A 230,686-nucleotide genomic window follows, 5' to 3' on the forward strand; every position below is an offset into this window, starting at 1 on the left:
GCGGGGGACATGCAGCTCTACCTTGCCAACCTCAAGCATTAAGGAACGAGTATAATAACCGTTTCGATAATCCCGGGAGCCTGTCCCGCGCTCGTAAGGCTTATTATTTAAGTATTCATCACGCTCCTTTTCCATGTACTCGTTTAGAATCAATACGATGGTTGATTTGGTAACTGCTTCGATATTGGAATTCATAATGGAATCTTTTAATTTATCCATATTTAGGGTAAACTGGATTTGGGTCATTTTAATCCCTCCTACTTTTTTTCTCGGTTGAAAACATTGTAACATGGGGGATTAATTTGACCCTTTTTTTGATTCCTTTTTACACAATTATATGGACTTTATCGGGCCGGACTCCGGCCCGGGCTTTTCCTCGTTATTCGGTATAAAGTGTGTTCATTTGTTCTATTTGCGTTCTGAGACGGCTGACCAGGTGTTCCGGTGACAGCACTTTCGCCCGGTCGCCCCATGTCAGAATCCAGTTAACGAGCCCTTCAGAGAGTTTGGCTTTTGTGGAGAGAACAAAATGCTCATCATCAACCTCCCGGATATCCGCTTCCTGTCCAAAGCGATCAAGCACAACATTGACGAGACTATTGTGGAAACGGATTTTAATCCGCATTTCTTCCCCCGCAAACATATGGAAGCTTTGATTGACATACTCCTGTAGATTAAAATCGCGCTTTTTAAACATTTCATTACTCACTTCAATGTTACGGATGCGGTCAAGCCGGTAATGCCGTATCTCATTTGTCTCCTGGAAAACGCCAATAAGATAATAGAAATCATTCTGCCAGATCAGCGCGTATGGTTCCACGTAATAAAAGTCGCCGTCCCGATGGTATTCAAATTCCTTTTTGACATTAAATTTACCGTACTGATAAATTAAGACTTTACCCTCGGAAATGCCACGATGGACGCTGTCAATATTCAGTTTCACGCGTTCATAATCAATGTTTGCAGACTGACTGAATACAACCGGCTCCGGCAGTGTTTTAGCAACATGATGGCTCGTCAGATTTTTAATCTTTTTAATCAGTTTTTCTTTTTCATTGGTGGTGATAAAACGCGCTGACAATATGGCATCGATAATTAATCGCAGCTGATAGGTTTCAAACAGCCGGGTCTGATGACTGTATTTAATTTTGCCGTACCTGCCCTGGTTCTTCACAATTTCAAAATCCATATCATCAAGTGTTTCTAAATCACGCTTGATTGTCCGTTTATCAAACGTCGTATCGCCGCTCAGTGTTCTAAGTTTGTTAATTAATTCATCAATACCCATATCATGCTGTTCATCGGTTTCATTAAATAAGATTTCCCGCAGCTGCAGCAAACGGTAATTGCTTCCGCGCTCCATACCTTCGTCCCCCCAAAGCAATAAACTCTAGTTTAAATGTAATGCTCTTTTCTGTTGAAGACAACCCCTTTAGCCTGATTCCACCGCCGTTTATAAAATTCTTTTGCATTGACTAAATGCCGCAAATCGCTTAAGCTAACTGTGATTATAATTATTGGAGGACGTTTACGAATGCTAACGGTTAATAATGTAAGTCTGCGATATGCTGATAAAAAATTGTTTGAAGATGTCGATCTGAAATTTACGCCCGGGAATTGCTATGGTGTTATCGGTGCGAACGGAGCCGGCAAGTCTACTTTTCTGAAGGTTCTTTCCGGTGAAGTTGAGCCGCAAACGGGCAATGTGTCCAAATCTCCGGATGAGCGGATAGCTGTGCTGAAACAGGAGCATTTTGCCTATGATGAATACGATGTTATGGAAACGGTTCTGATGGGACATGAACGTTTATATGAGGTAAAACACGAAAAAGATGCCATTTATATGAAAGCTGACTTTTCGGAGGAAGATGGCATACGCGCTGCTGAACTTGAGGGCGAGTTCGCTGAAATGAATGGCTGGGAAGCCGAGTCTGATGCTGCTGTACTGTTGAAGGGACTCGGTGTGAAGGAGTCCCTTCATTCAGCAAAAATGGCCGATCTGCCCGAAGACCAGAAAGTAAAAGTGTTACTGGCACAAGCACTCTTTGGGAATCCGGATATATTACTTCTGGACGAACCGACAAACGGATTGGACATTCATGCCATTCAGTGGCTGGAAGAGTTCCTGATCAACTTTGAAAACACAGTGATCGTTGTTTCCCATGACCGCCACTTTTTAAATAAGGTATGCACACACATTGCAGATGTTGACTACGGAAAAATTGAAATCTATGTCGGCAACTATGACTTTTGGTATGAATCGAGTCAGCTGGCACAAAAAATGGCCCAGGAAGAAAATAAGAAAAAAGAAGAAAAAATTAAAGATCTGAAAGCATTTATCGAACGATTCAGTGCAAACGCGTCAAAATCAAGGCAAGCGACATCCCGGAAGAAGCTGCTTGACAGTATCACTCTGGACGATATCAAGCCATCATCACGAAAATATCCATATATTAATTTCACACCAGACCGTGAAATCGGCAATGACCTCTTGTTTGTAGAAGGTTTAACCAAAACGATTAACGGTGAGAAAGTGTTGGATAATATCAGCTTCACGATGAACAAAGATGACAAAATTGCACTGCTCGGCAAGAACGATATTGCAAAAACAACATTGCTGGAAATACTAATGGGCAATATGGAACCTGACTCAGGCAGCTATAAATGGGGTGTGACCACATCGCAGTCTTATTTCCCACGGGACAATTCGGCATATTTTGATGGCAATGATTTGCCGCTCGTCGACTGGCTCCGGCAATATTCGCCGGAAGATGAGACGGAAACCTTCCTGCGCGGATTTTTGGGAAGAATGTTGTTTTCCGGTGACCAGGCTTTGAAGAAAGCAAGCGTCCTTTCCGGTGGTGAGCGTGTACGCTGTATGCTGTCGAAAATGATGCTCTCCGGCGCCAATGTGCTGGTTTTGGATGAGCCGACCAACCATTTGGACCTGGAATCCATTACATCGCTGAACAACGGGCTGAAACGCTTTAAAGGATCCGTTCTGTTCACATCCCATGACCATGAATTTATCCAGACGATTGCCAACCGGCTTATTGAAATCACCCCTCAGGGCATTGTTGATAAAGAAATGAGCTATGATGAATATGTAGCAGATAAAGAATTGCAGGAAAAAGTCGAAGCAATGTACGCCAGCTGATTTACTGATATTGGCCGACGATTTCGCAAATAGTTATACTAAAAAGAGGTTGGGACATAACTTATATATCCAATATAAAAGACGAACGATCATTAAGGTTAGCGGAGGAAATATGCGTAGACTCCTGCGGGAACAGAGGCATAGGTGAGACAACGAAGTGCCATAGCACGAGTTGGCTCAACAGCCGCCCGCGGAAAGCGAAGCATATTTCCGGAGCGGTGTATCCCGCTTCCTTTCCTTATAATCGTTCGTCTTTTTTTTACTTTTAAATCTTTTGTCCCAGCCTCTTTTTTAATTCTGCTTCATTTGAACATTTGTAAGCATCTCTTTTGTCATTGAATCAAGATCGTATTCCGCTTTAAATCCCCACTCTTCTTCAGCAGCGGATGCGTCAATATTATCAGGCCAGCTTTCTGCAATTTTCTGACGGACAGGATCAACATCAAACTTCAATTCAAATTCCGGTATGTGCTTTTGGATCGCACGCTCAAAGTCCTCCGGAGCAGCTGATATGGCAGCAATGTTATATGCATTACGGTGCTCCAATTTTTCGGGATCGGCTTCCATCAGCTTAATAATCGCATTTAATGCATCCGGCATATACATCATATCCATATACGTTCCAGCTTCAATGTATGACGTGTATTGTTTTGATTTAATTGCCTCATAATAGATTTCCACCGCATAATCAGTTGTACCGCCGCCCGGTGGTGTCATATGGGAAATCAACCCGGGGTAACGGACACCGCGCGTATCGACACCGTATCGATAAAAGTAATAATCACAAAGCAGTTCGCCCGCCACTTTATTGACACCATACATTGTTGTCGGCCGCATAATCGTTTCCTGCGGCGTATTCTTTTTTGGTGTCGTTGGTCCAAAAGCTCCTATTGAGCTTGGTGTAAAAAACTGCAAATCGAGTTCTCTGGCTGTTTCAAGAGCATTCACCAAGCCCCCCATATTCAAATGCCATGCCAGCTGCGGTACCGTTTCTGCTTTCGCTGACAATAAAGCAGCCAAATGCATAATGGTATCAACGTTATGCTTTTTGGCTGCGTTGTAAATTGCTTTCTCGTCAGTTACATCAATTATTTCAAACGGGCCTTCCTCATCCTCTTTTTGCCAAATATCAGACCCTATAACATGATGCGTTCCATAATATGATCGTAATTTCCTGAGGAGTTCTGAGCCGATTTGGCCGAGAGCGCCTGTCACCAGTATCTTTTTCATACTTTCTCCCCCAACTGTTCTTTTAAAAAAGTGATCATGTTGTCAGGCGAATCCTTTTAAATCAGTCCCAGTTCCTTGCCGATTTTTTCATAGGCATCGAGTGCGTCATCGAGCATATCTTTTGTATGGGCTGCTGTCGGCATGTTGCGGACACGACCCTTCCCTCTTGGCACTGTGGGGAAAACAATTGATTTTGCATAGACGCCTTCTTCATACAAACGCTTGCTGAATTTCTGTGTAGCTTTTTCGTCACCGATGATACACGGGGTGATCGGTGTTTCACTATTGCCGATATCAAATCCAAGCTTTTTCAATCCGTTTTTTAAATAATTGCTGTTCTTCCATAATTTATCATTAAGGTCGGTAGACTCAATTAAAAGGTCCACGGCTTTTGTACTTGCGGCAGCATCCGCAGGTGATACCGCTGTGGAAAAGAGAAATGGACGCGAGCGGACTTTCAGCCAATCGATTAATTCTGTTTTTCCGGCAACGTAGCCGCCGATAACACCTATCGCTTTGGACAATGTTCCCATCTGAAAATCAACTTTGTTCTGCAGCCCGAAATGTTTCACGGTGCCTGCGCCTTTGCCCAGCACGCCTGATCCGTGTGCATCGTCGACGTAAGTAATCACGTCAAATTCTTCTGCAATCTCTACGATTTCCGGAAGCTTCGCAATATCGCCATCCATCGAAAAAACACCATCGGTAATAATCATGACTTTATTGTAGTCGCCTGATTCAACTGTTTCCTTTGCTTTAGCACGCAAATCATCCATATCAGAATGATTGTAACGGATGATTTTGGCCCTGGACAAACGGCAGCCGTCAATAATCGAAGCATGGTTCAATTCATCTGATAAAATCGCATCGTTTTTATCCATTACTGCAGAAATTGCAGCCATGTTACAGTTAAACCCGGATTGATATGAAATAACTGCGTCAGTGCCCTTAAATTCGGCCAGTTTTTCCTCAAGCTCAAGGTGAAGATCCATTGTTCCATTAATGGTACGCACAGCACCTGCCCCAACACCATGAGAATCCACCGCAGCTTTGGCAGTTTCTTTAAGCCGGTCATCAGTCGCAAGTCCTAAGTAATTATTCGATGAAAGATTAATTTTGGTTTTTCCATCCAGTTTAACAAGCGGTCCGTTTGCCCCTTCAATAGGGTCAATCTCGTTGTAAAGGCCCCGTTCTTTTAAATCATTAATATTGTCGGTTAAAAATGATTGCAATGCTTTGCTCGTCATTTTATTCACCCTCCTGAGTCATGCTTTTTTAACTGCATATTCCATTACCGAGTTTAACACAAGAATTAAATATTTGGCATACCCTTAACCATTAAAACGCAATTCATGGCAATGCAAATAGTGTCATAGTTTCCGTGATTTTGTCGCAGAAACCAGTAGTATATTAAGCTTAAATTTACTATAATATGTATAGATACTATAAGAGGGGCAAAAAATGATGAAACAAGTCTTAATCGCACTTTTTTTAACATTAATTCTCAGTTTCAGTGTTATTGGAGTTACGCAGTCTATGTCCGAGACGGATGACGTTGTCGAAAAGGAAGACAACAACATTGTCACAGTAAATTAATGCAAAAAGGGGAGCACCTGTCTTTAAAGTGCTCCCCTTTTTTAGGTTAATTTTATTAATCAACGATTGTTACATCGACTGTACGGACGCCCCAGCTGTATGCTTCGTCTTTTGTCGGGACGTGAACATCGATTTTGTTGCCGTTAATCGCGCCGCCTGTATCTGCTGCAATCGCTGTGCCATAACCTTCAACGTGAACCTTTGAACCCAATGGGATAACGTTCGGGTCAACTGCGATTACTTTTTTGTTTGGATTGGCGTTCAGGTCAACACCGGTTGCTGTTACACCTGAGCATCCTGCGCAATCAGCGGTGTACGCCGTTGCTGATACTGTTACAGTCTTGCCTTCCGCATCGTTCTGTGAAGAAGATGCTTCTGCAGCGGACGCTTCGTTATTATTATTATTGCTGGCAGTTTGTGCCGGCTCGCTTGAAGCTTCAGGTTCAGCTGATTCTTCAGTCTGACTGGATTCATCAGATGTACTTTCAGATGGTGCTGAAGCTTCTTCATTTGCACTTTGCTCAACGTTAGCGCCGTTCAGATCTAATTCTTGTCCAACGACGATAATATCTGAATTCAGATTGTTCCACTTTTTCAGGTCATTAACCGACACGTCATATTCACTGCTGATGCCAATCAACGTATCGCCTTTTTCAACGGTATATGCTTCATCGAGGTATAATGTTTGTTTTGGCTGAATTGTCGTGTTTTTCAAGTTATTTATATCAACCAGTTCTTCAACTGTTGTATTATTGTCCTTTGCGATTTCCCAAAGGTTATCGCCTTTCTCAACTTCGTACTCAGCTGCAGATGCAGTTGTTACCGTAGCGCCAGCAAGCAAAACACTTGCAGCTATTGAAGCTACCAATTTCTTCATAGGTAGTTCCCTCCTTTGATTTGTACAAGACTCATCTTAACACGGGGGAACCACCTTTGCAGTTACAAGAGAATTAAGAGTCTATTACAAGAAATCTCGAATTCCCGCGAAATATTACAAATTTAATAGATTTATGTCAAAAAGCAATTAGTATTACATAATGACTGCTGTTTATAATGGTAAAAACGCAAAAAACCTTACTGCTATTCCGCAGTAAGGTTAAAAGTAATCGATTTGGCTATTTATTTACTTGCCAGTTCTTTTTTATATTGTTCAAATTCTTTGGTTGTACAGCGCACCCAATGGCCCGGGGTGACTTCACGGAATTCGGGTTCTTCAGTTGTGTCATGGCCTGTCGGATCATACGACACCCGCTTGCGGTACCGTTCGTAATCCGGATCGGGCAGCGGAATTGCTGAGAGAAGTGATTTTGTATATGGATGAAGAGGGTTGCGATACAATTCATCACTTTCGGCAAGTTCCACCATATTTCCAAAGTACATGACACCAATTCGGTCACTGATATATTTAACCATCGACAAATCATGCGCAATAAACAAATATGTCAGATTCTGGTCACGCTGGAGCCGTCTCAGCAGATTTACGACCTGGGCCTGAATCGACACGTCGAGGGCCGATATTGGCTCGTCAGCAATAATAAAATCAGGTTCCACAGCAAGCGCACGGGCAATCCCGATACGCTGCCGCTGACCGCCACTGAATTCATGCGGAAAACGGGTGGCGTGTTCTTTGTTCAGGCCTACCGTTTCCAGCAGTTCCTGGACGCGCTGTTTGCGGTCTTCTTCATTTTTAGCCAGCTTATGAATATCAATCCCTTCGGCAACAATATCCATTACCGTCATTTTGGGATTCAGTGATGAAGAAGGATCCTGGAAAATCATTTGCATTTTCCGGTTTAACTTCAGCAACTCTTTTTTGGACTTTTTCTCATGCACGTTTTCGTTGTTGAATATGACGTCGCCGCCCGTAGCATCATGCAAACGGATAATCGTACGGCCGGTTGTTGATTTGCCGCAGCCCGACTCACCGACCAAACCGAACGTTTCACCTTTGTATATATCAAACGAAATATCATTAACAGCTTTAACAACACTTTTGCGACCTAATTTAAAATGTTTTTGCAGATTTTTAACTTCTAAGACTTTCTCATTTTCCATTATTCCTCACCATCCTTGCGATCGTCCATTGAAGCAAAACCTTGCATTCTGCGCTGGACGGATTCCGGCGGCTCGATCTTTGGTGCGTGTTCATGAAGCAGCCAGGTGGCAGCATAATGGGAGTCGGACACTTTAAACATCGGCGGCTCCATTTGTGTATCGATTTCCAAAGCAAACCTGTTCCTCGGGGCAAACGCATCCCCTTTCGGCGGATTCAGCATATCCGGCGGGCTGCCTGGTATCGCAAACAATTCCTCTTCATCATCATCCAATGTCGGCATCGAGCCCAGAAGCCCCCATGTATATGGATGTTTTGGATTATAAAAGATATCGTCAGCTGTGCCAATCTCGACAATCTTTCCGGCATACATAACCGCTACACGGTCAGCTACGTTTGCTACTACACCCAAGTCATGCGTGATGAAAATAATGGCACTGTCCATCTCCCGCTGAATGTCTTTCATCAGTTCAAGAATTTGTGCCTGGATTGTCACGTCAAGAGCCGTCGTTGGCTCATCAGCAATCAGAATTTTTGGATTACACGCAAGTGCAATCGCCACTACCGCGCGTTGACGCATCCCGCCGGAAAATTGGTGCGGATATTGGTTCAAGCGTGTTTCCGGCTGAGGAATTCCGACCAGTTCCAAAAGCTCAATCGTTTTATCCTTTGCCTGGGATTTACTCATTTTCCTGTGCTTAATCAGCCCTTCTGCAATCTGTTTGCCGACTTTCATTGTCGGGTTCAGCGATGTCATCGGGTCCTGAAACACAGTGGAAATATCTTTACCGCGCAGTTTTTGCATTTGTTTGGTCGTATATTTGGTGATGTCTTCACCTTCGAATAGGATCTCACCGGTTTTAATATAGCCTTGAGGCTTTGGCAAAAGTTGCGTAATAGCTTTTGTCGTAACCGATTTTCCGGAACCTGACTCACCCACAATGGCCAAAGTCTCACCTTTTTTTAAATCAAAATCGATACCGCGTACAGCTTGCACTTCCCCACTGTACGTTTTAAACGCAACACTTAAATCTTTTACTTCCAGCAATTTACTCATAGTCAGACACACCTCCCTTGTTATTTGTGCATTTTCGGATCAAACGCGTCTCGAAGACCATCACCGATAAGGTTGAAGGTAATCATGATGACAGAAATCAGAATTGCAGGCCAAAGCACCATATACGGATAAAGCCTGAAGACCTTAAAGCCGGCGTCGATCAATGCACCGAGTGATGCTTCCGGAGGTGCGATACCAAGCCCGATGAAGCTTAGGAATGCTTCAAAGAAAATGGCACTCGGGATGGTAAACATCGTATTGATAATGATGATGCCAGCTACGTTCGGCATCAAATGTTTCCGAATGATCTTGCCGTTGGATTGTCCCAATGTTCTTGCTGCCAATACATATTCTTCGTTTTTCTGTTTCAGCACTTCGCCCCTTACAATACGTGCCATACCTGTCCAACCGGTAATTGTAAGGGCTAGTACAATCGACATGATGCCGGGCTCCAGCACGACAAGCAGTAGAAATATTACCACAAGGTTAGGTATACCAATCAATATTTCAAGTATGCGCTGCATAATGTTATCAACACGGCCGCCATAATAGCCCGAAATACCGCCATATGCGACACCAATCAACAAGTCAATTGCAGCGGCCACAAACGCGATGATCAGTGACACCCGTGTGCCAAGCCAAATTCGTGTCCACTGGTCCCGTCCGAGCTGGTCTGTACCTAGCCAGAAATATTGGTCCTGCATATCTTTGGCTTCATAAATGTTATATGTCGCTTCTACTTCGGCAGAATCGTCGCTGCCATCGCCTTCAGAGAGCACATTGATGTCAATATACTCTTCAGCGTTATCATAGCGCATGACCGCGTTTTCCGTAGCCTCTTCGACCGTTTCACCCCTGAAATTACTCTGAAGCGTTCCCTCCAAGCCCAAAAATGGGACGTTTTCAAGCACAGGTGCCCGCGGCGGCATTTTAGCACGTGATAAATCCTGATCATCCATTCCATAATCATTAAAATATGGACCAATAATACTCATAATAATAATGATAATCATTAAAATGACACTTAAAACGGCCGCTTTATTTTTAAAGAACGTTCGTCGTGCATCCTGGAAAAAAGACCGGCTCGGTTTAGATATTTGTTCGCTCGTATCTTCCTTCCGTTCGTGGGGGACAAAAAGTTCTTTCGGTGGTTCATTATTATGATGATTTGTTGCCATTTAACTTCCCCCTCCAGTCAGCCGAATCCTAGGATCAATCAATACATATAGAATATCGATAACTAGAATTATTGCTATAAATAAGACAGAGAATAACAGTGTTGTACCCATTATCGTTGGATAATCGAGCACTTGAATCGAGCTTACAAATTGTTCACCGATACCCGGGACAGCAAAAATCTGCTCAATAACCAGCGTTCCAGTCATAAGCGAAACCGCCATTGGACCCAGAACGGTTACGAGCGGAATAAGCGAGTTCCGTAAACCATGCTTGAAAATTATTGCAGACTCAGTAAGCCCCTTCGCACGGGCAGTAGTTATGTAATCTGATCCAAGAACTTCAAGCATTTCTGTCCGTGTAAAACGGGCAGCTGTTGCCATTGGAAAGATCGCCAAAGCGATTGTCGGCAGCACCGTATGTTCATACGTGCCCCATAAGGCGACAGGGAACAGACCCCATTCGGTCGCTAAATACCATTGCAATAAACCTGCAAAAATAAACGATGGGATTGATGTACCTAAGACAGCTATAATCGTAGAGGTATAATCCAGCCATCCGTTATGATAAATTGCAGCAATTAAACCAAATAAAATTCCGGCGATTGTTCCAAAAAGCAGTGCCTGTCCACCGAGCAGAAGTGATGGCGGCATCCGATTTATTAATATATCTGTTACGGGGGTACTGTCAAAGTGGAAGGAAATTCCAAGATCACCCTGTACAAGTCCAACCATGTAGTTGACATATTGAATGGGAATCGGCTCGTCTAATCCGTATTTTGCCAATATGATTTCCTGCTGTTGTTCTGACAGCTTATTTTCAGCTGACAATGGACTTCCGGGAAGCAATTTCATAAGGAAGAATGTAACGGTGGCAATAATAAACAGCGTGATAAGCATGTAGAAGACACGCCGCAGTATATATCGAAGCATTTCTGCACCTCCTAATTTCTGTTGATTCGTGCTGCCGATAAAAAATTCATTATTGTATGACTTTTTCTTATACAGGGTAAAAGAGAGCATATGCCATAAGGTCATATACTCTCTTTCCCTAAACTACAGCATATTTGGTTAGGTTAAATTGTTATTCACCTGATCCTACGCTTGCCCATTTCCACTCATATGTCGGGCCGAATGAGTTGAAGTAAACATCTTGAACTTTTGGTCTGACAAGCTGTGCTTTTGCACTTTGGTAAAGTGGTGCTACTGCTCCAGTTTCAGCCAGAATTTGTTCGGCATCAAGGAAGTTTTGATAACGCGCTTCCTGATCCTGAGCCAATTCACTTGTAGTTTCTTCAATCAGCTGGTCATACTCTTCGTTGGAGTAGCCCATTTTGTTGTTCTGCCCGTCTGTCAGCCACAGATTCAAGAATGTGTAAGGGTCCATGTAGTCAGGGCCCCAGCCGGATGTCTGCAACTGGTATTCCATATTGGTATCTGCATCCAAACGCTGCTCAAACGGTACGGATTTAATCGATACTTCCAAACCAGGGAGGTTTTCCTGCAACTGGTTAGCAATATATTCATCGGACGTTTTAGCTGTTTCACTGTCACCGCCAAGCAGTTCCAGTTCTACAGAATCCTGACCAATTTCCTCAAGTCCTTCTTCCCATAATTGAGTCGCTTCTTCAGGATTATGGGTAACAAGATCACCGTTCGCTTCACGGAAGTCTTCACCATCAGGTGTTTGTACGAAGTCTTTTGGAACAAATCCGGTTGAAGCAATTGAACCGTTGTTCAGAATTTCGTTAACCAATGCTTCTTTGTCAACTGCCATTGAAATCGCTCGGCGCATTTTTTCGTTGGCAAGTGCATCACTTTGTGTCTGATTCATTTTCAGATAGAATAGTGATGATTCAGGGAATACTTGGTAATCGTCATGTGACTGATACTGATCGACTAGGTCTGATGAAAGACCTGCACGGTCAACATCGCCTGATTCGTATAAGTCCACCGCTGTTTGCGGGTCTTTTACAACTTCAAACGTCATCGTTTCAAGCTGAACTGTTTCAGCATCCCAGTAATCTTCATTTTTCTGAAGTTCCCAGGAGTTTGCTGTGCTTTCCCAGTTTTCCAATGTATAAGGACCGTTGAACAACAATGTATCAGTGCTTGTTGCATAATCGTCACCTTGTTCTTCAACAAAGCTTTCGTTTAATGGGTAATATGTTGAAAATGTTGCCAATGATTCAAAGTATGGAACCGGGTTCTCAAGTTGCACTTCCAATGTATAGTCATCCGGTGCATTTACGCCCAATTCTTCTACCGGCACTTCACCTTCGTTAACTGCAGTCGCGTTTTCAACTACACCGCCCAGCATATATGGCCCATATTCTGATCCTGTATCAGGGTCAACTGCACGCTGCCATGCATAAACAAAGTCATTTGCTGTTACAGGGTCACCATTGGACCATGTTGCATCTTCTCTCAGTGTGAATGTCCACGTTGTACCATCCTCACTTACTTCATGATCTGTTGCGATACCCTCAACAACTTCACCGTCTTTCACACGATAGAGTCCTTCCATCGTAGCACCGGTGAACTGAATGCCATATTCATCGGTAGCCATGCCAGGGTCCATTGACGGAATCGTATCACCGTTAATAAAATGTAAAACCTGCTCAGCGTCGGAACTGCCTTCTCCCTCTGAACCTTCTTCTGTTGACTCGCTTGTCCCTTCGTCACTTCCGGAATCCTCTGTCGAACCAGAATCGTCACCACCGGAACATGCAGCAAGGAAAAGCGCAAAAAGTAAAGCTAACGCTAAAAGCCAAACCTTTTTGGTCTTCATGCTGTAATACCCCCTTAATTATCTGATAATTTAGCAGATTTAACCGCTGATAAGAATTATACTACTTTTTTCACAAGTTTGTAAAGGCTTTTTTTAGGGAAAATAGAAATGTTGTTAGCCTATTTCCCTCTATTTCACTCCTGACTTGTTTTACAAAACTTTAAAAAAATTAATCTTTATGTAATCAACATGAAATGTGCTATAATTTATGAAAAACGTCTGTTGAAGGCAGGATTTATGGCTTATGGTTAAAATCCACACCCGAATATTTTTCATCAATATCGTCTTGATACTATTAATTGTTTACTTGTTGGACGCTGCATTGTCAGTGGTTCAGCTTCTGAATATCACATTTTATTTTTTTCTTGTCTATATGGTTTTGGCGCTTTTTTTATATACGCTTAAGGGTGGTTTCTACGATGGGGTGGCGTTTGGCTTCCGGAGATTTTTGAGTATGGTATCCAAGGATGGCGACCCACTTGAAGCGTGGGAAGAGAAACCAACCCCCTCAACTCAGGTCAGTCGGCGTTTATTCCAGGTGGTTCTCTTTCAGTGGCTTGCATTAGCCATACTGCTTGGTCTTTTATTTGCAGTATATTATATTGCAGGCCAGTAAGCTGTGCTTAAATCACGCTTGTTGCCAGGTAAAGGATATGGCGTGTAACTGATACCATATCCCTTATTTTAGTCATTTATTCACTTACGAAGACGATTCGCCAAACAGGCTGTCAAAAAAGCTGCCGAGCATCTTGAAAAGATTGTGGAAAAACGCTTCAACCTGATTCCAGAACCCTTCATCGTTTATCAAATCCTGAACCTTCGAAGCAATATCCTCAAGCTGATTTCGCACCTCGTCAAAATCGATGTTCAAATCCCGCATACGATTAAATAAATCAATAAGCATTTGCCTGTCTTCTTCACTCAATGATATTTCAAGGTTGTTCAGCTGCTCCTCAACGATTTGTTCAATATCTTCTTTTGTAGCAGGGTTTTGTTCGGCAATCGCCTGCTTAATCTCAGTCAGCAGTTCACTGACTTTTTCTTGATTCAACCCTTCTTTTTCAGCAAGGTCTGTCGCAACACCAAGTTCATCATTTGCCAGTTCCATCCGCTCTTTATCCAGTTGTTCGCCTTCTGCATCATACGCTTTATAGATACCAGTCAGTGCCGAATGCCCCGTCACCTGTACCGGGGAGGCAACATCGACCGTTGCATTTTCCACACCGGCTGTCAGAAGTGCGTTTGCGTACATTTCGGTGGTTACTTCCGTAATATTATCCGGTGTTACGATATTAATCGATAAACCACTGCCGTCACTTTCGCCGGTAATCTTAGCGGAGGAATACATATTGGAATTTGGGTCACCGCCAATATATTTCGCAATATCCCCGCCTGTAACGGTATATTCCTCAATCGATTCAATACCGCTTACATCGAGCAGTTCGCTTACTTCCTGCTTTTGTGAATCAGATAAAGCATCACCGTACACAACAATAGGTTTATCCTCACTTATTGCATGCACCGGCATCGTAAAACTTAATGTTAAAACTGCTATCATAAAAATGGTTGCGATTAATTTCAAATATCGTTTCATTTAAGTGCCCCTTTACGTTAGTATTGCGTGTCCATTATCCATCTTACAATTGGTTAAACTATATTATACCGTTTTATATTTCATTTGGATAGACCTTTGTGATGTCCGCCCAGTTATCTGCAGGAACATCTACTATAAGCATTAAGCTTTAAACTTATTCCATCTTTTTATATGCTATATATTTAGGGTATCGAAGCATTTCGTGAAAGAAGGGACCTATTATCTCTACGGAAAATCAAAATGTAAAACGCAATTTAATTATTATGTGGTTTGCGAACTTCTTTGTTGGCGGAAGCCTGACGATGGTGCTTCCGTTTCTTTCATTATATATTGAAGAATTCGGAAATTTTTCCGATGCTTATGTGCAAAACTGGTCCGGCTGGATTTTTGGTATTACGTTTGGCACAGCGTTCTTATTTTCTCCCTTGTGGGGACGGATTGGGGATAAATACGGACGAAAGAACATATTAATCATATCCGCCCTCGGCATGGGATTATCCGTATTATTAATGGGATTTGCCGACTCGGTATGGGAACTCTTTTTCCTGCGGTTATTTATGGGTGTGTTTACAGGATTTATTCCGATGTCACAGGCTTTAATTTCAACACAAACACCAAAAGCTATTGCCGGAAGGGTGCTCGGGACGCTGCAAACCGGAAGTGTTACAGGAAACTTGATGGGGCCAATGCTTGGCGGTGTTCTTGCCGACATGTTCGGCTACTCCGCAACATTTAAATGGGTATCGATCACCATTTTCCTGTCAGGTCTGCTTGTATTGCTCGGGATCAGGGAAGTTATTCTAAAAAATACCGGTGAGAACGCTGAAAAAGAAGAAACATTTTCGAGCAAACAAGTCATCCTGCATATTCTCGGGCACCCGGTGTTACTCGCTGTTATGCTTATTTCAGCACTTGTCCAAATTGCACACTTTAGCATTCAGCCGATTTTATCGCTTTATGTGGCTGAGATTCATGGACCGGTAAGCATCGCCTTCTTTTCAGGTATGGCTTTTTCTGCAGCAGGTTTGGGAAATTTGTTGATGGCCCGGCGCTGGGGGCGTATCGGTGACCGGGTTGGGTACATTAAAATTCTGATTCTCTTACTGTTTATGGCTGGCATTGTTTACTTGCCGGGGGCTTTTGTCACAAACATCTGGCAGCTCATTATCCTCCGATTTCTGCTCGGTATTGCAATCGGCGGTATCATTCCAGTTCGAATTGCATATATCAGGCAGGCGGCACCATTGTCGATTCAAGGCGAAATGCTTGGCTACAATACAAGCTTGCGTTTCCTGGGCAACATTATCGGGCCTGCATTGGGCGGCATGCTATCGGGGTATTTTGGCATATCGGCAGTATTCTTTGTGACAAGCGGTTTATTGATTGCCAGTGGCGCGATTATGCTTATCACTTGGTATCGACATGACTATTCCGTGAACAAGACAAAACAACAGCAGGCACTGTCGCCTCCGCGAATATAATATTGCATTATTAGAATATTACCATGATCAGAGATAAAGTTGATAAACAAAGACGAATATGTTAAAAATAAGAACGAATAACTTTAATTAGAAAGAAAGTGATAGCAATGGGCGCAATAGTCGTTGAAGTTTGTGACGGAAACGCAATCACTTCTTTGGATATAGAAGGCATAATCGAAAGCGAATTTCCGGAGGTTGCCGTATTGATGAATGAATGTTTGGCATTTTGCGGACTGTGCAGGGTTCGTCCCTATGCGCTCGTCAACAACCGCCGTGTTCACGGCAGTACCCCGGAAGAATGCTTGGATAAAATTCGAGAAGCGATAAAAGAAGAACTTGCTGTTTATCAGTAAGTTAAACTCAGTGGGAACCTTCCCACTGAGTTTTTGTTTTTAACGTTAGGCTGCAACTACCACACAAAATATAACACTATCCGACAAATATTTCCCGGGCAATATTTGTCGGATAGTGCGATTAAAGACTGCTTTTTAAAATATTTACCGAATCATCGCGCGTCAATTTCTTTAAATTACCATACTCCGGACGGGCAATCACCGTTTTATCAGCCATTTCCTCAATCGATGCTTCGTCAATGCCATAATCACCCAGAGTTGCCGGGGCACCGATCGAAATCCAAAAATCGCGCAGTCGCTCAATGCCTTCTACAGCAGCATCGTAATCACTTTTGCCTGATGTATCTATATCAAAGACACGCTCAGCAAGCTGCTTGAATCGATAAGCATTGTCTTTATCCAATACGTATCGCATCCAATTTGGAAACAGAATAGCTAACCCGCCGCCATGCGGGATATCGTGAACGGCCGAGACGGCATGCTCCAGATTGTGGGTTCCCCAGTCGCCGCGATACCCCATGTTCAGCATATCGTTCAAAGCGAGTGTCCCACTCAGCATGACTGTCTCCCGATGCTCATAATTTTCCAGATCATCCAGCAGTTTCGGAGCTGTTTCAATAATGGTGCGCAATATCGATTCACAAAACCGGTCCTGCACCGGTGTATTACGCGTGTGATGAAAATAATGTTCCAGGACATGCGACATAATATCAACCATGCCGTAAACCGTTTGTTCGCGGGGAACAGAAAATGTATGTGCCGGATCTAAAATCGAAAACTTGGGATAAGTATAAGGTGATCCCCAACCATGTTTTTCATGTGTTTCCCAGTTAGTCAAAACCGAGCCGCGGTTCATTTCTGAGCCTGTAGCTGAAATAGTAAGAACGGTCCCGAACGGCAGTGCATCTTTTGCCTTCTCTTTCTTCGTTACAATATCCCAAATATCGGTCTCAGTTTTAGCACCAGCCGCGATCGCCTTCGTAGCATCAATTGTGCTGCCGCCGCCAGCTGCAATCAGGAATTCGATGTTTTCACTTTTACATATATCGATGCCTTTCCTGACTGTGGAAACACGTGGATTTGGCTCGACACCAGACAGTTCGTGCACTTCTGCCTCGATTTCATCCAGTTTGCTGATAATATTATCATACACGCCATTCCGCTTGATGCTGCCGCCGCCATAAACAAGCAGTATCTTCTTGCCGTACTTAGAGGCTTCTTCAGGCAGCTTATCCAACTGCCCTTTGCCGAATATCAGTTTTACCGGGTTATAAAATGTAAAATTTTCCATTTTCATGACGCTCCTTCTTTACTTGGTGTACACAACAGCATCCATTTCTATGAGCACGTTTTTGGGCAATTTACTGACTTCAACGGTTGCTCTGGCAGGATATGGTTTCGACAAATAACTGCCATACAATTCATTGACCGTTGCAAAATTGTCCATGGACTCAATATAAATCGTAAATTTAACCACTTGTGAGAAGTCTGTACCCGCTTCACTTAAAATTGCCTGCAAGTTGTTCATCACTTGCTTTGTCTGTGCCTCAATTCCGTCAGCTACTTCACCAGTTTCCGGGTTAATGCCAATTTGGCCTGAAACATAAATAAAGTCACCTGCTTCAATCGCCTGTGAATACGGACCGATTGCTTCAGGTGCATTATCAGTAAAGATTTCTTTTCGCATCAAAATTCCTCCTTAAGCTTTTCATCCATCATATCACTTACATCTGTACGATACTACATATCAGCCAGCGAATTCCTGTACGCCATCACATCCCTGACATAGTAAATGTCTCCGTAGCATGCATCAATTTTTTTAGCCTCTTTGCGCGGGCAGCGGTATTTGGCCTGATTATCCGCAGTCGCATACTTTTCCTGGGAAAATTTTATGGCCGCCTTTTGTGTATAATCGCCTGAATTAGCTTCGACATAATCAATAAACCCCGGTCCAAAATTATAGGATTGAATAGCTAGCTGCACATCACCATCAGCTTCATTCAGCACAGTGGCAAAGTGCTCAACGCCCTGTTCGATTGATCGTTCAGGGTTCTCAATGCAGCCGCGGGAGCCGCAATAACTTTCAGATGACTGCATCGGATCTTTCCCGCGTCCGCCTGACTCCTGCATCATAATCGCCAAAAGCTCGTCCACGTGTTCTTCAACATCGTTTTTGTCTGCATATTTTTCCACCAGTGGTTTATATTCCAAAACGTCACTGCTGATAACCGCACTCCCCGGTTTATAATCCTGTTGCTGCTCCCCTTCAGTTGCAAGTATAGAAAGCAAAAGCATTAATCCCGACATAACAACTGCAATGATAACCGTTTGCCGAATAGCCTGTTTTGTTTGACGCTTCATCTCAATCGCCTGTCTTTCCTGAAAAAATCATGATGGCGGCCGCGAACCCATATCCAGCATGGGCAAGCAGCCAATACACTAAAGCTCCTGCATCTGTCACGTCAGGCGTCCGATGCGATAACATTGTCAGCGGAAAGTATAACCCGCCAATGATCACAGCACCGAGTACAAACAGCGAAATGGGTGCCCGCGCTCGCCTCAGAACAAAATATAACGCCGAAACAATGCATACTGACACGATTATATGGAGCGCAAATTCTTGAACCTCACTCATTGGTGAATTGGAAAGCCATGGAATATAATCCACATTCAATAATAGGGTGTATACGTGTTTTTCGGTCAACAGTTCAACACTTTTAAGCAATATCCCGAGCACAACCCCGGCTAAAATGCCTGTGATAAGCAATCGCATAAATAGTTTCATAGAATTCCCTTCCTGCTATCCGTTCGAAAACAATTCCTTTCGGCGCCATTTGCCAAACCGGTAATACATGAATGCTGCAAAACTGCTCAGCACAAAACTTGCACCCATTCCGACGGCTACCCCGATTTCGCCAAGCCACGACGAAAATAGATATGCCAATGGAAAACGCAGCACCCAGAAAGAAATAACATTTAAAGCGAGCACCTGGTACATAGCACCGGCGGCCCGAACGATTCCATTTAAAATAAAATTAATCCCCAGAAACGGATAGCACAATGCCACGATTTGCAAATACCTTGTACCGAACGCTACTGCTTCCTCGTTTTCGATAAACATACGGATGCCATACTCCGCGAATATAACCACAAGAACACCAACAAGCAGCATGATCGATAAATTGTAAAGCACACCATATTTGGCAATTTTCTTTACACGCGGCCAGTCCCGGACCCCAATATTTTGGCCTGCCATGCTGTTCACAGCCGTGCCAAGCGCGTGAGCAGGGAGCATCAGGATACTGTCGAGCCGCTGGGCTGCCCCATAGCCGGCGACAACACCGCTCCCGAATACCGTGACAACACTCATAATGGCTGCTGACCCGGCAGAAATAACCGCCATTTGCAATCCAGCCGGAATCCCCAGATTCAATATCAAACCCACTTCTTTTTTGGAAGGAAGGGCCGGGGCGCTGAACGGCGCCAGTTTCTTTGACAGGACATAAATCAAGCCGTACAGAAAGGCACTCCCCTGTGCCAAAATCGTTGCAAAAGCGGCCCCGATAATACCAAGGTCAAAACCCGCGATAAAGAGCGGGTTCAGCACAACGTTCAACAGAACAGCAATCATCACAAACCGAAGCGGGGTTCGGCTGTCACCAAGTGCGCGAAGCACCGTACTGATAAAATTATAACCAAACAAGAACAGAATACCGAGAAAATTGATCTGCAAATAGTTTTTTGCTTCGTTGAGCATATTTTCCGGTGTGCCCAAGATTCTGAGCAGCTGTTCCGCCAGACTATACCCAAGTGAACTGAGCATCAGCGCCATAATTGTTAAAATCACAACAAACGCGTTCAAATAGCGTTTCAGTCCGATATCATTATCCTTGCCTTTTTGTTGGGACAAAATTGTCAATGCTGCATTATTCAGACCGAGAACAAACGACAGCACTGTAAAGATAATGGTACTCGAAATAGCAACTGAACCGAGCGCATCAGACCCGAGCAAATTGCCGACCCAGAGACTGTCCGCGAATTGATAGGATGTCTGAAGGAGGTTTGTCAGCATTAGCGGACCTGAAAAGATTAACAGATGCTTAAATATGCTTCCTTGTGTGAAATCGTGCTGCTTTTTCATCGGTTCTCTTCTTTTTACCATTACTAAAACTCCAAAGGTATATATTAATTCATCTGTCATTGTAGCATGAATGCCGGTTCGTTTCTTTTTCTTATACTTCATTAATTTTTCAAATAGTTACAATAATGTGATATTATATAATTAAGCTTGTTAAAAAAAGGAGATGTTGTTTATGATGCAAACCCCTCTCACCATCGGATCAATGATGGAGCACGCTGAAACGTTCTTCGCTAAAAAGGAAGTTATTTCCCAGACGCACGATAAGCTTCACCGGCTGACTTATTCAGAAATTGGCGAACGCACACGACGGCTGATGAGTGCTCTCGGGCAACTGGGCGTGCAAAAAGGCGATCGAGTTGGCACGTTAGCCTGGAATCACCACCGTCATCTTGAAATATATTTTGCCGCTCCGGGAATGAATGCTGTGCTTCATACCATCAATATTCGTTTGTCACCTGAACATATTATTTATATTATAAATCATGCTGAAGATAAAGTCCTGTTTATTGATGAGGATGTTTTGCCGCTCATTGAAAAAGTCCAAAGTCAATTGACCTCCGTCAAAACGTTTATTGTCATGACCGATAAGGAAGAACTCCCTGAATCCAGCCTGACACCGCTCTATTCTTATGAAAACCTGCTCCAGACCGGTGACCCTGCTCAATCATTTGCTACTGATATTGATGAAAACGACCCAGCCGGCATGTGTTACACTTCCGCAACAACTGGCAAACCTAAAGGTGTTATCTATTCGCACCGCGGTATTGTGCTGCACAGCTACGCGCTCGGTCTTGCGGATACTGCGGCCATTTCAGAGTCCGACGTATCAATGGCTGTTGTTCCGCAATTCCACGTCAATGCCTGGGGAACGCCATTTGCATGTACCTGGTTTGGCTCCACACAAGTTATGCCGGGTCCGCGTTTTACCCCAAAACGACTCGCAGAATTCATTGAACGGTTCAGAGTAACCATCACGGCCGGTGTTCCGACAATCTGGCTCGGCCTCTTGCGTGAACTTGAACAGGGTGACTATGATACATCCAGCCTGCGTTCGGTTCTTTGCGGCGGATCCGCTGCTCCAAAAGGGTTGATACAAGCATTTGAACAAAAGCTTGGTGTTCCATTTGCGCATGCCTATGGTGCCACCGAAACAACCCCATTAGCGACCTTTTCCAGGCTGAAAAGCTATCAGCAGGGCTTGAGTGAAGATGAAAAATTGAATGAGCAGGCGAAACAAGGGACACTTGTTCCGGGGCTGCAAATGAAGGTAGTCGGTAATACTGGCGAAGTTGCCTGGAATGGTGAGGAAATGGGCGAATTGCTGCTGCGCGGACCATGGATAGCCGACGCGTATTACAAAGATGACCGAACCGCCAATGCTTTTAGTGACGGATGGTACCATACCGGTGATGTTGTGACGGTGGATGAGGAAGGAAATATTCAAATCGTTGACCGTACGAAAGATCTGATAAAAAGCGGTGGTGAATGGATTTCATCGGTGGAAATTGAAAACGCTATCATGGCGCATGATGCTGTCTTTGAAGCCAGCGTTGTCTCAATGCCGGATCCGCAATGGCAGGAGCGGCCAATTGCCTGCGTCGTATTGCACGAAGGCTATGCCGACAATGTCGGTAAAAATGAGCTGCTTGACTTCATCCGACCGCAATTTGCCAAATGGTGGCTGCCTGACGATGTTCTGTTCCTCGACGAAATCCCGAAAACCTCTGTCGGTAAATTCCTGAAACGGGAATTGCGCGAACAAGTAAAAGAACATTTAAAGGTGCAGGAATAATGTAAACTTAAGAAGCTGAGACAAAAGGCTTTTAAGTAAATGAAAAGACGAACGATAATTAGGATGGGTTGCGGACTACATCGCTTCGGAAACCTACATTATCGTTCGCCTTTTATATTAATTATGTCCCATCCCCTTTTCATGGACTACATAAATGAACTCACGATCGCTGCAGCCTTTTCTTCGGTCTCGATAAAGCCAACACCCTGCCCGGCCCACAAAGATTGCATTTCCGCCATCGCAAAGTCCTTGCCGGCTGCGCGTATATCTTTCGTCATCTGATTCTGGACCGGAAATGGCAACGGCGCTATTCCGCTCGTCTCCACCTCATCGACAAACCGATTGCGGATAGCGCGCGCCGGACGCCCGGAAAACACTTTCGTAATGACCGTGTCATTGGTTTCAGCTTTCATAAGCGCCCTGCGATAGGCTGGGTTCGTGCCAGCTTCTTCTGCGAGTAAAAACCGTGTGCCCAATTGAACGGCTGATGCACCCATTGCGAATAATGCATCCGCTTGAGATTTTGTATGTATGCCGCCTGCTGCAATTACCGGCAGCTCAGTATATTCCAAAAGTTCCTGAACAAGAACGTGCAAGCCGATCTGGCAGCCATCAGGGAATTTTTCTGTATTAAACGTACTCCGGTGACCGCCTGCTTCCATCCCTTGTGCCACAATCGCGTCATAGCCTGCTTCCTCCAGCTGCCTGGCTTCCTCAAGGTTGGTTGCCATGCCAATTAACGTCACATTGTTAGCCTTCAAGCGATCAATTAATACGTATGAAAGTACGCCAAATGCCGTACTAACGACAGAAATATTTTCTTCGAGGATGACATTAATTTTTTCATGTAAATGGTCATGAACCTTAATCGTGTTCGCCCCGGCATCGATTCCTAATTCGGAGCGGTACTGGTTGAGCAATTGCTGCATAGGCGCGACATCTGCATAAAACGACTCCAAGTTTGCAGCAAACACATTTACAGCAAATGGTTGTTCAGTCAGCTGTCTCGTTTTTTGTATTTCTTCCTGTAATGTTTTATCACTCATATACCCTGCCCCAATAGTGCCAAGGCCGCCCGCATTGGAAACACTGGCAACTAAATCAGGCGTTGTAATGCCGCCCGCCATTCCAGCCTGAACAATTGGTGCATGGATGCCGATTTTATTTATAAATGAGCTCATGCTATCCCCCCCTCCCTCTATTCTTGTCTCTAAGCATATCATAGTTACATTTTAAAAAGCCTCTCACAATATGAAAAGAGCTATTTCACAATTGAACCCTGTAAAATAGCTCTCTGATTCACACATTGTCCTGGGCGGTTAACATGCCTGATTTATCGTTTTTGTTCTTTTTCCACCATTGGTAAAGAATGATGACAGCAAATAGCCCGACGCCGATGAGATCTGTCCATAATGAATGATTAAGCAGCACAACAGCGGCCGATACAGCCAGAACACGTTCAATCCAGCCAAACTTGGCCAACAGATAGCTTTGAATAAACGTCGACCAGGCTATAATTCCAATAAATGCTGTCGTAATGCTCAACAAAATCTGTACCATTGTAGCAGTATCATCCTGCAAAATCAGGATTGGATTAAGCACAAACGCAAACGGCAAGAGCAATGCGCCCATATCAAATTTGAACCCTTGTACACCGGTTGCCACCGGGTCTGCCTTGGCAATCCCCGCTGTGGCGTATGCCGGCAAGTTAATCGGCGGTGTATCATCAGCAAGGATACCATAATAAAACACGAACAAATGCGCTGCCAGCACCGGAATCCCAAGCTGAATCAAAGCCGGCGCCATGACCGCTGCAAGCACGATATAAGTTGCAGTTGTCGGCAGTCCAAGTCCCATAATAATACACGCAACCATGGTGAAGAGCAAGACAAGGAAAATCTGGTTGTTTGCCAAATCGAGTATCAAGCCTGAGAATATCGGTCCCAGACCCGTCATTGTCACAACACCCGTCAGTATACCGGCAGCCGCACATGCTGCTACAACGCTTAGTGCATTTTTGGCACCAATCTCAAGTGCCGTAAAAAACTCTTTCCAGCCAAATTTATCCTGTTTCTCGCCTTCAGCTTTTTTACCCAGCGCATACCAGATGAGCGCAAACATTAATGCACCGATGGAAACAAATGTCACGTACTGATTAAGTCCGAAGAGCAAATGTGCTGCATAGGCTGCACCGGTAAACAGAAGCGCAACCAGAAAGCCGGCTCCAAGGCGCTGCTGCATACGATAAGAAAACAACGCAATCGTAATTGTTCCGATAATCGCCATGAACGAAGCCAAGATCGGCGTCAGACGCATAATAAGCAGCACAACAATGGCTACGATCGGCAGCAGCAAATAACCTCGGCCGGCCAGAATTTTCCATGGCGATACGAGCTCCGTACGCGGAATACCGACCAAATTATTCTTGCTTGCTTCCAGATGAACCATGAATATAATAGCTGTATAACTAAGCAGTGCCGGAATAGCAGCCGATTTAACAATTTCCAAATATGATATACCGGTGAAATCAGCCATAATAAAAGCGGCCGCCCCCATCACCGGCGGCAAAAGCTGGCCACTGGACGATGCTGCTACCTCTATACCACCGGCCACCTTTGGTTTAAATCCAGTCTTCTTCATTAACGGAATTGTAAACGTCCCGGTTGTGACTGCATTGGCCACTGAACTGCCGGAGATTGATCCCATCATGCCGGATGAAATAACCGAAGCTTTGGCAGGTCCGCCTTTAAAGGAGCCGACAAGCGACATTGCGAGATCGATAAACATTTTCCCGGCTCCGGTCACTTCCAAAAACGCACCAAATAAAATAAAAATAAATACATATTGTGCTGACACAGTTAATGGCGTCCCAAAGATACCTTCGTTGGACAGATACATAAACTCAGCGATTTCGCTCCATGTAAAGCCAAAGTGATTCAGCGTGTCAGGCAAAATAGCCCGCGCTCCGAGAAAATCAGGCAAATATGTATCTCCAAGCCACGCATAAAGCATAAACACCGTTGCCAAAATGACAAGCGGTTTCCCGACAACGCGCCGTGTAGCCTCCAGGACAAGCAGTAAGGCAATAAAGGACATCGTCGTATCGAGTGCATTAGGGTTGCCGACCTTACCAACAAGAACATCAGAAATCATTATAATATAAACACCGGTCGAGGCCCCCAGAAGTGCAAGCACGATATCATACCAGGGTATTTTCGTTTGTCCGAGGTTCTTTTTATATGGAAAGACCAAAAATATGAGGGTTAATGCAAAAGCCAGATGTACGGCAGTCAGTTGGCGATTCGGCAACATGTCAATTCCGGCTGAGTACAGATGAAACAATGAAAACGCCACAGCCACAATCAGTACAATGAGTGCCATTTTGCCATAGAGTGTTCTGTCACTGCCTTCGAGCTCTTCCAGCTGTTTGTTCATTTCTTCCTGACTGACTGTTTTATCTAAATTTGAGTCCGCCATAAAGAACCCCCCTTCTGTTGTTCAGGCACCCAACAGACAGCAGACCGCCCAAGCCCACCGGCCAATTGTTCCTGAATATCCTTTGCCGACCGCGTCAACAGGATATTATCATGATAGTTTTCCTATAAAATGAATCGGACATTTACTGGCAGTGCCTTTCCGTTCTTTGAAAGGTTACTGCCAGTTACATGCGGGATAAAAAAGAAAACCAATTTTCTTGTTCAATCACTAGCGAAAATGTCCTTCCTTCAAATGGTTTTTGTGAGATATTCCATGTACGGCCATCAATTGTCAATTTTTGTTCGGCAATACTTACAGGGTGAAACAGTATCTCCTGGAATGTCTTCTCAATATCATCGATTACGTAATAGCCGTCCTCCATGCGATCAGTCGCCCCCGGAGGAGGATTTGTTTCAATGCCTGCCCCAAAGCTGCAATTCCAGCTCTCCATCAACACCATCTCATACGCTTTGTTCACTTCATATTTTTCAATAATCGGACACTTGGCCACTGAATGAAGATAGCGTGAAGAAAAAGTTGTATCGGCATTTATCCGCTCAGCGATTAATACATCGCCATTATCTGCCATTGCGTACATGACATACACATCGTTCGTAAACAAATAAATGCCGGCAAAAATAATGAAACTGATAAGTAACACGGCAAGCCTGCGTTTATACAGGCTTTGCCGTTTCCCTGAAGAAGCCGTCATTACTCGACCGAGATACCTTCTTCTTCATAATATTTGGCTGCACCAGGATGAAGATCAATGGACATGCCATCTGTCGCACCTTCCAACGTTATATCTGACCCACGATCATGTGCGGCCTCCAGCGCGTCTTTATTTTCGAACATGGATTTTGTCATATTATAAACCGTGTCTTCCGGAAGTTCGGAGTCCACGACAAGGATTGCCATAACGGCCACTGTGTTAATCTCTTCTTCCTGGCCGTAATCGGCATATGTGTCAGCAGAAATTGTCTTTTCTGTGTAGTACGAGTATTCCGAAGTCAGATTGCTTATGACCTCATCAGAGAGTGAAAGGACTTTAACATCTTTACTTGCTCCCAATTCCTGAATAGCGCTTGTTGGCGCACCACCAACGATAAACGCTGCATCAAGCGTACCATTTTGCAAGCCCTGTGATGCATCGCCAAAGCCCATATACTCAGCTGTCAGATCATCATACGTAAGCCCCGCTGCTCCCAGTACTTGATTGGCATTTGCCTCGGTACCGCTGCCCTGGTCCCCGACAGCAACAGTTTTGCCTTCCAAATCTTCAAGTGATCCAATCTCGCTGTCAGCCGTTGTGACAACTTGAATATCTTCAGGATAAAGCGAAGTCATGCCTGCCATATTATCGACCGTATTGCCTTCAAAATCTTCGAGCGTCTCACCGTTCACTGCGTAGTATGCAATATCGTTTTGTATTAAAACAGCATCATATTTACCTTCAGCCAGCTCCTGCGCATTGGTTACTGATGCTCCGGTCGAAACAGCCCTTGATTGTGAAACCCCTTCTGCATTTGAGAAAATCTGCTCGGTCATCGCGACACCCAGCGGGTAATACGTTCCGCTTGTTCCTCCCGTTCCAAGCGTCACACGAACTTCTTCAGACGATGAGGCGTCATCTCCGCCGCCATTATCACTGTTTCCGCTGTCATCACTACCACCGCCTTCATTCTGTGCACTGCCACAGCCTGCAAGAGCAAACAGCATGACGATAAGTAACAAGCCTGCGAGTTTTAGACTTCTCATGACACTTCCCCCTTTATTTTTTTGAATATAACACTTATTTAAATTTAAACCGTTTTCATGTTGGTTGTCAAGTTCTTACAGCTTGATAGTCTGTTATCTTATGAGAAATATACCAGAGTATAATAATTTACTATACTGAATGATTATGCAAATTACTTCTTGACAATATTTAGAAAATTCCGTATTATAACTTTAACGATTTTTGTCATCTGTCAAAAAGGGGCTCGACTTGGAAAGACATTTGGGTGAAGGAGGAATGAATGTGAACGTTAAAATTGCTGTGTTCGGCAGAGAAGATACAATCCACCAAATCGGTGCATTAGACGGAGAAATCCCGGAAACGGAAATATTTCTGTTTGCCTGTTCGACCGCAGAAGAAACTGCGAATCAAGTCGAAAAAGCTGTGATGTGTGATATTTATTTATTTGCGGGCGCATTGCCATATTTACATGCTAAAGATCTTTTGGAAAAAAAGCGGCTCCCTGCCGTACAGGTGCCTATTGATGAATACATGATTCTCACATCGCTTTATCATGTCAGCAAAAAGGGACAGGAGATTGACCGGCTTTCGCTTGACGTGCCGGACAGCAGGCAAGTCAGTGAAGTTCTGCATGAAATCAGCACGCAGTACAATCATATTTATACGTACAGCTATGGAGAGTTTAAAGCTGAAGGAACCGAGCATATAGCCGATCATCACCAGAAACTCTACGAAGCGGGAGACATCCGTTTGGTTTTGACGACGCTCGAGGAAGTTGCGGACATTCTCAATAACCGAAATATTCCGGTTGCATGCATGAAAATCCCTAAACGGAACCTGCTTAAAGCAATTGAAAAAGCTAAGTCAATTGCCACGATTAACCATTCAACAAGTGCACAGATTGTAACAGGCTATGCCAGCATAAAAAACATTCATCGACTTCGCTCAGTTTATGGCGAAACCTATATACACGAATTACAGCAAAAGCTGCAGCAGATTTTACGGGATTATGCGAAAAAAACGCAAGCCTCTGTCTTTTTAAACAGCGAGAACCAGTTTGTTTTATTCGGAACAAGGACAATGCTGGATCATATCACCAGCCATTATCGTGACTTTCCATTATTAAAAAGGATGAATGAAGAACTTTCGGTCCCGGCTGATATCGGCTTTGGCCTCGGACTGTCAGCCGAACAGTCAGAGCTTAATGCCCGGCTTGCGCTCGATACAAGCACCGAAAAAGACAACGGCACATGCTACATTGTCAATGAACGGCGTGACCTAATCGGACCGCTCGGCATAAGGAAAGACTTCAACCCATCTAAGCTCTATCGTTCACTTATTCATGAAGCGAAATTAAACAACGAGCTGTCCTATAATTTCATCGATTTTATCGAAGTGCGCAACAATGAGCCTTTTTCGTCCAATGATATTGCAAATCATTATGGTGTCACTAAGCGCAGTGCTGAGCGTACAATTAAAAAACTCATTGCCGGCAACGTCATTAAAGCAAGCGGCGAAGAAAAGCCTTACGTCAAAGGACGCCCGCGCAAATTGTTTAAACTGAATCAATAGCAAAAAGACCGGTGTCCAGCCTCCGGTCTTTTCCGTGTCTTGTTCAGTTGTTAAATAGATAGTTAATAATACTGTCGAAAAACGATACTGAATTGGTAACTAAGAAAATTGGCAGCAGCATGATTGCCAGGATAACGGCGATATTGGATAGTATGAATTTGACAGGTCCTTCGACGAGTTTGGTCATCTTCACCACCCTTTTGGTGTGCCGTTAATCCCATTGTAAAACTTTTTAATATTTCTGTAAACTATTAAAGGTTTAATAATTCACGCACATCTTCTTCACTGAGACTTGACAGCATAGCCTCTCCCGGCTGAATAACTTCATCGATCAGTTCCCGCTTTTTCTGCTGAAGCTCATATATTTTCTCTTCAATCGTGCCTTCAGTGATAAGCCGGATCACCTGAACAACATTTTTCTGACCAAACCGGTGAGCGCGCCCTGTAGCCTGATCCTCAACGGCAGGGTTCCACCATAAATCATACAGAATGACTGTGTCCGCCCCGGTCAGATTTAATCCGGTCCCGCCTGCTTTCAACGACACAAGAAAAACGCTTTTCTCGCCATTATTAAACCGTTCGCTCATTTTGACCCGCTCTTCTGAACCGGTCTGCCCGTGCAAATAGAAATAGTCAATCCCTAACTCATCCAGTTTGCCGATAATAATTTCATGCATGCTCGTAAACTGGGAGAAAATCAGCATCCGTTTGCCGTTTGCCGCGGCATTTTTCACAGTATCCATCAATTGATTTAATTTACCGGATTCACCTTCATAATTTTCCAGAAAGACTGAAGGGTGACAACAGATTTGCCGCAGACGTGTAAGCCCGGCCAGTATTTTCATCCGGTTCTGCTGAAAACCTCTTTCTTTCATCGATTGGGCCGCTTCCTGCTGCAGTTGACGCCAGTAGCCGATATACAGGTCTTTCTGGTCCTTTGTCAGCTCTGAAACATGTACTGTTTCGATCTTTTCCGGAAGTTCTTTCAGCACGTCCTGTTTTACCCGCCGCAAAATAAACGGTCGTGTCAGTGAGGCAATTTTTTCATTTTCCAATTGTTTGAATTTGCGCTGACTCGGCATCAAACCGGGCAGTACCACCTGGAAAATCGCCCAAAGCTCATTTATGGAATTTTCAATAGGTGTGCCGCTAAGCGCAAAGCGTCTTCCAGCTTTCAATTGGCGGATGGCGCGTGATGTTTTGGTCGCGTAGTTTTTAATGTATTGGGCTTCATCAAGAATCAGCGTTTGAAATGATTTATCCTGATAATGCTCAATATCCTGCCGCAATGTTGCGTAAGATGTAATCCAGACATCCTTATCGCTATTTTCTTCAATCATATCAGCTCGTTCGGCAGGCGTCCCCGCCATGATGGTCACCCGCAGATCCGGCGCAAATTTCGCAAACTCATTTTTCCAATTGTATAACACAGAAGATGGGGCAATAATGAGATGCGGCGTGTCACTGGGCTCGGAAAGAATGTAGGCAATACTCTGCAATGTCTTGCCAAGCCCCATATCATCCGCCAAAATACCGCCGAGATGATAATGACTCAGCGACTTAAACCATTGGTAACCTGTCAGCTGATAGTTTCGCAGGTCGGCGTTTAAGTTATCAGGCAATGGATAGACTTGCTCTTCAGGTGACTGCAGTTGGCTTAGAAGCTGTCGGAATGCCGGGTCATACTGTTTGGGCATATCGATTAATTCATCAACCTGCGTCCCGCGGTAAACCGGCATTTGCACATTCCCATTCTCAAGATCTCCCTGATTAATGTCCAAATCATCGAAAAGCTGTTGCATCGACTCAAATGCTTCACTTTCCAGTGACAAGAACGCGCCATCATTCAATCGATAATACCGCTTCTTTTCCATCACTGCGCTCAACACCTGATTAATTTCTTCATCGTTGACACCATCAATGTTAAAACCGATATCGAGGAGATTGGACGACGATTCCAGCTGAACGCTCGTGCTTGGGGATGGCTGCTGATCGATGAAAAATTGTCGTATCTCATCAGTCATATACAATTCCAGATACTTATCGAGAACCGGCATCACTTTAAATAAGAACTCATACAGTGTCTCCTCATCGATTTCAATATACAGCTCTCTGCCGTTATAATGAAAATTCGCATGCTCGATCAGATTCATGATTTGCTGTTCTTTTTTAACATCGCGAATAAGTATACCGTCACCATCCTGCTCACGGCCGTTAAACGGGTCAATCTCATAATTCCCGTAATGATAACTCAGCTTGCCGGCGATCTGGTTATCCTGCAGCTCAAGATAAAGTTTGGCTGTGAGCGGCAGCTGAATAATATCATTAGCTATACGTTCTGAAATGTCTACGTTGCCTATTTTTTCCAGTGAAGGGACTACCTGGGAGATAAAGTCATCCTTTTTTTCATTTGGAACGGGCAACTGCCTGCTGGCGGATGCGGCCATCGTAATGTGCTCGATGATCGGGAGCTGCTCATCTTCAGGAAAATAAAAACTTCCGTCAGAAAAAAGCAATCCATATTGCTTAAAATACGTAATGGATTGGGCATCAACCATCCTTAGCGCCAGCTCTCCTGCATCTGTTTCTGTCAGACTGAAGTGAAATGGCAGCTCACCTTCTGTCACCGTTATGTCCTGATAGTTTCCATCAGCTGCTTTAACAGTGAAATCACGTTCGGAAAGCTTTTCAAGCAGTTCTTTAGCGGTTAATGGCGGAATGATAACTGACCTGTCGGGAGCGTCAGTGAATCTGTAGATTGCCCGGTCAAAATAAACCTTTTCATTGTTTAATATGGCATGAAGTTTCTCCAGTATTTCCAAATCCTGCTCCTTGAAATAATGGATGTCCGGGTTATAGGTGAAGGTTTTTGTGAAATAATGTTCATTGCCGGTAAATACATCTTCCAAAAAGTCTTTTACGTTTTTCACAATAAGTGGACGGCTTTCACCGACTTTCAATTCCAGCAGCAAATTTTTCTCATATTCCCATCTGCAGGAATAATTGATTTGAAGCGGGATTTTTTGAAATGTGATTTCATCGGCAGGCTCATATTCAGCCAAAGAAGCGATTGAGTTCATCAGCCAGTCGGTCACGTTATAATCCCTGGAAAGCGTGGCAGGGTTATTGCTGCTGTTGTTCTTCAGTTCGAGCATGACTGCTGCAATATGCTTGCAGGGGCCGAACGTGTCAAATGCCGGACAGTCACACGACACCTCAATTGAACCTTCTGTTTCGTCGGCCATATTGATCTCGACAAAATAGTCTTCCGTCCCCTTTACGACAGCAGACCATATATTATAATTACGGTCGTAAATCAAGTTGTTAACAAGGCTACGATTATAATATTGTAAGCCGCGTTTATACACGGCATCCGGAAACATATGCTGTATATCAATATCCTGAATCGTTTTCAAAATGACACTACCCTACTTTCTGCGTACTCTTATCCTATTATTGTACAATGGAGACGATTATTTTTAAACTGTCGGCTATTAATAGGATGGGAGATTTATATAAATATTAAACGGCCGATACAAAAATTAAGGTAAAATGTGAAAAACTTCGGTATATGCCGAAGTTTTTGTAACGTGCTATTTCATTTTACCCGGAAGTGCATGGATCGATTCGATCAAGTCGTTTAGTTTGCCTTCAATCCGGTGGAGCAAATAAAAGGTCACCATGATGGGGAAACCAACTTCTGTCACGAATGATACCCAAGTTTCCATTGACAGGACCTCCTTCAAATGAGAGTTAGTTTAAAAAGACCAGGGCGGTGAGGCCACTGGTCTTAACGTTTAGCTTTCAGGCAGTGTTATTTTTTCAACAGTCCGGTCTACGATACGGGCGCTTTTCTTGGAAACGAGATCGCCGCCTGACGATGTGAATGCGTTTTGCGTAATGATTTCATCCATTGCAACGCCGACTGCGACTGGGTCAACCGGCTCAATCGGCTTTTCCAATGAATAGGTGACTATCCTTTCGTCTTCATTAAGAAATTTCAACTCAAGTTTTTTCAACTTGATCCCTCCTCTCGTAATAGGTCGTTAAACCTTATTCTTGTGTAATCTCATAGTCATCCTGGCGTTCAACATTGTAAAGCGGTCGTTCCTGCAACCCGGAAACAGCTGTTGCAATAGCGTATAACTGATCTGAGGTCGCCTCCGGTTTCACATTATTGAAGCTTTTCGATTTGTATACTGCTTTGCCGGTCATCAAGTCATTGCCGTCATCCAATACCAATGTCAAGCGCGAATTAACTTTTTCGGCTACGGCCATATTGAGCACCTCCTTTCACTTGTATAATCGAAGCGAAAAGAGGAGTGGGGGCATTAAGCAAAAGAATAAAATATTTTATTTGGTCAGAGGCAAGGGCGCAACTTTTTTGTGTTGACGCCGTTGTTTATTTGAGTGGAGCACACGAATTCTGGAGGGACTTGGGAGGGACTAACCGAATTTCGCGGGGGTCCACGCGAAATCCAGAGAGGACTAACCGAACTACGTGGAGACCACGCGAATTCCAAGAGAGACCAATCGAACTACACGGGGGACTACGCGAATTCCAGGGAGACCAATCGAACTACACGGGAGACCACGCGAATTCCAGGGAGATCAACCTATCTTCGCGGGGCACCCGGGCGTCTCGTTTCTTCCCTCACAGTTTAACAATCTTGTTCTTTATCCTGATTCACTCACTTATAACGCCGCACGCAATACGTTCACCGGCGTCCCCGGAAGGCTGTGACTCATAATCATCCGCTCCTGAATGAATCACAAGGGCTGTGCCGCCTTCCTTCAGCAATGAATTTTCCTCGCCTTTTTCCAACGTAACCATCTCAGCTTGGGCGTCATGAAACACATTTCCGTCTTCGTCCACTTCTATATTCGGCAAATCACCGGCATGCGGACCTTCCGGATGATCGAACCCATGCTTGGCGTCTGTCGGGTTGAAATGACCGCCGGCTGATTCGAAATCCGGCGCCTCACAAACACCGTTTTCATGAATGTGGAAACCGTGGGTGCCGCTCGGTAAACCGGAAGCCTCCAGTGTAACCTTCACGCCGGTATAAACAGGTCTGATAACCGCCGTGCCGACTTCTTCTTTATCACGATCGTAGAGTGTGACGTCCAATTTATGGGACTCTTCACGCAAACTACTGATTGTTTTGACGCCAAGGTCAGTTCTGTGCATTTCAGCTTCTTCCTGTTCGTCTTCCGTATTACCACAGCCCGCAATTAACAGCGAAAACGCCAGTCCAAAAACAAGCATCCATTTTTTCATATGTATCGTGCTCCTTTCCATTCATTGATGGATAATTCTGTCAAAATTAGTCTGTACAAACCTATAAAGTTTATACATGGACAGGGCGGTTTGTTACAATAAAAACACCAATTAATAGGAGTGATACCATGGGTATTTTCGATGGCATGATGGGCAATGCATCCGAAATCGATGTAAATGATGCGGAGAACGAGCTTGAGGAGCTATTATCATCGGGCGAGAATGTGGAGCATGCTTATAGGTTGATAAGAGACCTGATGGTATTTACCAACAAACGGCTTATTCTGGTGGATAAGCAGGGTGTTACCGGCAAAAAAATTGAATATCATTCCATTCCTTATAAGAGCATTACACATTTTTCTGTTGAAACCGCCGGCACGTTCGACCTTGAAGCTGAACTGTTAATCTGGATTTCCGGAAGTGCAACACCTATCCAGAAAACATTTAATAAACAGTTGAATATTTATAAGGTGCAGAGTGTTCTTGCCAGTTATGTTGCAGGTTAATGGCCCTCAAACGAAAAAAGCTGACCTTCCAATTGGAAGATCAGCTTTTTTATAGACTATGCAGCAGCAGCTTCACGTTCTCTGCGCTTCTGACGCGGATTGTGGTTTCTCAAAAATGGAATTACCCAGCGGTCGAGACCATAACGGCCTGCGTTGTAACCAGCTGTCAAAAGGAATACTGTAATTAGCACCATTTGTGCGTTTGTGCTGACAGTGCCGCTGAACAAGAATGCAAAGTTCATTGTGATACCCATCAGAGCTGCGAAGTTTGTAAATATGCCAAGGATAAGTGCTGCACCTACGAGAAATTCGCCCCACATGACGAGAAAACTGAACAGCTCTGCATTCGGCAGTGCAAATGTTTCAAGAAACGCGGCCCACCAGCCTTGTACAGCCGGATGTTCACCTCCAGCACTCGCTATGGCGCCCTGTATAAATCCCCCGGCCTCAAACTCACCACCGGCTATTTTTCCAAATCCCGAAGTCATCCATTGGTAACCAATATAAACTCTTAAAAAGGCCAAAACACCAGCAACAATTTTATTATTGCGAAGAAAATCCAGGAACATGTGAATCCCTCTCCTTTACTTATTTTATATTATGTTCAGTATTTCACAATTAATATTAAAGATATATCTTTATTACGATTTCATCATAACATGCAACAAGCATTAAAAGAATATAAATGTTCACTATTTCACAAATATGCCATAAATTTATGGCGGAAATGTGACTGCTCAAGTTCCGCCATACTTAGTTGCTGTCATTCTTCAATTTTGCTCCGGCTGAGGATATTCATTATAACAACAAAGATTGCTGCAAAGAATGTGAATATGACCTCACCGCCGAAGTCCCCAAGCACGATCAGTAAAGCGAACGGGGTAATGATCGCGATTGCCAGGCTGACATTTGGCTTCCTATCCAATAAATAAATCGATATTATTAATGCTGTAATTGTAAGGATTGTTATGATCCATCCCAACGTCTTCACCTTCCTATTAGGTTTGACACCAACTCAATTTATCCAATTCAGAGCCGGCATTATTTTCAGTTGAACCATTAAATTCTGCTTTCCCCATTTTACACTTTTTCTATAATATTTCCATCTTCTAATGACATTGAAAGTAATATATACTTTATTGAAACTTATTATTGCTTTCTGCGTACTATTAAACAAGGCAGTAAAAATAGGAAATGACTGAGGAGGGGGACCGGTGGGATTTGCTGTTATCCAGTTAATTATCATTCAAATTGCACTGCCAGCTGTTTTTATCTATGATTTATGGCGCGCAAAATCGGATAATCGTCTTGATTGGTTTATTCAACTATCATTCACAATTATATTTTTTCTCTGGCTGTTTCTTTCCGGGCGATGGGACTGGACGGGGTATTATGTTAAATACATATGGCTGATGCTTTTGATTGTGTCAGTTTATTTTTCCTGGCGAAAAGTACGGTCGCTGCCTTTTCGCACCCCACTCAAGGGCTCTCAAAAATTTACACGCGCCGTTTATAGTGTGCTACTCATTATTTTCGGGCTGTATAATATCACGATTTTCAGTGGCTATTCGCTTGAGGGAGAAGCAATTGATCTGTCCTTTCCTCTCCAAAATGGCACTTATTATGTCGGACATGGCGGAAGCTCTACCCAGCTCAATTACCATAACAGTTATGAACCACAACAGTACGCCATTGACATTGTTGCTTTAAACACTTATGGTTTCAGAGCGAACACACTTTTTTCCAGCATTCTTAACGATTATGAAATTTACCGCCATACGCTTTATGCCCCTTGTTCCGGTAAGGTTGTGGAAGCGAGTGACGGCCAGCCGGACATGCGACCGCCGGAAATGGACTCTGAAGAACCATTCGGAAACTACACCGGCATTGTCTGTGACGGCTCAGAAGCTGTCATCTATATGGCCCATATGCAAGAGGGGAGTGTGGAAGTCAATGAGAACACTGTTATTCAAGAAGGTGAGCCAATTGGTGTTGTCGGCAACTCCGGCAATTCATCCGAACCACACTTGCATATTCATGCAGAAAAAGACGGCACAGGCATTCCTATTACGTTTGATGGCGAATTCTTAACCCGGAATGATCTTGTCCGCTCACAATAGAAAGGGGAGAACCAATGGAAACAGTACTTTCCGTAAGTAATTTAAAAAAATCTTTCAAGGACAAACAAGCCGTCCGTGATGTTTCCTTCGACGTACGAAAAGGAGAAATCATGGCGGTCTTAGGCCCGAATGGTGCAGGTAAGTCAACGACCATCCGAAACATTATGGGCATTATGTATCCCGATGAAGGCACCATTTCCTTCAGCGGGCATGGGGAAATCCCCCGGCATAAAATCGGCTACCTGCCGGAAGAACGCGGTCTGTATAAAAACGTAAAGGTAATGGACATTCTGCTTTATTTAGCTGAACTGAAGGATTATCCGTTGAAAAAAGCCAAAGAACGGGCACGCAGCTATTTGAAAAAATTTGATCTTGAAGGACACGAAAACAGTGACGTGGAAGAGCTGTCCAAAGGGATGGGTCAGAAAGTGCAATTTATCTCCTCGATTATTCACGAACCCGAGCTCTTAATCCTTGATGAACCTTTTTCAGGACTCGACCCGGTTAGTCAGGAGTTATTTAAAAATGAAATACGCAGTCTCGCAGAAAACGGCACTGCGATTCTATTATCCTCGCACCAAATGAATTTAGTAGAGGAAATGTGTGACCGGCTTTTCATGATGCACAATGGCGAACGCGTTATTTATGGTGATATGGATGACGTGAAAGAGAAATATGCGAATTTCAAGTGTACGATCCATGGCAGAAACAATATGCATCAGCTGGAAGGATTGCCAAATGTTGAGCGGGTCCAACAGGATGACGATACGTTTGTCCTTTACTTGTCTAAAGATGTCGAAGCTGTCAAATGGTTAAAGAATTTGCCGGACAGCCTGTCAGTTCAGGAATTGTCAATTGACCGCATTTCACTGCATGAGATATTTATCGATATTGCAACGGATGGCAACATCGCCCAAAAGGAAGGTGTGTTTGATGCGTAACGCAATGAAAGTCGGCAAATGGGAAATTAAGCGCAATCTAAAAAACAAATCATTTTTAATCGGGTTGTTTTTGACACCTGTTTTGTTTTTAGGATTTATGTTTTTCGGCAGCCTTTTCGGTGATTCTGACGATGGCGGTGAAACCACACAGGTTTATGTCAATGACCAGCTGGGCATGTTTGAAGGCTTGGAGGAAACAGTCGGAGCGAGTGACTTGGACTGGAACATGGCGAAAACGGACATGAATGAAGCAAATGTGGAAGCTGAGCTTGCATCGAGTGAGAACGCTGCCTATATTTTTCTCGATGACCGCGCACTGGAGGAAGGAATCGTGCCGGTATATACGGGCGAGGAAATCGGTCCCGGTTTTATGAATCAGGTCCAGATTCTATCCAATCCGGTAAAAACATTGCAGATGCAGCAGCTCGGATTATCGGATGAAGAGTTGGCAGCTGTTTCGATGACAATTCAATTCGAGGAGACAACGTCGGAACAACTGACCGCAGAAGGGGAAGGGACACAAACAGAAAGCAGCGGATTTCTCGGGGAAGATCCATTTGAACGTGTGATACCAGGTGCTTTCGCCGGCATTATTTTGTTTTCAATTGTCGTCTCAGGGATGTATATTTTTCAAAGCGCATCGAGCGAGAAGAAAGACAAGATTGCTGAAATTATTTTATCCTCCGTTACCCCCGGGGAATTAATGCAGGGGAAGATCTTTGGTTATTTTGTTCTCGGCATGATCCAGGCCGCTGTGTTTCTCGTGTTTGCGATTCCAATCAGTCTATGGCAGCTGGATGATGTCGCTATTCTGGAGTACCTGCTCGTCCCCGAGTTAATTTTGATGGTGGCGATAGCTATACTTGGTTACTTCTTGTTCGCCGCATTGTTTGTCGGTGTTGGGGCAACCATGGCAGATATGTCATCAGCGGGCAACTTTCAGGGCATGGTGATGATGTTGCCATTCATTCCGTTTATTTTTATCGGTCCGGTCCTCAGTGATCCAAGCGGATTAGTGGCACAAATTGGCACCTACATCCCGTTCACGACGCCTGGTGTGTTGTTAATGCGGCTTGTAGTGATGGAATCGTGGCCATGGATGGAAATTCTTATCGCACTTGCCATTTTGGCGGTAAGTATCTGGGTATTCATGAAACTTGCCGGAAAGATATTCAAGACCGGCATTCTGATGTATGGCAAAAACGCCACTCCTGGCGAGATTTGGAAGTGGATCAGGGCTTAAAAAAAAGTGGAGCGGCTCTCATAGCCGTTCCACTTTTTTATCAATTGGTTATTCCCACATTCCAGTCCTGTTCAGGATAAAGCGGCATGCGTTCGGCGCGGTATGCTTGCCTGTGGCTTTCTTTTTCAAAACCTGAGACGACCAGTTCAAACACAACGTCTGCTGGCTGACTATTAGTTACTTCAACAATCCGGCTGTTCATGCCTTCATCAGCGTCAATGTAGCCTGACGTTACCAAACGATTGCCTGTCCGATTAAGATAGTCGGCATCCCCAACAATTCGTGAATAAAAATCTTCACCGCGCTGCTTGCCAAATTGCCAAATCTGCTCAACCGTCATTTCGTCAGGGTTTATCCGATACTGTACGGCTTGGCTGAAATCACCGCTGAGCGGGTCTTTGCCGCGCGTGATGACAACATTGTTATCAAACAGCAAATAATCATTGGTTGCCTGGTTATTGTCAAAATCAGGCATTGTCATTGGGGCATGCGGTCCTGCCGGAAATTTAAAATCCTCACTCTTGGGCTCTAGCAAATACTCATCATACGCATCAGGCCATTTTTCATGGTCGGCCAGTATCCAGTTGATCTCCCCTTCTGGATATGAGAGTTTCATAATTAAATCCTGATGCCGGCTGGAAACGAGAATGGAGTCATCCTTTTCCACATACCAGACAGCATTTTGATGGAACCAGTCACCATCATCGGAAAATACATTGCCGTAATCCTCGTAAAAGTCTTCAGGGAACAAGTCACGGAAACTAAAATCCCGCACCGTTTCACCTGTCTCCCGGTCGATCTCAATCATCTCATCTTCAATATAAGGCGAACTCGTGTCGTGCACGGTGGCAAGGAAATTCCCGTTCGGCAACTCAATCATGCCATGGTGTACGACATTAGTATCCGGATAATCTTCCAGCTGAATTAAATAAGATTCGTAGACTTTACCAAGCATATCCATTTCAAGCATTTCATTGTATTGGTCCTGACCTTTTTCTTTAGTCGCATAAAGGATATGACCATTATCAAGCCGTTTGAAGACGTGTGAATTCCAAAGTGTCGAATACCAGCGGACGTCGGCATTATGGTCGACACCGTACGCGTAACGGGTGCTTGGTATCACGAAAGTCAGACCTTCTTCCATATTTTCAGGATGGGATACAGGTGTTTCATTCGTTAAAAAATCATCCGGAAGCGGTTCAGTTTCAATCGTAAATGTGTGTTTGGATGTCTCACCGGATTCTGTAGTCGTTTCAATGGTGACTGTATTTTCATAGCCTGGATAGAGTCCCAGCACGGGAATGGTATGTGTTGTCTGATCGTTATCATATGTACGCTGAATATCAGCCTGCTTGTCTTTTCCTTCAACTGTAACGGTGGTCCTTGCAGGCGCGTCCGTTTCGAACATAACAAGTGCTGTCAGCGGCGCTGTGCCATAGGGATCCAGTTTCACAAACGGATTATCCAATGAATGAGAACCTTTGTTATATTCTTCCTGATAGGCAGCTTCCAGTCCTTTTTGTTCATTAATACGGCGTGTGTCGGAAGCAGAAAGCTGTTCCACTTCACCATCAGGGTGAAATGAAACAGCCGTTTTTTCTGAAGTTTCAACCTTCTGTTCAGTTCCGATTGCCGCATCGTCCGGATCAGCTCCCGTGTATTCGATAACGACAAAGAAAATCACCATGGCAATCGCCAATACCACGAAGGTAACCAGCGCTTTTTGCATTATGACACCGCCTTTTGTGTTGAAGAGTAGATTGGTTTTAGCTCACTAGTCAGTATAAATGATACGATTGACGCCTACAAGCAATGACATTATTACAGTGCCCCGTTACGGCTTAATAAAAACATCATTTGGCATTATTTTCAGATGACAGTGTGAATTTTTCTGTCATGTCATCCCATTCTACAGTGACCTCAATGACAGCATCTTCGTCCACAAGGCTGTTGCTTCTGGTGGTAAAGGTTTTTTCTTTAGGCGGTACATCATATTGTCTGCTCGTTTCAGATGCGCTGGTTGGGGTTTTATACGCATAGCGTAATTCGCTTGTGGATGCGAATTCCTCCAGCGGCCCTTTATAACCCAGCATAAATTTAGAATCTGCCTTCTCCTCATGTTTTAAAACTTCTTCTTCCTCATAAAAGACTTCCTCGCCTTCAACTTCCAGAACAGCCGACCAATGCTCACTCTCACCGGTAAATGTATAATCGTGTGTGATGATATCTCTATTCTTTGAAGCGGTCTCGCTTGTATCTACCACTAACGTAACAACAATCGTTAATAAAACGAATCCAATTAGTGCTGTGATAGCTTTTCTGCGATTAACAGCCAATCACTTCCTTTCTCTATGCCTTGTATAGCTGTTAAAAGTTAAGGCTGTTTTTATATAGGATGAGTTAGTCATAATTTGTCAGGCAAGTCGCTGGTGAATAACATCATAGCTGCGTCGCACGTCCTGCTCCTTAACTTTAATATGGTAGGTGGTAACAGTTCCATTTTTCCGGTTTGTTCCGTTATCAGTTGTCAGTGTGCTGACTTTGTAAGCAATCCCCTTTTCATAAAGCCTTGTTTTTGCTTTATAAAAATCCTCGATATTCTGTGAAGCATGCACAATATCCCATTTTGGAAACAAACGGCTTATTAATAGACGCATAAGGTTTCCTCCCCGCTCCGGCCAACCGGATATATTTTGCCAGAAACAGAAGCAGCAGCAGCTATAAATATTCTAATGTGTTGAAGCAATTCCCCCTTCCCTTTCAATATTATTCTATGCCAGCTCCTTCATGACCAATACTTGAAAAGAGCGGATATTCCTCTTATAAGCGATTTAAATAACCCAACAATTAATTCCGGGAAGAACAGAAGCAAATCCGCTATCCAGCCGCGGTCTCTGTTCCTGTCACGTCTTTGTGCATTCTCATGTTTAGTTGCCATTTTGCCTGTCACCTCGAATAATTGCTTCTTTGTTTAGCTTGCATCTATTAATCTCTGAGTTTATATGTTAAGATATTTAGCAAAATAAGCACTTCACAGCCTATAATTTTACAGCGATTACCTAATTTTTCTAGATACCTTTAAAAATTCCTTCTTTTTTCTAAAACTTTTGAATCATTTTTTATATTTGACGTTTAAAAATAATTTTGAGGGAAAGAATGCAAACTATAATGATAGTGTAAAAAGGAGAGGTTTGATGGGGACAATGCGCACGTTTATAACAGCAATTGGATTTATACTGTTTTTTACCATCTTTACTCCGACTGTAATGGCAAATGATGGCGATACATATCAGGTGGGTACTGATGGATTGAATGTCAGAACCGCACCATCTAACAGCGCAGCAGTCGTCGGTCAGCTGAACAGCGGTGATCAGGTCGTTGTATTCCAGAAAGAACACGGCTGGGCCCAAACGTACTATGACGGACAAGTTGTGTGGGTGGCTGCGCATTACCTTTATCAGTCCGGGGGCGGTGAAGCAGTAACAACCACATCACAAGCCGGGAGTGAAAGCAGTTCACAATCGCCTGAACCCGCCAGCACAGCATCAGGCACGTTGAACGGTTATAACATCATTCTTGACCCCGGGCACGGAGGGAACGACCCTGGAGCAATCGGCCTCGGCGGCACGCTTGAAAAGAACTTCACGCTAAAAACAGCTGAAACCGTGGCCCAAAAATTGCGCGACGCAGGGGCAACTGTTTTAATGACACGTTCTGATGATAAATATGTATCACTTGCGAAACGGGTCGATATCAGTCGTTCATACGCGACAGATGCGTTTATTAGCTTGCATTATAATGCGTACCCGCTTGAAGGTGTGAATGGATTCAGCACTTATTATCATACGAACGGGGACGATCGCGAGCTGGCCGCAAGCATCCAATCCGGCCTTAAAGGAAACATGGCGCTTAACAGCCGCGGCCTTATGCAAAATGGCTATCATGTACTGCGCAACAACAGCGATTTGGCGGTACTGGCAGAACTTGGGTTTATCACCAACCCCTATGACCTTTCAGTAATTCAGACATCTGAACACCGTCAGAATGTGGCTGATGGCATTGCTGAAGGCGTATTAAATTATTTTAATAACTAGCAAAAAGCTGTCCCCCGGGCAGCTTTTTTTGTAATAGAATGAGAATGTTATAGTTGATATAAAGTTGAAAGGGGGAGTCAAACATGTCCGAAGAATTACAGAATGTTTTTGATACGGTTCAAGAAAAGTTGGGCTTAACCAACCACAAACTCGAACGACATCATTTTTTTCGGGAAAAAAACCATTTTAACGAAACGATATATCTCGTAAGTATGGAATGGTTTTCCGATGATAGCGAGGAGGCTGAAAATGGCTATAATCCAGCAGGTACCGCTGTTGTGGACATTAATTTCCATACCAGCGCCATAAGACGGATTGTTTTTGTGAACGGTGCTAACAGTGCTGACCATACGCTTTATCCGAATGCAGCCACCAAGGAAGATGTTATTGACTGGATTGAAGATATCACCGGTCTGACGTTTGGCCGGCAGTTTCTGATTGCCGAGGAACAAGATTATAAAATGGCGTTCCGGGCTGCAGTCGACAATATTCCGGTGTCGCCAAGTGGCTTCATAAACGTTGAATTCAATGATGATGGTGTGCTGACACTATTTTCGATTGACGGTGAATTCCCGAATGAAGCACAGATTGAATGGGAGCCATTTGCCCTGACACCAGATAAATATGAACCCGTTGCAAAGAAGCAGTGCCACCTGCTCACGTTTCCCGATCAGGAAGCGAAAAAGTGGAAGCCAATATACGGCATGGAGGAAGTTTTTTTGACAAATGATGCAGCTCGGACGATTCCAATGACGCTTGGTGATGGCCGCAGTTCTTTTATTGCGAGGGATAAAGTGTTGGCATGGGAAGCACCACTCGAGGGCAGGTTTGAACAAAAGGAAATCGACTTTTCTCCCGAAGTTACGTTTGAAACGGTGCGTGCAAATCAACCGCATCCGGACACGCTTTCATTGACTGAAGATGAAGTGACAGCGAGTGAAGATGAGGTTTTGCGCTTTATGCGGCTCGTTTATCCGAACGAGAACGGCAAGCGGAGACTTACCGGACTTTACCTGAAGGACGGTTATATTGCGGCGGAAATTAAACCCGCTCAGGACGAGTGGAAAAATGCGCTTGATATAAAAATAAAGCTGCTCATTGAGCGGGATACACTGACCGCGGTAAATTATTTTGATCAGGACAGGCTGTTTGAAGCGTTCAGTCATTTTGGAGAAGCTGAGGAGGCCGTTGTGGCGCATGAAGATGCGTTTAATAAGCTGCTCGGCTATTTGAAGGTTGAGCCGGTGTATGTCTATGACAGCAAGCGCGGCAAGTATATTATGTGCGGTAAACTGGACTGCGATTATGGCGTGAATGCAGTAACCGGTGAGGTTGTAAAGTTGAATGAAATGTTTTAATTTAGCCGGTGCGCTCAAGTTGCGCCCCGGCTAATATTATCGGGTCTAATATGTGAACTTCGGGATTTTTGCTGTAAACTTCGGGGAACTTATACAAAACTTCGGGATATTCATTGTGAACTTCGGGGAAAACATGTCGAAGTTCGGAATCTTAGATCATAAATCATCAAATCCGTTCAGATCGCTCGTTTTTGTATATTGCCTTGATTTTTGTTCAAAAAAGTCCGTCTTGGTGCTGTCAAAATTATCCGCATATGCCCGAATCCATTTCATCGGATTTTCTGTATGAGCTGGATAAATCTCACTCAGGCCCATCATCCGCAGCATTTTATTGGCACGATATTTGACGTAACCGGCCATTTCATCAAGGTCAATTCCGTCAATTTCAGCGAGGACGTAGCGGGACCATTCGATTTCCAACTCGACCGATTCACGAAAACTGGCGTAAACCCACTCAGAAAAATCCGACGTATTCTGTTCCGGGTTTTCATGCAATACTGCCCGGAATAATTCAGCAATAAACCGTCCGTGTTCGAGTTCGTCCCGGTTAATATAACTGATCATGGTCGATGTGCCGACCATCTTATTTTGCCGTGCAAGATGATAGAAAAACGCGAACCCCGAATAGAAAAACATCCCTTCCAATAGCGCAGTATAGACACACGTCTTCAATACATTTTCGATTGTCGGCTTCTCAACAAACGCATTGTATTGCTGCATGATCGTCTCGTTTCGTTTCAGCAACACCGGATCTGTACGCCCAAGTTGAAACGATGCGTTCTGCTCATCAAGCGAGACAACGGATGACAAAACATACGAATAGCTTTCATTGTGCACCGCTTCCTGTTGCGCGATAACTGCCATAATCGATTGGACGGATGGGTCGGTCGCATATAACGACAAAAGCAGCGCCGTCCGTGTTTGTGGTGCATCCAATGTTGACAGGAGACCGATGATTTTCAAATAAGCATCCTGCTCCTCATCAGTCAGAGAAGAAAATTGCCGCAAATCGTCATTCATATTAATCTCATCGGCCTGCCAGTAATTACCGAGCAGCCGTTTATACATTTTATACCAGTGCGGATAAGCGATGTCATTCCAATTCAGGATACCGCTCGACTTTCCGCCGAAAAGGGCTGTCGATTTATTGGGATTCATCGGTTCAAGTGTTTTGGCTCGATCAAGCAAAACTTCTGACATCATAAAGCACTCCTTCCAGCCATTCTTGTATCAATTGTTCCTGAGACCCGCGCGGTGACTGTTCAATTTTCAAACACGGCCAGCGGCTTTTATAAAAGTGAGCGAGTTTTTCGGCTGCCTTGCAATAAAGCGCCTCACCGCCGAATTGCGTGTCACCGGTGCCAAAAACCGCAACATTCGATGGTTTATAACCGACTTCCAGCACAAAATCCTTTACTTCATCCGGTGTCGCACCCCGGTCCCATGTAAACGTTCCGATAAAAATTAAATCGTATCGGGACACATCAACCGGAGCGTCTATGCCGATCCGGTGCATATATACTTCAGAGCCGTCTGCAGCCAGATAATCGGCCACTGACTCAGCCGCTTCCTTTGTATTGCCACTGTACGATAAATAAGCAATCAAACATCTCAACTTTCACACCACTCACATTCTTCGACATCGTTAGCTGTTGACCGGACATAATACGTTGTTTTGAGACCCTCTTTCCAAGCCTGGAGATGCAATTCAAGAAGGACGGAAGCTTTAATCGTATTCGGCACATAAAAATTGAACGAAATGCTCTGGTCGATATGTTTTTGCCGGGCTGCATTCTGTCTGACCGACCAACGCTGATCGAGTATATATGCCGAGCGCCGGTAGACCTCATAAGTGTTATGGTCGAGCTCGGGGGCTGTCACAGCAATCTTAAAATCCTTTTTTTCTTCAAAATAAAACGGTTTAAATACCGGATCGATACTCGCGGTCGAGCCGGCGATCATCGATGTTGATGAGTTTGGCGCAACAGCCATCAAGTAACCGTTGCGGATGCCGTTTTCCGTAACCTCACGCTGCAGCGCGCTCCAGTTCGCATCGGTATAGCCTTTATCAGTGAAATACCGGCCCTTCTGCCATTTACTGCCTGAAAATGCCGGATAACTGCCTTTTTCCACACTTAGTTCCATACTCGCTTTTATCGTTAAATAAGCAATTTTTTCATACAGTTCATCTGCAAAGTCGACTGCTGCCTCAGACTCCCAGGCGATATTTTCTTTTGCCAGCAGATGGTGCCAGCCGAATGTTCCCAAACCAATGGCACGGTACTTTTGATTCGTTAATTGGGTTTGCTTCAGCGGCAATGTGTTAATATCAATCACATTATCGAGCATGCGGACTTGAATGTTGATTAAACGTTCCAAAACTTGTTCCGGCACAGCCCGCCCAAGATTGATGGAACTCAAGTTGCAGACAACATAGTCACCGGGCTTATACTTTTTAACAAGTGTGCCATCAGCTTCAGTCATCTCTTCCAAAAATTCTGTCGGTGACTGGTTCTGCGTGATTTCGGTGCACAGATTAGAACAATAAATCATGCCTTCGTGCGGGTTAGTGTTCTGCCGGTTTACTTCATCCCGGTAAAACATAAATGGTGTGCCCGCCTCCAGTTGCGATTTCATAATGCGCTTCATTAAGTCAATCGCCGGTACAGCTCGTTTGGACAACTTATCCGATTCGACGCATTCCAAGTAGCGCTCCCGCCAGGACCCGTCACCGCTTGTTTCATCGTAAAAATCCTCAAGCGAATAGCCCATTACCTCACGCACTTCATGCGGATCAAACAAATACCAGTCGCCGCGCTTTTCGACCTGTTCCATGAAATAATCAGGAACCGAGACACCTGTGAAGATATCGTGCGCCCGCAGCCGTTCATCACCATTATTCAGCTTCAAATCGAGAAACGCCTCGATATCGGCATGCCATATATCCAAATAGACAGCGATCGCACCTTTGCGCGTTCCAAGTTGATCAACACTGACTGCCGTGTTATTCAGCTGCTTAATCCACGGGACGACACCACTGGACATGCCTTTAAATCCCTTAATCGAACTGCCGCGGCTGCGTATTTTGCCCATGTAAACACCAATCCCGCCGCCATTTTTTGAAAGCCTCGCAATATCCGTATTGCTGTCATAAATCGACTGCAGGCTGTCATCAACCGTATCGATAAAACAGCTCGATAACTGGCCGTGTGTTTTACCCGCATTGGTGAGCGTTGGTGTCGCCACCGTCATATATAAATTACTGAGCGCCCAGTATGCTTCAGCAACATACTGACTGCGGTACTGCCTGTCTTCCTTTTGCATAAGATGCATTGCTATAATCATCCAACGCTCCTGGGGCAACTCAAATGTATTGTTATCATGGTCAGCGGCCAAATAACGTGTTGCCATCGTGTAAATGCCAAGATAATTAAACAATAAATCCCGCTTTGGCTCGATTAGTTCAGCAAAATAATCCACCTCCTGTTTGCTGTATGTCGTCAGCAGATGGTCTGAATAAATCCCTTTATCCGTGAGCATCGAGATTAGCTCGTAAAAGTCGCCATATTTCTCATTTTTATCAAACCCGCGATTCGCTGCAGCCTTCTTATACAAGTTTTGCAGATACAGTCGGCTGGCAACGAACGTCCAGTCCGGGTTTGCTTCATCGATATTTTCCAGCGCCCGTTTTATCATGTGATCGTTGCCGACTGTGTTGGTTTTTTTTGATACGTTTTCTATAAATGCTTCCCGGGTGATGCTCAGTCCTTCTGTTACGTGCTCCGCTAATTGGGCCAATTCGTCATTCACTGCTGTCGTCATTTTATTGCCTCCTTAAAATCATATAAAAAAACCGCTCACCCTGAGGATGAACGGTCATAAAACGACAGAAATATGTATGTTCCTATCGTTTTACCACCGCTTTCCCCGAGGGTCGAAAAACATCCGAACTAAGGCAGGTCTCCTGACTCGTGCTTCTATCTACTGGGGCCCTTCCCATATTGCTGCCGTAAAGCCTGCAATACAGTGGTCAGCCTGTTCGTCCACACTTACAGTTGCGGGGACAGTTCCGGATTTTCACCGGATTCCCTATTATGACTGGTTTGTCACCTTAGAACGCGAACACTAGATATAGTGCAATTATAAATTTTTGTTAATATATATTGTGTTTTAACCTTAACAAAGAATTATAATCATTGCAATGTATTTCGTGCAAGTTAAAATAAATCATCGATGTCTTGAATTTTAAAGATTGATATGTTATGTTAAGGATAATTATATATTTTCTTACTTCAAACCATTGAAGTGAGGTAGAGGTGCGAAAACCATTAGTATGCACGCCGAGGATGATGAGGTCCGAAGACGCTGTGGAAAGGGGAATTCGCCGAAACTTGGGAGAAACTCATATTCTCCGGGTTGGTTCTGGTATTGAATAAATACAGAACTGTCATATAGGCAACTATATGGAGGGCTATCTTGTGCTAAGAAACGAACGATTCGTTTCCCACGCAACAGCGACCCCTCGTTGTTGTTTTTTTATGGCAATAATGAGGAAATAGCCCCTTTTAAAATTTTAAAAAAGGGTGTGGTTATGATGAATTTTGGACAGGTATTAACAGCAATGGTGACGCCATTCGATCAAAATGGCGGTATCGATTTTAATCAAACGCGGACACTGATTAATTATTTAATCGCAAACGGCTCTGATGGTATCGTCGTTGCAGGAACAACTGGCGAATCGCCAGCACTCTCAGACAGTCAAAAGTTGGAATTGTTCCGATTCACTGCCAACATTGCAGATGGACGCGTCCCTATTATTGCAGGAACGGGATCGAACAACACGCGGGCTTCCATTCAACTGACACAGCAGGCAGAACAGACCGGTGTCGATGCCATCATGCTGACAACACCGTACTATAACAAACCTTCCCAGGAAGGATTATATGAGCACTATAAAGCAATTGCACATGCAACATCGCTGCCTGTGATGCTCTATAACATCCCGGGCAGAAGTGCTGTTGCGATTGCACCGGAAACGATTATTCGCCTTTCCGAAATCAACAATATCGTCTCAGTCAAAGAAGCAAGTGGCGACCTTGATGCCATGGCGGAGATTATTCAAAAAACGCCTGAGGATTTCACACTTTACAGCGGCGATGACAGTCTGGCACTGCCCGTGATGGCCATCGGCGGAAACGGCGTGATTTCAGTCGCTGCTCATGTCCTTGGAAATGAGATGCAAGAAATGGCAACGCAATTTAAGCAGGGCAATGTGCAGGAAGCCGCAGTTATTCATCAAACAATACTTCCAGTCATGAAAGCTTTGTTTAAGCAGCCGAGCCCATCTCCGGTTAAAGCTGCCTTAAATATGATGGGCATTCACGTTGGCGACGCCCAGTTGCCAATGCTGCCACTGACTGATGATGAAAAGCAGCAACTAAGGCAAATGCTGCCGGCCACTAAAATTACTGAAGCAGGCTGAGTATTATAAACCCGCTGTCACGAACATTAAAGCATGTTCGTGACAGCGGGTTTTTTATGTTATCAGAGCCTTTTGAGTCAATAGCCTACCTGAATTGAGCGGGACTTCTGACAATTTGGGCGAAGTCACCCTCAAAACGTTCCCGCGATCACTCTAAGTGCAATATTTCGATGAACATATGAAATTCATGAATAGCCTTTCAGCTTCAAGAAAAGCTATCGGTAGAAAGGGTGAAATTCATGAACAAAGATTTGATTGATTGGCCGACATTTATTGGTGCTTTATTTTTGCTCCTTGCCGTTTCCATTCCGTTAGCGGTTTTCCCTGAGACCGGAAAGGAATTCGTCAATATGGCAAATGATTTTATGACCGGCAATTTTGGCGTCCTTTACTTAATCTTTGGGCTCGCTGCTTTTGCCTTTTTGATCTTTGTTGCCTTCAGTAAGAATGGGCATATTAAGCTTGGTGATAAAGATGAGGAAAAAGAATTCGGCACCGTGTCATGGGCTGCCATGCTTTTCGCTGCAGGCATTGGGTCGAGTATTCTTTACTGGGGGATGATCGAATGGGCCTATTACTACCAGGGCCCGCCGTTCGGTATTGAAGGTGAAACAACGGAAGCAATGCAATGGGCATCTGCATACGGTATCTTTCATTGGGGTCCTATTGCCTGGGCAATATATACATTACCGGCACTTCCTATCGCATACTTCTATTATGTCAGGAAAAAACCTGTGCTGAAAATAAGCGAAGCTGTCAGACCCGTACTCGGCCGGCTGGTTGATACACCATTGGGCGTTCTCATTGATGTCCTGTTCATGTTTGGCCTGATGGGCGGCGCCGGAACAACATTGGCGCTTGGAACACCGATGATTGCAGAAGGCGTGAATGATATAACAGGATTGCCGCCAAATCTGGCAACCAAGACTGTCATTATGCTGTTATGTACCAGTATTTTTGCGGTCAGTGCATACTCAGGGCTTCGGCGGGGCATTAGAGTGCTGAGTGACTTTAATCTTTTGCTCGCAATTTTTGTACTCGCCTTTATTTTTATATTCGGGCCGACGCTATTTATCAGCGAAACGACATTTACAAGTATCGGACTGATTATTGACAACTTTTTTAAGATGGCGACATGGCTTGAACCACTCGCAAATGTCGGCGGTTTTACGGAAACAAGTTTTCCTGAAGCATGGACCGTATTCTATTGGGCATGGTGGCTTGTTTACGCACCATTTGTCGGATTGTTTGTCGCCCGTATTTCGCGGGGACGGACCATTCAGGAAATGATTTTCGGTACAATGATTTACGGTACGATCGGCTGTATCTTGTTCTTTGGGATAATGGGAAACTTCGGACTTCATCTGCAGCTCACCGGAAGCTTTGATGTCATCGGAGTTATGAACGAAAATGGAGCGCCTGCTGCCATCATCGCCATATTGAATCAATTGCCAATGGCGTGGATGATGGTGACTGTTTTTACGGTTCTGGCGATTATTTTCCTTGCGACAACATTCGACTCATCTTCCTATATTCTGTCAGCCGTTGTACAAAAGAAAATTAAAGGCGAACCATTGCGCTGGAACCGTCTGTTCTGGGCCTTCACTCTATGCCTGATGCCGCTTGTATTGATGTTCGTGGGTGACTTGCAGACATTGCAGACCGCCAGCATCGTCGCCGGGTTTCCGGTTTTATTTATTATGTTGCTTCTGGCCTGGTCGTTCATGCGAGCATCCAATGAAGATATCCGGGCAACGAATGACTACTCACCACCGACGATTCATATTAATCAGCAAACGAAGCGAAAAAAACGACGGTCCGCACTGGAAGTCCTGGAGGATAAGAACCTTGATGATTAAGTTATTTTGCGGATCAACCTCTTCATCTGAAAGGAGACCCGTGTAATGGCTTGGCTTTCCTTAATTCCATTTATAATTGTCATCGGCCTGTCGGTCTGGCTAAAAAAAATTTTGCCCGGGCTTGTGCTCGGGCTTCTCGCCGGCGGTATTTTAACTGAATTTAGTGTGCTGAGCGGCACACAGGAATCCGTCCGTTATATTGTCACGACGCTATCAGATGCTAATAACATTAAAATTGTCGCTTTTCTTTATCTATTCGGCGGTCTGATTGGCATGATGAACATATCCGGTGGCATTAAAGGGTTTTCTGAATGGATCGGAGACAAGATTGACTCCCAGCGGGGGCTGCTAAGTTTAATATGGCTGACCCTGCCGTTCACTTTTATGATGCCTATGTTCAGAATCATGATGATCGGACCTGTTGTAAAATCACTCATGAAGGATATGACTATATCCAAGCGCAAAGTAGGCTTTACCATGGATGTCTCAACAAGTTCAGTCATTGTGCTTCTGCCCGTTGCGACAGCATTTGTCGGTTTTATGGTATCACTTGTCGAAAGCGGGGTCCAAAAATATAACCTTGACGTGGACCCTTATCATATTTTTTTACTCAGCATTCTGTTTAATTTCTTTGCGATAGTCATGCTGATCATTGGACTCATTCGTACGTTCTGGTCTCGCGGCGATAAAGAACGGGTGAATAAAAAGACGGCGAACGACCAGAATGACCATGATTATCACCGGGCGGGAATTGAAAAGGAATTATCGATGGTTAAAGCGCAGCCATGGAACTTGATTGTGCCACTTTTTTTGCTGCTTGGACTGACATTATTTCTTTTATGGCAGGATGGAAAAGCAAATGGGGCAGACACCTTCTTCCAGGCATTTTCTGAGGGGGATGCGACATTTGTGATGCTTCTCGGCGTTTTTATAACATTGATACTGACATTTATCTTTTATATGGTCCGAAAGCAGTCGATGTCTGAGACGATTTATCATTTTTATGACGGCGGCAATCAGCTCATGCAGGCAATTGTGTTGTTGATTCTCGTCTGGGCTTTATCCCTCGTGACAGAAGATCTCGGTTTTTCGCAATTTATAAATGCAACACTCGGATCCTTTCTGCCTGGTTTCACTATACCGGCGATCGTCTTTCTCCTCGGTGCGGTCGTCAGTTATTTTATCGGTTCATCGTGGGGGACGTGGGGGATTATCATGCCATTAGGAATGGCTCTGGCAATCTCAACCGATGCATCGATTCCGCTTACGGTAGGGGCTGTATTTGCCAGCGGATCGTTTGGCGCGATGACCTCTCCGCTCGGCGATACAACGATTACAACGGCTTCAATACTCGAGATGCCGCTTGTCGATTATGCACGTTATAAGTTGAAGATTTGTTCGATTGGGGCTGGCATTGCCGTTGTCGTTTATGTCGCTGCAGGATTCTTTCTGGGATAAGCTTTAACACCATTAAAAACCCCGCCATTACTGTAAATGTTTTGGCGAGGGGGGGTCTTGATTTTTTTGATCAAGTTCCTTAAACATATCTTTTTTTGTCTGCATCTCAGCAATTTGATTATTAAGATCATTAAGTCTGGCTCTAAGCTGGTTAAGCTGCGAGTTGGTGTTAAGCAGGCTCAAAATTTCTTGAACATCTGACGAAAGCTGATTAAATTCCTTTCGTGTCACTGGCTGGGCATCATTTTTGAGACTGAAACCAACCTGCCCGTTCGGTTCGAGTGTAGCCCATTCCACATCATCGATTTTTTTAACATTTTTCATCCGCAAATTCATTTCAAGTTGATCGACGGTCATCCGGAGTTTTTTCATATTCTTTTCATGGAGAGACCCATTTTCAATTAATACTTTTGATTTACCGGTAATGATTTTTTCAAAAATATTTCCTTTTACTTGAACATATTCCATAACAAATAAGGTTGCAATCAAAATAGCTCCAACGCCTATTGTGACCCAGATGTTTTCACCGGCAATCGGCTGAATCAGCAATGAACCGATTCCAATCATTATGACGGTTTGCGGGAGTGTCATCTGTGAAATGGACTTCCTGCCTGCCATTCTTAAAAGAAACGTGCCCGCTATTACAATCAGGACCGCTTTCCACATCCAATCAAATTCCATACTACCGACCTCCTATGGATAGTTTGATTGGAAACCGGCATCTTATGCATCTGTTCAAGCAAAAAAACTGCCCTGAAAATCGTTCAGGACAGCTATGCTTTACTTATTCATTTTGGAAAAGAAATCTGCGAGCGGATCTTCTTCAGGCTCCTCTTCTTCTGTGTCATCCGCTCCATGCAGGTCATCAAGCTGATCAAGGTCCACAGCGTCCAGATCAGAGACATTGCCTGTGGTGCTTTCTGCCGGCGGAATAGTTTCAGCAGGCGGTTCCTCTTCCAAAGCGGATTCTTCTGCCGCCGCAACTTCCGGGATCGGCTGATTGCCATTTAATGTTGACATAATCGATGTCGCCCGCATCGGATCCTGCAGCAGCTGGTACAAAATGTTTCCAATCAGCGCTTCCGAATGCTCGTGTTTAAGCCAATTTTTCTGTTCTTTCGTCAACTGACGCGGAAGCGGGATGGTTACCGTTTCGCGTTCACGTGTGAATGTTTCATTAACACCTTTTAAGACATACTGCGCAATTTGACTGGAAAAATTACGGCGTTCTGTTTCTTTTAGCTTTTGGAGCTGTTTTAATAAATAATCAGGTGTATCAGACGGGACTCGGAACGTTATCGACTGTCCGCGTTCGATCGGCTTCTTAGACCCTTGCATTATATCACCTTACTTTTTTTCAGTTGTGGCTTTTTCCTTTGTTTCAGCCGGTGTATTTTTCTTAACGTAATCCATGATCAATTTGTAGTACGCGTTGGCCATCATCCAAATACTTTCATTTTCGTCTTCAAAGAAATCAATATTAAAGCCATCCAATTTGTTGTTCAAGGATTTAATATAATCTTTCAGCACAGCGGAGCCACCGCCGACAAAGTAGCAAATTTCCGATTGAGAATTCTTTTGCCACACGTTGCGGAGATTGCGATATTCTTTCTTTGCTAATTCAAGTAAAATCCGATCCGTAATATCATGGATATTCGTTCTGCTTCCTTTCACCATAATATGGTGGCGATCATTCTTACGGGTAATGATATCTACCACATCACGCCGGCTGTCTAACTCCACGCCATGGCGGGTCCTGATCTCATCACGAATTTCCTCGAGTGATTCGGCGACACCAAGCGGGAATCCTTGAGCTTTATCGTCATCAACCGTTCTGTTGCGAATAACAGCGATATCTGTTGAAAGACCGCCTATGTCTTGAATCAGAATTTGTTTATCGATGAGTTCCTTATTAATAACGTTCAAATCGTTGTCCATAATTAGATTGACATACGCCGCAAAACCTTCCGGGTACACTTTAACTTCATCAAATTTAATATTTACTTTAATACCCTGGTATTGCGGTGTTACCAAAAACTCCACCTGATGGACGTTGCCGAGCAACTGGGAGCGGTAGCCGACATCTTTTCCTTCTTTCACTTCTCTGAGTGGAAGGCCAGTCCCAAGCGTGTAATTCGCATCGATTGTATCGTTTTTTCCGGATTTAAATGATTTACTGCTGACAGCATCGAGCGCGATTGAGGCAAACAGCATGACCAGTGTCTGGTCTTCTTCAGACTTGCTGCTGCCCTGATCAAGTTCGGTTGAATTGTTCGTTTTCGTTGCCAAAGTCCCGACACGGTAAACCGCATTATTTTCTTCCAGGGCAGGGGAGTGCACCTTTATATGCAAATTATCAAGCGGGTCTTTTTCATCGAGGTCTTCAATACCGATGACCGGTCTGTCCTCCATGTCACGCGCTATAACATTTGGTATGTAATAGGCATTTTCCATTTTTCCAAAGTTTGCTTTTACAGCATCGTTCCCCACATCAACCGCAGCAATTCGTGAATCTTTCATTTAAGATTCTCCTTCCATAAAATAAAGTGTATTAATTGAAGCATTCTAAACTCTCATCTGTTAATCTAGTTCGGCTATATTAATAGAATAATCTTTTTCATGCTATAACGCAATAAGACTATTTTCGTATTCTTTTACGTATACATGTATACAGTTTATGCACACATTATCATAGCACTGTGTACACGTTTTTGTTTACATGAATACGCAATTGCAAACAGTATGTGTACTTTTTGTTTACATGTTTACATATTTGTAATCAATTACGTTTATTGAATTTATAGAATATTAATCCAAAAAAATACGCCCTCCGAGAGGACGTATCTGTTGATATTAACTAGCCAGCTGTTGTTTCTTTTTTAACTTGTTTACTTCGCAGTTGTCCGCATGCAGCATCGATGTCCGCACCATTTTCCCAGCGGACACCGCAATTAAGTCCATTTTCTTTAAGCGTTTCATAAAAAGCCTGTATCGTTGATGAATCACTGCGCTGATACTGATCATGCTCACTGACTGTATTGTATGGAATCAAATTCACATAGGATAAATGCCGTTTATCGGACAAAAGTTCAATAAGCTCTTCAGCATCTTCCTTATGGTCATTGACCCCTTTAAGCATAATATATTCATACGTAATTCGCCGATTCACCCGTTCCAAATAGTAATCAACAGCTTTCATCAGCTTTTCAATCGGGAAAGCGCGATTAATCTTCATAATCGATGTCCGCAGCTCATTATTCGGTGCATGCAATGAAATAGCCAGATTCACCTGTGTACCTGTATCAGCCCATTCATAGATTTTATGCGCCAAACCACTCGTTGATACAGTGATGTGACGGGCGCCGATATTCAGACCCGCGTCATGGTTAACAACATTTATAAAACCCATCAGGTTATTAAAGTTATCGAACGGTTCACCAATCCCCATCACAACGATATGACTCACGCGCTCGTCCTGATCTTTTATATCCATATCTTTCTGCACATTCATGATCTGTTCGACAATTTCACCGCTGGTCAAATCACGATTTTTCCTGAGCAGCCCGCTCGCACAAAACGAACAGCCTATATTGCAGCCAACCTGGGTTGTCACACAAACCGATAGGCCATAATTGAACCGCATCAGGACTGTCTCAACCAAGTTCCCGTCCGACAGTCTGAACAAATATTTAATTGTTCCGTCTTCTGATTCCTGCCTCAGTTCCTCTTTAGTCGTATGAAGAACAAAATTATCTTCGAGCAGCGCGATCGTTTCCTTGTTCACATTACGCATATCAGTAAATTTATTGATACGCTTTTTATAGAGCCAATTCCATACCTGATCAGCGCGAAAACGGCGCTGGCCGTGATTTGTCAGCCAATCCTGCAGTGCTTCATATGTCAATCCGTAAATGGATTTCTTGCTCATATATATCCCTCATTTCAACACATTCCAGTATTATATTGTACTATAATACGGCATGCGTGGCAATGTGGCAAATAGAAAAGATCAAATAGAAAGGCATCACTGCAGATAATGGCTTAAAACAAATTCACGGCGTTTTAGCTTTAAGCGATGAATAACTTAAAAATACTTGTTAGCCAATCGTTCTGCTGTCCTTGCTGCAAGCGCTTGCGTTGTCAACGTTGGATTTGGCCCCCCAAGCGCATTATAATCAGCACTGTTGTCAGCTACATACAGCCGTTTCACCTGATACGCTTCACAAGATGTATCAACGACATACCCCATCCGCATCGTGCTTTGCAGGTGGATATAGTAATTCGGTGGAAGGTCTTTCCGATGGACTGTCTCGGCCCCCGCCTGCCGCAATATGTCCGTGGCAATTCCAACTAATTGCTCCCGTCTCTTTTTTGACTTTTTGGTCGGCATATAATGAACGCGAGGGACCGCACCATGTTCATCTTTGATATGCGGATCCAGTTCAACCCTGTTGTGAAACGCCACCTCATCACCCGTAATAGCTGAGAGTGTGAGTGTTTTGTCATAGTCTGCCATAGCTTTTTCGAGTTCAGCCCCAACGAGTCGTCCACGCTGTTCCCACTTATCGGATTCCGGCTGACGGAGGCTGTTATAGCCATATTGACTGAAACCAAACAGTTGCTGTGCTGACATACCGGGGCTTTCCCCAATATTTTCAATCATGCCGAGGCCAGGATAATCGAGTCGTGCTCCAGAGGTGTGCCCGATATATGGGTTCGTTGATGGACTGCCTAAAATCGCCATTAATGTCGCTTCATCAAATGTACCTGTCACCATATCCATATAATGATTGGTTAAACCACGCCCAACCCACGGGTTATACGGCAAATCAGAGTTCAGCCAAAGACGAGGTGTTTCCACACAGCCAGCTGCCATCACAACGGCTTTCGCACGTAATTCTTCCATTTCCCCTGTCCACGTATCCCTTACCCGGACCCCCGTTGCCTGTTGATTTCCATTTGAATTATACTCAGTTAATACCGCCGTTACAAACGTATTCGGTCTGATCGTCACATTTCCGGTCGCCAACGCCATTGGGACATAGCTGACCGTGGTTGAACGTTTCGCCATTTTTTCAAGCGATGGTCCGTACGGGCAGCCCTGGCAGCAATGGCCGCTTAACGTACAGCCTTCCATATGACTTAATTCTTCTAATGAATAGTTTGGATCCATTAAATGCTCATTTGGCGGTAAGATAGCATTCGGCTGTGGACGATAGCCGCTGCTTGTGACATCCAATGTGCGATTCTGTGAAAAACCGGCCTGTTCCGCCCCATAATAAAAAAGCGCCTCCTTCGTTGTGGTTGGGGCAAATTCAACCGGCAATGCTGCTTCCACTTTTTCATAATACGGAATGAGTTCATCATAACTAATTGGCCATTCGGCGATTGACTCAGGAAAAGCACGTAACGAATTCGCATAATAGTGCTGGGTAGATCCCCCAACCCCTGAACTCTGCCATAACAACGCCCGATCAGGGATATTACGATACCACGGTGCGCGCCTTCTATCAGCCGCACCCCAACGAAATTTGCCGCTGACCTGATCATCCATATCATTTTCGAGCCGTGTCAATTGCCGGCGGTAGAGTGAGCCATCCAAATCGCCCGGGTCAGAGCTTTCTTTTGCCTTACCTCGGTTTTCATTTGGGGCTGGCCATTTTTTATTGCCGTACCACGGCCCGGCTTCAAGCACGAGTACCCTTATGCCCGATTCACCTAACTCTTTAGCAATAACAGGGCCGCCTGCACCAGCACCAATCACAATTACATCAGGATCTGTCTTCATGTCTTCACCTCTGCCATTGTTAGTAAAAAGCCCCGGAAATCGCGATAACCGAGCGACACTCCAGGATAGCCAACCAGCTGCCAGCTCAGAGGGAAAAATTCAAGACGGCGGTCATCCGGCGGCCTTAGACGTGTAGAACCATAAGCCGGCCATTCTGAATAAAAACCAAACAACGAAAACCGATTTAAAGCATCCGTTACGTATTTGATCATTCCGGCATTATTTTGATAAGGGGATGGTAACAAGAATAGGTCGATTTCGAGATTCTCCAGAGCCGATAATGTTCGAATTCGATCTGCCTGGGAAAGGCGCGAAAACATGCCTCCGTGAGGAAAACTATTTTGCGGAAAAGCTTGTGCTTGATGAGCATTTATAAGCTGTGCTGCGGCGGCATCCAACATCATAGCGGTGGGATAAGCGAGAGGGACGACGTGATGATACAACTGCTGCTGAATCGAAATGTTGTGGTCTAAAGCATAGATAATGTATTCATGAACCCCCATGTCGGTATTGCTGAAAGGAAGTCCATAGGCGGGTTTCACGGATGGCAATAAAGCATCTGTAAGCGCCTGAAAAGTTGCTTGCACATATTCCTGCGGCTGGGTACAAACACTGATGGCATTTCACCTCTTTCTTGTTTTTCCAATCTATTGTATTGTTTTTCTCCATTTTTTATGACCCTTTCTTAATCATGTAGTAGTGAAAGTTTTATTCATCACGATTCTAATTTGATTATGTTTATTTCCGGGGGGTTAAACAATCGAAATCTAATAAAAGGAATGGCGTCACTGCTTCCTAAACCAGCACTGACATACTGTTGTGCCTGTTTATGTTCCCATAATCCTTTAACACGATCTTCCGGCGGAAACAAAGCGTTATTGTACCAGGGTTCCGGAACGAAAATGGCGCCTAAGAAAGGAACTCGAATTTGCCCGCCGTGGTAATGTCCTGCCATAATTAAATCGTAATTTCGCCATACCCTCTTTGAACTATTTTGGATATGTTCAATTCTGGGATCCGCTACAGGATAATGGTTGAGCGCGATAATCGTATTGGCTTCTTCAGACGCATCGAGAACTTTCATTTCTTCCCAGAGTTGCTGTTGATAAGCAAGATATCTTTCATTCGATTCATAGGGCGGGGTCACTGTGCCTTCATTACTTCCAACATGTTCAGGCCTTTTTATAATGGATAGTTCAAAATTAACAAAGTAAACCGTAGCGTCATCAATTTCTACCGTATCCAAGGACTCTAATAATTTAACACCTCTGTCTTCCATTCCTTTAATAAACGCACTCTTTTCAATCTCCGGCGTAAATTGATACGGGTATGGGTCCGTGTTTCCCGGGACAAACCAGGCGTTTTGCTTATTATCGATACCTTCAAGCAACGAATAGAAAGACGCTTCATTCTTACTTTCGGTACTATCGAGCATATCCCCGGTAAAAACAATCGCGTCATACTCAGCAGCATTTATGACGTCTACCAGGCGTTTTTGGTTGCTTCCGAACATCTTTTCATGTAAATCAGACACCTGAAGAATTATAAAACCTTCCAGCTGCTCTGGCAATTCTTCGATAACAACCGCCTGCTCTGCAGTCGTAATACGGTTGTTGTCCCAGAGTGCGTAAAGCACCAAACATAATACCAGTACTAAGAAAACCGCTAATAGTTTAAACGACACTTTAATCATGGCGATACCTCAATTTCTGTAAACACCTGTAATTTAACTGCTATCAATTGAAAGCTTGTGCCTGACGATTCAACAGATCGTAAAATGTACTTTCTTTTCGCTTAGCAAGCTCATTAAAGCCACCCCGCTGAATGACCTTCCCTTCGTCCAGTACTACCACCTGATCGGCGTTCTGAATCGTGGATAAGCGGTGGGCAATCACGATAATCGTCATCTTGCCTTTCAAGCTATCCAATGCTTTCTGTATAATTGCCTCTGTTTCGGAATCGAGTGCGCTTGTCGCTTCATCAAGCACAAGAATAGACGGCTTCCTTAAAATAGCCCGTGCCAGCACAAGTCGCTGCCGCTCTCCGCCTGACAATTTAATGCCACGGTCACCAATCAGCGTATCAAGGCCGTCAGGAAGATTACGAACAAACTCAGCTGCCGAGGAAAACCTCAAAGCTTCCCACATGTCTGATTCATTCGCTTCAGGTACTACCAGCAGCAGATTCTCGCGTATACTCGTATTGAATACGAAAGGGTCCTGAGGTACGTAGCTGATGGACTTTCTTAAAGATAGTAACTGAGTATGCGTTAATGGCTCACCGTCAATGATGATTTGCCCGGTTTCGGGTTTATTCAGCCCCAATAACATATCGATTAAGGTGCTTTTTCCCGCACCCGAACGCCCCACAAAAGCAGTCATTCGATTTGCCGGGATGGCAATATTTATATCATCCAAAGCATACTTATGCTCATTTTTGTCATAACGAAAATAGATATGGTTGAGGTCAATACCATGCTGAAGCTTGATTTTTACAATATCCTCTTCATTAATCATTTCAAATTCCTTTGCGCTTCTACAGTCATTTTGTAATGCTATAACAGCTTTAAATGATGGAACCGTTGTCGCAATTTGCTCCAAGGAAGCTTGTATACCGGCAACCGTCGGCCATATTCTGGAAAAAATTGCAACGACTAAGAGAAGTTGTGCTGCTTGTGCCTGAAACATCATTAATGCGAAATAAATAAAGACAGCAATTAATACAGCTGAAGCAACTTTATAATATAATTGGGAGGTTGCTTTTAACCGTTTATAATTGACTTGCTGATCCTCCATACTTTTTGTAATCGACCGAAACCAAATCATTCTGGATGCTTCAAGGGTATTGCTCTTAATATCCTTAATTCCATTCATCTGATCGGTAACGCCACCAATATATTCCCGTCCTAGTTCATAGTCTCTTTTCCCCAAAGCAAGTGACCGTTTAAGAAACTTTCGATTAAAAAATATTAAAACTGCCCCACACAGCAATACAAAAGCAGTTATGCTAGGTGAAAGAATGAAAGCAAGACCAATTTGAATTGCGGAAAATACTGTAGAGGCAATGAACTGCAACACAGAATACGCTCCCAAACTGGAACGTCCAATTTCAGCAGTAAGAATGTTAACCAAATCTGATTTCCTTTGCTTGATAAAGAATTGCCAGTTTGCATGCAGCAATAACTGATAGGTCTTCACTTGCATATATCTTAAAAAACCCATTTGAATCCTTGTGTTCTTCACTGTTAATTGTCTTCGAACAAGGCTTTGACCAATCACCAACAATACATAAAAAATTAATATAGCAGGTAGTCCAACAGAGGGAGGGATTTCTTCAATAAAACTTAGTTTATCCAGTAGAGGAATTCCCTTCACACTCATATCGATGATGCCGCTTATACTGATTAAAGGTATCAGTAATAGAACGGCTGCACCTTCCAACAACCCAATCCCCGTCATTGCCAAGAGATTAATATACACAATCTTCCCGGAAAAAGCGTGTATTTGCTTAAGAAAATAAATAATTGTTTTCATCATCGTCCTCCTATTAAAAGGCAATTTTTCGCGTCTTCCGGTAGGTCCATAAAAATGGCCGCAATGGAAAATAAAGTATGTGCAAGGATTTTGGTAATGGTAATGTCTCGGCATCGTCAGAATATGGGTATAAAAAGCTCAATAAAAACAAGCACTTCTGACGCCATTCCATTAATGAAAATAAATGGTGTTTATGAAAGTTCGCTGTCTCTTCCGGTACCGGTTCCGTGTGAAGATTAATCATATTTTTTAAATAGAATACCGCATGCTGCGCCAAATGCATTACAGGCCTGGTGTGAATTAAAGGACGCATTGCATGACCCGGCCTCAGATTGAATAAACAAGACGCTAATAATAAACCTTGCCCTGCAGGCTTTTTGCACCGATATCTAATTAAGTTGTTACGAGCTTTCTTCCAATCAATGTCTTGTTTTAGCAATTCCTTAATATCAACCAGCCAGCGAAGCCGGGACCAGCCGTGTCGAGCACCATGTGACGTTAGAAATAATATTAAGTCCTCTTTTCCTAATAAATAAACCGGAAAATGTGTCAGGCTGCTTCGGATTTTTCTCTTCCACAGTTCATGAAAGCCAGGTTCCTTTGCTGGGCCAGGGTTTAACCGCCAATGAATTTCCAGTTTAATCTGCTGCTCCGGATGATAATACGTGACATGGTGATGGCGCCACTTCCAATCATTGAGGACTGTTTTTATGTAATCATGTTTCTGATAGCCTTGTTCGGTAAGCAATCGATCCACTTTTTCCATTTTTTCGAGAGGTACGAGGAAATCTAAATCACTGGAAGTTCTGAGCGAAATATCGCCGTACAGAAGATGACCGAGCGCAGGCCCTTTTAACAGGAGGAGCGAAATCCGATTTTCGGTAAATAGCCTGCTGATAGCCTCTGTCACTGCACTGAATTTCAGCATTTGCAATGTGTTTCTCTTATAATATAAGGAGATATAGTCGACCACTTCCGGAGGTATAACGCCGCAATCGAACTGTTTTAATTTTGCATAGAGATTCGGATACAATCGGTGGTGAAAAACTAATTTTATAAAAACCTTCCAATCAATCCCCTGATATAGGAGAGGATCGATTTCAGCAACATGATCGTTTTTTAAAAGTTCGATAATGAAGTGTAATTCTTTTGGTACGTCAGAGATATCAAGTTTGAATTGTTTCATCGTGTTCTCTCCTTATTTTGACAAGGTTTTGGCAAACATGCTGACAACGGTGAAACGTTCCATCCCTTCCACACCAGTTAGATAGAAAGGTCCGCTCCGCAGCCATGCGTGGGCGAGCAATTGACCCGATTCATCTTTCGTCATTCCCAGGTAGAGCGTACTTTCAATGTTTCGTCTTTCAAGCATTTTTAACGCAGCAATTGCCTTAACAAGACATTCACTTTCCCAAAACGTATACTTGCTCATAATTTGTATTGCTTGGGAAATTTCGCTTAACTTCCTTTTGTATGTCTTGTCTGGGTCGAGCGAGGTTTGTTGCATACTTTCTCCAAGTAAAGGAGCGATTTTAGAAAAGGGCACGCTTTTCAGCACACGCCCCCATGCTAAATAAAAATAGGCTTCGAATAAGAGCAATTTCATTTCCCTATTTAACGATAAAAGTAATTTCAGTTTTTTCATCCCGCTCGTTTCCCTTCTTAAGCAGACTCTACCTTCACTAAACCTTCTTCTAATAAATGATCTATGAATCCGATTGTCTCAATTCTGCATTTACTTTCTTCGACATCATATTGCGCTGTTAATGACTGAATCAGGTCAGCTATTGATGTAGGTTCTTTTATGCCCTCCCAAATCTCCCCGCCAATTTCACCAAGGTTGTAATATTTGCCATTTTGAATACTCAGCATGACCTTTTCACCGTCCATATCGCTGACAATATTGCCTTCCACCTGGCTCACAATATCATTTATTGAAATGGTTTGATTCATATATTTTTCTCCCCCTTGTTAATTAAGTCCAAAATACCCTCAACTATCTCATAAGCCGTAAAGCGTGAATTTGGCCGGAAAACGCGATAAAAGTCAAGGCGATTAACCATACGTGCAGATAACTCAAAATGCCACTCCATTAAACCGGAACGGCTGATCATAAAATGTCGGTAGGTATTATAATAGAGAACCGGAAACCGCTCTAATGTCTGAACAGGTGCAATCTCAAGTTTAGGCAGGTCGCTCTTATTCAATTCAAAAACCCCCGCGAGAGGCATCGGCTTATCATGAAAATGGCTGGCAACAGGGATTGCAAATTTTGTTTCTCTATCATAAATTGGCTTATATTGACTGGACGTCATGCCAAACTGATCCAGGCTTTCCTGCCATAATTTTTGCTGCGGGTACGAAGGTATGACCATTGGGTGGTGGTCTTCAGTCAACATCACAGCAATGACATCATCCGAGAGTAATTGAAAACCCCGGTTAATAAACGCTGAAGCCAGTGTTGATTTCCCTGCACCTGAGTCTCCCACAATGGCATACGCTTTTCCATCAATGGCAATACAGCTTCCATGTAAAGGCAATACTTTTCGCTGTATAAGTGCTGCACCCAAGCATGTTCCAAGAAGGTAAAGCCGAATTTGCTCATCGCTTGCCTCTTCAAAAGGCGATACCGAAATTTCACGCCCATTTTCAATTTTATAAATGGCGACGTCAGGGACCCTGACCATACACAAGTTTTCTTTGATATAGTAATACGTATCAGCTTCAGCATATTCCAGCCACAGATGAGATAAATCTTCTCTTCTGATGATTAAATCGACTTCACAATCTTTATAATTAACGCGATTTAATTCAGGTAAAGAATGGTCACTGGCAATGGTTAACCCAAACGCTGTATAAGCTGTCAGTTCAGCTGTTTCAATCATGAGCTGTTCACCTGCTTTTTGTAGTAAACTACATATAAATTTTAAGAATTACCCTTATACAAAATCGATTTTTGTATAAGGGTCAGTGGGATTAGTGACTTTCTAAACTAAGTAAGACACGGTTTTGTTTTTTTAGTCAGCTCGGCCCAACTAATTTAAGTGTAGAAAAGGCGGCTTAAGCAATACCGCCAATTCTTAATCTGATGGATTAGATCAACTGCCGGCAGGAGGTTCTTCGCCGGGACCGGGGCCTTCGTCAGCATATTCCCTTCCAATGAAGAACCCATCAAAAGAATCACCTCGCCATTTTGCCATTGTCTCTCTAACTTCCAGCAATTCCAGTTTTGGCGCTTTCCATTCTTGTTTCATATATATCACCTCCTTCAAGGTAAAATGAATGCAGAAATCGATAGACTATAATACTGCGTACAAGCATCCTCAGCTCAGGGTCAAAGGCAGAATCTCCCTTTTGTACTTCCCTTGCTGTTGAAAGGGCGTTACTGATTGCTTCTATATTCAAATATTGTGCTGCACCTTTATCTTTTACCAGCTGTTTTGCCTCTTTAATGAAATCTGTCCAGCAAGGTATCATGCGGTGAACCCAATCGGCTGACTGAAGACCGTGATTTTTTTGATTTAACCGCACATTGTCAGGCAAATACCCATTTGTTGCGTTTCTGATCAAAGCCCTATCCATTCCATTATTGATAAATTGATCCAATGGGAGTGACATACAATAATTAATTACTCGAATATCATTGGTTGGATCACGCATTAATAATCCGTATTTCAAGGATAATTTGGAAAAAGCTACGCCGCTTGAATTCCAAATAAATTCATTATTAATTAGGTGTTCCCTTATATTAAAGATTGTGAGTCCGGTAAATCCATCTGCCTTAATTCCATGGTTTTGCAGTTTATCAAACACATTCATTTTGGCAGCAAACTCAGGATTAATGAGCATCGGAAATTGATAGTTCGTTCCATTGTTCAGAAAAGGAAATACTTGTTTACCTATAACCTGAAGCAACTTTTTCCTTCCTGATCCGATGTTTCTACTATACATCTTAAGTTCACGCGCCAGTCTAATTAACTTCATGCTTTTTAGTAAATGACCATAATATTCTAATGCCGGACCCCAGGAAACCGTAAAGTTTCCTCTGGCACCGTTTAATAAAATCCCAACATCATCCTTACCTGCTTGTTCACTGATAGCCTTCATCCAGAATGAATTCTCAAAAAATTTATAAGGGGTTTCGTAAATATCCAGCCAGTCGTCGATATCTGTATATGAATTTATGCTATTCAGACTCAAATAGTGGTCGTCAATATTCCCTACATAATCAACAGTTTCACTAATATACGGACGTTCATCAGGAAAATAGTTTCTAGGTGTATAATCCTGAAAATCTTCCGCAGGTATTGAACTGTACGTATGCAATCGTTTATTTTGTTTTTGTAACGTTTTAGCTGCAAAACTGACAACCGATCCTGAATCGAGTCCGCCGCTTAAATGAGAACCCACTGATTTAAAGGTACGCAATCGTGCGTCAACTGCTTTTTGGAAAATATCACGGAAAGCCTCAATATATTCATCATTTGTTTTGAACCTGATTTTATTATCAAATGATAGTACTTGATATTTAGAAAGAATCACCTTTCCATTTATCACGGTAACCGTATGCGAAGGCGGGACTTGCTGGATATCTTTAATAACCGTTTTTGATACATCAACTACATCGATCATGGTTGAAATTGCCAAGTACTCAGCCAGCCACTCTTCATTTACATCCCTTTGTATATATGGCAGCCTTAACAGCGGTTCCATAACAGTGCAGAAGGCAAATCGCTCATTATTATGATGAAAATAAAGTGATCGTGTCCCCGAAAAATCTCTCGCCCCAAACAACTTTTGATTTTTTTCATCCCATATCATAAAAGCAAAATCACCTATCAAATGTTTGACAACGTCATCTCGCCATTTTGAATATGCTAAGAGAATCAGTTGACTGTCGGGCATTATTTTTCTTTCATCATAATGAATGCCTAATTTATCAAAGAGTTCCTTTCGATTATCAATCATTGCATCTGCCGTAATTGCAAGCCGTCTTTCATAATCATAGAAAGGCAATTGTTCACCGATGGATTCCGGTGCAATCCACTGCGCATGGCACCCAAGGAATACATTTTCCCTTTTCCAGGTTTGCGCGGCATCTGCGGGAAACTTACTTAATGCTTGCATCATTTGTTGGCCATGATAACCGGGGACCGTTTCTTTCACATGATAAATTCCAGCAATTGCACTCATCATATCTGCTCCCATACTTTTTGTTCTTTACTAAGAACCCCAAAAGTAAAAAAATGACTTAATTTGCTGCATGTTTTATTGCATCAGTAAATTAAGTATGCCACTTCATAGGTTCTGTATAAAGAACATACAACTTTTTGCGTGTAATTTCAATAGGTTTTTAAAACTTTTCTTAAAATTTTTCTCAGATGTTAATTGGAGCTTTCTCAATCGTCTCCTGCCATGCTTTAAACGCCAAACTTTCCGGCAGTTCAACGTCATCAAACGTAATAATTTCACCCTCTTTGACCTTGTTCGTTATAAGAGCATTGACCAACAGCCCAATCGGCACATGATTTTCATTCCCAGAGATCTCAACCGCTTCACCTCTGACTTGAAAACTGCCAATGCCTTTATCAATTATCTCACCGGGCTGCAGTGCTCGTTTTGGAATGGCTGCGACACTGACTGTAGGTTCTTTGCCATTATTTAATAGAACACCGCCTCCGCTTGCCACACGTTTAATTGTCTTAATCACTTCCAAGTGACACAAGTGATAATTTTGCAGAATAGTGTAATACGGACCATTGCCCATCTTATAATATTTCAAGGCTTCCTCATGCCTTTTGTCGTGTTCAGCAGTGATAAAGACCCCCGGCGGACCTTTTGGTGACACAACGAAGTCACTGATCGGGCAACCTAAGCGATCAGCCACTTTTGCCAGCTCAGCACCTGTTTTGTTTATGTCTTCCGATTCAGGTGCCAGCAGTCCATCTTTTGCAATTCCGGCTCCAAGACCGTTGGCCACCAATGCCTGTTCCACCTGCACTTTTGTCCCGTCCGTAAATGAAGTTGTCATATCCAGTCTGACACCATTTCGCTGTGACCAATACTGCATATCTTCAAGGACTGGATCCAGTTTCATGAAGCCTTTAATATTGCCATAGACAAGGGGCTTGAATCCCATATCAACGACGTTTTCATGCAGTGATGCCAAGCACCCCGGCTGGTCACCTTCTGCTTCAGTAATAAAGCCCCTTTTGGCAAAATAAGAACCGGTTGTCACCTGAAGTTCAGCATTCATTGTGACAACCGGTTTGCCTGCCTTTATCGCCTGGTCAATTACTTCGCTTCCATAAATGATATCGCCACTGCACTCAACTACCATGTCACACGTGGCAATGAATTCTCGGGTTGAGTTTGTGAGCGCCTCGCAGAACGGATAATCACCCATCTTTGAAATATCGCGCCGCGTCAATACTGCTGTAAGCTGAAGCTCTGGCTGCCGGTTTACTTCAATGGCAATCCCTTTTCCAATAAAACCCGTTCCGGCAATCCCAATTCGTGTCATATAGTTTTCCTCCTTTTATCCCTGTAGTCTTTATAATGAACAGTTGAAATGAAAGACTTATTCTCTTACCACATTCACGACAGACTGCTTTCAAGTTATGACCGACCGTTGAACTGTCTGGTGAAAGTTGATTTCGGCATCCCGCATTAACGGCTGGCCTGCATCTTTTTCCGATAACACCGGGTCTGTTGCCGGCCAGTCAATTCCAAGCTCCGGATCATTCCAAAGAACCCCTGAATCATGCGGTTTTGAATAATACACGTCAACTTTATATTGAATGTGAGTGTTCTCTGTAAGCGTGCAAAACCCATGGGCAAAGCCTTTCGGAATTAAAAGCATTCTGTGGTTCTCATCACTGAGCATCACACCAGTCCATTTGCCATATGTCGGTGAACCTTTTCGGATATCAACGGCAACATCATAAACAGCTCCGGTAATGACTCTGACCAGCTTTGTTTGTGCTTCAGGATTCAATTGATAGTGCAGCCCGCGTATGGTCCCTTTTTCAACAGTCAGCGAATGGTTATCCTGGACAAATTGATAATCAATTCCTGCTGCCTTCATATTTTCATAGTTATATGATTCCATAAAAAAGCCTCTGTGATCTTTAAACACACGCGGTGTTATAATTTTGACGCCATCAAGGGGCGTATCTTTCACTTTCATATAAACACCTCCTGTTAATTGTTAACATCTGCCGACAGGTTGTCTTGTACTGCCTCATACCATTTAGGGTTATCCAAATACCATCGAATCGTTTCTTCCAGCCCGCGTTCCAGACTGTATACCGGACGCCAGCCCAGTTCATTCATGATTTTGTCAGGCTTGATGGCATAGCGGCGATCGTGGCCTTTCCGATCCTCAACATAGCATATAAGACTCTCCGGCTTTCTTAATAGACTTAAAATCGTTTTGATCATGTCAATATTGCTTTTTTCATGATGACCGCCGATGTTGTAAATACTTCCCGGTGAAGCCTTGTGAAGCACTAAGTCAACCGCACGGCAGTGGTCTTCAACGTGCAGCCAGTCCCTGACATTCAAGCCGTCCCCATAGACAGGCAGATCCTTATCTTCCAAAGCATTGGTAATCATGAGCGGGATCAGCTTTTCCGGCAATTGGTATGGCCCATAGTTGTTTGAGCAGCGTGTGATGGCGACTGACATGTTATACGTTTTATAATAGGCCAACACCAAAAGATCTGCTGCTGCCTTGCTTGCCGAATAAGGGCTATTCGGTGCCAGTGGTGTTTCCTCTGTAAAATAACCCGTTTCACCTAAACTTCCATAGACTTCATCAGTGGAAATCTGCAAAAACTTCTTTATGTCATGCTGATACGCAGCATCAAGCAATGCCCGGGTTCCACTTACATTCGTTTCAATGAATAAACCCGGATCCACAATGCTTCGATCAACATGCGACTCTGCAGCAAAGTTTACGACCCATTCAACCTTATATTCCTCCAATATTGATTTCACCAGTTTTTCATCCGCAATATCGCCTTTCACGAAATGATAACGCGGGTCTAATGAGATTCCTCTCAGGTTTATAAGATTTCCGGCGTATGTTAGTTTGTCTAAATTAACAATGTTATAATCCGGGTAATTGCGTAATAAATATCTGATAAAATTACTTCCGATAAACCCTGCGCCACCGGTTACTAAAACAGTCATTCCCCAGTCTCCCTTGCAAAGAAATTTTACAGATGTCTTCAAACGAGCTGTCGCTCATCCGCTTTATATCGATTAATGTTAGCAATCCGCACCAAATACTTGCCATAATCACTTTTCTTAAGCGGCTCCGCCAGTTTCAATAATTCAGCCTCCGTAATATAGCCTTTGTTATAGGCAATTTCCTCAAGGCAAGCCACTTTAAGCCGTGTTCGTTTTTCAATAATTTCGATGAATTGCGAGGCCTCCAGAAGTGACTCATGTGTGCCGGTATCAAGCCAGCTGAAACCGCGCCCGATTAATTCAACTTTCATTTGATCACGCCTGACGTATTCATTAAGGATATCGGTGATTTCCAATTCACCTCTGGCAGACGGGGCAACCGATTTCGCAATATCAACCACTTGCCGATCAAAGAAATACAGGCCGGTAATCGCAAAATTTGATTTGGGCGAGACCGGTTTTTCTTCAATGGAGAGCACTTTCCGTTCTTCATCAAACTCAACAACCCCAAAACGCTCAGGATCGCTGACGTTATAGCCAAAAATGGTGGCTCCATCAAGGTGTGCACGCACGCGCTCGAGCTGAGAGATGAATTCATGACCATAAAAAATGTTGTCGCCCAGTATCAGTGACACATCATCGTCCCCGATAAAATCCTCTCCGATAATAAAGGCTTCTGCCAGTCCGTTTGGTTCATCCTGGATCGCATAGGTTAATTCAATCCCGAGTTCCTCGCCATTACCAAGCAACTGTTCAAATCTGGGTACATCCTTTGGTGTGGAGATAATTAAAATCTCCCGAATGCCGGCCAGCATTAAAACTGACAATGGATAATAAATCATCGGTTTGTCATAGACAGGCAGCAGCTGTTTCGAAACCGACCGCGTCAACGGGTACAACCGCGTCCCATTGCCGCCTGCCAGAATAATTCCTTTCATAATGAACACCTCGCAGGAAAAATTTTCAATAAAAAAGCATCTCTTCGTCAGGATGCTCTATGTGCTAGATTTTTGTTTGTCCATTTGCTTGCTGTTTGGCGCTAATATTTCTGATCGATACAAATAATACCGGGCTGATACTGAATACGACACACATTATTTTCTGTTTCCCGCTTATTTCAGTACTTTTTAATAAATGGATTAGACTTCGGTTAAATGTTCGTTTTAATTTTTTTAAAGCAGTTTCGGTTTCTTGACTACTTGATTTAGCCAAAAAGTAATACCAAAAGAATTTTTCCATGTAATGTTTAAGAGCCTTTTGATGCAGTGTACGTTCTTTCTTTTTTCTGAAAAACACCTCCCGCTGCTTTAAGGCATACACGGCATCCAATTGATTTACTTTAAAAGGTGAATGCATCAGACTGCCCTTACGTTGAATGTAATAATATAAACCTGTTTGCACAAATGTTGTTTTGCCAGATTGATAGAAAAGCTTATGGGCAACTGTTTCGTCATCATTTATATTCCCTTCTTCAAACCTTATGTTATCGAACAAATAGCGTTTGTACAGCTTATTCCATGGAACAACAAACGTAATATAATTGGCAGTATAAAGCTGATGAAGGGCCTCGATGTGATCAAAATGCCGCACCTGATAATTGTCCTCATAAGTTTTTGTGTCACAAGATGCATCCTCATCCACTTCAACATAATTGCAAATTACAATGTCAGATGAATGGGCTACAGCGATATCATATAGCACCTCAAACATATACTGATTAAGCAGATCGTCGTTATCGGCAAATCCAATATAACGACCTTTTGCGATGTTCAGACCGGCATTACGCGCAGAAGCCACCCCGCCATTTTCCTTGTGAACAACTTTGACCCTGTTGTCAGCTCTGGCATAGGCATTACACAGTTTGCCTGTTCCATCTGAAGAACCATCATTTACCAAGATTAATTCAAAATCAGTAAATGTCTGAGCCAGAATGGAGTCAACACACCTTGGAAGCAAGCGTTCCAAATTGTAAACAGGTACAATAATACTTATTTCAGCCATAACAGCCCTCCTCAGCTTGGTTCATCGTTTAGCAGCACTTGGTGTCAAGCCTCTCATTTCTTCCAACACCTTAAATCGGTTGACCCAAGTTATAACTTCTTGAAACTCTTCTGCCTGATCCACTTGGATATCTATCAATTTTAGGTGGATCAGTTCCAAATAGAATAAATAACGATAAAGCATAAATTGATCCGTGGTTTTTATCGTCTTGGTTGTTCCTTCCTGTTTAAGCTTTTCAAAAAATAAACGGCAGCCGTTATCCAGCTCCCGGTTCAATTTCTTTATAGTGTTTTTGTTTACAGTATCAAAATGTGTATTTTTGGATGCCAGCATAAACATTGCATAGTAAAAATCAAAGTAAACTGATCGAGTACCTAAAGTCGTCCAATCAATCACATAATTGCGCCCATTCCTCATCAAAATATTGCCTTCCCACAAATCACCATGAGATAGGACCAGATCCATCTCTCCCTCATGCGGTTTCTCTTCAAGCTGCGAGTGAATAGTCTTTAAAAAGTTCCTTACTGGCTCGATTCCCTGACGTATACTGCAGTTAAATTCAAGATGATAAAGCTGCGACTCCAGAGCAAAATATTTATCTTTTATAACCCTGGAAAAACTGACTCTCTTTGGCTTAGTCGAGGTCAAAATATCACTCAGCAAAGGAAAAACATCATTATAAAAAGTCGTTAACTGATCTAAATCATAAATAGGTCTACTGCCATTGATATATTTCTCCGTTATACAGCGTTTTTTTAAACTATAGCAAATGACGCCCGGTGTCAGCCTGCATTCTTCCGACTTTTTTGCGTTTCTGATTTGCTTTTCAACTTCCGATATACTTAAACGATCACCGAACACTGTGGTAACAATCTGTTTTTCCAAGTCGAACACCTTTATCTCACCATTGCGCAAATTCAACAAAAAATGTCCAAAATAGTTCGTCTCCACTGTTTGTCTTGTGTTATCAGACTTATACTTGGCGCAATAGAATTTATAAACAAATTGTATAGCACGCACAGCCCTGATTATAAATTGTGGTACTCGATTGAACATAGACCGAGCAGCCTTTCTTTCCAAAAATGAGAATGGCCGCATTTTGAAGTATAAATTTAGAAAAAGCTTCACAAGACTTTGATCCAGATTGATATAAACGTTATTTCCAACCAAGACAAACATATGACAGGTCCTCTGCTTCATTGGTATCTCCTGTTCTATTTTCACCTTTACATAACCGACCTTTTCAGATTCTGATCCGTCGAGATCAGCCGGCCATTATTTATTTTAAAAACGAGATCGCAATTTTCGATTGTACTTAGACGATGCGCGATAATAATCAGTGTTTTTTCTCCCTTCAAACCATCAATTGCTTTCATAATCTCTTTTTCAGTGTCGTTGTCCAACGCCGAAGTAGCTTCATCCATGAACAATATTTCCGGGTTATTATACAAAGCGCGGGCAATGCCAATTCGCTGACGCTGGCCCCCGGATAAACGCACGCCCCCTTCTCCCACAGAAGTATCCAATTTGTCAGGAAGCCACTCCACAAATTCCTTCAGTTGTGCCTGTTCCAGAGCCCGCCATACTTCTTGGTCATCAATTTTGTCCTGATCGATTCCAAAGGCGACATTTCCGCGGATTGTATCATCTGATAAAAATATAAATTGCGGAATGTAGCCTATTTTCTGCTGCCATAATGCCTTGTTTGAGTGAATGCTTTCACCGTCCAGAAGCACGTTTCCTTTTTCAGGTGTGAACAGTCCGAGGATAATATCGACAAGGGTTGTTTTCCCTGCTCCCGATTCCCCGACAAAGGCAGCTGACTGTCCGATTGGAATGGTGAGTGAAACACCGTCAACCGCCAATTCATGCTGGTCCGGGTAACGAAACGAGACATCGTTCAGGCTGATAGAGTCAGTAAATGCTCTGTCACCTTTATTGACAATTGCCGTGTCAGCCTTGTTAACCAAGCCAGCTTCTTTTTGTTTACTTTTGATTAAATCTTCATAAACAACTTCCAGCGCCGGCTGACTGTACCGAATTGTCGCACTCAATGACACCACGCGTGTAATAGAGGGCATCAGTCGAAAAGCTGCCATCGCGAATAATGCCATTGTTGATATAAGCTCTGTAGTTCCAGTTCCCTGAAAAACGATGATAAGCATTGTGATTAGCACAACGGATACAAGCAGTGTTTCAATAAAGTACCTTGGTGCCTGTTCCAGCATTTTCATGTATCTGCTGTTATTGGCCTTTATTTGACTTTGCCCAGTATAAGAATTAATAAAGAAGCTTTCTTTACCTGAAACTTTAACCTCTTTACTCGCACCGAGACCCTGATTGACCCACTGAATCATTGTGCCGCTGACACGCTGCTGTTCTTTTCCCAAACGACTAATTTTTTTTCTTATTACTGCAAAAAATATATAAACACTTCCGCCCAATAAAGCAGAAGCTGCCAGGGTTGCCACAGGCGCAGTAACTAGCAGGAGTGACACAATACAAAAGATAATCAAAAGCTCAGTAAACAATTGGAAGCTTGAAATGATAATGCCCTGAAATACTTTGGAGACTTCGCCATTTACATTACGCAGCAGATCAGCACTATTACGCTGTAAATGGAATGCGTATGGTTTAGTTAAATATTCCTTAAACAGATCACGGGACAATTTAACTTGCTGATTTAAAACAACGCGAAACTGTGCATAATTAAACAGCAGCAAATAAAGATTTTTCAACACAAATACCGAAAGCAGCATAATAACGGCAAATATAATGAAAGCTGTTGAGGAATTAAAGCCTAGCAATTCATACACATAAGATAAAATGGGCTGTTCTTGAATGATTTCGGGATTAGTTACTAAACCAACAAAAGGCGCAATCAATCCAATCCCGGCTGTTTCCAATATAGCCGCGACAATCATCATCATAAATAACATAATCAGCTTTTTCTTTTCCCGTCTGGTAAAAAGTTTGAATAGTTTTTGAGCCGCTTCTTTCAAGTCAATCACACCTTCTAAATTAATGATGAGATTATTTTACTGGATCATATTGACAGGGCTGCTAGCTGTTGAGGAACGGTCATCCTTCGTTGCAGACAAATTCAATGCCAGCTTATCTGCCTGATCAGGATGAGCCAGAAGATATTTAACGTGATAATACAGCGCGTCTGCATTGCATTTCGAGATCAGCCCATTATAACCGTCTATAATTTGTTCATTAGCTCCTGTGAAGTCTGTTGTCACAATCGGTCTCTGTAAGCATTTAGCTTCTGCAAGTGATAAGCAATAGCCTTCATGGCGTGACGGCTGTACATAGATATCAGCCTGAGCTATATAGGGATACGGATTAGGGCTGGGCCCTGTCAAAATAAAATGGTCCTTTAAACCATAACCCTCAATCATCTGTTCATACTCAGCTCGTTGCTTTCCACCACCCACGCAGTACCATTTGACGTCATAACCTTCTTCCCGGAGCCAGGATAAAACAGCAATTGCCATGTCCTGACCCTTTTCCCAGGAAAGCCTACCAACAGTTACTATAATCCGGCCTGTATACTCTTTATCAAAGTCAGCTGTCTCTTTTGACATGACTTTAATGGCTGTTTTAGAAACGATATTCTTGCAAACGTCAGATTTGAATTTCACAGATGGTATTTTATCCACTAAGTGGTTATGCGCCTCATTTGAAACCACCAGCACCATATCAAACCGTTGATACAATTGCTGATAAAGCTTGGTGTTAACCGAGTGTTTGGATACATCGAAGTGGACCCAGGATATTTTTTTCACAGCGTTAACATGATGTCCAACATAATAATCAATGATATCTGTGGGCCCTTGATAGGCAACCGCTATATCATAATCTTCTTCGTGAAGTGGAACGCTTTTGAAAATATGTTTATAATAGATATACCTGTCTTTCAGCACTTTTTCTGAAATAAGGTAAGAATAAACAAATGATGGAATTCTTGAGTATGTTTTGGCAGCATAAAAGTCCTTTATCGTCTTGTAAGGCGATTGCATAATAATGGGTTTTACTTCTTGGTACCAGCTGGCTTCTTCCACTCTCACCCAGTCCGGCAAATGATCCAAAAACGCGCCTTTTTCCTCAAGAAGCAGTATCTTAACGTCGTACGCTTCTTTTGGCATAACAGACAAAAGGGACAGTAATGATTTTTCCACGCCGCCAATATCCATGCTGCTCAGCATAAATAAAACTTTTTTCATCAGGATGCCCCCCAACAATTTAATACTATTATTTATCAGCCGTATGCTGATACGCGGTTGATTGCTCTTCCGGTTCGGGTTTCGCTTTAAATGACATGATGCGTCCCACAAGATACTTGCCAAAACGGAATTGATTGAATACATAGGCAGTTCCAATCGAAAGTGCCAGCGTGATTAGAAAAACAGTTAAAGAATAAGTCATTATATTCAAAAACGCCGGCGGTTCGATTGTGCCAAGAAGAACGAAATAAAACATGTTCAGCAAAAATATACTGAACGAATAATTACTTACAAACATAACGACTTTTGGCACCTGGTTAACCCGCGAGGAAATATACATAATTAAAAAAATAACTGAGCTGGCGTAAATCAGCATATCCACTCTTTTGGAATCTTGAGCAATCAAAAAATGCTGATTCATGAACAATGTCAGTACAAGTGCAAAAACAGGTATCGCCGGCAGCCATTTATAGCGTAATAATTTGCGGACAGCCTGATAATCTTTTCCACAATAAAAACCTAATACAAAATAAAAAAGCCAGCCGATAAATGGCAGCCAATACCCGGGATTCCATATATAATGTGCTATTGCATTATTAGGCGGCTCTGTAAAATTAAAGAATGCCAGGTATAGAAAGTTAATCAAAAAAGCGATTGGAATAACTGCTTTCGCTGGCAGCCGCATCAGATACTTGCTAAAAAACATATGCAGCAAATAAAATTGAAAAATAATTAAGATAAAGTAGACTGCAGATTTTCCGAGAAAAATACTTGAGACCTCACTTATCATAAAACTTTTGAAAGTCCACATGTCCATGTTTATCAAAGCATAAACGGTCCCCATAAACAGATAAGGCACAAGCAAAATCCGGACGCGTTTTTTCAAGAAGCCAGCAGGTACGTGTTTCGGGTAGTTATGCGCCAATAAAAATTCTGAGATAAACACAAAAACAGGGACAGCAAATAGTACTGCCATGCTTAGCACATACGCAGCCCTATGATACATATCAGATTCCTCATACAACAGATTGCCCGTATGAATGGCATGCCCGAGTGTAACCGCAAGACACGCTATTGAGCGAAGCCAGAATACTCCTTTTATGAGACTTTGATTTTTCACCTCAAGCCTCCTTTTATTTTTGTCCCCCATTCTGTTCTTATAAAAGTTCATGCATTTTCTTTATGTCACTTTCGTTATACACCATTTCATTTGCCAAATTGCTGCTGAACGTTTCCCTTAATGCAGGCTTATTGATAAGTTTCTTAACAGCCTGGGCAATGGATGTTTCATCACCATTTACAATCAAACCTGTTTGGTCATGTTCAATCTGCTCTTTTGCTCCTGTGAAATTCGTGCTGACTATAGGTTTATGCAGTGCTTTTGCTTCAGCAAGCGTAATACAATATCCTTCATGCCTTGATGGCTGAACATATATATCGCAATGCTTCATGTAATGATAAGGGTTAGGAGTTTCCCCCAAAAAGATGAAATGGTCCTTCACGTGAAGCTTTTCTGCCATCTGCTTGTATTTTTCTCCCATTCCGCCTTTGCCGACGCAGTACCATTTGACATCAAACCCTTCGTTTTTCAATTTTGCTAGAGCTTTTATTGCAATATCCTGACCTTTTTCAAGGGATAATCTGCCGACCGTTAAAATTCGTATACCTTTAAAATCATCATCATTGTATCCCTCGCCAGCATCAGCCTGTTGTTCGATCAGCTGCTGAGAGATAACGTTCGGAAATACAGCGGTCTTTTCACTTAACGAAGGTACCCGGTCCACCAGTTTTCCGCGACCTTCATCAGATACAACAAATATTCGGTCAAAGAAGTTGAAGATTTTAGAAGCGTAATTGGCATTAAACCCTATTTGGTTTATATCAAAGTGAACCCACTGAATTTTCTTTCCGGCATTAACTTTGTAAGCAATAAAATAGCTTATGAGTTCCATAGGACCAGCATAAGCAACAGCAATATCGTATTGATTTTTATATTCCGGAACGTCTTTTAAGAGATATTTGTAGAAAAGGCTCCGTTCTTTTGTCAGTTTCGTGATCGCGTGGATGGTAAATATGTTGAAAGCCTTAAGAACCTTCCCGGATTTGAAATGTCTTAGGATGGTTCTAACTGGCGGATCCTGCAAGTCTTGTTTAAAAGTCTCATAGTTTCCGATCAATTCTATTTCGACATCTTTCGGAATTGCATTCAAAAAGCCACCATCCCGTTCCAGCATGAGAATCGTAATGTCAAAACCTTTTTGTCGAAGCGCTGGAATCATATTCAACAATGCTTTTTCAGTTCCACCAATATTCATGTTAATAACCATGAGTACAATTTTTTTATTCATTTCAATATGCTCACTTTCATGACGAATTGATCAATTCATAAAACCCATTCATTTCCTCCACATTCCCCTTTTTTTCATGCGTCAGGTAATCAATAATAGAGTGTCTCAATTCCTCGTTCTGAACAATCCGCTTGATGCCTTCTGAGACGTCAAGAGCGTTCCTTTCCACAACAAGTCCGTTCTTGCCATCAACCATCTGGTTATAAACCGCATCAAACTTTGCCGTGACAACAGGTGTGTTCAGCATTCGGGCTTCTGCAATCGCTATGCCATATCCTTCAAATCGCGACGTTTGCACATATACTGTCGCATTTTTGATAAGAGGATACGGGTTCGCTTTAACGCCCAAAAGTATAAAATGCTCGGTTAAGCCTTTCGCTTTGATTGATTGTTCTATCTCTGCCTGCAATGGGCCTTTCCCAAGCACATACCACTTAAAATGAACGCCTTCATCTTTTAGCCTTTTACACGCGTCCAGGGCAATATCATAACCTTTTTGGCGGGCAAGTCTTCCAATCGTCAAAATTCTGATACCGTCAAAACTGTCTTCGTACCCCTCTCCTAGCTCTGCCATTTCCGAAATAAAATTCGGGTTATTAATATCATATTGAATTGCCAATTTATCTTTATAGGCAGGAAAAGTTTCGGCAAGCACTTCTTTAGCCGAGTCAGACACTGCAATAATCTTATCGTAGTGATTATAGTAATGTTTCTGGAACGTCTGCTCGTATTCGTCAAGCCGATAACTGACATTCACCCATGCAATCTTTCGTTTCGCATTCACTTTCGCGGCAACGTAAAAGGTGGGAACACCTTGGGCATAGCTGATCGCAATATCGTAAGCTTTATTGTTTTGTTCAATGACGTTTGCAGCACTTTCCCAATATATTCTTGCTTTTTGAGGATTGCTGCATTGATTTCTGCGTATACGAAATGAGTACCTTAGCCGTGATGAGAGCATGTGCAGTTGTAACTGTGCAAAAGAATGAGCAACAGCACTCGGCAAACCCAACTTGGAAAATGCAGTATATTTTAAAGGTTCCAGGATGTTAACCTCTTCCGGCACAAGCTTCTCTAGTAAATTGCCGTGCGCGAATAGCTGTAAATCGACGTCATATTTGGAGTAATCCATTAGATTTAACAGCGTTACAAGACTCTTTTCAGCACCTGCAACATCCAAAGAATCAATAACGAACAAGATGCTTTTTTTCAATGGCTGTTCCCCCCGGTTAAAGCCTTTTTAAATCGATGCGAGAAAATGAGAAGTCCCAAATTGTAGTTGATCAGTGAAACGATCGATTTATACTTAAACGATAAGCCCTGACTTCGGATCAGTTCTTTATAATTTCCGTTCATATTCTCCTGGATCGTTGTTAAGTGCTCTTTTCTTTCCAACTTATTGCTGACCTGGTTTAAAACATAGTAAGCATTATCGACACACCAGAATCCATAACAGGCATAGACATCTGCCATAAGTTCTGAATAATACTTATTCATATATGGTAATATTTCATTCCACGCTTTGAATGCATCAAGTCTGTTTTTATTATATTGGGAAGTCAAAATGCTGTTTTCCTGTCTCACGTAGATATAGCCAATATAATTGATATATACAGCTTTATTAGCATTGGCAAATAACTTGTATACCGTTGACAAATCTTCGTGAATCCTGCCTTCCGGAAACGAAACATTTTTAAAACACGTTTGTTTAAATAATTTGTTGCATAAAGAGAACCGGTAAAGAACACCCCTGAACAGCTCTCTAAGCGCTTCAAAGTGCTCCAGATGGATTATACGGCACGTCCCGGCCCTGTGATGAAGAAGCTGACCATCCACTTCACGTCCCAGCCTGCACACTGCTATATCACTTCTTGTTTGCTGACATTGCTGAAATAATACGTCATACATGTTTTCATCAATGTAATCGTCCCCGTCGACAAAACCAATATATTTTCCTGCAGCTGCTGCAATACCTGCGTTTCTGGCAGCACTGACGCCGCCATACTCGTTGTGAAGAACTATAACCCGGTCATCTTTTTTCGCGTACGCTTCACAAATAGCACCGCTGCCATCCGTCGACCCATCATCAACAATAATGACTTCAAAATCAGCAAACGTTTGGGCAAGAATACTGTCGAGGCATTTCTCTATATACCGTTCCAAATTATATACCGGAACAATAATACTGATGGCAGGCTCCATATCCATCCCCCCTCACAACTCCACCTTCTGCTTCACCAACGTCGACGAGACACCCTTCGTATATGGAAAGTAAACAATATCAACGTCCACTTTGTTAAACTTCGCTTCCATTTCGTCAAAAAGAGCACTGCCTTTCCAGTCATCTCCGACAAACATGACGTTGAAATGCAAGTGCTCCCAGGCGGCGTATTTGTTTCGGTTCATTTGCGGCACGACTTCATCCACGTATTTGATCCCTTCAACGATTTCGATTCGTTCTTCAAAGGGAATGACTGTCTCCTTCTGCTTATATTCCTTTACCAATTCATCTGTGCTCACGCCTACGATGAGGTGTTCGCATTGTTCCTTTGCGCGCTTTAATATGTTCAGATGCCCGACATGAAACAAGTCAAATACACCTGTTGTATAGCCGACTTTATACTGCTTCATTTAGGTTGTCACTCCTTTTTGCATGTTTGCCATAGCATATTTCGTAAATACGCCTCGCTGCATGTTCACTGGCATTGCCTTTTTCAAATGAACCAACGCGTGCCATGAATTGCCCCAGTTGCTGTTTATAGTGTGCGTCGTCAAAGTTGTTCATTTTAACCAGCAGGTCGTTGTGGCTTACAGCGTTAATAAAGGGCAGGTCGTTTATTTCAAAATACAATTTCCGGTCCTGGCGGGTGTATTCCTCAATATCCGGAACATACAGGAAACAGGGGCGCATGGTGATCGCATAATCAAATATGAGCGATGAGTAATCGGATATCAGGACGTCCGCAGCCAAAAGAAGCTCCTGGATGTCATCATAGGAGGTCGCATCGACTACATTATCGCCGTATAGAAGCTTGTCGGATTCAGCAATCAGATGCGGGTGCAGTTTAACCAAAACCGTCCATTCACCCCCAAACCTCGCTTGCAGCTGCCTGGTAATCGTTTGCCAGTCAAGATGATAAATTTCCAAATTGCTGTTTTTGCGAAATGTCGGAGCGTAGAGGAGCACTTTTTTTTCAGATTTAATATTGAGTTTATCAAGTACTGCCCTGCGTCTGTTGGCATTATTTTCAACGAGCACATCATTTCGCGGGGTCCCATGTTCGAAAATCTCACCGCCATACCAGAATGCGCGCTTGAAAATTTCGGTTGAGTATTTGCTGCCGGATAATAACAAATCGCATTTTGCCGAGTCTTTTTTTGCCATCTCCACATAATGTGCGGGAAGGGCCTGTGCTGCGTCTCTTTCGATTTGTTTTAAGCGCAGCGAACTGTGCCACGTCTGGATATAATACTGGTTTTTGCGTTTAACGAATGCTCCGGTCATCCGGTAGTTGGTTATGAGAACCTTCGACGTGCATAACGCGTAAAAATATCGGAGTGACATTATTTTCACTTTCCGGACATTTTTCAAATGATGTTTTGAATCCGGATCGGTGAAGGCCCATACAATATTAAACCGCTGCTTAGGGTAATGTTTTAAAATATATTCAGAGATATATTTCGGACTGTCGCCGTAATGACTGCCGTAGTAGCTGAACAGAAGCAGTTTATTTTTCTTAATGGGCAAACAACTGAACAACAGCATAATAATTCGTGCTGCGCCTATTTTTAAATTCATTCAGACAACCCCTCCTTTATCGATCCGCGTTAATCCGGCCGGTTTTGGTATAATCCTGAGCTTTCTTAAAAGTTTCCTTAAAGCGAGATAGCTTATATTTAAATAGGGATGAATCAAAAATAAATATAATTGCACTCTCAGTTCGTTGTCATTCTGCGCGGCCCTTATCATGGCGGTCCGGTTTTCTTTTATGAAACGGTGTATGGCATTTTTGTGCGCCCCCAGACAATCCGCTTTCCGATTGCGAAACAATAAATGATAATGCGCCAAACACATCTTTAGAAGACCCTTAAACGAAACATCGGTTAAACTTTCATAAAATTTTTCTATAAAACGATGTCGTTCCCGCAAGCCCTTAATCATATCCAGGTTGCGGCTTGTGTAATTAGCAACGATGCTGTCATTCCGCTGATAGTAGTAATAGAACGGGTCTGACATCAGCAGGAATTTTTCTGCCCGGTGCATCACTTGATGTGCCCAAAATACATCTTCAAATAAAACGTCTTTTTCAAATGAGATATCCCTGATTAGTTGCGTTTTGTAAAGCTTTCCCCACGCGAAGTTTTTAACTTGTTCATTCGTGATAAGTGCTCGCATCAAGTTTTTGCCGGTGAGGAGAGTTGGCGCTGCACTTAACGGCATATAACGCTCGTCAACCATCAGATGATCATCATAGGCGTAATAAAATGACGATTGGACAACGTCGGCCTTATAAGTGAGAGCGCCTGCCGTCATGCGTTCAATCATCTGTTGGTCAATCCAGTCATCACTGTCAATAAACATGGTGAATTCGCCTGCCGCATGAGTCATCCCACAATTTCTCGCGTCTGAGAGCCCGCCGTTTTCTTTATGAATAACTTTCACCCGGCTGTCTGTTCTGGCAAACTCATCAGCGATAGCACCGGACCTGTCCGGGGAGCCGTCGTCGACGATAATGACTTCGATATTGGCATAAGTTTGCGCTAAAATGCTGTCGATGCATCGGTGAATGTATTGTTCTACCTTATACACCGGCACAATGACGCTGATTTTTTCATCTTGCCGCATCTCCCGCACCCTCCCGGATAAGTTCATATAATTTCTCGAGCTCCTGACGGTTATGAAAATTTTTCCTGCTGCAGTTTTCTGCCAGTTGACGCCTCAGCCCCGCATTCTTATAAAGCCGTTCAATCCCTGAGGCAATTCCTTCTGCGGACAAGTGGCATATCACACCGTCATAGCCGTCAATCACCTGGCTTTTGGCAGTGGGATAATTTGTAATCAAAACCGGCTTGGCGAGTATTTGGGCTTCCCCGACGGTTACTGCTTTGCCTTCATAGCGCGATGGCTGCACGTAAAGGTCAGCTGACTTTATATAAGGATAAGGATTTGTTTTCTTTCCCAATAAAATAAAATTGTCTGTTAACCCACTTTCAGAAATTAACGCCCGCAGCATTGCTTCATCACCACCATAGCCGACAACATACCAGACAAAATCGTCATAGCCTTTGTCTTTAAGCATTTTTAGAGCTATAACGGCCTGATCAATTCCCTTGGCATGTGAGAGCCTGGCGACCGTAATAAGCTTGAAGCGCTTGTCAGTTGTCATAGGATTGTCGACGTCGTCTTCAGCCAATTCACGTACCGAATCGGGTGAGGTAATGTTTTCAATCACAATTGCTTTCGATTGAAGTGATGAGTATTTCGTAATGAAGGCGTCTCTACAGTCTTTGGAAACAGCAGCAATGTAATCAAATTGGTCCCACACCTCACGATCCAGTTCAGCGTCTGTGTCAACGGTTGAAAAATCGGTGTGGACCCAGGCTATTTTTGTTTCTGCTTCTACTTTTTCTGCGATGGTATAATGCGGCCATAAATAACTGATGGCAACATCGTATTTCTTTTCCAATTTGGGCAAATAAGGTAAGCCATACTTCCACATCCATTGCATCTGTCTGTAGCCGGGCTCATTTGATTTGCTCTTCATTGCTTTGTACTTGGCTCTGAGTCTTGCTGCCCCCAGACCGATTTTGCCTGACTTGAACGTTTGATCGATGGGCATGCGAAACGTCTTATACGGTTTCGACTCTTCCAGCACATTAACTTCAGCCGGAAGCAGGTCAAACAGCTCGCCGCTATGGCTGTAAAGCATCAGGTCCACATTATTCCGGCTGTAGTCAAAGTGGCGCAGCATACTGATCAGGCTCCGTTCCACACCGCCGACTTCCATATCAAAAGAGGTGATCAATATGTCGTTCATAAGCGCCTCCTGTCTCCGGATTGTAGAGCCGTATTAATGCGTTGATCGCTTTTGGGAGTGAGTAGCCATTCGTTTCAAACCCGGCTTTAATTTTAGATGTGTTTGTTTCTTTTTGGCTGCTCAGTTCAATAATTTCGTCCGCCCACGCTTTCGGACCATCCGACAACTTTTTTCGGGACACAAGACCGACCCTTAAATCTGCTTCAGGCTGAATGGCCTCCGAGACAAGTGCCGGAACCCCGCACGCCTGTGCTTCAAGCAAGACAAGACCAAGACCTTCATATAACGACGGGAAAACAAATACGTCCATACTATGGAGCATCGCTGCAACGTCTTCACGAATACCAGCAAAATAAATGTTATCAGTAAGCCCTTCGCTTCGTGCTTTCGCTTCGATTTGCGCTCTTAAATCCCCGTCACCAACTAATAGCAGCTGAATGGCCGGTTCCTTTTTGACAGCGTATTTCATGACGTCCAGCAGGAACTCATGATTTTTGGCTGCAATAAACCTGCCAATATGCCCGATAATCAGATTTTTTCCACAGCCTGCTTCCATTTTAAATCGATTAACGGAAGCCTCCGGTTTTGAAAGAAATTTTTCATACTCAATGACGTTAGGGAAATAAGTATAATCTGATTTCTGAACTTTTTTCGCTCCAAACAAATAACGCCCAGCCTGTTCGCTGCACGCAAGCGCTTGTGTCGATAACGCATTAATCAATGGGCGCATTATCGTGGTATAAACTTTGCGAGCTAATGTGCTCGTATCATCTGACGTGGTATGAGCATGCGCGATTCGAATTTTAACCCCGGCAAGAAGCGCTGCCAACAAAGCCACACCGCAATGAAATAACGTATGGGCATGGACGGCATCGTACGGTCCATAATGTTTAATGGTTTCATAAATCGCTTTAACCGAATTCGTTTTCGTTAACCGTATAATCCGGCCTCCCATTTCCATTATTTCCCGGTCGTAATGCGCTTCTTCTTGACTGTAGGAAATAAAATCAAATGTAATCCCTTCATGCTTCATGTACCTGAAAATGTTCATCAGCATCGTCTCAGTCCCTGCCCGATTCATCGCTCCCACCACATGAAGAATTTTTATCGGCCTGTTTGTGCTCATTTGCTTTTTCCTTTTTCAGACGTTCCGGACAATTTATCCTTCTGCCATTTGGCAAATTCAATCACCGTTTTATATTCCTTGAGCTGTTCTTTTTGAACGCCTGATTTTTTTAGCTCATTTACAAATTCAAGCCACTCACTTTCAGGAACCACGTTATGATTCAGTTCAAGCAGTGCACGAACTTCCACACCGAGCGCTGCTGCGATTTTTTCCATGACTTGAATCGAGGGATTGTGATTAATATTGCGTTCAATATTGCTTAAATACGATTTAGAAATGCTCGCCCTGGTGGCGCATTCGGATAAGCTAAGTCCTTTTTGCTTTCGGATTGATTGTATTTTTTTTCCTATCATGAGCTATACCTCGTGTTTTCCTAGAATCAAATAAACGCGGTTTCTGGATTCCTGTTCGAATGTCTTCCTGATACAGCTGATAACACGCGCCTGCTGTTCTTCTGTAAGACTTGACCCCGACGGCAGACAGATCCCTGATGAAAAAAGTGATTCTGCAACATGAACGCCCGGTGCATGCGCGTAATAGGCTGTTTTTCGAAAAAGCGGCTGCAAATGAAGCGGTTTCCACACCCGGCGCGCTTCAATATTTTCCTCATGAAGTGCCGCCAAAAGCTGTTCCACAGTAACGCCCGCTTCATCTTCGTCCACCGTCAATACTGTCAGCCACCGGTTCATTTTTGTCCCGGCCAATTCCGGCATGAATGTGATGCCGGGCAAATCATTCAAACCATGATAATAAATGGAAAATATTATTCTTCGTGCTGCCATATATTTTTTCAATACACTTAACTGTGTCCGTCCGACCCCTGCGAGAAGGTTGCTGAGCCGGTAATTAAAGCCGGTCACACTGTGCTGATAATAAGGCGCCGGGTCGCGTGCCTGACTTGCCAGAAACCGTGCATGGGTGATTGCGTCAGCATCATCCGATACGAGCATCCCCCCGCCGGACGTTGTGATGATTTTATTGCCATTAAATGAAAAAATGCCGAACGTTCCGAGTGTTCCGCTGAATTTGCCTTTATAGATTGTTCCGAGCGATTCGGCTGCATCTTCAATTATCGGCACCCCGTACCTGTTGCATATAGCCAGCAATTCATCCATCTTTGCGCTTTGGCCGTATAAATTGACAACAATCACTGCTTTTGGCAAGCCATCATTTAGAGCGGCATCCCGAAAAGCTCGTTCCAATGCTTGCGGGGACATGTTCCATGATTCCGGTTCCGAATCGATAAAAACTGGCTCAGCCCCCTGATAACGAATGGGATTTGCGCTTGCGACAAATGTGAGTGTGGAGCAAAATACTTTGTCATCTTTACTGACATCGAGCAATGCCAGCGCAATATGAATGGCTGCGGTGCCGGATGTAAGGGCTGCAGCAGCTTTTATGCCAATTTTTTCGGCCATTTGACTTTCAAATGCATCAACGTTCGGACCCAACGGCGCAATCCAGTTTGACTCAAAGGCTTCCCTGACGTAGCGCTGTTCGTCACCGCTCATATGCGGCGGTGATAAATGTATTTTTGATTTCAAGCAACCACCACCTTTCTTTTATCATAAAATTCTCATTAATAAAGGTTTCTCTCATTCTGATTATCAGGAAGTGCTTAAAGCCGCTCCGGCAATATACTTCGCTTTCCATGGGCACGGCCTCGGGCCAACACGATGTTGGTCACAAAGGCGTTGCCACAGGACGTGGCGTTCTTAGCCTTTGAACCTTACCGCTTTCTTGCGGGGTCTTCGGACGCGTGCGCATCCCTTGGAGTCTTCGTATATTGCCTGCGCTGGGGATGCTTACTGTTTCTGTGGTGCTATGCGATTAAGCCAACCATAGCGAAGGAAATACACGGAGACTCCTGCGGGAGGAAAGGCCTCGGTGAGACACCGAAGTGCTTCAGCACGAGGGGGCTCACCAGCCGCCCGCGGAAAGCGTAGTGTGTTTCCGGAGCGGAGTCATAGCACTCAAATGTAAATCAATCCCAGCCTTCTAAATCAGCAGGCGTTCGATGATTCGGGTTGGGGAACCGACGGCTTTGCTGTATGCCGGGATGTTTTCGATAACCGTTGATCCGGCGCCAATAATCGACCAGCTGCCAAGGTGCATGTCGGGAATCACTGTGGCGGCTGAACCGGCATGAACGCCTTCCCCGCATGTGACATTGCCTGCAAATGTTGCGTTGGGGGAGACGTGTGTAAAGCTGCCGATTTCGTTATCATGCTCAATAACTGAAGCTGAGTTGATGATACAGTGACTGCCAATTTCAGCTCTCGCGTTCACGACAACGTGCGGCATAACAACCGTCCCGTGACCTATTGCAGCACTTGAGCTTACCACCGCTGTGGGATGGATAACCGTCATAAACTGTTCGGGGAGCAAATTTAAATTCTCAGTAATCGTCTTTCTGATTTTATTGTCTCCTATTGCCACCACTACTCTTATGCCGGGTCGGAGCAATTTGACCAGAAAAGAAATCGGCGCGTGAATCATACCTTTCAGCTGAAACCCCTGATCATATTTATCATCAAGTACCGCGACAATTTCGTGCCTTCCAAGTGCCATAATCATTTCCTGAATGACTTTGCTGTGACCGCCATCTCCCAAAATAATCACTTTCATATCAAAGCACTTCTTTCGAGCCGGTGAATTTTTCCATTGTCGTGGCATCTTGCTGCGTGATACCTTCTCGCTTCAGCACTTTGCCGACAGTCAGGATCACGATTTTAACATCAATCCACATATTGTGATTGGCCGCATACCATGTATCAAGCCTGAATCGTTTATCCCATGTAGTGTCGTTTCGTCCATTTACCTGCGCCAGCCCTGTGATGCCCGGCCGGACGCTGTGACGTCTTGACTGCTCTTTCGTATAAAGCGGCAAATATGCCATTAACAGCGGTCTTGGACCGACTAAACTCATATCGCCTTTCAATACATTAATCAGCTGCGGCAATTCATCCAAACTGTATTTTCGAAGTTTTTTTCCAAGCGGTGTCAGCCTGACAGCATCCGGTCTCAGATTGCCGGAAGCATCTGTTTCATGTCGCATCGTACGAAATTTGTAAAGGTAAAACGGTTTTTCATTCAGTCCCGGGCGCTTTTGTTTGAATAAAACCGGCGAACCCATGCGTAACTTGACCAACAGGGCCGTTATCGCGATGACCGGCCAGAAGATGATCAGCAGCATTAACGCAACAATTGCATCAATGACACGTTTCATGAATTAGCCCTCCCCGCTTTTCAGACGATAATTTTGCATTAAAAAACCCGCTGCATAACGCACCGGCGTGTCCGTGGCACTATTTGATTTTTCATTTGGCACATAACCATCAGGGTTGGCTGATTGAAAACGCCATGTATCCTGACACATAGCGTCAATCCCTCTTTTTGCCTCCCACCCGAGTAATTTCCTTGCCTTAAGCGGATTGGCGTAGCATATCGCCGTATCACCAGGCCGACGTTGAGTAATCGTATAAGGAATTTTCCTTCCTGAAACTTGCTCAAAAGCTGCAATCATCTCGAACACACTCGATCCCTGCCCCGTACCAAGGTTATACGCATCAATTCCAGTGCGCTCCCGAATCGTCTCCAATGCTTTGAGATGCCCCTTGGCAAGATCAACCACATGGATGTAGTCCCTGACCCCGGTCCCATCTTTCGTCGGGTAATCATTGCCAAATACTTTGAGCCGCTCACGCTTACCTACAGCAACCTGAGCAATATAAGGCATCAAATTGTTCGGGATGCCGCTGGGATCCTCGCCGATCAGCCCGCTTTCATGTGCTCCGACCGGGTTGAAATAGCGGAGGAGCGCAATTCGCCATTGCTTATCAGCAAAAGCAATATCGCTTAGGATTTCCTCGATCATTTGCTTTGTGCGGCCATATGGATTCGTTGCGCTGGTTTCAGCATCCTCGGTGATCGGTGCCTTGGCCGTCATACCATACACGGTAGCAGAAGAGCTGAAAACAAGCTGTTTGACACCAAATTGCTGCATCACGTCACATAAAATAACGGTCCCTGTCATATTATTTTCATAATATCTGAGAGGAACCGATACAGACTCACCAACCGCCTTAAGGCCGGCGAAGTGAATTACCGCATCAATTGTGTTCGCTTCAAAAATCCTGGCGACACTTTCTTTATCACGTAAATCGGCATGATATGTTTTAAAACTTTTGCCGGTTATCTCAGCCACCCGGTTCAGCGCTTCCGGACTGCTGTTGGAAAAGTTATCCAAAACAATAATGTCATAGCCTTCGTTTAGAAGTTCGACACACGTATGGCTGCCTATATAGCCCGCGCCACCGGTCACCAGAATTGCCATTCCATCCCTCCTCGTTACATTAAATAGTCACTGTTATAGATAATGTTCAAATTGATCACATTTTCAAAGTAATAGTATGCGAAGTAACAGACGATAATACCGAGATAAATAATCTTCTGATCTCTTTCCCGGAACACTTTCACAACCCACGAAATGAGAATGATATTATACAGCTCAAAATAAAGCGAGACCCTGGCAAAAATCCAGTTCTGCGTAGCGATAATCATAAAAATGAATCCGAGCAGCGCCATATTGACGATGACATCACTTTCCGGGAAAATCTCTCTTAACTTCTCCCGTCCCAAATACGCAATCAGAATCGGTACGCCCATCACGACCACCCTGAGGAAGTTCGCACCGCCTTCTTGAAAGTCCTGATAGTGCCCGTACTGACTGTCTTCCAACGCCGAAAATAAAAGGGCTGAAAATTGTTCAAACCCTATGACTACAATCACCGACAATACGATGAGTGCAAGCGTCGGCTTTGACCATGCCTTAAATCGCATCAGAAAATAAATCGGCAGCAAAACAAGTGCACTTTGATGAAACAAGGAGGCCAGAATAATAACGAGTGCATATTTAAAAAAACTGCCCTGAATCAAAAATTTTATCGCTGTAAAAGCAATCGCAGCTGCAAACATCTGTCTGATACCATTCATCGATACTAAAAACAAGCCGCCCGTGATATACACATACAAACTGATTTCAAGCAACCTCGAATAGTTGTAAAACACGATGAGTATCAGCATATTGGTGATCAGCGCCGTTGTAAAAACCAATACTTGAGGGTCTTCGGATATATAGTTCTGCAAAAACATCTGCAATGCACCAAACCCAATGTCTTTTTGAGTGAGAATATACGCCCATGTAAATTCATTGGATTCATAGGCATGCATGTAATAGTAAGTGTCCCCGAGATTAGAGCGGAGACCTGAACTGACCACAAGAGCCGTAAGCGAGCCGAGAACAAGAATTTTATTCGGTTTAACCATGCCTGCACCTGAAAACTGCTCACCAACGCCTGCAATTGCATATGACGGCGATGCAAAATATCGCGCAAAAAGTGCATACCCAAAAACAACGACAAGATTCATCCATAGTATTGTCATGTGATATCCCTTTCAGTCTAAGATTACGGCACGTTAACGGCCCTTGTTTTCGTTAAAATATAGATATAGAGCATTAAACCAAAAGGCAATGCCGAAACGGTCAGCCATTTCTGTGGTGAATCTTTAAAAAAATTCCGGTTCCTGCTCAGTAGACTGCTTGATACATAGTGAATGGCCTGCCGGAACTTAAACATGCTGCCTGCAAAGGGCAGTTGCATCAGTTCTTTGCGGTAAAAGGTAAAGCCAAGCGGATTTTTCCGGTATTGATAAAGCATATTTTGGGTCGATCCGTCAGAGCGGTACTCCACACAGCATAAGACTTCATTCATCACAAGCATTTCATAGGTTTGATCGAGTTTATAATACTTGTAATCCAGACCTACATACCGTTCATTCTTAAAAAGCGGATATGGGTACTGTTTCGTCAGAGCCGTCCGATAGACTAACTTTTTATCACCTGTGACACCATGCCGGTTGTACAAATCAAACAGTGTAGAAGTTTTTATACCAGCCGGCATTTTTGACCCGATTATCTCGTTACTGCTGTCTGAATCAAGGCCAATAATGCCACTGACTTCTTCACTTCCATGCATCTTCCAGAATGTCAAAATCTTCTCCACCGCATCAGTCGGCATAAAATCATCCGAATCAATACAGACATTCAATTCACTTTGAATGAGCTCATAAGCTGTGTTATGCGCGCCGTGCATACCTTGATTCGACTGCCAATGATAGTGAATCCGGAGATGGCCTTCATTAATCCAATCAGTGACAAGTTCATGCGTGTTGTCCGTTGAACCGTCATCAATAATAAGCCAGATGAAATCCTTACTCGATTGATTCTTCAGACTTTCATACAACTTATCAAGACAATATGCACGATTATAAGTTGGCGTAAAAACGGTTAACTGTTTCATAACGCATTTTCTCCCAATATCAAATAATTTTTTTGCGTTGTTTTAGCTGTGCTTGTAATATCATAGCCTCTTTCTGCAAGTGCACGCTGGCTGATGCGCCTCTCCGGCAAATTCGCTATCATACGTAGAATTTGCTGGACCCATATTTCCGGGTCAGTAATCGGCAAGTGCTGCACAAGCCCTGTTTTCATATCTGCTTCAGTTGTGATTTGGTGTGAGACCAGACACGGCAGCCCAGCCCCCTGCGCTTCAACCAGTGTCACCGGGAGTCCTTCGTGAAGCGACGGAAATACAAAAACATCTGAAGCATGGAGAAGGGCATGAATATCTTTCCGCACACCAAGCATTCTTACATTCTTCTCAAGGTTTAGAGCACTTATCTTTGCTTCAATTTGAGGTCTTAACGGCCCATCACCCACCAGCAGAAGTACAATATCCGGTATCTCAATTTTTAATTGGGCTATCATATCCAGAAGCCACAGGTGATTTTTTTGCACCGCAAACCTTCCGATGTGCACCAGGACAATTTCGTCTTCTGTCAGCTGCAATTCCTTTCGAAGCGTTTTTCTTAAGCTGGTGGAGAATCGGAATTTTTCCGGTTCAATTCCGTTTTTCAAAATAAAGACATCTTCTGCTTTCCGGTTAAAAAGCCAACTGGCAGCTGCGTGTGAGCACGCATATTGATGGGTAGCATGCGACTTAATGTACTGCCCCGCGTACCATTTATATGTTTTTGACAGCAAACCACCTTCGCTTTCGGTGTTATGACTGTGTGCAATCCGGACCGGGACATTGGCTTCTTTAGCGGCCTTTAATACAAGCCCGCTCATTTTATCCATATGAGCGTGTATGATCGTGTACGCCGGATGCTGCCTGAAAAATTGTTTCAATGCCCGGTTGAACCCTTTATGGCCCGCTTCCGTCACATAAGGAATACGGTGAACGGTTCCGCCCATTTGTTTAATTTCTGCATCAAACACGCCTGGTTTACACGTCAAAAAATCAAATTGAACTTTTGACCGGTCAATATTCCGATAAAGATTCATAATCAACGTTTCAGCACCGCCGCGGTTCATATTGACGACTGCATGCAATATTCTTAATGGGCTGCCCACGCCACACCCTCCCGTTCTTCCATAATTGATTGATAAATACTTGCCTTCTCTGCTAAAACGCAGTCCGTGCTGTATGTCGAAAGAATTTTGTGCCGGCCGTTTTCACCAAGCTTCATCCTGAAATCCTCGAAATCGGCCAGTGACATTAACTTTTCCGCAAATGCGTGCGAATCCCAATCCTCCACTACATAGCCAGTTTCATAATGCTCCACCAGCTCCCGATGCCCACGGTTTGCAACTGCAACAACCGGCAGTCCGCACGCCATTGCCTCCATAACATTTACGGGAAGCCCCTCACGCAAACTTGATGCAACCGCCACATCACTCATTTGCAGAAGCCGCTCAATATCTTTTCTGAAACCTAAAAAATCCACCATATGGGCAATACCTAATTTTTCGGCAAGGTGCCGGCACTGTTGCTGGCTTTCTCCTTCGCCTGCAAGCAGGAGCCTGGCGTTTGGCACATCATCTTTTAAACGTGCAAGCGACTTAAGGAGAAATGCCTGGTTTTTATTTTTATTGAATTCAGCGGCGTTAAATAATAAAAAGTCATCCGCATGATAGCCGAATGACTTTTTAAGCTCATTTTTTTTGTTTTTGCCGATGGGTTTAAATCGTTCCGTATCCACGCCGACACCATGAACGTGTTCAATCGTTTTGGCTCGGAATCGATGTTTTCGTGCTGTCTTAAAATCCTCATCATTAATCGTAATTAAGCTGTCGGTATGCCGCGCCAAGTATTTCTCGATTGGATAGTAAATCAGCCAGTTAGGGATTGGTGCGCCTTTACAAAAGTGAAACCCGTGAGCGGTATAAATGATTTTGGTCGCCCGTTTGCGCGCTTCTCTTCCAGCCAATCGGGCAAGAACGCCGCCCAGGGGTGTGTGGCAATGTATAATTGAATAACGGTTTTGATCAATTAACTGTTTCAGTTGTTTGTAGGCTGTCATGTTGGACCGGCTGAGCGGTGATCGCTCAATTGGAATGTTGTATTTGTGATCGGTGTAAGGTAAGTTAATATCGCCGGCTGCGGCAACATCGACTTTCCAGCCCTGTTCTTTAAACCATTTCATATAAGGCAAATGAAAAGCTTTAAAATGGTAATCGACCGTTGCACAGTACAGAATGCTTCCAGCCACATGAATCACCTCCCGTTTGTGTTATCAGTGGCTGTGATGTTATAAAGGTTTTTTCGCGAGTTCATTTTCCAGAACGGCAGCGAGGTAGCTCAGAAGGTCTTTTCTTAAGTCATCGCGTTCCAGAGCTAATTCGATAGTTGTCTGGATAAACCCCATTTTTTCCCCGACGTCATACCGTTTGCCCGAAAAATTATAAGCATAGACCGGTTCGTGCCTATTCAATTCAGCAATTGCATCGGTCAGCTGGATTTCGTTGCCTGTTCCCGGCTTCTGATTGCTTAAAATGTCAAATATAGCCGGCGTTAAGATGTAGCGTCCCAATATCGCAAGTGTCGATGGGGCAGCTTCCTTGCCCGGCTTTTCGATTAATTCATTCACCTGATAAAGCTGATTGGCCAAATGGTCACCACCGACAATCCCATAGCGGGAAACCTCTTCCTCCTTGACGCGTTGTACGCCCAGGATTGAGCCGTTATAGCGATTATATTGGTCTGTCAGTTGTTTTAAAGCGGGCGTCTCAGCATGAACAATGTCGTCACCGAGCAGCACGGCGAAGGGTTCGTCACCGATAAATTTGCGGGCACACCAGATAGCATGACCGAGACCTTTTGGTTCTTTTTGCCGGATATAATGAATATCCACCATTTTTGATGCTTTTTGGACTTCGCTCAGCAAAGCAAATTTGCCTTTGTCCAGCAAGTTTTGTTCCAGTTCAAACGAATGGTCAAAATGGTCCTCAATAGCGCGTTTTCCTTTTCCAGTAACGATAATGATGTCTTCGATGCCGGATTCAATCGCTTCTTCCACAATATATTGAATCGTTGGCTTATCGACGATCGGCAGCATTTCCTTTGGCATTGCTTTCGTTGCCGGGAGAAACCGTGTTCCCAGGCCGGCTGCCGGAATAATTGCCTTTTTCACTTTCATTTGATCCACACCTCTTCTCATGATCATTTAGACGCAGCAACTTTGGTCGAACTACAGCGATTATCTTTCAATCTACAGCGATTCCAGCTAAATCTACAGCGATAGTCTTTCAATCTACAGCGATTAAGCCTCAATCTGCAGCGATTCCCGCGAACAGGGATTACACGGGGATCGCATCCTCGTTTCCGCGGAGACTGTTTTTATTGGCCACCATCAACAATTCTTCTTTCAGCTGCTTGCTCTCCATCCCATCATAGCGGGTGATGATTGTTTCGATCGCATTCATGTATAATTGCGTCGTTTTGCCGACGTAAATTTTCGGGTAAACTTGTTTGTCATGAACCTCGTCTGCCTGCAGCAACTCTTCGAAAAGTTTTTCGCCGGTTCGGATGCCGGTAAATTCAACACCAATTTCTTCAAGCGAATTCCCGGACAGTTTAATTAAGTTTTTCGCAAGGTCGACAATTTTGACAGGGTCACCCATATCCAAAACAAAAATCTCCCCGCCGTGAGCGAGTGTCCCGGCCTGTATGACAAGCCTTGAAGCTTCCGGGATCGTCATAAAATAACGGACCATATCCGGATGTGTCACCGTGACGGGGCCGCCTTTTTCAATTTGTTTTTTAAACAGCGGGATAACGCTGCCGCGGCTGCCAAGCACATTGCCGAACCTTACCGCTACAAATTTTGTATTACTCGTTTTATTTATGTGCTGAACAATCATTTCAGCCAAACGCTTCGAGGCCCCCATAACACTCGTCGGGTTCACTGCTTTATCGGTTGAAATCATGACGAAAACTCCAACGTTGCAGCGGTCTGCGGCTTGAGCTGTATTGCGTGTGCCAATAATATTGTTCTTGACCGCTTCTTCCGGGTTGCGTTCCATCATCGGCACGTGTTTGTGTGCCGCGGCATGATAAACCACATCCGGCTGATAACGGCGCATTACTGTCATCATTTTGCTTTCGTCCTGTATATCAGCAATTTCGGTTCTGAAATTAATCCGACTGCCTGAATGCTCCTTCAGTTCCATTTCGATGTCATAAATGCTGTTTTCACCATGCCCGAGCAAAATAAGCTGTTTCGGGTTAAAAGCTGTAATTTGTCTGGCTATTTCGGATCCAATTGACCCGCCCGCACCGGTAACCAAAACTACTTTGCCTGTGATACTTTCTGAAATGCTCTCAATGTCCATATCAACAGGATCTCTGCCAAGCAAGTCCTCAACCTGTACATCACGAAATTGGCTGACAGCAACTTTTCCGGTTATCAGGTCTTCTAAAAGGGGCAAAATTTTGGTCGTAGCTTTTGTTTTGGCACACTCCTGAAAAATTGTATTTAATTCTTTTCGATTAAGAGAGGGGATTGTAATGATAATGTTATCAATGTTCAGTTCCTCAGTGGAGCCAGCAATGTCCTTGACACCGCCAACAACCGGGAGACCCAAAATATCGAGTTTTTGCTTTTTTGGATCGTCATCAATAAATGCGACTGGGTGGAGATTGCCTTCGTTTTGTTTGATTAACTGACGGGCTACCATCGTGCCTGCTGATCCCGCTCCAATAATTAATGTCCGGATTTTCTGGTCCTGTTTATTCATGACCGAATCCCGGTACAGACGCCAAACGAACCGCGACCCGCCGATCAGAAACATATGGAGCAGCCAAGTGACGGCCAGCAGTCTGAATTGGATTTCCTGAAGAAATATGAGTTGAAGTAAAGATGCACACAAGATGGAAAGTGTTACGACTTTTAAAATGATTAATAATTCCTTTGTGCTGGCGTATTCCCAAAACTTTTTATAAAGTTTGTACTTAATTGAAAACAGATGATGGCTTATTAATATAGTAATAGAGGTTAGGGCGACCGGTATATTGATGACATGGATGGTCGCGTTCACAAGAAAACTGCTGATAAAGATTGCCGTCAGCACAATACACGAGTCAATTACGAAGAATAGCGATAAACGCTGCCGATAAGTCATGAATCCCCCCCCTTTCCTGATAGAGTGTTTATAATGCGTGTGAACAACCATAATATGTAATTGAAATGGGCATCCAACCCGTCCTCACTCCACACCACCGACGACTTGCGTCTAAGGTCTGTTTCAACCCACAGCATGATCGAGTGCCTGCGTTGATAATGGTTAGCAGACATCACCAAAAACCATTATTAAATTCTTAATAACGAACACAAGTGGTAAAATTTTTTGTTACTTTTCATTCATTATGATGCCTGTGAGATCGGCTTGAGAGAGCTCCAGGACCCTTCGTGCATCAGCTGCCTGTTCGATTTGCGTTTTTCCGCGACGGAGAACTAATACAACACCGCTGCATTGATTTGCAAGGACGCGTGTTTCGGTTGAATGCAGAATCGGCGGCGAATCAATCAGCACTTTGTCATAAACCTTACCGGCCTTATCCAGAAGGGCGGTCATTAATCCGTTGCCCAATACTTCAGCAGGATTCGTCGTGATTGATCCGCTCGTCAAGATATCCAGCTGACCAACACCTGAGCTGCAGACCGCTTCACTGAATTTTTTATCACCTTTAAGGATATCCGTAAGACCCGGGCTTTCTGATTTTTTAAAAATATGATGAATGGCTGGTTTTCTTAAATTTGCATCGATGAGAAGCACTTTTTCTTTCTGCTGGGACAGCGAAACCGCCAAATTCGTTATGGCAGTCGATTTGCCTTCATTTTTGCCGGGAGAGGTGAATAATAAAATCAGATTATCGCTTTCTCCGGTGGTGAATTTGATATTTGCCCGGATTGTGCGAAATTGATCCGATATAATCGACTCGGGATTTGAATGGGTAACAAGGTTTTGCTTTTTTCGTTTTACGGCTTTCATGCGTTTATTTAATATCAACAGTCTCACCTCTGACAGCCATTTCCTTTGTTTTTTTCTTCTTATTTACGAATTTGCGTTTCGTCATATTTGAAATGGTTCCAAGTACAGGGACACCTAAAATGTCTTCTGCTTCGTCTTCCTTTCTGATGGCGCCGTCCATGGCATCCAGTATAAACACGAGTCCTATCCCGGTCATAAGCCCGAAGACAATCGCCATGATTAAGGTGCGATTTTGATCGGTATTAATCGGCGCTGTGTTCAATTCCGCCTCAGACAGCAGCTGCACCCCTTTGAAATCAAGAATTTGTTTAATTTCTTGTTTAAACATTGCTGCAGTGGAATTGGCAATATTCATCGCCGTTTCCGGATCGCTGTCCGTGGCTTTAATGCTGACCACCTGCGACTCCTCTATTTGCGTTACTTCAATTTGACCTGCGATTTGGCCGGGGCTTCTCGCCAATTGAAGCTCATTTGCTACTGTTTCCATAATCATTGGGTCAGTGATCATCACCATCAGTGTGTTCATATCCATTTCTTCTTCACCTGTTCCGATAATGACACGGGTAGACGTTTCGTATAGCGGTGTGCTGTTCATATTGCTGTAAATGTAGCCGCCCGCTCCTGCAATAAGTGTCACAAGCAAAATAATCCAAAATCGTTTTTTAATGAGAGTGAAATACTCGCGCAAATTGATCTCTTTTGGGCCCTGATCTTTAAAATGATGCTCGTTTATCTTGTGCAATCAACTCACCCTATCTTTCTATGGAATATTAGCGTATTCTGGAGATTTTATATTATTCGTTATAAAGAACATTTAAATTAAAAAAATTTGGACCGATATTTCCGCATTTATTAGTTTAAAGTATAGTTCTTTATAATGAACATGTCAATGGTTTTTTTAAATAAATTTTAACAAGTTCCGTTAACCCCCTATTTAAATGATCTCAAATAAGAACACACTTATATATTAAATGCAGGCTTGGGGTCCGTCAAGTTTTATTTGCAGTTCTCTGGGCAGGCAAATTATTGGAACTGGATTTCAGAAGGTCGTATCATTTTGATCAAGGAGTGAATGATCTATGCCAAACAAAACATTCAACACTATTCCACTCTCTGTTCTGGACCTTGCCAACGTTCTTGAAGACGGGACGCCGGCACAGGCATTTGAAAATAGTGTGGATTTAGCACGAAACGTGGAAAAGTTCGGATTTAACCGTTACTGGCTTGCCGAACATCACAATATGCCGGGTATTGCCAGCTCAGCTACATCGGTACTGATTGGCCATATCGCAGGCGCGACAAATGAGATGCGCATCGGTTCAGGCGGTGTTATGCTCCCGAACCACGCTTCCCTCGTTATCGCTGAGCAATTCGGTACACTCGAAACACTCTACCCAGGGCGTATTGACCTTGGCCTAGGCCGGGCGCCAGGGACTGACCAGGCAACAGCCTATGCGTTGCGCCGCACGTTGAACCAGCGTGTCGAAGATTTTCCGATGCAAGTTGAAGAGCTGGAAAATTATTTCGCCGGTACAGCCGGTGTGCGCAGTGTGCCCGGCGAAGGATTAGACATTCCAATCTGGCTTCTTGGATCAAGTGGGTTCAGTGCCCAGCTTTCTGCCCAAAAAGGACTGCCGTTTTCATTTGCAAGCCACTTCGCACCTGATAACACCATTGCTGCACTCAACCTTTACCGTGACAACTTCCAGCCGTCCGAAGTGCTGGATGAGCCATATGCGATGATTGGCGCCAACGTAATAGCAGCTGACACGGATGAACAAGCGCGATACCTGGCGACATCACAGCAGCAGCAATTCTTGAGTATCCGCCGCGGCCAGCCGACCAAGCTGCAGCCGCCGATTGAGGATATCGATGCTGTTTGGTCCGAGATGGAAAAGCAGGCTGTCCAACAGTCGATCAATTCCTTCTCGACGATTGTCGGCAGCAAAGAAACGGTTAAGCAGGAACTTGAACGCCTGCTAAACGAGACAGAAGCTGATGAAATCATCATCTCTTCACAAATATATGATCACAAGGCCCGCGTTCGCTCGTATGAAATCCTGAGTGAATTGATGGAATAGTGACTTAAAAAACCTGGCGATTGCCAGGTTTTTTTGTTTGGCTCTTTTCGTAAATTTTGTTGCTTTTTAACCTTCACAGTTTTCATAAACTGCGAACTAGTAAGTGCCACGCCCACCGCTTCGGAAATACACTTGAATGCTTAAAGCCGCTCCGGCAATATACTTCGCTTTCCATGGGCACGGCCTCAGCCTCCTCAGAAAGCAAAGACCGCTTTCTTGCGGGGTCTTCGGACACGTGCTGTTCCCATAGGAGTCTTCGTATATTGCCTGCGCTACGAAACAATTTTTTGCATGGCAGTACATGAGCAAACAACCTTAGCGTAGGAAATACATGCCGACTCCTGCGGGAGCATAGGCATAGGTGAGACCCCGCAGGGCGCAGCCCGAGGAGGCTCACCAGCCGCCCGCGGAAAGCGGCATGTATTTCCGGAGCGGTATTTTTAGCACTCAGTGATAATTAGAAAGAGTTCACTGGTTCGCACTTTACATCCAGTACGAAGCAGATAACAACAATCTATACGAAAACAGCCTTTAGTTTATATCAGCCGGTCTTCAATTGTAAACTTTAGCGAAATCACTGCAAATTTGAGCATGCCACCACGGTGAAGATGGCACACGAGCCACATGTGCCTTTTCTGAATGACTCAGCAAAACTTGAAGATACTAAAGAAGATTATTCTAAACCATCAGCAAAGGAGACATGAACAGTGGCAGACGTAAAATTAGCCATCGTTTACTACAGTTCTACCGGAACGAATTATAAGATGGCCCAATGGGCGGAAAAAGCAGCAGAAGATGCAGGTGCTGAAACAAAACTGATGAAAGTGCCTGAACTGGCGCCGGAAGAAGCGATCGCTTCCAACCCATTATGGAAAGATCATTATGAAGCAACCAAAGAAGTGCCCGAAGCAACATCGGACGACCTCGAATGGGCTGATGCGATAATATTCAGCGCGCCGACACGCTTTGGCAACCTGCCGGCACAAATGAAGAATTTCCTTGATACACAAGGGGGCCTTTGGGCATCCGGCAAAACGGTTAACAAAGTTGTCAGTGGCATGACATCAGCCCAAAATCCACATGGCGGCCAGGAAGCAACGCTGCTTTCACTATACACCTCCATGATGCACTGGGGCACCATCATTGTGACACCGGGCTATTCAGATGACTCTATTTTTGCAGCCGGCGGCAACCCTTATGGGGCAAGCGTTTCCGTTGACCAGGACGGCAACATGGTTGAAGACGTTGAAGGCGCAGTTTCCCATCAAGCCCGGCGCATAGTCGATGTGGCATCCCGTGTTGTGCAGGGCAGCTGATTTTTAAAAAGCCGCATTCCCTCATTTTGAGGTTTGCGGCTTTTGATATATTCACTCTTAAATTGTGGACTTCAGCCAGCATATGACCGAACAACAGCCCTTTACACAGAAAAGCACACGAGCCAAAATGCTCTTATGCTTTTAAAATTATTGCATAGCCCCGAGTTTCACAGCGATGTCTGCACCGACACGGGCATTATGTTTCACGAGCGCAATGTTAGCATCAAGGCTTTTGCCGCCAGTGAGTTCTTTTACTTTTGCCAGCATAAACGGTGTCACATCCTTGCCGGTTATACCATTGGCTTCAGCTTCTTCCAAAGCCTGAGAAATGACTGCGTCTATCTCTTCTTCTGCCATTGCATGTGCTTCTGGAATCGGATTGGCAATCACAGCACCACCGGACAGCCCTAAATCCCACTTCGTTTTCAGTGCCGCGGCGACTGTAGCAGGTTCGTCCGCACGGAAATTGACCGGAAACGGTGTCGTTCGTGTGTAGAAAGCGGGCAGGACGTCTGTTTCATAACCAATCACCGGGACGCCTTTTGTTTCCAGATACTCCATTGTTAAACCAAGATCAAGTATTGATTTGGCACCTGCGCAAATAACTGCAACGTTTGTTTTTGCCAGTTCCTCCAAATCTGCCGAAATATCCATCGATGTCTCAGCCCCACGGTGAACGCCGCCAATACCGCCGGTCACAAACGTTTTGATCCCGGCAAGTTCAGCACAAACCATCGTAGCGGCCACAGTTGTCGCACCTTTTTGCCCAGTTGCCACAATATACGGCAAATCCCGGCGAGAAACTTTGGCGACACCTTCAGCCTGTCCAAAGCCCTCCAATTTTTCGTCGCTCAAGCCAATTTTTATTTTTCCATCCATAAGGGCAATTGTTGCCGGCACTGCGCCATGATCCCGGATAATTTGTTCCACTTCACGGGCTGTTTCCACATTTTGCGGGTATGGCATGCCATGCGAAATAATTGTTGATTCGAGTGCGACTACAGGTTTTCCTTGTTCTTTTGCCTTACTGACTTCTTCTGATAGCACTAAATATTGATTCATTTAAGTTCCTCCATATCATCTTGTAGTTGTGACACGGATAGTTCCGGTCTTACCGTATAGCCTGACATTAATGTCTTCGTTGCATTGACGACAGCTGTCCACGCTATTTTTGCAAGTTCTTCCTCATTCAGCCACGCATAAGCAACACCTGCAGAAAAGGCATCACCGGCGCCGGTTACGTCTGCAATCTCATCCAGTTGAACAGCTGAGACATGGTGAATGCCTTCTGTCTGGTTCCCAATTACTGCGCCTTCTTTGCCATTCGTGATGACAACATTTTGAACAGCCGATTCAAGCCATTTGGCGGTCAGTTCATGCATTGAAAATTGACCCTGGAAAAAAGCCTCTGATTCCGTTTTGTTTGTAATCAGCCACGTCACACCGCTCAATTCTGCCGGCAGCCGCTCCATCTTAGGTGCCGAAACGGTTACAATAATCAGCGGTATGTCATGACTGGCTGCAAATTGGGCCAAAAAAGCAAGCGTTTCTTTCGGGCAATTCAAATCAGCTAAAATGCATCGGGCCTGCAGCAAAACGGGTACATGCGCCTTGATCCATTCAGGTATCATCAAATCAAAAATTTCCATATCAGCAAATCCATAAACCAAATCCCCGGATTGATCGAGAACAGCTGTATAGGAACCGGTCGTTTCCTCAGTAAAATGCGTCACATCTTCAAGATTCATGTAAGGCGCAGAGGCTTCCTTTATATAATCCCAGTCTTTATCCGTTCCGCTCACCGTGAGCAGTTTCGTATTGACATCGAGCTTTCCGAGATTTTCTGCAATATTGCGTGCCACACCGCCGGCATTCTGTTCCGAACGAACCGGGTTTGAGGTTCCTTCTCCCAGCGGCACTTTTGCATAAAATTTCCGGTCAATATTGGCACCGCCAATACAAATAACTTCTTTCAATTCATTCAAAATATAAGCTTTGCCCTTGATGTACCCTTTTTTCATCAGCCCTGAAATAAGATTGGCCACAGATGGGCGGGATAAATCCAGGGCTTCTGCCAGCTCCTGCTGCGAGATATAAGGGTTTTTTTTAATCAGCTGAAAAAGTTTGCGTTCGCGTTCATTCATGTGGCAACCTTCTCTCAAACATTTGTTTACATTATAAACTTATGTTTGATTAGCGTCAAGTTTATTATTAAGATACTGTTTAACATAGCTGACAGCTTCGTCGCTGAGCCAGTCTGTATTAACCTGTGTGTCCTCTTCATTTCTTAATTTGAGAATCAGCTGCGGATCGTAATCAATGTACCGCTCAATCGATTCTGCCCGAATCTTCCGCCGGGGCAACACGAGCGATCCTCTGTCAATCGACATAATATTATCATCCACACGAATATAATCCCGCTGTTCCCGCATTATATAATCAAAACCCCGGAAAACCGAAAACAGGAAAACCGCTGCCGTACTTATAAGTATAATTGGATGAAGTTGCCCATTTAATAATGCCTCCACCACAAGCACCAAAATAAAGACAGCCGCATTGCCAAAAGATTTCAGACTTTGTTTCAACCATTTTTCATGATTTGCATACTTAAATGACATAGGATATCATCGACTCCTTTATAATCGTTACGAAAATAAGCTGAATAATGTTTCATTTGCTTAAAACTTGTTATAGTAGACTTAACGACTTATAAAAGTGAGGTTTTAGAGATGAGTAACTTAATGATGGCCCAATTTAACACAACGCACAGTGCACTTATGAACGAGATTAAAGATGTCAGTGAGGAGGAGCTGAAAACCCAGCCGGAAGGGTTTAATAACACGATTCACTGGCATATCGGTCATGTACTGACAGCCAACGAAATGTTCTTGTTCGGATTTCCGGAGAATACCGAGCACTTGCCTGAACATTACAATGATTTATTTGGCTATGGCTCCAAACCTGAAGACTGGCCTGAAGATGTGCCAAGTGCTGATGAACTCGCAGGCCAATTAACCAATCAGCTGAAGCGGATTAAACAAATCCCCGAAGAAAAATTCGATGAAAAATTGCCGAAAGCCGTTATGGGTGCTCAAACGTTTGGTGAACTGGCAGCGCTGGCAGCATTTCACGAAGCAAATCATGTCGGCCGCATCAATGCCATGAAAAAAGTACTGAATAAATAATGAAACAGAAAGGACCACGCTTCCTCTTTGCGTGGTCCTTTCTTTATATATGAACAGTCATAAGCAGTGTAATTTTCCTAAACGGTCTCCAACGCGCGCTCACGCATCGTGCCATGCTCGGCAAAATTAGCATGCCACGAGAACGCTTTTTCAAGTACGTGCGGTGTTTGCCCGCCGCGCTTGAGGGCTTCATTGTAATACGCCCATAATTGATCGCGATATAGCGGATGGGCACAATTTTCAATAATCTTCGGCACGCGCTCACGTGGTGCCAAGCCGCGAAGATCTGCGTATCCCTGTTCCGTTACAACAACATCAACATCATGTTCCGTATGGTCGATATGGGAGGCAAACGGTACGATGCTGGAAATATTACCATCTTTTGCAATTGACTTCGTAACAAACACGGCAAGCTTGGCATTACGCGCAAAGTCACCTGATCCGCCGATACCATTCATCATTTTCGTCCCGGAAACATGCGTCGAATTGACATTGCCGTAAATATCAAATTCAAGCGCGGTATTGATTGAAATCAAACCAAGCCGGCGAATAATTTCCGGATGATTGGAAATCTCCTGTGGGCGCATGACCAATTTGTCACGGTATTTTTCAAAGTTGGAAAAGACCTTTTGCATTTTGTCTTCCGAGAGTGTAACGGAACAACATGACGCAAAATCGACTTTCCCGGCATCAATTAAATCAAATACGGCATCCTGCAACACTTCAGAGTAGACTTGCAGATTCTGAAATTCAGAATCCACCATGCCGTGAAGCACCGCATTGGCAACCGAGCCGATTCCGGATTGAAGCGGTGCCAGCTGTTCATCAAGACGGCCCGATTTAATTTCATCTCTAAGAAAATCAAGCAAATGATCGGCCATTATCTTTGTCTCTTCATCAGGCTGACCAATCGTTGATGGTGAATCCTCCTGATGCGTAAACACGATACCCTTAATTTTCGCCGGATCAATTTGAATACTTGAGTCGCCTATGCGGTCATCCGGCTTTGTAAGCGGGATTGGCTGGCGTTCACCTTGTTTTGCCGGACTGTACAAATCGTGAATGCCTTCAAGAAGCTCCGGCTGGGCCGTGTTGATTTCGACAATAATATTTTTGGCATTTTCAGCAAACACCAGTGAGTTGCCAATCGAAGTGGACGGAATTATCGTACCATCTTCGGTTATCGCAATCGCTTCCAAAATAGCATAATCAATTGTTTCGATAACATCATGCCTGATCCATTCAGAGGTGTGTGACAAGTGATGATCGACAAACAGATGCTCACCTTGGTTAATTTTTTTACGCATAACCGGATCTGCCTGAAATGGCAGTCGTTTATTAATGATATTTGCTTCAGCAAACATCTTATCAATATCAGACCCAAGTGATGCACCGGTGAATACGTTGACTTTAAAGGACTCGTCTTCTGCCCGTTCAACGAGTGCTGTTGGCACCGCTTTCACATCACCTGCACGTGTGAAACCGCTCATTCCCAGCGTCATGCCATCCTTGATCCAAGATGCCGCATCTTGTGCCGATACAACACGATCATGGAGGCGCGCATCACGAATACGTTCTTTGTTAGCGTTCATGATGTAACCCCTTTCTTTTTGAGTTATAGAACAATTTTAACGTATATGGTCAGGGGAGCTGGAGATTTTTGTGGGGAATAGCTATAATCACCGTGAAAGGATAAAATATATGGCTGAAGCAGCAAATTTTTGCAACGGGCAGATATTTTGCGGATGAATACAATTGAACGCGTCGGCGGGCCAGACTCCGGCTGAAGCAGCCATTTTCTGTCCAAAATAGCCTGGCAGCACCGCCGCTGTATTAGAACCCGAGCAATTTTCTGAAATAGCTGGCATAGGATTGACTCACCGGGACCTGGATGCCATTGGTCATTGCCAACAGAAAAGTCGAATGCGTATCAGGAAAAATATCTTTGATGTGATGGACGTTTACTATAAACGACCGATGGCAGCGAATAAACGTCTCTCTTGGAAGTGAGTATTCATAATCCTGAAGCGCACGGCTCGTCGTACCCGCCAGTTCCTCAGCAAACACATGCGTTTTCCGGTCTTTCGCTTCCATGAAAACAACATCATGAAATGGAATTGGGCGCCAGCCATCGCCTGTTTTGACGGTCACGACCGATTTTCCTTCCGTCATAACTGGATAAATCGCCGTCACACAGCCCTGAAGTTTCCCGTCCTGGTGAAACGGGACCGCCATTCCATGATAAGGCACGCCAAAGACACTCCGATCAATGAACTCGGAGACCTTCTGTCCGGTGCTGATCGCTTTCTGGGCAATCGTCCCCTCAACGACAGGATCACCCGTCTGTATCTTTAAATCAATGCGTTTGCTCGGACGGTAGTAAATATACTCGGATGTGTCTGAAACGGCAATGGAAATCTCATCAGAAAACAGTTCGCCGACGACATCTAAAAGTGAACCAAATGTTAAACGATCCATTAAAATGACACCTTTCCTGCTTTTTTTGTATAATCTTACGCTATTACTGGTAAAATTTAAATAACAATTCCTGTCTTTTCCTAGTTTTCCGGCGCGACTTTTGATAATCTTATCAGTAACAGCACTTATATATATTAAGGCATATAAGGAGTTTTTGTCATGAGAAATGTAGTCATCCTTGGCGGCGGGTATGGCGGATTAAACATCCTGCAAAACCTGGTCGAGCATGATCTTCCAGAAGATTTGCATATTACGGTAATCGACCGCAACCCTTATCACTCGATTAAAACTGAATTTTATACAATCGCAGCCGGAACCTCAGCTGATAAAGACGTGCGTATGGATTTTCCGGAACATGATAAAGTCAGCTACGTCTATGCTGAAGTCACAAAGATTGATACAGCCGAGCAACAGATTCATTTAAAAGAAAGAACGGAACCTGTACCGTTTGATTATCTGGTCATTGCACTGGGGTGTGAAGACAATTACCACGGTATTGAAGGGGCAGAAGAATTTACTGAAAGTGTGCAGACATTCAACAAGGCACGGAGCGCGGGGATGGCAATCGGCAATCTGCCCGCTTACGGGAAAGCGACAATCGTCGGTGCAGGGCTCAGCGGCATCGAAGTGGCGTCTGAGATACGCGAAAGCAGACCCGATTTGAATATCCGGATTCTCGATCGCGGCAATACAGTGCTGAAGGCGTTTGACCAGAAAATCCAGAACTATGTTGAAGACTGGTTCATGAAAAACGATGTCGAGGTGCTCCATCACGCCCAGGTGGAATACGTCGAAAAAGACGGTGTCTGTAATAACGGCATCTGTTACGTGAATGACGTTACGATCTGGACAGCAGGCGTCCGTCCGAATTACCTTGTTCGGGAACTGCCGCTCGAGCAGGACAGCCATGAAAAAATAATTGTAAACGACTATTATCAAGTGCCTGAGCAGCCGCATATTTATGTGGTTGGGGATTGTGCTGCCTCTGAACATTCACCAAGTGCTCAGCTCGCACGCCAGCAGGGAGAACAGATTGCAGAAGTGCTCAATGCCGTCATCAAAGGCAAAGAACCGAAAAAACCCGGAAAGCTCAAACTGAAAGGTACCCTCGGATCACTCGGAAGTTCAGAAGGATTCGGCGAAATGATGTCACAATCAATGGTCGGCTACATCCCGCGCCTCGCCAAATCCGGTGTCCTGTGGCTTAACAAACGGCACTGATTGAAAAAAGGGGGACAGCGTGTCAGACACACTGTTCCCCTTTTTCGCTTACTGATTCCATGGTGGTCCCGGTCGTTTTTTGCCCCCTTCATACAACAAATATGCTTCTCTGGTTTCTTTAAATTCGTCCAGTCCGTCCTGCCACTGGCTGACAATCGTATCGATTGACGTGCCGTTTTCTATTTCTTCCCGAACCCAGCCGTTGCCGATCAAATTATCAAAAAATGAGATACCTTCACTGTTTTCCGCTCTGAAAGCAAAATCTTCCGGGTACATATCATGTATCGTTTTCACAATGGCCACACCCGTTTTAACCGGTTCGTACGCTTCTTTATCGGTCACATGTATCTCAATGCCGTGTGATAATTCACCGCTGTGCTTTGAGAACTGTGGCGTAAAAGACGCTGCTCTGAATTGGACACCATTATGCCCTTGTTCATTTAGATTAGCTGCAAGCTCCGTACTGTTGATATATGGCGCACCAATCAACTCAAACGGCTTGGTTGTGCCGCGGCCTTCAGATACATTTGTTCCTTCAATCAGCGCTGCCCCGGGGTAGACCAATGCTGTATCCAGTGTCGGCATGTTCGGTGACGGCCTTACGAATTCGAGCTCCGTCTCATCATACGTCATCGAACGATTCCAGCCTTCCATCTCGACAACTTCCAAATCCGCACCAATATCAAACGCGTCATTGAACAATTTGGCCAGTTCACCAACAGTCATGCCATGGCGAAGCGGGATCGGATAAACGCCGACAAACGATGAGTACTCAGGCTCCAACACCGGCCCTTCGACTTTTTCACCGCCAAGCGGGTTTGGTCGATCGAGAACTACAAATTCAATATCGTTTTCCGCTGCAGCTTCCATGGCATATGCCATCGTGTAAATATAGGTGTAGAAACGTGTTCCGACATCCTGAATATCGAACAGCAGCGTATCAACGTCTTCCAGCATTTCCGGTGTTGGCTTGCGCGTTTCACCATAAAGACTGTAGACAGGCAGACCGGTTTTTTCATCAATATAAAACTCGACATATTCACCTGCCTGTGCACTTCCACGGACACCGTGCTCCGGACCGTACAGTGACACAAGATTGACGGCATCGTGGTTGTGCAAGGTATCGACGATGCTGTTCAACTCCTTGTCAACACCAGTCGGGTTCGTGATTAAACCGACATCCTTGCCTTCAAGCATGTCGATTTCATCTTCGAGCAAGACATCAACACCAAGCTTAACATCCGTATCCTGACCCGGTGGCACACCATCCGGCGGACCGTGGCCCTTTCCCGGTGAATCCGCCGTAACGACAGACAATGTCGCTAACATCATGATGGCGGCCGCTAATATTACTAGCCATTTTTTCATTATGCATGCCTCCTATTTTGTAGCGTGTAATCGTGATCAGTAACCAAGATGGTGTCCATAGTCATACAATTCCGGAATTGTAACCGGCAGTTTGCCCTGTGGATTAACCTCACCGATCAAAACGCTTGAAAGTGCTTCAATCGATACATCACGGTTGCCGTAAGTCGCCAGATAGCCATCTACTTCAGGAAACGCCATTAAATCATACGGATTTCGAATGGCAGAAACAACAACGTCCTTGCCTGTGCTTTCAAGTGCTGACACCAACTGCTGCTGGGACGGGTTCGTATTTGCGGTATAGGTGGTTACCAGAACGGTATCAGCATCCTTGGCGCGCGAAACGGCTTCGTCAATTTGTCCTTGTGTCGGGCTTGTGCTGGTTGCATAATCACTGACGTTGAAGCCTTTGTCTGCCAGCTGTTCAGCAAGATACTCAGGTTCACCCAACGATGGACCGGTAATCAGAACATCCTGCTCAGTTGAAAGCGGCAGCACATTATTTTCGTTTTTCACCATTGTTATACTCTTATTGGCAATTTCATCGGCTTTAGCAAGGTTCTCCTCGCTTCCGATATTTTCCACCGCATCCGGGTTTGTTTTTGGATTGCCGAACAAGCCTTTTTCCATCTTGGCCTTCAAGATACGATAAACGGATTCGTCAATGCGCTCTTCACTGATTTCACCGCTTTCAACCGCTTCAAGCATCGCATTATACGACTGTTCGACATTTGGCGGATTCAGTAAAATATCGTTACCTGCCTTAAATGCTTCAACCGGGACGCGTTCAGGTTCAACCACATTGGCACCGGACATGCCAAGGCTGTCCGTTACGATCAGCCCGTCAAATCCCATTTCCTCGCGCAATAGATCAGTCAGAATAGGTTTTGATAATGTTGCCGGCAGTCCTGAATCATCAAGAGCGGGCACAACAATATGTGCTGTCATGATTGCCTCTATACCAGCATCAATTGCTGCCTGGAATGGTTTCAAATCCACATTTCTCAGTGTCTCAAGGTCATGATTGATAATTGGCAGACCATAGTGCGAGTCAACGTTTGTGTCACCGTGGCCCGGGAAATGCTTGGCTGTCGGTACAACCTTCTCCTCCTGATAAGCCTGCACTTGCGAAACAGCCATGTCAGAAACAAGGTCAGGGTCTTCACTGAATGAGCGAACACCGATAACCGGATTTTCTGGGTTAACATTGACATCGGCGACAGGGGCAAAATTCATGTTAATGCCGAGACTGCTTAATTCGCTCCCCATAATGCCTGCTGAATCAGCAGCCAGGTCAGTTGATCGGGTCGCCCCAAGCGCCATGTTGCCGGGGAATACCGTGCCTGGTTCTGTCAGCCGTTGAACAATACCACCTTCCTGATCGGTTGAAATGAACAATGGAATCGGCATGCGCTGATCCATGGCAATATCCTGAAGTCCATTTGACAGGGCGTTGACCTGTTCAATATTTGCCGGATTGCCAATATTTTGGGACCAATTAAAATAAATCACACCACCGATATGATATTCTTCAATTGCTTTTTTAAAGTTTTTGGCACCGCGATTATTATTCAGGTTGGTCTCTTCGAAGTCGGGGTCTGTGGGGGTTTGTCCATACATGTGGATAATAAATAACTGGCCGATTTTCTCTTCCAGCGTCATATGGTTCATTTTACTGACAATCCAACCGTGTTTGGCTTTTTCACCATTTCCCCAGCCTGGTTTAGTCGGGTCATCCCAACCCTTTCCCAGTGCTGCTGCGGGGAAGCACAGCAGTAAAATCAGCATAAACGAGATGATTGAAAACAACCGTCGTTTCAGCAAATGATTCACTCCTTTTATGTTATCTTCCGTTACCTCGTTTTAAAGTGACATCCATGACGACGGGCAAATGATCAGAAGCAAGCGTATCAATAACCCGAGCATTTGAGGTCCTCATTCCTTCAGATGTCAAAATATAATCGATGCGTTGGCTTGGAGAAGAAGCTGAATACGTATAACCAATGCCCTCTCCGCTTTCAGTCCATCCATCATTAAAACGGTTAAAAAGAGGATCCAGTTCAGGCGCATCCGGACTTGCATTCATGTCCCCGGTTAAGATTACATTGTCATTCTCCGGCATAATAGTAAGCATATCCTCCACTTGCGCTTCGCGAACATAAGGGTCGCCACGGTAATCCAAATGTGTGACATAAAACGAAAATATGGCACCTTTTGCATTAATTACTGTTTCTGCAAATCCTGGTGCCGGCGCCGGTATTGGGTCTGTTCCCTGTGTTGAAAGCCGTGTAATATGACGGTTATCAGCATTAATAATCGGATACTTGCTTAAAACCGCCACCCCATACTTCCGTCGCGGCTCACCTTCAAAAATCGGATCCTGATTATATATTGGAGCCATAAACGCATGCATATCCAGCTTTTCAGCAAGTCTTTGCAGTTGATCATCAAAATTGCTGCGATAGCCCCAGTTCTTATCTACTTCCTGCAAACCGATAACATCAGCTTCAGATGCTTCAATAATATCAGCAATCCGATCGAGATCATAGCTTCCGTCACTGCCGATACCTGCATGAATATTGTACGTCATTACTTTAAGCGTGACATTTCGAGCATCATCCGCATTATTATGCGCATCTGCTTGCAGCGAAGGTATGCTAAAAACAAGTAATAAAAGTACGGATAAAAACGTTAACCGAATTTTTATAGTAAATCCTCCTTTTTTTCGTTTATTTGATAGATAGATTTCCTCCAACTTTTTTGTTACTACTAGATTAACGAGAAATCACAGGAATGTACATGCTACATTCTAACCATTTTAAAAATTCAGTAAATAATGCGAATCAACTATATAATTCATAACCCTCCAAAACTTTGATGGGCAATTTATCACTACACACGGTATAAATAGGTCAAATGATGCAATCCTATTTACTCTTTAACCATTGACCAGTCATTTGTCTCGTGCAACCAACGTCAACCCTTTTCATTTTTGATTTTTTAATAAAATGATATAATATTGAAAGGACTTTAAGCATCTCTAACCTTCTAATAGCTTTTCTCCAATAGTTTCATAGAGCCGGGCGCAAGCTGTACCTTCCTGTATAGTTACCTGCGTCAAGCAGGGAATTAAGGAGCACACCCGACTCGATTTAAGCCTGCAGCGGGCAGGTCTGCGCATTAATTTATTCTCTCGCCACACACTTCTGGGGGTTTTTTATGAACAATATTAAAGAAACGGTTTTAGAAGTTATTTATTCTATTTTACCTATTGCGATCGTAATTACCATTCTGCAATTCACGGTTATTTGGCTGCCAATGGAAGCGTTCGTCCAGTTTCTGATTGGTGTTCTCTTTGTCGGCGTCGGACTTACCCTTTTTCTGCTGGGGGTCAATGTCGGTCTGCTTCCTGTCGGCGAGATGATCGGTTCAGCCTTAACCAAAACAAAAATGATATGGGTGATTGTTTTTTTCGGTTTTCTGCTCGGAGCGGTTGTAACCTTTGCCGAGCCTGATCTCCGTGTTCTATCTTCTCAGATTGAGGATGTCTCCGAGGGCGCTATTCCGCAAAGCATTTTGATTACTTCAGTGGCAATCGGGGTCGGTATATTCGTTGCATTGGCCATGTTCCGTATCGTGTTTAATGTTCCAATCATTTATTTATTAGGCGGCGGCTATGCGTTGGTCTTTATACTGGCAGCGTTGGCACCAAACAGCTTCGTGCCGATTTCATTTGATGCCGGCGGTGTGACAACCGGACCGCTGACCGTGCCGTTTATATTGGCACTCGGTGTCGGTGTCGCCACGGTCATTCGAGGTAAAACGGCTTCAAGTGATGGGTTCGGACTTGTTGGCTTAGCATCGATTGGGCCGATCCTCTCTGTTCTGATTCTGGGAGTGATTTACGGATGAACCTGCATATATTTGAAGGGTTTGGCTCAACAATGCAAGAAGTGGCAATCGCACTTCTGCCGCTTGCCATTCTGTTTGCCGTATTCCATTTTGTATTTTTAAAACTGCCCCCGCAACGGCTGATAGGCATCACGATCGGCTTTTTGCTGGCTTTTCTGGGGCTTTCGCTATTTCTGCAAGGCGTTCATATCGGGTTCATGCCTTTTGGAGAAAAAATGGGCAACGTGCTTGGCGGCTTATCATCTAAATGGCTATTAATACCTATTGGCTTTGTTATCGGATTTTTTGCAATATATGCCGAACCAGCTGTTGCTGTCATGGTTGAGCAGGCCGAGAAAGTATCCGGTGGTTATATCCCGGAAAAACTGTTACTGTACACGTTGTCTATCGGGGTTGGGATATCAGTGTCGCTTTCGATGGTCCGGCTGATTTTTGGTTTTTCACTATGGTATTTTATCATTCCAGGATATATAATAGCGTTTGTTATGGCACGTTATGTGCCGAAAACATTTATGACCATCGCATTTGACTCCGGGGGTGTTTCGACCGGTCCAATGACCGCAACATTTGTTTTGGCAATGTTCACCGGCATTGCCGGACAGATAGACGGCCGGGACCCGCTGCTTGACGGATTTGGAATGGTTGCAATGGTGGCGCTGGCTCCGATATTATCTGTGTTAACGCTTGGTATTCTGTACAGCAGAAAGGAGAAGAGTCAGTATGTCAGTGATGGTTCCAGGGCAGAAGCTCATCATTACGATCGTTAAAAAAGATAAAGCCAAAAAGGTTGTTCAAGCTTCCCGTAATGCCGGAGCGCAGGGCGGCACAACACTGCTTGGCGACGGGGTGCGCCTCAATGAAAAAATGCGCGTTCTCGGTATACCGGTGGAGCGGGAAAGAGCTGTCATACTGACACTCGTTTCCGATGAAATTTTTGATGATGTCAGAAACGCGATCGTTCACTCCGTTCAGCTGAACAAGCCGAGACAGGGAATCGGATTTGTTATTGATACGAAAAAAATTGCCGGAATCAACCATTTGCTCGGCTGGCATGGCGAAGAAGGCGACGCAGCCGACGAGGAGGGTGCTGATAGCATGTGGCAGGATCAGGATGTTTTATATGATTTAATCATTACGATTGTTAACAGAGGCGATTCGGAAAAAGTAGTGGATGCCACCAGGAAAGCCGGGGCAGAAGGTGGTACCATCCTCCATGGCCGCGGCACCGGAGTTCATGAAAAGGCAAAATTGTTTAACATTATGATCGAACCTGAAAAAGAAGTGGTCTTGACACTCATCCATAAGGAAAAGACTAAAGAGGTGCTTAGAACCATCAATGAAGATGCAGAGTTAAAGAAACCGGGAAAAGGAATCGCCTTTGTGCTTGATGTTGAAAGTACGGTGGGCATTAACCATGAACTGAATGAAAAAGTCCGTGAAGAACTTAAAAAACAAAAGAAAAAGAAGAAGGAAAAGTGACAACGCTTTTCCTTCTTATTTTTTGGTTAGCTACTCTTAAACGTGGCAGGCATAACCGCAGCTGTCACAGCACCTTTTGCACATAATGTATCCCCTGCATAAACTTCTGTATGTATTATAAACTTTTTCGGGTGAACTTCTTCAGGTGTGCCAATAGCTTTCAAGGTGATGCCCTGCGGTGTAGGTTTAAGAAAATCGACGTTGAGTGATGCCGTGACAAACCGTGGCGGCTCCATACCGTCTCCAGGTTCATGCCCATTTTTCCTGTGCAACGCGAGTGAAGCGGAACCAGTTCCATGGCAATCTACCAATGATGCAATTAAACCGCCGTAGACAAAGCCGGGAATCGCCGTATGTTCCGGTTCAGGCGTATAAATCGTGACTGTCTGATTATTGTCCCAACCTGTACGAAAATGGTGGCCATCCTCATTCAACCGCCCGCAGCCGTAACAATGGGAGAAATCTGCCGGATAATCGTCCTGAATCGCATCAATAATTTGTTTAATTATCATCATGCCCCCTTTATATTCTCAGTATAGCATGAAGGCGCATGCGATTGGTTAGTTAATGTAAAAAGGCAGCGACGGCCGCGGGGATGGTCGCTCGGTTTGATACCGTTCTCAACCGATTTGAACCGCCTGTCGCTCGTTTTGACGCCACACTCGATCGTTTGCGGGCAGTTGTCGCTCGTATCAGCCTGCTTAACAATCGGTTCAACGCCGCTGTCGCTCGAGTTTTCAGTCCCGCACATTGCACACCTTTACTCTTCCGCCTGTTTCATCCGGCGCCACTGAAATGATACCTCCATCACCGCTATCGCCAATGCTGCCCAGAATATTCCCTTATCAAAACCAATCCCAACTTGAGACTCACCGCCCAGGGCCGTCAGAAGCGCCAGAACACCGACAATATAAATAAGGAAAAATACTTGTGAGCGGAAGACCATTTTTTGGCTTGGCTTTTGTTTGCGATTCCTGTAGACTGTCATAATAAATAAGCCGAGCATCACTACAATCAGCAGTTCGAGTGGAACAGCCTCGGCGAATGGAATATCGGGAAAATAGTCATACACGAGCAATATCGTTACACATAGTGCCAGAATTATTTCAATCGGACGAAAAAAGTTCAGAGCGAATCTTCCTTTCTATAAATCAATCTGTAAGGGGAACAGGGTGTCTGACATCTGCCCCATCCTGCACACTGTCTTTAACGGTTTTCAATACGTTTTGCCAGCCATTTAAAGAAAAACGGCACGAACAGCATGATCATCAGCAATCTGAATAGCTGATAACTGGTGACAACCGATACGTCACCACCTATTGCTACCGCTGTCAAACCCATTTCAACCATGCCGCCCGGTGCTGTGCTTAGCAACGCTGTGGTGAAAGGCAGCTCATATAATTTTGCAAGACCATAGCCAAGCCCTAAACCAAAAAGCACAAGAATAACCACGGTCACTACTGTGTAACCCATCGCCTTTTTCCATTCCGGCAAGTCTCTCGGCTGCATTTGCAACCCAATATGCACACCGATAAAAATTTGAGCCAAATCAACAAAAGCTGTCGGCAGATTTGGTGTCGGATAACCCATAAACGTCATCACAATGGTCAATACCATCGGTCCCAGAAGCAGTGCTGTCGGCACACGCAGTCGAGCGAAAAGCCATGCAGCTGCCACCATAAGGAGCGGATATAATATGTATGTATACCACGGCATGCCTGACCAGCTGCGAGAACCAGAAGCCATTCCATTCTGAGAAGCACCCGTCCCCCCATCAAACAGATAAACCGTCACGATCGGCACCACAATAACAATCAACATAACCCGCATGCTCTGTAAAAACATAATTACCGTCGGGTTCAATCCTTTGATTTCATCCAGAAGCACCATGATTTGCGATAAGCCCCCGGGAATACTGCCTATCATACAGCTCGGCAAATCCAACCCTGTCATTTTTGAAAAAACCAAGCCCAGTATCAAGCTGAAAGCAACCGTAAAAAACGTGATTGCAATCATCGATGGCACATGATTTCCCATCTCAACCAGCGTTTCCTGTGTAAATGATGTACCAATCAGATAGCCAAGCAGCACCATCGCTATTTTTCGGAATGTAAAAGGCCAATATAACTCCCGCTGAGTGACAATACGCCATGCCGCAATAGCTGTCAGCGAACCAATCAGCCATGGCAGCGGTATATGCACTATTGAAAATAGAGTAACACCAGCCAGTGCTACAAGAAGTGCCTCAATAAACGTGCGCCACCTGTTCAATACGTTCATCTCCTATATATGTACAGTTATATATGTACAGTAAACATCCATCGTAAATTTGACCATTCAATGACATATTATAAAGCAAAAGACGACATATGTTAAAAACATGCCTTTTAAGGGTAACCCCTTCATTGTCGCCGGCTTATTATGTTTCATTTTTTTAAAAATAGGTATATATAACTGATAGACTAAATGTCACTATTTATAAGGAGTCGTTTAAATATGGATCGATTGTCGGACAAAACGCTATTGGAAGCTTATAACAAGGCTAAAAAATTGCAGCTTGATGAAAAATTTATTGAATTAATAAAGAAAGAACTGGAAAAACGCGCCATCACCTTTGAGTAACCTCAAAAAAAAGCCGCTTAATCCTTCTACCCTATAAGCTGCTCTCTTGAAAACGCTTTCTTAAAAAAGTACATAGGAAGAAAAAGAGAGGCCTTTTCAGTGCAAGCCCCCCTTTATCGGCTCAACGATTAAAATGGATTCGTCGCCCATTGCAGTGACTGTTTGATAAAGATGCGCGGATGCAACTTTAACTGTGACACCATATATTCAGCTAAATCTTCCGGCTGCATATATTTCTCCTTGTCATTTTTGTCAGGGTTATCACCGAATATCATTTCCGTTCCCACCATGCTCGGATTGAGCGTTGAAACACGAATATTATGCGGCCGCACTTCCTGCATAAGCGCTTCGGTCATTCCCTGTACAGCAAATTTGGAAGCACTGTAAGAGGTTGATCCGGCGGTTCCCTTCAACCCGTTGCTTGAGGAGATATTCATAATATCACCCTGGTTTTTTTCAATCATTTGCGGCAGCACTGCCCGTGTGACGTGGTATGTGCCAAAAACATTCACTTCCAATGTATGTTTCCAGTCATCCGGATCGATTTCAAGAAAATCACCATGCAAGCCAATTCCTGCATTATTAAGGAGAATATCAGCGTTCCCCAGTTCACGCTTCAAATAATCGATTGCATTGTTAACATTGGCCATATCAGCAATGTCGCAAACCACATAACTTGCTTTTACACCTTGTGCTTCAACTTCTTCTTTCACTGTCTTGAGTTTACTTTCAGTTCTTGCCAAAAGTCCGACATGAACACCTTCACGTGCCAATTCCAATGCAGTTGCCCGGCCAATGCCGCTCCCGGCTCCTGTAATATAAGCAATTTTTCCTTTAATATCTTGTCCCATTCAGTTTCATCCTTTCGTATAAAGTCGTTGTAATCATTGTACGTTTTGGCAATCGCATATTCCAGTAAAAAATTTTTGGTTTCCGTGCCCCCTTTTTGAATTTCATTTCGATTATAGATATAAGGAAGTCTTTTTAAAGGACGAAACTAAAATTTTCAGGGGGAAGAATTATGAACTATATTAAACAGATCAACGCATTTTACAATCAGATTGAATTAAATCCGCTGTCGGCATCAGCAGTAGCCCTTTGGCACACCTTGGTACATATTAATAACAAGACTGGATGGAAAGATACCTTTACCGTTGCAGGAATGGTTCTGCGCATTAAGTCAGGTCTTAAAGAAAGTGCGTTCAAGCGTGCCCGTGATGAACTGAAAACTAAAGGCTATATGACATGGACATCGAATGGCAGCAACAAAGCGCCAAGCTACCACATTGTCTGCCTGTCGACCGCGGTGGAACGATTTATGGGCGAGTCAGCAACCTAGTCCGGAAACAGAGGGCAGCAGCCTTACAGATTGCACTCCGGACCACAACGCGGACGGTATGACGGACAGCGAACACAGTACAGACCATAAGGCGGACGATACAAACGATCACCTTACAGACCTCAGTGCGGACCACAGTATGGACCACACAACGGACCCATTAGGTGAACCTCTCCACCTAAATCCAAGATTTTGATGGAGCTTCCCAATTCATGGACGATAGCTTTGTTCTAAAGAACCGAATCTTACATCATCTCCAAGGGCTTTGTTTATACTGATCGGACAGGACCTTGCCCTACAGTTGGAACAATCTATTTATGCAGTTGGACTCAGATTAAAAAGAGCCAGTCCAGCTGCTTCAATATTGATGGCCGCATTATGGTCGCGGTCCAAAATGGTCCCGCATGACTTGCATATGTGTGTTCTGATGGACAGAGATTTTCTCACACGCGCCTTACAGCCGGAACAGTCCTGACTGGTATAATGCGGTTTAATTCTTACGAGCTTGCCACCATTATTGTGACACTTGTAGTCGAGCATATTGCCAAAAGCACCCCAGCCTGCGTCATGAATCGACTTTGCCAAATGACGATTTTTCACCATATTTCGGATCATCAGGTCTTCTGCAAAAACAAATTTATAAGTTTTCGAAAGACGGTAGCTTAGCTTATGGAGAAAGTCACGACGCTGATTTGCAACTTTTATGTGCAGCTGCTGCACTTTTTGACATTGTTTCTTCCAGTTATTTGAGCCTTTTCTCATGCGGGAGAGTTTCTTTTGTGCTCGCTTCAATTTCCTTTCTGCTTTTAAGAGGAACGTTGGATTTTCGATTGTCGTCCCATCGGATAGGACGGCAAACTTTTGAATACCCACATCAATGCCTGTTGATTGTACAGGGAACGCAACCGTTTCGTTTACGTGTCTTTCAACACTGAATATCGCAAACCAACGGCTGCCCTGACGTTTGATGGTGACTTGTTTCACTTTGCCTTCCAATGGACGATGAAAGTTGACATACACTGCGCCGAGCTTTGAAATAAGAAGATAATTATGCTCGTCTAACGAAGCAGCGTAACGCACATCACGTCGTTTGACTTCACCGGTTGTCTTGTTTTTTACCTGCCGTTTTGCCATTCCAAATTGTGTGAATGTCAGTGAGTTATAATCCTTGTGTTTTTTGAGTTTCGGATAACGTGCACGCCCTTCAAAAAAGTTCTTGTAGGCGCGTTCCAGGCGGAAGAATACCTCCTGCAGAGGCTGTGACGGTATCGTTTTAAGAAGCGGGGTCTTTTGTTTATCCGCTTTTTGCTGCTTTTGTAATTGCGTTCGGGGCAGCCCCATCTTGTTCTTTTGGTAAAAACGCTGTTTATCCAAAAGAGCGGAATTGTACTGCTGGCGACAAATCGATAGCCAACTAGCCAATAGTTGCATCTGTTCTTCGTTTGGAAACATTTCATATTTATAATTCATGCGCACCAGCATGTGTGGTCACCGCCCGAATTTTTGATATATTCTCATTATACCAAACAGATGTTCCTATGTCTAGAATTTTTAGTTTTTTTATAACAATAAAGCACCGATTCATCCCCCACTAAATCACAGATTTTGAAGGGGACTTCTCGGCAAATCTGTTAAATTTTGAACTGATGAAATCAGGGTATGTGCCTATTATTATCAAAAATGATCAACGTCCCCAGTATATGGAGGCCTTGGATCACTATTCAACAACTCATGACATTGACAGGTTTTCGGAATGAGTTGGAAAAACATTTAAGGATATGCTTAATTTCTACCTTGATTTTCTAAAGTAATGAAAAGACACACTGTGTCACAAGCAATTTCAATGGCTTTCCCATCCCCTGTCCAATAAGCTCATTTGGATTTTTATAAAAAGTAAATGAGAGCAGAGATACCAAGCGAAACAAGGCCAGTCAATCCAAAATATAGTGCCGGTTTCAGTTTGACGCTTTGTTGCTCGTGTTTTTCGGTATGAAAAGCCGTTTGTTGCTGCTCTCCGCTCTTCAAACCGCCCATGAAAATATTCGCCATTACAACACATGCGATCCCAACAATCAGAAAAAACGTCATTATGACTGCTGCCTCCTTTTTTAAACGACGTCTTAGCCTTCAACCATTTTGAGGTAAGGTATTTCCTGTCCGTCAACAATGGCGATGTATGCAGGTGTATCAGTTTCATATATAATTGTTCCTACAGGCAACTTGTTGGCCGTTCCATTTTTAAAACGATGCGCCTTATCGGTCTGCCGAGTTATTTCAGCAAACTCATCATCCAGTGTATATTCCAGTTCCTGCACCCACTCAACATTCTCAGCATTGGAATAAACCAGGTCACCAATATAAAAAATATCGGCCTCATCATGTTCCAAAAAATCACCTGGAGTGGGATTGCCAATCGTAGTTGAATTTTCACCGTTGGTACCACAGCCAACTGTCATAAGCGCCACCATAATCACGAAGGCAACTGTTTTTAAGGTTTTCATTTGATCACCCGCTTCGATAAACTGGTTACAACGACAATTATAGAACGGAGGCCACAGCATGAGAAAGCTTAATAGACGTATCCAGAAGCCGGATCTGCCTGAGCAATTAGACCCTATTAATGTGGATGAGCTAAAGGGGCATTCGTTTTTTGAAATGGGTACTGTTAAAAAAGCAATTGGTCCTGTGCACGCTGAAGGCGTTAATTTTGAACAGCTTTACTTCAATGACGTCACATTTACGGAAACGGAACTTCCAACTTCTCAGTGGATTGATGTTATTTTTGACAATTGTGATCTCTCTGGCATACAGCTTAACAGCGCACGGTTCAGCCGAGTGGAATTTCGTAATTGCAAACTTGCCGGTACCGATTTCGACCGTGCGATCATGCACGATGTCACATTAACGGATTGCCAGGCACCATATGTACTTTGTAACCTGACTGAACTTCGAGATGTACAGTTTGATAATTGTTTGTTAAAGGGAGCTAATTTCATCGATGGCTGGCAGAACAACTTGCAGCTCGGCACCTCAGATATCGAAGACGTTCAGTTCACCGGCACTTCTTTAGAAAATGTCGACCTCAGCCGCTGCCTATTCAACCACATACATATCGACGAACAGAATTTGCGCGGTGCGGTGATCGCCCCTGAACAGGCTGCCGGGTTTATTGAAGTATTTGGTGTGAAGGTGAAGGGTTAAATGACTATAACGCGAATATTCAATCAGTGGGCGTTTGCTTTCCCTTACTGATTGCAGGAGAACAAAGGCTAAGTTTTCGTGCTTCTTGTTGCAACGCCTTTTGTGACCTGCATCATGGCCCGAACGAATCGGACATTTACCAGCAGTTGATTCCCACCTAATCTTCATTGTATACGCGAACATTTGAGGTGGCATCATACTTCCAGTTACATTCGGGATAAGCGTTCAGTATATTTCTCAATGATCGAAGCAATAGCATCGAATGAATATTCATGGTTTACTTCATCTACCGTAAAGTCTTGTTCTTCCTCTATTTTCATTGTCCATCTATATTGATTTATTTTCAAAAATATGATCAGGGCGGCAAGTGCTGTTCGTTTATTGGCATTGTGGAAAGCATGATTTTTTGCTAATGACTCAAAGAGGGCAGCTGCTTTTTCATATATAGACAGGTAGGCATCTTGGCCAAACGCAGATTGCATTGGCCGGTTAACCGCAGAATCAAGCAAACCGGGATCCTTAACACCCAGTTGTTCTCGGGGAGAATATAACTGTATTTGTATCGAGTTTATCATAATCACCTGGTTGGTCGTTAAATATTTAATGTTACTCATTACCGGTCCACTAACCCTTTAAACGCTTCATCATGCTCCTTAATGACGTCATTCAACGTGTCCATAAATTCCGCGTCGACACCTTCAGGAAGTGCTATTCTGTCTTTCTTTTGCAAAAGGATCTTACCATCTTTTACTTCGGCCTGTAACGCATCACCTTGAGCTAATTCGAGTTGTTTGAGCACTTCGGAAGGCAGTGTGATCCCATAACTATTTCCAACTTTGGTCACTTTTCTCTCAAAATTTTTCAATTGAACCACATCCTAACTATAAATGTTATAACAATTATAACATGTGGTTGCTATTTATTAAGCCTATATTGCAATTTACTTCAGCAGGCGAATCAAGTCTCTTTTGCAGCCTTTTCTTTTCGATTTGAAATCATATCAATTATAAACAGTAATACAATAATCCAAAAAGCACCTTGGTTCACAGCAAAGCCATGGGCAGACTTCCCGCCCAGTAATGTTAGCACCACCAATAACAAAATAAGATATGCCAGTGAAAAAATTTGTTGCAAGTGACTGGTGCTTCTCTCGAGTGACGTTAAAATGCCCAGAGCCACTAATAGTATCCAAAAAATATAGTCATTGTTTATATAACCGAATATAGGATTATTCGGAAAGAAGTCTGAAATGAGCAGAATCGTTAATAACAGCAACGATGTCATTTGTAAACGTTTCATATAACTCCTGCCCCTTATTAAAAATGTATCTGGGGTTATCCCTTCTCTTTCTGCACTGCCAGTATTTCTTTCAGCGTCGAGTGAATATTTCGAAGACTGATCAGTATAAAGCCCAGCATCACAAACGTTACGATTTCTCCGGTCACAATAGATACAATGGCCAATAATATTGCGTACAGGATATACAGCCAGTTATTCATTGATTTATCTCACCTCTGTTTATGCCATGTTCAATGCCGATCACTTTTTGGTACTATAAAATACGCAACCGTTGCAGCGGCAAACGCCATCAAAAACGTTAGTAAATAAGGCCCTCCGCTGCTTCGAATAACGGTTTCTTGAGGGGCACCAGCGCTCTTGACCCATGCCGCTTCAATATCCGGTGTGTATACATAGGTGAGAACCAGCCCTGATAACACTTGGAATAGTACAAACAGCAGTATAAAAGCGGTGGCAAATATTATATACTTTTTCATTAAATCACCTTCTTAATTTTCATCGATCCTTTTTGAACAAAACCCGGGTGATGGCTTTCGTTCGCGTGGTGATGCTGGTTATCGCGTGGTCATCATTGAATTTCGGTTGATTTTTCCAGTATTTCGCGTGGTTACTGCCAGATTTCGATTGGTCCTTCCAACATTTCGCGTGGTCACCCTGGTATTTCGGTTGGTCCCTCCAACATTTCGCGTGATGCGACTCGATTTCGCGTGATAAACCACTTTCTAAACCACATTCACAAACATTAAAAATGCAACAACTCCCATAATTATCAAAGCTTGAATGACCAGTCCGACCAAGCTGCAAATAAGACCTGCAGTAGCCAGCCCGCTGCTCAGTTCATTTCCATCGGTGATTTCCTTTGGGGCTCTGCGTGACATGACCATACCAATGATGGCCAGTACAAGGCCGATAAACGGGGTGACGATCGATAGAACACCCAGGGTGAGTGAAATGACGGACGATCCGCTTATATGTGCGTTCTCACTCATCTAAATGACACCACCTTCAAGTGGAATTTTACCAGAAAGGCTCCTGTTCATTTGATAATTTTAAAACAAATGGATAAAAGCACAGCGTGATCGAAGTTAAAACAACCACGAGAATCAGCGCCATAAATACGGAAAAATCCATCCCCGTCACGAAAGGCAGCAGTATCAGTGGAGCCAAGCCAAGGAAACTGCTCCGGCGTCGCGATGATGCTGATTCAAATTGCTTAGCACCACAATGCGGGCATTTTAATTTAAATAGTGTTCTAATCGTTTGCTCATAGCTCCAAACCTTTTCGCAATTTTGACAAACAGGCATGTAACCATCCACCTTCTTTAATCGGGGTTCTCCCGCCAGTTTCGACAGCAAAAACACGGGCTTTCGCTTTATCGCATGAAAGCCCTGTTTTTATTAACTTCAGCTGCATTATAACTCGGAATTATGTCTCTTCTTTGCCGCTGTCTGTTGCACCGTCATTTTCATCTGCTTCTTTAGCAGCGGATGCTTCTTGATGCTGCATGCCGAAGTGACCTGCATTGCCGCGAGATACATAGCTCTCAAGCATCGCTTTCAAATCCATACCGGTTGTTTCCTTCAGAGACTCCTGAATGCCGAGCATGGTTGAGGTCACATTATTGGCGACTTTTGATGAGCCGCCCTGTGAGTCGCTGCCGCCCATATCGATCACACGCATATCCTGAATTTGAGAAATCGGTGCCGATACTTTCTCAGCGTACTCCGGCAGCACATTGATAAGCATTTCCATAATGGCGGCTTCCCCGTATTGCTCCATTGCCTGAGCCATGCGTTCTTTAGACTCTGCTTCGGCGATACCGCGCTGACGGATAACCTCTGCCTCGGATTCCCCTTTGATACGTTCTTTTTCGGCTTCTGCTTCTGCCGCTTTCGTCGTTTTATAAGCTTCAGCATCAGCAATCGAGCGGCGGCGTTTGTTTTCCTCTTCTTCCAGTTCTACGGCACGCTGTTTTTCGATATATTGGACTTTTAATTCTTCGTCCTTCACTTGCTGAGCAAGACGCTGCCGTTCCAGTTCCCCGGCCTGCTCAGCATTTGCCCGCGCACGGTTGGTTTCTTTTTCAAATTCAGCTTCTTTGATATCTTTTTCATTTTTTGATTGGGCGATAGCGGTCAAGCGCCGGTTTTCTTCGTCTTGTGCTTCCTGGTCGTTCTGTGCCTGATAAATTCGGGTTTCTTTTTCCGCATCAGATTCCGCCTGGTGTGCCAGTTTCTGTACTTCGGCAATGTGCGGACGTCCCAGGGCATCGATGTAGCCGTTTTCCACGTCAACGTCTTCCACATCATTCAATGCAAACGATGTAATTTCAAAACCCATGCCTTTCAAATCCGCCTCAGCAATCTTTTTCACCTGGGTATTGACTTCTTTAAAATCGTTATAAATCTTTTCGATCGATAGCGATGCAATAATTGCACGCAGGTGACCATTCAATACATCACGCAATTCCGCTTCCCGCTCATCCTGCTCTTTGCCGAGAAATTTCTCTGCAAAATTGGCCATGATTGCCAGTTCACTGCCGATACTGATAACTGCCGTACTAACGACACGAACAGGAATGCCCTCTTTCGTATAAGCTTTTTCAGAATCGACCTGCAGCTGGAAAGATGTCAAATCAATTGGTGTTGCTGTCTGGAACATGCGAAGACGATACCCGCCGCCGCGAATGATTTTAACCGAACGGCCATTTTCATCCTGAAAAACATTCCGCTCCTTTTCTGGATCACCAAGCTTAGGTCCAGTCACAATCAGCGCTTCATTCGAGCTTGCTGTCTTGTAGCGGAGCCTGAATATAAAAAACGCAATCGCGCCTCCAACAATGACCACTACCCCAATAACGGCAAGGATAATTAAAAATAGTGCATCTTGAAACAAAATAATCCGCTCCCTTTTCAAATTAAAATCCAGTCCATTCTATATGTATATGAACCTGTATATTACAATACGATGACATTTATATAAAGTTTCAACATTCATATAATTTATCTTTATTCTGAAAACTAACGCACAAAAAAGCTGCCGGTCTAACACCAGCAGCATACATCTCACAAAACATCAGTCATTAGCTCTCCCCTGGACACCCGGTCTCGACAAGTCACGTTTATTGACCCATACACGTTCCGGATTGCTGTTTTCCGGGAACTTATCGCCTGCTTTCATATCAATCTGCTCCGGTCCTTCCACATTGCTCCCTGTCTCGCCCTTTTCGATGTACACACCATTATTCGGTGCTTTTTGGCCGCCACGGAAGCGGGACTGTTCAGCCATCTTCATCCCTCCTTCATCATGATACCTTTAGTTTGGCTGAATGGGCGGCATATTATAAAAAAATAGAGACGCAGCCTCCAAACAAAGAAGCTGCGTCTTTTCACGCATTAGCCGATCGCGTATGCGCCAGGACCGATTAAGGCAATGCCGACGACGATCGCAATGATGACAAATGGGTATTCAATTCCGCCATTATCGGCAAAATAGCCGTTCGGCAGGTGTACTTTAAAGATAGCACCAATCATAACGATGACAATAAGAACAGCTGCAAGCCATGTCAGCAGCCCCGTTGCCAGCAGCAGCCCGCCAACGAATTCGAATAAACCAACGAGAACTGCCATTGGCACGCCAGGTTTGACACCGATGGATTCAAAAAATCCGCCCGTTCCTTTTGCACCGTGGCCGCCAAACCAGCCAAACAGCTTTTGAGCCCCATGACCGGCAAGGCTGATTCCCAGCACCAACCGTATAATTAACAAACCGAAATGAATCATACTATAATTCCTCCTATACTTTTTGTTATTAACTTACTTTTTATAAGTACAGAGACAAATATAGTATGAATTCAAAGTATTGTCAAGACAAAAAACTGCTCCCATTTTATTGATGGAAGCAGTTTTAAACGAAAAGAGCGGCCTCAGTTGTTTTTTCTGCCGAATATATCCCACCACTTTTTCTTAGGCTTTTCTTTCTTTTCCTTTTTGCCTAAAATGATTTCCTTTACTCTAGATCGTTTTTCTCTATCGCTGAGCACAAACAACATATCTCCCGATTCAATCGTGGTGGCCCCGCTCGGCGTGATGAGTTCTTCATTTCGGACAATGCCGATAACCAACGTATCACTTGGGAGTGTTATGTCTATTAGCGTTGACTGAACCACAGGCGCTTTTTTGCCAATCGGCAGTTTAATGATTTCAGAATTCGTGTTGCCTAAATGAATCATTTCAAAACCACTCGGATCGAAATCCATACCTTCTTCTGTCAAGCCTAATTTTGATGCAAGCGGTGATAACGTACTTCCCTGAACAAGCGCTGAAATAAGCACAACGAAAAACACTGCATTAAATATGACATAGCCATTTTCCACGCCTGAGACAATCGGATAAGTTGCCAAAACAATCGGCACGGCACCTTTCAATCCGGTCCATGACAAAAACAGCTGTTCTTTCATATTGTATTTGAAAAAAATCATACTTAAAAAAGTGGCAACAGGCCGGGCAACGAACATAAGAATAAGGGCGAGTACAATTCCCTGCCATCCTACCCTTACTAAATCACTCGGGAATACAAGCATGCCAAGGAAAATAAACATGATGATCTGCATCATCCAGGCAAATCCTTCATTAAAGCGAACAATTGAGAATTTATGCATCAAATCGCTGTTCCCGACGAGAACTCCCATCACGTATACGGCTAAAAATCCGCTCCCTCCCAAATAATCGGTCACGCCGAATGTCAAAACAGCGCTCCCCAATGCGAGAAGCGGGTACATACCCGATACATCCAATTGGATTTTATTAATTAAAAGCACACTGAGCCGGCCAAATAACAAGCCGAACACCAAACCGAAGCCCATTTGGATAAAAAAATCGCCGACCGTTGACCAAATCGTAGTCTCCGGCACTTGAATCATTTCAATAAAAGCAACCGTCAAAAAGACAGCCATCGGATCATTTGACCCGGATTCAGCTTCCAGTGTAGCCGTCAATCGCTTATTAATATTCTTGCTCCCAAGCACAGCGAAGACTGCAGCAGCATCAGTTGAACCGACAATCGCTCCAAACAGCATGCCTTCCAGCATTGTTAAATCAAGGATATAATAAGCTGCAAACCCGGTAATAACCGACGTAATTAACACGCCAACTGTTGCCAGTACACCAGCCGGGGCAAGAATCGGGCGCATAATATTCCATTTCGTCTGGGTGCCGCCCTCGAATAAAATAATGACAAGTGCCAGGATACCAATTAACTGAGTCAGTTCAACATTTTCAAAATAAATGAATTCATTAAGCAGCATCCCGGCAAACAAGAAAAGCACAAGCGAAGGCAGACCGAGACGGGCTGAAAATTTTGTTGTAAATACACCGACAAGGAGCATGAGTGCAAACAATAGTACGAATGATGTTACAGAAGCATCCATGGGGAATTCCTTTCAACTACAGTCTATTTATAGTTTACCAGATTTGTTGGTACTGCACAAAGAATCCATCCCATACTAAATTATAGAACACATTAAACAAGCGGGGTGAAGCAGGAAGAAGGGAATAGCGAAGTGATCCCTATCTTCCAAGAAGTTTTTCCCACCATTTTTTGCTGTTTTCTTTAACGACACGCTCTCCGAAAAAAACTTCTTTTACGTTCCTTCTTTTGTCCTCATCGCAAATCACATATAACGTGTCACCAGCTTCAATAATCGACCGTCCGTCAGGTTTGATTAATTCTCCTCCGCGGTCAATTCCGATCACAAGGGTACCATCAGGGAGTGGGGCGTCGATTAAGTTAGTCTGCACGACTGGCGCATTTTTGCCGATTGGCAGTTTCAGGATTTCGGAGTCAGTATTCCCCAGGTTGATGATTTCAAACCCGCTCGTATCAATGCCGCTTGCTTCCCCCGTTACTCCCAGCCTTGTCGCTAGAGGGGACAACGTACCACCCTGGATCAGTGCTGAGATAAGGACAACGAAAAAAACCGCATTGAATATCATATACGCATTATCGATGCCTGATACAAGCGAATAAGTTGCCAATACAATTGGCACCGCACCTTTCAGACCCGTCCAGGACAAAAATAGCTGCTCCTTTAAACTATACCTGAAAAATACCAGACTTAAAAAGGTTGCAACCGGCCGGGCTATAACCATGAGTATAATGGCCAGCACAACACCCTGCCAGGTAACTGTTATCAAATCGCTTGGAAAAACAAGCAAACCAAGGAAAACAAACATAATTATTTGTGCCATCCAGGCAAATCCTTCATTAAACCGAAGAATAGAGAACTTATACTCTACGTCATAGTTGCCTACGACGAGCCCCATAATGTATACCGCCAAAAATCCGCTCCCTCCTGCAACATCAGTCACCACGTATGTCATAACAGCACTGCCTAATGCCAGAAGCGGATACATGCCTGTCGCATCCAGCCTTATTTTATTAATAAGCAGCACACTCAATCTTCCAAGTATCAGCCCGAAGATCAGGCCAAAGCCCATTTGGACAAAAAAACCACCAATAGCTATCCAAATTGACTGGCCCTGTGACTCAAGCATAGCAATCAGTGATACCGTCAGAAAAACAGCCATCGGGTCATTCGTGCCGGATTCGGCCTCTAAGGTGGCTGTCAGCCTCTCGTTAATATTTTTTTGCCCTAACACCGAAAAGACGGCTGCTGCATCTGTAGAACCTACTGTTGCCCCAAAAAGCATCCCTTCCAGCAGGCTCAAATCAAGAATATATACAGCCGCAAATCCGGTGATGACCGAAGTGATGAAAACGCCCGCCGTCGCAAGTATTCCCGCCGGTAACATCACCGGACGAATTCTGCTCCACTTCGTCTGTGTACCACCTTCGAACAAAATAACAACAAGCGCCATTATGCCGATTAACCGGACGAGCTGCACATTTTCAAAATGGTAAAAGACGCTTAGAAGCATCCCGGCAAACAGGAATATAACAAGTGAAGGCAGGCCCAGCCAGTCTGAGAATTTTGTTGTCATAACGCCAACAACAAGCATAAGTGCGAAAAGGAACATGATTGAGGTAATTGAAATGTCCATGATGCTAAATCCTTTCAAGAGTGTATTGTATATTTTACCGTAATGGTCGGATTTAAAACGCTCATTTAGTATAGGACGCGGCAAGAATACGTTTAGATTAAGTACTGCAGAAAACCTAATGTGTTATAGGATTATGGACAGGAATGCTGTGGAGGGTTCAAGGAATTTGAGGAATAAAAAAGTGGTTCGTGACCACATAGAAGAAGTTTTTTAACAGCCAACATTAGATTGCCATGGGCTTAACGAGATGGCGCTCAATAAAATCAGCGAGTCCATCGTGTTCATGATGTTTCGTAATCAGATCCGCCGCTGCGGTAGCTTCCGGCACCGCATTTTCCATAGCAACACCAACCCCGGCGTGACGAAGCATTTGAATATCATTCGGCCCATCACCAATGGCAGCTGCTTCTGCGGGATTAATGCCAAACATATGAAGCAGTGTTTGAATTGACGACCACTTGGAAACACCGGGAGCAACAATTTCAAAGCCATCAGGCCAGTCAATAACATCCGCTTGCTCCTTGAACATATAGGACATGTCTGATCCATGGCGGCCCGTCCTGACGCTGTACTTCAGCACACTTTGGCAGTCAGCCCGGCGCAGATCACCAATATAGCTCGGTGGCATACCGCTTTCTTTCGTCCACTGGTTGACTTCATCAGAAACTGTTTTGCAATAAAGCCCATTCGTTGTGTGCATCATGACATTATTAGCACGCTCATGTGTAATCTGATGAAACCGTTCTTCATCCAGTGTTACGGTTTTCTTTTGTGCCACATTCCCTGTAAGCCCATCGTGAATCGAAGCACCATTCAGACAGATCATCGGCGTTTTCAACCCTAGCATGCGGTGGTAAGGTGCTGTTATTTCATATTGCCGTCCTGTTGCCAGGAAAACTTCGACACCCTGGTTAACCAGCCTGTTTACTGCTTCGGTATTTCGCCGGGAAATTTTGTTTGATGATGTTAACAACGTACCGTCCATATCTATGAACATGGCGCGTATATCCATATTTTTTCCTCCCTTCATGTTTATACATTAACCATAACACCCGGATGTAAAATGCATGTTAATTAGATGTAAGGATTTGGTGAAGATTTAGGGGGAGTTATAGCACGGGGTACTGGTTATGCTATAGTAGAAAATAAAATGAGGCTGGGACAAAAGGTTTAAAGATAAATGAAAAGACGAACGATAATCAGGAAAGGAAGCGGGACACGCCGCTCCGGAAATATGCTTCGCTTTCCGCGGGCGGCTGTTGAGCCAACTCGTGCCAAGGCACTTCGTTGTCTCACCTTTGCCTCTCTTCCCACAAGAGTCTCCGCATATTTCCTCCGCTAACCTTGATTATCGTTCGTCTTTTATATTGGATATATAAGTTATGTCCCAGCCAGTTTTTATTTTGATACTACAACACATTCTTATTCGCTTTTGGCAGAAACATTGGTGGCATTTCACGACGTAAACGCCAAACAAAATTCATCGGTTTACTTCCTGAATGCTGCACATAATCTGCCGTTCCAAGAAATATATAAGGTGATGTATATCCATTTTCTTTCTTATATTCACGGACAAATAACATAATTTGGTGGTTATTTGCTCGATGATTGATATAGCGTTTAGCAGTCGGACTCGTTGGTGTCACCGTACTCTGAGTCTGCCAATGAAATAATTGCTCATTGATTGCATAATCCTCATATAATGTGGACGGTGAAAAATCCTTTTCTGATTTGTTTAGCGTTATGAAGAACGCATCTGTATTTTTTTCCTTGAAATGTTTAACACCCTCTTGGAAATTCGGGGCTTTATCTTCATTATAATAATCCATCGCTGCCATTATTTGATTAATATTATAGTTTGCGTGAACACGTAACGGGGACGGATATTCTAAATCATGCATAAACTCCATTTCTGTTAAATGCTGCCGATTATAATCCAAGATTTGTATTATCTCTTCCTTTATTTCAGGAACACTGATAATATACTTGATCCCTGATTCAATGGAGTCAAAACCCTCTTCCTGTGGTGCTTTTTGATAAAACGAATAGTAAAACATATTAGCCATTAGTCGTTCTTCTTCACTACGCACAGCAAAATCAGTCAAGTAGAGTGAATAAAAATCAAGTAACGTCTTTGAATTTAAGTAAAAGAGATTTGGCAACCGTTTTGTGACCATTTTTTCATCTTGAAAGTAATAATCCTCTTTAATGCCAGCCTCTACTTGTATTCGACTAAATGAACGGTCACCACTTTTGCCATAAAAATCATAGATAGATAGTTGATAATACGCTAAAAAGTTATTCAAGGTTAACGGCTGATTTGAATTAAACTGAAAATCCTTTAGCTTCTGAATCATATGACTACGGCGATTGCTTAATTGCTTAACATTCCGCAATACATAGTTCTTTGCTTGTTTTTCCATTACAATGAGTGAACCTCGAGGCAATGAACTAAAGCCATTCTCAACATAGTGCCTTATCGAATGTTTTGTTTTGCCAACAAGTGCCCGGAATTTATCTTCAAAATTATAATTTTTATGTGCCTGTCCAATAAAGTCAAGAACTGTTAAGCATTCTTTGTCTTCATACAGGCGCAGCCCACGGCCGAGTTGCTGTAAAAACACCGTTAGACTTTCAGTTGGACGCAAAAACAACGTCGTGTTGACAGCCGGTATATCGACACCTTCATTATATAGATCAGCGACGAATATAAATTTAATAGAACCTGATTCTAATTCTTTTTTAGCCGTTTCTCTCGTTCTCGTATCAGAATCACCGTGCAAGGCAATTGATGCAACCCCTCGTTGATTAAAGAAATCAGCCATAAACCGGGCATGCTTAACACCGACACAAAAGCCTAAACCTTTTACTTGATCTAAATCAGTAACATATGATTTAACGCTCTTTAAAATTTGCTGCGCGCGCATTGTATCACTCGTATATAAGTTCTCTAACTCGCGTACATCATATCCATGATTCCGCCAAGTAACCTGTGATAAATCAACACTGTCCGTTACACAAAAATATTGAAATGGGCTTAATAACTTCTGATCAACTGCTTCGGTTAGTCGCATTTCGGCCGCAATGCGATCATCGAAATAGGGGAGTATACTTTTACCATCCATCCGTTCTGGTGTTGCTGTTAAACCAAGTAATACCTTTGGTTGATAGTATTGTAGCAACCTTTGATATGAATCCGCTGCAGCATGGTGAAATTCATCAACAATGATAAAGTCGTAATAATCGGAAGACGTATGTTCATATAACTTGCGGCTGTTGAAGCTCTGAATACTAATAAATAGATGTTCAATACTTTCTGGTTGATTTGGCCCAACTAATAAATCACCGAAATTTAAATCTTGCATAATCGCCCTAAATGTATCAAGGCTCTGCTTTAGAATTTCTTCCCGGTGGGCAACAAACAACAGGCGTTGTGGCGCCCCATTCTCTTGAACGAATCGTTTATAATCAAACGCAGAAATAACCGTTTTGCCAACTCCTGTTGCCGCAACCAGCAAATTGTTATATTGACCATGAACCTTCCGCTCAACATCAAGATTTTCAAGGATTTCTTTTTGGAAATAATACGGCTTTATTTCAAATGAAAAATGGATCGGTTCATTATCTTGTTCTTTTTTACTTAAACTCGATTTTAAATACTCATGATCGTCCTCTTTTTCATAGTAGAATGATTCAAACTCTTCGTTATTCCAATACGTTTCAAAGGTCGCATCAACTTTTCGCATCACATCAAATGAATCTTTTTCTGTTATTTTCACATTCCATTCCAAACCCGATGTCAACGCTGGGTTAGATAAATTAGATGACCCAATATAGGCTGTGCTAAAATTCGTATCACGCTTAAACATATAGGCTTTAGCATGAAGCCTTGTTCGCTCTACGTCGTAAGAGATTTTAATCTCTGTATTTGGCAATTGGCTTAACTCCATAATGGCTTTGTAATCGGTCGCTTGCATATACGACGTCGTGATAATGCGAAGTTTACCACCTTTCTTCTCGGTAAACTCTCTTAATTCTGGCATGATACCACGGATGCCACTCCATTTAATAAATGATACAAGCATATCAATTTGATCAGAAGATAGAATCTCATTTCTAAGCTCGTTTATCATATTGGGTTCAGCTTGTGCACCAGTGAAAAGCGAACTTTCAGAAATTGGTGTTACCGGGCGCACAGGATTTTCATCTTTAACACTTCGAACATTATTCAGTCTGGAATAAATGGAGGTTAGGATTTCGCCCTCTTGATCCAACTCCAACCGTTTGAAATCCCCTTCAGGCAACAGCTCACTAAGTTTATGGATGAGAGCATTGCTGGCCTGGATTTGCTTTAATAACGCTCCCCGGTCATCTTTTTTATCATGTTTATCCCGTATGAAATATAGAGCTTTTCTGGTAATCTCAGAAATATAAGCTGCTAACTTTTTCTGAGCCTCTTCAACATCAAGTGATTCTCTTCCAATCTCATAATCCTGTCCCTCAAGTTTTTCTAAAGACTGTTTTATTTCTTTAGTGATAATTTCTTCATATATACCTTCGTATAACAAATAATCACACCTTTAAAATCAAATTACCTTTGTTATAGTTAGTTAATCAAATCCAGTGATTCTATTTTCTCAACTGTCGGAATATCTGCTGGTGCCCATTTTAAATCGCTTAACTCAGTTTGAGATACCCATCCAAAAGCATGATGCTCTGTGTTTACAGGAGATCCCTGTAGAAGTTCACAAAAGTAAGTTGTTAGATGAACGACACCAAAGTCGTATTCATAAACGGTATGCTCAATCTGCTCACCAACCTCAATCTGACAACACAATTCCTCATCGATTTCCCGTTTTAATGCTGCTTCAGGTGTCTCACCATGTTCAATTTTCCCACCGGGAAATTCACAAAAATACGGTAACTCCATGGAAGGTCCTCTTTCCGCATATAGAACTTGATTGTTTGCTATAATCACTGCACCGACAACGTGTATATCTTTTTTCATAGTATCCTTGTCCTCCGATAATTCTGGTTCTGTTAAAATAAATTTCTCTCTTTTTCTCCCCATTTCGTTAACATATCAATGACGCGTGAAACATCTGACAACTCGCCAGCAATATGCCCATGATTATACGAAAACGGTGTTTCTGCTGCAAGTTGTCCTCTTAGTATTTCTCTGAATTTGTGTAAATCCTCTATAAGCTCATCTTTAGATATTGCATTTTTTATTTCTTGCATAGAAACCCCTCCATTGTAAATATTTTTATATTAACACCACCTTACCACAATCACAGCACATAAATATGTACGACTATTACAATACTCTCTTTTTCATACTCTTGTAAGGTTTGGTAAAGTAAGGGTACGCATTTATATTTTAATACAAATTCGAGGTGAACTAAATTGGATACATCGTTAATCTCACCGGACAACACGTGGGCGCTCTGGGCGTTTTTGACTGGATGGGCAGCGGTCAGTATATATTTGGAGCAAAAGTACGCGTGGGCTTCCAAGATGTCAGGTGCCATAATCGCGCTGATAGGTGCTATGCTGCTTGCGAATTTCAACATCATACCGCTCGAATCAAGTGTCTATGATGCTGTCTGGAGTTATGTTGTGCCACTCGCAATTCCACTTCTTTTATTCCAGGCCAACATTAAAAAAATTTGGCAGGAGAGCGGCCGAATGCTGGCGATCTTCCTGTTGAGCGCAATCGGAACTGTGGCAGGCACCATTGTCTCGTTTACGCTGCTTAAGGAGGTCATCCCGCACTTGGATAAACTGGGGGCGATGATGGCGGGGTCGTACACCGGCGGGAGTGTGAACCTTGCAGCCATGGCCTCTAAGTTCGAGGCGCCGGGGGAGCTCGTTTCGGCGCTCGTAGTGGCTGATAACGCCATGATGGCGCTGTTCTTTTTCGTTTTGATGGCTATCCCGGCCATCGGGTTTTTCCGGAAGCAATTCAAGACACCGCATGTTGAAGAAGTCGAAGCGAAAACAGCCGGTAATGAAGGTGAAACACAGGCAGCTACGTTCTGGCAGCGAAAAGAAATATCATTGAAAGATATTGCCGCAAGCGTGGCCTCTGCATTTGTCCTTGTGGCGGTTTCATTCAATTTGGCTGATTTTTTTGCCAGTATCATTCCGGCTGGAGCGAATACCAACATTTTCTTTCAAGTACTGGGCGGGATTATCGGTGACCAATATCTTGTGTTAACAACCTTGACCGTTCTCGTTGTTGTCGCTTTCCCGAATTACTTTGAAAATATCAGGGGAACGCAGGAAATTGGGACATTCCTGATTTACATATTCTTTGTGGTCATCGGTGTCCCTGCGTCAATTGCAGTGGTTGTGACAAACGCACCGCTTTTGCTCGTATTTACGCTGATTATTGTGTCGTTCAATCTGCTTTTCTCACTTGTGCTCGGTAAGTTATTCAAATTTAATCTGGAGGAAGTGGTGCTTGCCAGCAATGCAAACCTCGGCGGACCGACAACAGCTGCAGCGATGGCGATTGCAAAAGGCTGGAACAAACTGATTGTGCCGATTTTACTGGTTGGGACGCTTGGTTACATTATCGGAAACTATATCGGAACCGGCATGGGGGTGTGGTTCCAGACGTTGATGTGATTGGTTGGTCAATGGCTCTTTAAAAGTAGCGGCGCAACTTATATTGTATGGAAGATATAGTATGGAAAAGGCTGGGACAAAAGGTTTAAAATTAAAAGAAAAGACGAACGATGATATTAGGAAAGGGAGCGGAATACACCGCTCCGGAAATATGCTTCGCTTTCCGCGGGCGGCTGTTGAGCCAACTTGTGCTCGTCGTGTTGCAAGTTTTTCTGTGATGCAGCACTCCTCGCAGGTCGAAGCATACTCGATGAAGTCTTGCTTTGTGCCAAGGCACTTCGTTGTCTCACCTATGCCTCTCTTCCCGCAGGAGTCTCCGCATATTTCCTCCGCTAACCTTGATTATCGTTCGTCTTTTATATCTGATAAATAAGTTATGTCCCGGCTTCTTTTTAAGGATGTGATACTCGCTCGATTTGACCGGCATGCGATCGTTCTGATGCTGCTCTCGATCGATTTGACCGGCATGTCGATTGTTCTGATGCTGTTCTCGATCGATTTGATCGGCACCTCGATCGCTCTGATGGTTCAGCTCATTAATAGGGTTGCCACTTGACCTTTCTCGCCTCGTTAAACCGTCTATTTACACTGTCCCAGCAGACGATGTTCCACCACGCCTTGATGTAGTCTTTACGATTATTATAATACTGTAAATAATACGCATGCTCCCAGACATCAAGGACGAGCAGCGGGATGACATCCTGCTGGGAAAGGTTTTGATGCTTCTCAGCCTGCAGGATTTCGGTCCGGTGTGAGCGCGGTGACCAGACGAGCAAAGCCCAGCCCACACCCTGGACATTTTCGGCTGCTTTGGAGAAATGCGCTTTAAACTGGTTGAAATTGCCAAATGTGCGCTGAATTTCTTTTGCAATTTCGCCTCCGGGTTTCCCGCCGCCGTTCGGACTCATATTTTCCCAGAAAATCGTGTGCAGGTAGTGTCCAGCACCATTGAATGCTGCTTCGCCTTCCCAATGGCGGATCAGTGAAAAATCACCGGTTTCACGCGCTTTCTGCATTTCTTTTTCAGCCTTGTTCAAGCCGTCCACATAGCTTTGGTGATGTTTGGCGTGATGCAGCCGCATGATTTCCTCACTGATATGCGGTTCCAGCGCATTATAGTCATAAGGAAGCGGCGGCAGGGTGTGCCCGCCGATTGGGACAGTTGTTGTGGACTTCCGTTCCTCATCATCCGCATTTCGTTCATTGTCTTCCAAAAGCTCCTCCGAACCGTTTTCCGCCATCAATTGAACAAGTTCACTTCTGAGCTGGTGTGCTTTTTCATTCAATAATTCCATTTCATCCGCCGTAATAGCTGTTTCCTCATCCTGCAGCAAGCGCTCACGGTACGCTTCTGCCATTTCGCCCAGTTCGCGAAAACGGAGTTGCCACGCACCCGTATCAATCGTCGTATCAGATAGTTTATCTGAACGCGATTCTAATGAATCCATCATTCGGTCGCACTGGACCGTCCACTCGATTAAACCCTCCAACCAGTCCGCTTCTGCCAGTTGCATCGTCATAACAGAAAAGTCCTCCTCTATATAGGTGAAATACTTCCAATCTCAGCCTATGCCTAAGAACCTATTTTGGTAACTCCCTGTTGGGGAACCGGTCAGGAGGAAAGGCGAAAATCAATCCCGTTAGACAAACACGCCATATCTATTCATTGGCATCCCAAAACAATTCATCCAACGTTTTGGATAATGCTTTGCAAATCGATTTGCATAAACTGAGCGTTGGATTGTATTTGCCGAGTTCAATCAATCCAATCGTTTGCCTGGAGACGCCAACCTGTTTCGCCAATTCTTCTTGCGATAGATCATGCTCTGCTCTGGCCATTTTTAGCTTAATGTTTTTCATCGTCGTCACCAGCTTCCTCCTGTTCACTCAACTGTTTAGCGACGGCCTTATCGCTCTTCCTTTTCATGATTGTAAAACTAATGGTCGACACCAGCACAAAAAACGGAATGTAGATCAGGAAAGACACAAAGAAAACCAGAAGAAATGTATAAACACTGTCTATACCGCCATTTCCATATAGAATTGCGCTGCGGAGGCCGAAGTAACACGCCAGCACGACGCCAATACCCATTCCTATGAGAAGGTTTTTCTTCTCCTTGGACATGCTGTTCGTTCGATCATGCATCTCCACTTCATCGGAAAAAATCCCCAATGTTGCAGACCGGTATGAATGATAAACGCCGCCTGCAATAATAATAATCCACTCAGTCAAAACATTATCAAGACGGACTCCGTGCATATAAAGCTTAACTCCCACAGAGACAAGGCAAATCGCCATAACAAGAATGTAAATTTCCCGATAAATTTTATTTTCGATTATAGTGATGCGCTCGTCTTTTGTATTCCGTTTACGGTAAAACATCTCTATCGCCTCCACACATTATCTTAGCTTTAATTATATGCAAATGGGTGTCTTTTTGCAATATATATTTTGCAAAAGGATTAATAAATAATACAAAGTGCTAAAATTACATCGTTCAACTATCACTTTTAAACGTGAGAGTATAATCCATGAAGAACACTGCACAAACGGCGCTTGATGCTGTATAATAGCGGTGTTAACTAGCTTTAGAGGAGAATTGATATGGATGGAAAAATCCACGCAGTCCTCGGTGCCGGAACGGGGGTTGCTGTTGCTCAGACTATCGGTATGGAGCCGGTGGACACAGCTATATTAATGAGTGCGGGAGTAATTGCCGGTTTAGTGCCCGATCTCGATACCGCCGGAAAATTGGCGAACAAAATCTCACTATCCCATAAAATGATTCAGGGGTTTGTACGCACTGTCGGTATTCTGGCAGGGGCTTATGCGTGGTTTGGTTTAGAAGGCTATGCAATGTACGTCGGCCTCGCACTTGGTATCTTCCTGTTAGTGATTGCACCTAAGTTTTCCCAAAAATTGATGCTGCTCATAAGCGGGGTGGCTATTATCGCGGCGGGTGTGGCCTTGACGGAAGTCTGGGTGTGGTTGTCGGGCATTTATGTAGCTGCTGCGGCACTGGTTGGTCACCGAAGTTACACCCATTCAATCGCAGGCCTGTTATTTTTTGCTGTCATTGCGTTCTATATCAATGAACGATTTGCGTTGGAGGGATTGTTTTGGGCGCTGGTATTGGGGTATGCGAGTCACTTGCTTGCTGATATGCGACTGGTCCCGGGGAATAAGCGCGGCATTAAGCTCTTTTTGCCATTCAGCCAAAAACTGATTTAACTATTACGAACCCTCTATTCATTCATCAAGATGGCCTGTCTGGCAAGCTGGTCTGCGTTCGAGTTCTGCTTATCCGGTATCCATTTAATAAAAAAGTAAGGAAAACTGTCTGCTTTTCCTTCAATAGCAGACAGCAATGGTTTATATGCCCGGTTCTTCGTAAAGCCGCTGTCGACCGCATCAACAACGAGCCTTGAATCTGAACGGAATGATAAAATTTCGCCTGAAAAATGGTTCATGCAGATATCGAGAGCTTTTAGAACCGCGTGAAACTCGGCCTCATGGTTGGACATGACGCCGAGCGGGAATGAAAACTGTTTTATTTGCCCGTAAGCCTTAATGTAAACGCCAGCGCCACTCGGGCCCGGGTTGCCGCTGGATGCTCCATCTGTATAAACTTCAATCAAGGACAGCCGCTCCTTTCTGACAGCAGAATCACTTATCCTCACTCTCATCTTTTCCATAATAATCCATTTGTTCATAACGTTGCTGCTGGCGGTAGCCATACATAATATTCCGGACTTTTTCGTCACTTTCAAGACCGGAACCAATCGCACCGGCAACCGTTGCAACGGAGGTCGCAAGCCAGCCCAGTTGAAAGAAGTGACGAATGGAGACTTCACCAGATTCGAGACCAACTAATTGACCATAAATATCCGGCGGGACAATAAAGGCAACCGCAAGCAAAAACATTATGAATAACAGGAAATAATAGACACCAATCGCTATAGCAAGCGTCATTACAGTGGTTGTGTTGTACAGCAAGCGAAGTTTTCGATGACTTTTTTCACTGGGTTTTTCCCATAAATTATGTGCAATTGTTATCCATATTATCATAGCTGAAACTGCTGCTGTTGTCATAATTATAAAACGCGGCCACTCATAAGCCGCACTGAGACGCCAAAGTGTTGGAAAAATAAGACCATATGATCCGGTTGCAAAAGCAATGGCCATCACGTTCCTGAATGATGGAATAATGCTCCAGGGCTTGTTCGCATGGGTCATGCCAAGTAACAGCTTAAGCCGTCCGTACAGTCTTGGTCTGAGAATAAAACGGACATCTGACTTTTCAATTCCATCCGGCGGCGTTATTTTACGGACGGGTGAATAAAGAAAACGCCGTCTTAATAGATTTTCGTTACTCGTGTCTTTGTTGCTTCCAATATCTTTACCGTTCACCCTGTAGTATAACTCGCCAACAACCTGAATAATCGCCAATTTAATCCTGTTCTTCATCGGTGGAAACCCAAAAGACGGCACAGATATTTGAGCAACGCCTTGTTTGTCATTTACATCTGCCAGTACCACTCCTCTTTTGGAGAAAATGGGCAAATCTGTAAGACATACGACATAATCCCATTCGTTGGGTTCTTTAATGGCCTCAGCCCGCTCAATCAGTTGATCGACATTTTCAGCAGCGCCGGTCAGCGGATCAGGGTAGACATGAGCTTTCCAATCGACGTCGTCATCAATGTTTTCACTAAAGGCTTCAGTAAGACCATCGATCAATTTATAAGCAATTTCTTCCGGCAGCTCAGGAGCCGGGACGACGCCGACCGTAATAGACTTTTCCAAACCGATCCCCCCTTTATAAGTTCTTATTCGCATAATGTTTTCCCAGTATACATTGCCATACCCCATTTCATATTATTGAAAACAGATTGAAATTGCGGTACGATTCATACAGCCGTATTTGTTAAATTTTAAATTTATAGAATAATAATGAATATATAATCCGGAGCACTCCGAAGAAGGTGGGACCATGAACCTAACTTATTTCTTGTTTTTTCTGTGCATCATTGTGTGCACGTTGATTATTACATATTGGGCCGCGAAGCAAAGTAAAACGACGAATCAGTTTTATGTGGCTGCAGGGAGTTTGACAGGGATTCAAAACGGTATGGCCATTGCCGGAGATTATATCAGCGCGGCGTCCTTCCTTGGGATTATCGGAACGATCGCCATCAGCGGTTATGACGGGTTTCTTTATGCGATTGGGTTTTTGGTTTCTTATTTAATTGTATTATTTTTTATTGCTGAACCGGTGCATCGCTTAGGCAAATATTCGCTGGGAGATGTGGTCTGTTCGCGCTTCCCGGGCAACCGCATGCGCTGGACGATGGCGATTGCGGCATTGATTATTTCCATTTTATACATGATTCCACAGCTGGTTGCTGCCGGCCTGTTGCTGCGGCTGCTTTTAAATATCGATTATTCAACATCTGTCCTGGTTATCGGGAGTCTGATGACCATCTATGTCGTGTTTGGCGGCATGTTTGCCACATCCTGGGTGCAAATTGTAAAAACAGTCGTTCTCATGTCAGGGACGTTTCTATTAATGCTCATTGTGTTTGCGCGATTTGACTGGAATGTAGCGGCGCTGATTGCCGATGTGAAAACCGGCACCCCGCTCGGTGAACAGTTTTTCCTGCCGGGCAATCTTTATGATGACCCGCTTGAAAGTATATCGTTGCATCTTGCTTTAATTCTTGGAACGGCGGGGCTGCCGCACATTTTAATACGGTTCTTTACGGTGCGCAACACACACGAAGTGCGCAAGTCGCTCTTGACTGCCAGCTGGATTATCGGCGCATTTTATATTACCGCACTTATTCTTGGTCTTGGGACTGTGGCGCTGATTGGCTACGAGCAATTAGCCGGGGTTGATCCAACCGGGAATCTTGCTGCACCGCTTCTGGCAGAAGAATTGGGCGGTGACTTCCTGATGGCTTTTATCGCCGCGATTGCCTTTACAACGATTATTGCTGTTGTTGCCGGTCTGGTTATTTCAGCAACAACCGCTTTTTCACATGATGTCTATTTTCATATTATTAAAAAGGGCCGGACATCTGAAAAAAACCAGATACGTTCAGCTCAATGGACAGCTTTTGTTGTTGGACTTATCTCCACATTATTTGCATTGGGACTCGAGAATATTAATGTAACGTTTTTGGTTTCATTAACGTTCATTGTAGCAGCATCCAGCAATCTGCCGGTCATTCTGTTTACGATTTATTGGAAACGCTTCACTGAAAAAGGAGCGATAACGGGAATGGCAAGTGGACTGTTAGCCTCACTGGTGCTGCTCTTACTTGGGCCGCACATTATGAATCCGGTCAGCGGCTGGATCGCACATGAGCCGTTTTTGCCTTTAGCTAATCCCGGTATTATTGCTATTCCGATCGGGTTTTTGGGAGCGGTTGTTGGCTCACTTTTAACACAGTCAACAATCCAAAGCTATGCGGAATTCCGGCGGTTTTTCATCAAGTCACAGACCGGGATTGAAACGAGGGACAGCAGTTGATGAAAGATTTGACACTGATTTTGTTTGAACGACTTGGTCTATTGCTGCTTATCGCCTTTGTTTTGACACGTACCCGTGGTTTCAGGTCGCTCCTTGACCGTGAATTCAGCAAGAAAATGCTTATCGTTCACGCCTTTGTTTTTGGCCTTTTTGGGATTGCCGGCACTATTACAGGCATTGTAATTGAAGATGGCATGGTTACGGGTGGGAATTTCGTACTGACACCCGTAGGTGATAATCAAATGGTCGCCAGCTTAAGCCTTGTCCCAATTGTAATTGCCGGCCTGCTGGGCGGACCTGTGGTTGGATTTGGAGCGGGCATAATTGCCGGTCTTCACCTGTTTTTCCTCTGTGGCTTAGGGGTTGCTGCGAACAGCCTCGTCAATCCGATAACAGGGCTATTGGCAGGATGGACAACACACTTTTTCTCAAATGAACGGGTCATTGCACCAATGAAAGCACTTTTTATCGGTGTGTTCCCGCCTGTATTGCAGATGCACATGCTGCTGATTGCTGAGCCGGACTCTGAAGAGATGATCACAATCGTGAATACAATCGGTTTGCCTTTAGTATTATCAAACAGTATATCCATCGCCATTTTTACAGCGATGGTCGGCATTGTGCTTAAAGAGCAGGAAAACGAAGCAGCGCTTGCTACGAGACAAGCATTCACAATCGCCGAAGAGGCACTGCCATTTTTACGCAAGCGCAACGCCCCGCGTGAGATGGCAGCAGGCATTGCCGACTTGCTCTACGACCGGCTCGATCTTGCTGCAGTCGCTGTCACCGATGGACGTAAGGTGCTGGCACATAAAGGACGGGGGGCTGATCACCATCAGGAAGGCGACGAAATCATTACGTCGCTGTCCTACCAGGCACTTGAATCGCGCCAGATGCAGGTTGCCTATTCACCGGACCAAATCCAATGCCGTTATAAAAATTGTCCGTTTGAAGCAGCGATTTTTATACCAATTATTGACTCTCAGGAAGCGACCGGTCTTATTAAGTTTTACTTTGAAAAAGCTCAGCACATTGGCCCGGTTGAACGTGTTCTCGCCAAGGGGCTCGGACAGCTGATCACTAATCAGCTGGACACGATTGCCACCGAAGAATTAAAAAAGCATATACGTGATGCCGAACTGAGAAATTTACAGGCGCAAATTAACCCGCATTTTCTGTTCAATACGCTTCATATGATTGCAGCCCTTTTCCGAAAAGATGCCGAAAAGGCACGGCACATCACGGTGAACCTGGCACATTACATGCGTTTTAATATCGGTTTGGTGAAGGATTCACTCGTTCCACTGGAAAAGGAATACCAGCACGTTAAGGCATATGTTGAAATCATTCAGGCCCGTTTTTCAAGTCAGATGACAATTCACTTCAAAGCTCCTGACGATATGTTACAGGCAAAGATTCCGCCATCAACAATTCAGCCGCTGGTGGAAAACAGTATTAAACACGGTCTAAAAAATGTCACCAGCGGCGGTGAAGTAACTGTGCTCATTGAAGATGAAGGCAGCACGATAAAAATTGCAGTGAGTGACAATGGTGCCGGCTTTCCGGAAGAATTGCTCGAGGAAGCGGGTAAGACATCAATGACGAACAGACAGAGCAGCGGTGCCGGGTTGTATAATGTGAACCAGCGCCTGATCAGTTTAATCGGCGAATCCGCCCGCCTCCATATAAGCAACTTGCCCGAAAGCGGAAGCGAAGTATACTTTACAATACCACGACAGGAGTATTAAAGACCAGTCTATGAAACTTTGCAACACGACGAGCACCCACGTGTATTTCCGGAGCGGTGGACAAGCACTGACTAGTTCGCTGTTTAAGGGTTTTGCGGTAATATCAACAATCATTTTAATAGAGCTTTAAGAAGGAAGGTATGATGATGAAAACAATACATGCCATGATTGCTGAAGATGAACAGCTGGCACGGGAAGACATGGTTTATTTACTGGAGAAAGAACGTGATATCGTGCTTTGCCCCAGCGCTGAAACGGGTCATCAGCTTGTTGAGTTATATGTGGCGCACGAACCGGACGTGATATTTCTCGATGTGCAAATGCCCGGAATGACTGGTGTGGACGCTGTAAAAGAAATTGTCGAAAAGGCCTATGCCCAGCCACCGCTGTTTGTGTTTACAACCGCTTATGATGATTATGCCATGGATGCTTTTGAAATCGAAGCGGTCGATTACCTGCTGAAGCCGTATGATGACAGCCGTTTTCAAAAGACCATGCAGCGTATTCGAAAACAAATGGCACAATCTGGGACGGAACGGAACAAACAGATTGAAACACAATTCGGCCAGACCCCGGAAAAACTGCTTATTGATGATGGTGAACGCATGGTGGTCCTTTCACCGGATTCAATCTATTATGCAATGCCGTCCAACCGCATGTTGGAAATCCATACGCACGACGAAGTGATCGAAAGTCGGATGACATTGCAGGAACTTGAAGATAGACTGAAAGGATTCGCTTTTTTCAGGACGCACCGCAGCTATCTGGTTAATCTGGATTATGTCAAAGAGATTACCCCTTGGTTCAATGGCGCATACAATCTTACCCTCAAGGACAAAAATCAAACAACACTACCGGTCAGTCGATCAGCACGCAAATTTTTGCTCGAGATGTTTAAAAATTAGCCACTCACCTTTTAATTTTAACTTTTCAGACATGGCAAACTACATTTGGCACAAAAATTCCCTCAAACGCTCCGGTTATTGCTTATACTATATCGTAAGCGCTTACAGTTTACGGAGGTGATTTCATTCGGCCAAACAAACTTGTTGGGCTGTTCGAATGAGAATGACAATTAATGTGAGGGGGAATGAAAGTGGTAACTGATACAATAGCTCCAAAAAAAGAGCAGGCCAATATGGCTGACTATGATTCAGCCCGAGCTGACTTTTCCTGGTATGAAGTCGAAAAAGCTTTTTCCTGGCATGAGACAGGAAACGTGAACATGGCATATGAAGCGATCGACCGACATGCCGAAACATGGCGCAGGAACAAAGTAGCACTCTACTACAGCGATGATAAACGGGATGAAACATATACATTTCAGGATATGAAGTTTCTGACAAATAAGTTTGGAAATGTACTGCGCAGCATTGGAGCCAAAAAAGGGGACCGGGTCTTCCTATTTCTGCCGCGCTCACCCGAACTTTATGTGAGCTTATTAGGCACGCTGAAAATCGGGGCTATTACCGGACCATTGTTTGAAGCTTTTATGGAACAGGCCGTCCGCGACCGTCTCGAGAACAGTGAAGCGAGTGTCTTAATTACGTCTCCTTCACTAATAGACCGGGTTCCGTATAAGGAATTGCCGAATTTGGAAAATATTATTCTTGTCGGGGACGGGGACGCCCCTGAAGACAAAGGCGACATCACGTTTTTCAGGTATGAACAGGAGATGGAAAAAGCCTCACGCAACTTGGAAATTGAATGGGTTGACCGGGAAGATGGCATGATTCTCCACTACACATCCGGTTCAACCGGAAAGCCAAAAGGTGTACTGCACGTTCATAACGCCATGGTTCAACAATACCAGACAGCAAAATGGGTGATGGATCTAAAAGAAGATGACGTTTACTGGTGCACAGCAGACCCCGGATGGGTGACCGGCACATCGTATGGCATTTTCGGGCCGTGGCTGAATGGCGTATCCAATCTGGTGCGCGGCGGACGCTTCAGTCCGGAAGATTGGTACGGCACGATCGAAAAATATCAGGTATCCGTCTGGCTCAGTGCGCCGACCGCCTTTCGAAAGCTGATGGGAGCCGGTGATGAAGCGGTTAAAAAATTTGATCTAAGTTCACTCAGACATATACTGAGTGTCGGCGAACCGTTAAATGCTGAAGTGATTCATTGGGGCATGGACACCTATAACAGGCGGATCCATGATCATTGGTGGATGACCGAAACAGGCGGCGTGATCATTGCCAATTATCCTGCCATGCCAATGAAACCAGGCTCAATGGGCAGACCGTTCCCCGGCGTTCGAGCGGCAATACTGGATGATGAAGGCAATGAACTTGGACCGGGTCAAATGGGCAAATTATGCATTAAATCCGGATGGCCCTCAATGCTGCGGACCGTCTGGAATAACGAGGAAAGATTTCAAAAATATTTTCCATTTCAAGGTTGGTTTTACTCCGGAGACCTCGCTTCCAAAGATGAAGACGGCTATTTTTGGTTCGAAGGGCGTGATGATGACGTTATTACCACATCAGGCGAGCGCGTTGGACCATTTGAAGTTGAGAGTAAACTGGTCGAACACCCATCTGTCGCAGAAGCTGCTGTTATTGGAAAACCGGACCCAGTCCGCGGCCACATTATCAAAGCATTTGTGGCACTTAAGGATGGTTATTCAAAAAGTGATGATTTGGAGCAGGAGCTCAGTTCGTTTGTCAAAAAAGGACTCGCTGCGCACGCTGCACCGCGGGAAATTGAAATTCGCGACTACCTGCCGAAAACCCGAAGCGGCAAAATCATGCGCCGTGTCTTAAAAGCATGGGAGCTTGATGAGCCGGCAGGGGATCTGTCAACAATGGAAAAATAACATGATCCGGGGTCCTCTTCGTTGGGAACTGCCCCATGAAGCGGCACCCCTTCATGTAACATGGGGAGGTTTATATGAGTACTCTTAATGAATTTAAAACAGACAGCCAAGCCAATGATACGGTTGACTTTGAAAAAATTGAGCAGAGCGAGCAGTTTAATAGCTTTATCGAAAACAAGAAAAAGTTTGTGATACCTTATACGATATTTTTCCTGATATTTTATTTCTTGCTGCCAGTATTGACATCGTATACCACTTTCTTAAACACACCGATAATTGGTCCTATTTCCTGGGTATGGATTTTTGCTTTTGCCCAGTTTGTGATGACATGGGTGCTGTGTACAATTTACGTCAGAAAAGCAGCCAAATTTGATGAACAGGCGGATCAGATTCTTAAGGATCAAATTGATAATGGGGATGGAGGGAGAGCCTCATGAGTCCTACAGTCATTGTTCTGTTTTTAATTATCGTTTCCCTGACACTCGGCATCACGTTCTGGGCTTCCAGACAAACACAGACAACGGGTGACTTTTATACAGCGGGCGGGGGGCTGACCGGCTTTCAAAACGGCCTCGCTATATCAGGTGACTACTTATCGGCCGCTTCGTTCCTTGGAATTGCCGGATCGATTGCCCTGTTTGGATTTGACGGCTTCTTTTACAGTATCGGGTTTTTAATTGCTTATCTTGTCGTATTATTTTTGGTTGCAGAACCGCTGAGAAATCTTGGCAAATACACCATTGCCGATATGCTTAATGCACGATTTGACGCCAAGAAAATCAGAGGCGCAGCAGCATTGAGCACGATTACAATCTCATTGTTTTATATGATTGCCCAGCTCGTCGGGGCAGGGGCGCTTATCCAGTTATTGTTTGATATTCCTTATACGATAGCCGTTCTCATTGTCGGGGTGATGATGACAATTTACGTGTTGTTCGGCGGAATGGTCGCCACCAGCTGGGTCCAGATTGTCAAAGCCGTCCTTCTGATGGCGGGCATGCTGATTTTGTCATTCCTCGTGCTGTTGCATTTTAATTTTAATATAATGGCGATGTTCGAAGAGGCAAAAACAGCCACATCGCATGGAGCCGATTATTTGAACCCGGGCCTCAAATATACAGATCCACTTGATACCATTTCATTGATGCTTGCACTTGTTCTTGGTACAGCCGGACTGCCGCATATTTTAATGCGCTTTTTCACGGTTAAAGATGCCAGAACAGCCCGCAAATCAGTCGTTACTGCAACATGGATTATCGGTGCGTTCTACGTTCTGACATTGTTCCTCGGGTTCGGGGCAGCCATTTTTGTCGGTGAAGGAACCATCAGAGAAGCCAACCCCGGCGGAAATATGGCGGCACCACTTCTGGCAGAAGCAATCGGCGGTGAATTCCTGTTTGCGTTCATTTCCGCTGTGGCCTTTGCGACTATTCTGGCTGTTGTTGCCGGGCTTGTTTTGTCAGGTGCCTCGGCATTCGCGCATGATTTATACGGACAAATCATTAAGAAAGGTCAGGCATCTGATAAGCAACAAATGCTGGCAGCACGCTATGCAGCTCTGTCTGTGTCAGTTTTATCGATTGTATTATCGCTGTTTGCACAGTATCTGAACGTGGCATTTCTTGTCTCGCTCGCTTTCTGTATCGGCGCCAGCGCCAATTTGCCGGTCATTCTTTATACCGTCTATTGGAAGCGTTTTAACACAACTGGTGCGGTTTCGGCGCTTTTAACCGGGCTGATTTCGGCGCTTGTTCTTGTCTCCATGAGCCCGAGTGTCTTTTCACCGGAAGCAGGGGCGGCATTATTTGTCGGGGAGCCGATCTTCCCGCTCAGCAACCCGGCGCTTGTCTCAGTACCACTAGGCTTTCTTGGCGGGTACCTTGGCACTATACTCTCCGGCAAAGCAGACTCGAAACGCTATGCTGAAGTTAAGGTTAAAGCACACACAGGCTACCGCGACACAGGAAGTTAAACGGTTGATAATAGCGGCTGCTGAATTAGCAGCCGCTTTTTATTTGTGCTACTATCTGATACAGTCGTGCAGAATATTATTGGCCTCAAGGTATTAGTCACACGGTGCTATCGTGTCACTCCTATGGCGCTTCCTTCATTTCTTTTTGTTCCTTTTCCCGATGCGACATATCTTTGAATTCATCCTCTACCGTTCGATTCCTGCCGGCGCCATAACCGACAATCGCCATAAGCACTGACACAATCAACAGTACAATGAGCGGTGTCTGCCAGCCTGAAGTAACATCATTTAATGAACCGATCATAATCGGCCCCAAGGCAGCCAGAAAATAGCCGAGTGCCTGGGCCATACCAGATAACTCTGCCGCTTGCCGTGCGTCTCCAGTCCGCATTCCTAAAAACGAAAGGGCTAATGGAAACAGTGCACCAGTGGCGATGCCGAGTAATGTGACACTTACTGTCATCATGACGAGGGACTGGCCAATGAGCAGGCCGGCAGACCCTACTGCCGCTAAGAGACAGATACCAGCTGTCAAAACGCTTTGCGATTTAAGCTTTCCGGCAACAATAGGCAATAGGCTTGCCGGCAACCCGATAAATTGTGCATACGACAGCATCCAACCCGCCGTGCCACTGCTTGCACCATAATCCTGGACGATCGCCGGGAGCCACGCGATGATGACGTAGTATAAAAATGCCTGTAAGCCAAGAAATACAGCAACTTCCCAAGCGAGCCTCGACTTCCACATACGCACGTCACTGGCTGCAATGTAATGCACACTCACTTCGTTTGCAGCCTCTCGCCGTTTGACAAAGTAAAACCAAATGCCAGCACCAGCAAGCGCCGGAATTGCCCAGACGGCCAGCGACCATTCCCAGCCGAGACCGGCGCGATTTGCCAGCGGAACACTGACACCAGAGGCAAGGGCAGCCATAAGACCCATGGCAACTGAATAAACACTTGTCATAAGCGGCACACGGTTCGGAAACCTTTCTTTTATAACACCGGGCAATAATACATTCGAAACCGCTATCCCCAGACCAATCAGTAATGTGCCACCAAAAAGAAAAAACGGCATCGGCACAGAACGGGCCAATATGCCAATAAAAAGTACGACCATACCGTTAATCAGCACAATTTCATTGGAATACCGGTTTCCCAGTTTAGGAGCAACCGGAGACATAACCGCGAAAGCCACAAGCGGCAGACTGGTTAAAATTCCCAAACTCCAGCTGGAAAGACTAAGGTCATCCCCGATAACGTTCGCCAGCGGACCAACAGATGTAATGGCTGCACGCAGGTTAAAGGCAATAATTATGATGCCCGCTACAAGCAATATTTGATTATAGCGTTTTAAATCTTCAAACTGATAGATCCCCATAAAAAATGATGCTCCTTCCTCTTAACAGATTCCGCATGCATCATATAATACACTCATGCTATTATTGACAACATTACTATTCCTTCAGTTCGGCCGATCCAAACAAATTCTAACATACTGTCCGTTGAATACCTCCATACAGGGGGGATATTTTGTTTGAACGAGAGGATTGATGGATCGGGGATTTTATTTTATGAAAAAACCGGGCAGGAGACCTGAATGTTTCTCACTGCCCGAGATCTTTAATGCCTGATATTAATATTTATACGATTGGCCGCCATCAATTGGAATAACAGCCGCTTGATAAAACCGGCTTCCGACTCATCATGAACCCTCTTGAACGGATTTTTGTTCTGCTGTTATTTTCCCAATTCAAGTGTTAATTCAAACTTTCACGCATTCATCGACCCGTCTCCACCGGGCTGAATCATCGACTGATAGATGTCATCAAGCGACCATGTTTTGCCTTTTTCATCTTTATAAACGACATGTTCACGTTTAAAATGCAATGGTGACTCCAGCCCGGCTGCCGCTGCAACGCGATACAAGCCTTTGCGCATAGAGATCAGGTAATTAGCGGTGCGGTGTTTCTTTTCATCAACGACGAGGGCGTTCTGAAGGTCCGGATCAGTTGTTGCCACGCCGACCGGACAGCCGTTGGAGTGGCATTCCAGCGTCTGGATGCATCCAACTGTAATCATAAACGCCCGGGCAATGTTGACGAGATCAGCACCCATGGCCAGGGCTATTGCTACCCGATCAGGCGAATACAGCTTGCCTGAAGCAATAAGCTTCACCCGATCCCGGACACCATGTTTCTTTAATGCGTTATCCACTAACGGCAGCGCAGACCTGATCGGCAATCCGACACTGTCGGTCAGCTCCTGATACGACGCGCCTGTTCCGCCTTCGCTGCCGTCAATTGTAATAAAATCAGGTCCTTTACCGGTATCCCGTATCGCTTTTGCCAAATCTTCTGCTTCAAAGTGACTCCCCACCACGATTTTCATGCCAACCGGCTTTCCGGAATGTTCCCGCACGCGTTCAATAAAATCAAACAGCGAGGGAAAGTCATTGAACTCCGGAAAACGATTCGGGCTGTCAATGGACGTATACGGCTCAACCATACGAATCCGGGCAATTTCTTCGTTCACTTTTTCAGCATCAACATGACCACCACGTGTTTTTGCACCTTGGCCTAGTTTTACTTCAAACGCCTTCAGCTGTGGTATCTCACTTTTTTCCTTCAACTCATCCCAATTGAAATTCCCTTCCTTGTCCCTGAGGCCGAACATACCGGGGCCAATTTGCATAATCAAGTCTGCGCCGCCTTTTAAGTGATAATCAGACAGACCGCCTTCACCTGTATTCATCCACGTGCCTTTTGCAATGCCAAGCCCTTCAGACAAAGCGGTGATCGCCCGCTCACCAAGCGATCCGTAACTCATTGCCGACATGCCGATCTGTCCGCGGAGTTTAAACGGCTCTCTGCAATTTTCACCAATGACAATTGCATCTTCCTCATCAAGCAAATAAACCGGTGACGTTTCTTCTTCCAAATGTTCTTTCCTTTGTGTAAACAACGGGTCTTTTATTAATAAATAGCGATTCGTCGTTACTTTTGATTCCTTGTCCATTTTTAATTCCGCAGTTAGCTTCGGAAACATGCTATTTCGGATATAGTAGCCTTCTTTTTCAAAATCGCGCTGCGAACCGAAGCCTTCAACATCACGCTTATATTTCGCTTTTTTCACGATATGGCCGTACTCTTCCCGCGAAATCGGCTTGCTTTCCCTGTCATTATTAAAGAAATACTGACGGAGCTCCGGACCGATTTTTTCAAAAAAATACCGTGCCCGCCCGACTACCGGATAGTTGCGGAGCACCGGGTGCTGACGCTGCGTACGATCGACAAAATATATGTATGCGCCAGTTACCATAAGGATTAGCACAATTAGCGAAACAACAACAAATCCAATTACTGTCATGATATCTGCAATATTCACGTGTGTGGTCCCCACCTTTAATAAGACTTTATAAAAGTAGGGTGTGTTATTCAGTGGAAAATATCCACGGAAGGAGGAGAAGCATTATGAAAATTATGAAGGCAGCAATGATTTAACTCACTGCTGCCTGCTTAAATTTTTCACTTCTGATTCAACTTTGAATACGCGATTGTTCAGTACATCGGTCTTATCATCAAAATGATCAATTATTTTTTCAGTATAGTCACCTACACTGGCGACCAAATTTTTTTGAAGTCTTTCCTGGCCGTCTTCAATCCTCTTCTGCCCCTGTTTCAAATCGGTTATATCTGTTTGTAAATCAGTTATGTCTGTACGCATATCCGTTATATCTGTACGTATATCCGTTATATCTGTTCTTACGCCATCTAAACCCGTGCGTAATCCCTTTAATTCACTTAAAATCTGGTTTAACGTTTCATCCATCGGGCTCCCCCCTCGTTTAGGCTATTATACCACCGGAGGACAGCAAACACACGTAATTACTGTCACCGCATTCAACGCGTAAATCCATGAAAAACTACAGCGATTATCCGTCTATCTATAGCGATGCGCTGAAAACTACAGCGATTTCTCACGAATCTACAGCGTAAATAACCATACTCGCGCATTAGTTCAGCTTGTACATATAATACTCATTTGCAGGCTGCCCATCGATCATCAGTGAATGGATTTTTTCACCTTCAATCTGAAAACCCATTTTCTGATAGAGATTGATCGCTTTCTCATTGTCTTTAATGACTGTCAGCTCCAGCCTTGAAATACCCATTTCGTTTGCCCATTCATATACTCTCTCAATCAATGATGTTGCAATCCCCTGACCATAAAATGCATCATGAACACCCAGCGCAATGTATGCCGAATGCTTGTTCCGTTTCATTTTGCCGCCAAACGCAGCGATGAAGCCGGCGAGAGTACCAGCCGATTCAGCCACGAAAAAAGCCGACCGCTCTTCAGATAAAACCTTTTCGATAGCCTCTTTTTGCTGATCAACTGTTGTATTTCGTTCACCGGGTTCATGCAGCATGAAACCTGACGCATCAACACGTTTGTTCAGTTCTAGAAATTCTTTTGCATCGTTTGATTCGATTGGTCTAATCATCATCGTTCTTCGCTCCTGTTTTCAGCCGCCCATTAGCTTCTCGGGCTGGATGGGCTCACTCTGCTCGCCGTCATGATTCTCTTTGCTTTTTTCTAAAAATCGATAGTCATAATCGCGCGTTCCTTCCAGTTCAGCTATTGCCATCGGGTAAGTTAAAGCTTGCGTGTTAATGCTGCCTTCTTCCGGTTCGATGGTATGGTATGTGACGTGCACCGTTCCCTTATCAGCCTTGGATTCCGGTGAAATTATTTTTTCAAGCTGCATTGAATCAATTGTGACGGAAAAGCCGCCGGTTGATTTCTGTCCAAGCATGATAATTACGTACGTTTTACTATCAGCGTGAGAAACTTTCTTCGCTTCTTCTTTCCTGTTTTTTTCAATCCACGTTTGGACACTTTCGGGCGCTTCACCAGGATTAATCGACTTAAATGAAAGGTCTGATTTTTCCTTCGTGATCGGTCCTTCTTCACGCATCGTGTCATCCTCCGTTGTTCCTGGCGCACAGCCAGTTAATAATAGGGCTGACAAAACAATTAGCATGATAAAATCCATAACATTTCGTGTCATAGTTGGAAGCCCCTTTTCAGCTATACTACTTGCTTCAGCTGAATTCTGTGAATCCTTTCTTTCATCTCACTCAGTTATAACGCTGGTAATCATTCGTATGATATGTATCCCTTCTTTTACTACCATTGTCAGCTGCCCAAATTTTCAAGACCTCTCCCGATGAAGTAGCCGGCTGTTGCGATGCCGGTTGTCAAAAATATATACTCCTCCCGCTGTTCACTCCTGTTTTCCCTGATCTATAAGTCTGGCATTCTCGTCCGATTCGCTTCTCTCCTCGGTTCCGTTGTCGGTTCCCATAAAATTATGCCGTCTCAAGAATAATGTTGTGATAAGCGCCGCTTCGCTGAGGACAAACAGTCCCCCCATCAGCACTAACCCGCCGAAAAACAGTTCTTCGCCTTTGCCTGTCGTATAGAGAAACCAGCCAAATACGGCACATGCCCACAAAAACAGATTAATCATACTGGCGATGAATGTCTGTGAACCGAATAAACCTGTCGCTTCAATCATTTTCCAGCCGTAAATATAGCTGACTGCCAATGCAATCATCATAAATAGAATAATAAAGATAATAACCGGAATGCTTCCTTCTAACGTCATGCTATTGTACACCTGCCATTTTGCTTAAAAGATTGCGTTGAACTTTTCCCGTTTCACATGTTTTATTATACCAAAATCCAATAAAAGCTCACATCAAAATGGCAGACTCTCAATTACAGTGACAACAATGCGCCGAGCGCGCCGCTGTATTCGCCTTGCTTTAGAAACACCGGTTTTTTCCCGATCATACCGGCATATTTTTTAATTATTTCCTGAAGCAGCGGATTGGACTTGAATGACGAGCCGACATAAACGATCGATTCTGCATCATATTGGCCTGCCATTTGACTGCTGATTGTGACGAGCACCTCGCCGACAAGCCCAATCATGCCTGCTAAAATATCTTCATCAGCTGGCCGTTCATTAACGATTTCTTCCGTTTTTCCAAAGTTACTGGCAGTCAGATCCCCTGAGATTGGCGGCACCGTTCCTTCAAATATATCTTTTACTTTCAGATCAACATTCTCCCGGTTGCCTTCTGCTGCATTTCTAACGATTTGTTCATAGTGGTGCATGCCTGTCATTAAGAATGCGAGACCCATCAGTGTGCCGCCTCCGACACCCGAACCGCCGACACGTTTCTGTTTGCCGTTATTGACGCGATGCAGCGAAGTTCCGGTCCCGACATTGACAAATAAAAAATTGTCACCGATAGATTGTTCTTGCTGATTTGCTAAATATGTAATACCTTGTGCAGTTGCATCAAATTCGAGGACAGTTTTCGGTTCAGCGTACAGTCTTTCGGCAAGCGCATGACTTTTCCCGCCTGTTACGCATACCGCAGGGTTTTCAAACTGCCGGGCGACCCATGATGCTGCTTCTTCTAGTGCTGTAGATGGAAATGAATGATAGTTTACGATGCGGTCCTGATAATATGCTATTTTAATAAGTGTTCCCCCGGCATCAATGCCGATTTTAGCTTGGTCCATATTTTTTTCCTCCTGATAGTTGTCAACGGATAGCCCATGTCTCCGATTGTATTCACACTCAAAACCAGCCTGTCGTGATCATAACAAAGTTTTCGCCGCTCGACATTCAACCTTTTCGTTGAAAACGTATTCATTAAAAATGCAGAAAGTGCCAGAACCGCAATTAAGATAGCAATTTTGCCAAGTATCGAGTCATCCCCTGTTTGCATTCTTAAACTACTCGCTACCATTGTTTTATTACGTCCTGATGACGTAATTCGACATAACGATTTAAAATTCCTTTATTTTACTAATGAAAAAACCCCAGAATCCCTGCGTTAGATTCTGAGGTTCACCGTCGGGTTCTTTAAACAGCTTTTCGCTGAAAATAAAACCACCCGGCTGCCAGGAAAATGACCAGACTGCCGCCGACCACGGTCAGCACCTGCTCCCACGGCACATAAAAGACGCTGTCAGACGCACTCCCGGTATACATCATTAAAAAAGGCTGTCCCCACGGATAAAAGGGGCCAAAGTCTTGTGAGTTAACGGCTAATATTGCCGGCAATGTAAATATGACGTTCACGGCAAATGGTGCTGCAAAGCTTTTCCACATTATCGAGAGCGTCAGCTGGAGTGCTGCGAGCGGCAATGTTGCTATCCACCCGCCAAAGATGCTTTTCCAGAAAATAATCATCGGAAACGGATCGGTGATACCCTTCAGTTGCCCCACCAGAAAGACAGCACCAAGAAACAGCAGCTGCATTATCAGAACTGCAGCCATTAGCAGCGCGTATTTGGCTGCAAACACACTGCCTCGCGTAATCGGAAGCGACAGTAATTGCTTCCACCCGCCCGCCTGATGTTCATAACGGCATATGACACCAGCGAGCACACCGGTCATCAATGGCAAAAACAGAACAGCATAAGGCAAGAGCATGAATTGCACAAGTAATAGCCAGCTATTTCCTCCAGTTGCCATACCGGATAAATTTGTCATCACACCTATCATGAGACCAATGAATGGACTGACAAGCAAAATTGGCAGCATACCGGATTGACGGAACTTAAACACTTCAGTTCGTAACACATGCCAAAACATATCAGACCACATCCTTTCGTACAAAATGAAGCATACCAGTTAAATAGACAAGCAAACCTACGCCAATACCCAACTGCACGACGATATCAGGATTGGCCCAATCGTTCATTAACGCAGGCCACTTCCAAATCAGCCAGTCCGGCAATGAATAACCCATGTACGTTAAGATGACACCGATTACACCCGCTGTCACCGGGATCCCCTGATGACGGCTCACTAGCGCTATCCACAAATGGAGCGCTAAAACAGGCAACGATGCCGCGAACGGGTATAAGCTGAATTTTATCAGACTGGTATATGGCACGCTGTCACCCAAGTTAAGGTAGAGGCCGTATCCGAGTGTAAAGATGAGCAATAACACGGATGAAGTCAGAAGCAGAACTATTAAGACCGTGAATTTAGATAAATAGACTGCCATTTTAGAAACCGGTAGGGCAATCAGCTGTTTCCATGCATTTGTTTCATTTTCCACGCTCGCTATCAGGGATGTCAGAATAACAATGCCAAGCACGAGAGCAAGGGGGGTAAAAGCATGAACATTCAGCAAATAAAAGTGCCAATCGTTATCACTCTGTTGAAGCAGATAATCCTTTCGCAAACTATAATTAACCATCTGCAGACAAACGACGCCCAGCGGACCGATCAGTGTTAAAAGCCACACCCCTTTACGCTTGATTTTCAAAAAGTCCGACTTGAGTAAACGCCCGATCATAATACATTCCCCTTTGTCATATCGAGAAATATATCTTCCAGCGAACGCTTCGCTTCTTCAATGCGATACACATTATAGCCATCCTGAACAAGCATTCGGACAGCCTGTGCGACGTGCGTATCTGAGCCCTCCTGCAAAAAAACAAGCCCATCCCTGCTTTCCGCATGAACGCCCCTGACCAAAAGTGCCTCAGAGGCCGCCATACTGTCGCCGACACGCAATGTGATATGCTCTCGGGCATGATCCCGAAGCCTTTCAATGGTGTCCTGAAAAATCAACTTTCCCTCGGATATAATTCCGACCGATGTGGCCATCTGATCAATTTCAGATAGCAAATGACTTGAAATCAGAACCGTGATGCCAAATTTGGCAGGCAGGCTTTTAATTAAATGACGTACCTCAATAATGCCTGAGGGATCCAGTCCATTCGTCGGTTCATCAAGAATAAGCAGTTTCGGCTCATGAAGTAAAGCAGCAGCAATACCGAGCCGCTGTTTCATTCCTAATGAAAATGCCTTCACTTTTTTATCGGCAGCATCCTCCAACTTCACAATTGCCAAAACCTCATCAATACGCGATTTCGGTACCTGATAGATTTTCCTGAGCGCTTCAAGATTCTCCCTCGCCGTTAAATGGGGGTAGTAGGATGGGTTTTCCACAAGGGAGCCGACCTGTTTTAAAATGCTGATTCGTTCTTTTTTTAAATCCCGGTTAAAAATATGTATCGTTCCGGATGTCGGCTTCATCAGCCCGAGCAGCATCCGTATGGTGGTGGTTTTCCCTGCGCCATTCGGGCCGAGAAAGCCATACACTTCCCCTTCAGGTATCGCGAGATTAATCGTATCCACCGCCTGCTCCCGACCAAATTGTTTAACTAATTGATTCGTCTGTATGACATAATCCATTTGCTTCACCTCACTCATAGAATACATGCCTTCGTTTAAACTTAGGTTGAGCAAAGGTTAAAAATTGTTTAAAAATACACCCAGCATGCTAGTCACCGGGTGCATTACCATGTTGTTTTTTCTTTTTCAAACGAAAGGTGGTACCATGATGATTCGTTTCCACGTTCCATTCCAAGCCCATTTGCCGGACCATCATATCAACTATTGATAATCCGATACCAGCTCCTTTATCGGTTGAATTTTCATCCATCCCCGGGCCATGGTCAGTGATGACAATGGCATCATAAGCTGTAGTTTCCTCGGTGAATACACCAATATACCGACCATCTTTTGCATAGCGGATAACGTTTTGCAGCACGTTATCAAGCACTCTGTCCATCCACAGCGTATCGATCACCCATATACTGTTTTCAAACGGCTCGAGATCAATTTCTATGTAAAATTTTTCCTGTTCAAACAGTGGGTACCACGAAGCAAGTGCGGTTTTTATATACCGGATGACATCAATCTTTTCAGGCTGGTATTCCAGCTTGCTTGCTGTCAGCAGCGTATAGGACATCAGATTTTCCATTAGCCGATCGACCCGGTCAATCGACCCCCCGAGCCTGTTAACCGCCCTCTGTTTATCCTCCGGGGTCAGATTATCCATTGTCAATGCATCCATCTGGGCCCGCATTTTAGTCATGGGCGTGCGCAAGTCATGGGACAGGTTAGCAATCAGCTCGCGTCTCAGCTGTTCTTCCTGCTGCTCGCGCCGTCTGCTCTCACGCAATTCGATAACCATCGTATTATACGCCGTTTCCAGCTGACCGATTTCATCCTGCTTTTTCACATCAATTAACACCGGCAAGTTATCAACATCTCTTACCGTCATGGCATTCTGAAGGTTTAACAATCGTTTCCGGATTTGCCTGAAGAAGAATAAAGATAAAACCAGCAATAGGAGGAGCAGCACAAGAAATGTGACTGAGTACACCCAGGCCCGGTCACTTACGGCAGCATCCATCACTTCCCGCGGCAATTCCAGCACCATAAAACCTTCGTCATGTTGCTCCCCGATAAAAGCGACAACGGTAAACGGATTACCCGCATATCGGTCTTTAATAAATTGAGCGGTATAAGAAGCATCCCATTCAGCCGGAACCGTCCCGTTGGTGTCCAATTCGGCTGCAAGCTGCCCTTCGTCGTTTACCCAAAACATGCCGGCTTCGGGATAGGCTTTTTTCCATTTTCGGAAATGTGTCATGACCGATGCTTTAGATATTTCTTCCAAACCTTCCGCATCGATGTGCCATTTATCTTCAACACCAGCATAACCCCGCTCCAGTTCATCGACATCCGTACTAGATAATATAAAGACTGATATTAATAAGCTGATTTGAATAATAAATACAGCCGTAAGTATAATGAGGATATATTTCACTTGCAATGATTTTAAAAAATGGAACAGTTTCATTTTCGCACCCTGTAACCGATGCCGCGTATCGTTTCAATAATTGCCGGTTTGGCAGGGTCTTTTTCCAGCTTTTCCCGTAAATGACGGATATGGACCATCAACGTTTTATCCCCATCCATATACGGTTCTTCCCATACACCCTCATACAGCTGCTCTTTCGTTAAAATCTGATTTAAATGCCGTAAAAAATAGCGGAAGATCTGATACTGTTTCCCGGTAAGCCGAATTTCCTCGCCTGTTTCTCGATTGGTAATGTGCAGATCCTTTGGGTTAACGGTCAAGTGCCGCACAGTCAACAGTTCAGTCTGTTTATCAAACCGCCTGAGCAGGACTTCGACGCGGGCTTCGAGTTCTTCTGGATGAAAGGGTTTGGTGACGTAATCCTCTGCAAAACTTAACCCCTCCAACTTATCTTCAACGGCTGTGCGGGCTGACAGCATTAAAATCGGCACGTCCGGTTTTTCTTTTTTAATGCGCCTTCCAAGTGAAAATCCATCCAAACCAGGCAGCATCACATCCAAAATAACAATATCCGATTGCTGAAGGTAATGTTCAACACATTCACCGGAAGTCAGCCATGTGACATCATGCCGCTTTGCTGTTAACCGCTGAGCGACCCACCTGCCGATATCTGTTTCATCTTCAATGTATAATATGCGAGCCATCGCAATCCTTCTTTCAAAAATTATGTGCTTTGTTTCTTATTTTAAATATAGACTTGGCAGGACCTCATGCGAAATTGTGCGGAGACCACGCGATTTCCGTCCAGCATCACGCGAAACTCAACCGGACCACGCGATTTCCGGAGTTGACCAACCGAACCACGCAGATACCAACCGAATTCCACCCATCACTACGCGAACCGCGGCATTTGCCGGTCGTGCCACCAGCTAATTGCCATCCGTCACGCGCTTCACACCACCACTTCCCCACACTTAATACGTTCTCAGTCCATCAAGAAACAGCTGCCAGAATTTATCCTGATCGAGCCACGTGGCAAACTCTACATTTGGCTTTCTGTCCGTCCGCCCTTTAAAATCTGCGACAGTCATACCATATGTGAATTCACCATGTGTTTCGACATCTACAACTGCCTGCTGAAATTCGCAAATGGAAGGATCAATCAAATAAGCAATCGGGCAAGGGTCATGCAATGCGGCACCGGCAAATTTCCCTTTATAGGCGCTTGAGTAAAATTTGATCATATCCACAACCGTTTCAGCGACAGTGTTATCGATTGCCTGCAGTGCTTTAAGTTTATCCGGTGTGGCGAGAGCCTGATGTGTGAGATCAAGCCCGAACATTGCAATCGGCACACCGCTTTCAAACACAATTTTTGCCGCTTCAGCGTCTGCAAACATATTAAATTCGGCTGCTGCTGTACGGTTTCCATACGTGCCGCCGCCCATCATGACGATTTCGGTGATTTTTGCAGAAATGTCCGGTTCTTTCCTTATCGCCATCGCAATATTGGTCATCGGTCCGATTGTTACCAGCTTAAGGCCGTCCTCGGAGGAACGCAACGTTTCAATTAAAACATCGACCGCATGGCCTTCAGTTAATGATTTAATCGGAGCTTCAGGCAACCCTGTTCCATCGAGACCACTTTCGCCGTGTATATCGGCTGCCTCAAATGGCTCTCTTACAAGCGGACGAGCCGCTCCCATTGCCACAGGCACGTCATCCAATCCGACAAGATCACAAATGCGCAATGCATTTTTTGTGTTTTTTTCCACACCGACATTGCCGGCTACCGTTGTAATAGCTTCAATTTGTAAATTGCTGATACTGGAAGCTGCTAAGATAATCGCCATCGCGTCATCGTGACCCGGGTCGCAATCGATTATGATTTTCTTTGACATATGTATTCACCTCTTGCCTTATTATACACACAAAAACACCAAAAGCACATTGGCTTTTGGTGTCATTTGCTTACAGATCTTTTAAAGCTTTATCAATTGCGGTATCGCCGGAAATTAAGTCAAACCCGCGTTTATACGTGTTTTCCTCTGCCAATGAAGCAATCACGGTTCCGGCCACATCTTCGCGCGGGACAGAGCCGCGTTCATCAAGGTTCTCGGCAATCGTAATTTCTCCTGTGCCTTCTTCGTTCAGCAATCCGCCAGGCCGCACAATCGTATAATTCAAATTGCTTAACTCGAGCATCCTGTCAGCATAATGCTTCGCTGCATAATAATGTTTAATTTTTTCATTCCAATTTTCACGGTTATTGGCTTGTAGCGCGCTGACCATGATAAACCGCTCTACTTCTGCTTCTTCAGCCGCTTCAATTGATTTTCCGGCCCCGTCCAAATCGACAAGCAATGTTTTCTCTGCACCGGTGCTGCCCCCGGAACCGGCAGCGAACACAACCGCGTCACAGCCTCTAGCTGCTTTAACAATTGACGTTTTTCGCCCTTCAAGGTTGGCGATCACCGCATCAACACCGTTTTTCTTCAACTCTTCTGCCTGCGCTTCTTTTCGGACCATTGCCCGGACTGTATGTTTATCATTATTTTGCAACTGTTTCACGATATGTTGTCCAATTTGGCCATTTGCGCCGATCACTAAGACTTTCATGATTCCCACTCCTCATGGTTAGAATTAATCCATACACTAATATTATTCCAAAACGAGGAGGTGATGACAACTGTGCTGTTTCTTAACAGCGGCACCAAGCCGCCATGATCAGGGTTGAAAATTAATCGGTTAGCACCCGCGTTTTAATCAGCGCGCGGCTCGCTTTCAAACCCTGCTTTCCGATGACTCCCGTCACAGAACGGCTTATTGTTCGAATGACCGCAGCGGCAAAGCGAAAATGCCTTCTTCGTTTCAAACACATTTCCCTCTGCATCGACCATTTCCACTTCGCCTTTCACCAAATACGGTCCGTTGTCGTTCACTTTAATGCGTGCCTTTTCACTCATGCACCATCCTCCTCTGCAAGGTTTTCTAAATAGTATATTCAATAATGTACCTGGATAACCCTTCTTTTTTTGCAATTCGAATCAAAAAGACCAAACCATCTTGTGATTTGGTCTCTGCAGCTCCACCCCTTTACACCGAATAGGCTATTCAGAGTTATACTACTTTTAACTTTCGCCCATATGGTGGCCTTGGAAAAGAGCACCCTTCCTTTTCTCAAACGGGTACAATTTTTGCTGTTTTGCTTCCTTAGCGTGTTTGGTCATAATCTCATCAAGCAATTCTTCAATATTCTTGCCGTCTGTCTTAATCCCTAATTTTTCAGCCGACTGAGATATTTTCTTTTCGTGTACCGCTTTTTGCAGCTTTTTGGCATCTTTCCCCTCGGTCGCTATATTGAGCGCATCAGCTTCTTGTTTAATTGACGCTTCCATAACGGCTTTTTTCAATTGTTCAACGTCTTTTCCGGCAGGGTCAATGCCGAGTTCATTTGCCCGCTGATTCAGCATTTCTTCAAACACTTCTTCAGCAAGCAATTGTGGATCTTTTCCCTTTATGTTCATGCCCAATTGTTCTGCTTTTTTCTTAACTTCAGCATGATGAACTTCTCTGGCCAGCTCTTTAATACTTTTCCCATCTGTTTCAATGCCGTTTTCTTCGGCTGATTGTTTAATCTTTCGCTCAGCGACCTCCTGGTGGAGCTGCTCTTTATCTTTTCCTCCTGTATCAATTCCGAGTTCTTCGGCTTTCAGTTTCAGGAAAATATGATGATACGTTTCCTTTTTCGAATCCTCAGTCTGTTGTTTCTGTTGTTGCAGGTCTTCGGCAAACCCTTTATAAAAAGCTGATGCAGATGGCACACTTGAAAACAGCATAAGTGAAAGTGCCATCAGGAAAATGAAACTTCTCATGCAACGTCATCCTTTCGTTCAAAATTTTTCACGGCATGGTTTAGCCTTCCCTGAAACCATAAATCCATGAAAAATTAGTGATGCCATTTCAGCCAGTCTGCAAACGTAAAAAGCGTGGAAAAAGACATATCTGCACTAACCTTTTGCTCGTCTCCAGAGCCCACTAGAACCGTTTTAGTGCCTGCTTGTTTCCCTGCTTCTATGTCCGGCTGCCGATCCCCTGCCATATAGCTTTCAGACAAATCAATCTGGTGTTTTTCAGCAAGATCGAAAATCATTTGCGGCTTTGGTTTGCGGCAGGGACAGCCTGCATGCGGTTTGTGCGGACAATAAGCAATATCGGTAATCGTCGCGTCAAACAGTCCGAGATCCGATTTCATTTTATCGTGGACTGCGGTCAGTGCCTCCTCATGCATATATCCCAGTCCAATGCCGCCCTGATTGGTGACGACAAAAACACGATAGCCCAGCTCATTAAAAATTTTAATCGCTTCGCCCGCCCCCTCAAGCAGGTAAAAGTCACGCGGCCGATTCACAAATTTAACCCGCTTTGACAGCACTTCGTTTATCACACCATCACGATCAAGAAACATTCCTTTGTCCATTTTAGTAAGACCTCCTATAAAGTGATCGTATATCCTCGAACATTTGAGTTGGGGGCTTACTGTCCTTTATATGCCGGATAAAAAAGAGGCTGGGCCATAACATTTGATTTCAATATAAAAGACGAACGATAATTAAGTTTAGCGGAGGAAATATGTGTAGACTCCTGCGGGAAGAAAGGCATAGGTGAGACAACGAAGTGCCTTGGCACGAGTTGGCTCACCAGCCGCCCGCGGAAAGCGAAGCATATTTCCGGAGCGGTGTATCCCGCTTCCTTTCCTAGTAATCGTTCGTCTTTTCATTTACTTTTAAACCTTTTTTCTCAGCCGCTCATACGTCACTTAAAAACGCTAATCGTCTTTATTGCTGACATATTCGTTTAATTGTTTGCCATGCACACTGCTGTTTTTATATTGGCTCTTGCGGCCATTCCGATATTCACCATGGTTTTTATTTTCTTTAAATTGATTGTTCTTCTCAGCCATGATTGCACCCCTTTCATACCTTAGTTTTTGAATCAGGGGCTTTGTTTATACAGCGCTTTATGTAAGCCAGCCTTTTTCTTTAAGCTTTGAGATGGCTTCAATCCGATTGGCCACTTCCAATTTATCAAGTATGACCGATACATAGTTGCGGACAGTGCCATTTGTTAAATAAAGCTCGCTTGCAATTTCTTTTGTATTTTTGCCTTCAGCGACCAGTTTAATCACCTGTGTTTCCCGTTCGGTCAACGGGTTTTCATCGTCGTACATCATATCAATCAGCTCAGGTGCGTAAACCCGTCTGCCGTTCATGATAGTGCGGATTGAGCTGGCCAATTCCTCGCTTGGACTGTCCTTTAATAAATAACCGTCCACACCTGCTTTGCGCGCGCGTTGAAAGTATCCTGTACGGGCAAAGGTGGTTAACACAATCACTTTACAGGGATGCTCTATTAATTGTTCAGCTGCGTCCAGTCCGCTTTTTACCGGCATCTCGATATCCATAATGCAAATGTCGGGGTGATAACGCTCAGCCAATGTCAGTGCTTCTGCGCCGTTTTTGGCTTTGCCCACAACCTCCATATCCACTTCTAAATCAAGCAGCGAACCCAGCGCCCCAAGCAGCATACTTTGATCCTCGGCAATCACAATTTTTATCACGACAGGCCCTCCTGATTATTATGTTGCAGCACACTTGGCGTCTGGATCGTAAGTATGGTGCCATTTTCTGTAGCGATTGCCAGACTCCCGTTCACAAATTCCAGTCGTTCCCGCATTCCTTTAAGACCATTTTCTGCATTAGAGGTCTTATGGTCCAGCATGCCAAGGCCGTTATCCTGCACCTGAATCCGTACTTTTTCCGGCGTTTGTGCAACCGTAATATGGCAAGCTGCAGCCTGACTATGTTTGACAACATTGGTGACAGCTTCCTTCAGGCACATGCTTAATACATTTTCCACCAGTAACGGAATATTTGTCAGCTGCGGACTTCCTTTTAAATGAAATTCAATGTTGGCTGCTTTCAACAGCTGCTTGACACGAGGCATCTCATCTTCCAGTTTCGTGCCTTTCATATCGGAAACCATTTCACGAACTTCTTTTAGCGCAGTTCGTGCGGTTTGATGAATATCATCGATTTCACTTTTTGCTTTATCAGGTTTGACATCGATTAATTTGCCTGTCAAATCACTTTTTAATCCGATAAGCGATAACTTTTGTCCCAATGTATCATGTAAATCGCGGGCAATGCGCTGACGCTCCTGGAGGACTGCCATCTGAGAAAGTTTTTCGTTCGCCGCTCTCAACTCGCTTTCCAGCCTTTCCCGTTTATTGCGCTGATAAAGCGTTATAGGCAGAAGGATTACTCCGATGACGTTAAACGCTATAAACGGTAGCTGGGACAGGAAAATTTCATTTTGAGTAAAGAAACCGGCAGTAACGGCAGCGATTGTCGTTAACAGATGTATGATATAAAGCGTCAAAAAGCGTTCCTTGACCTGCAGGTTGCCAATGTAGAACGCTAAAAACAGTGCAAAATATGCGTAGCCCAAAAATATTGTCATTAAAACATTAATAACGATTTCAACACTAACGGATAAATAAACGATCCAGCCTTTGGAAAGGAAGGATACCCGGTAAGCGATAAAAAACAGGAATATCATTAATATGCCGAAAATAATCTCCCACATTGCTGAGATTCGAAATATGAAATAAAAAGGGAGAACACAAAATATGATCCAAGCGTAAATACTGAGCCCCGTGTTCTTTGGCACAATATGATACCAGTTCTGCATCCAGGCACCTCCTTTCCAGTTTCAGTTAAGTATATCAGAAAAAGGCCCCCTATATACAGAGAGCCTTTTTCATCCATTTAATTTTCCTGCAGTCTTGGGTTTGCCTGGTTTCGCTTACGCAAAAGTTCTTTTACCTCTTTAAAGCTGACAAATGACTTGCTTGCTTCATCGTACAGCCTGAACCGAATTGATTTTAAACTGGATGCAAGCGTTATTGTCGTAGCCTGCTTTAAAGGCGGTGTTGATTCGTGTGCTTTTTCCAAATGATAGTTCGGAACCCTCGGGCTTAAATGATGCACGTGGTGGAAACCAATACTGCCGGTGAGCCATTGCAGAAGTTTCGGCAGCTTGTAATACGAACTGCCGTCCACAGCGGCTTTCACAAAGTCCCACTCATCTTCATTTTCAAAATAAGAATCCTCAAACTGGTGCTGCACATAAAATAGCCAAATACCCAATGATCCTGCTATAAAGATGATGGGCATTTGGATAATGAGAAAGGCCTGCCAGCCAATTGCCCATATTAACAGACTATATATTACGGCAACCGAAGCATTGATAACGTACGTATTTATCCGTTCTTTCCGCTTTGCGCCTTTTCGGTTAAAACGATTTGAGAGAAGAAACAAGTAAAGTGGCCCTAACCCGAACATGACAATTGGATTTCGGTAAAGACGGTACGCCAGTCTACCCCAAAAGGAAGCCTCAGCATACTCCTCAACTGTCATTACCCAGACATCTCCGGTACCGCGCTTGTCCAGATTGCTGCTTGTTGCATGATGGATCGCATGGCTTCGCTTCCATTTTTCGAAGGCAAACAGCGTAATAATGCCTGTGAGCGTCCCGACAATACGGTTTGCTTTGGGCTTCTTGAAGAAAGAACCATGTGTACAATCATGGAAAATAATAAAAATCCGAACGACAAATCCTGCCGCCACTACCGCGAGCCCGAGCGTCAGCCATATTGAAACAGACAGACTTTGATACGCCAAAAACCAAATAAAGAAAAATGGAAGAATCGTATTTATAAGCTGCTGAATACTCGCTCTTTTATCCGATACAGCAAAAGCTGCAACACGTTTTTTTAAATCAGCTTGTTTTTGTTTACTCATAATGTCCTCCTTGACAATGGTTTTTTCCCCATCTTCTTCTTATGTTATAGCATACCTACACACCCTGAAAGTCATAAACGTCAAGAATTAAATATGACAAATGTCATGTTTTAAAAGCTTTAATAACATGTTTAACAATCGATTAGGCCAAAACACCCAATACCGTAGATAGGTCTAATAGCCTCTTTTTTGTCATTTTCTTTACAAAATATTTACAATTTTCGTCTAGAATTATATCATTAAAATATTCTATTAATTTTTTAAAAAGGGGGACATTTTAATAGTTACAAAGGGGTTCAGTCAAACCATAATTTCAGGAGGGGTTTTACGATAATGAAAAAGGGATTTATTTTATCTGCTGCTGCAGCACTTACCTTAAGCCTGGGACTGCCGGTCAGTGCAGAACAAGGCAGCGCCACAGATGCTGAGCTGCAAAACCGAGTACCATCCTCATTAGGAGCGCCGGTTGACATGGGTGTTGTCAATGATGAGAAGATAATCGAGATGCTTAAAGCAAAAGGTACGATCTCGCAGAATGCCACACAGGCAGAAGCAGATACAGCACTTAAAAAATACTTACAATCCAAGGCAAAAAGCGGTCAGAAAATGAAAGCCAATGGAGCAACCGCTGAAGATGCCCAAATGAAACATAACGAAAAGAAAAACAATAACCCGCTCACAAATGGCAAAGGCAATAAACTGGGCCATGCCAAGAAAAATAAAGTAGATTCGGTTGAAGAAGAAACATATAACGGCGATGTGCGGGAAGATAAGGTTCTTGTTCTGGCAATTGATTTCCCTGATTATTCTCGAAATTCGATTCAGCCGGACGAAACCGATATGTACTACGATGACTACACCAATGAGCATTTTCAAAATATGATTTTTGGAGAAAATGGCTATGAAGGCCCGAACGGTGAAAATTTCGTCTCGATGAAACAATATTATGAAGAGCAATCAGGCGGAAGCTATACTGTTGATGGAGAAATTGCCGGCTGGTACACAGCTGAAAATCCCGCTGCCTATTACGGTGGAAACTACCCGGCACCGGACGGCAGTGACGCCCGCCCGCGCGAATTAGTATATGAAGCGTTGGTAAAAGCGTCAGAAGATCCGAATGTTGATTTGAGCGAATACGACGTATGGGACCGAAATGATTATGACGGAGATGGTGTATATGATGAACCGGATGGCATCATTGATCACTTGATGGTCATTCATGCCGGTGTCGGTGAAGAAGCCGGCGGCGGTGCACTCGGCGGCGACGCTATCTGGTCACATCGCTGGAACCTGGGATCAGGTCCTGTAGCAGTACCTGGCGCAGAGTCGGATAGCGACCGATTTGGCGGTGCATTAGGTGCCTGGGATTATACGATTGAGCCTGAAGACGGTGCAGCCGGCGTCTTTGCCCATGAGTACGGTCACGACCTGGGGCTTCCTGATGAGTACGACACGCAGTATACTGGTGAAGGCGAAGCAGTTGCTTATTGGTCACTGATGGCCAGCGGCAGTTGGGCCGGTGATGTGCCGGGAACCGAACCGCCCGGAATGAGTCCGTTTGCTAAAGAAATGCTGCAGACGAATCATGGCGGCAACTGGCTGAGCGGCACAACACTCCATGCCGATGACATTACGAGCGATGGGACAAGCGTCCTGCTTGATGAAGGTGTTACCAAAGGAACAAACAATGATGCTGTCAGAGTTGACCTGCCGGAGAAAGAAAACGTCCTGACAACGCCTGCAACCGGCGAAAATGCTTATTACGGCGGCAAAGGCAATGAGATGGATCATAAAATGGCAGCAACCGTTGACTTAACGGGCGCTTCAAATGCAACGCTCGATTTTGATACGTGGTATAACATCGAATCAAACTGGGATTTTGCGATGGTTCAAATATCGACTGATGGTGGTGAAACATGGGAGTCGCTTTCAAGTGAACGCACAACCGATGTGATCGATCCGAACGGCTATCCGGCGATTAAAGATAACTTGCCCGGCTACACCGGTTCAAGTGACGGCTGGGTGCATGAATCGATTGATATCAGCGATTATGCCGGTCAGGAGATTGAAATTCAATTCCGCTCCATGACCGATTGGGCAACAAACCTTGATGGTATTTTCTTCGATAACGTTGCTGTAACGGCCGACGGAGAAGAAGTATTTACAGACGGTGCAGAAGGTGACAGTCAATTTAATCTGGACGGGTTTGTTGAACACGATGGAACCTATTATACCGATCATTATTACCTGCTTGAATGGCGTTCTCATAACGGTGTTGATGAAGGTCTGGCAAATATTCGCCGCGGTGACAGCTTAATGACATACGGTGAAGGTCTTGTCGTCTGGTATGTAGACGAATCGTATGACAACAACTGGACAGGCCAGCACCCGGGCGACGGTTTCCTTGGCGTTGTCGATGCTGATCAGCGCGCTGTTAAATGGAGCGATCATTCGGTCGGGGCAACCCGTTATCAATTGCATGATGCAGCATTTACGTTTGAAAAAACCGATAAGATGTTCCTTGATTACTTGGATTTGCAAAACGTCACAATGAAAGACAATTATACAAAACGCACGCCACTGTTTGATGACCATGCAGACTGGAGTAATCCAGGCCTGGTTGATGCGGGGCGCAATGTACCGGAATACGGTCTTAAATTCCGTGTCATTGGAAAAAGCAACGACAACACAGTTGGTGACGTACTGCTATTTAAATAAGTTACACAAAAACCCTGCCAAGGCTGAAAAGCCCCGGCAGGGTTATTTGATGCTGCTTGATTTTGTGAACTTCGGGGATTTTGCTGTGAACTTCGGGAATTTCATTGTGAACTTCGGGGGTTTTGCTGTGAACTTCGGGTTTTGGCCTGTGAACTTCGGGGATCATCCCTCAAAAGGTACTCTACTTCCGGCAAACAGCAATTCCAAGCGGGAAGTGCCGGTCATTAGAACGGACAGCAGGTTCTATCAACGGACCCTTCTGGAAATAGAACACAGCTGATGAATATTCAGGAAATAACTCCATAAACTCATCAACGGTGAGCTGATGTACGTGAAAAGGCGACCCGCACGGCTTGCCGCGTCCTTTGCCAAACGGTGTTGACAGAATAAGCGTCCCGCCTGGCTTCAATAACGCAAAAATATTTGCTAAAAATCGCTCCTCATCCGCAATGTGCTCAATCGTTTCAAAGCTGACAATGCAATCAAACGTACCCAATTTTTCCGGCAGATCCGGATCTGTCACATCGCCTTCCATAAATATAGCATTCGGATGATGGTACGTGCCACGAGCATATTTGACTGCCTTAGGTTCCAAATCCACCCCAACAACTTCCTCCACAATATCTTTTCTTTTTTTCGCCAGGAGCTGTGTACCATAACCAGTCCCGCTCGCAATATCCAATACACGTCCATACACATATTCAACAGCAAAAAAGTAACGCGCCATATGCTCCATCAGCATCTCATCGGCTGCTTTCATTTTTTCAGGAACCACACGTTCCCCGGTATCTTCTAACATTAACCATCACCGCTTCAAGTCAGTTTATTTGTAATTTCCTCTTATTCGGCCGGCGTGCTGTTACAGCACAAATCAGTCCAATCAGCGGAAAGATGAGTGTGACCAATAAGACCGGTGTGTAATCATGGAATATATCAAAGCCGGCACCAAACGGCAGCGGACCAAGTGATGAACCAATAACTACCATGGTCATGCCGACACCATTTATGCTGCCGACATATTTCCGGCCGAAAAAATCGGGCCAAATGACGTTCATGCCAATCCGTTCCAAGCCATTAGCCGCACCCCAAATCACACCAAAAACAACTGCCATCAACATATTGTCAGTAATCAAAAGCAATAATAAGAAAATGATCTCAATCAAAAACACACTTGCGAGCAAGTAATTTGTCGGCACCTTTTCCGTAATAAACCCGGAGACAAACGACATCGGCATACCGACAAAGGCCATTAAGCTCAAAACCATTGCAGCTACCCCTGGTGACAATCCATTCGTGTCAAAAATTGAGATAATATGAAACGTGATTCCGGTGTTAACCATCGCAGGGATGCCCACGCTTATAAGAATGCCCCAGAAAGCCCATGTGCGCATGGCTTCTTTCAATGTCCAGTCCTCCTCAGATTCAGGAAGATCAGTCGTATCAACAAGCGCTTCATTCTTAGGTGTTTTTGTACCGTCGGGCTCAAGCCCCATCTCTTCCGGTTTATTGCGGACACCGAATAGCGCAAACGGTACAAAAACAATTAAAAGTGCAACACCCCAGAACCGCCATGCCATTTGCCAATCCCATGTTTGAATAAGCCATGTATTAATTATCGGGAACAACATCGCACTGATAAAGCTTCCGATCGTCATAAAGCTGAACGCACGGCCTCTTTTCTTCACAAACCACTGCGCAACCAGCGTATTCGGAATAAGTGACATTGTCCCCTGTCCGAGCAGACGGACGAAAAAGAAACCAATCGCCAGCATGAACATATTCGAAACCATACTGTTAAAAAAACAGGCAATCGCAAAACCTGTCCCGACCGTCACCATCATTAGCCGCTGCCCGTACCGATCAATAAACCGCCCGACAAACATCATTGTTAAGCCTGCAACCAGTGTGGCAGTTGAATAGAGACTGGATACTTCCGTGCGTGACCAGCCAAAGTCGTTTATATACTGGTCGATAAATGCTGAATTGGAATAGGTTTGGCCCGGACCTGAAAAAAAGAGACCCAGTCCGCCTATAAAAACGATAAACCAGCCATAATAAAATGATTGAAAAACCTTTTTTGTGCCAGTCACAGCTGCACCGTCCTTGTCTTGTCACATTACAATCTATCATCGATTTTACGTTAATTTGACGGTGAAGACAATCCGAAAATGGTTAATACATCCTTGAATAGTCCTAATTGGCCGGCAAAAAATAATCCTGAGGCTGATTTGAAAGGAGATATTTTAATGGATCGGGATCGAGCAGAGGAGATAATAAATTCCATCACCATGATAAACGTGAATTATCACGGTTTTCCCGTTTATATAAAAGCGATAAATTCTGACCAGACAAGCGCAACCGTTTTCCCGCTTGATGAAATGGATCATGACCAAAAGGTTGATCTGGCTGGTTTGTCCGAAGAAGGTCCATAATGCACAGACAATCTTGCCACACATTCCCATTTATAGTCTTCGTCAGAGGTGACAGATTAAGCAAAAAAAGGAGTCGACCAACAGATGATAAAACGAATTAAACTGCTGTTAATTCCAATAACAGCTATTATACTCATGGCGGCATGCAATCCTGAATATGAATCACATACGGATGTGGATGACAATCAGCTTCCGATTTCTGCAACACAAACCGATTCATCAAGTGACAGCACAGGCCCAGGTACACAACAAATCGGTTTTAATGAAGGAACGGATAGGAATGACAACTTCCGGCGTGACCGCCCAAATGACGATTTTGACGGGCCAAATGGCCAGACGCATAATCAGGGCCCGCTCAGCGGAAATGGAATAGACCCCGGCCGCACCCAAGAGGAGGAAGTTCAGGAGCGTAACCAGGAGCGACAAAACAGGCTGCAGTCGGATGAGGACCCCTCAGATAGTGCCGAGCAGCCGGAAGAAGATCAAACACAAGAACAGGATAATCAAGAAAATCAACAGCCTTCCACACAGCAGGGCATTGGGGACTATGCATTTAAGATCATTAAGTTAACAAATCAAAAACGTAGCGAGCATGGCTTATCCGATTTGAAAGCGAGTAAACCATTAAGCCAGGTTGCCCGCAAGAAATCGGAAGACATGCAGACAAAAAATTACTTTTCCCATACGAGTCCGACTTATGGCTCCCCATTTAACATGATGAAAGAATTCGATGTGGCGTATGAATCGGCCGGTGAAAATATCGCAAGAGGCCAGAAATCGCCGAGACAGACAGTAAATGCATGGATGGACAGTAAAGAACATCGGGAAAACATCCTTAATGAATCCTTCACGCACATTGGTGTCGGTTATACATCCGATGGTAACTACTGGACACAGATGTTTATTGAAAAATAAGACCAAAGCCATGCTCGAGAGGCATGGCTTTGGTATGGAACCTCGAACAACACTTTTGACAGGCCGGGCATTTCAAGATAATCTTTAGACACGAAACCCCGATAAAACTGTCGGAAATTTGAGAGGGATATAGCCATGAAAGCATTGTGGAGAGGATACATAGAAGCATCACTGATTAAAAAAATCTCGGTAGCACTTATTTTAGGCGTTGCAGTCGGGCTGATTTTCGGCGAAGATGCGGCTGTGCTTGCGCCGTTTGGTGACTTGCTGCTGCGCTTATTGCAATTTCTGATTGTGCCGCTGATCTTATTCACACTTATTGTCGGAATCAACCAGACAAAATTGGGCAACCTTGGCCGCATGGGCGGGAAAGTTTTTATTTATTACGTCCTGTCTTCGGCGTTTGCCATTATTGTCGGGATTACTGTTGCAAGCATTTTTAACCCGGGTACCGGCATGACACTGGATACCAATGAATCGTTTGATGTGCCGGACAACCCGGGTATCGTCAGTGTTCTGCTGAGCATCGTGCCGCAAAACATCGTCACCGCATTCAGTGAACTGAATCTCCTGGGCATCATTTTCACAGCATTCGCATTCGGGACTGCCATTTCAGCGCTCCGTTCATCAAGCACCAATCGGGAATTGGGTGAAACCGTATATAAAGTTGTGGACGGCCTGAATGAAGCCACGTTAAGTATTATGAAAGTCATCATTCAATACGTTCCTATTGGGATATTTGCCATTATCGCAGAAGTAGTCGGAAATCAGGGTGCTGATACCATAGTCGAGCTTGGAGGTATGGTTGGCGTCTTTTATATCGCCATTATTGTTCATCTTTTGATTTATGTCCTGTTCATGGTCCTTTTCAAAATCAATATTAAATCATTTTTCAAATATGGGCGCACCCCAATGATTACAGCTTTTGTAACACAGAGCAGTTCCGGCACATTGCCGCTTACACTTAATGCAGCCAGAGAACTGAATTTGCCAAAAAGTCTGTATGGGTTCAGCCTGCCACTCGGCGCTACGGTTAATATGGATGGTGCTGCAATCCGAATTGCGGTCTCCGCTGTCTTTGCTGCAAATGTGATTGGGGATCCGTTAAGCTTTACCGAGATTTTTCAAGTCGTCCTGGTTGGCACATTGGCATCAATCGGTACCGCCGGAGTCCCTGGGGCAGGCATCATCATGATTGCCACCGTGTTTGCCCAGCTTGGTCTGCCAATGGAAGCTGTGGGACTCTTGACCGCCATTGATGTATTAGTCGGCATGGGCGCCACGTCCTTGAATGTTACCGGCGACCTTGTCGGAGCAAACATTATCGGTAAAACAGAATCTCCTCAGGAAAAGGAACCCACGGAGAGTGATTACCAGTAAGGTATGCGGCTCACCGTTTCGATATTGTTTTCACACCTGAACAAAGCATAACTCCGGATGAAATGGGAATGATAATGTCCAGATTTCGTCTGGAGGGAGTGGGCCAAATGCCCGGCAAATTATACGATGTTATCGGTGTTGGTATAGGACCTTATAATCTTGGATTAGCAGCACTTTTGGACGATACACCAGAAATTGAAGGGCTGTTTTTTGATAAAACGCCAAAGTTTGAGTGGCATCCCGGGATGTTAATTGAACGGATGAATTTAACAACCCCCTTTTTAGGAGACCTTGTTACATTCGCCGACCCGACAAGCCGGTTCACTTACATCAACTATCTGCATGAACATAATCGTCTATACCAGTTCTACTTTTATAACACGTTTCAGATCCCACGTCAGGAGTATGATCACTACTTGCAGTGGGTCGCAAATCAATTGCAACCGCTCCACTTTGGTTATGAGGTCATTGATGTCATTGACCATGAAAAAGCTTCCGTGCCCCACTATGAGGTGGTTGTGAAAGAGACCGAAAGTGAAAAACAATCTTCCTACTTCGCTAAAAATATCGTCATGGCAACAGGCAGTCAACCCTTTGTTCTGGACAGCATGACAGGGCACCCTGAGGAAGACGTTTTACATACGAATCGGTATATGTATGAAAAAGAAAACTTAGTGGAATCTCCGCACATCACAGTAGTAGGGTCCGGCCAGAGTGCCATAGAGGTCTTTCTGGATCTGTTAAAAGAACAGGAAAACAAGGTATTTCAACTCACGTTATTTACCCGTTCCAGTGGTCTATTTCAATTGGAGAAAGCTAAATTTGGCCAGGAATATTTTTCCCCGGATTTTGTGTCGTATTTTCATTCGCTTGGCTTTAAGCAGCGACTCGATACATTGGATACGTTAGGAACGCTCAGAAAGGGGATTAATCCACAGACATTAATGGAATTGTACGAAGCGCTTTACCATAAAACAATCGGTGAAAAGCCGCAACCTGTTATCATACAGCCAAATACCGAGGTTAAAAATATAAGCAGACAAAAGGACACGTATGTTTTGCGTTGTCATCAGTGGCAAAAGGAAAATTCCTTTGATTATGAAACAAATAAAGTTATTTTGGCAACCGGCTATAAGCCACATATTCCAGCATGGTTTTATGATCGTTTCAAAGATAAAATCGTATGGGAAGATGAGAATCGTTATAAAGTGACACGTGATTATCAGCTCGTCTTCCAAAATCAGCGCAATCACCGCTTTTTTACCATGACCGATCTGGAACACTCTCATGGAACCGCAGCCACAAACTTAGGGCTGGCGATTCAAAAGAACATTAAAATCATCAATCAGCTTGCCGGCCGCGACGCTTATCCAGATAGACACGAGACCATCTTTCAGCAATTTACAATGGATCATAACATTTAAAATAATCCCTCACGCACTATAGCAGGTCCGTGAGGGATTGTTTCTTTGGCGGTTAAGCCCCATTCGTTAAGTTTCTGTCGTATAATACAGGCCCTTTTTTAACAGTTTCATTTCAATTTTAAAGTTATTTATGGCTTCCTCATCCGGTAAACCCCGGGCAAACTTTTCAACAAAGTTACGCACGATAACCGACGTTAGGATTATCATCATATGGTATAATTCTTTATCACCGGAAAGATTCAGCTTCCGTTTATCAATCAATGTGCTGACTTCCCTGAATTGCTTCTCATTTTGGCGTCCGCTTAACATCTTTAAAAATGATTCTTCAATTCGATAAGTCATGTTTAGAAATGTATTGCGCATAAAATCCAAGTTTTCCACTTCAGTAACAGCTACTTGAAAAAACGCTTCCAGCGCAGTAAACAGATCACCGTCATATTTTTTCAAAAGATTTATAAAAACTTCCTGCCGTTTACGCGAAAGATCATCCAGCAGGAAAAAGAAAGCATCTTCTTTGTCTTGAAAGTATTGATAAAAGCTGCCGCGCGGTATGCCTGCCTCTTTTACAATGTTTGAAATGGAGGCCTGATATAGCGGCACCCGTGAAAACTCCGCTTCAGCCGATCGGATCAGCATCTGCTTTTTTTCATGCGGCAGATTAAAAAATGTCTGTTTCGGCATCATTCCGCCCCCATCTTATTCTTATGAGGCTTTTCTTGCTTAACCGGCCCTATCATATGTATGCATTTTTCATTGTACCCTCTCAGGTCTTTTGCAAAGCTCGGCATTCACGCCCTGCATCTGCAGCTCGTGGACCAGCCGCCTCAAGCTTTCATCAGAACTGTATGTCGTGGCCATATTAAAATTTCACTCCCGAACGCGTAAGTTTGTGACACTCACTCTATTAGCTATAGTATATGACACCCTGTCACACGTCAACCGGAAATGACAATGTGTCACATAACAGTAAAAAATACCTTAATTAAAGAAGGTATAATTTACAAAAAAGCATTTAATCATCAATGAATACCGTCAAGATTTTCGCTCCATCATTGTCGACCGGCATGAATAGATGCGGTTTGACACCTTTGAAATGGCCGGTATCACCTTTTTCCATATAATACGTTTTGCCATCGTAATAAAGCTCTATCGCACCTTCAACAATATATATGAACTCATCTTGTGTATGTGTATAAGGCTCTTGTCTGTCATTAAAATCTTTTGGCGTCACATGGACGATTGTTGGTTCGATCCGTGAAAAACGGGAGCGGCTTGCCAGCAATTCAAGTGAATATCCCATATTTTCATCGTCAGCACTCAGCCGTCTTTCCGCTTTCGGCTGCACGACCAAATCAGTCTCAGGATGGCCATCCAGCACCCACGAGAGTGGCACATCCAATGACTCAGCGATCTTTGATAAAGTGGCCACTGCAGAAGATGTCTGGCCGTTTTCAATTTTTGACAGCAGACTTTTAGAGATGCCGCATTGATCTGCTACTTGCTGCTGTGTATGCTTGCTTTTCAATCGGACTTGCTTCAGCTTTTGGCCTATCGTTTCGAGATTTATGGTAACTCGCTCCTTTCGCCGACAGATACAGTCTTCTCTATCATAGAATAGAGGAAAATTAATTTTATAGCAACAAGGAATTGAAGCATTCCACTTATCACCGACAAAGAAAGACCCCACCCGTGATGCGAAAAACATAAGGGTGAGGCGTTCATGGCTTTGTAATTTTTACCTTTCAGCCTTGGCTTGCCGCGTACGCCAGAGACTTGCTCGGCAGTGATTTTCCAAGTTTGCTTTGAATGAACAGCGCTGCTTCCTGGAGTTTCGTTTCATCCATACCGGTTTTAATACCAAGACCATTCAACAAATACAACACATCATTGGTTGCCACATTGCCTGCTGCTCCCGGGGCATAAGGACAGCCGCCGAGTCCGCCGATTGCACTGTCAAAACGGGTGATGCCGTGCTCCATCGACCGCATAATGTTGGCAATTGCCATGCCGCGTGTATCATGAAAATGCATAATAATTTTTTCACTCGGAAAACGTTCTAAAATCTCGCTAAGCAGCTGATCCACCTGTGATGGAACCGCTGTACCGATCGTATCGCCAAGCGACAGGTCATCCACACCTGCTTCAATCAATCGATCGGCGACCTTAAGCACCTGCTGCGGCGAAATCCTTCCTTCATATGGGCAATCAAATACAGTTGACACATAACCCGTCACATGTTTACCAGCCTTCTTAGCGCCTTTAATCACTTCTTCCAATACCGGATAGGTTTCATCAATTGATTTGTTAATATTTTTTTTGTTGTGCGTCTCACTTGCCGACATAAATACAGAGGCGCCATCAATTCCGGCTTCAAGTGCGAGTTCCAGACCTTTCATATTCGGTACAAGGGCTGAATAACGGACACCCGGATGCCGCTTTATCCGTTTTCCGACTTCATGCGCATCTGACAGGGCAGGTACCCATTTGGGGTGAACAAACGATGAATATTCGATTTCCTTTACACCCGATTCAGACAGCGTATTAATCCACTGAACCTTATCTGACGTTGAAATCCGCTTTTTCTCATTTTGCAGCCCATCACGCGGACCAACTTCCTTCACCTGGACAAAATCAGGCCAACGACCCATCATGACCCCTCCTTTTGGAATATAAAGAGTGAACTTTGAATGCGCTTTCAGCGATCATAAATATATAATGCTATAATTTCTATACCCTAAATTACTTCAGTTTATTCAATTCAGTTTCTCTTTGTTCAACATTGTTGAATTAAGTATATTATAAAAACTCCCAGAATGTCAATCCTGAGAGTTTTATTTTTCAGAATTTTTTATCGAATCATTTCAATAAAATGGGCGAGAATGCGCGCAGTTAATCCCCAGATTACCTTATCACCATAAATATAAAAATATTCGCTGATTTGGCTTGTGCGCCAATTGTAATTCTCCCCACCCGGGATTAATTCAACCGGGAATTTGGCATCAGGCTGTACCTGCACATTGACATAATGGATGTCCGGTTCTGTTTCCAGAAAAAAAGAAAGCGGCACCGAAAACAGCTCGCCGACTTCGGCCGGGTTCGGCTGAAACTGATTCTGAACACTGATCAAGCCAATATGGGGGTAAACGATCATCCCAAAATGTGTCACCATATAATCCAGTGGATAAACATTTGAAATGGCTTCTTCACCAATGCCAAGCTCTTCCATCGTTTCCCGAATCGCTGCTGACCGTACATCTTTATCCTGCGGGTCCACCCGTCCGCCTGGAAAGCAAATCTCGCCCGGCTGACGCCGCATGCTCTCCGATCGTATTTCGAACAGTAAATGCAGCTCACCGTCCTTTTGAATAAGCGGCAAAAGAATAGCTGACTTCATGAATTGCTGGTGCCCAAGAACTGATGGCGTATGGTATTTGATTTTTTTCATAATAGATTGCAAATCCATCCGATCACCTCTTTATTATACTATAGCAGACTGATATGAAACGGATAACCGAAACGCAGTATTTTTGTCATCATATTCGGAAATGGACAAATTCATTCACTTACTCAATTTTATTTGCAAATAAAGACTCCTGTTCCGGTTTCCTAACCGGGACAGGAGTCTTTGTAGTCAAGCCAAATTGGTCTCATTGCCCATGTCGATCAATAATTGAAACAACTTTTTTGCTAATATTTCGGTAGTAACGATAGGTGTCACAGTCACCTTTTTCAATAATCGACTTGAAATTCTGTATCTGATAGCTCATATTCGGTAATACTTCTTCAGCTGCCAATTGGATTGAGTCATTACCTTGATTTGGGAGAAACTTTATGTCCCTAATAGGAGCAGCATTATCAAAAACAAGCGTCCCATTCTCCCCATGGATTTCGCAGTCGTTGTAAGAGGTGGTGATCTTTGAGCACATAACAGTCCCATTATAGCTGCCGTATTCCAGTAACAATGTCCCGCTTCCATCCACCTCTGAATTAAGCTGAATTGAATGGTAATAGGTTGACTCTGGTTCATCAAACAAAGCCACCATCAAACTGAGAGGATAAACCCCCAAATCGCGCAAAGCGCCTCCACCCATTTTATTCGAAAAAACATTTGAGATTTCACCCTTCCGAAACCGATCATACTTGGAAGAGTAACGCATCCTGTGAAAATAAGCACTTCGAATATTTCCAATCAACCCCAGAGCTTCTTTCAATTTGTGGAAATTAGGTGTATGAAGGTTTCGCATTGCTTCAAAAAGAAACACACCCTGCCGATCGGCCTTTTCATAAGCAATATTGAAATCTTTAACGTTCGTAAAAATTGGCTTCTCACAGATGATATGTTTTTGGTGTTGCAAACAAGTCATCACTTGTGGGAAATGAAGCGCATTTGGTGATGCTATATAAACACCATTTATTCGCTCATCGGCCAACATAGTACCCATGTCAAAATGCGCGTCGGCAATATTATATGTTTCAGCTAATTCCTCTGCCTTAAGCGGATCTCTGGAATAGACAGCCACCACCTGAACACCTTCAACTTTATCTGCCGCCTCGATGAAAGATCGGGTAATTTGGCTTGTGCCTATTGTACACAAGTTCAGCATCATCTCACCCTTTGATGGTCTTTCGGATATTTTCCGCAGCTATGGATGGATTGTCAGCTTTTGTGATTGCGCTGCCGACTATAATAATGTCCGGATTGCCTGACGCCGCCTGTCCGGCAGTCGTCTCATCAATTCCTCCAGCCACGGCGACTTCAAACGGAAAGCCTTCCACCAATTGGAACATATCCGTGTTAAAAGCACCCTTCTTTTGCCGGTCTTTTCCAATATGCAAACTGACAAGAGCCACGTCTAGCTTTTCAAGTTCATTTAACTTCTCCCGGTGTTGCACCTCAAGCAAATCCACCATCACACGGCCATCGTATTCCCGTGCCACATTCATCGTATCCTGAATTGTCATTGAAGAAGAAAATGCCATTACAGTGACAATATTAGCACCTGCCCCAAATGCCTGCTTTGCTTCATGACCACCAGCATCGCACGTCTTCATATCTGCCATGATAGTATGGGAAGGAAAACGCTTGCGGACCTCCCTGACAATCGCCATACCATATTCCTTAATCACACCGGTACCAACTTCAATGATATCAACAGAATTTTTTGTCTGGTCTAAGACATCAATACATTCATCCCATGTTAAACGGTCTAGTGCCAATTGCAATTTCAAGTAATGAGTCCTCCTTTTAGCGCTCGATTCTTTCAATCTCACCAAGTTTCATCTGAACATCCTCGAGATACGGCAGCCCCTCATTGTCACCTTTAACACTGACAACCATAGAACCAATCGTGTTTGCAAACTGTAATGACTTCTCCAAGGACCATTTATTCAAATACCCGTATAAATAACCAGCATCAAAACCATCACCGGCTCCCACTGTGTCAACAACTTTTCTCGGCGGCACAGCCGGTGCTTCTACCAATTGCTCGTTATGATAACCAGCAGCCCCGTCTTCGCCTTGTTTCAGAACAATATGATCAATGGCGTATGGCTTGCAGGCTTCAATGATTTTTTCCGGTTTATTCTCCCCTAGAATTATTTCCATCTCTTCGGTTCCGGCAAGCAGTATATCAACATCAGGAAGAAACGATTTAGAGACCTTGCTTATCGCTTCCTTTGACCACAATTTCAATCGAATATTCGGATCAAAACTGATTGTCAGCCCATGACGTTTTGCCAGTTCAATCGCTTTCCGTGTTACGTCAAGATTACCCTCGGCCACACCCGGAAAAATACCGGTGATGTGAAGGATCTTTGCTTGTTTAAAATAGTCTTCAGACAAATCATCAGGTGTCATGGCAGCAGTTGGCGAGTTTTCACGGTAATAAAATGTTCGCACGCTGCCATCTTCCATGATTTCCTTAAAATTCAGTGAAGTTGGATGGCCTTTAACAAAGCCCACCTGTGAGGTATCAATCCCTTCACCGCGGGCAAAGTTACGTATATATTTACCAAACTCATCGTCACCCAGGCGACTGATCCAGCCAGCTTCAAGCCCCAGCCTAGAACAGCCGATGGCAACGTTCAGCTCTGCCCCCCCTATATTTCTGGTAAATGAGGGGACAAATTTCATCGGCCCTGTATCTGAAGGGTTAAAAGCAATCATCGCATCCCCGATTGTTATGATATCATTCATTGTTGTACCTCCTGCTTTCGCTGCTTTTCTTCGACAGTCCCTTCTTCTTTTCCGATAATGATACGGTCGGCCATTCCAATAAATAAGCCAGTATCAACCACTCCGGTAATTTCCTTTAACTGCAAGTGGGTTTTTTGAGGATTATCTATTATGTTAAAACCGCAGTCTAGAATATAGTTGCCGTTATCAGAAATGAAAGGTGAATTATCTTTATATCTTAACGCCGGTTCATAACCCAGTTTTTCGATTATCACGGCTGTCTTCTCCCATCCAAATGGAAGCACTTCAACAGGCAATAAAGCACCATGCAAATGGCTGACACACTTGGATTCATCGACTAAAATCACCAGCTCATTGGCTGAGGCATCCACAATTTTCTCTCTTACCAATGAGCCACCTCCGCCTTTTAATAAGTGAAAATCGTTGCTCACTTGATTCGCACCATCAATTGCCAGATCAACAGCAGTATGGCGCTTCAATTCCACCAATGGGATGCCGAATTCTTCAGCCCACCCTGCTGTTCGTTGTGATGTAGGTACTCCTTTAATGTGGAATCCTGATTTCACCAAGCTGCCGAATTCTTCTAAAACGTAATACATTGTTGAGCCTGATCCAAGGCCCAATATCATCCCTTCTCGTACATATTTAAGAGAAGCTTTTGCCGCCGCTTGTTTAGTAACGTCTGTCAATTGCGTTCACCTCAACTTTAGAACAAATCAGGGTTCAGCATTTTTGGAACATACATGGCGACTTCAGGGAAGAATGCAACGACACCCAGCACAATTAATATAATTGACATATAAGGTATCACTGCCCTAAAAGATCGCTCAATTGGCAGATTTCCAATTTTAGAAGCCAGGAGCAGACAAAGTCCATAAGGCGGTGTGACCAACCCGACAGCCAATGTCATGACAACTATCAGCCCTAAATGTACTGGATCCAAGCCAAATTGGGCTGCGGTCGGCAAAATTACTGGCACAAACAGAATCATCGCCGGAATGGCATCCATAAACGTTCCAATAAACAGAAAGAATAGAATGGTAATGATAATGAAAATCCACTTCGCATCGATATAGTCTGTAAAGAATGCTTGTGCCTGCATTCCCAATTGGTAATAGCCCATAAGCTCACCCAGCGCTCCAGCTGCTGCAAGCGCAAACAAGGATAACGAGCTCAATGATAATGTATCAAATAATATTTTAGGCAAATGCGAAAGCTTTAATGTCTTATAAAAGAACATACTGACCAACAGGGTATAAACTGCCGCCACAGCAGCAGCCTCAGTCGCCGTAAACACACCGGCTACAATACCGCCGATAATAATGATTGGGGTGAGCAGGGCCGGCAGGGACTCAAACAGCAATTTAAAAAACTTGCTTGCTTCCACGCGTTCATAGCGCTGAAAATCCCGCTTTTTAGCAACAAAATAAACAAAAACCATCATCGCAAGGGCAACTAGAATACCGGGGACAATGCCTGCCAAAAATAATGCACCCACTGATGCATTGGTAATACCTGCAAATATTATCATCGGAATACTGGGAGGGATTACGACACCTACTGTTGAAGATGCGGCCGTTACACCGACTGCCGTTTCATCATCATAGCCATTTTTTTTCATGCTTGGGATCAGAATCTTCCCCACACCGGCCGTATCAGCTTGGGAGGCACCAGATACACCGGCAAACATCATCGAAACCAAAATATTAGCCTGTGCCAGCCCCCCGCGGAGCGACCCGACAATTGCCAAAGCGAATTCAATTAGCTTTTCTGAGATTTTCCCCTGATTCATTAAATTGGCAACCAAAATGAAAAGGGGCACAGCTAATAGCACGAATGAATTCAACTCATTCATCATCCGCATCGGCACACTCATCTCGGGAATATATTCAATATTAATGATGCCCAAAAATGCCACAATGCCAATAACAAAAGCGATTGGTATGCCAATCAACAGTAAAATCAAAAATACACCTACCAGAATATAACCAATCATTCCTGCACCCCTCCCTCATTAAAGTTTTTCACATGACGAACAATGTGCCCCAACGAATATATAATCATCGTGCCTGCCATAATCGGGATAGAAATCCAAACATAGCCCATTTTCATTTCCGGCAGCGCGTTCCAGTTATAATCCCAAAATTGACCTACCACTTGGATCCCAAAATAGAATATACCAATATTAAATAAAATAAGGATTGTATCGTTGATAATACTTAATATTGACCTTTTTTTACCTGTTAATTTATTCTTCAGGATATCAAAAGTGAAGTGATCTCGGCGGTTCACCATGACGGCTGCCCCCATGAAAATAGCCCACACAAATGAATAGTTTGCCACTTCTTCGGTCCAGATGACCGAAATGGATAAATGCCTTGTCACAATTTGAAACAACACAGCAAAAAAGAATATAACCAGAAAGGAAACGCCTGCTGCTATCTGTGTTCTCTCGATGTACTTTATAATTTTATCCACGCCAATCCTCCTAACTAAACAGGAGGGACACAACCGCCATGCCGTGCCCCCCCAAAGTACCCATACGTTTTATTTAGCCTCTCTGATTTTTTCGAGAAGATCTTCCACACCAAGTTCCTTGGCGTATTTATCCTGTATTGGCTCAGCAATATCAATGAACGGCTGACGGTCAATCTCGTTGATTTCCGCACCATCTTCTTTAGCAATTTCTTTATATTCTTCTTCCTGGCTGTACAGCGATTCCCGCTCTGCTTCTACAGATTTTTCAGCTGCACTCATAATAATTTCCTGCTGTTCTTCTGTATAATTGTCAAATTCATTTCCGTTGATTAATAAAAACCGCGTCGTGTAATCGTGTCCTGTTTCTGTAATATATTTACCGTTCTCAGTCTGGTGGTGGTCCTGCTGCACAAAGTACGGATAAGCGTTTTCAGCTGAATCAACAACGTCCTGCTGCAATGCCTGGTACAGCTCGCCCCAAGCTACTGAAGTCGGTACAGTTCCTACTTCTTCCCAGAATTCCGATACAACGCCGGATGTTTGTGTACGAATCGTCATGCCTTCCAGATCGCCTATCTCTTCAACAGGCTCCTTGCCGTAGTAATGACGCACACCGGCTGTCCAATAGCCCAACATTTTAAAATCATTGTTGGATTCTTCATTAATGATTTGAGCCATTTCATCGCCAACTTCACCATTAACAACGGTTTCCCAATGATCATAGCTGTCAAATAGGTATGGGAAAGCAAAAAGATCAACTTGATCTATTCCAGTGGATGTCATAAACCCTGGTGATACCAGAACAACGTCAGCAGCACCTGTTTTAAGCTTTTCCACCAGCTCTGCCTCTTCTGTTCCAATCGTTCCTGCATGAACTTCTACTTCAATTTGGCCATCTGATTCAGATTCGGCTGCTTCTTTAAATGCCAGCAAACCGTCTTGGTATGGGTTCTCAGGGTCCGTCTGGTTATGGGCAGCAACAATTTTGATTGAATCCTCGCCACCTGAAGATTCAGAGTCCTCGCCGCCTCCATCATCGCCACATGCAGCCAATATCCCTGCCAGTAATAAAACTGCGAATAACACAAGATACTTTCTCATTAAAAGACACTCCCTTTTTTAATTTTTAATTTCTCAATTTAATAAGCCAACTTTTCTGTAAAGGACATTGCTTTCTCTCTTAATGCCTTAAAATCTTCTTCCGAATGCAGCTTTCGGGGGTCAGCTAAATTACTGCCCACTCCAACAGCAACACTTCCTGCTTTTATATACTCTTCCATGTTATCCAGCGTTATACCCCCTGTAACCATTAACGGAATTTGCGGGAGAGGACCATGTACATTTTTTATATAGGATGGCCCGAACATACTGGCAGGAAAAACTTTTACTATATCAGCGCCATGTTCATAGGCTGTTAAAATTTCAGTAGGCGTTAAGGCACCGGGTATTGCCAATTTTCCATAACGTTTGGTGACTTTGATTGTCTCAGTATTCATCGTGGGGGATACAATAAATTCGGCCCCGGCAGAAATCACCTCCTTAGCCGTCTCAGGATCGAGAACGGTTCCCGCTCCGATATTAAGATTGTCCCCAAATTCATTACGAACGCTTTCAATAATTCCGGCAATCCCTCTTGTTTCAGCAGTCAGTTCAATCGAATGGATACCACCTTCTCTCAGAGCTCTTACTGTATCAATAATTGTCTCTGGGGCTGCATGGCGGATAACAGCAACAACAGGATTTTTGCGTACGTCCTCAATCGTCAGCATGAATGTTTCAACCTCCCTACTCCAAATTGGCATGTTTCTTAGTTAATGAAGACATCTCCGAACCAGTGTAATTATTTATTAAATAAACTATCAGGGCATCTAGTAATAGATGAACAGACTGATCAAATTGACTTCCAAGCGGCTGAATGGTGTTACGCTGGCCTGTCGTTTTTTTAGTGACTGCCGGCACTTCCACCGTCAAATCAGCTGTCTGCCCAATTAAGGATTCGGGATCTGTTGTTACCAGTGCTACCGTTGCCTCTGCTTCTTTAGCCTTACTAACATAATGAGACAGTGTTTTCGTGTTTCCGGAGCCGGAAATAACAACGAGTAAATCATTTTCTTCAATACTCGGCGTAATTGTCTCCCCCACAACATATGCCTGATAGCCAATATGCATAAGGCGCATCGCAAACATTTTTCCTGCAAGACCGGAACGTCCGGTCCCTGTGATGAAAATACGTCCCGTTTTGCTTACATGTTGGGCAAGACCCCGAATTTGTCCGGGATCAACTTGGCCTGCAACGTCTTTTACTTCATTTGCAATCGTTTGAATAGTTTCCTTCATAATATTTGCCTCCTTGCCTTACACGATGATCTTCTCATAAGAGTTGGTTCGTAGCGATAATGTTTCTGACCATTCTCACTTATACCTTTTATTCGATTAAGGAGTAATTTAGCCGCATCCATACCCATCTTGCTGGTTGGCTGTGCAATCGTTGTCAATTCAGGATTATATATTGAAGCGAATGACACATCATCAATTCCGATAACCGCTAAATCGTCAGGTATCTTCAAATTATATTGCTTGGTGTATTTAAGAATCTCAGCCAGCACCAAGTCATTTCCTGCAAGAATAGCGTCCGGTGGAACGGAGAGGTGCATCATCTTACTCAGTTCATCTTGAATGTAATTAAGTTCCACACTTTTAATATAATCTTCATTTACTTCAAGTCCATGACTATGTAATGCTTCTCTAAAGCCATCAACTCTTTCGATTCTTGTTGTAACATTATTGACAGTCGAATTTGTTAATATGCCTATCCTTGAATAGTCATGATTAACGAACTCTTCCACCGCCAACGCTGCTGCTCGCTTATTATCGAGCATGATTGAACTGACATCGACTTCCGGAACATTTCTGTCAATAAAAACCAGCGGGTAGTCTTCCAGTGTAAGCTCCTTGTAAAGTTCGATGTTTGTACTGGTTGGAAAAACAATAATCCCTTCTATCTGTTTAGCGCGAAGCATATCAATATATTTCTTTTCCTTAGCAGGATCGTCTTCCGCATTACAAACAATGATATGGAAATCTGCCGCATTACAATAATCTTCAATTGATTTAACAATTTGTGTGGAAAATTCGTGAGAAATATTCGCAACAATGACGCCTATAGTTGTAGACTTCTTTTGTTTAAGTGACCGTGCCACAATATTCGGTCTATAACCCATATCCTGTATTGCCGCAGCAACCCTTTCCTTTGTCTGTTCACCCATATACTCGTACCGTTCGTTTAGATACTGGGACACAGTACTCTTAGAAACGCCTGCTCTTTCAGCAACATCAGCAATTGTGATCGTTCTCTCTTTTGAATTCATAGAAATTTACCTCTCACCTGTGATCTGACTAAATCGGTTTACTAAATCGGTTTAGCAACAGTCTATAATAAATGTAAGCGCTTTTCAATAGAAAAGAAGCATTTTGTTTTAAAAAATTTCTTAGCTTTTATATAAAGCGCCTCTCTCTGACCGCTCAAAAACTTCCTCAAACTTGATACCGGTCAATTTCTTTTCCTCTCAGATTGCTTATACTGAAGTCAGAAAAGAAAACGAGGAGGAAGATGACCATGATTGGTTTCATTAACAGACACAAAAACCACATTACCGCAATTACTGGAGGATTATTGATACTGGCACTTGTTTTTAACTTTATGAACTGGCAAGCATCCCAGACCGGGGCACTGCTTCTTGCGACCTTCCTTGCAGGGGTTCCGATTTTCATTAAAGCATACCAGGCCCTCAGGATGAAGGCATTCAGCATTGAATTACTGGTTACAATCGCGGTGATCGGGGCGCTGTTCATCGGTGAATATGTTGAATCAGCCGTTGTAACTTTCCTGTTTATGTTTGGGGATTATCTGGAAATCCGCACGTTAAACAAGACGCGCTCATCCCTGAAGGAATTAGTCGATATGGCGCCCCAGGAAGCTGTTGTCATAAAAGAAGGTAAACACGTTACGATTCCAGTTGAAGATGTCGCCGAGGGCGATCACGTTATTATTCGCTCAGGCGGCAAAATTCCGGTGGACGGCAGCATCGTGAATGGTCAGGCAACATTAAACGAAGCAGCCGTTACAGGCGAATCGGTTCCAAAATCGAAGAAAATTGACGACCATGTTTTCAGCGGAACGATACTGGATAATGGCTACGTTGAAATGATTGCTGAAAAAGTCGGTGATGATACCACATTTGCCAGAATCATTGAATTGGTGGAGGAAGCGCAGGAATCAAAATCCAAAACCGAAAAATTTCTTGACCGTTTTGCCAACATTTATACACCAGCCGTTGTCGTTCTGGCAGTCCTTGTCTTTGCCTTGACCCGTGATTTGCACACAGCGATAACATTCCTTGTTGTTGCCTGCCCAGGGGCTCTCGTTATCGGGGCACCGGTTTCCAACGTTGCCGGAATTGGCAATGGCGCAAAGAATGGTGTCCTTGTTAAAGGCGGCGAGGTTATGGATAACTTCTCCAAAGTTGATACACTTATCTTTGATAAAACCGGAACGCTGACAAAAGGCAAACCGGAAGTAACCGATATTAAAACTTTTAACGACGAAACACCGGATGCATTGCTGCGCTTGGTTGCCCAGGCTGAAACCATCTCTGAGCACCACCTCGGCCAAACCATTGTTAAGGAAGCAAACGAACGCAACATCACCCTTGACGGTGAACCAGAAAATGCAGAGGTCATTAAAGGCAGCGGCATCCGTGCCACACTTGAAGGGCGCGTTCTGGCAATTGGCAACCGCAAATTGATGGCAAGCGAAAATATTGAAATTCCGTCTGAGGCAGCCAGTTATGCCGTGGAGCGCGAGAAATCCGGCAACACAGCGATATTTGCAGCTATTGACGGTCAAATCGCAGGTATTTTCTCAATAGCCGATCAGATCCGTGATGACGCGAAACCGGCATTGGCTGAAATGCGCAAAAATGGCATTAAGAAAATCATTATGCTGACAGGTGATAACCGTCATACAGCCGAACTCGTCGCTTCACAGCTCGGCATTGATGAAGTCCATGCTGAACTGCTGCCGGAAAACAAAGTGGAAATCGTTAAGAAGATTAAAGCAGAAGGAAACGTTGTTGCAATGGCAGGCGACGGCATTAATGACGCTCCATCAATCGCGACAGCTGACATTGGTATTGCAATGGGCGAAGGCGGCACAGACGTCTCGATGGAAACGGCGGATGTCGTTTTGATGGCAGACAAACTCAAGCAGTATTCCCATGCTTATTCACTGTCGAAAGCAACTATTCGCAACATGAAGCAGAACACATTTTTTGCAATTGGCGTTGCTTTTGTCCTGTTGACAGGTGTCCTGGCCGGTACCGTCCATTTAGCTTCAGGTATGTTCATCCACGAAGCAAGTGTGCTGCTCGTTATTCTGAACGCTATGCGCCTTATCCGCTTCAATCAAAAAAACACGAAACAAAAGACTGGCAAACTGCAGCCGGCCAAAGCATAAAAAGTTTTGGCCCGAAAAGAAGATTAGTTTTCGCAAAACTTGACGCAGGTCAACGATGGAAATCCGGGATAGCTTTATAATTAAGATAGACCAAAACAAAAGGAGAGATTAAAATGCAAACTATTAAATTCCAATTAGAGCCGCTTACGTGTCCATCCTGCATAAAAAAGATAGAAGGTAAACTCGGTAAAATGGATGGCGTTGAAAACGTAAAAGTCATGTTTAACGCAAGCAAAGTGAAATCAACGTTCGATGAAAGCAAAGTAACTTCAGACGAACTAAAAGAAACAATCGAAAAACTCGGCTATCCGGTCGTTAACTGAGGAGTTGCGTTATGCAGCTCCTCAATTTTTTTCCATCTTAAAGCATTTCGTCATGAACCTGTCGGGTCATCCCAATTACATTAGGTCCTCCGTTTTAATATACTAAACTACACCCTTGCGAACTTAAAAATTATCATTGAATTTCCTTCATAAAATGGTATGATTAAAATATATATTAAATTATAATTATTATAAATTGAGTCCAACAATCAGCGGGGAGTTTCTCCACTGATTAAACAGGAGGTGCTGATTCTGCATGACGACCGACACGGATGTGCTTAATACGAACCGCCCCCCCTTGAACGACATCCAAAAAACCAACCTGCTGCAAAAAATCTACACACATATTGAACTGATTGCAGCTTTGCTCAGCGGCTTACTGATCTTATTGACATGGTCGCTCGAAAGTGTCCTTTCCGAGCCAATGTGGGTTTTTCTTCACTTGATTGCGTTTGCGATCGGCGGCTATGCCAAAGCCAAAGAAGGCATTACCGAAACAGTCCGAACAAAAAAATTAAATGTTGAAATGTTAATGATTTTTGCAGCCATCGGGTCTGTTTCAATCGGCTATTGGACAGAAGGTGCGATTCTGATTTTCATATTCGCATTGTCAGGAGCACTCGAAACATATTCCATGAATAAAAGTAATAAAGCGATTTCTGAACTGATGGAAATTCAACCGGAAGAAGCCGTCTTGATTAAAGATGGCAACGAAAAAACAATCCCGGTCTCTTCATTATCGGTAGACGATACCATCTTTGTGCGCGCTGGTGAGCGCATCCCTGCTGATGGTACCGTTATAAAGGGCTCCAGTGCAGTTGATGAAAGTGCCATCACCGGGGAATCAATGCCATTAACTAAAACGTCCGACTATGATGTCTATGCCGGCACGGTTGCCTTGGACGGCACATTAACTGTAAAGGTTAACAAAAAACCCGATGAAACGGTTTTTCAAAAGATTATCAACATGGTGCAGTCCGCACAGGAAGAAAAATCACCCTCACAGCAATTTATCGAACGGTTTGAATCCACTTATGTTTACGGTGTTTTAATCACAGTTGTGATCATGCTTTTTCTGCCCTACCTTATTTTTGACTGGTCATTATCGGAAAGCATCTATCGGGCGTTGGTGCTGTTAGTTGTCGCATCACCATGTGCGCTCGTTGCTTCTATCACTCCGGCCACGCTGTCAGCCATATCCAATGCAGCACGAAAAGGGGTGCTGTTCAAAGGCGGCACGCATGTTGAAAACCTCAGCCATATTAACGCGATTGCCTTTGATAAAACAGGGACATTGACGAAGGGGAAACCGGAAGTGACCGACGCCTTTTTCGCTGATGAAGCCGACGAATTGTATGTTACATCTGTGGTTGGTGCGATTGAAAACGAATCGACCCACCCGCTGGCCCAGGCCCTCACAAAATACAGCGAACAGAAAGGCAATAACGCTTCACGAATCGATGTCAATGATATGAAAACCAAAAGCGGCAAAGGGGTCACCGCTCAGGTCAATAATCAAACATGGAAGATTGGCAACGCAGATTTTGTCGGCCGTCAAGACGCAGATGTTTTTATGAACGGCATCGCTGCTGAATTAGCAGCACAAGGAAAAACCGTATTGTTTGCCAAAGCAGATGATGCGATTGTGGCTGTATTTGCCCTGAAAGATACCATCCGCAAATCAACCAAAAAGGCAATCAGCAAACTAAAAAAAGCCGGCATTCACACCGTAATGATCACCGGTGATAATGAACTGACCGCCCAAGCTGTTGCTGAAGAAGCCGGAATAGATCACTATATCGCAAACTGTCTGCCAGAGGAAAAGGTCGAACATGTCAAAATACTGCGCAAAGAATATGAAAACATCGCGATGGTAGGCGACGGCATAAATGATGCCCCTGCACTTGCAAGCGCCAACGTCGGCATTGCCATGGGTGAAGGAACGGGTATAGCACTTGAGACTGCTGATATGGTCCTTATCAAAAACAACCTTGAGCGCATTACAAACTCGATGACACTCTCAAACCGTATGAACCGCATCGTAAAACAAAATATATTCTTTTCCTTAAGCGTAATTGTCGTGCTTATTTTGACAAACTATTTGCAAATGCTTGATCTGCCGCTGGGTGTTATCGGCCATGAAGGCAGCACAATCCTTGTCATTCTGAACGGCCTGCGCATGTTGAAGTAACTGTTTTTGTCTATTAGAAGAACAGATTAAAAAGGCGGGGAATCAGCGTATCGAACTAGGTGTGTTTGAATTTAATAAACCAGCATATAAGCTATATCAAAAGCTCGGATACCGTGAAATTGGCCGAATCCATCAATTCACATACTGGCAGGGCAGCATGTGGAGCGATATCAGGATGGAAAAATACGTGTGAAAAGTGCCTTCAATTATTAATTACGCATGTGCGCCATTTCCATGGTACACATGCGTTATTGGTTTCAAAAATTACTTATTCAACACCGCTTTCCAAAATCGAAAACGTACCTTGGTCGCAATCTACTTCAGCCATTGCACCGTATGGCAATACTATTTTTGGCTCCGTATGACCGAAATTCAGATTATACAATATCGGCAGATTCTCGAGCTTGTACTCTTTCATTACTGTCCGGATGGCGTCTTTGTATTCATTATAATAGGTTTCATCCTGAGGTTTACCAAAGATGATGCCGTTTGTTTTGTGTAAAATCCCTTGCGCAGCGTAATTGCGCAGCCAGCGTTTAATGGATTCGGGAGCCGGCTTTTCTTCGGATGTTTCAAAAAACAGAATGCTGTCGTTCCAATAAGACATTTCCGGCCAAATCGCTGTTCCTTTGGCAAATTCCAACACGCCCATGCAGCCGCCGATCAAACGGCCCCGGACAGCACCTGACCCTTGTAAAATTTCATACCCCTGATTAGTTTTCAGCGTGCGCCGGGTGTATTTGTTCTTAACGTCCCATTCCAAACGTTCACTTGTCCATTCCGCTGCAGGCTTAATTTCCCCGATTATCTCGTTGGAAAATAATACCCGTTTAATCATGTCCACCGTATACGGCAGCATTTCCACATTCTCGGCAAAGTCAGTCATGATTGCCGGTCCGTAAAACGAAGACAGCCCGGCTTTATGACAAAACAAATGCGGAATGGTAACATCTGAATAACCCATGAAAATCTTGGGGTTTGCTTTAATCACGTCAAAATCGATATATGGCAACAAACGGATGCTTTCACTGCCGCCGATATTTGCGATAATCGCCTTGATGCTCGCATCACGAAAAGCTTCCATCAGGTCGTCAGCACGCGCTTCAGGATGCTCATAGAGATAATCAGCACCCTTTAAACTGTTTGGCATTGCAACTACTTCAAGGCCAAAAACATTACGCAGCCGCTCCACACCTTGCTCATAGCGCCACCTGAGTTCAGGCTCTCCGGCGCCGCCCCATGACGGACTGACAGTCGCCACTTTGTCGCCGGGGTTCAATTTCGCCGGTTTGACAAGCATTCTGAAACACCACCCTTTCTATAATATGTTTTCCATATTAACATACTAATTGATTAATCAGGTAGGCCTTACTCTTTTAAGACATGACTTTCCTCTATCTACAGCGATTACGGGCAAATCTGCAGCGATTCCCGTATATTTTCCAGCGATTAGCCGCTCATCTACAGCGCACCGCTGGAAACTACAGCGATTCTCAATCATTGAAACAGATCCATAAGCCTATCCCAAAAGCCTTTTTCCTCTTCGCCGGTTTCGTCATCGGTTTCCGGCTCTTCAGCTTCAATCGCTTCAGTTTTCAGGACGAATTGAACGACTTCGACTTTGTCATTTTGATCTGAGACAAACGATTGGGGTTCAAAATCGGAAGCGTCATATTCATCCATCATCTCGTCAACTTCTGACTGCATCTCCCCAGGCATGTCACTAGTTTGTTCTTCCAATTCTTCGGTGCCGTTTTTTAGTTCACTTGCCCCGCTGTTCAGGGATGAAGCGCCATTGGCGAGTTCCTGAATGCCGGAGTTAAGTTCACCATAGGCCGATGCCAGACTGCCGACGCCATCTGTGTAATCGTTAAGACCATTATGGAATGATTGATACTGCGAAGACAATGAAGCTATGCCTTCCTGCAGTTGTGTCAAACCTTCCATTTCGTCCATCGCTGCCATGCCTTTTTCGATGTCAGATGCAGTTGTTTCAGCTTGCTTGGCCATCTCTCTGATGCCGCTTGAGACTTCATTCAAGGTACCTGTCACAGAACCAAATGCTTTTTTAACTTCATTATACGTTCCTTTTGCTTTTTTGGCTGCGTTATGAGACTTAACAAGTTTGTTGACGACTTCCTCATGTGCCCCACTGTCTTCCATTGATTGAATCTTTTCTTTCAGGGCTTTAATTTGCTCAGGGCTGACTGTGTTCTCCGGGATGCCATTTAATGCCTCGTCCAGACTTCCGTAAGCAGTCTCATAATTCTGTTTTAATGTATCCAACCCTTCAGCGGATTCCCTCAACCCTTCTGCCAATTCACGCAGTCCCCCGGGCAATGCTTCCAGTTCACTCAAAACAGGTGCGCCGGAGCTTCCTTGTACTGATTTGTTCATCTCGTTAAGCGCATCACGGATTTCAGAAGAGCCATTTACCAGTTCGCTTGATGACGCATTCAGATCGTTTATTCCACTCTGATAATCTTGCGAGCCACTGCTCAAATCGCTCGCGCCGTTACTCAATTCGGCGATGCCGTTATTTAAGCCGGCAACGCCCTGGTCGATCTCGCTGATGGCATCTGACAGTGATTGCATATCATTTTTCATTCTACTGATATCCGGATCTTCCATCGACATTGAAAATGGTGCACCGGATATGTCAATCGGATTCATTTCAAAGTTTTCTACCTCGGCGGTTAAAATAAATTCTTCAGCCTCATCGGGCATACCGGTAAACGTCACCTGCGTATCTTTGCCTGAGTTTGCCTTCGTGCCGTCCGGCGCCTGGATATTATCGGCTTTAGATGGGTCAAGCGTCAGTGAAATTTGCAGCAGGTAATTTTCAAAAAATACCGGGTCAACACTTTCATTTGCGGATGTGGCAATCTGAATTTCCAAAGACCCGCTTTCACCAATTAATTCTTCAGGCGTCACTTCTTCGCCGTCGAGCATGTAGGTAATATCAATGTTCCATGGCAGCGGCCGGTTGTTCATCTCGCCCTGGTAATAAAATTCCTCGTTCTCGGCTTGAAAGCGGACTTTGTTCCCTGACTGTTCGATCTCGTTTAAGTTACTCAAATTCCGTACATCAGTATAGTCTCCCCGGTCTGTTATTTCACCGGGCTCTGTAACGTGAAATGTGTTGACGACGTACAAATCCTTTAATGTGCCGCCAGCATCCAAGTTGCCGTAAATCGCCTCATCCTTGGCGGAATACTTGCCGGACTCGGTCGCCGTTTGGCCTGAATTATCTTCAGCTAAAGCGGCAAGCGGTGTGGAACCAAAGACGAGTACAGCACTCATCACGATAATTGATATTTTCTTTAGCCACATAGCATCACTTCCCTCTATAAAAGTTTGCTTGCCAAGTTGTTTTCTCGATGACCCGGTCAAAAACAAGCAGTAATGCCGGGAGTAAGAGTACGACCATCAAAAATGCCAGAAGCGCCCCGCGACCGAGCAGAAGACCAATGGATGACACGATCGGATCAGTTGAGGTCATCCATAATATAAATCCGACACTCGACAGAATTGATGCAGAAACACCAATCGAGAAGACCTTCTCATTGATTGTTTTCTTAATCGCTTGCTTGGCTTTCATCACTTTCCGGTTTTGAACATAGTCTTCAGTCAGCAAAATAGCGTAGTCGACTGTCGCTGCCAGCTGAACCGTACTGATAATCAAATACCCAATATAAACCAGCGGTATATCGGTGAAATACGGTACCGATAAATTAATCCATACCGCCGACTGGATTGTAAGGAGAAGCACCACCGGGAATGATATAGACCGGAATGTAACAAGCAGCACAATCGCAATCGCTATAATTGTCAGCACGTTAACCACGGTGTTGTCCTGTTGTACAATGTTTTTCATATCATACAGGGTGACACTTTCCCCAAGCGCATGATAATCATCGTAATAATCAGCAGTTGTGCCGCGGACTTCCTCCACCAGTGAAAATGCCTCATCGCCTTCCACATCAGTTGTCGTATTTAACGTGATCCGGCTGTAATTTTCCGAAAAGAATTGATCGGTCTGCGATTCATCAAGATACTCCGGTGGGATACCGGCTCCCACAGTCTCGACATATGAAATAGTGCTCTTCACATTTTCAAGTCGATCGAGTTCCTGAACAAGTTCGACTTCTTTACCAATGTCCCCTTTAGGTACCAGCAGTACGATTGGGGTCGATTTGCCAAAAACCTGCTCGATTTCAGTCGTATCACTGCCAACGCGCGTGTTTTCCGGCTGCTCGCCATTCCCGTAAAGAAATTCAGTCTGACTCTGACCGGGAAAAGCCGGGACAATCAGTACCATGACTATGAGCAGCACTGGTATACGCAGTTTCATCAAATACTTTCCGATATTAAACCTGTTCGGCACAAATGGCCGATGCTGTGTCTTATCAATCCACTTGTAAAACATAAGCGTCAAAGCGGGCAGAAACACCATAACACTGATAAAGCTGAGCAAAATCCCTTTTACAAGGTTCAAACCTAAATCAGCACCAAGGCCAAAGTCCATAAATGACAAAGCCATAAACCCGAAAAATGTCGTCGAAGCGCTCGCTGCGATAGCAGGGAACGATCGCTTCATTGCCTTTTGCATCGCTTCCCGTGGATCTGATAACTCGTTTCGGTAATCGTCAAAGCTGTGCAGCAGAAAGATCGCATAGTCAAGTGACACAGCAAGCTGCAGAATCGGTGCTACCGCCTGGGTAATAAATGAGATTTCGCCGATAAAGACGTTGGTGCCCATATTTATTAGAATTGATACACCAATAGCTGTCAGGAACAACACTGGTTCAATCCATGACCGTGTCGAAATCAGAAGAATTAATATAATAACCGGCACAAGAATCATTGCCGCGTTCATCGTCTCCTGCGTCGTCATTTTTTGCGATCTCGCCGTATTCACGGCTTCACCTGCCATGGCATTCTCTTCATCAATCAGATTATAAACCGCATCCGTCGTTTCCACTTCCTTCCCTTCCTCAATGTGGAAGGAATAAAGCGCATTCCCATCCTTGTAGTATGTGTCAACGGTGTCAGAATCTGCCATTTCAACCGGCGTTTTTATATCGATTGCGTCATCGAGCCAAGTGACTTCAGACACCCCGTCGACCGCGTTCAGCTCATCTTTGAAGCCAAGCGCGTCGGGAATGCTGATATCTTTCATCATGACCCGAGCATTCGTCATTTCTCCGCTGAATTCTTCATCCATAATTTCCGTTGCTTCAATTGACGGTGTGTCTTCCGGCAAATATTCAACCATATCATGCTGGACCGGCACCCCGAACTGTACAATCGCACTGATAATTGATAAGACCAGAAATGCGATGACAATCGATTTCCGTTTATTTAAAATGCCTGTTGTCATATCAATCGGTGTTCATCCTCTCTTGCATTATCCATCCAAACACTATATCATTATATACGACACTGTGTTGGATTTACAACAAACAGTTTTATAACTTGCGTACAAAAACCAACACATCGAAAAATTATGTTGCCAAACGACTTAAAGAAAGTGTGACGATTTTATGAACAAAAAGCTTGACCGGCGAAAAAAGTATACCCGAATGGTCTTAAAGGATAGTTTGATCACATTATTGAAAACAAAACAGATGTCTGCCATTACTGTTAAAGAAATTTGTGACGAGGCAGACATTAACCGTTCAACTTTTTACAGCCACTATCAAGACCAATTCGATCTGCTCGCTTATATTGAGGAAGAACTGATCACCGATTTAAATACCTACTTAAGCCAGTATAATTTCGAGGAGGAAGAAGAAGCACTGCAAATGACCGAAAAGCTGCTTGAATACGTTGTTTCCAAACATGATATCTGTCAGACACTTCTGAGCGGTCACGGTGATCAATCATTTGAGCAACGTGTTATGGACGTGACCCGTAACTTCTTGAACAAAAACTGGGCGGAAAATAACGAAATCAGCCCGGATATTTCGGAATATGCCAGCACCTTTGTCATCAGCGGAAGTATTTATGTGATTAAACATTGGCTCGCTAACGGCATGGATAAATCACCGAAACAGATTGCTGAGCTGATCAATAGTTTTAGAATTCGGGAGTAACTTCTTTAAAAAATCCCTCCTCGTAACTCTCAAATAAAAAACAGGACTGATCCTTTTGTTGGACCAGCCCATTTTATCGTCTATTTATGATTACCATACTCGCGCTCGCTGACTTTCACCAGCAGTTTTCCGATATTCTTGCCGCGGAACAAGTCAAGGAACGCTTCCGGAATGTTTTCAAAACCTTCGCGGATCGTTTCCTGGTAGGTAAGTCTTCCTTCTTGCAGCCATTGGCCGAGCTGCTCGGCGCCTTCTGTAAAGCGATCGGAATAGTTACCGACAATGAAACCTTGCATCAGCGCGCTTTTCTTAATCAGGGTCTGCTGGACGCGCGGCCCCGTATCCTGTTCTTCCATGTTATAGGAAGAAATTGCGCCACAGACCGGAATCCGGGCATATTTGTTCAACTGTGTCATCACAGCATCTGATATATCTCCGCCGACATTATCGAAATACACATCAACACCGTCCGGGCATGCTTTTTTTAGATCCGCTTTAATATCATTGGACGTTTTGTAATTGATGCCTTCATCAAAGTTCAGTTCGTCTTTCAGGAAGCTGATTTTCTCTTCAGAGCCGGCAATGCCGACAACACGAGCGCCTTTGATTTTGGCAATCTGTCCGACGGTTGAGCCAACCGCACCCGCTGCTCCTGAAATGACGACGGTCTCGCCTTCTTTCGGCTTGCCGATATCCTGCAGCCCAAAATAAGCGGTTAAACCGGTCATGCCTAATAGATGCAAATTGGCCGTGACAGGGGCAATCGACGGATCAATTTGTCGGACTTCATTTTCACCAGCAGCATAGAACGTCTGCCAGCCGAAATCGCCTGTAACAACATCCCCGATTTCAAATTGGTCCGACTTTGATTCAATGACTTCGCCGATCGAGGCGCCTCCGATAACATCATTCAGTTTAAACGGTTCAACATAGGATTCCACATTTTCCATTCTCCCCCGCATATACGGATCGACTGACACATACAGCGTTTTAATCAGAATCTGTCCGTCCTTTATGTCGTCCATATCTTTTTGGACAAAGTCAAACGTCCGGCTGTCGGGCATTCCTTGTGGTCGTTCAGCTAAGATAATCTGGTTATTAACACGTACCATGTGAATCTCCCCTTTGCTTGGATAATTATGATTCGTGTCTTTCATAATAGTGAAAATATGGGTGCTATGCCAGCAAAAATGGTTGAGATCACTTTTTGTCAGTTTATTATTTTCGCGGGCTGAATGAACAGTGGAGGAAAATCGCATTAGTCAAAACGCGTTTATAAATATCCCATTTCTTTTGCCGCAAATGTTAGCTCGTCTCTGAATTTCGGATGGGCAATATCAATCAAAGCCTTCGTCCGCTCGCGAATGGTTTTTCCGCGAAGCCGTGCAACGCCATACTCTGTGATGATATAATCCACGTCATTTTTTGACGTTGTTACAGGAGTCCCCGGACTAAGTGCCGGCACAATTTTGGAAACCGTATCACTTTTGGCAGCAGCGTGCAGGCAAATCACACCACGGCCGCCTTCTGACAGACGCGAGGCAACCTGAAAATCGGATTGACCACCTGTTGAAGACCAATACGTGCCACCGACCATTTCCGCGTTGACTTGTCCGAGAAAATCAACTTCAACGCCGGCATTCACCGTCACCAAATTCGTAGCATGTTGCAAATGACCGATGTGATTTGTTTTATTCACCGGCAGCATGTAAAGCGCTTCGTTTTCATGCATAAAATCATACAGCTTCCGCGAGCCAAAAGCAAATGTGGCCGTCATTTTTCCTTTTTGGAAAGGATTATTTTCGTTTGTGACAACCCCGCTCTCGTACAATGACATAACTTTTTCAGGTACCATTTCCGTATGAATACTTAAGTTCCGATAATGTTTCAAATTATCGATAATTGCGCTCGGAATCGACCCAAAACCAATCTGCAGGGTATCACCATTTCCTATCAGTTCTGCCACCTCATCACCGATAAGCTTGTCCTTTTCTGATTGCGCATGTACAGCAGGTGCTTCAGGGATTGGCTGCTTGTTTTCAATCACTGCCGTCACATCGGAAATATGCACTTGATTTTCTCCGAATGTGCGCGGCATGTTTTCATTCACTTCCAACAGCACCGTTTCAGCATGCGGAATCAGGGCACTCGTATGATCGGCGTTAGTACCAAGTGAAAAATAACCGTCTTCGTCCATAGGGGAAACAACTGTCATAACCACCGGTCTCCGGGCAGTTTGCCGCAGGATTTTCGGAATGTCTGAGAAATTGTTCGGCAAGAGGTCAATTTTGCCTGCTTTAAACGCTGATCGTTCCGGTGCTCCCATAAACATACTGATGACTTTAAGTTTTTCCGGGTCCGAGTCAATGACTTCATGCGAACTGAGCATTTGGAATAGGCGGTTTCCTCTCAATCCATCGTGCAGTGTCAGCTGTTTCACTAGTTCTCGCGGTTCTGCAGCAAGAATTGGCGTGATGATATCAGTCTCCGGCTTAATATACTCAACGGCTTCTTCTTTTGTTCTGAGTTTTTGTTTATACAGTTGTGCTGAATTCATGGTGGATAACTCCTTTCGAGCATTATAAAACAAAAGAAAGCACCTATTTGCGTTAAAACGGCAAATGATGCTTCCATTAAGTGCGTTTTTTATAACTTATACGCCGCTTGCTTCTCTATATTCTAAGTTGAGCGTTTCAGCAGTCTTGGCGTGCACCTCACGAATAAGCTCCGGATGTTCTCTCAGTGACACACCATAAGACGGGATAATTTCTTTAATTTTTGGTTCCCATTCATCCATACGCTCCGGAAAACATTTTTCGATAATTTCAAGCATGATTGAAGCAGCAGTTGAAGCACCAGGTGAGGCACCAAGCAGTGCGGCAATTGTACCGTCTTCAGAATTGACAACCTCTGTGCCAAACTGAAGCGTGCCACGGCCGCCCTTTTCAGTATCTTTGATAACCTGTACGCGCTGGCCCGCGGTTACGAGCTCCCAATCTTCGCTCTTGGCATCAGGAATAAACTTCCGCACCTCTTCCATGCGCTGTTCTTTTGAGAGCATCAGCTGACGGACCAAAAATCTGGTCAGCTGCATATTCTTTGCGCCGGCTGCCATCATTGTAAGCGCGTTATCCGGTTTGACGGTCCCCAATAAATCCAAGTTTGACCCGGTTTTCAAAAACTTCGGTGAAAAGCCGGCAAACGGACCAAACAGCAATGTTCTTTCGCCTTCAATATAACGCGTATCCAAATGTGGAAGTGACATAGGCGGCGCGCCGACCTCGGCTTTGCCGTAAACTTTGGCATCATGCTGGTCGACAACGTCCGGATTGTTGCACACCATAAACAGACCACTTACAGGAAAGCCGCCCACGTGCTTGCTTTCCGGTATGCCTGTTTTTTGCAGCAATGGCAAAGCGCCGCCGCCACCGCCGATAAAGACAAATTTCGCGGTGTGATACTCAAGGGTATTATCTTCATAGTTTTGAACCTTGACTTCCCACTTGCCGTCTTCAGTGCGCTGAATGTCCTCAACCAAATGATTGTAATGAATGTTAACATTTTGTTCTTCGAGACGGGACAGCAATTTACTTGTCAGCACACCAAAATTGATATCAGTGCCTGTATCGATTTTAGTCGCCGCAATTGGCTCCTCAACATCGCGGTCCCTCATAACGAGTGGAATCCACTCTTCTAACTTTTTTGGGTCATCGGAAAATTCCATTCCTTCAAACAAACGATTCGCTGTCAGTTTTTCAAACCGTTTCTTCAAGAACGCAACATTATCTTCCCCTTGAACAAAGCTCATATGGGGAAGCGGTCGAATGAATTCTTCAGGATTATCAATCTGTCCGCTATTTACAAGGTGGGACCAAAACTGCCTTGACTCCTGAAACTTTTCGTTAATGTTTAATGCCTTTGTGATATCAATCGATCCGTCCGGCATTTCAGGTGTGTAGTTAAGCTCGCATAACGCTGAGTGGCCTGTCCCGGCATTATTCCATACGTTCGAGCTTTCCGCACCAGCGCTTTGAAGCTTTTCAAAAACGGTGATGTTCATGTCTGGTGCAAGTTCTTTTAAAAGGGATCCCAACGTCGCACTCATGATGCCTGCGCCGATCAGGATTACGTCTGATGTCATTTGTTTGTTGCTCATTTTTCCCCATCCCTTACCCATTAAGTTTGCAGAAAGGATGAAAGCGCTCTTATCAAGGCGTCACATGCAAAAAGGACGCAAATTCCCGCCGCCCATCTTTTCTGAATTTATATATTCACATTATAGTGTATCATTATTAACTGGAGAATAAAATATTTTCTTATTTTTAAAATTGACCAGTCATCCGGAACCTGAAAGAAACACCCAAAATAAGAAGCGTGGTATTTACGCCATTTTTATTGGCCCTACCACGCTTCTTATTATAATTATTAAAGTGTTATTGCCCGCATTGATTAGTCAACGATTGTAACGTCGACTGTGCGGACGCCCCAGCTGTATGCTTCGTCTTTTGTCGGGACATGAACGTCAATTTTGTTGCCGTTAATCGCGCCGCCTGTATCTGCTGCAATCGCTGTGCCATAACCTTCAACGTGAACTTTTGAACCCAATGGGATAACGTTCGGGTCAACTGCGATTACTTTTTTGTTTGGATTGGCGTTCAGGTCAACACCAGTTGCTGTCACGCCTGAGCAACCAGCGCAGTCAGCGGTATAAGCCGTTGCTGATACTGTCACAGTCTTGCCTTCCGGATCGTTCTGTGAAGAAGATGCTTCTGCAGCGGACGCTTCGTTAGAATCATTGCTGCTGGCTGTTTGTGCCGGTTCACTTGATGTTTCCGGTTCAGCTGATGCTTCAGATTGACTGGATTTGTTGGATGAACTTTCAGACGGTTCAGAAGCTGACGCGTTTTCGTTTTGTTCTATGTTAGCACCATTCAAGTCCAGCTCTTGGCCAACGACAATGATATCTGAATTTAAGTTATTCCATTTCTTCAGTTCATTGACCGACACATCGTTTTCCTTACTAATGCCGAATAATGTATCACCTTTCTCAACTGTGTATAATTCATCGAGGTATAATGTTTGTTTTGGCTGAATTGTTGTTGTATTTAAGTCGTTTATTTCAACTAGTTCCTCAACTGTCGTATCCTTTTCCTTTGCGATTCCCCAAAGGGTATCACCTTTTTCAACTTCGTACTCCGCTGCAGATGCCGTGGTTACTGTAGCGCCAGCAAGAAAAACACCTGTAGCAATTGAAGCTACCAATTTCTTCATAGGTAGTTCCCTCCTTTAATTTCTCACAAAACTTATCCTAACACGGCGCAACAAGGTTTGTGGTTACAGGAGAGTTAAGAGTTATTTACAAGATATATCCAATTGACAGAAAAATATTACAAGCTTTAAAAACACATTTTAATAATTGTTTTTACTTCATGTGTCGGTAATTTTCGCTCTAAAAAATTATTTCCCGGGGAATATCGACAATAATAGACTGGAATATTCGACAAGCAGTCGTTTCTACTGATTATTATTTCAAAATATTATGTTACGATATAAGAAACTATATTAATCAGGTGGTGAGAAAAATAGATAAACAAGACTTTATGGCCTTGGCAGAACAGGCCTATGATACATATGAACACAAACCGGAAAATATCTTTTTGTTTAAATTTTTTCAATTTGATTTCGATTATAATGAGGAAGAGCGAACGTGTACGATAACATGTCCGATTAATGACTTGATGCTCAATCCGACTGGTATCGTGCATGGTGGTGTGTTTTCATTTATCGCGGATACAGCGATGGGGCATTTAAATTTTCATTATAAAGACGCACCATACGTCACATTGGATATGAATACAACGTATTTCAAAGCAGTGTCGTCAGGAAATATTTTCGCAACTGCTCGCTATAGCAAGGAAGGTTACAAAATATCCTTTATTGAATGTGAAATAAAAAATGAAAACGACGATGTCTTATGCAAAACAACTGCCACCTTCTACCGATATGAAAAGAAAAAATAGAAAAGGAGGGTATAGCGGGTGAGTCGGATTCGACCCGCTATATTGCTTGTTTCAGATGAATGCTGCAGTTATTCACAAAACATTTTTACCAAAAAATATCGCTATGTAATGACACAGTGAAAAGAATGCTTCCAACATCAAAAGCAGAAACAACCTTTCGTTTTTCAGTGATTTTATTTATGGTACGGTTCTCCGCGCATAATGCGAAACGCCCGGTAAACTTGCTCCAACAAGATCATTCGCATCATTTGGTGCGGGAATGTCAGCTTGGAAAAGGACAATGCCAGGTCACTGCGCTTCTGAACGTCTTCGCTCATACCGACCGATCCGCCGATGACAAAAGCTACTTTGCTTTTACCGTACGTTGCCAGCTCATCCAGTTTGGCAGCAAATTTTTCTGATGTCAGCATTTTTCCGTCGATTTCGAGCGTGATGACATAGGCGTCCTGACTGATGTGAGAAAGAATCCGCTCGCCTTCCTTCTGTTTAACGTCTTTTATCTCAGCCTCACTCATATTATCCGGCGCCTTTTCATCCGAAACTTCCTTGACTTGGACTTTCGCATACGGGCCAAGCCGCTTCAGATATTCCTCAATACCCTGCTTCAAGTATTTTTCTTTAAGCTTTCCCACAGCAATAATGGATATGTTCAATGGCGGTCACCCTTTTCGGTTTATTTTTTTCAGTTTAACAAATCTATAGGGCAATAAACATACATCAAGGGCTTAGTGTCAGACTCAAACCGGCAAAAAGGACATTTGCCAACAAAAATGACGATACCATCGAAGTATCGCCATCATGTTTCAGTCCCGCTTCTCGTTTCCTGCTTTTTTCTGGTCCACGTACCACGTCAGAGGCTGATCAGAGCTTTTCATCAGTTTATAGACATATGAAGAGGTCAAATTGTAACTGTCCTCGATTTTTTCAGCAATATAGCTGCTTCGCTCAAACAGGATCGCCCGGAATTCGCTTATCTGACGGTGGACTTTTTCCATTAATGCTTCCTGATTCTCAAGTCGCTCGAGCGTATTTTTCTGGGCCTGGTCCTGTTTATCGATTTGTTCGGCCATTTCTTTATTTCTTTCGGCGAGCGCATTCATTTCATCTATCAGCTTCGTGTTGGCTGCATCATACGTTCTCAACTGTTCCATGATTTCCATGCTCGATTCGTTCAACGATTCAACTCTGTCAGCCACATCTTTTTTCATAATGTCTTCCTTTTCAACTAACTGCTGCAGTTGCGTGCCGTTACGAGCGAGCTTTGCAAGCTGTTTCATTACCTCATCTTCAAATACGTCATGTTTCTCTTCGCGCTTCCTGATAGCGCGAAGCTCATCGCTTACATGTTTCCATTTGCCCGCGTTGACTTGTTGCTGGCGGTGATGCAGTTGTTTCACTTCCTGAAATGCATCGGCGAGTTTTTGATTGATTGCCTTCTGGTCATTAAGCATCTCCTGAAAATTATCTTTGTGAAAATACCCCTGGTTCGGCTCAAGAATTTTGCCGCTGTTTTTAAAGACATATGGGTGTTCATGTTGATTGATGAAAAGTCCCATTGAATCACATCCCTTATGGCTATTGATAACAGCCTATGCAATTAAACGAGAAAGCGAAACAACGGGACAGGGGGACGTGATCAGCGTCCCGGTTGATTTCAATTAACGAACTCCTGGCTGCCTAATGCGGGGATTAGCGGAGGGGGACAGATTTCACGTCCCCTTGTCCCCCTTTATGTGAGAATAATACGGGTTTGTCGTCGACGACGGTTTCGATGTGAACGTTGCGGCCCCATAATTGATAAATATAGGGAAGGACGTTTTCGAGATAGTGCAAGTCGAGTTCGATGCCTTCATAGCCGTGTTTTAAATATAACTCGCCGTTTCGTTTGTAATCGCCGTTCTCAACGGTAATGTACGGAAAGCCGCCGTTGACACGTTGTGAAATCAGCTGATCCCGAACATTCTCATAATCTTTATCCGTGATCGTATAGTCACTGCCTTGTTTCTCAAATAAGTACATATCTTCCCGGTTCACAAGCTCCTTGGTTAAATAGTTTCGAATGAATGACTGATCAGACTCGATTTCCCGGACTTCAAAGATTTTTTCCCTTCCTGCATTCGGCTCAGCACCCATCTTCTTCATCTCATCAGTCGGGTTATCAAACCGCTTTTCAATATCTTCAAAGATTTTCACACCCAAATAATAGGGGTTAATCTGGTGTTTTGATGGCTGCACCACACTCGCATTTAATGACGCAAACTCAATCGCTTCATCCGACGTCAGATTTAACTCCCGCAAAATACGCTGATGCCAGAACGAGGCCCATCCTTCGTTCATAATTTTAGTCTCAAGCTGCGGCCAAAAATAGAGCATTTCCTCACGCATCATTGTTAAGATGTCCCGCTGCCAGTTTTCCAGCTCACGACTATGCTCCTCAATAAATAACAGCAAATCCTTTTCCGGCTTGGCAGGGAAGATTTGATCGCGCTTTTTCACAAGCCTTGGCTTAGTGGTCTGTTCATTTCCATCCAATTTCCACAAATCATCATAGGGCGTTTTTGGCTTAGCAAGTTCTTGTTCCACTTCATTATTCGCATCAGCTGAGAGCGTCGGCCGTATCAACGAAGGATCGATATGCTCCTGAATCGATAACACTGCATCGAGAAAGTTTTCAACTTCTTCACGCCCATAAATCATCTCATACCGTTCGATCCGTTCTGCTGTGGCGGTCATACTTTCCACCATATCGCGGCGCGTATTGGAAAATCGCATATTATTTTTAAAGAAATCACAATGAGCGAGGACATGTGCAATAATCAGCTTATTTTGGATAAGACTATTTGTATCAAGCAGAAAGGCATAGCAAGGATTGGAGTTGATGACGAGCTCATAAATCTGGCTTAAGCCAAGATCATAGTGCAGCTTCATTTTATGGAATTGCTTGCCAAAACTCCAATGCGAAAAGCGCGTCGGCATGCCATAGGCACCAAATGTATAAATAATATCAGCAGGGCAGACTTCATAACGCATTGGAAAAAAATCAAGTCCGAATCCGGTTGCTATCTCCGTGATTTCATCAATGGCTCGATTAAGTTTTTGTGTCTCTGTCAAAATTGATCCCTCCAAGTGATCTTTTTATAACCTATGACACAAGCAGGGTAAATTTGACCATAAAACAGATATTAAAATTAAAAGCTGAGTAATTTTAGGATAAAACACATTAAACATTCCCTGTAAGAAAAAACTATGATTGTAACGAAGGCCTTGTGGTTATTCACAAAGTTGTCATGGAATTATTCACCCTTTTAACACCAACCAATTAAAGCGCTTACAAATAGTTGGGTCATTTAAAAATATTCTGTATTCTTGTTTTTAGCGTTTTTTTCATATAAAATGGTATTATCGCTTGTCATTTTAAGTGCACAAAATTAACAAAAAGGGGATGACCGATGAGTACGATAGACGCAACTTTACAATCTGACAAACAGAAGGCAAAGCAATATGTGACGAATGTCTATAACGCCACTGCACAGCGCAATCCTCACGAAACTGAATTTCTGCAGGCTGTTAAAGAAATAGTCGATTCCCTCGTCCCAGTAATAGCCCGCCAGCCTAAATACATGAATTCCGGCATACTTGAACGACTTCTGGAACCGGAAAAAATCATTACTTTCCGTGTGCCTTGGGTCGATGATCAAGGAAAGGTACAAGTAAACCGCGGCTTTCGTGTTCAGTTTAACAGTGCGCTTGGTCCGTACAAGGGCGGTTTGCGTTTTCATCCTTCCGTGAATGCCAGTATCGTTAAGTTTTTAGGGTTTGAGCAAATCTTTAAAAATTCGTTGACCGGGCAGCAAATTGGCGGTGGAAAAGGCGGATCGGATTTCGATCCAAAAGGCAAATCGGATATGGAAATTATGCGCTTCTGTCAAAGTTTTATGACGGAATTGTATCAGCATATCGGCCCTGAAACGGATGTGCCGGCCGGCGACGTCGGGGTCAACTCAAAAGAAATAGGCTATCTGTTCGGGCAGTACAAAAAACTGCGCGGCGCATTTGAAGCCGGGGTTCTGACCGGGAAAGGGATTGGATATGGCGGCAGCCTGGCACGGACAGAAGCAACAGGCTATGGCCTCGTATATTTTGTTCAGGAAATGCTAAAAGACAATGGCCTTGACTTTAAAGACAAAACCGTCATTGTTTCAGGTTCCGGGAACGTATCCATTTATGCAATGGAAAAAGCAATGGAATTCGGAGCGCGCGTTGTTGCCTGCAGTGATTCAGACGGTTATATCTATGATGAAAATGGCATTAACCTGGATACCGTCAAAGAACTGAAGGAAACAGGCAATGAGCGAATCAGTGAGTACACCGAAAAGCATCCCAACGCAGAATACTTTGAAGACTGCACACAAATCTTTTCACTTCCGTGTGATATCGCATTGCCGTGTGCAACGCAAAATGAAATTAATGAAGAAACTGCCAAAACGATGCTTAATAATGGCGTGAAAGCAGTAGGCGAAGGAGCAAACATGCCATCGTCTAATGAAGCTGTAAACTTATTTCTGGAAAACGATATTTTATTTGCTCCCGCAAAAGCGGCAAACGCTGGCGGTGTAGCTGTTTCCTCATTGGAAATGGCACAAAACAGCAGTAAAATAGCATGGTCGTTTGAAAAAGTTGATAGCCGCCTTCAGGAAATTATGAAAGATATTTATCAAAACAGCATGAAGGCAGCAGCAGAATACGGTGTGCCGGGCAATCTTGTCACCGGTGCAAATATTGCCGGTTTTATTAAAGTTGCCGATGCCATGACTGAACAAGGTGTTATATAAGAACTAAAACTGTCTCAAAAATTTGAGGCAGTTTTTTGTGTTAACGCGCTGTAAAAATTACCACCGATCCTTTCTGCATGCTCCTTTTAATCCTGCTCATCCTATAGACAGGAGGGTTGAATATGGACGTGCAATTTTTAACAGTGGAAGAGTTCAATGAATTACTGCAGCAATGGCATGGAGAGGTCATTAAAATCTCCAAGCATGAATTAGACGATTTGGATGAAACCTCAATGGTGCTTCAAGATACTTCATACGCCCGTAATACCCGGCGTCTGGATGATTACGAACCGATGCATGCATTAAATCTGAACGGCGAAGGGACGATGAAAACCGATGCCGCAAGCTCTCAGCCGCTGCCATCATCTGTCTATGAAATCCCACTCGAAGACAATACGCTGTATGAGTTTGACGGTCAGCACTTTCTGGTGAGCACTTCCCGTGGTGTGTATAAGATTGAGAAAGCGTGAATTGGTGAAAGGGAGGAAGCTGCGCTGTAGATTTGGCTGGAATCGCTGTAGATCGGCCGATAATCGCTATAGTTCGAGCAGAAACCGCTGTAGTTTTACCGATAATCGCTGTAGATCAACTGAAAGCACCATTAAATGAAAAAACCTCCGCAGGGAGCGGAGGCTTTATACAGTTGCTGTCTGTTTATGAAAAAACGTTTTTAATGCGTGATACACATCTTCCTTGCCTTTTAAAATATAATGACGGAATTTCGGGTTATCAAACTCCCGGTACGCCCGCATCAGCGTTGACTGACGCTGATACATATTAACTTCGGCATAGCCGAACATATTCGAAACATCCATAATTTCGTTTACAAGGCTGATGCACCTTGGGTTATCGGATGTGATGTTCTCACCGTCTGAAAAGTGAAACGGGTAAATATTGTACCGTGACGGCTGGTAATCTTCCGCTATAAGTTCCAGTGCCTTCTCATATGCTGATGAACAGATTGTTCCGCCGCTTTCACCTTTTGAGAAAAACGCCTCTTCAGAGACAACCTTTGCCTCGGTATGATGCGAGATAAAAGCAATTTCCACACTTTCGTACTTGGACCGTAAAAATTTCATCATCCAGAAAAAGAAACTCCGGGCAAGATATTTTTCAAAATTCCCCATCGATGCACTTGTATCCATCATTGCAAGGATGACTGCCTTTGACTCCGGATTAACGACATCGTTCCATGTCTTGAAACGTAAATCATCGTTATGAATCGGTGTAATTTGAGGTTCGCCTTTGATGGCATTGCGTTTAAGCGCCGTTAAAATGGTCCGCTTTTTATCGACATTGCCCATAAGTCCTTTTTTGCGGACGTCATTAAATTCGACTTTTTCAGTGGTAACTTCCGCTTCTTCTTTCTGTTTCAAATCGGGCAGCTCAAGCTCTTTAAATAACACTTCTTCAAGTTCTGCCAGTGATACTTCCGCTTCATAATAATCGCTTCCCGGATCTTCACCGGCTTTTTTTCCCCGGCCTTGACCGCTTTTTTCCCCACCGTTCGGGTCACGTGCGATGACATCGCCGACTTCGCTGTCACCGTCGCCCTGCCCGACATGTTTTGATTTATTATAGTTATAGCGGATTTTGTATTCATCCAATGAGCGGATTGGGATTTTTATGACATCCCGGCCGTTTGACATAATAATATTCTCTTCGCTGATAAGATCAGGCAGATTATTGCGAATCGCGTCCTTTACTTTATCCATATGACGCTTTTGATCCTGATGGCCTTTGCGGTGGAGGGACCAATCTTCCTGTGAGACAGTGTAATTTTGGTGTTCTTCCTTCACATTTTCCCCTCCTTATCCTTTTCCTTCAGTCTATGCAGACACGTCCCGTATTGATTGTTGTTCCATCACGGATTATTGAAAAAATAACAAGGACTGATCGCCATCAGCCTTGTTATTTTTCAATTGTTTACCGGTTCAGCAGGCTGCCGACATACCGCAGCAGTTCGTTGGCAGATACAGAGTTATAGCCATACTCATCAATCAGGCGGGCAATAACTTCATTAATTTTCTTCAGCTGTGATTCATCCGGCGTTTGAGATGTTGTCGTAATTTTGACGACATCTTTCAAATCGGCAAACAATTTTTTCTGAATGGCTTCCCGAAGCCGTTCATGTGAATTATAATCAAAGCGCTTACCTTTGCGGGCATAAGCAGAAATTCGGATGAGTATTTCCTCTCTGAAGGCTTTCTTCGCATTTTCCGAAATACCAATCTGTTCTTCAATCGAGCGCATCAATTTTTCATCCGGGTTCATTTCCTCACCCGTAAGCGGATCACGCAGTTTAGTCTGATTGCAATAAGCTTCCACGTTATCCAGGTAATTATCCATCAGCGTCTTGGCTGATTCTTCATATGAATAAACAAAAGCCTTCTGCACTTCCTTCTTCGCAATTTCATCATATTCACGTCGTGCCACAGCGATATAGTTCAGATAGCGTTCCTTATCCTCTTCGGATATTGACGGATGCTGCTCAAGTCCATCTTTCAATGAACGCAGCACATCGAGCGCATTGATCGACGACACTTCTTTACGGATAATCGTTGACGAAATCCGATTGATGACATAACGCGGATCAATTCCACGCATCCCTTCATCAGGGTATTCCTTCCGCAGCTCATCGACATCAACCTGATTATAGCCTTCAACACTGTCACCGTCGTAAAGACGCATTTTTTTCACGATATCAACACTTTGTTTTTTCGACTCTTCAAGCCGCGTCAGAATCGAAAAAATAGCTGCTACCCTGAGGGCATGTGGTGCAATATGCACGTGGGCCATATCACTTTCATTAATCATTTTCTGATAAATGCGTTCTTCCTCAGTCACTTTAAGGTTATACGGAATCGGCATGACGATAATCCGAGATTGCAACGCTTCGTTTTTCTGATTGGCAATGAACGAACGGTATTCTGCTTCGTTCGTATGCGCGACAATCAGTTCATCCGCGCTTATAAGCGCAAAACGCCCAGCCTTAAAATTGCCTTCCTGGGTAAGGGAAAGCAGGTGCCAGAGAAACTTCTCATCACACTTGAGCATTTCCTGAAATTCCATCATGCCGCGGTTTGCTTTATTTAATTCCCCGTCAAACCGGTAAGCACGCGGGTCAGATTCAGATCCATAACGTGCAATCGTGGAAAAATCAATACTGCCGGTTAAATCGGCTATATCCTGTGATTTCGGATCGGAGGGACTGAATGTGCCAATGCCGGTTCGCTTATCCTCAGATAAAAAGATTCGCTCAACCATGACATCCTCAATTCTGCCGTCATATTCCTTCTCCAATCGCATCGCATTCAACGGTGACAGACTGCCCTCAATCCGGATACCATATTCGTCATAAAAATCATCACGCAAGTGCGGTGGTATCAGATGTAGGGGATCTTCGTGCATCGGGCAACCTTTAATGGCATAGACCGCTCCTTCATCCGTCCGTGAATATTGCTCAAGCCCACGTTTCAGCATTGTTACAATCGTTGACTTCCCGCCGCTGACCGGCCCCATCAGCAGCAAAATCCGCTTCCTGACATCAAGCCGTTTTGCTGCCGGATGAAAATATTCCTCCACAAGTTTTTCAATCGCATCCTCCAGCCCAAAAATTTCCTCGCCAAAAAAGTTATACATTTTGTGGCCATTTCTTTCCGTCAATCCGGAATTTTTAATCATATTATAAACGCGTGAATGAGCTGTTTGCGCGACTTCAGGTTTTTCTTTCACAATCTCAAGGTACTCTGCAAAAGTCCCTTCCCACTTAAGGCGCTGTTCTTCCTCACGGTGATCTCTGACTTTGTTGAGTATATTCATTTACTTCCCTCCATAACTGGTTTTCTCCCGCTTTTACCTTTCAGACAGCTTTTCTATAATAGACTTTATATAGCCTATGCACTGGATTTCTGTAAAATGTTTGTTTTGTTTCGGATTCATAATTCCTGGCTTTTGGCTAAAGCTATTAGAAGCAAATTTTACAAAGGATGATTGCTATGAAAGTTGCAGAGCTTTTCGTCAAATGTCTTGAGGAAGAAGGGGTAAAGTATGTTTTTGGGGTGCCCGGAGAAGAGAATATTGATCTCATGGATGCCTTTTATCACTCTGAGATTGAATTCATCGTAACACGGCATGAAACAAGTGCCGCGTTTATGGCAGCAACATATGGACGTCTGACAGGAACTCCCGGGGTCTGTCTTGCAACACTTGGGCCTGGTGCCACCAATCTAATGACTGGTGTTGCCAATGCAAATATGGACCAGGCACCGCTTGTCGCAATCACTGGTCAGGCAGGTCTGGACCGCCAGCATAAAATTTCTCATCAGTATTATGATCTGATTAATATGTATGAACCGGTCACCAAGTGGAATGCTCAAATAAAATCCGCCAAAATAACACCCGAAGTTGTCCGCAAAGCATTTCAGGTGGCCGGACAGGAAAAGTGGGGGGCAACACATATCGATTTGCCCGAAGATATCGCCGGTATTGAAGTTGATGAAACGACACCGCTCACACCTAATCAACTCCCGCATACGCAAGCAAACGAACGTATTATAAAGCAAGCGGTGAAACTAATCGATAATGCAAAACACCCGCTTATCCTTGCAGGTAATGGTATCAGCCGTCAACAGGCGACAGAAGAATTCAGGGCATTTGTCCAGCACACACAAATCCCCGTTGTACATTCCTTTATGGGCAAAGGTGCAATTTCCTGGGAAGACGATCTGAGCCTCCTGACGGCAGGAATAGGGGGCAATGATTACATTACATGCGGGTTCAATGAAGCGGATTTGATTTTAACCATCGGGTTTGATATGGCAGAATATCCGCCAAAAAACTGGAACAGAAGCAACACACCAATCATTCACATTGATACAGCCGAGGCCGAAACCGATGCCAATTATCCTGTCGCATATAATATAATTGGTGATTTACAAACTAATCTGCAGCAGCTCAGGGAAAACCTCGTCAGTAACAACCGTGACAACTCATGGGTTGCCAACGTTAGAAAACAGGCACTCAATGAACTTGAAATATTTCAGAATGACGGGAACTTTCCTATGAAACCGCAAAAGATTATTTCAGACTTGCGCGCTGTACTAAAGGAAGATGATATCGTCATCTCAGACGTGGGCGCTCATAAAATGTGGATGGCCCGTATGTATCACACTTATCAGCCAAATACATGCCTCATTTCAAATGGCTTAGCGTCAATGGGGGTAGCCGTTCCGAGTGCTATTGCGGCTAAAATGGTTAACCCTGAACGTAATATTGTCGCTGTTTGCGGTGACGGCTCTTTTCAAATGACCGGAGCCGAATTGGAAACTGCCAAACGGCTCGGTCTCCCGATTATTGTTCTGATGTGGCGGGATGATGGCTATGGACTCATCGAATGGCATCAATTAAAGAAATTTGAAAACGCATCATATATTAAATTTGGCAATCCGGACTATGAACAGCTCGCGGCTTCATATGGGTTTGACGTGGTGAGCATCACAAAAGCCGAGGAGTTGAAACCTGCGCTGGAAAAGGCCGCTAATGGCAACGAGCCAGTTTTCATTGATTGTCCGGTAGATTACAGCGAAAACATGAAATTAACCGAAAAACTTGGAGACATTATTTGCTAAAGGTTGGAAAGGAGGCCATAGTGCATGATAGGCTCAATTATTAATGGTAACGTCATTAACACAAGCAGTAATTCACTAACAGTCAGAAACCCGTATAATGACGACGTAGTGGCAGAAATCGCCCTTGCTGCAAACAATGAACTTGAGCAGGCTGTTAACGGCGCATTCGATACGTTTCATAACACGATGAAAGAAATGCCTGCCCATACACGGTCAGACATCCTCCGAAAAACCGCAGACTTAATGGAGGAGCGGGCGGAGGAATTTGCTGAAACAATTATGAAGGAAGCCGGCAAGCCCATTTTTTTCAGCCGCGGGGAAGTGCAGCGATCGATTCAAGTTCTCCGGTTCGCCTCTGAAGAAGCCAAACATATCAGCGGCGAAGTGGTGCCAATGGATGCGGCAATTGATGGCGACGGACGCCTGGGGCTCGTTAAACATGTCCCCCTTGGTGTTATCGCAGCCATCACACCGTTCAATTTTCCATTAAACTTGTCGCTCCATAAAATTGCGCCTGCCATAGCAGCGGGAAATACAGTTATTTTTAAACCCGCGGAAAATACACCTGTGTCGGCTTATAAACTGACAAAACTTTTTCATGAAGCCGGGCTTCCGGACGGTGTTCTCAATCTGCTGATGGGTGAAGGGGAGATTGGTGAAAAGCTGGTGACCCATGATAAAGTGCACAAAATATCATTTACCGGAAGTCTGCCGGTCGGGCGGTCGATTAAAGAATCAGCCGGCTTTAAGGACGTGACGCTCGAACTCGGCTCCAATTCACCTAATATTATATTTGATGATGGCGATATTGATGAAGCTGTCACGAAGCTGGTCAAGGGGGCATTTGCTTTTTCAGGTCAGGTTTGCATCTCGGCACAGCGCATTTATGTTCAGAAGCCCGTCTATGACAACTTTTTAAAAGAATATATCAAGGCGACAGAAGAACTGACAATCGGTAATCCCGCATCTGAGGAAACCGATATCGGCCCTATGATCAGCGAAGAGGAAGCTGAGCGGGCTAAAAAATGGATTGATGATGCGGCTGAAAATGGCGCTATCGTGGCAGCAGGCGGCCAGCGGAATGGCACAATGCTGCAGCCGACCATCATGACGGACGTTAAAAGCAATATGAAAATCATTGCTGAAGAAGTGTTCGCCCCAATTGTTTCGGTTATTCCCTTTGACACGGAAGACGATGTAGTGAGTTATGCGAACGATTCAATTTACGGTCTTCAGGCGGGGGTATTTACCAACAATATCGACCGCGCATTCCGAGTGGCAGATAAGCTCGAAATGGGGGGCGTATGGATTAATGAAATTTCAACCTACCGTCAGGACAATCATCCGTATGGAGGCGTCAAACAAAGCGGCGTCGGCAAAGAAGGTGTAAAATACGCCGTAGAAGGCATGACCGAACGGAAATTTATCGGATTGAAACTGAAAGAATAAGATTAAAAAAGGTTGGGACAAAAGCATCTCTACATTTCTGCAAAGGAAAATGCTAATGTCCCAACCTCTGATATACCTTTATTTAACATTGCGAAAGGCTTCAATAAACTGTTCAGGCGATTCTTTAACCGTATAGACATTGACGCCTTTTTTTGTGTGCAGATAAAGCAGTCCACCCCGCGGCCCGACACGACGATACGACACATCCCAGACAATTTCAAGCGGAAATTCATGATATTTGCTGAGGATACGATCAGTACACAAATATAACGTGCGATCATCCTCAATATAATGTTTGCCTGTAAGGGCAATATACCGTTCGACTTTAACATACGGCTGTTCAGCAATCACTCTCATATGATATTTCCTCCTGAGCGATTACAGATTTTCCAAGAAGACACGAATAACATCGGCACCACCGATAAACGTTCCTATTGAGCTTCCGATATTGGCAAAAACGACAATCAGAAGAATACGTGTCACCTTATTATGCCAGAAACCTTTCACACTATGGACATCTTCGGATAATTCTTCAAAATCACCAACGTGCGGTTTGCGGATAAAAGCCTGGACAATACCGGCAAACCAGCCCGCAGCAATCAACGGGTTCAGCGAAGATATCGGGGCAGCCAGAAAAGCGGTCAATATGGTCAGCGGATGGCCAAGTGCGATGGCCGTCCCAACTGCTGACAGACTTCCATTCCACAAAATCCAGCTAACGGTTTGCTGCCACCCCGCAGATGGGTTGTTAAAGAAAGTATAGGCGATTATGGAGATAATTAAGATCGGAATCGACCAGGCTATGATTTTAGGCACCTTTGATTTAGGAGGCCGTTCATTTAGCTGCTTCAGACTTTGTTCCTTATGAATTTCCTTCGTAATACCAGGCACATGCGCAGCACCCAGCACAGCAACAATTTTTTCCCCCGGTGCATCTTTTATCTTTTGAGAGAGATACTGGTCACGCTCGTCAATCAAGGGTTTCTTCAACCTAGGAAAATGCTCGGTAAACTCTTCCAGCATACTGTCGAGCATGTCTTTTGACTTGAGCTTTTCCAATTCTTCTTCCGAAATGGTTTCCTTACTGAAAATACTGCCGATCACCTGCATCAGCAGCATCGCCTTACCTTTAAAACCAAGATTTCCCCAAATGCGGGAGAAAGTGATTTGAATATCACGATCTGCCAGTACAAGTGCCGCGTCAGTTTCTTTGGCTGATTCAATCCCTTGAATCATTTCCTGTCCGGCTTCAATGCCGAATTGCTTGGCCATGCGTTTTTGAAACGATGAAATTGCCAAGTTCATCAGCAATAAAGTCGCTTTTTTCTCTTTAATGACCTGGAAAATGTCCATGTCACGCCATTTGCTGCCTTCCGTGACAGACTTATACCGCTGCTGATCGAGCTCGACGCAGACAGCATCCGGTGCTTCAGCTTCAATTACTTCTTTAACCTGTTCGGCACTGCTTTTTGATACATGTGCTGTGCCAATCAGTATGTATTCTTTATCATCCAAATGGATGCGTGTGATGTTTTCTTCAGACATATGGTAAACTCCTGTTTTGTTTACTAACGGCACGGCCGTCACCACTTCCGTACTTATTATTTTATCATACTACAGCTTGATTCACCCAACTTATAAAAAAAACCTGGTGCAGGACCAGGCTCTTACATTAAGACATCCACTTCGGCGGGGTATTCTTATCCCAGTAAATTTCTCCAATATCATGATGGTTTTCAAACCCGTCATTCTTAATATGGTAATGAAAATTAAACCAGTAGCCTTCTAAAGGACGGTTCTCGCGCCTGACATCAAATCTGGCAATCTCTGTCCCGCTCCGTTCGTCGTAAATATTAAAAATACGCTCACCAACCCCATCAGACGGCTGTTCAGTAATGGTTAAGTACTGAAAATCATCTTCAGCGATATCCTTTGTTATCATCTGAATGGCGTCTTCAATTCTAGGCAAAATGACCGTCTGAAAGTCATCTTCAACTTTTGGCGCAATCCTCGGACCCATTTTTACCATTGTTTGTTCGACAGCTTTTGTGTGCAAAGCAACCATCGGGTCGTCTTCAAGATGTTCTGTTATGACCTCTTCAGTTTCGTCATTCAGCTCGGGTATAGGTTCCCGTTTATGCGTGCCTGTTTTATCAGGCTGATCTGCTTCAGCTGTTTCATTGCTTTGTTCAGCGTCTGCTTCAATGTCAATCTCCGGAATATATATACCGAGTGTCACAACCGCAACCAATGCTACAGCAAGTTTGCGCATCCAAAGCTTCATCCTGATTATCTCCTCTAGTGTTTTTTAATACGTCAATCTTATCATGAATTCTCATAAACTTCCACGCGAATTCTAAACATTTTATCAAGCTGTTTAAAGGAAAAATTAATCATTTGTGAACGATTTTAATGCTGCGGCATAAGCTTCGTAATCATTGTCTGAAAACAAAACGATCGTGACGTGACCAAAATGATGATCAGATAAAAAATCGGCAATGGTTTTAATAGCTGTCTCGGCAGCCAGTTCAATTGGAAAACTGTAAACACCGGTTGAAATGGAAGGAAAAGCAATACTTGACGCTTCCTCTCCGGATGCAATTTTCAGGGCATTCCGATAGCAATCAGCCAGCTGCTCTTCCTGATTATTAACACGTTCATTCCATACCGGTCCGACTGTATGGATGACGTAGCTCGCCGGGAGATTGTGACCACGTGTCAAAACAGCCTTTCCAGTCGGCAGTTTTTCGCCATTAAGCTGTTTTTCTCTTACTTGTTTGCATTCTTTCAAGAGATCCTTACCAGCTGCCCGGTGTATTGCGCCATCAACGCCACCGCCCCCCATCAGCGTGCCATTGGCGGCATTCACTATGACATCAGTTTCCTGCTGGGTGATATCTCCTGTCATCAGTTCAAGTGTATTGCCGTTAAGCTCGATTTTCATTAACTCACCCTTCCCTGAATTTAGTTCCATTTTCGCTTATACGAGGTTTGACTTCAAATGTTTCAACGTCAGCACAATGTTTTAGAATGATCGACATCGGGAAAGTGAATAAAAAAGTATCTCGTTAAAAGGAGCATCCTATTCATGGAACAGATTCTCTTCATTCAAACAGGCAGCGGTATCGATGTACACGGTCAAGACGTCACAAAAGCTTCAGTTCGTGCTGTAGAAGATGCGGTTTTAACCAATTCAATGCCAGGAATTGAAAAGAGCCTCCCCGGTGAGGATATTGATAACATGAAGGTTAATGTTCGTCTGGCAGTCCCGCTCGACCGTGATAAACTGGATAACGAACAGGTCAAAGATGCAGTGCCATACGGCTCGGTTACCGTCGATGTAACTGACGGTGGCATGGCAACATCAAGCGGCATTATGCTTGATAAAGAAAATGATGAAAACGATCTGATGTACATTGTCAACGCAGCGATTGAAGTTGGTTATTAAATTTTATCTGGAAAAAGGGGCTATTAATTTGAATTAAATACAACGGACGATTAGAGGATTAGCAGGAGACATTTTGCTGAGGGGCAAGCTCGTTTGCTAATCCTCTAAATTATTTCTTGATTACGTTTCTGAATGTGATAAAATAACTCCCAACTTTGTAATTGGGAGGCGCATGATATGTTTTTGTTTGTGATTGATGATGAAATTGCTTTGAAACACCTGGAAATCAACGATGCGGCTCCATTATTCCAGCTGACGGATGAATCAAGAGAAACGTTACGGCAATGGCTGGTCTGGGTTGATCATACCAAATCACCCGAAGATTCCAAGGCGTTTATCGATTCCGTCTTAAAACAGTTTGCCGACAGGAAGGGGCTTACGGCGGGCATTTTATATAAGGGTGAACTCACTGGTGTTGCAGGATTTAATTTTTTTGATTGGACAAATGGCATTGGTCATATTGGCTATTGGCTCGGAACCGGGTATGAAGGAAAAGGTATTATGACCCGTGCCGTACGCGGTTTAATTGACTATGCCGTTTATTCGCTGGAATTAAATCGGATTGAAATACGTGCTGCATACGCCAATCAAAAAAGCCGGGCTATCCCTGAACGGCTCGGTTTTATTCAGGAAGGACAAATTCGTCAGGCAGAGTGGCTTCATGATCATTATGTCGACCACATCGTTTATGGCATGCTAGCCCACGAATGGAAGGATCAGAAAAAGCAGGAATAAGAAAATGCGGGTGATGATCGGCCCGCATTTTTCTATTTCTCACCTTGTTCATACAACTCATCAAAATGACGAACCATTTCAAAGTCCAAATCTGTCAGCCCCTTCATCTGCCAAGAGGATATTTTCATCGTGACGATTTTGTAATCAATTGAAATAAACGGATGGTGCTGCTTGCTTTCGGCATACTCAGCCACTTTATCTACAAAACGCACCCCATTTAAGAAATCCTTGAACCGGTACCGTCTTCCGATCCACTTTTCATCCAGCCGCTTCCAGTCAGGCAAATTCTCCAACTCTTTTTCAATTTGCGCTTCACTCAAACGCTCCATTCCCACACCTCCATCTAATCTAATTCAACCGTATCATGCTGTCCCCTCCAGTTTAACAAATTAATCTCTTTTTCACATCAAATCAACACGTTATCCACAAACTATCCACAGAATTTTGGGGATAAAGTGAAACTTCAATCAGTGGGGAGCTTTTTTTCCCCACTGATTGTTAGTTGAACAGAATCGGACATTTAAGGACAGTTAGCCGGTGTATTTTGACGGCTTACTGTCCTTTATTGCGGGATAACGTGAAATTTCAATCTGGAAAATGATTGTCAAGGTTGTCCGATGAGTTGCATATGTATTAGATATCATATCAACTGGAGTGATTTACAATGCGCCTAATGCGTATATCTGACATTATTTGCTATGCTGTCGGTTATGTATTTTTGACATCCGGGGTTCTCAAGCTTGTTGTAAGTGATTTTAAAGCAACGTTTATGAGTCTTGGGCTTCCATTTCCAGAATCAGTATTATTCCTTGTAGCTATCACTGAAATTGCCTGCAGTGCATTCATATTAGCCCGGATGTATATCAGACAGGCTGCTGCACCGCTCATTTTAATAATCCTCGGCGCTATATTTCTCACTAAACTTCCAATCATTATGAAACAGGGCTTTTTAAGTTTCGCTTTTGAGGCGCGGCTTGATATCGTAATGCTAATACTGTTGCTCCTGCTTTGGCACCATAACCCGGTCAAGCAGCGTTAACGTAAAAACTTATCCCCAAACTTATACACATATGCACAAATGTTCGCAGTTATTTTGGTGCGGAATTTATGTTCCATACTATATTTGGAGTTATTGACATTTTATTCACACTCTGTGGATAACTTTAAAAAAGAAAGCTATCCTTCCGGGAGGATAGCTTTTTAACGCTGTTCAACTAATTCAAATGTCGCTTCCTGTTTTTCACCTTCTCGATAATACGTGACAGTCACGGAATCGCCTATTTCCTTCTCTTGATATAAAATTTTACGCAACTCAATCATATTCGAAACTTGCTTGCCGTCCATTGCTGTAATGACATCTAGACGTTGCAAACCTGCTGTATCTGCCGGCGTGCCGGATTCAACCGTCCACACATAGACACCGCCTTCCACGTCACTCGGAAGGTTCAGCGTGCTTTCCCATTCGGTCTTCGGCACTTCTTCAAGTGAATAGACTTCAACTCCCATGTACGGCCGATCAACCTTACCGGTCGTTTCCAGTTCATCAATAATCGGGCGCGCCGTATCGATTGGAATCGCAAAACCAATCCCTTCCACAGCTTCCTGGTTAATTTTCATTGAATTGACCCCAATAAGCTGGCCGTCTATATTGATTAAAGCACCGCCGCTATTACCTGGATTAATTGCTGCATCGGTCTGAATAACTTCGGCTTGCCAATCCGCCCGGCCATCCTGGTTAAAGTCCTGTGGAATCGTGCGCTGAGTACCACTGATAACGCCCTGTGTTACAGAGCCTAAGAACATCCCCAATGGATTTCCAATCGCTATTGCCGGCTCACCGACTTTTACGTTCTCAGATGTGCCCATAGTGATCGTGTCCTGAACGTGCTCACTGTTCATTTCAAGCACAGCAAGATCCGAAAATAAATCACTGCCAAGTATATCGGCCTCTACCCGTGTGTCATCGGAGAGAATGACTTCCACAGTGTCAGCCCCTTCAATCACATGGTGATTTGTTATAACATAGGCTGAACCATTTGTAGTTTTATAAATCACACCTGACCCTGTGCCAGCTTCTGTCTGCTGCTGGCCTTCTTCCTGCTGCCAAAAATCACCTTGACGCTGGATGTTAATAACGCCAACAACTGCAGGACTTACTTCATTGACCACATCTGTTATTTGCGATGAAATGTTTACAGATACAAAACCATCTGGTGCAGGCTGAGCGCCACTTTCATGATTGCCTCCCGTATTGTTTTCCGTCTCATTAGTCCGGTCCTGAGGCAGGATGTCAGACTGTAAAACGCCAGGCAATGCGATTAGCACTACCGCAATGCCAAGAAATGCTCCTATAAGAGCAGGTCGCAGCCAATGCTTTTTCTTCGTTCGGTGTCCCTGTTCATCATTATCGAAATAACCCATTAACCCTGCTCCTTTATTCAAAGGAATTGTTTAATAAATAGCCAAAATAATAATTACATTATAGTATTACACCAAACGAAATATTATTATCCAACTTCGTATAAAGAAGTCGCTTTTTTTGGATCAGTATCACAAATATCAAGGTTAATGCCGCGCTCTTTTAAAATATTGTCAACTGACATGCGGGCAAGGTCTTTCATATTGTTATCCTGACTTAAATGGGCCAAATAAACCCGCTGCGTCCGATTACTGATTAAATCAGTAAGTGCAAGCGCGCAATCCTCGTTCGAGACATGCCCTGAATCACTTAAAATGCGACGCTTAACATTCCACGGGTATCGTCCCATCCGCAGCATTCCGACATCATGATTTGCTTCAAATATATAAGCGTCCGCATCCTCCACAGTACGCTTAATCCGTTCTGAAACATAGCCTAAATCGGTTACAAGCGCGACTTTTTTTCCATTATTCCGGAAGGTAAAAAACATTGGCTCGGCAGCATCATGTGAGACACCAAACGATTCCACATCAATATCGCCGAATGTCTTCACTTCTTCCATGCCAAAATGAAATTTTTGATCAAGCGAGATTTTGCCGATATCATTTTCCATGGCAGTCCACGTTTTTTCATTCGCATAAATCGGTAAATTATACTTCCGTGCGATGATTCCAAGTCCTTTAATATGGTCACTATGTTCGTGAGTGACCAAAATCCCTGTCAGTTGAGATGGATCAACGGCCACTTCACTGAACAGCCTGTCCATTTGTTTACCGCTTAACCCGGCATCCACTAAAAGCTTTTCCTTGTCTGACTCGATATAAAAAGCGTTCCCGGTACTGCCTGAGGCCAGTACACTAAAACGTAATGTCATTTAACAACTCACTCCGATTGCTGATTAGATGATAATTTTTGATTGAGGTGTGACAGCAAAAATTCAGTCAAGTCACTTTCCTCCAGTTTTTGCACCCTCTCGATAGTAGAGTCCACCGATTCTTTTAAAAAGTCCAGCTCATCGTTGGAGCCAACCTGATTTTCAATCGCGTTGACGTAAAAATTTTCCTCGTCATTTACAGTTACAGTCCAAGTCGGTGAAAAGCCCTGCTCACCGGTCTCCAGAGGGATCCGCGTATGGTAGCCCATATTAACTTCGGTTATCTCATCCCCGTTTTGCAGCCTGTTCTCATTGAATAATGTTCTGATGGCCTCCATCGGTTCGATGAGTGACTCCTCTTCCGGGGATTCATCATCTCCAAGCATCGTCTGGGTATAGAAAATCATTTCATTTTCCTCATTTAAATACACAAGAACAATGCCACTCTGGTTATAATAAATCGGCAGCTCATTTTTTTCCTGAAAAAAGATGAGCACATTCATGTCTTTATTCCAGCTGCTGAACCGATAATTATCAGCCAGAAGTATATTACTCTTAACCAAATCACTGACTAAGCTGCTATCTGCATCTTCAGGTATAGAGATAGGATTTTCAAAATGTGATAAAATAAAGTTTTCATTTATAACTTCTGCTTCCTGATTATCCGCCTCTTCAAAAAACGCAAGCTCTTCCTCTGTAAACGACTTTCGATCCAACGATAAATAGGGCACATTAAAATCGCCGTTGGGCAAAGTCGCACTAATACTGATATTTTCGGACTCTAGCTTCTGATCAAATGTTGAATCCGAGGTGTCCGGCAGAGCATATTCCGATTGCGTTTGTTTATCGTAAAGCATCAGCAATAAATAGACGTTCAAAACGAGAAAACAGAGGATAAATAATGTTTTAATTTGTTTCCATTGCATCCTCAGTTCCCTCCTTGCTGCCATGATTGATCTTCAAAATCAATTTTTTGCCATGTACCGTTGTAATCCATGAACCAGGCAGGATCCAATGAGACAGCATCCGCATCACTTTGATAGGTTAAATCATAACCGATTTTGATATGGCGTACATTGTCCATATTATATGTCGTGCTGTTTTCAAGTTTTTCTACGAGCGTCATTCCTGAAGGCAATGTGGCGGATTCATCGCCGCCCAGGTAATTTTGAAGTGTGTACATTGGCCGGTAATATCGGTGTAATTCTGTTCCACGGTATTGCTGTTCAATAGTGGAGGTGTAGTTGCTGCCGAAAGCAGGATACCCGTTATAATGCAGCCGATACCGAACTGTATTATTCGATGCCTCGGCGTCAAGTTCAGCCAAGTTATATTCATCCGTCCAGCCGAGGTGATCATTAATATTCATAATGCTTTGATCTAAAAGCACTGCCGGTTCCAATAGCTCCGTTGATGACTGCAGCGGGTTTTGGAATTCCATTGTCCGCCTGTTCGGATAAACCCGCATAATTCCCCTTGCATTGTCAGTATAATAAATTTCGTTTTCACCGATGCGGTTTGGGCTCACGATTTCAGGATTGGAAAATAATATATCAACCATAAGGTTTGAATTAATCGTCTGAACCGCCACAGAGACGCTCGGTACATTCGTTTGATGCCTTGGTATATAGGATGGTTTCTCTGTTGTTTCAACTCTTAAGTACTCGGTCAGCCCCTCAAACGTCGTAAGATACTCCCATAAAACCCCATATTTTTCGGAATTATTAATAACAGCTGTCGCTTCCTGATCACCATGCTCAGAGAGGAAGCTGACATTCAGTGTGTTCGAATCCTCGTTAAACGTCAGAAACAGCCGGTCAAACTGCCATTCCGGAAAATAATTGTCCTCGTTAAATGTAAACAAAGATCCTGCAAGTTCCATTGGAATAGCATCCGGGAAAACCATTTCAACCATATTGTCACGCGAAGGCGGCCCATTACTGGCTGACGTTTCAAATTCATATAACGTCCATGACTGCATGTTTTCGTACAGAGACTGACGGTCACTTGGATCTTTAAAACCAAAATAATTGTCACCGCTCTTGAAAATAATAGAAGAGGGTTCCACCAGACTGCTTATCGATTCTTCTATGCCGCCCAGGTCTGTGCTTTCTTCAACAGCGTCCTCGGGAAGCCTTTCACCGTTAGGGGTATAGCTCCAAAGGGCAAATGTAAGCAAAAGACTGGTGCCAATCAACACCCATAGTATGAAAGATTTTACTGTCTCAAACCGCATTATTTACCCCTCCGCTTCTTATTCACCAGCGGAAGTGTAAAGAGAATCGTCGTCCCTTTACCTTCTTTGCTTTTTGCCCAAATATCTCCGTGATGGGCTTCAATAATTTCTTTGGTAATCGACAGACCCAGTCCTGTGCCGCCCAGTTTGCGCGATCGGGCTTTATCCGCACGGTAAAAACGATCAAAAATTTTATCAACTTTATCATAAGGTATGCCTGTGCCTTCATCGGCAATTGATACAAGCATCTGACTACGCTGTTTCGATACCTTAAAATAAATGGTTCCGCCTTCAGGTGAGTACTTAATAGCGTTCGAAATAATATTATCCAAAACCTGTATCATCTTGTCTTTATCAATCCAAACATCGTATTTGCCGTTCGGGAGATCACGCTTCAATTCAATTCGCTCAGATACATTCATCTCAAATCGGTCAATCACCTGGTGGAGGAAGCTAATAAAATCCACCTGTTCAGACTGAAGGGACTCGCTTTTATTGTCCATCCTTGAAAGTTGAAGCAGATCATTAACCATTCTAATCATCCGATCGGTTTCTTTTTGCGTGACATCAAGAAACCTCGGTGCTATCTCTTTGTCTTCCCAAGCACCTTCTGTAAGTGCTTCAATATAACTGCGCATCGTTGTCAGCGGTGTCCGCAGCTCGTGAGACACATTTGAGACAAATTCACGCCGGTCACGTTCAATTTTCTCCTGTTCAGTCACATCACTAAGAACCGTGATGAAGCCGGTTACATCGTTGTCTTCATCGGAAATGGTCGAGAATTTGGCACGTATCAGATAAATTTCGTCATCATCACTAAAATCAATAATCATTGACCCACTTTCGGGCAAATCCGTAATATCTACCGAGTTCTCATCCAATTGCAGCGCGTCCAAAAGAAATTCACCATGTGCCTCTTCGGGATCATAACCAATCAGCACACCTGCAGCATCATTCAATAACGTAATAAACCCGTTTCGGTCTGTTGCAATGACGCCGTCAGACATGTTTGAAAGAACTGAACTTAATTTGCGCCGTTCTTCTTCAGTCAACGCCCGTGAATGTTTCAGTTTGGCGTTCAAATCATTAAATGATTCGGCAAGCTGACCGATTTCATCTTTTCCATAAACATTAACTTTTTGAGAGAAGTCTTCCCGGGCCATCGTTTGCGCCTGCCTCCGCATTTCCTGAATCGGCTTTGTTATAGTTCTCGCAACAAGAATCCCCAGGAAAGCAGATACTGTAATTGCTAAAATCGATCCTTGCAGGAAAACACGGTTAATATCATTCAGCTGGTTATAGACCCCTTCAA

Annotated in this window: 229 protein-coding genes, 1 pseudogene and 2 riboswitches (1 of these 232 cut by a window edge); of the genes and pseudogenes, 54 read left to right on the forward strand and 176 right to left on the reverse strand. The window is 44.0% G+C overall.

Going from position 1 to position 230,686, the window contains the following annotated elements:
* The coding region (locus BMZ22_RS04425; RefSeq protein ID WP_177183345.1) for a transposase at positions 1-246 on the reverse strand (246 nt) is incomplete at its 3' end.
* Positions 247-379: 133 nt separating this feature from the next.
* Positions 380-1,363, reverse strand: coding sequence for a helix-turn-helix transcriptional regulator (locus BMZ22_RS04430; protein ID WP_090082114.1), 984 nt, complete (start codon positions 1,361-1,363; stop codon positions 380-382).
* 171 nt (positions 1,364-1,534) lie between these two features.
* On the opposite strand from BMZ22_RS04430, the gene BMZ22_RS04435 reads away from it, so the two are divergent.
* Positions 1,535-3,157, forward strand: a complete 1,623-nt coding sequence (locus tag BMZ22_RS04435) for an ABC-F family ATP-binding cassette domain-containing protein (protein WP_090082118.1) — start codon at positions 1,535-1,537, stop codon at positions 3,155-3,157.
* Positions 3,158-3,448: 291 nt separating this feature from the next.
* On the opposite strand, the gene BMZ22_RS04440 is transcribed toward BMZ22_RS04435, so the two are convergent.
* Together BMZ22_RS04440 and BMZ22_RS04445 are read right to left on the reverse strand one after the other, a co-directional pair.
* Positions 3,449-4,387: an NAD-dependent epimerase/dehydratase family protein gene (locus tag BMZ22_RS04440; RefSeq protein WP_090082121.1), complete on the reverse strand. Its 939-nt coding sequence runs from the start codon at positions 4,385-4,387 to the stop codon at positions 3,449-3,451.
* Between the two features lie 56 nt (positions 4,388-4,443).
* Positions 4,444-5,634 carry a glycine C-acetyltransferase gene (locus tag BMZ22_RS04445; protein WP_090082124.1) on the reverse strand — a complete coding sequence of 397 codons (1,191 nt, stop codon included), beginning with the start codon at positions 5,632-5,634 and terminating at the stop codon, positions 4,444-4,446.
* A gap of 217 nt (positions 5,635-5,851) precedes the next feature.
* Here BMZ22_RS04445 and BMZ22_RS17355 point away from each other — a divergent pair, with 217 nt between their 5' ends.
* The gene (locus tag BMZ22_RS17355) at positions 5,852-5,983 is read left to right on the forward strand and encodes a hypothetical protein (protein WP_281242070.1); all 132 of its coding nucleotides are present in this window, start codon (positions 5,852-5,854) and stop codon (positions 5,981-5,983) included.
* A gap of 55 nt (positions 5,984-6,038) precedes the next feature.
* On the opposite strand, the gene BMZ22_RS04450 is transcribed toward BMZ22_RS17355, so the two are convergent.
* From BMZ22_RS04450 to BMZ22_RS04475, 6 genes are all read right to left on the reverse strand, one after another.
* Positions 6,039-6,860, reverse strand: a complete 822-nt coding sequence (locus BMZ22_RS04450) for a LysM peptidoglycan-binding and 3D domain-containing protein (protein WP_090082129.1) — start codon at positions 6,858-6,860, stop codon at positions 6,039-6,041.
* Positions 6,861-7,102: 242 nt separating this feature from the next.
* Positions 7,103-8,038: an ABC transporter ATP-binding protein gene (locus BMZ22_RS04455; protein ID WP_090082133.1), complete on the reverse strand. Its 936-nt coding sequence runs from the start codon at positions 8,036-8,038 to the stop codon at positions 7,103-7,105.
* The gene (locus tag BMZ22_RS04460) at positions 8,038-9,093 is read right to left on the reverse strand and encodes an ABC transporter ATP-binding protein (protein ID WP_090082138.1); all 1,056 of its coding nucleotides are present in this window, start codon (positions 9,091-9,093) and stop codon (positions 8,038-8,040) included. The genes BMZ22_RS04455 and BMZ22_RS04460 overlap by 1 nt, the downstream gene beginning before the upstream one ends.
* A gap of 20 nt (positions 9,094-9,113) precedes the next feature.
* A complete protein-coding gene (gene opp3C, locus BMZ22_RS04465; RefSeq protein ID WP_090082142.1) occupies positions 9,114-10,271 on the reverse strand; it encodes an oligopeptide ABC transporter permease in 1,158 nt (385 codons plus the stop codon).
* Positions 10,272-11,201, reverse strand: a complete 930-nt coding sequence (opp3b, locus tag BMZ22_RS04470; RefSeq protein WP_090082145.1) for an oligopeptide ABC transporter permease — start codon at positions 11,199-11,201, stop codon at positions 10,272-10,274. It abuts the gene before it with no gap.
* Between the two features lie 151 nt (positions 11,202-11,352).
* The gene (locus BMZ22_RS04475) at positions 11,353-13,059 is read right to left on the reverse strand and encodes a peptide ABC transporter substrate-binding protein (protein ID WP_090082148.1); all 1,707 of its coding nucleotides are present in this window, start codon (positions 13,057-13,059) and stop codon (positions 11,353-11,355) included.
* A 244-nt stretch (positions 13,060-13,303) separates the two neighbouring features.
* On the opposite strand from BMZ22_RS04475, the gene BMZ22_RS04480 reads away from it, so the two are divergent.
* Positions 13,304-13,675, forward strand: coding sequence for a DUF3899 domain-containing protein (locus BMZ22_RS04480; protein ID WP_090082151.1), 372 nt, complete (start codon positions 13,304-13,306; stop codon positions 13,673-13,675).
* Between the two features lie 84 nt (positions 13,676-13,759).
* Here BMZ22_RS04480 and BMZ22_RS04485 read toward each other — a convergent pair whose 3' ends face one another.
* Positions 13,760-14,653: a DUF1002 domain-containing protein gene (locus BMZ22_RS04485; RefSeq protein WP_090082154.1), complete on the reverse strand. Its 894-nt coding sequence runs from the start codon at positions 14,651-14,653 to the stop codon at positions 13,760-13,762.
* A gap of 263 nt (positions 14,654-14,916) precedes the next feature.
* Here BMZ22_RS04485 and BMZ22_RS04490 point away from each other — a divergent pair, with 263 nt between their 5' ends.
* Both BMZ22_RS04490 and BMZ22_RS04495 read left to right on the forward strand, forming a co-directional pair.
* The gene (locus tag BMZ22_RS04490; RefSeq protein WP_090082157.1) at positions 14,917-16,134 is read left to right on the forward strand and encodes an MFS transporter; all 1,218 of its coding nucleotides are present in this window, start codon (positions 14,917-14,919) and stop codon (positions 16,132-16,134) included.
* A gap of 107 nt (positions 16,135-16,241) precedes the next feature.
* Positions 16,242-16,487 (forward strand): YuzB family protein, encoded by a 246-nt coding sequence (locus BMZ22_RS04495; RefSeq protein WP_090082161.1) that lies wholly within the window; start codon positions 16,242-16,244, stop codon positions 16,485-16,487.
* A gap of 121 nt (positions 16,488-16,608) precedes the next feature.
* Here BMZ22_RS04495 and BMZ22_RS04500 read toward each other — a convergent pair whose 3' ends face one another.
* From BMZ22_RS04500 to BMZ22_RS04520, 5 genes are read right to left on the reverse strand one after another with little or no spacing between them, the layout of a single operon-like run.
* Positions 16,609-17,778, reverse strand: coding sequence for an iron-containing alcohol dehydrogenase (locus tag BMZ22_RS04500; protein ID WP_090082165.1), 1,170 nt, complete (start codon positions 17,776-17,778; stop codon positions 16,609-16,611).
* A gap of 18 nt (positions 17,779-17,796) precedes the next feature.
* Positions 17,797-18,174 carry a RidA family protein gene (locus tag BMZ22_RS04505; RefSeq protein ID WP_090082169.1) on the reverse strand — a complete coding sequence of 126 codons (378 nt, stop codon included), beginning with the start codon at positions 18,172-18,174 and terminating at the stop codon, positions 17,797-17,799.
* A 53-nt stretch (positions 18,175-18,227) separates the two neighbouring features.
* Positions 18,228-18,848: a lysozyme family protein gene (locus BMZ22_RS04510; protein ID WP_090082172.1), complete on the reverse strand. Its 621-nt coding sequence runs from the start codon at positions 18,846-18,848 to the stop codon at positions 18,228-18,230.
* A 1-nt stretch (position 18,849) separates the two neighbouring features.
* Positions 18,850-19,272 (reverse strand): hypothetical protein, encoded by a 423-nt coding sequence (locus BMZ22_RS04515; protein WP_090082176.1) that lies wholly within the window; start codon positions 19,270-19,272, stop codon positions 18,850-18,852.
* Positions 19,273-19,287: 15 nt separating this feature from the next.
* Positions 19,288-20,649: an MATE family efflux transporter gene (locus BMZ22_RS04520; RefSeq protein WP_245745200.1), complete on the reverse strand. Its 1,362-nt coding sequence runs from the start codon at positions 20,647-20,649 to the stop codon at positions 19,288-19,290.
* A gap of 151 nt (positions 20,650-20,800) precedes the next feature.
* Here BMZ22_RS04520 and BMZ22_RS04525 point away from each other — a divergent pair, with 151 nt between their 5' ends.
* Positions 20,801-22,420, forward strand: coding sequence for a long-chain fatty acid--CoA ligase (locus BMZ22_RS04525; protein WP_090082177.1), 1,620 nt, complete (start codon positions 20,801-20,803; stop codon positions 22,418-22,420).
* 146 nt (positions 22,421-22,566) lie between these two features.
* On the opposite strand, the gene BMZ22_RS04530 is transcribed toward BMZ22_RS04525, so the two are convergent.
* The 4 genes from BMZ22_RS04530 to BMZ22_RS04545 all read right to left on the reverse strand — a co-directional run bounded on the left by BMZ22_RS04530 (position 22,567) and on the right by BMZ22_RS04545 (position 27,655).
* Positions 22,567-23,601, reverse strand: coding sequence for an NAD(P)H-dependent flavin oxidoreductase (locus BMZ22_RS04530; RefSeq protein ID WP_090082179.1), 1,035 nt, complete (start codon positions 23,599-23,601; stop codon positions 22,567-22,569).
* A 118-nt stretch (positions 23,602-23,719) separates the two neighbouring features.
* Entirely contained in the window at positions 23,720-25,897 is a 2,178-nt protein-coding gene (locus BMZ22_RS04535; protein ID WP_245745201.1) for a TRAP transporter permease, read from the reverse strand.
* A gap of 184 nt (positions 25,898-26,081) precedes the next feature.
* Positions 26,082-26,609, reverse strand: coding sequence for a DUF1850 domain-containing protein (locus BMZ22_RS04540; RefSeq protein WP_090082181.1), 528 nt, complete (start codon positions 26,607-26,609; stop codon positions 26,082-26,084).
* Positions 26,609-27,655, reverse strand: coding sequence for a TAXI family TRAP transporter solute-binding subunit (locus BMZ22_RS04545; protein WP_090082183.1), 1,047 nt, complete (start codon positions 27,653-27,655; stop codon positions 26,609-26,611). Before BMZ22_RS04545 ends, BMZ22_RS04540 begins: the two co-directional genes overlap by 1 nt.
* 256 nt (positions 27,656-27,911) lie before the next feature.
* On the opposite strand from BMZ22_RS04545, the gene BMZ22_RS04550 reads away from it, so the two are divergent.
* A complete protein-coding gene (locus BMZ22_RS04550; RefSeq protein ID WP_090083120.1) occupies positions 27,912-29,207 on the forward strand; it encodes a hypothetical protein in 1,296 nt (431 codons plus the stop codon).
* Between the two features lie 43 nt (positions 29,208-29,250).
* On the opposite strand, the gene BMZ22_RS16875 is transcribed toward BMZ22_RS04550, so the two are convergent.
* From BMZ22_RS16875 to BMZ22_RS04575, 6 genes are all read right to left on the reverse strand, one after another.
* The gene (locus BMZ22_RS16875) at positions 29,251-29,394 is read right to left on the reverse strand and encodes a hypothetical protein (protein WP_177183347.1); all 144 of its coding nucleotides are present in this window, start codon (positions 29,392-29,394) and stop codon (positions 29,251-29,253) included.
* A 64-nt stretch (positions 29,395-29,458) separates the two neighbouring features.
* Positions 29,459-32,623 carry a DEAD/DEAH box helicase gene (locus tag BMZ22_RS04555; protein WP_090082185.1) on the reverse strand — a complete coding sequence of 1,055 codons (3,165 nt, stop codon included), beginning with the start codon at positions 32,621-32,623 and terminating at the stop codon, positions 29,459-29,461.
* A 177-nt stretch (positions 32,624-32,800) separates the two neighbouring features.
* Positions 32,801-32,935 (reverse strand): YvrJ family protein, encoded by a 135-nt coding sequence (locus BMZ22_RS04560; RefSeq protein WP_090082187.1) that lies wholly within the window; start codon positions 32,933-32,935, stop codon positions 32,801-32,803.
* A 69-nt stretch (positions 32,936-33,004) separates the two neighbouring features.
* Positions 33,005-33,226, reverse strand: a complete 222-nt coding sequence (locus tag BMZ22_RS04565; protein WP_090082188.1) for a DUF2922 domain-containing protein — start codon at positions 33,224-33,226, stop codon at positions 33,005-33,007.
* Between the two features lie 34 nt (positions 33,227-33,260).
* On the reverse strand, positions 33,261-33,485 hold the full coding sequence (locus BMZ22_RS04570; protein WP_090082190.1) for a DUF1659 domain-containing protein: 225 nt from the start codon (positions 33,483-33,485) through the stop codon (positions 33,261-33,263).
* 409 nt (positions 33,486-33,894) lie between these two features.
* On the reverse strand, positions 33,895-34,488 hold the full coding sequence (locus tag BMZ22_RS04575; RefSeq protein ID WP_090082192.1) for a superoxide dismutase family protein: 594 nt from the start codon (positions 34,486-34,488) through the stop codon (positions 33,895-33,897).
* A gap of 128 nt (positions 34,489-34,616) precedes the next feature.
* Between BMZ22_RS04575 and BMZ22_RS04580 the strand changes: the two genes are divergently transcribed.
* Positions 34,617-34,994, forward strand: a complete 378-nt coding sequence (locus tag BMZ22_RS04580; protein ID WP_090082194.1) for a PH domain-containing protein — start codon at positions 34,617-34,619, stop codon at positions 34,992-34,994.
* Positions 34,995-35,050: 56 nt separating this feature from the next.
* Here BMZ22_RS04580 and BMZ22_RS04585 read toward each other — a convergent pair whose 3' ends face one another.
* Entirely contained in the window at positions 35,051-35,563 is a 513-nt protein-coding gene (locus tag BMZ22_RS04585; protein WP_090082196.1) for a DoxX family protein, read from the reverse strand.
* A gap of 194 nt (positions 35,564-35,757) precedes the next feature.
* The gene (locus tag BMZ22_RS04590; protein ID WP_090082198.1) at positions 35,758-35,976 is read right to left on the reverse strand and encodes a hypothetical protein; all 219 of its coding nucleotides are present in this window, start codon (positions 35,974-35,976) and stop codon (positions 35,758-35,760) included.
* Positions 35,977-36,208: 232 nt separating this feature from the next.
* On the opposite strand from BMZ22_RS04590, the gene BMZ22_RS04595 reads away from it, so the two are divergent.
* The 3 genes from BMZ22_RS04595 to BMZ22_RS04605 are packed head-to-tail and all read left to right on the forward strand — an operon-like array spanning position 36,209 to position 39,298.
* Positions 36,209-37,114 carry a M23 family metallopeptidase gene (locus BMZ22_RS04595; RefSeq protein WP_090082200.1) on the forward strand — a complete coding sequence of 302 codons (906 nt, stop codon included), beginning with the start codon at positions 36,209-36,211 and terminating at the stop codon, positions 37,112-37,114.
* Positions 37,115-37,128: 14 nt separating this feature from the next.
* Entirely contained in the window at positions 37,129-38,055 is a 927-nt protein-coding gene (locus tag BMZ22_RS04600; RefSeq protein WP_090082202.1) for an ABC transporter ATP-binding protein, read from the forward strand.
* Positions 38,048-39,298 carry an ABC transporter permease gene (locus BMZ22_RS04605; RefSeq protein WP_090082206.1) on the forward strand — a complete coding sequence of 417 codons (1,251 nt, stop codon included), beginning with the start codon at positions 38,048-38,050 and terminating at the stop codon, positions 39,296-39,298. Before BMZ22_RS04600 ends, BMZ22_RS04605 begins: the two co-directional genes overlap by 8 nt.
* A 40-nt stretch (positions 39,299-39,338) precedes the next feature.
* On the opposite strand, the gene BMZ22_RS04610 is transcribed toward BMZ22_RS04605, so the two are convergent.
* The 4 genes from BMZ22_RS04610 to BMZ22_RS16880 form a co-directional block, all read right to left on the reverse strand.
* Entirely contained in the window at positions 39,339-41,027 is a 1,689-nt protein-coding gene (locus BMZ22_RS04610) for an aryl-sulfate sulfotransferase (RefSeq protein WP_090082209.1), read from the reverse strand.
* Between the two features lie 124 nt (positions 41,028-41,151).
* Positions 41,152-41,634 (reverse strand): hypothetical protein, encoded by a 483-nt coding sequence (locus BMZ22_RS04615; protein ID WP_090082212.1) that lies wholly within the window; start codon positions 41,632-41,634, stop codon positions 41,152-41,154.
* 78 nt (positions 41,635-41,712) lie between these two features.
* Entirely contained in the window at positions 41,713-41,955 is a 243-nt protein-coding gene (locus BMZ22_RS04620; protein ID WP_090082216.1) for a hypothetical protein, read from the reverse strand.
* A gap of 128 nt (positions 41,956-42,083) precedes the next feature.
* Entirely contained in the window at positions 42,084-42,236 is a 153-nt protein-coding gene (locus BMZ22_RS16880) for a hypothetical protein (protein ID WP_177183348.1), read from the reverse strand.
* A gap of 256 nt (positions 42,237-42,492) precedes the next feature.
* On the opposite strand from BMZ22_RS16880, the gene BMZ22_RS04625 reads away from it, so the two are divergent.
* Together BMZ22_RS04625 and BMZ22_RS04630 are read left to right on the forward strand one after the other, a co-directional pair.
* Positions 42,493-43,392: an N-acetylmuramoyl-L-alanine amidase family protein gene (locus BMZ22_RS04625; protein ID WP_090082218.1), complete on the forward strand. Its 900-nt coding sequence runs from the start codon at positions 42,493-42,495 to the stop codon at positions 43,390-43,392.
* 83 nt (positions 43,393-43,475) lie between these two features.
* Complete coding sequence (locus tag BMZ22_RS04630; protein WP_090082221.1) at positions 43,476-44,750, forward strand: hypothetical protein; 1,275 nt, start codon at positions 43,476-43,478, stop codon at positions 44,748-44,750.
* 156 nt (positions 44,751-44,906) lie between these two features.
* Here the strand turns inward: BMZ22_RS04630 and BMZ22_RS04635 are convergent, their stop codons facing one another.
* The 3 genes from BMZ22_RS04635 to BMZ22_RS04645 are packed head-to-tail and all read right to left on the reverse strand — an operon-like array spanning position 44,907 to position 48,572.
* Positions 44,907-45,950 (reverse strand): ribonucleotide-diphosphate reductase subunit beta, encoded by a 1,044-nt coding sequence (locus BMZ22_RS04635; protein ID WP_090082223.1) that lies wholly within the window; start codon positions 45,948-45,950, stop codon positions 44,907-44,909.
* Entirely contained in the window at positions 45,931-46,365 is a 435-nt protein-coding gene (locus BMZ22_RS04640; RefSeq protein ID WP_090082225.1) for a flavodoxin, read from the reverse strand. The genes BMZ22_RS04635 and BMZ22_RS04640 overlap by 20 nt, the downstream gene beginning before the upstream one ends.
* Positions 46,362-48,572, reverse strand: coding sequence for a ribonucleoside-diphosphate reductase subunit alpha (locus tag BMZ22_RS04645; protein WP_090082227.1), 2,211 nt, complete (start codon positions 48,570-48,572; stop codon positions 46,362-46,364). Before BMZ22_RS04645 ends, BMZ22_RS04640 begins: the two co-directional genes overlap by 4 nt.
* A gap of 115 nt (positions 48,573-48,687) precedes the next feature.
* A riboswitch (cobalamin riboswitch) is annotated at positions 48,688-48,879 on the reverse strand.
* A 174-nt stretch (positions 48,880-49,053) separates the two neighbouring features.
* Positions 49,054-49,232: riboswitch (Lysine riboswitch) on the forward strand.
* A gap of 112 nt (positions 49,233-49,344) precedes the next feature.
* Between BMZ22_RS04645 and dapA the strand changes: the two genes are divergently transcribed.
* The 3 genes from dapA to BMZ22_RS04660 all read left to right on the forward strand — a co-directional run bounded on the left by dapA (position 49,345) and on the right by BMZ22_RS04660 (position 53,549).
* The gene (gene dapA, locus BMZ22_RS04650; protein ID WP_090083122.1) at positions 49,345-50,232 is read left to right on the forward strand and encodes a 4-hydroxy-tetrahydrodipicolinate synthase; all 888 of its coding nucleotides are present in this window, start codon (positions 49,345-49,347) and stop codon (positions 50,230-50,232) included.
* A gap of 239 nt (positions 50,233-50,471) precedes the next feature.
* On the forward strand, positions 50,472-52,091 hold the full coding sequence (locus tag BMZ22_RS04655) for a BCCT family transporter (RefSeq protein WP_090082230.1): 1,620 nt from the start codon (positions 50,472-50,474) through the stop codon (positions 52,089-52,091).
* 45 nt (positions 52,092-52,136) lie between these two features.
* On the forward strand, positions 52,137-53,549 hold the full coding sequence (locus BMZ22_RS04660; RefSeq protein ID WP_090082234.1) for a Na+/H+ antiporter NhaC family protein: 1,413 nt from the start codon (positions 52,137-52,139) through the stop codon (positions 53,547-53,549).
* Positions 53,550-53,576: 27 nt separating this feature from the next.
* Here BMZ22_RS04660 and BMZ22_RS04665 read toward each other — a convergent pair whose 3' ends face one another.
* From BMZ22_RS04665 to BMZ22_RS04875, 44 genes and pseudogenes are all read right to left on the reverse strand, one after another.
* Positions 53,577-54,230, reverse strand: a complete 654-nt coding sequence (locus tag BMZ22_RS04665; RefSeq protein WP_090082238.1) for a DUF421 domain-containing protein — start codon at positions 54,228-54,230, stop codon at positions 53,577-53,579.
* A gap of 99 nt (positions 54,231-54,329) precedes the next feature.
* Positions 54,330-54,887, reverse strand: coding sequence for a hypothetical protein (locus BMZ22_RS04670; RefSeq protein WP_090082241.1), 558 nt, complete (start codon positions 54,885-54,887; stop codon positions 54,330-54,332).
* A 9-nt stretch (positions 54,888-54,896) separates the two neighbouring features.
* A complete protein-coding gene (locus BMZ22_RS04675) occupies positions 54,897-56,069 on the reverse strand; it encodes a ParM/StbA family protein (RefSeq protein WP_090082246.1) in 1,173 nt (390 codons plus the stop codon).
* Between the two features lie 337 nt (positions 56,070-56,406).
* Positions 56,407-57,477, reverse strand: a complete 1,071-nt coding sequence (rlmN, locus tag BMZ22_RS04680; RefSeq protein ID WP_090082250.1) for a dual-specificity RNA methyltransferase RlmN — start codon at positions 57,475-57,477, stop codon at positions 56,407-56,409.
* Between the two features lie 156 nt (positions 57,478-57,633).
* Positions 57,634-59,337 carry a GMC family oxidoreductase N-terminal domain-containing protein gene (locus BMZ22_RS04685; RefSeq protein ID WP_090082253.1) on the reverse strand — a complete coding sequence of 568 codons (1,704 nt, stop codon included), beginning with the start codon at positions 59,335-59,337 and terminating at the stop codon, positions 57,634-57,636.
* A complete protein-coding gene (locus BMZ22_RS04690) occupies positions 59,334-59,924 on the reverse strand; it encodes a hypothetical protein (RefSeq protein WP_090082254.1) in 591 nt (196 codons plus the stop codon). Before BMZ22_RS04690 ends, BMZ22_RS04685 begins: the two co-directional genes overlap by 4 nt.
* Before the next feature lie 128 nt (positions 59,925-60,052).
* Complete coding sequence (locus tag BMZ22_RS04695; RefSeq protein WP_090082255.1) at positions 60,053-61,030, reverse strand: metallophosphoesterase; 978 nt, start codon at positions 61,028-61,030, stop codon at positions 60,053-60,055.
* A 43-nt stretch (positions 61,031-61,073) separates the two neighbouring features.
* On the reverse strand, positions 61,074-62,870 hold the full coding sequence (locus tag BMZ22_RS04700) for an ABC transporter ATP-binding protein (protein ID WP_090082258.1): 1,797 nt from the start codon (positions 62,868-62,870) through the stop codon (positions 61,074-61,076).
* Positions 62,871-62,883: 13 nt separating this feature from the next.
* Positions 62,884-64,056: a nucleotidyltransferase domain-containing protein gene (locus BMZ22_RS04705; protein ID WP_090082262.1), complete on the reverse strand. Its 1,173-nt coding sequence runs from the start codon at positions 64,054-64,056 to the stop codon at positions 62,884-62,886.
* Positions 64,057-64,068: 12 nt separating this feature from the next.
* Positions 64,069-64,515 carry a lasso peptide biosynthesis B2 protein gene (locus BMZ22_RS04710; RefSeq protein WP_090082266.1) on the reverse strand — a complete coding sequence of 149 codons (447 nt, stop codon included), beginning with the start codon at positions 64,513-64,515 and terminating at the stop codon, positions 64,069-64,071.
* A 17-nt stretch (positions 64,516-64,532) separates the two neighbouring features.
* Positions 64,533-64,823, reverse strand: a complete 291-nt coding sequence (locus BMZ22_RS04715; protein WP_090082269.1) for a lasso peptide biosynthesis PqqD family chaperone — start codon at positions 64,821-64,823, stop codon at positions 64,533-64,535.
* Positions 64,820-65,422, reverse strand: a pseudogene (locus BMZ22_RS17465) (HPr kinase/phosphorylase); the annotation flags it as partial. The gene BMZ22_RS04715 and the pseudogene BMZ22_RS17465, both read right to left, overlap by 4 nt.
* Before the next feature lie 546 nt (positions 65,423-65,968).
* Positions 65,969-66,124 carry a paeninodin family lasso peptide gene (locus BMZ22_RS16725; RefSeq protein ID WP_143069956.1) on the reverse strand — a complete coding sequence of 52 codons (156 nt, stop codon included), beginning with the start codon at positions 66,122-66,124 and terminating at the stop codon, positions 65,969-65,971.
* On the reverse strand, positions 66,078-68,063 hold the full coding sequence (locus BMZ22_RS04725) for an asparagine synthase-related protein (RefSeq protein WP_090082276.1): 1,986 nt from the start codon (positions 68,061-68,063) through the stop codon (positions 66,078-66,080). Before BMZ22_RS04725 ends, BMZ22_RS16725 begins: the two co-directional genes overlap by 47 nt.
* A 184-nt stretch (positions 68,064-68,247) precedes the next feature.
* Positions 68,248-69,393: an NAD(P)-dependent oxidoreductase gene (locus BMZ22_RS04730; protein WP_090082280.1), complete on the reverse strand. Its 1,146-nt coding sequence runs from the start codon at positions 69,391-69,393 to the stop codon at positions 68,248-68,250.
* A 90-nt stretch (positions 69,394-69,483) separates the two neighbouring features.
* Positions 69,484-70,059, reverse strand: a complete 576-nt coding sequence (gene rfbC / locus BMZ22_RS04735) for a dTDP-4-dehydrorhamnose 3,5-epimerase (protein ID WP_090082282.1) — start codon at positions 70,057-70,059, stop codon at positions 69,484-69,486.
* A 14-nt stretch (positions 70,060-70,073) separates the two neighbouring features.
* The gene (rfbB, locus tag BMZ22_RS04740; RefSeq protein ID WP_090082288.1) at positions 70,074-71,066 is read right to left on the reverse strand and encodes a dTDP-glucose 4,6-dehydratase; all 993 of its coding nucleotides are present in this window, start codon (positions 71,064-71,066) and stop codon (positions 70,074-70,076) included.
* Between the two features lie 38 nt (positions 71,067-71,104).
* A complete protein-coding gene (gene rfbA / locus BMZ22_RS04745; protein ID WP_090082291.1) occupies positions 71,105-72,004 on the reverse strand; it encodes a glucose-1-phosphate thymidylyltransferase RfbA in 900 nt (299 codons plus the stop codon).
* Positions 72,005-72,068: 64 nt separating this feature from the next.
* Positions 72,069-73,067, reverse strand: a complete 999-nt coding sequence (locus BMZ22_RS04750; RefSeq protein WP_090082295.1) for a glycosyltransferase family 2 protein — start codon at positions 73,065-73,067, stop codon at positions 72,069-72,071.
* 21 nt (positions 73,068-73,088) lie between these two features.
* On the reverse strand, positions 73,089-73,952 hold the full coding sequence (locus tag BMZ22_RS04755) for a phosphotransferase (protein WP_177183349.1): 864 nt from the start codon (positions 73,950-73,952) through the stop codon (positions 73,089-73,091).
* A gap of 341 nt (positions 73,953-74,293) precedes the next feature.
* The gene (locus BMZ22_RS04760) at positions 74,294-76,078 is read right to left on the reverse strand and encodes an ABC transporter ATP-binding protein (protein ID WP_425434268.1); all 1,785 of its coding nucleotides are present in this window, start codon (positions 76,076-76,078) and stop codon (positions 74,294-74,296) included.
* A gap of 27 nt (positions 76,079-76,105) precedes the next feature.
* Positions 76,106-77,296, reverse strand: a complete 1,191-nt coding sequence (locus BMZ22_RS04765) for a glycosyltransferase (protein ID WP_090082304.1) — start codon at positions 77,294-77,296, stop codon at positions 76,106-76,108.
* Between the two features lie 28 nt (positions 77,297-77,324).
* A complete protein-coding gene (locus BMZ22_RS04770) occupies positions 77,325-78,416 on the reverse strand; it encodes an acyltransferase family protein (RefSeq protein ID WP_177183350.1) in 1,092 nt (363 codons plus the stop codon).
* 37 nt (positions 78,417-78,453) lie between these two features.
* On the reverse strand, positions 78,454-79,644 hold the full coding sequence (locus BMZ22_RS04775) for a glycosyltransferase (RefSeq protein WP_090082311.1): 1,191 nt from the start codon (positions 79,642-79,644) through the stop codon (positions 78,454-78,456).
* A 16-nt stretch (positions 79,645-79,660) separates the two neighbouring features.
* On the reverse strand, positions 79,661-80,857 hold the full coding sequence (locus tag BMZ22_RS04780) for a glycosyltransferase (protein ID WP_090082315.1): 1,197 nt from the start codon (positions 80,855-80,857) through the stop codon (positions 79,661-79,663).
* Entirely contained in the window at positions 80,854-81,846 is a 993-nt protein-coding gene (locus BMZ22_RS04785) for a glycosyltransferase family 2 protein (RefSeq protein ID WP_090082318.1), read from the reverse strand. The genes BMZ22_RS04780 and BMZ22_RS04785 overlap by 4 nt, the downstream gene beginning before the upstream one ends.
* 12 nt (positions 81,847-81,858) lie before the next feature.
* On the reverse strand, positions 81,859-82,275 hold the full coding sequence (locus BMZ22_RS04790) for an FAD synthase family protein (RefSeq protein ID WP_090082321.1): 417 nt from the start codon (positions 82,273-82,275) through the stop codon (positions 81,859-81,861).
* Entirely contained in the window at positions 82,262-83,443 is a 1,182-nt protein-coding gene (locus BMZ22_RS04795) for a CDP-glycerol glycerophosphotransferase family protein (RefSeq protein ID WP_090082323.1), read from the reverse strand. Before BMZ22_RS04795 ends, BMZ22_RS04790 begins: the two co-directional genes overlap by 14 nt.
* A complete protein-coding gene (locus tag BMZ22_RS04800; RefSeq protein WP_090082326.1) occupies positions 83,444-84,490 on the reverse strand; it encodes a glycosyltransferase family 2 protein in 1,047 nt (348 codons plus the stop codon). It abuts the gene before it with no gap.
* Positions 84,477-85,682: a glycosyltransferase gene (locus tag BMZ22_RS04805; RefSeq protein ID WP_090082330.1), complete on the reverse strand. Its 1,206-nt coding sequence runs from the start codon at positions 85,680-85,682 to the stop codon at positions 84,477-84,479. Before BMZ22_RS04805 ends, BMZ22_RS04800 begins: the two co-directional genes overlap by 14 nt.
* Positions 85,654-86,808 carry a glycosyltransferase family 1 protein gene (locus BMZ22_RS04810; protein WP_090082335.1) on the reverse strand — a complete coding sequence of 385 codons (1,155 nt, stop codon included), beginning with the start codon at positions 86,806-86,808 and terminating at the stop codon, positions 85,654-85,656. Before BMZ22_RS04810 ends, BMZ22_RS04805 begins: the two co-directional genes overlap by 29 nt.
* Positions 86,805-87,161: a helix-turn-helix domain-containing protein gene (locus BMZ22_RS04815; RefSeq protein WP_090082340.1), complete on the reverse strand. Its 357-nt coding sequence runs from the start codon at positions 87,159-87,161 to the stop codon at positions 86,805-86,807. Before BMZ22_RS04815 ends, BMZ22_RS04810 begins: the two co-directional genes overlap by 4 nt.
* Positions 87,162-87,164: 3 nt before the next feature.
* Positions 87,165-88,319: a DegT/DnrJ/EryC1/StrS family aminotransferase gene (locus BMZ22_RS04820; protein ID WP_090083124.1), complete on the reverse strand. Its 1,155-nt coding sequence runs from the start codon at positions 88,317-88,319 to the stop codon at positions 87,165-87,167.
* A 487-nt stretch (positions 88,320-88,806) separates the two neighbouring features.
* Positions 88,807-89,484 carry an acetyltransferase gene (locus BMZ22_RS04825; RefSeq protein ID WP_245745202.1) on the reverse strand — a complete coding sequence of 226 codons (678 nt, stop codon included), beginning with the start codon at positions 89,482-89,484 and terminating at the stop codon, positions 88,807-88,809.
* On the reverse strand, positions 89,438-90,037 hold the full coding sequence (locus BMZ22_RS04830; RefSeq protein WP_090082348.1) for a sugar transferase: 600 nt from the start codon (positions 90,035-90,037) through the stop codon (positions 89,438-89,440). Before BMZ22_RS04830 ends, BMZ22_RS04825 begins: the two co-directional genes overlap by 47 nt.
* Positions 90,038-90,040: 3 nt before the next feature.
* On the reverse strand, positions 90,041-91,144 hold the full coding sequence (gene galE, locus BMZ22_RS04835; protein WP_090082353.1) for a UDP-glucose 4-epimerase GalE: 1,104 nt from the start codon (positions 91,142-91,144) through the stop codon (positions 90,041-90,043).
* 14 nt (positions 91,145-91,158) lie between these two features.
* Complete coding sequence (locus BMZ22_RS04840; RefSeq protein WP_090082359.1) at positions 91,159-92,253, reverse strand: EpsG family protein; 1,095 nt, start codon at positions 92,251-92,253, stop codon at positions 91,159-91,161.
* Between the two features lie 23 nt (positions 92,254-92,276).
* On the reverse strand, positions 92,277-93,170 hold the full coding sequence (locus BMZ22_RS04845) for a glycosyltransferase family 2 protein (protein WP_090082362.1): 894 nt from the start codon (positions 93,168-93,170) through the stop codon (positions 92,277-92,279).
* Positions 93,167-94,285 carry a glycosyltransferase family 1 protein gene (locus BMZ22_RS04850; protein ID WP_090082367.1) on the reverse strand — a complete coding sequence of 373 codons (1,119 nt, stop codon included), beginning with the start codon at positions 94,283-94,285 and terminating at the stop codon, positions 93,167-93,169. Before BMZ22_RS04850 ends, BMZ22_RS04845 begins: the two co-directional genes overlap by 4 nt.
* A complete protein-coding gene (locus tag BMZ22_RS04855) occupies positions 94,270-95,424 on the reverse strand; it encodes a glycosyltransferase family 4 protein (protein ID WP_090082372.1) in 1,155 nt (384 codons plus the stop codon). The genes BMZ22_RS04850 and BMZ22_RS04855 overlap by 16 nt, the downstream gene beginning before the upstream one ends.
* Positions 95,425-95,463: 39 nt before the next feature.
* Positions 95,464-96,351, reverse strand: a complete 888-nt coding sequence (galU, locus tag BMZ22_RS04860; RefSeq protein ID WP_090082376.1) for a UTP--glucose-1-phosphate uridylyltransferase GalU — start codon at positions 96,349-96,351, stop codon at positions 95,464-95,466.
* A gap of 160 nt (positions 96,352-96,511) precedes the next feature.
* Entirely contained in the window at positions 96,512-98,335 is a 1,824-nt protein-coding gene (locus BMZ22_RS04865; protein ID WP_090082380.1) for a polysaccharide biosynthesis protein, read from the reverse strand.
* A 228-nt stretch (positions 98,336-98,563) separates the two neighbouring features.
* Complete coding sequence (locus BMZ22_RS04870) at positions 98,564-99,232, reverse strand: CpsD/CapB family tyrosine-protein kinase (RefSeq protein WP_245745203.1); 669 nt, start codon at positions 99,230-99,232, stop codon at positions 98,564-98,566.
* Positions 99,210-99,947 carry a YveK family protein gene (locus BMZ22_RS04875; RefSeq protein ID WP_090082388.1) on the reverse strand — a complete coding sequence of 246 codons (738 nt, stop codon included), beginning with the start codon at positions 99,945-99,947 and terminating at the stop codon, positions 99,210-99,212. Before BMZ22_RS04875 ends, BMZ22_RS04870 begins: the two co-directional genes overlap by 23 nt.
* Before the next feature lie 337 nt (positions 99,948-100,284).
* On the opposite strand from BMZ22_RS04875, the gene BMZ22_RS04880 reads away from it, so the two are divergent.
* Both BMZ22_RS04880 and wrbA read left to right on the forward strand, forming a co-directional pair.
* The gene (locus BMZ22_RS04880) at positions 100,285-101,286 is read left to right on the forward strand and encodes an LLM class flavin-dependent oxidoreductase (RefSeq protein WP_090082392.1); all 1,002 of its coding nucleotides are present in this window, start codon (positions 100,285-100,287) and stop codon (positions 101,284-101,286) included.
* 707 nt (positions 101,287-101,993) lie between these two features.
* Positions 101,994-102,602 carry an NAD(P)H:quinone oxidoreductase gene (gene wrbA / locus BMZ22_RS04885; protein ID WP_090082395.1) on the forward strand — a complete coding sequence of 203 codons (609 nt, stop codon included), beginning with the start codon at positions 101,994-101,996 and terminating at the stop codon, positions 102,600-102,602.
* 147 nt (positions 102,603-102,749) lie between these two features.
* Here the strand turns inward: wrbA and BMZ22_RS04890 are convergent, their stop codons facing one another.
* Genes BMZ22_RS04890 through BMZ22_RS04900 form a run of 3 tightly spaced genes read right to left on the reverse strand, consistent with a single transcriptional unit; the run spans position 102,750 to position 105,220 of the window.
* A complete protein-coding gene (locus BMZ22_RS04890) occupies positions 102,750-103,664 on the reverse strand; it encodes a pseudouridine-5'-phosphate glycosidase (protein ID WP_090082397.1) in 915 nt (304 codons plus the stop codon).
* The gene (locus BMZ22_RS04895) at positions 103,661-104,746 is read right to left on the reverse strand and encodes a carbohydrate kinase (protein ID WP_090082401.1); all 1,086 of its coding nucleotides are present in this window, start codon (positions 104,744-104,746) and stop codon (positions 103,661-103,663) included. Before BMZ22_RS04895 ends, BMZ22_RS04890 begins: the two co-directional genes overlap by 4 nt.
* Positions 104,747-104,785: 39 nt before the next feature.
* Complete coding sequence (locus BMZ22_RS04900) at positions 104,786-105,220, reverse strand: hypothetical protein (RefSeq protein WP_090082404.1); 435 nt, start codon at positions 105,218-105,220, stop codon at positions 104,786-104,788.
* A 111-nt stretch (positions 105,221-105,331) separates the two neighbouring features.
* Between BMZ22_RS04900 and BMZ22_RS04905 the strand changes: the two genes are divergently transcribed.
* Complete coding sequence (locus BMZ22_RS04905) at positions 105,332-105,787, forward strand: DinB family protein (protein ID WP_090082407.1); 456 nt, start codon at positions 105,332-105,334, stop codon at positions 105,785-105,787.
* Positions 105,788-105,864: 77 nt separating this feature from the next.
* Here BMZ22_RS04905 and scpC read toward each other — a convergent pair whose 3' ends face one another.
* Together scpC and BMZ22_RS04915 are read right to left on the reverse strand one after the other, a co-directional pair.
* Positions 105,865-107,379, reverse strand: a complete 1,515-nt coding sequence (gene scpC, locus BMZ22_RS04910; protein WP_090082412.1) for a succinyl-CoA:acetate CoA-transferase ScpC — start codon at positions 107,377-107,379, stop codon at positions 105,865-105,867.
* Between the two features lie 241 nt (positions 107,380-107,620).
* On the reverse strand, positions 107,621-108,265 hold the full coding sequence (locus BMZ22_RS04915) for a LytTR family DNA-binding domain-containing protein (RefSeq protein ID WP_090082415.1): 645 nt from the start codon (positions 108,263-108,265) through the stop codon (positions 107,621-107,623).
* Positions 108,266-108,424: 159 nt separating this feature from the next.
* Here BMZ22_RS04915 and BMZ22_RS04920 point away from each other — a divergent pair, with 159 nt between their 5' ends.
* Positions 108,425-109,486, forward strand: coding sequence for an NAD(P)/FAD-dependent oxidoreductase (locus tag BMZ22_RS04920; RefSeq protein ID WP_090082420.1), 1,062 nt, complete (start codon positions 108,425-108,427; stop codon positions 109,484-109,486).
* Between the two features lie 48 nt (positions 109,487-109,534).
* Here the strand turns inward: BMZ22_RS04920 and BMZ22_RS04925 are convergent, their stop codons facing one another.
* Genes BMZ22_RS04925 through BMZ22_RS04935 form a run of 3 tightly spaced genes read right to left on the reverse strand, consistent with a single transcriptional unit; the run spans position 109,535 to position 113,441 of the window.
* Entirely contained in the window at positions 109,535-110,854 is a 1,320-nt protein-coding gene (locus BMZ22_RS04925; RefSeq protein WP_090082422.1) for an exo-beta-N-acetylmuramidase NamZ family protein, read from the reverse strand.
* A 36-nt stretch (positions 110,855-110,890) separates the two neighbouring features.
* A complete protein-coding gene (locus tag BMZ22_RS04930) occupies positions 110,891-112,675 on the reverse strand; it encodes a glycoside hydrolase family 3 protein (RefSeq protein ID WP_090082425.1) in 1,785 nt (594 codons plus the stop codon).
* Positions 112,676-112,694: 19 nt separating this feature from the next.
* Positions 112,695-113,441, reverse strand: a complete 747-nt coding sequence (locus tag BMZ22_RS04935; RefSeq protein ID WP_245745208.1) for an endonuclease/exonuclease/phosphatase family protein — start codon at positions 113,439-113,441, stop codon at positions 112,695-112,697.
* Between the two features lie 629 nt (positions 113,442-114,070).
* Between BMZ22_RS04935 and BMZ22_RS04940 the strand changes: the two genes are divergently transcribed.
* The 3 genes from BMZ22_RS04940 to BMZ22_RS04950 are packed head-to-tail and all read left to right on the forward strand — an operon-like array spanning position 114,071 to position 116,242.
* Entirely contained in the window at positions 114,071-114,763 is a 693-nt protein-coding gene (locus BMZ22_RS04940; protein ID WP_090082428.1) for a DUF1538 domain-containing protein, read from the forward strand.
* The gene (locus tag BMZ22_RS04945) at positions 114,760-115,530 is read left to right on the forward strand and encodes a DUF1538 domain-containing protein (protein ID WP_090082432.1); all 771 of its coding nucleotides are present in this window, start codon (positions 114,760-114,762) and stop codon (positions 115,528-115,530) included. The genes BMZ22_RS04940 and BMZ22_RS04945 overlap by 4 nt, the downstream gene beginning before the upstream one ends.
* On the forward strand, positions 115,484-116,242 hold the full coding sequence (locus tag BMZ22_RS04950) for a P-II family nitrogen regulator (protein ID WP_090082438.1): 759 nt from the start codon (positions 115,484-115,486) through the stop codon (positions 116,240-116,242). Before BMZ22_RS04945 ends, BMZ22_RS04950 begins: the two co-directional genes overlap by 47 nt.
* Positions 116,243-116,268: 26 nt before the next feature.
* On the opposite strand, the gene BMZ22_RS04955 is transcribed toward BMZ22_RS04950, so the two are convergent.
* The 4 genes from BMZ22_RS04955 to BMZ22_RS04965 all read right to left on the reverse strand — a co-directional run bounded on the left by BMZ22_RS04955 (position 116,269) and on the right by BMZ22_RS04965 (position 118,513).
* Positions 116,269-116,754: a PaaI family thioesterase gene (locus BMZ22_RS04955; protein ID WP_425434269.1), complete on the reverse strand. Its 486-nt coding sequence runs from the start codon at positions 116,752-116,754 to the stop codon at positions 116,269-116,271.
* On the reverse strand, positions 116,754-116,993 hold the full coding sequence (locus BMZ22_RS16730) for a hypothetical protein (RefSeq protein ID WP_143069959.1): 240 nt from the start codon (positions 116,991-116,993) through the stop codon (positions 116,754-116,756). The genes BMZ22_RS04955 and BMZ22_RS16730 overlap by 1 nt, the downstream gene beginning before the upstream one ends.
* A gap of 9 nt (positions 116,994-117,002) precedes the next feature.
* Entirely contained in the window at positions 117,003-117,314 is a 312-nt protein-coding gene (locus tag BMZ22_RS04960) for a hypothetical protein (RefSeq protein ID WP_218144020.1), read from the reverse strand.
* Between the two features lie 134 nt (positions 117,315-117,448).
* Positions 117,449-118,513 carry an AbrB family transcriptional regulator gene (locus BMZ22_RS04965; RefSeq protein WP_177183351.1) on the reverse strand — a complete coding sequence of 355 codons (1,065 nt, stop codon included), beginning with the start codon at positions 118,511-118,513 and terminating at the stop codon, positions 117,449-117,451.
* 225 nt (positions 118,514-118,738) lie between these two features.
* Between BMZ22_RS04965 and sda the strand changes: the two genes are divergently transcribed.
* Positions 118,739-118,864: a sporulation histidine kinase inhibitor Sda gene (gene sda, locus BMZ22_RS04970; protein ID WP_143069960.1), complete on the forward strand. Its 126-nt coding sequence runs from the start codon at positions 118,739-118,741 to the stop codon at positions 118,862-118,864.
* A gap of 128 nt (positions 118,865-118,992) precedes the next feature.
* On the opposite strand, the gene BMZ22_RS04975 is transcribed toward sda, so the two are convergent.
* A complete protein-coding gene (locus BMZ22_RS04975) occupies positions 118,993-119,715 on the reverse strand; it encodes a 3-ketoacyl-ACP reductase (protein WP_090082453.1) in 723 nt (240 codons plus the stop codon).
* Between the two features lie 170 nt (positions 119,716-119,885).
* Here BMZ22_RS04975 and BMZ22_RS04980 point away from each other — a divergent pair, with 170 nt between their 5' ends.
* The gene (locus BMZ22_RS04980) at positions 119,886-120,203 is read left to right on the forward strand and encodes a hypothetical protein (protein WP_090082457.1); all 318 of its coding nucleotides are present in this window, start codon (positions 119,886-119,888) and stop codon (positions 120,201-120,203) included.
* Between the two features lie 315 nt (positions 120,204-120,518).
* Here the strand turns inward: BMZ22_RS04980 and BMZ22_RS04985 are convergent, their stop codons facing one another.
* From BMZ22_RS04985 to BMZ22_RS04995, 3 genes are all read right to left on the reverse strand, one after another.
* Entirely contained in the window at positions 120,519-121,679 is a 1,161-nt protein-coding gene (locus BMZ22_RS04985) for an RNA-guided endonuclease InsQ/TnpB family protein (protein WP_090083131.1), read from the reverse strand.
* Between the two features lie 408 nt (positions 121,680-122,087).
* The gene (locus BMZ22_RS04990; protein ID WP_090082460.1) at positions 122,088-122,291 is read right to left on the reverse strand and encodes a DUF5316 family protein; all 204 of its coding nucleotides are present in this window, start codon (positions 122,289-122,291) and stop codon (positions 122,088-122,090) included.
* 32 nt (positions 122,292-122,323) lie between these two features.
* Positions 122,324-122,704: a hypothetical protein gene (locus BMZ22_RS04995; RefSeq protein WP_090082465.1), complete on the reverse strand. Its 381-nt coding sequence runs from the start codon at positions 122,702-122,704 to the stop codon at positions 122,324-122,326.
* Positions 122,705-122,762: 58 nt separating this feature from the next.
* Between BMZ22_RS04995 and BMZ22_RS05000 the strand changes: the two genes are divergently transcribed.
* The gene (locus BMZ22_RS05000; RefSeq protein WP_090082468.1) at positions 122,763-123,404 is read left to right on the forward strand and encodes a pentapeptide repeat-containing protein; all 642 of its coding nucleotides are present in this window, start codon (positions 122,763-122,765) and stop codon (positions 123,402-123,404) included.
* 206 nt (positions 123,405-123,610) lie between these two features.
* Here BMZ22_RS05000 and BMZ22_RS05005 read toward each other — a convergent pair whose 3' ends face one another.
* The 16 genes from BMZ22_RS05005 to BMZ22_RS05075 form a co-directional block, all read right to left on the reverse strand.
* The gene (locus BMZ22_RS05005; RefSeq protein WP_090082471.1) at positions 123,611-124,018 is read right to left on the reverse strand and encodes a type II toxin-antitoxin system death-on-curing family toxin; all 408 of its coding nucleotides are present in this window, start codon (positions 124,016-124,018) and stop codon (positions 123,611-123,613) included.
* Entirely contained in the window at positions 124,018-124,269 is a 252-nt protein-coding gene (locus tag BMZ22_RS05010; protein ID WP_090082474.1) for an AbrB/MazE/SpoVT family DNA-binding domain-containing protein, read from the reverse strand. The genes BMZ22_RS05005 and BMZ22_RS05010 overlap by 1 nt, the downstream gene beginning before the upstream one ends.
* A 92-nt stretch (positions 124,270-124,361) precedes the next feature.
* The gene (locus tag BMZ22_RS05015; RefSeq protein ID WP_090082478.1) at positions 124,362-124,703 is read right to left on the reverse strand and encodes a hypothetical protein; all 342 of its coding nucleotides are present in this window, start codon (positions 124,701-124,703) and stop codon (positions 124,362-124,364) included.
* 35 nt (positions 124,704-124,738) lie between these two features.
* Complete coding sequence (locus BMZ22_RS16885) at positions 124,739-124,903, reverse strand: hypothetical protein (protein WP_177183353.1); 165 nt, start codon at positions 124,901-124,903, stop codon at positions 124,739-124,741.
* A 30-nt stretch (positions 124,904-124,933) separates the two neighbouring features.
* Positions 124,934-125,179, reverse strand: coding sequence for a hypothetical protein (locus BMZ22_RS05020; RefSeq protein ID WP_090082483.1), 246 nt, complete (start codon positions 125,177-125,179; stop codon positions 124,934-124,936).
* A 246-nt stretch (positions 125,180-125,425) separates the two neighbouring features.
* Entirely contained in the window at positions 125,426-125,692 is a 267-nt protein-coding gene (locus BMZ22_RS05025; RefSeq protein ID WP_090082486.1) for a hypothetical protein, read from the reverse strand.
* Positions 125,693-125,720: 28 nt separating this feature from the next.
* Positions 125,721-126,059, reverse strand: a complete 339-nt coding sequence (locus BMZ22_RS05030) for a TIGR04104 family putative zinc finger protein (protein ID WP_245745211.1) — start codon at positions 126,057-126,059, stop codon at positions 125,721-125,723.
* A 70-nt stretch (positions 126,060-126,129) separates the two neighbouring features.
* On the reverse strand, positions 126,130-127,599 hold the full coding sequence (locus BMZ22_RS05035; RefSeq protein WP_090082495.1) for a flotillin family protein: 1,470 nt from the start codon (positions 127,597-127,599) through the stop codon (positions 126,130-126,132).
* A gap of 180 nt (positions 127,600-127,779) precedes the next feature.
* Entirely contained in the window at positions 127,780-127,992 is a 213-nt protein-coding gene (locus tag BMZ22_RS05040) for a YjzC family protein (RefSeq protein WP_090082500.1), read from the reverse strand.
* Positions 127,993-128,099: 107 nt separating this feature from the next.
* The gene (locus BMZ22_RS05045) at positions 128,100-128,486 is read right to left on the reverse strand and encodes a DoxX family protein (RefSeq protein ID WP_090082504.1); all 387 of its coding nucleotides are present in this window, start codon (positions 128,484-128,486) and stop codon (positions 128,100-128,102) included.
* 143 nt (positions 128,487-128,629) lie between these two features.
* Entirely contained in the window at positions 128,630-130,132 is a 1,503-nt protein-coding gene (locus tag BMZ22_RS05050) for a potassium/proton antiporter (protein WP_090082508.1), read from the reverse strand.
* Between the two features lie 139 nt (positions 130,133-130,271).
* The gene (locus tag BMZ22_RS05055) at positions 130,272-131,765 is read right to left on the reverse strand and encodes a potassium/proton antiporter (protein WP_090082512.1); all 1,494 of its coding nucleotides are present in this window, start codon (positions 131,763-131,765) and stop codon (positions 130,272-130,274) included.
* A gap of 223 nt (positions 131,766-131,988) precedes the next feature.
* On the reverse strand, positions 131,989-132,777 hold the full coding sequence (locus BMZ22_RS05060) for an HAD family hydrolase (protein WP_090082515.1): 789 nt from the start codon (positions 132,775-132,777) through the stop codon (positions 131,989-131,991).
* Between the two features lie 397 nt (positions 132,778-133,174).
* On the reverse strand, positions 133,175-136,333 hold the full coding sequence (locus BMZ22_RS05065; RefSeq protein ID WP_090082519.1) for a DEAD/DEAH box helicase: 3,159 nt from the start codon (positions 136,331-136,333) through the stop codon (positions 133,175-133,177).
* Positions 136,334-136,371: 38 nt separating this feature from the next.
* A complete protein-coding gene (locus BMZ22_RS05070) occupies positions 136,372-136,773 on the reverse strand; it encodes a (deoxy)nucleoside triphosphate pyrophosphohydrolase (RefSeq protein WP_090082523.1) in 402 nt (133 codons plus the stop codon).
* 32 nt (positions 136,774-136,805) lie between these two features.
* Positions 136,806-137,006, reverse strand: a complete 201-nt coding sequence (locus BMZ22_RS05075) for a hypothetical protein (protein WP_090082527.1) — start codon at positions 137,004-137,006, stop codon at positions 136,806-136,808.
* A 165-nt stretch (positions 137,007-137,171) separates the two neighbouring features.
* Here BMZ22_RS05075 and BMZ22_RS05080 point away from each other — a divergent pair, with 165 nt between their 5' ends.
* The 3 genes from BMZ22_RS05080 to BMZ22_RS16740 all read left to right on the forward strand — a co-directional run bounded on the left by BMZ22_RS05080 (position 137,172) and on the right by BMZ22_RS16740 (position 138,954).
* Positions 137,172-138,398: a DUF819 family protein gene (locus BMZ22_RS05080; protein ID WP_090082531.1), complete on the forward strand. Its 1,227-nt coding sequence runs from the start codon at positions 137,172-137,174 to the stop codon at positions 138,396-138,398.
* Between the two features lie 61 nt (positions 138,399-138,459).
* Positions 138,460-138,771 (forward strand): hypothetical protein, encoded by a 312-nt coding sequence (locus BMZ22_RS05085; protein WP_090082535.1) that lies wholly within the window; start codon positions 138,460-138,462, stop codon positions 138,769-138,771.
* Between the two features lie 3 nt (positions 138,772-138,774).
* Positions 138,775-138,954, forward strand: a complete 180-nt coding sequence (locus BMZ22_RS16740) for a hypothetical protein (protein ID WP_143069961.1) — start codon at positions 138,775-138,777, stop codon at positions 138,952-138,954.
* Here BMZ22_RS16740 and BMZ22_RS05090 read toward each other — a convergent pair.
* The 3 genes from BMZ22_RS05090 to BMZ22_RS05100 all read right to left on the reverse strand — a co-directional run bounded on the left by BMZ22_RS05090 (position 138,935) and on the right by BMZ22_RS05100 (position 140,781).
* Positions 138,935-139,918: a superoxide dismutase gene (locus BMZ22_RS05090; RefSeq protein ID WP_090082538.1), complete on the reverse strand. Its 984-nt coding sequence runs from the start codon at positions 139,916-139,918 to the stop codon at positions 138,935-138,937. The genes BMZ22_RS16740 and BMZ22_RS05090 overlap by 20 nt on opposite strands.
* Positions 139,919-140,057: 139 nt before the next feature.
* Entirely contained in the window at positions 140,058-140,258 is a 201-nt protein-coding gene (locus tag BMZ22_RS05095) for a helix-turn-helix transcriptional regulator (RefSeq protein ID WP_090083133.1), read from the reverse strand.
* Positions 140,245-140,781, reverse strand: a complete 537-nt coding sequence (locus BMZ22_RS05100; protein ID WP_090082542.1) for a DUF6773 family protein — start codon at positions 140,779-140,781, stop codon at positions 140,245-140,247. The genes BMZ22_RS05095 and BMZ22_RS05100 overlap by 14 nt, the downstream gene beginning before the upstream one ends.
* A 222-nt stretch (positions 140,782-141,003) precedes the next feature.
* On the opposite strand from BMZ22_RS05100, the gene BMZ22_RS05105 reads away from it, so the two are divergent.
* Complete coding sequence (locus tag BMZ22_RS05105) at positions 141,004-141,630, forward strand: metal-dependent hydrolase (protein ID WP_090082546.1); 627 nt, start codon at positions 141,004-141,006, stop codon at positions 141,628-141,630.
* Between the two features lie 14 nt (positions 141,631-141,644).
* On the opposite strand, the gene BMZ22_RS05110 is transcribed toward BMZ22_RS05105, so the two are convergent.
* Positions 141,645-142,037: an RNase H family protein gene (locus tag BMZ22_RS05110; RefSeq protein WP_090082549.1), complete on the reverse strand. Its 393-nt coding sequence runs from the start codon at positions 142,035-142,037 to the stop codon at positions 141,645-141,647.
* Between the two features lie 28 nt (positions 142,038-142,065).
* Positions 142,066-143,205 carry a hypothetical protein gene (locus tag BMZ22_RS05115; RefSeq protein ID WP_090082552.1) on the reverse strand — a complete coding sequence of 380 codons (1,140 nt, stop codon included), beginning with the start codon at positions 143,203-143,205 and terminating at the stop codon, positions 142,066-142,068.
* Between the two features lie 187 nt (positions 143,206-143,392).
* Between BMZ22_RS05115 and BMZ22_RS05120 the strand changes: the two genes are divergently transcribed.
* The 6 genes from BMZ22_RS05120 (at position 143,393) to BMZ22_RS05145 (ending at position 151,478) form a co-directional block, all read left to right on the forward strand.
* The gene (locus BMZ22_RS05120) at positions 143,393-144,934 is read left to right on the forward strand and encodes a solute symporter family protein (protein WP_090082555.1); all 1,542 of its coding nucleotides are present in this window, start codon (positions 143,393-143,395) and stop codon (positions 144,932-144,934) included.
* Positions 144,934-146,682 (forward strand): LytS/YhcK type 5TM receptor domain-containing protein, encoded by a 1,749-nt coding sequence (locus BMZ22_RS05125; RefSeq protein WP_090082559.1) that lies wholly within the window; start codon positions 144,934-144,936, stop codon positions 146,680-146,682. The genes BMZ22_RS05120 and BMZ22_RS05125 overlap by 1 nt, the downstream gene beginning before the upstream one ends.
* 146 nt (positions 146,683-146,828) lie before the next feature.
* A complete protein-coding gene (locus BMZ22_RS05130) occupies positions 146,829-147,587 on the forward strand; it encodes a LytR/AlgR family response regulator transcription factor (RefSeq protein WP_090082564.1) in 759 nt (252 codons plus the stop codon).
* 185 nt (positions 147,588-147,772) lie between these two features.
* The gene (gene acsA / locus BMZ22_RS05135; RefSeq protein ID WP_090082567.1) at positions 147,773-149,506 is read left to right on the forward strand and encodes an acetate--CoA ligase; all 1,734 of its coding nucleotides are present in this window, start codon (positions 147,773-147,775) and stop codon (positions 149,504-149,506) included.
* A 74-nt stretch (positions 149,507-149,580) separates the two neighbouring features.
* A complete protein-coding gene (locus tag BMZ22_RS05140) occupies positions 149,581-149,943 on the forward strand; it encodes a DUF485 domain-containing protein (protein WP_090082571.1) in 363 nt (120 codons plus the stop codon).
* Entirely contained in the window at positions 149,940-151,478 is a 1,539-nt protein-coding gene (locus tag BMZ22_RS05145) for a solute symporter family protein (RefSeq protein WP_090082573.1), read from the forward strand. The genes BMZ22_RS05140 and BMZ22_RS05145 overlap by 4 nt, the downstream gene beginning before the upstream one ends.
* 121 nt (positions 151,479-151,599) lie before the next feature.
* Here the strand turns inward: BMZ22_RS05145 and BMZ22_RS05150 are convergent, their stop codons facing one another.
* From BMZ22_RS05150 to desA, 22 genes are all read right to left on the reverse strand, one after another.
* Positions 151,600-152,859, reverse strand: a complete 1,260-nt coding sequence (locus BMZ22_RS05150; RefSeq protein ID WP_090082578.1) for a CynX/NimT family MFS transporter — start codon at positions 152,857-152,859, stop codon at positions 151,600-151,602.
* Between the two features lie 392 nt (positions 152,860-153,251).
* Positions 153,252-154,865 (reverse strand): FMN-binding glutamate synthase family protein, encoded by a 1,614-nt coding sequence (locus tag BMZ22_RS05155; protein WP_090082581.1) that lies wholly within the window; start codon positions 154,863-154,865, stop codon positions 153,252-153,254.
* Between the two features lie 117 nt (positions 154,866-154,982).
* A complete protein-coding gene (locus BMZ22_RS05160; protein WP_090082584.1) occupies positions 154,983-155,309 on the reverse strand; it encodes a hypothetical protein in 327 nt (108 codons plus the stop codon).
* A gap of 184 nt (positions 155,310-155,493) precedes the next feature.
* Positions 155,494-155,988: a GNAT family N-acetyltransferase gene (locus tag BMZ22_RS05165; RefSeq protein ID WP_090082587.1), complete on the reverse strand. Its 495-nt coding sequence runs from the start codon at positions 155,986-155,988 to the stop codon at positions 155,494-155,496.
* Between the two features lie 18 nt (positions 155,989-156,006).
* The gene (locus tag BMZ22_RS05170; RefSeq protein WP_090082590.1) at positions 156,007-156,552 is read right to left on the reverse strand and encodes a protease complex subunit PrcB family protein; all 546 of its coding nucleotides are present in this window, start codon (positions 156,550-156,552) and stop codon (positions 156,007-156,009) included.
* A gap of 216 nt (positions 156,553-156,768) precedes the next feature.
* Positions 156,769-157,152: a hypothetical protein gene (locus BMZ22_RS05175; RefSeq protein ID WP_177183354.1), complete on the reverse strand. Its 384-nt coding sequence runs from the start codon at positions 157,150-157,152 to the stop codon at positions 156,769-156,771.
* A 113-nt stretch (positions 157,153-157,265) separates the two neighbouring features.
* A complete protein-coding gene (gene coaW, locus BMZ22_RS05180; protein ID WP_090082593.1) occupies positions 157,266-158,081 on the reverse strand; it encodes a type II pantothenate kinase in 816 nt (271 codons plus the stop codon).
* Positions 158,030-158,311, reverse strand: a complete 282-nt coding sequence (locus tag BMZ22_RS16890) for a hypothetical protein (RefSeq protein ID WP_177183355.1) — start codon at positions 158,309-158,311, stop codon at positions 158,030-158,032. Before BMZ22_RS16890 ends, coaW begins: the two co-directional genes overlap by 52 nt.
* A 116-nt stretch (positions 158,312-158,427) precedes the next feature.
* Entirely contained in the window at positions 158,428-159,162 is a 735-nt protein-coding gene (locus BMZ22_RS05185; RefSeq protein WP_090082597.1) for an ABC transporter permease, read from the reverse strand.
* 1 nt (position 159,163) lies between these two features.
* Entirely contained in the window at positions 159,164-159,874 is a 711-nt protein-coding gene (locus tag BMZ22_RS05190; RefSeq protein WP_090082600.1) for an ABC transporter permease, read from the reverse strand.
* A complete protein-coding gene (locus BMZ22_RS05195; RefSeq protein ID WP_090082604.1) occupies positions 159,871-160,779 on the reverse strand; it encodes an ABC transporter ATP-binding protein in 909 nt (302 codons plus the stop codon). The genes BMZ22_RS05190 and BMZ22_RS05195 overlap by 4 nt, the downstream gene beginning before the upstream one ends.
* A gap of 88 nt (positions 160,780-160,867) precedes the next feature.
* Positions 160,868-162,235, reverse strand: a complete 1,368-nt coding sequence (locus BMZ22_RS05200; RefSeq protein WP_245745213.1) for a HAMP domain-containing sensor histidine kinase — start codon at positions 162,233-162,235, stop codon at positions 160,868-160,870.
* A complete protein-coding gene (locus BMZ22_RS05205; protein ID WP_090082608.1) occupies positions 162,232-162,900 on the reverse strand; it encodes a response regulator transcription factor in 669 nt (222 codons plus the stop codon). The genes BMZ22_RS05200 and BMZ22_RS05205 overlap by 4 nt, the downstream gene beginning before the upstream one ends.
* Before the next feature lie 270 nt (positions 162,901-163,170).
* On the reverse strand, positions 163,171-164,097 hold the full coding sequence (locus tag BMZ22_RS05210) for a nucleoside hydrolase (RefSeq protein ID WP_090082612.1): 927 nt from the start codon (positions 164,095-164,097) through the stop codon (positions 163,171-163,173).
* Between the two features lie 70 nt (positions 164,098-164,167).
* On the reverse strand, positions 164,168-164,815 hold the full coding sequence (locus BMZ22_RS05215; protein ID WP_090082616.1) for an SDR family oxidoreductase: 648 nt from the start codon (positions 164,813-164,815) through the stop codon (positions 164,168-164,170).
* A gap of 143 nt (positions 164,816-164,958) precedes the next feature.
* Positions 164,959-165,162, reverse strand: a complete 204-nt coding sequence (locus tag BMZ22_RS05220) for a CDGSH iron-sulfur domain-containing protein (RefSeq protein WP_090082619.1) — start codon at positions 165,160-165,162, stop codon at positions 164,959-164,961.
* 165 nt (positions 165,163-165,327) lie between these two features.
* A complete protein-coding gene (locus BMZ22_RS05225) occupies positions 165,328-166,071 on the reverse strand; it encodes a hypothetical protein (protein WP_090082623.1) in 744 nt (247 codons plus the stop codon).
* Between the two features lie 74 nt (positions 166,072-166,145).
* Entirely contained in the window at positions 166,146-166,676 is a 531-nt protein-coding gene (locus BMZ22_RS05230; RefSeq protein WP_090082627.1) for a D-glycero-alpha-D-manno-heptose-1,7-bisphosphate 7-phosphatase, read from the reverse strand.
* A 348-nt stretch (positions 166,677-167,024) separates the two neighbouring features.
* Positions 167,025-167,159 carry a hypothetical protein gene (locus tag BMZ22_RS17360; RefSeq protein WP_281242072.1) on the reverse strand — a complete coding sequence of 45 codons (135 nt, stop codon included), beginning with the start codon at positions 167,157-167,159 and terminating at the stop codon, positions 167,025-167,027.
* 57 nt (positions 167,160-167,216) lie between these two features.
* Positions 167,217-167,816: a response regulator transcription factor gene (locus tag BMZ22_RS05235; protein ID WP_090082630.1), complete on the reverse strand. Its 600-nt coding sequence runs from the start codon at positions 167,814-167,816 to the stop codon at positions 167,217-167,219.
* Positions 167,813-168,949 (reverse strand): sensor histidine kinase, encoded by a 1,137-nt coding sequence (locus BMZ22_RS05240; protein WP_090082633.1) that lies wholly within the window; start codon positions 168,947-168,949, stop codon positions 167,813-167,815. Before BMZ22_RS05240 ends, BMZ22_RS05235 begins: the two co-directional genes overlap by 4 nt.
* Before the next feature lie 77 nt (positions 168,950-169,026).
* Positions 169,027-170,061 (reverse strand): Delta(5) desaturase DesA, encoded by a 1,035-nt coding sequence (gene desA / locus BMZ22_RS05245; protein WP_090082636.1) that lies wholly within the window; start codon positions 170,059-170,061, stop codon positions 169,027-169,029.
* Positions 170,062-170,394: 333 nt separating this feature from the next.
* Between desA and BMZ22_RS05250 the strand changes: the two genes are divergently transcribed.
* The gene (locus BMZ22_RS05250) at positions 170,395-172,779 is read left to right on the forward strand and encodes an immune inhibitor A domain-containing protein (RefSeq protein ID WP_090082639.1); all 2,385 of its coding nucleotides are present in this window, start codon (positions 170,395-170,397) and stop codon (positions 172,777-172,779) included.
* Between the two features lie 181 nt (positions 172,780-172,960).
* On the opposite strand, the gene BMZ22_RS05255 is transcribed toward BMZ22_RS05250, so the two are convergent.
* Both BMZ22_RS05255 and BMZ22_RS05260 read right to left on the reverse strand, forming a co-directional pair.
* Positions 172,961-173,578 carry a class I SAM-dependent methyltransferase gene (locus BMZ22_RS05255; protein ID WP_090082643.1) on the reverse strand — a complete coding sequence of 206 codons (618 nt, stop codon included), beginning with the start codon at positions 173,576-173,578 and terminating at the stop codon, positions 172,961-172,963.
* Positions 173,579-173,597: 19 nt separating this feature from the next.
* Positions 173,598-174,869 (reverse strand): MFS transporter, encoded by a 1,272-nt coding sequence (locus BMZ22_RS05260; RefSeq protein ID WP_090082646.1) that lies wholly within the window; start codon positions 174,867-174,869, stop codon positions 173,598-173,600.
* A 156-nt stretch (positions 174,870-175,025) separates the two neighbouring features.
* On the opposite strand from BMZ22_RS05260, the gene BMZ22_RS05265 reads away from it, so the two are divergent.
* From BMZ22_RS05265 to BMZ22_RS05280, 4 genes are all read left to right on the forward strand, one after another.
* Positions 175,026-175,211 carry an H-type small acid-soluble spore protein gene (locus BMZ22_RS05265; RefSeq protein WP_090082649.1) on the forward strand — a complete coding sequence of 62 codons (186 nt, stop codon included), beginning with the start codon at positions 175,026-175,028 and terminating at the stop codon, positions 175,209-175,211.
* Positions 175,212-175,295: 84 nt separating this feature from the next.
* Positions 175,296-176,126: a CAP domain-containing protein gene (locus BMZ22_RS05270; RefSeq protein WP_245745215.1), complete on the forward strand. Its 831-nt coding sequence runs from the start codon at positions 175,296-175,298 to the stop codon at positions 176,124-176,126.
* Between the two features lie 135 nt (positions 176,127-176,261).
* The gene (locus tag BMZ22_RS05275; protein ID WP_090082652.1) at positions 176,262-177,506 is read left to right on the forward strand and encodes a dicarboxylate/amino acid:cation symporter; all 1,245 of its coding nucleotides are present in this window, start codon (positions 176,262-176,264) and stop codon (positions 177,504-177,506) included.
* A 107-nt stretch (positions 177,507-177,613) separates the two neighbouring features.
* Positions 177,614-178,930: a lysine N(6)-hydroxylase/L-ornithine N(5)-oxygenase family protein gene (locus BMZ22_RS05280; RefSeq protein WP_090082657.1), complete on the forward strand. Its 1,317-nt coding sequence runs from the start codon at positions 177,614-177,616 to the stop codon at positions 178,928-178,930.
* A 66-nt stretch (positions 178,931-178,996) separates the two neighbouring features.
* On the opposite strand, the gene BMZ22_RS05285 is transcribed toward BMZ22_RS05280, so the two are convergent.
* The 14 genes from BMZ22_RS05285 to BMZ22_RS05350 all read right to left on the reverse strand — a co-directional run bounded on the left by BMZ22_RS05285 (position 178,997) and on the right by BMZ22_RS05350 (position 190,972).
* Complete coding sequence (locus tag BMZ22_RS05285) at positions 178,997-179,611, reverse strand: TetR/AcrR family transcriptional regulator (RefSeq protein WP_090082661.1); 615 nt, start codon at positions 179,609-179,611, stop codon at positions 178,997-178,999.
* Between the two features lie 331 nt (positions 179,612-179,942).
* Positions 179,943-180,578, reverse strand: a complete 636-nt coding sequence (locus BMZ22_RS05290; RefSeq protein ID WP_342710113.1) for a helix-turn-helix domain-containing protein — start codon at positions 180,576-180,578, stop codon at positions 179,943-179,945.
* A gap of 94 nt (positions 180,579-180,672) precedes the next feature.
* Positions 180,673-181,578, reverse strand: a complete 906-nt coding sequence (locus BMZ22_RS05295; protein WP_090082668.1) for a hydroxymethylglutaryl-CoA lyase — start codon at positions 181,576-181,578, stop codon at positions 180,673-180,675.
* Between the two features lie 200 nt (positions 181,579-181,778).
* Complete coding sequence (locus BMZ22_RS05300; protein WP_090082673.1) at positions 181,779-182,393, reverse strand: NUDIX hydrolase; 615 nt, start codon at positions 182,391-182,393, stop codon at positions 181,779-181,781.
* Positions 182,394-182,577: 184 nt separating this feature from the next.
* Positions 182,578-183,534 carry a Gfo/Idh/MocA family protein gene (locus BMZ22_RS05305; protein ID WP_177183356.1) on the reverse strand — a complete coding sequence of 319 codons (957 nt, stop codon included), beginning with the start codon at positions 183,532-183,534 and terminating at the stop codon, positions 182,578-182,580.
* Between the two features lie 4 nt (positions 183,535-183,538).
* Positions 183,539-184,159, reverse strand: coding sequence for a 3-hexulose-6-phosphate synthase (hxlA, locus tag BMZ22_RS05310; RefSeq protein WP_090082680.1), 621 nt, complete (start codon positions 184,157-184,159; stop codon positions 183,539-183,541).
* A gap of 16 nt (positions 184,160-184,175) precedes the next feature.
* Positions 184,176-185,126 carry a sugar kinase gene (locus tag BMZ22_RS05315; protein ID WP_090082682.1) on the reverse strand — a complete coding sequence of 317 codons (951 nt, stop codon included), beginning with the start codon at positions 185,124-185,126 and terminating at the stop codon, positions 184,176-184,178.
* Positions 185,123-185,815, reverse strand: coding sequence for a ribose-5-phosphate isomerase RpiA (gene rpiA, locus BMZ22_RS05320; RefSeq protein WP_090082684.1), 693 nt, complete (start codon positions 185,813-185,815; stop codon positions 185,123-185,125). The genes BMZ22_RS05315 and rpiA overlap by 4 nt, the downstream gene beginning before the upstream one ends.
* A gap of 17 nt (positions 185,816-185,832) precedes the next feature.
* Entirely contained in the window at positions 185,833-187,122 is a 1,290-nt protein-coding gene (locus BMZ22_RS05325; protein ID WP_218144021.1) for a TRAP transporter large permease, read from the reverse strand.
* Positions 187,119-187,604 carry a TRAP transporter small permease gene (locus BMZ22_RS05330; RefSeq protein WP_245745219.1) on the reverse strand — a complete coding sequence of 162 codons (486 nt, stop codon included), beginning with the start codon at positions 187,602-187,604 and terminating at the stop codon, positions 187,119-187,121. Before BMZ22_RS05330 ends, BMZ22_RS05325 begins: the two co-directional genes overlap by 4 nt.
* A 69-nt stretch (positions 187,605-187,673) precedes the next feature.
* Positions 187,674-188,705, reverse strand: a complete 1,032-nt coding sequence (locus tag BMZ22_RS05335; RefSeq protein ID WP_090082687.1) for a TRAP transporter substrate-binding protein — start codon at positions 188,703-188,705, stop codon at positions 187,674-187,676.
* Between the two features lie 38 nt (positions 188,706-188,743).
* Entirely contained in the window at positions 188,744-189,406 is a 663-nt protein-coding gene (locus BMZ22_RS05340; protein WP_245745221.1) for a bifunctional 4-hydroxy-2-oxoglutarate aldolase/2-dehydro-3-deoxy-phosphogluconate aldolase, read from the reverse strand.
* Entirely contained in the window at positions 189,390-189,941 is a 552-nt protein-coding gene (gene hxlB / locus BMZ22_RS05345; RefSeq protein WP_090082689.1) for a 6-phospho-3-hexuloisomerase, read from the reverse strand. The genes BMZ22_RS05340 and hxlB overlap by 17 nt, the downstream gene beginning before the upstream one ends.
* On the reverse strand, positions 189,938-190,972 hold the full coding sequence (locus BMZ22_RS05350) for a LacI family DNA-binding transcriptional regulator (RefSeq protein ID WP_090082691.1): 1,035 nt from the start codon (positions 190,970-190,972) through the stop codon (positions 189,938-189,940). Before BMZ22_RS05350 ends, hxlB begins: the two co-directional genes overlap by 4 nt.
* A gap of 248 nt (positions 190,973-191,220) precedes the next feature.
* Here BMZ22_RS05350 and BMZ22_RS05355 point away from each other — a divergent pair, with 248 nt between their 5' ends.
* The 4 genes from BMZ22_RS05355 to BMZ22_RS17245 all read left to right on the forward strand — a co-directional run bounded on the left by BMZ22_RS05355 (position 191,221) and on the right by BMZ22_RS17245 (position 195,826).
* Entirely contained in the window at positions 191,221-193,119 is a 1,899-nt protein-coding gene (locus BMZ22_RS05355; protein ID WP_090082694.1) for a heavy metal translocating P-type ATPase, read from the forward strand.
* A gap of 113 nt (positions 193,120-193,232) precedes the next feature.
* On the forward strand, positions 193,233-193,442 hold the full coding sequence (locus BMZ22_RS05360) for a heavy-metal-associated domain-containing protein (protein WP_090082698.1): 210 nt from the start codon (positions 193,233-193,235) through the stop codon (positions 193,440-193,442).
* 256 nt (positions 193,443-193,698) lie between these two features.
* Positions 193,699-195,633 carry a heavy metal translocating P-type ATPase gene (locus BMZ22_RS05365; protein ID WP_090082703.1) on the forward strand — a complete coding sequence of 645 codons (1,935 nt, stop codon included), beginning with the start codon at positions 193,699-193,701 and terminating at the stop codon, positions 195,631-195,633.
* A gap of 25 nt (positions 195,634-195,658) precedes the next feature.
* Entirely contained in the window at positions 195,659-195,826 is a 168-nt protein-coding gene (locus BMZ22_RS17245) for a GNAT family N-acetyltransferase (protein ID WP_342710115.1), read from the forward strand.
* Between the two features lie 75 nt (positions 195,827-195,901).
* On the opposite strand, the gene BMZ22_RS05375 is transcribed toward BMZ22_RS17245, so the two are convergent.
* The 3 genes from BMZ22_RS05375 to BMZ22_RS05385 form a co-directional block, all read right to left on the reverse strand.
* Entirely contained in the window at positions 195,902-196,933 is a 1,032-nt protein-coding gene (locus tag BMZ22_RS05375) for a S66 family peptidase (protein WP_090082706.1), read from the reverse strand.
* Positions 196,934-197,130: 197 nt separating this feature from the next.
* Positions 197,131-198,966 carry a methyl-accepting chemotaxis protein gene (locus BMZ22_RS05380; protein ID WP_090082710.1) on the reverse strand — a complete coding sequence of 612 codons (1,836 nt, stop codon included), beginning with the start codon at positions 198,964-198,966 and terminating at the stop codon, positions 197,131-197,133.
* Positions 198,967-198,970: 4 nt separating this feature from the next.
* Positions 198,971-201,016 carry an efflux RND transporter permease subunit gene (locus BMZ22_RS05385; protein ID WP_090082711.1) on the reverse strand — a complete coding sequence of 682 codons (2,046 nt, stop codon included), beginning with the start codon at positions 201,014-201,016 and terminating at the stop codon, positions 198,971-198,973.
* Between the two features lie 163 nt (positions 201,017-201,179).
* Here BMZ22_RS05385 and BMZ22_RS05390 point away from each other — a divergent pair, with 163 nt between their 5' ends.
* Positions 201,180-201,731 carry a TetR/AcrR family transcriptional regulator gene (locus tag BMZ22_RS05390; protein WP_090082714.1) on the forward strand — a complete coding sequence of 184 codons (552 nt, stop codon included), beginning with the start codon at positions 201,180-201,182 and terminating at the stop codon, positions 201,729-201,731.
* Positions 201,732-201,811: 80 nt separating this feature from the next.
* Here BMZ22_RS05390 and BMZ22_RS05395 read toward each other — a convergent pair whose 3' ends face one another.
* From BMZ22_RS05395 to BMZ22_RS05410, 4 genes are all read right to left on the reverse strand, one after another.
* Positions 201,812-202,843 (reverse strand): NADP-dependent oxidoreductase, encoded by a 1,032-nt coding sequence (locus BMZ22_RS05395; RefSeq protein ID WP_090082717.1) that lies wholly within the window; start codon positions 202,841-202,843, stop codon positions 201,812-201,814.
* Positions 202,844-203,004: 161 nt separating this feature from the next.
* A complete protein-coding gene (locus BMZ22_RS05400; RefSeq protein WP_090082720.1) occupies positions 203,005-204,288 on the reverse strand; it encodes an acetyl-CoA hydrolase/transferase family protein in 1,284 nt (427 codons plus the stop codon).
* A 96-nt stretch (positions 204,289-204,384) separates the two neighbouring features.
* Positions 204,385-205,887 (reverse strand): malate dehydrogenase (quinone), encoded by a 1,503-nt coding sequence (mqo, locus tag BMZ22_RS05405; RefSeq protein WP_090082724.1) that lies wholly within the window; start codon positions 205,885-205,887, stop codon positions 204,385-204,387.
* Between the two features lie 293 nt (positions 205,888-206,180).
* On the reverse strand, positions 206,181-207,002 hold the full coding sequence (locus tag BMZ22_RS05410; protein WP_090082726.1) for a 3D domain-containing protein: 822 nt from the start codon (positions 207,000-207,002) through the stop codon (positions 206,181-206,183).
* 302 nt (positions 207,003-207,304) lie between these two features.
* On the opposite strand from BMZ22_RS05410, the gene BMZ22_RS05415 reads away from it, so the two are divergent.
* On the forward strand, positions 207,305-207,751 hold the full coding sequence (locus BMZ22_RS05415; RefSeq protein ID WP_218144022.1) for a PaaI family thioesterase: 447 nt from the start codon (positions 207,305-207,307) through the stop codon (positions 207,749-207,751).
* Positions 207,752-207,924: 173 nt separating this feature from the next.
* Here the strand turns inward: BMZ22_RS05415 and rlmH are convergent, their stop codons facing one another.
* The 3 genes from rlmH to BMZ22_RS05430 form a co-directional block, all read right to left on the reverse strand.
* The gene (rlmH, locus tag BMZ22_RS05420) at positions 207,925-208,404 is read right to left on the reverse strand and encodes a 23S rRNA (pseudouridine(1915)-N(3))-methyltransferase RlmH (RefSeq protein WP_090082732.1); all 480 of its coding nucleotides are present in this window, start codon (positions 208,402-208,404) and stop codon (positions 207,925-207,927) included.
* Positions 208,405-208,554: 150 nt separating this feature from the next.
* On the reverse strand, positions 208,555-209,307 hold the full coding sequence (locus BMZ22_RS05425; RefSeq protein WP_090082736.1) for a coiled-coil domain-containing protein: 753 nt from the start codon (positions 209,305-209,307) through the stop codon (positions 208,555-208,557).
* Positions 209,308-209,440: 133 nt separating this feature from the next.
* Positions 209,441-210,862: a SpoVR family protein gene (locus BMZ22_RS05430; protein ID WP_090082739.1), complete on the reverse strand. Its 1,422-nt coding sequence runs from the start codon at positions 210,860-210,862 to the stop codon at positions 209,441-209,443.
* A 338-nt stretch (positions 210,863-211,200) separates the two neighbouring features.
* Between BMZ22_RS05430 and gdhA the strand changes: the two genes are divergently transcribed.
* Entirely contained in the window at positions 211,201-212,583 is a 1,383-nt protein-coding gene (gdhA, locus tag BMZ22_RS05435) for an NADP-specific glutamate dehydrogenase (RefSeq protein ID WP_090082744.1), read from the forward strand.
* A 122-nt stretch (positions 212,584-212,705) separates the two neighbouring features.
* On the forward strand, positions 212,706-213,053 hold the full coding sequence (ymzB, locus tag BMZ22_RS05440) for a protein YmzB (protein WP_090082748.1): 348 nt from the start codon (positions 212,706-212,708) through the stop codon (positions 213,051-213,053).
* A 165-nt stretch (positions 213,054-213,218) separates the two neighbouring features.
* On the opposite strand, the gene yhbH is transcribed toward ymzB, so the two are convergent.
* Positions 213,219-214,382: a sporulation protein YhbH gene (gene yhbH / locus BMZ22_RS05445; protein ID WP_090082752.1), complete on the reverse strand. Its 1,164-nt coding sequence runs from the start codon at positions 214,380-214,382 to the stop codon at positions 213,219-213,221.
* Between the two features lie 127 nt (positions 214,383-214,509).
* The gene (locus tag BMZ22_RS05450) at positions 214,510-216,405 is read right to left on the reverse strand and encodes a PrkA family serine protein kinase (RefSeq protein WP_090082756.1); all 1,896 of its coding nucleotides are present in this window, start codon (positions 216,403-216,405) and stop codon (positions 214,510-214,512) included.
* Between the two features lie 176 nt (positions 216,406-216,581).
* Here BMZ22_RS05450 and BMZ22_RS05455 point away from each other — a divergent pair, with 176 nt between their 5' ends.
* Positions 216,582-218,213 carry an acetolactate synthase large subunit gene (locus tag BMZ22_RS05455; protein WP_090082760.1) on the forward strand — a complete coding sequence of 544 codons (1,632 nt, stop codon included), beginning with the start codon at positions 216,582-216,584 and terminating at the stop codon, positions 218,211-218,213.
* Positions 218,214-218,237: 24 nt separating this feature from the next.
* Positions 218,238-219,662 (forward strand): aldehyde dehydrogenase family protein, encoded by a 1,425-nt coding sequence (locus BMZ22_RS05460; protein WP_090082764.1) that lies wholly within the window; start codon positions 218,238-218,240, stop codon positions 219,660-219,662.
* 78 nt (positions 219,663-219,740) lie between these two features.
* Here the strand turns inward: BMZ22_RS05460 and BMZ22_RS05465 are convergent, their stop codons facing one another.
* From BMZ22_RS05465 to BMZ22_RS05480, 4 genes are all read right to left on the reverse strand, one after another.
* Complete coding sequence (locus BMZ22_RS05465) at positions 219,741-220,019, reverse strand: hypothetical protein (RefSeq protein ID WP_090082768.1); 279 nt, start codon at positions 220,017-220,019, stop codon at positions 219,741-219,743.
* 21 nt (positions 220,020-220,040) lie between these two features.
* Positions 220,041-221,207 carry a TraB/GumN family protein gene (locus BMZ22_RS05470; protein WP_090082771.1) on the reverse strand — a complete coding sequence of 389 codons (1,167 nt, stop codon included), beginning with the start codon at positions 221,205-221,207 and terminating at the stop codon, positions 220,041-220,043.
* Between the two features lie 127 nt (positions 221,208-221,334).
* Positions 221,335-221,946 carry a YpjP family protein gene (locus tag BMZ22_RS05475; RefSeq protein ID WP_090082774.1) on the reverse strand — a complete coding sequence of 204 codons (612 nt, stop codon included), beginning with the start codon at positions 221,944-221,946 and terminating at the stop codon, positions 221,335-221,337.
* Positions 221,947-222,051: 105 nt separating this feature from the next.
* Positions 222,052-222,606 (reverse strand): O-acetyl-ADP-ribose deacetylase, encoded by a 555-nt coding sequence (locus tag BMZ22_RS05480; RefSeq protein WP_090082778.1) that lies wholly within the window; start codon positions 222,604-222,606, stop codon positions 222,052-222,054.
* Between the two features lie 144 nt (positions 222,607-222,750).
* Between BMZ22_RS05480 and BMZ22_RS05485 the strand changes: the two genes are divergently transcribed.
* Together BMZ22_RS05485 and BMZ22_RS05490 are read left to right on the forward strand one after the other, a co-directional pair.
* Positions 222,751-223,110 (forward strand): Lin0512 family protein, encoded by a 360-nt coding sequence (locus BMZ22_RS05485; RefSeq protein ID WP_090082782.1) that lies wholly within the window; start codon positions 222,751-222,753, stop codon positions 223,108-223,110.
* A 177-nt stretch (positions 223,111-223,287) separates the two neighbouring features.
* Positions 223,288-223,845, forward strand: a complete 558-nt coding sequence (locus BMZ22_RS05490; protein WP_090082785.1) for a GNAT family N-acetyltransferase — start codon at positions 223,288-223,290, stop codon at positions 223,843-223,845.
* Between the two features lie 32 nt (positions 223,846-223,877).
* Here the strand turns inward: BMZ22_RS05490 and BMZ22_RS05495 are convergent, their stop codons facing one another.
* Complete coding sequence (locus BMZ22_RS05495) at positions 223,878-224,174, reverse strand: 4a-hydroxytetrahydrobiopterin dehydratase (RefSeq protein WP_090082790.1); 297 nt, start codon at positions 224,172-224,174, stop codon at positions 223,878-223,880.
* A gap of 335 nt (positions 224,175-224,509) precedes the next feature.
* Between BMZ22_RS05495 and BMZ22_RS05500 the strand changes: the two genes are divergently transcribed.
* Complete coding sequence (locus tag BMZ22_RS05500) at positions 224,510-224,884, forward strand: DoxX family protein (protein ID WP_245745223.1); 375 nt, start codon at positions 224,510-224,512, stop codon at positions 224,882-224,884.
* A gap of 161 nt (positions 224,885-225,045) precedes the next feature.
* Here BMZ22_RS05500 and BMZ22_RS05505 read toward each other — a convergent pair whose 3' ends face one another.
* The 5 genes from BMZ22_RS05505 to walK form a co-directional block, all read right to left on the reverse strand.
* A complete protein-coding gene (locus BMZ22_RS05505) occupies positions 225,046-226,266 on the reverse strand; it encodes a S1C family serine protease (RefSeq protein WP_090082792.1) in 1,221 nt (406 codons plus the stop codon).
* Positions 226,267-226,352: 86 nt separating this feature from the next.
* A complete protein-coding gene (locus BMZ22_RS05510) occupies positions 226,353-227,138 on the reverse strand; it encodes an MBL fold metallo-hydrolase (protein WP_090082793.1) in 786 nt (261 codons plus the stop codon).
* An 8-nt stretch (positions 227,139-227,146) separates the two neighbouring features.
* Positions 227,147-228,064 (reverse strand): two-component system regulatory protein YycI, encoded by a 918-nt coding sequence (locus tag BMZ22_RS05515; protein ID WP_177183359.1) that lies wholly within the window; start codon positions 228,062-228,064, stop codon positions 227,147-227,149.
* A 2-nt stretch (positions 228,065-228,066) separates the two neighbouring features.
* A complete protein-coding gene (locus BMZ22_RS05520; protein WP_090082798.1) occupies positions 228,067-229,374 on the reverse strand; it encodes a YycH family regulatory protein in 1,308 nt (435 codons plus the stop codon).
* A protein-coding gene (walK, locus tag BMZ22_RS05525; RefSeq protein ID WP_090082802.1) for a cell wall metabolism sensor histidine kinase WalK crosses the window boundary here: on the reverse strand, positions 229,374-230,686 show its 3' portion. The gene runs 508 nt beyond the window's last position; 1,313 of the gene's 1,821 nt are visible here — the last part of the coding sequence; its start codon lies beyond the right edge, outside the window; its stop codon occupies positions 229,374-229,376. The genes BMZ22_RS05520 and walK overlap by 1 nt, the downstream gene beginning before the upstream one ends.

The organism is Lentibacillus persicus (assembly GCF_900112705.1).
GTDB lineage: Bacteria > Bacillota > Bacilli > Bacillales > Amphibacillaceae > Lentibacillus > Lentibacillus persicus.

Excerpts from the sequence above, each read along its gene's own strand:
- BMZ22_RS05060 (WP_090082515.1), bottom strand. The coding sequence starts at position 132,777 with ATGGATATACGCGCCATGTTCATAGATATGGACGGTACGTTGTTAACA.
- BMZ22_RS05460 (WP_090082764.1), top strand. The coding sequence starts at position 218,238 with ATGATAGGCTCAATTATTAATGGTAACGTCATTAACACAAGCAGTAAT.
- BMZ22_RS04800 (WP_090082326.1), bottom strand. The coding sequence starts at position 84,490 with ATGCGGCAAGATGAAAAAATCAGCGTCATTGTGCCGGTGTATAAGGTA.
- BMZ22_RS17360 (WP_281242072.1), bottom strand. The coding sequence starts at position 167,159 with ATGGCTGAGAAGAACAATCAATTTAAAGAAAATAAAAACCATGGTGAA.
- BMZ22_RS04500 (WP_090082165.1), bottom strand. The coding sequence starts at position 17,778 with ATGGAAAATTTTACATTTTATAACCCGGTAAAACTGATATTCGGCAAA.
- BMZ22_RS16875 (WP_177183347.1), bottom strand. The coding sequence starts at position 29,394 with ATGACCAAACTCGTCGAAGGACCTGTCAAATTCATACTATCCAATATC.
- BMZ22_RS05105 (WP_090082546.1), top strand. The coding sequence starts at position 141,004 with ATGGATGGAAAAATCCACGCAGTCCTCGGTGCCGGAACGGGGGTTGCT.
- BMZ22_RS05490 (WP_090082785.1), top strand. The coding sequence starts at position 223,288 with ATGTTTTTGTTTGTGATTGATGATGAAATTGCTTTGAAACACCTGGAA.
- BMZ22_RS04655 (WP_090082230.1), top strand. The coding sequence starts at position 50,472 with ATGAACAAAGATTTGATTGATTGGCCGACATTTATTGGTGCTTTATTT.
- BMZ22_RS04865 (WP_090082380.1), bottom strand. The coding sequence starts at position 98,335 with ATGACTTATCGGCAGCGTTTATCGCTATTCTTCGTAATTGACTCGTGT.
- BMZ22_RS05205 (WP_090082608.1), bottom strand. The coding sequence starts at position 162,900 with ATGGCTCGCATATTATACATTGAAGATGAAACAGATATCGGCAGGTGG.
- BMZ22_RS05220 (WP_090082619.1), bottom strand. The coding sequence starts at position 165,162 with ATGAGTGAAAAGGCACGCATTAAAGTGAACGACAACGGACCGTATTTG.
- BMZ22_RS05455 (WP_090082760.1), top strand. The coding sequence starts at position 216,582 with ATGAAAGTTGCAGAGCTTTTCGTCAAATGTCTTGAGGAAGAAGGGGTA.
- BMZ22_RS05090 (WP_090082538.1), bottom strand. The coding sequence starts at position 139,918 with ATGACGATGCAACTGGCAGAAGCGGACTGGTTGGAGGGTTTAATCGAG.
- BMZ22_RS04710 (WP_090082266.1), bottom strand. The coding sequence starts at position 64,515 with ATGAAAAAACTGAAATTACTTTTATCGTTAAATAGGGAAATGAAATTG.
- BMZ22_RS04890 (WP_090082397.1), bottom strand. The coding sequence starts at position 103,664 with ATGAATCAATATTTAGTGCTATCAGAAGAAGTCAGTAAGGCAAAAGAA.
- BMZ22_RS04625 (WP_090082218.1), top strand. The coding sequence starts at position 42,493 with ATGGGGACAATGCGCACGTTTATAACAGCAATTGGATTTATACTGTTT.
- BMZ22_RS05365 (WP_090082703.1), top strand. The coding sequence starts at position 193,699 with ATGACGACCGACACGGATGTGCTTAATACGAACCGCCCCCCCTTGAAC.
- BMZ22_RS04915 (WP_090082415.1), bottom strand. The coding sequence starts at position 108,265 with ATGGATCGTTTAACATTTGGTTCACTTTTAGATGTCGTCGGCGAACTG.
- BMZ22_RS05375 (WP_090082706.1), bottom strand. The coding sequence starts at position 196,933 with ATGCTTGTCAAACCGGCGAAATTGAACCCCGGCGACAAAGTGGCGACT.
- BMZ22_RS05160 (WP_090082584.1), bottom strand. The coding sequence starts at position 155,309 with ATGGATGAAACGTTAAACCAGATTTTAAGTGAATTAAAGGGATTACGC.
- BMZ22_RS04445 (WP_090082124.1), bottom strand. The coding sequence starts at position 5,634 with ATGACGAGCAAAGCATTGCAATCATTTTTAACCGACAATATTAATGAT.
- BMZ22_RS04700 (WP_090082258.1), bottom strand. The coding sequence starts at position 62,870 with ATGAAAACAATTATTTATTTTCTTAAGCAAATACACGCTTTTTCCGGG.
- BMZ22_RS05190 (WP_090082600.1), bottom strand. The coding sequence starts at position 159,874 with ATGATCGGGCGTTTACTCAAGTCGGACTTTTTGAAAATCAAGCGTAAA.
- scpC (WP_090082412.1), bottom strand. The coding sequence starts at position 107,379 with ATGAACGCTAACAAAGAACGTATTCGTGATGCGCGCCTCCATGATCGT.
- BMZ22_RS05195 (WP_090082604.1), bottom strand. The coding sequence starts at position 160,779 with ATGGATTATGTCATACAGACGAATCAATTAGTTAAACAATTTGGTCGG.
- BMZ22_RS05360 (WP_090082698.1), top strand. The coding sequence starts at position 193,233 with ATGCAAACTATTAAATTCCAATTAGAGCCGCTTACGTGTCCATCCTGC.
- BMZ22_RS05480 (WP_090082778.1), bottom strand. The coding sequence starts at position 222,606 with ATGAAAATCGAGCTTAACGGCAATACACTTGAACTGATGACAGGAGAT.
- BMZ22_RS04980 (WP_090082457.1), top strand. The coding sequence starts at position 119,886 with ATGAACTATATTAAACAGATCAACGCATTTTACAATCAGATTGAATTA.
- BMZ22_RS05515 (WP_177183359.1), bottom strand. The coding sequence starts at position 228,064 with ATGCAATGGAAACAAATTAAAACATTATTTATCCTCTGTTTTCTCGTT.
- BMZ22_RS04685 (WP_090082253.1), bottom strand. The coding sequence starts at position 59,337 with ATGAAGACAGATCCTGATGTAATTGTGATTGGTGCTGGTGCAGGCGGC.
- BMZ22_RS05140 (WP_090082571.1), top strand. The coding sequence starts at position 149,581 with ATGAGTACTCTTAATGAATTTAAAACAGACAGCCAAGCCAATGATACG.
- BMZ22_RS05225 (WP_090082623.1), bottom strand. The coding sequence starts at position 166,071 with ATGAGAAGTTTCATTTTCCTGATGGCACTTTCACTTATGCTGTTTTCA.
- BMZ22_RS04895 (WP_090082401.1), bottom strand. The coding sequence starts at position 104,746 with ATGAATGAACGCGAACGCAAACTTTTTCAGCTGATTAAAAAAAACCCT.
- coaW (WP_090082593.1), bottom strand. The coding sequence starts at position 158,081 with ATGGACCAAGCTAAAATCGGCATTGATGCCGGGGGAACACTTATTAAA.
- BMZ22_RS05000 (WP_090082468.1), top strand. The coding sequence starts at position 122,763 with ATGAGAAAGCTTAATAGACGTATCCAGAAGCCGGATCTGCCTGAGCAA.
- BMZ22_RS05130 (WP_090082564.1), top strand. The coding sequence starts at position 146,829 with ATGAAAACAATACATGCCATGATTGCTGAAGATGAACAGCTGGCACGG.
- BMZ22_RS05465 (WP_090082768.1), bottom strand. The coding sequence starts at position 220,019 with ATGAGAGTGATTGCTGAACAGCCGTATGTTAAAGTCGAACGGTATATT.
- rfbC (WP_090082282.1), bottom strand. The coding sequence starts at position 70,059 with ATGAAAGTGAAAGATACGCCCCTTGATGGCGTCAAAATTATAACACCG.
- BMZ22_RS04480 (WP_090082151.1), top strand. The coding sequence starts at position 13,304 with ATGGTTAAAATCCACACCCGAATATTTTTCATCAATATCGTCTTGATA.
- BMZ22_RS05070 (WP_090082523.1), bottom strand. The coding sequence starts at position 136,773 with ATGAAAAAAGATATACACGTTGTCGGTGCAGTGATTATAGCAAACAAT.
- BMZ22_RS05505 (WP_090082792.1), bottom strand. The coding sequence starts at position 226,266 with ATGGGTTATTTCGATAATGATGAACAGGGACACCGAACGAAGAAAAAG.
- BMZ22_RS05450 (WP_090082756.1), bottom strand. The coding sequence starts at position 216,405 with ATGAATATACTCAACAAAGTCAGAGATCACCGTGAGGAAGAACAGCGC.
- hxlB (WP_090082689.1), bottom strand. The coding sequence starts at position 189,941 with ATGAAGGAAACTATTCAAACGATTGCAAATGAAGTAAAAGACGTTGCA.
- BMZ22_RS05300 (WP_090082673.1), bottom strand. The coding sequence starts at position 182,393 with ATGGATTTGCAATCTATTATGAAAAAAATCAAATACCATACGCCATCA.
- BMZ22_RS05120 (WP_090082555.1), top strand. The coding sequence starts at position 143,393 with ATGAACCTAACTTATTTCTTGTTTTTTCTGTGCATCATTGTGTGCACG.
- BMZ22_RS04645 (WP_090082227.1), bottom strand. The coding sequence starts at position 48,572 with ATGACGACAGCAGTGAATGACGAATTGGCCCAATTAGCGGAGCACGTA.
- BMZ22_RS05230 (WP_090082627.1), bottom strand. The coding sequence starts at position 166,676 with ATGGACAAAGGAATGTTTCTTGATCGTGATGGTGTGATAAACGAAGTG.
- BMZ22_RS05500 (WP_245745223.1), top strand. The coding sequence starts at position 224,510 with ATGCGCCTAATGCGTATATCTGACATTATTTGCTATGCTGTCGGTTAT.
- BMZ22_RS04900 (WP_090082404.1), bottom strand. The coding sequence starts at position 105,220 with ATGTCATTTAAGTATGCAAATCATGAAAAATGGTTGAAACAAAGTCTG.
- BMZ22_RS04585 (WP_090082196.1), bottom strand. The coding sequence starts at position 35,563 with ATGTTCCTGGATTTTCTTCGCAATAATAAAATTGTTGCTGGTGTTTTG.
- BMZ22_RS05390 (WP_090082714.1), top strand. The coding sequence starts at position 201,180 with ATGAACAAAAAGCTTGACCGGCGAAAAAAGTATACCCGAATGGTCTTA.
- BMZ22_RS04540 (WP_090082181.1), bottom strand. The coding sequence starts at position 26,609 with ATGACGGCTTCTTCAGGGAAACGGCAAAGCCTGTATAAACGCAGGCTT.
- BMZ22_RS05085 (WP_090082535.1), top strand. The coding sequence starts at position 138,460 with ATGGAAAAGGCTGGGACAAAAGGTTTAAAATTAAAAGAAAAGACGAAC.
- BMZ22_RS04490 (WP_090082157.1), top strand. The coding sequence starts at position 14,917 with ATGTGGTTTGCGAACTTCTTTGTTGGCGGAAGCCTGACGATGGTGCTT.
- BMZ22_RS05005 (WP_090082471.1), bottom strand. The coding sequence starts at position 124,018 with ATGAGTAACATTAAATATTTAACGACCAACCAGGTGATTATGATAAAC.
- BMZ22_RS04880 (WP_090082392.1), top strand. The coding sequence starts at position 100,285 with ATGCCAAACAAAACATTCAACACTATTCCACTCTCTGTTCTGGACCTT.
- BMZ22_RS16880 (WP_177183348.1), bottom strand. The coding sequence starts at position 42,236 with ATGGCAACTAAACATGAGAATGCACAAAGACGTGACAGGAACAGAGAC.
- BMZ22_RS04750 (WP_090082295.1), bottom strand. The coding sequence starts at position 73,067 with ATGGCTGAAATAAGTATTATTGTACCTGTTTACAATTTGGAACGCTTG.
- BMZ22_RS04660 (WP_090082234.1), top strand. The coding sequence starts at position 52,137 with ATGGCTTGGCTTTCCTTAATTCCATTTATAATTGTCATCGGCCTGTCG.
- BMZ22_RS04820 (WP_090083124.1), bottom strand. The coding sequence starts at position 88,319 with ATGAGCGGTGACGAACAGCGCTACGTCAGGGAAGCCTTTGAGTCAAAC.
- opp3C (WP_090082142.1), bottom strand. The coding sequence starts at position 10,271 with ATGGCAACAAATCATCATAATAATGAACCACCGAAAGAACTTTTTGTC.
- BMZ22_RS05040 (WP_090082500.1), bottom strand. The coding sequence starts at position 127,992 with ATGGCTGAACAGTCCCGCTTCCGTGGCGGCCAAAAAGCACCGAATAAT.
- BMZ22_RS05395 (WP_090082717.1), bottom strand. The coding sequence starts at position 202,843 with ATGGTACGTGTTAATAACCAGATTATCTTAGCTGAACGACCACAAGGA.
- BMZ22_RS05145 (WP_090082573.1), top strand. The coding sequence starts at position 149,940 with ATGAGTCCTACAGTCATTGTTCTGTTTTTAATTATCGTTTCCCTGACA.
- BMZ22_RS04825 (WP_245745202.1), bottom strand. The coding sequence starts at position 89,484 with ATGCCACGACAATGGAAAAATTCACCGGCTCGAAAGAAGTGCTTTGAT.
- BMZ22_RS05050 (WP_090082508.1), bottom strand. The coding sequence starts at position 130,132 with ATGGATGCTTCTGTAACATCATTCGTACTATTGTTTGCACTCATGCTC.
- BMZ22_RS17355 (WP_281242070.1), top strand. The coding sequence starts at position 5,852 with ATGAAACAAGTCTTAATCGCACTTTTTTTAACATTAATTCTCAGTTTC.
- BMZ22_RS04620 (WP_090082216.1), bottom strand. The coding sequence starts at position 41,955 with ATGCGTCTATTAATAAGCCGTTTGTTTCCAAAATGGGATATTGTGCAT.
- BMZ22_RS04925 (WP_090082422.1), bottom strand. The coding sequence starts at position 110,854 with ATGAAAAAATGGCTAGTAATATTAGCGGCCGCCATCATGATGTTAGCG.
- BMZ22_RS05200 (WP_245745213.1), bottom strand. The coding sequence starts at position 162,235 with ATGAAACTGTTCCATTTTTTAAAATCATTGCAAGTGAAATATATCCTC.
- BMZ22_RS04845 (WP_090082362.1), bottom strand. The coding sequence starts at position 93,170 with ATGAAACAGTTAACCGTTTTTACGCCAACTTATAATCGTGCATATTGT.
- BMZ22_RS16730 (WP_143069959.1), bottom strand. The coding sequence starts at position 116,993 with ATGTGCGGGACTGAAAACTCGAGCGACAGCGGCGTTGAACCGATTGTT.
- BMZ22_RS04630 (WP_090082221.1), top strand. The coding sequence starts at position 43,476 with ATGTCCGAAGAATTACAGAATGTTTTTGATACGGTTCAAGAAAAGTTG.
- galE (WP_090082353.1), bottom strand. The coding sequence starts at position 91,144 with ATGGCAATTCTGGTGACCGGTGGCGCGGGCTATATAGGCAGCCATACG.
- BMZ22_RS04715 (WP_090082269.1), bottom strand. The coding sequence starts at position 64,823 with ATGAATCAAACCATTTCAATAAATGATATTGTGAGCCAGGTGGAAGGC.
- BMZ22_RS05025 (WP_090082486.1), bottom strand. The coding sequence starts at position 125,692 with ATGAGTGAGAACGCACATATAAGCGGATCGTCCGTCATTTCACTCACC.
- BMZ22_RS04580 (WP_090082194.1), top strand. The coding sequence starts at position 34,617 with ATGGGTATTTTCGATGGCATGATGGGCAATGCATCCGAAATCGATGTA.
- BMZ22_RS05305 (WP_177183356.1), bottom strand. The coding sequence starts at position 183,534 with ATGCTGAACTTGTGTACAATAGGCACAAGCCAAATTACCCGATCTTTC.
- BMZ22_RS04940 (WP_090082428.1), top strand. The coding sequence starts at position 114,071 with ATGAACAATATTAAAGAAACGGTTTTAGAAGTTATTTATTCTATTTTA.
- BMZ22_RS04435 (WP_090082118.1), top strand. The coding sequence starts at position 1,535 with ATGCTAACGGTTAATAATGTAAGTCTGCGATATGCTGATAAAAAATTG.
- BMZ22_RS04535 (WP_245745201.1), bottom strand. The coding sequence starts at position 25,897 with ATGGCGGACTCAAATTTAGATAAAACAGTCAGTCAGGAAGAAATGAAC.
- opp3b (WP_090082145.1), bottom strand. The coding sequence starts at position 11,201 with ATGCTTCGATATATACTGCGGCGTGTCTTCTACATGCTTATCACGCTG.
- rlmN (WP_090082250.1), bottom strand. The coding sequence starts at position 57,477 with ATGAGCAAGAAATCCATTTACGGATTGACATATGAAGCACTGCAGGAT.
- BMZ22_RS05100 (WP_090082542.1), bottom strand. The coding sequence starts at position 140,781 with ATGTTTTACCGTAAACGGAATACAAAAGACGAGCGCATCACTATAATC.
- BMZ22_RS04675 (WP_090082246.1), bottom strand. The coding sequence starts at position 56,069 with ATGAAAGATTCACGAATTGCTGCGGTTGATGTGGGGAACGATGCTGTA.
- BMZ22_RS04790 (WP_090082321.1), bottom strand. The coding sequence starts at position 82,275 with ATGAAGCAGTATAAAGTCGGCTATACAACAGGTGTATTTGACTTGTTT.
- BMZ22_RS16740 (WP_143069961.1), top strand. The coding sequence starts at position 138,775 with ATGTCCCGGCTTCTTTTTAAGGATGTGATACTCGCTCGATTTGACCGG.
- BMZ22_RS04460 (WP_090082138.1), bottom strand. The coding sequence starts at position 9,093 with ATGAGTAAATTGCTGGAAGTAAAAGATTTAAGTGTTGCGTTTAAAACG.
- BMZ22_RS04600 (WP_090082202.1), top strand. The coding sequence starts at position 37,129 with ATGGAAACAGTACTTTCCGTAAGTAATTTAAAAAAATCTTTCAAGGAC.
- gdhA (WP_090082744.1), top strand. The coding sequence starts at position 211,201 with ATGAGTACGATAGACGCAACTTTACAATCTGACAAACAGAAGGCAAAG.
- BMZ22_RS05150 (WP_090082578.1), bottom strand. The coding sequence starts at position 152,859 with ATGGGGATCTATCAGTTTGAAGATTTAAAACGCTATAATCAAATATTG.
- BMZ22_RS04995 (WP_090082465.1), bottom strand. The coding sequence starts at position 122,704 with ATGAAAACCTTAAAAACAGTTGCCTTCGTGATTATGGTGGCGCTTATG.
- BMZ22_RS04945 (WP_090082432.1), top strand. The coding sequence starts at position 114,760 with ATGAACCTGCATATATTTGAAGGGTTTGGCTCAACAATGCAAGAAGTG.
- BMZ22_RS04670 (WP_090082241.1), bottom strand. The coding sequence starts at position 54,887 with ATGCAAGGGTCTAAGAAGCCGATCGAACGCGGACAGTCGATAACGTTC.
- BMZ22_RS16725 (WP_143069956.1), bottom strand. The coding sequence starts at position 66,124 with ATGAAACAAGAATGGAAAGCGCCAAAACTGGAATTGCTGGAAGTTAGA.
- BMZ22_RS04775 (WP_090082311.1), bottom strand. The coding sequence starts at position 79,644 with ATGAATAAAAAAATTGTACTCATGGTTATTAACATGAATATTGGTGGA.
- BMZ22_RS04505 (WP_090082169.1), bottom strand. The coding sequence starts at position 18,174 with ATGCGAAAAGAAATCTTTACTGATAATGCACCTGAAGCAATCGGTCCG.
- BMZ22_RS04725 (WP_090082276.1), bottom strand. The coding sequence starts at position 68,063 with ATGAGTGCAATTGCTGGAATTTATCATGTGAAAGAAACGGTCCCCGGT.
- galU (WP_090082376.1), bottom strand. The coding sequence starts at position 96,351 with ATGAAAGTGAAAAAGGCAATTATTCCGGCAGCCGGCCTGGGAACACGG.
- BMZ22_RS05410 (WP_090082726.1), bottom strand. The coding sequence starts at position 207,002 with ATGAAGAAATTGGTAGCTTCAATTGCTACAGGTGTTTTTCTTGCTGGC.
- BMZ22_RS04955 (WP_425434269.1), bottom strand. The coding sequence starts at position 116,754 with ATGATAATTAAACAAATTATTGATGCGATTCAGGACGATTATCCGGCA.
- BMZ22_RS16890 (WP_177183355.1), bottom strand. The coding sequence starts at position 158,311 with ATGGTAGCGAGTAGTTTAAGAATGCAAACAGGGGATGACTCGATACTT.
- BMZ22_RS05210 (WP_090082612.1), bottom strand. The coding sequence starts at position 164,097 with ATGTCAAAGAAAATCATAATCGATTGCGACCCGGGTCACGATGACGCG.
- mqo (WP_090082724.1), bottom strand. The coding sequence starts at position 205,887 with ATGAGCAACAAACAAATGACATCAGACGTAATCCTGATCGGCGCAGGC.
- BMZ22_RS04705 (WP_090082262.1), bottom strand. The coding sequence starts at position 64,056 with ATGAAACAATTCAAACTTGATATCTCTGACGTACCAAAAGAATTACAC.
- BMZ22_RS05425 (WP_090082736.1), bottom strand. The coding sequence starts at position 209,307 with ATGGGACTTTTCATCAATCAACATGAACACCCATATGTCTTTAAAAAC.
- BMZ22_RS04440 (WP_090082121.1), bottom strand. The coding sequence starts at position 4,387 with ATGAAAAAGATACTGGTGACAGGCGCTCTCGGCCAAATCGGCTCAGAA.
- BMZ22_RS05340 (WP_245745221.1), bottom strand. The coding sequence starts at position 189,406 with ATGCCAATTTGGAGTAGGGAGGTTGAAACATTCATGCTGACGATTGAG.
- BMZ22_RS05265 (WP_090082649.1), top strand. The coding sequence starts at position 175,026 with ATGGATCGGGATCGAGCAGAGGAGATAATAAATTCCATCACCATGATA.
- BMZ22_RS05470 (WP_090082771.1), bottom strand. The coding sequence starts at position 221,207 with ATGTCTGAAGAAAACATCACACGCATCCATTTGGATGATAAAGAATAC.
- BMZ22_RS04665 (WP_090082238.1), bottom strand. The coding sequence starts at position 54,230 with ATGGAATTTGATTGGATGTGGAAAGCGGTCCTGATTGTAATAGCGGGC.
- ymzB (WP_090082748.1), top strand. The coding sequence starts at position 212,706 with ATGGACGTGCAATTTTTAACAGTGGAAGAGTTCAATGAATTACTGCAG.
- BMZ22_RS05075 (WP_090082527.1), bottom strand. The coding sequence starts at position 137,006 with ATGCAAGAAATAAAAAATGCAATATCTAAAGATGAGCTTATAGAGGAT.
- BMZ22_RS05175 (WP_177183354.1), bottom strand. The coding sequence starts at position 157,152 with ATGACGTTAGAAGGAAGCATTCCGGTTATTATCTTTATTATTCTATTT.
- BMZ22_RS04530 (WP_090082179.1), bottom strand. The coding sequence starts at position 23,601 with ATGAGCTCATTTATAAATAAAATCGGCATCCATGCACCAATTGTTCAG.
- BMZ22_RS04550 (WP_090083120.1), top strand. The coding sequence starts at position 27,912 with ATGAATGTGAACGTTAAAATTGCTGTGTTCGGCAGAGAAGATACAATC.
- BMZ22_RS16885 (WP_177183353.1), bottom strand. The coding sequence starts at position 124,903 with ATGAATAACTGGCTGTATATCCTGTACGCAATATTATTGGCCATTGTA.
- BMZ22_RS04765 (WP_090082304.1), bottom strand. The coding sequence starts at position 77,296 with ATGAAAAAAGTTTTATTTATGCTGAGCAGCATGGATATTGGCGGCGTG.
- BMZ22_RS05280 (WP_090082657.1), top strand. The coding sequence starts at position 177,614 with ATGCCCGGCAAATTATACGATGTTATCGGTGTTGGTATAGGACCTTAT.
- BMZ22_RS04495 (WP_090082161.1), top strand. The coding sequence starts at position 16,242 with ATGGGCGCAATAGTCGTTGAAGTTTGTGACGGAAACGCAATCACTTCT.
- BMZ22_RS04575 (WP_090082192.1), bottom strand. The coding sequence starts at position 34,488 with ATGAAAAAATGGATGCTTGTTTTTGGACTGGCGTTTTCGCTGTTAATT.
- BMZ22_RS04560 (WP_090082187.1), bottom strand. The coding sequence starts at position 32,935 with ATGGAAACTTGGGTATCATTCGTGACAGAAGTTGGTTTCCCCATCATG.
- BMZ22_RS04570 (WP_090082190.1), bottom strand. The coding sequence starts at position 33,485 with ATGGCCGTAGCCGAAAAAGTTAATTCGCGCTTGACATTGGTATTGGAT.
- BMZ22_RS04815 (WP_090082340.1), bottom strand. The coding sequence starts at position 87,161 with ATGATAGGAAAAAAAATACAATCAATCCGAAAGCAAAAAGGACTTAGC.
- BMZ22_RS05270 (WP_245745215.1), top strand. The coding sequence starts at position 175,296 with ATGATAAAACGAATTAAACTGCTGTTAATTCCAATAACAGCTATTATA.
- BMZ22_RS05350 (WP_090082691.1), bottom strand. The coding sequence starts at position 190,972 with ATGAATTCAAAAGAGAGAACGATCACAATTGCTGATGTTGCTGAAAGA.
- acsA (WP_090082567.1), top strand. The coding sequence starts at position 147,773 with ATGAAAGTGGTAACTGATACAATAGCTCCAAAAAAAGAGCAGGCCAAT.
- BMZ22_RS05165 (WP_090082587.1), bottom strand. The coding sequence starts at position 155,988 with ATGATGATTAGACCAATCGAATCAAACGATGCAAAAGAATTTCTAGAA.
- BMZ22_RS05315 (WP_090082682.1), bottom strand. The coding sequence starts at position 185,126 with ATGAATGATATCATAACAATCGGGGATGCGATGATTGCTTTTAACCCT.
- BMZ22_RS04455 (WP_090082133.1), bottom strand. The coding sequence starts at position 8,038 with ATGGAAAATGAGAAAGTCTTAGAAGTTAAAAATCTGCAAAAACATTTT.
- BMZ22_RS05250 (WP_090082639.1), top strand. The coding sequence starts at position 170,395 with ATGAAAAAGGGATTTATTTTATCTGCTGCTGCAGCACTTACCTTAAGC.
- BMZ22_RS05285 (WP_090082661.1), bottom strand. The coding sequence starts at position 179,611 with ATGCCGAAACAGACATTTTTTAATCTGCCGCATGAAAAAAAGCAGATG.
- BMZ22_RS04730 (WP_090082280.1), bottom strand. The coding sequence starts at position 69,393 with ATGACACGAATTGGGATTGCCGGAACGGGTTTTATTGGAAAAGGGATT.
- BMZ22_RS04475 (WP_090082148.1), bottom strand. The coding sequence starts at position 13,059 with ATGAAGACCAAAAAGGTTTGGCTTTTAGCGTTAGCTTTACTTTTTGCG.
- dapA (WP_090083122.1), top strand. The coding sequence starts at position 49,345 with ATGAATTTTGGACAGGTATTAACAGCAATGGTGACGCCATTCGATCAA.
- BMZ22_RS04920 (WP_090082420.1), top strand. The coding sequence starts at position 108,425 with ATGAGAAATGTAGTCATCCTTGGCGGCGGGTATGGCGGATTAAACATC.
- BMZ22_RS04695 (WP_090082255.1), bottom strand. The coding sequence starts at position 61,030 with ATGATTAAAGTGTCGTTTAAACTATTAGCGGTTTTCTTAGTACTGGTA.
- BMZ22_RS04990 (WP_090082460.1), bottom strand. The coding sequence starts at position 122,291 with ATGACGTTTTTTCTGATTGTTGGGATCGCATGTGTTGTAATGGCGAAT.
- BMZ22_RS04830 (WP_090082348.1), bottom strand. The coding sequence starts at position 90,037 with ATGAAACGTGTCATTGATGCAATTGTTGCGTTAATGCTGCTGATCATC.
- rfbB (WP_090082288.1), bottom strand. The coding sequence starts at position 71,066 with ATGACTGTTTTAGTAACCGGTGGCGCAGGGTTTATCGGAAGTAATTTT.
- BMZ22_RS05520 (WP_090082798.1), bottom strand. The coding sequence starts at position 229,374 with ATGCGGTTTGAGACAGTAAAATCTTTCATACTATGGGTGTTGATTGGC.
- BMZ22_RS05385 (WP_090082711.1), bottom strand. The coding sequence starts at position 201,016 with ATGACAACAGGCATTTTAAATAAACGGAAATCGATTGTCATCGCATTT.
- BMZ22_RS05185 (WP_090082597.1), bottom strand. The coding sequence starts at position 159,162 with ATGTTTTGGCATGTGTTACGAACTGAAGTGTTTAAGTTCCGTCAATCC.
- BMZ22_RS05095 (WP_090083133.1), bottom strand. The coding sequence starts at position 140,258 with ATGAAAAACATTAAGCTAAAAATGGCCAGAGCAGAGCATGATCTATCG.
- BMZ22_RS04635 (WP_090082223.1), bottom strand. The coding sequence starts at position 45,950 with ATGTCAGAAGTTTTGCTTGATCGAGCCAAAACACTTGAACCGATGAAT.
- BMZ22_RS05295 (WP_090082668.1), bottom strand. The coding sequence starts at position 181,578 with ATGGGTCGTTGGCCTGATTTTGTCCAGGTGAAGGAAGTTGGTCCGCGT.
- BMZ22_RS04810 (WP_090082335.1), bottom strand. The coding sequence starts at position 86,808 with ATGAGCACAAACAGGCCGATAAAAATTCTTCATGTGGTGGGAGCGATG.
- BMZ22_RS05215 (WP_090082616.1), bottom strand. The coding sequence starts at position 164,815 with ATGAAAGTCTTAGTGATCGGCGCAAATGGCCAAATTGGACAACATATC.
- BMZ22_RS05045 (WP_090082504.1), bottom strand. The coding sequence starts at position 128,486 with ATGATTCATTTCGGTTTGTTAATTATACGGTTGGTGCTGGGAATCAGC.
- BMZ22_RS04430 (WP_090082114.1), bottom strand. The coding sequence starts at position 1,363 with ATGGAGCGCGGAAGCAATTACCGTTTGCTGCAGCTGCGGGAAATCTTA.
- sda (WP_143069960.1), top strand. The coding sequence starts at position 118,739 with ATGGATCGATTGTCGGACAAAACGCTATTGGAAGCTTATAACAAGGCT.
- BMZ22_RS04485 (WP_090082154.1), bottom strand. The coding sequence starts at position 14,653 with ATGAAACGATATTTGAAATTAATCGCAACCATTTTTATGATAGCAGTT.
- BMZ22_RS05275 (WP_090082652.1), top strand. The coding sequence starts at position 176,262 with ATGAAAGCATTGTGGAGAGGATACATAGAAGCATCACTGATTAAAAAA.
- BMZ22_RS04525 (WP_090082177.1), top strand. The coding sequence starts at position 20,801 with ATGATGCAAACCCCTCTCACCATCGGATCAATGATGGAGCACGCTGAA.
- BMZ22_RS04975 (WP_090082453.1), bottom strand. The coding sequence starts at position 119,715 with ATGGGACAAGATATTAAAGGAAAAATTGCTTATATTACAGGAGCCGGG.
- BMZ22_RS04795 (WP_090082323.1), bottom strand. The coding sequence starts at position 83,443 with ATGAATTTAAAAATAGGCGCAGCACGAATTATTATGCTGTTGTTCAGT.
- BMZ22_RS05495 (WP_090082790.1), bottom strand. The coding sequence starts at position 224,174 with ATGGAGCGTTTGAGTGAAGCGCAAATTGAAAAAGAGTTGGAGAATTTG.
- BMZ22_RS04935 (WP_245745208.1), bottom strand. The coding sequence starts at position 113,441 with ATGACGTACAATATTCATGCAGGTATCGGCAGTGACGGAAGCTATGAT.
- BMZ22_RS04450 (WP_090082129.1), bottom strand. The coding sequence starts at position 6,860 with ATGAAGAAATTGGTAGCTTCAATAGCTGCAAGTGTTTTGCTTGCTGGC.
- BMZ22_RS05015 (WP_090082478.1), bottom strand. The coding sequence starts at position 124,703 with ATGAAACGTTTACAAATGACATCGTTGCTGTTATTAACGATTCTGCTC.
- BMZ22_RS04510 (WP_090082172.1), bottom strand. The coding sequence starts at position 18,848 with ATGAAGCGTCAAACAAAACAGGCTATTCGGCAAACGGTTATCATTGCA.
- desA (WP_090082636.1), bottom strand. The coding sequence starts at position 170,061 with ATGAGTAAACAAAAACAAGCTGATTTAAAAAAACGTGTTGCAGCTTTT.
- BMZ22_RS05240 (WP_090082633.1), bottom strand. The coding sequence starts at position 168,949 with ATGCAGAACTGGTATCATATTGTGCCAAAGAACACGGGGCTCAGTATT.
- BMZ22_RS05325 (WP_218144021.1), bottom strand. The coding sequence starts at position 187,122 with ATGATTGGTTATATTCTGGTAGGTGTATTTTTGATTTTACTGTTGATT.
- BMZ22_RS04805 (WP_090082330.1), bottom strand. The coding sequence starts at position 85,682 with ATGAACGACATATTGATCACCTCTTTTGATATGGAAGTCGGCGGTGTG.
- BMZ22_RS05355 (WP_090082694.1), top strand. The coding sequence starts at position 191,221 with ATGATTGGTTTCATTAACAGACACAAAAACCACATTACCGCAATTACT.
- BMZ22_RS05510 (WP_090082793.1), bottom strand. The coding sequence starts at position 227,138 with ATGACATTACGTTTTAGTGTACTGGCCTCAGGCAGTACCGGGAACGCT.
- BMZ22_RS04905 (WP_090082407.1), top strand. The coding sequence starts at position 105,332 with ATGAGTAACTTAATGATGGCCCAATTTAACACAACGCACAGTGCACTT.
- BMZ22_RS05055 (WP_090082512.1), bottom strand. The coding sequence starts at position 131,765 with ATGGACATTTCAATTACCTCAATCATGTTCCTTTTCGCACTTATGCTT.
- BMZ22_RS04605 (WP_090082206.1), top strand. The coding sequence starts at position 38,048 with ATGCGTAACGCAATGAAAGTCGGCAAATGGGAAATTAAGCGCAATCTA.
- BMZ22_RS05170 (WP_090082590.1), bottom strand. The coding sequence starts at position 156,552 with ATGACACGAAATGTTATGGATTTTATCATGCTAATTGTTTTGTCAGCC.
- BMZ22_RS05380 (WP_090082710.1), bottom strand. The coding sequence starts at position 198,966 with ATGTGGCTAAAGAAAATATCAATTATCGTGATGAGTGCTGTACTCGTC.
- BMZ22_RS04545 (WP_090082183.1), bottom strand. The coding sequence starts at position 27,655 with ATGAGAAGTCTAAAACTCGCAGGCTTGTTACTTATCGTCATGCTGTTT.
- BMZ22_RS04840 (WP_090082359.1), bottom strand. The coding sequence starts at position 92,253 with ATGACAATACTATGGATGAATCTTGTCGTTGTTTTTGGGTATGCACTT.
- BMZ22_RS05400 (WP_090082720.1), bottom strand. The coding sequence starts at position 204,288 with ATGAATTCAGCACAACTGTATAAACAAAAACTCAGAACAAAAGAAGAA.
- BMZ22_RS05125 (WP_090082559.1), top strand. The coding sequence starts at position 144,934 with ATGAAAGATTTGACACTGATTTTGTTTGAACGACTTGGTCTATTGCTG.
- BMZ22_RS04515 (WP_090082176.1), bottom strand. The coding sequence starts at position 19,272 with ATGAAACTATTTATGCGATTGCTTATCACAGGCATTTTAGCCGGGGTT.
- BMZ22_RS05475 (WP_090082774.1), bottom strand. The coding sequence starts at position 221,946 with ATGAAGCTTTGGATGCGCAAACTTGCTGTAGCATTGGTTGCGGTTGTG.
- BMZ22_RS05485 (WP_090082782.1), top strand. The coding sequence starts at position 222,751 with ATGGAACAGATTCTCTTCATTCAAACAGGCAGCGGTATCGATGTACAC.
- BMZ22_RS05255 (WP_090082643.1), bottom strand. The coding sequence starts at position 173,578 with ATGTTAGAAGATACCGGGGAACGTGTGGTTCCTGAAAAAATGAAAGCA.
- rfbA (WP_090082291.1), bottom strand. The coding sequence starts at position 72,004 with ATGAAAGGAATTATTCTGGCAGGCGGCAATGGGACGCGGTTGTACCCG.
- BMZ22_RS04520 (WP_245745200.1), bottom strand. The coding sequence starts at position 20,649 with ATGGTAAAAAGAAGAGAACCGATGAAAAAGCAGCACGATTTCACACAA.
- BMZ22_RS04785 (WP_090082318.1), bottom strand. The coding sequence starts at position 81,846 with ATGGAGCCTGCCATCAGTATTATTGTTCCGGTATATAATTTGGAACGG.
- BMZ22_RS04950 (WP_090082438.1), top strand. The coding sequence starts at position 115,484 with ATGTCAGTGATGGTTCCAGGGCAGAAGCTCATCATTACGATCGTTAAA.
- BMZ22_RS05020 (WP_090082483.1), bottom strand. The coding sequence starts at position 125,179 with ATGAAAAAGTATATAATATTTGCCACCGCTTTTATACTGCTGTTTGTA.
- BMZ22_RS04610 (WP_090082209.1), bottom strand. The coding sequence starts at position 41,027 with ATGCAAAAAGCGCTGGTTACCTTCGTGGTATTGGCGATTGCCATGGTG.
- BMZ22_RS05335 (WP_090082687.1), bottom strand. The coding sequence starts at position 188,705 with ATGAGAAAGTATCTTGTGTTATTCGCAGTTTTATTACTGGCAGGGATA.